Raw genomic sequence first — 209,974 nt, 5'->3', positions numbered from 1 at the left:
CCTCTCTAACCACCCTCATCTTACTCACCTCACAAACCCACTAACACCCCCCCCCACTCACCGGTCCCGCTCCCCCACCAACCCCCCCCCCCCGCGTCGCTCCAACACTCCCCCGTCCTTAAAACCCCCCCCCCACGGCAGGGTCAGTCGCAAATCTTGCGGAACTTCTCGATCAGCTGGACACGGCCGTTGCGATCGGCAGCCAACGGCGTGACGTTGAGCGTCGTGACGCCCGCTTCGGCGAAGGCTGCGACGCGTTCCCTGACGTAGCTCTCGGGACCGATCAACGACACGGCACGAACCAGCTCGTCGGGGACTGCTGCTGCGGCTTCGTCCTTCTTGCCCGCGAGGTAGAGATCCTGGATCTTCTCGGCGGCCTCTTCGTAGCCGTAGCGCACCGCGAGATCGTTGTAGAAGTTCTTGCCCTTGGCGCCCATGCCGCCGATGTAGAGCGCAAGGCTCGGGCGTACCCAGTCGAGCATGTGGTCGACGTCGTCACCGATGGCGAGCGCCGGCGACGCGTATACCTGAAGCTCGCCGAGGCTCGGATCGCGCTTGGCCTTGCCCTTGGCGATCGGCTCGCCCCACACGCTGGCTGCCTTCTCCGGATGGAAGAAGATCGGCTCCCAGCCTTCGGCGATCTCGGCCGTCAGCTCGACGTTCTTGGGGCCGAGCGAAGCGATCAGGATCGGGATGCGCTCACGCACAGGATGATTGATCAGCTTGAGCGGCTTGCCCAGTCCGGTACCTTTCTCAGCGGGGAGCGGAACCTGGTAATACTTGCCCTGGTATTCGACCTTCTCGCGGCGCCACACCTTACGGCAGATCTCGACGACCTCACGGGTACGTCCCAGCGGAGCGTCGTACTTGACGCCGTGGAATCCCTCGATCACCTGCGGCCCGGAGGCGCCCAGTCCCATGACGAACCGGCCGTTGGAGACGAAGTCCAGGCCCGCTGCCGTCATCGCGGTCAACGAAGGCGTACGGGTGTAGATCTGAAAGATTCCCGAAGCGAGTTCGATTGTCGACGTCTTGGCCGCCAGGTAGCCGAGCTGGCTGACCGCGTCGAAGGAATACGCTTCCGGGACGAAAGCGATGTCCAGGCCCGCCTTCTCCAGGTCACCGACCTCTTCGACGGTTTCGGCGAACCCGCCGCTGTAGTTCAAACCCATACCGATACGCACGTTGTAACCCCAATCCTGACGATTGCTGCCGTGTGCGACGCGCACACGGGCAGTGGTACTCCCATCGAACACTTACTCACATCGAACACTACGGAACCTGAGTCCGCATTCATGTGACTACCCCGTTCATATTCGATGACCGAAATGAACGGGGTAGCGGGAGAACCTGAGGAGGGTCAGGATTCTTCGGGGCGAACCACCATGACGGGGCACTTGGCCGAAGCGATCAGGGTGTTGCTGGTCGAGCCGAGGAGCATGCCGCGGAATCCACCGCGACCACGGCTACCGACGACCACGAGCTGCGCTTTTGCCGACCAGTCCAGCAGTCGTCCACGTGGGTTGTCGAGGTAGACCTCGCGCCGGACCTTCACGTCCGGGTACTGCTCGGACCAACCTGCCAAGCTCTCGCTGAGAACGGCGTGCTCTTCCTCTTCGAGGGACTGCGGTGCAAGTGCAGCGGCCCTCGGGTCTTCGAATGCCGCACTGCCGAGGTCGCTCCACACGTGCAGCGCCACCAACTCGGCGCCGCGGAATGCCGCTTCCTCGAAAGCCGCACCGACGGCCTGGGCGCTCAATGCGCTGCCGTCGACGCCGACCACCACCGGCCCCTCCGAGGGCACCGCGCCGTCGCGGTCTCGAACGACGATCACCGGGCACTTGCCGTGACTGGCCACCCCGACCGCGGTATTGCCGAGCACTGCCGTTGCCGCCTTGCCTGATGCAGAAGCTCCGACAACTACGCGCCTCGCCTGTGCCGAACTCTCGATCAACCACTGAGTTGCACTGCCGATGGCGATTTCGGTGTGAACCTCGAGTTTCGGATCGATCTCACGGGCGAACTGCTCCGCCTCTGCCAAGATCGCTTTTCCGGCCTCCTCGACCCACTCGTACACCCCACCCGCGTCGACGTACGGTCCACCGAAACCGTACGGCGCGAAGTCGAGAGCGTGGATGATGTCGAGTCGCAATTCGCGCTGGGCGGCGATTTTCGCGGCCTCGCGGAGCGCGGTGGACGCAGTGTCCGAACCCTCGACTCCGACAACAACACTGTTATGTTCGCGTGAACTCATGTGCCCACCTTCCTGAAGAAGTAACCGAGCCACTTTCACTCTAACCATCCCACTTGTCCGGCTTTTTTGGGGTCGCCCCCTCTCGATTTCGGGGACTTAAGTCCCCGAAACTGTTGACGGATAGGAGAATTAGCAGAGCAATCAGGACCAGGTGTGAACAGGATCTCCCGTGCGCATGTTCTCCACGTAACCGCGGAGCATTCCGGTGAGCGCAGTCGAGCGGTCCGCGCCCGCGGCCTCCGCCCGCGCAACGTGCTCTCGCTGCCAGGCCGCACCGGTCTGCCGATTCATGCACCGCCCTTCGATGACGCCGAGGTACCGATCGCGGGCGGCGGCGGACAATCCGAAGTCCGCCAAACCCTCGTGCGCCAACGGCAGCAGCCTTCGCAATATCAACTCGTCGGCACCGACCCAGCCGATCTCCGGCCAGTACAGGGTCGCGTCCAGTCCGTATTTGGCGCCGATGTGCAAGTTCTCTTCCGCCGCATGAAAAGACATGTGCGACCACAGTGGCCGCTCCGCGTTCACCAGTGCCCGAACGGTTCCGTAGTAGAAGGCTGCATTGGCCATGATGTCGACGACGGTCGGCCCGGCCGGCAGCACACGATTCTCGATACGCAAGTGCGGCTTGCCATCCGAGCAGTCGTACACCGGTCGATTCCACCGGTAAACCGTGCCGTTGTGCATCTGAAGCTCGCTCAACTCCGGAATCTCGCCCGCCGCGAGCACTTCCAGTGGATCGGTGTCCGACACATCAGGCAGCAGGGCCGGAAAATACCGCGAGTTCTCCTCGAACAGGTCGAGCACCGAATGGATCCACCGCTCACCGAACCACACCCGCGGACGCACACCTTGGTTCTTCAGCTCGAAAGTTCGGGTGTCCGTGGCCTGTTCGAAGATCGGAATGCGTGATTCGTGCCAGAGTGCCTTGCCCGCCAGGAAAGGAGAATTGGCGGCCAACGCCACTTGCACTCCGGCCAGACACTGCGCGGCATTCCAGTGCGCGGCAAATTCTTCCGGCGCCACCCGCAGATGCAACTGCATGGACGTACACGCCGCCTCCGGCACCACCGAATTGGTATCGGCCCGAAGAAGTTCCACGTCGCCGCCAGGTAGCGCGACACCTTCGACGTCGAGTTCGATGTCCTCTCCTCGCGCGGCAAAAATCTGCTCGTTGAGCAATTCGTAGCGCGGGTTGGCGGTGATCCACTCTCGATCGAGATGCTCGAGCTGCAGTGTCGGCAGCATCCCGATCATCACCATCTCGGCGTCGTGCGCATGGATTCGCGCGTCTGCGACGTCGAGGGACGCCCGCAGTTTCTTTTCCAATTCGAAAGTCGCGTCACCGGTGAGAGGGCCGGGTTCGACGTTCATCTCGACGTTGAACTGTCCGAGTTCGGTTTGGAAAACCGCAGCGTCGTCTATGGATTCGAGTACTTCACGATTCGACATCGCAGGAGCCATGTCCCCGTTCACCAGGTTGAATTCGATCTCCATACCCAGCAGCGGCGCGGGCCTGTCGACGGCGTCCCGAAAGTCACCACCGTCGAGCATCTGCTTCATGGCGTCGACGCACGAGCGCACCTTCTTACGAAAGAGCCTGCGGTCGGCTCTGGTGAATTCTCTTGCCGTGACCTCTGCACCCATCGCGCGTTCCCCCTTCGACGATCAACGTCACTGAAGGCTATCCGGCCGGGGTCACCGACAAACGAGAACTGCGGTGGCACCAGGAAGAATTTCCCGGTACCACCGCAGTCCTACAAGAAGTTTTCTTACGAGTTGTCTACCCAGGTGACAGCCACACCGCGGGCCTGCAGCCACGCTGCCGGATCGACCTTTGCGCCGTTCTCGGCTACCTCGAAGTGCAGGTGGGGGCCGGTGGACTGGCCACGGTTACCCACGGTGGCGATCTGCTGGCCGGCGTTGACTCGCTGACCGACGTTGACCTGGTAGTCGTTGACGTGGCCGTACGTGGTGACGGTGCCGTCGTCGTGCTGGACACGGACCCACAGTCCGAAACCTGACGCCGGGCCGGCGTCGATGACCTGGCCGTCGGCTGCAGCCAGGATCGGCGTACCGATCGGGGCTGCGATGTCGAGACCGCCGTGGTGCGCTCCCCAGCGCGAACCGAAGGTGGAGGTCAGCGTTCCGGACACCGGCTGCACCGTGCGAGCGGACGTGCCGGGATTGATACCGGCGAGGAACTGCTGCGCCTGCGTGTTGAGGTCAGCTGCAAAATCGGGCAGCTCAGGAATGTCGAGAGCGGGAAGAGCTGCCAATTCAGCCGGAACGACAACGCCTTCGGGAAGCAGACCCTGCGGGAGTTCGAAGCCCGCGATGGTCTGTGTTGCCGGCGCCGCAGCAGCGGTTCCTGCACCCATCTGGCCTGCACCGACGAGGAGTGCACCGGTAGCCGCAGCTACGACGCCTGCCTTGACACCGGCACCAGGGCCAGACGACGCGGTGCGGTGGCGGCCGCTTGCTGCCTCGGGATCGATCTCGAAGACAACATCGTCATTGCCCGTGCGGTGGTGGTTTCCCACAGTGTGTACTCCGTCAGTCGTCGGCGTGCAGCGTCCTTCTGATGAAGCCCGCTCCTCTGTCTGCCGAAGAATGTAACAGTTTGATCAAGGCGGCCGCCACCGTTACCCGATCTTGACCAAAACTATTTTTCGCCGTTCTGTCGGCTGGCGTCCAGTTCTGACTTGAATGCGTCGTATCGTGCCCGGTGAGCGGGTCGGCGGCGGATGATCGCCCACGCGATACCCAGAACGACGAACCAGATCGGCGTGACGACAAGTGCCTGCAGGGTGTCGTCCTTGGTTGTCAGCGCCCAGAGGATGAAGACGAAGAACGCGAGCACGACCCAGCACATCACGATGCCGCCGGGCATCTTGAACTTCGACGCCTCGTGCAGGTGCGGACGACGCTTCCGGTACACCATGTAGCTCGCCAGGATGATCGTCCACACGAACATGAACAGCAGCGCCGAGATGGTCGTGACGACGGTGAAGGCCTCGATCACGGAGTCGCCCGAGAACAGCAGGATCAGCGACGCCAGCAGGAAGATGCACGAGAACATCAGGGCGTTCGCGGGGACCTTGCGTGAGTTCAGCTTGCCGAGAGCCCTCGGTGCGTCGCCTTCTTGTGCAAGCCCGAACACCATGCGCGAGGTGGAGTAAATACCCGAGTTCGCCGAAGATGCGGCGGAGGTCAGCACGACGAAGTTGATGACCGATGCAGCGATGCCGAGGCCGGCGAGTGTGAACATGGCGACGAACGGACTCTTGTCTGCGCTGATTTCACGCCACGGTGTCACCGCGATGATCACGGTCAGCGCAATGACGTAGAACAGCAGCACACGAATGGGGATGGAGTTGATGGCCTTCGGCAGGTTCTTCTCCGGGTCCTTCGCCTCGGCTGCTGTCGTGCCGACCAGTTCGATACCCACGAATGCGAACACCGCGATCTGGAAGCCGGCCACGAAGCCCATGAATCCGGTCGGGAACATGCCGCCGTCGTTCCAGAGATTGTCGATGCCGGAGGTGGCACCGTTCGGCGCCGTGAACCCGGAGACGACCATGACGATGCCGACGATGATCAGGCTGACGATGGCGATGATCTTGATCAGCGCGAACCAGAACTCGGTTTCACCGAAGGCCTTCACCGTCGGCAAGTTCAGGAGGAGTAGTGCCGCGATCGTCAGCAAAGCGGGAATCCACGCCGCGAGACCTGGCCACCAGTATTTGAAGTAGCCGGAAATCGCGATGACGTCAGCGATGCCGGTGACGATCCAACAGAACCAATACGTCCAGCCGGTGAAGAATCCCGCCCAGGGGCCCAGCAGATCGGCGGCGAAGTCCGAGAACGACTTGTACGCCATGTTCGAAAGCAGCAACTCGCCCATCGCACGCATGACGAAGAAGAGCATGAAGCCGATGATCATGTACACGAAGATCACGGAAGGCCCGGCGAGAGAGATCGTCTTGCCCGATCCCATGAAGAGTCCGGTGCCGATGGCCCCACCGATGGCGATCAGCTGGATATGCCGGTTGGACAGCTGACGTGAGAGGTGGGGGTCTTCGCCGGACGGCTTCGTCAAATCTGGTGTATTCGCGTGGTCGGACACGGAGGATCCCCCTCGTCGTTCGGTTCATCCGGGGCGTCGAAATCACGCCCGTCGGGGGAACCTCGGAAAATGTGCCCTCTCAAAGTACGCGTGCACTGGCTCACATCACGCATCGGAAAGCGGACGCCGATAACCTGTCGAGGTGAACACTGACAGCACGGCCCATCAAGACGGACATATCGCCGCGACGCTGTTCGATTTCTCCGGAACCCTCTTCCGTCTGGAAGAGAGCGACGATTGGAACGAGCACCTCGTCGATCACCGAGGTGATCCGCTCGACGTGCATGCTCAAGCCGAGCTGATGCGCCGGATGACCGCGCCGGTGGGTAGAACCGTCGAGATGGACGAAGCCGGGATCTACGCGTGGGAGAACCGCGACCGGGATCCGAAGTTGCATCGTCAGGCTTACCTCGACGTGTTGAGCAAGTCCGGAGTGCCCGATCCGGTTCGCGCCGAGGCTTTCTACGCCCTGCTGGTAGATCCGGACCAGTGGTCGCCGTACCCGGATACCGGCGAGGTCCTGAAGTCATTGTCGGAGAAGGGCATACGAACCGCGGTCCTGAGCAACATCGCATTCGACATCCGACCGGCGTTCGTCGACCGAGGCTGGGATGTCTGGGTCGACGAGTTCGTCCTCTCGTTCGAGGTGGGTGCCGTCAAACCGGAACCCGCAATCTTCGAATACGCACTGGCGCAACTCGATGTGGATGCGGCGCAGACATTGATGGTCGGCGACAGCGACGAGGCCGACGGCGCTGCCCGAGACATCGGTTGCCAGTTCGCGCTCGTCGATCCCCTGCCGACGACCGAACGCCCGCACGCACTACTCGACGCAGTCCGAAAGTTCGGCCTGCTCTGAGCGATCAGCAGTCGCGGGGCTTACCGGCAGTCTCGTATTCGCCGATCGCAGCGACCTTCTCGGCAGAAGCGCTCCGAGTGTCGAAGTGATAGCCCAACCACTCCTTCGCCAGTCGCCTGGCGAGTTCGAGTCCAACCACTCGCTGCCCGAAACACAAGACCTGTGCGTCGTTGCTGAGCACCGATCTCTCCACCGAGAAACTGTCGTGGGCAGTCACCGCGCGGATCCCCGGCACCTTGTTGGCACTGATAGCGACGCCCAACCCAGTTCCACACACGAGAAGCGCCCGGTCGGCTTTGCCCTCGGCCACCAACCTGGCGGCGGTGACAGCAACGTGCGGATACGCAGTGTGCTCGTCGTTTCCGACGCCGACATCGGTCACCACCTCCACGCGGTCGTCGACTTCGAGGTCGGCCTTGAGTGCCTGCTTGTACTCCAAGCCGGCGTCGTCGCAACCGACGACGATACGAAGTCGCTCAGCCATGATCGTGCTCCTTGCGTTCAGAGTTCGTGTTCAAGAAATCAGCGACGGTACGGACGCACATCGCCATCGATATCGCGCCGGCATCCGGGGTCCCGACGCTCCGTTCTGCCAGCGGCCGTGCTCGACCCACCAACGGGCGCAATTGCGCCGTGGCGTCGGCTGCGGTCTGGGCAACGACGGCGGCTTCGTCCCATGCCTTCGCTGTGGGGACCCCGTTTCCGACTGCGGCACTCAAGGTTTCCACGAACGGCCACAGAGCGTCGAGCATCGTCTTGTCGCCGGGTTTTGCGCCACCGAGCGCCACTATCGCGTCAAAGCCCGCCCGTACACCGTCAGCCAGGTCATGGGCGCCTGGTTGCCCTTTGTCACCCAGCCTGGTTCCCATCGCCGTGAGCGCGGCACCCCACAGCACGCCGGACGTCCCGCCTGCCTTTGCAGCCCAGGCTTCACCCGCTGCAGTCAGAACTCCTTGTGGACCGGCACCCTGCACGGCTGCGGCCTGCGCTGCCAGCGTCGCGTATTCGGTTCCCCGAACCATCCCGCGCCCGTGGTCTCCATCGCCCGCCACCGCATCGATGCGGCCCAGTTCTTCTTCGTTGACCGCCATCACCCGAGCGAGAGCCTCGATCACCGTCGCCACAGTTTCTCCGCACAGCCGTCCCTGGTCGTCGCCCGCAGCGCTCACACCGGACGTCTCTTGCACCGAAGTGGTCGTACGACGCTCCCCCGATCGTGTTGCCACACCGAATGTTCCGCGCCGAAATGCCGGAGTGTCCGCCGCCGCCGTCCAGAACGTTTCGAGTTCCTCGTCCAGCCACATGAGCGTCAGCGAACAACCGGCCATGTCCAGACTGGTCACCAACTCTCCGACCTCTGGCGAGACAATCGTGTATCCGGCCTCCCGCAACAGCTTCGACGCGGTTCCCCAGACCACGAACAGTTCCTCGTACTTGGTGCGCCCGAGCCCGTTGAGGATCGCACCGACACGTGTCCCGGTACCGTCCGGTCGTTCGGCAAGCACGCCGTCGACCAATAGTCGCGCCAGTTCTGCGGCACTGGGCATCTCGTGCGCGGATACACCCGGTTCTCCGTGAATTCCCAGCCCCAGATCCATCATTCCGGTTTCCACCGTGAACAGTGGGTGATCGGCGCCCGGCAGGGTGCATCCGTCGAAAGCAACACCGAGTGTCCGAGTGTTGTCGTTCGCCGTGCGACCTACTCGCTGCACCTCGTCGAGGTCATAGCCTGCTTCCGCAGCAGCCGACGCGATCTTGAATACCGTGAAATCACCGGCGATTCCCCGCCGCTTCGTGATGTCCTCCGCCGAAGCACTCGCAATATCGTCGGTGACCGGCAGGTAGCGAGCGTCGATTCCCTCGTGCGCCAAAGCTTTCACTGCGAGCGAGAAGTTCATCACGTCACCCGCGTAATTTCCGGTGGTCAGAAGCACCCCGGCACCGCTGTCGACAGTGCGAGCGACGGAGGCCGCCTCCGCCGCGGAGGGAGACGTGAAGATATTTCCCACCACTGCACCGTCGGCGAACCCCGGCCCGACGACACCACAGAACGCGGGATAGTGACCGGAACCGCCACCTACGACGACCGCAACCTTGCCCGGTCGTGTCTCCTGGGCTCGTACTACACCGCCTGGCACACCGACAACATAGTCGGAGTTGGCGTCGAGGAAACCCTCGAGCATGTCTTCCGTAAATGTCGCGGGATCGTTGAATAGCCGAGTCATGAAAATACCTCTAACGCAGTCGATTTCCGGTTTCGGGGTCGAACAGATAGACACGTTCAGGAAGAGCAGTCGCAGCGCACTCGTCGCCTGCCGCAAACCTCTCGTGGGCCGGCGTCTGAACCATCAGCGTCGAACCCGAGCCAGTCGACTCGGTCCCCGCTGCGTTCACCTGTACCAAACCGAACTCCATCAGGTGCTCGAAATGCTTCACGTGCACCGTGATCTGCCGATGCGCGGCAGGCCCCGGCACCATAGTCATGTCTTGGGGTCGAACTCCGACCCGAACCGACTGACCCTCAACGACATTGCGTGTCGAGACCGGTAAGGTACCAGCCGAGCCTATGGCAACAACCGCAGATCCGTTCTCGAGCCGCACAATTCCGTCGAACATGTTGATCTGCGGTTCACCCACGAACTCCGCCACGAAGATGTTGGCCGGATCGTCGAACACCTCGTCAGGAGTGCCGTACTGCTGGATGATGCCACCGTCCATCACCGCAAGCCGGTCGGCCAAGCTCAGCGCTTCGACCTGGTCGTGGGTGACCACGATTGTGGTGTAGCCGAATTCGCGTTGCAGCATCTTCAGTTCACGCCGAACCCGTTGCCGCGCCGACGCGTCGAGGTGCGAGAGCGGTTCGTCGAGGAGCAGAACCGGCGGGTTGCGCACAAGGGCCCGAGCGAGTGCAACTCGCTGCTTCTGTCCGCTCGACAATCCTGCCGGACGCAAGTCGAGTAGGTCCTCCATCTCCAGACGACGGGCAATGGTGGACACCAGTTCGTCTGCGCCCGCTACTTTTCGGGCTTTCAATCCGTACGAGAGGTTGTCGCGTACCGAGAGCGGCGGATACAAAGCGTAGCTCTCGAATCCCACCCCGACTCCTCGTTTTCCGGGTGCCAGCTGACTGATCTTCCGGTCACCGATCAAGATCTCACCGCTCGAGACGGTCTCCAGGCCGGCGATCATCCGAAGGGTTGTCGTCTTGCCGCATCCCGAAGGACCGAGCAGTGCGACCAACTCACCCGGTTCGATGTGTAGGTCGATTCCTTTGACCGCATGGAATGTTGCCCGCCCGCGTGAAGAGTAAGTCTTCTCCAGGTTGTCCAGGGTGAGTGATTGCGCGACCTTCGTGGCGCGACGGCTATCGGCGGTAGTGGTCATCGCCTGTCCTCCTGTGCTGCGTGGGTCGTTACACTGTCGCCGGTCCTGCCGGCACCGGCGATCGCGTTGCCGAGTCGTCGACTGTCCGTCCCCTCGGGCGCTCCCTCGAACAGGTGAATGTTCTGGCAAGCCACTTCCACAACGACCTCGGCACCTTCGACCGCGAGCGAACCCCCCGACGACAGACCGATCATCGTGACCCCGCTGCCGAGATCAATCGAGAGTTCGACATTGCGGCCGAGGCGCTCCACCAGTTGGATCCGGCCGCGTACGGCCACCAAGCCTGGGGTCCGCGAGAAATCTGCCCGAATCTCGATGTCACACGGTCGGATACCGATTCGAGCGCCGGCCGACGTAGATATCGTGATGTCCGACGGAATCACGACCTCCAGGTCGGTTCCGGGCACCCGGAGCGCTGCCCCGTCGACTACTGCCTCGAACACGTTGATCTCGGGTTGGCCGAGCGAGCGCGCCACGAAGGTGTCAGCGGGCGCATGCCAGATGTTCGCCGGCGTGTCGATCTGGACCAGCCGCCCCTCCCTCAGGATCGCGATTCGATCACCCAACGCCAGTGCTTCTTGATAGTCGTGTGTCACGTATACCGTTGTGGTGTTGGACATCTGACCGAGTTGGCGCAATTCGGCACGCATCGCCGCCCGTAGTTTGGCATCGAGATGTGAGAGCGGTTCGTCGAGAAGGTACACGTCGGCCGGCCGTACCAACACTCGCCCGAGAGCAACTCGCTGCCGCTGCCCGTTCGAGAGTTCCCGTGGAAATCGCTCGAGAAGGTGGTTGATTCCCAAGGTCTTGGTGACGGTGTCGATACGGCGCTTCTGCTCGTCCTCCGAGTATTTTCCGGTTCGACCGGACTTGAGTGGTGACGCCAGATTCTCGGACACTGTCTTTTGCGGGTACAGCGCGTAACTCTCGAAGGCCATGGCGACGTTACGGTGGTATGGCTCGACGAGCGTCATGTTCACTCCCCCGATGTCGACCGTGCCGTCGTCGACTTCGACGAGTCCGGCTATCGACTTGAGCGTCGTGGTCTTGCCTGCGCCCGAAGGTCCCAGAATGACGAGGAATTCACCGTCTGCCACGTCGAGGTCGATGCCGTCGATGCCCACGGTCTTTCCGTAGTGTTTGGTCAATGCTTTGACAGTAAGTGCGACCATCAGGATTTCACCGCCCCGAACGACAGTCCGCGGACAAGGTATCGCTGGATCGTCAACGCCAGAATCAGCGGTGGTAGAGCAGCGATCACCGCAGCCGCAGCTGTCAGATTGTAGTAGGCCTGTCCGCCACCACCGAGGAACTTGGTCACTGCGACGGTGACTGTTCCGGCGTTGCTGTCGGCGAGGATGAGAGGGAAAACGTAGTTGTTCCACGCGAAGATGAACGAAAGTAGTGCTGCTGCGGCAATTCCCGGACGAACAAGTGGAAGCGCCACCATGACGAAGGCGCGCTTGCGCGTGTACCCGTCCAGGAGAGCCGCCTGTTCGAGATCTTCAGGCAGATCTTCGAAATACGAGCGCAAGATCCAGACCACCAGAGGCATCGTCACCAGTTGAAGAACCCACACCATCCCGAGTTTGGTGTCGAACAACCCGATCTGGTTGTAGATGACGAACAGCGGGACGATCACCATCAGCTCCGGCGCAAAGCGGAAGGAAAGCATGTTGAACATCAGATCGTTGGATCCCTTGTACTTCCAACGTCCGGCAGCATACGCAGCCGGAATGCCGATGGCCAACGAAACCAGAACAGCACCACCACAATTGATCAGGCTGGTCAGCAGAGCCGACTTGAAGTCGACACTCGTCAGATCCGTGCCCTTCTGACTCAGCACGGTTCCGAAGTTCTCGAACGTGGGACTGAACTTGAAATATGTGGTGGTCTGCTCGGCCGGAGTTTTCAGCGCCAGCAGAAACATCCACAGGATGGGAAAGAGCGAGAAGACGAACCACACGACCAACACGATGTCCGCGGCTACGGCTCCCACCGTGAACCTCTTCTGGCCTGGCATCAATTCACTGGCCATGACTTTACGACTCCGCTCCGGCAGCACGACGCTGCGCCTTGCCCAACACGCTCACCAGATAGCGCGCGGTGACGAACACGATGATCCACAGCAAGAACATGTATGTGCTGCCGCGGGAGTAGTCGAGATTGATGATCGAATCCTCGAACGCACCGATCTGGAGCGTTCGGGTGGACAGTCCTGGTCCACCCGCAGTCAGGACGTACACCGCGTCGAACACTTTGAGGTTGTCCATGAATCGGAAGATCACGGCGACCAGGATGTAGGGCCACAACATGGGCAGCATGAGCCGGCGGAACATGTAGAACCAACTGGCACCGTCTACCTCGGACGCTTCGAACGGCTCCTTCGGTAAAGAACGCATGCCGGCGAGAACAAGAATCGCCACGAAGGGAGTGAAGATCCACAGGTCCACCAGAATGACGGACCACAGGGCGTTCTGACTGCTCAACCAGTCGAATGTGTTACCCAGCCCCAGAACGTGATTCAGAATTCCGAACTGCGGGTTGAACATCAGCTTCCAGATCACGCCGGCGATGACCGGTGCGATCATCAGCGGAAGGATCAGCACCTTCTCGAAGATCTTCCCGATCAAGCTCGAACGGTTGAGCAATAACGCGATGCCGACACCGATCACCGTCTCGACCGCCGTGGCGACAATCGCGAAGACTCCGGTCACACGCACGCTGGTCCAGAAGCTCGAGTCGCCCAGGACACTCGCGAAGTTCTTGAACCACACGAACTGCGGATCCGGGTTCACTGCCGCGTAATTCAAGAATGAGTAGTACGCGCCGATCACAAACGGATAGAGAATCCCGACAACGATCACCACAGCCGGAATCGAGAGGATGTACGGGCGCAACTTGCGTCGCCACATCGGCACTTCGGGAGGTTCGACGTTGCGGGGCGGTGCGCCTGCCGGTTTCGCGGAGTGAGCCTCCGACGGCGGACGGGTGGATTGGGTAGTCACTTTTCCTTACTCCCTTGCTCCGGTGATCCGCCGCGGATCAGAGGTTTACCTTGGATGTGTTGGTCTTGGCGAGCGAGGACAGCGCCGATTTCGCGTCCTTGCCTCCGTAGATGTCCTGCAGCGCGACAGCCCAGTCCTCGGTGGTGTCGAAGAACTTCTTCTGAGGAGTGAACTGGATCTTGGAACTGCTGATCACCGTCTCGAACGTTTCGAGATAGCCCGGCATACCGTCGCCGACTTCCTGTTTGAAAGTTTCGTCGAACACGGACTTGCGCACGGGGTTCGCGAAGATACCTGATTTGACCGCGTCGTTGAGAGTTCCCTTACTGGTGGCCCACTGCAGGAAAAGCCAGGCCGCATGCTTTTTCTCGGAACGCGCATTCATGGCCAACGACCACGTCCACAGGTTGGTCGCGTAACTCCCGTCCGGGCCCGCCGGACCTGGGTACCAAGCGAGGTTACCCGCTTCGCGACTGGCTCCGGGCTTGTTCTTCGGGTACGTCGCACTGTCCGCGTCGTAGACCATCATTGCCTTGCCGTCACCGAGATCGCCTGTTGCCTGCGGATAGTCGTACGTTGTCCACGAGGTCGGTCCGGCAGCGTGCATCATGTCGATCCACTTCTCGGTGAAGGCGACAGCCTTGTCCGAGTCCATCGTCGCCACCAACTCGCCACCCCGAAATTCGTAGTCCTTCGCACCCTCGCGGGTGAACTGCGTCATGAACCCCGGGTGAATCGTCGCCCAGGACTTCGAGCCTCGTGTGGCGATTCCGTAGACGTTCTCACTTCGATCCGTGAGATCCGTTGCAAGTTGGATCAATCCGTCGAATGTGTCGGGCAGCGTAATGCCCTTGTCGTCGAAGACCCTCTTGTTGTACGTGACGACGTTGTTCTCGAATCCGAGCGGCAGTGCCCATTGCCCACCGGTTCCGAGTGGAGACCCCAACTCGAAATCCCATCGCGTGGAGGTACGCAACCCCTCGTAGATGTCCTCGAAGTCGTACTCGTCGCTGGTGGCCGATGTGTTCTCGAGCCACGGCTGCAGATCCTCGAGCCAGGCCGGCGGCCCGTACTGCCAGATGAAGTACGCACCGAGCATGAACACGTCGTGCTTGCCGGTACCACCGGCAAGTTCGGTGTTGAGCTTGGTGAAATAGTCGGCCTCCGGCACCAGATCGGCTTTGACTGTAATACCGGTCAATTCGGTGAAATCAGCGAGCAGGGGCTGCAACGCCTGCTGATACGGGTGCGGGGTTTGCAGGATGTTTATGCTCGTACCTTCGAGCGCCCGCCAATTGAAACCGCCTGTCACCTCCGACGCTCCGTTGGTCGGCTTCTCACCGCCACCGACACCACAGGCGGAAAGTATGGGCACGCTCGCGGCAGCCATCCCCGCGATACCGAACGCCCGCAGCATCTCTCGACGCGAGAGCTGTGGACCACCGCTGAATGGGACGCGGGGTGTGAAACGACTCATGTTGATTCTCCGCTGAATGGATGGGTGGGGATCTCGAACGACCTGCGGCACAGGTCGAGTGTGCGAACCGTCAGGGAATGAGTGAAACCTTCACGGACTCGGTGCCACTGGCCACCAGATCGAGTCCCTGCTGGAAGTCTTCCAACGGAAGCTGATGCGTGCAGATCTTGTCCATCGGCAGCAGGCCTGACTCGATCATCCGGATTGCGGCCGGCCAACAGTCGGGCCCCAGGTGCGCCCCGAGTACGTCAAGTTCCTTGTCGTCGCTGATGATGCTCCAGTCGACGCTGACGTCGTCTTTGAACACCCCGTATTCGACGTAGGTGCCGAGCTTGCGCAAGATGTTGAGGCCCTGGGGAACTGCAGACGGATGGCCTGTCCCCTCAAGATAGACATCGGCTCCATAACCATCGGTGAGATCTTTGACGATCTGCACGGCATCTTCGTCGGCGATGTTGATCACGATGTCGGCTCCGCACAGTTTGGCGAGCTCGAGCTTTTCCGGTGCCATGTCGAGAGCGATCACGTGCGCCGGGCTTTTTGCCCGCGCACCGGCAACCATCCCCAGCCCGATCGGCCCGCAGCCCGCAACGACGACAACGTCGTCAAAGGTGATTCCAGCCCGTTCCACGGCGTGCAGTGAGCACGACAGCGGCTCTGCAAACGCAGCATGTGCTGCCGGCAGATCCTTGGATACCTTGTGCACCAAAGCTTCCACTGGATAGACCATGAATTCGGCCATCGCGCCAGGGGTGACTCGCTTGAATCCGTACAGGTTGTGCGGCTGGCACATGTGATACTGCCCGCGCTTGCAGTAACGGCATTCCCAACACGGAACGATTTGTTCGGAGACCACACGATCGCCCACCTGAATCCCCCAGCGCTTCGACCCTTCCGCATCGATCGAGACAACCTCACCGACAAATTCGTGCCCCGGAATGACCTCGGTCTCGGCCCAGGCCGGACGGTTTTCGTCGCCCCAGAATTTTGCTGCACCGTGATAGCACTTCAGGTCGCTCGCACAGATTCCGACTGCTTCGACCCGAACCAGCGCTTCACCAGGGCCCGGTACAGGCTTCGGCACTTCTTCGAGTCGATAGTCGCGCGGACCGTGGCAGATGACCGCCTTCATCGTCTCGGACATCTTTGTCTCCTCTGGGGATCAGGTCTGGATGGGGCGCAAAGCGCTGGTCCAGTAGCTGCTCGTGAACACAATTTCATGTGTCGGCGGTCACAGTATCGGATCGGATTACATATGTCCAGCACAATTGTTCACGTGAACTAGGTGCGTGAGCATCTGTTCATGCGGTACCTTTCTGTCATGCCGATCAGCAGCTCAGACGCGATGCCACTACCCGCGTCCACGCCTGCCGGTTCGACATCGACCAGCACAAACAGCACATTCACGCACGCGTTGCTCTACACCGCGGCCAAGCTCTACTACGACGAAGACGCCACTCAGGCCGAAGTGGCAAAAGCCCTCGGCACCAGCCGCGCTACCGTCAGTCGCATGCTTTCCGAGGCGCGAAGACAGGGCATAGTCCGCATCCAAGTTGTGCCACCTCAGGAAGAAGCGCATGGGAGCCTGGCCGAGCGGTTGCGCGTCAAGCTCGGACTGCATCGCGTGTACCTCTCTGGTCCTCTACCCACTCCGGCGCAGCAGAAGGGCACGGTCGACGTCATGGGATCGGTACTCGCCCCGGCGACGGCCGAGGCGCTCGCCGGCGCCGGCCTCGTGCCAGGTGACGTACTGCTCGTGTCCTCCGGGCGGACGGTATACGAAGTCGCGCAATACGATCTGACACCCATTCCAGGAGTCCTCGTCGCTCCCACTGTCGGTGGCAACGACCAACCAGAAGAGTGGTACCAGACCAACGAGATCACCCGCTTGATCTCGAACAAGATCGGCGGACGTCCGAATTATCTTTTTGCGCCGGCGCTTCCAGGTCCCGATCTGTATCCGACCCTCACCAAGGATCCGGCCATACAGCGAGTTCTCGGCCTGTGGCCACGGGCTCGGGCTATCCTCATGGGCATCGGCGCTCCCCCCCTACTGCGCGCCGACATTCCGCAGTTCGTTCCGATAACGTCGTCGTCGCTTCGAGAAGCCGTGGGCGACATCTGCTCTCGCTTTTACGATCGTGACGGCAACACCGTCGACTTCCCCGGTAGCGAACGTCTTATTGCGCTCGAACTGTCTGCACTGCAAGATATCCCGGTGGGCATCGCCGTGGCCGTCGGTGCCGAGAAAGTCGCTCCCATCATCGCCGGTGCGCGCAGCCGGTACTTCAATCAACTTGTCACCGACCCCACCACCGCACAACAGATACTTGCGGTCGAGTAACTTCGAAAGGCTTTGCCATGCCTACTGCGTCAGCGCGTCCGCTCGACGGAAAACGCGCTCTTGTCACTGGAGCCTCGAAAGGCATCGGCACGCAAATCGCACACGCCTTCGCCCAAGCCGGTGCGGACGTAATCGTCTCCGGTCGTAGCCGTTCCGAACTCACAACGCTGGCCGACAGACTCAGCGACAGTTTTGGCGTGCGCGCCGAGATTCTCGTTGCAGACCTCGCATCCCCCGACGCACCGACCCAGGTCGCACAAGAGTCTCTCGCGGTATTCGGTGGACTGGATGTGCTGGTCAACAACGCTGGAATCTCGTATCCCGAATTTGTCACCGCCATAACCGAACCCAACTTCGACGCGGTTCTGAACGTCAACCTCCGTGCCCCGGCCTTGCTCGCCGCGAAGATCGGCTCAGCCATGGCCGATGCGGGCGGCGGAGCCATCGTGACGGTTGCGTCAGCAGCAGCATTACGCGCGTTGCCCGAACACTATTCGTACTGCATCGCAAAGGCTGGTTTGGTGATGGCCACCAAAGTGCTTGCCTTGGAGTTGGGTAACCGCGGCGTCCGGGCGAATTCGGTCTGCCCGACGGTTGTACTCACCGAGATGGGCCAGACGGTATGGGGTGAGCACGACAAGGCTGCACCGATGTTGAATCGTATCCCGAGTGGCCGCTTTGCCGTGCCGGACGAGGTGTCCGAGGCCGTCGTCTGGCTGGCGTCGGACGCCGCAGCCATGGTGAACGGAACCGATCTTCCCATCGACGGCGGTTACCTCGTAAGCTGAACGGCCGCAGCCAGTGGGCGGTTCAGCCGAATTCGGCGAGGGCGTGGATTTGTTCCTTCGTCGACGGGTACAGCGTCAACCACGTTTGATACAAATCCTCGTACATCGCGCTGTTGGCTGCGTTCGGCACTACTTCGTGCGACAGAGTCGTCCAATCGGTATCCGGCGCAACAAGTCCGGTCCCGATCGCAGCCAACAACGCGTCGCCGTAGCTGGCGCCGATGGTCTGAGCGGGAACCAACTGTGTGTGTCCGGTGATGTCACTGATCGCCTGTGTCCAGACCCGACTCTTGACGCCACCTCCCACAGCGATCGTGCGCCGGACGGGCTCATCTGTGTCACTGAACATTTCGAGTATCTGACGGATCCCGAAGGCAATGCCCTCGTAGGCAGCACGAAACAGATGCCCCCGGCCGTGGCGCAATGAGAGTCCTGCGACAACGCCTCTGGCTTTGGGGTCGAACACGGGGCTACGTTCGCCGGCAAAGTACGGAAGAATCAACAACCCTTCGGCGCCGGCCGGCACCGCCTCAGCTTCGGCGAGCAACTGTTCGAATGGTGCATCACCGGTGAGCTTTTGAAGCCATCCGGTCAAGCTTCCGGCGGTGGATGTGCCGGCCGCGAGTGCCAGAGTGTTCTTCTGAACGCCCGCGGTTGTCCACAATGCCGGGTTGCTGTGAAACTTGTCGAGCACCTGCACAAGGAACATCGTCGACCCGTACATGAGCATGAGATCCCCTGGGTGACGGGCACCCACACTGAACCCCTCGGAAAAGGCGTCGACGGTACCCGCGACAACAGGAGTGCCGGCCGGTAGTCCGGTCTGCTCGGCTGCGCGGGCGTGCACAAGTCCGACAACATCACTCGGCCATACCAAACGTGGACATTCCAGATGTCCCAGAATGCGATCGAGCCGATCGGATTTCCAGCTGAAGTCTCGAACCGAATAGAGCGGATCACACTGACTGGCCGTGTGATGATCTTGAATGTACTCGCCGGTCAGCTTTGCGGCGATGTACGAATTCGAGCCGTACCACCGCGTCGCCGCGGCAAAAATATCCGGTTCGTGGATGCGCACCCACTCGATCTTCGGTCCGACGGCCTGACTCGACAGGAGTTTGCCACCACAATCGAGTATTGCCTCCTCGCTGAACAATTCGGTCAGCGAGGCCACTTCTGCCGAGGCTCGACTGTCGATTCCATAGAGGATAGCCGGACGAACAGGACGAAGTTCACTGTCGCACAACACCAATGCCGGACCGACGCCACTGACACATACGCCGGCCACCTTGGCGTTCGTAGGAACCTGCGCCACTAGACGTTTCGAGATCTCACACACCTCGGACCACCACATCTTCTCGGCGTCCACCTCGGCCCACCCGGGCCGGGGCATCGAGATCTGATGATCGATCTGCTCGGTTGCCAGGACCACACCGTCAGGGGTCACTAGAACCCCTTTGCTGCTACCCGTCCCCATGTCTATACCTACCAACAAGTCCACGGAGTCACCCTAACCGAGCGGACGGTGTCAGGCTCTGTGGTTACACGCCTTCGGTGAGTTCGCGCAACGACGCGTAACGCTCACGCACGTGGGGAGCTGGTTCGGCGTCGAATCGCCGCTCTTCCGGTTTCGGCCACACCGGCGGCTGCGCGTCCCCGGAAAGTGTCCATGCTGCTTGCCTGCAGGCTCCCTCGGCGACGTACTCACCCGGAGCAGGGATCACGACCGGCACCCCGAGAATTGCCGGCGCTATCTCACAGAGAGCACGAGACTTGGCTCCGCCTCCCACGAGGAGAACTCGCTTCACCTCGACGCCCTGACGAACCAGATCGTCGACGCCGTCGGCCAAGCCGCACAGGAGACCTTCGACTGCGGCTCGCGCAAAGTGCGCAGGCGTCGAGTTCTCCAAACGGAAACCGTGCATGGCTCCCGTGGCATCGGGCCGGTTGGGCGTCCGTTCACCCTCGAAGTACGGAATCATGACCAGACCGTCGTTTCCGAGGGGCGCGGTCAGCGCCAACCTGGACAGTTCGGCGTGATCGACGCCGAGAATGGATGCCGTCGCATCAAGAATGCGAGCTCCGTTGAGAGTGCACACCAGTGGCAGGTGCAGTCCGGTTGCGTCCGCGAATCCGGCCACGTTTCCACTGGGATCGTGTGTGGGCGTTACTGATACAGCGGACACGACGCCGGAAGTTCCGATCGAGATGATCACGTCACCGGGGACTGCACCCAAACCCAGTGCGGCTGCGGCATTGTCACCCGTGCCCGGCCCGATGATTCCCCCGGAGCGAGTGCTTCCGATCTGTTCGTTCGGCGCTGCAACTCGGGGAACCTGTGGGGTTCGATCGCGAAATGCCAACGCCAACATATCGGTACGGTATTCGCGCGTCGCGGCAGCGTAATAGCCGGTTCCACTGGCGTCGCCCGCATCTGTCGCAAGTTCCTTCAACGAACCTGACCCGCCCAATTTCCAGGACAGCCAGTCGTGCGGAAGACACACCGCGGCAGTGCGATCGGCGTTGGCCTGTTCGTGATCTGCCAGCCATCGAAGCTTGCTTGCCGTGACCGCGGCGACCGGAACGACTCCGACGGCGTCGGCCCATTCCTTCGATCCGCCGAGTTCGTCGACCAGATCGGCCGCAGCCTTCGCCGAACGAGTGTCGTTCCACAGCAACGCCGGCCTGACGACCTCGCCGCCGTTGTCCAGACACACCATGCCGTGCTGTTGAGCTCCGACGGAAACGGCTGCAACGTCGTCCAGCCCACCCGCCGCGGCGATTGCACTGTCCATCGCCTCGAGCCAGCGTGCCGGATCTATCTCGGTACCGACTGGATGAGCCGCTCGTCCTTCTCGTACCAGTTTGCCCGAATCGGCGTCACGGACAATGACTTTGCACGACTGGGTAGACGAATCGATACCGGCAACGAGAGTCACACTGGAGTCCTTTCCGAAGGACCGTCAGCTCGCGTTGGCGACCGCGGGCATCCGGTTGCTGCGCTTTCGCAGCGATCGCACATATTCTGCGCGCTCGGTCTCCGTCATTCCACCCCAGATGCCGTACGGCTCGTGGACGGACAGTGCGTGTTCGCGGCACTGCTGGAGAACAGGGCACGTTCCGCAGACCTTCTTGGCGTTGCGTTCACGGTTCTCGCGAGCATGTCCGCGCTCGCCGTCCGGGTGGAAATACACCGCGGAGTCGTGCCCGCGGCACGCTCCCTGCAGCTGCCAATCCCACACTTCGGCGGTCGGGTACGGCATCGGAAGGTGCTTGTGCATGATGGCGACCTCAATTCCTTACTCGGGTGAAACGGATTCGGGTGACTCGGGACTTACGCCGGGTCGGACTTATCGACGCGTGGCCGATCGGCCGAGTCGATGTGCGCAGACCGAAGCGAGTTCGCCGGTGACCGGCGGAGTAAGCGCTGCGACGCCGTCGTCGAGAATCGCCTGCAGCCTGCGGAAATACTCGTCCGGTGCGAGGCCGAAAGTTACAAAGATCTCTTCGTCAGGTCCACCGTCGAACTGCTGCCACTTACGTGCGAACTCGACGATCTCTTGTGTATCGGTGCGGCTCATCAGGTTCTCCCCTGTTTGTGCGCCCTGCTTCACAGAAACTGCGACTCGTCTCCTCGGACGCCCGTGGCAGTGAGTCAAGACACAGACTATGCCTACTTCTGCTTTTTCACAAGACCTACTTACGTCTTTTTGTGGACAAAGTCAGGGAACTTTCGCACTGAAGTTACCGACGAGGAATGCTTGAATAGGACAATGACCCGACCGTCCACGACTCCGGCTACCGCGGGAGAGGTATTCACGCTGATACGCAGCGGTTCAGCGACCACTCGCAGCGAGATCGGGAAGCTCACCGGCCTGTCCAGGACGGCAGTATCGGCCAGGGTTGCCGCACTTCAATCGCTTGGTTTGATCGCCGATGACGACGAGGGTCCGTCGACAGGCGGCCGGCCTCCGTCCACTCTCACGTTCGCGAAATCGTCCGGCGTGGTTCTCGTCGTGGCGATCGGTCGATCGCGGGCACAACTTGCCGTCACCGACCTGGCGGGCACAATCCTCGCCGCGGAAGACATCGACAAGTCGGTCGGAGTCGGCCCGGACGAACTGATGCCCGAAATTGCCGAGCATCTCTCGTCACTGCTGGCCCGGGTCCAGCGGAAGTCGACCGAAGTCATCGGAGTCGGACTGAGCATTCCGGGAACCGTCGACGTCGCCGCAGGAGCCAGCCTCGATTCTCCGATGATGGCGGGATGGGACGGAGTTGCCCTCGCCCCGTACTTGACATCGGTGACGACGGCACCACTTTTTGCCGACAACGATGCCAACGTGATGGCTCTGGCCGAATTGAGCGAACGCCGCGAGAGCGCGCCCAACCTCCTGATGATCAAGGCATCGACAGGATTGGGCGCGGGAATCGTCCTGGGCGGAGTCCTCCAACGCGGTTCACTCGGAGCCTCCGGCGAGATCGGGCACACGAAAACTGCTGCGGCACGCGGCATGAAATGTCGGTGCGGCGACGTCGGCTGCGTCGAAACCGTCGCCAGCGGTTGGGCTCTCGTGCACGCCCTCCGAGATCAGGGCCGAAGCGTCGGGCACGTGCGTGACGTGGTCCGCCTCGCTCTGGACGGCGACAGCGAGGCACGCCGACTCATCAGAAGTAGCGGTCGACTGATCGGCGACGTCATTTCCGGCGCGGTCAACCTCCTCAATCCCGAGGTCCTGATCATCGGCGGCGACATGGCCGAGGCGGACGAACTCTTCCTCGCCGGGCTTCGAGAGTCCGTGTACGGCAATGCAACGGCGCTGGCCACCCGAAAGCTGCAGATCGCATCGGTCAGCCACGGCGCACAATCCGGCATTCTCGGCTGCGCGGTTCTTGTCCTCGACCACCTCCTCAGCGCCCGGGAAATCGACCTGCGCATTGCCGCGTCGCCCCAAAACTGAGCGCCTGATTTCTCGCACGCTCCGCACCGGATAATCAGACCTTTCCGACACCTCTTGTGTTGACGCACACACTTCTGCATAATTCATTACCTACCGATCATTCGGTTGCCGATATTGACAATGGGATCGCGCAGGAACGCTCCGAGTCAGCCACAAGCATGCACCGAGCACACCGGCAACGTCGCAGATCGAACAGTATTTCTCCCCTGTTCCGACTTCGCAGTTCACCTCTTCGGTGGGCCACGTGACTGGCAGAAAGTAGCTCGATGACCACTACCAGAACTGACACCAAACCCGCCGCGAAGGAGTACGACCGCGCCGCGATGGCGTCGATGGTCGGCACCACCGTCGAGTGGTACGACTTCTTCATCTACGCCCAAGCCGCAGCGCTGATTTTTGCGGACCTGTTCTTCAAGCCGATGGGCTCGGCAGGTCAGATCGTTTCCTACGTCACGGTCGGCATCAGCTTCGTCTTCCGTCCACTCGGCGCCATCGTCGCCGGCTATCTCGGTGATCGACTCGGCCGAAAGCGCGTGCTGGTGGCAACTCTGGCAATGATGGGCGCCGCGACGGTCCTGATCGGTGTACTGCCGACATATGCCTCGATCGGAATCTGGGCGCCGATCCTGCTGATACTTCTCCGAATCGTGCAGGGATTCTCGACGGGCGGCGAATGGGGCGGGGCCGCTCTTCTTGCCGTCGAACATGCACCCACCAAACGCCGAGGGTTCTTCGGTGCCTTCGTCCAGATGGGTGTACCGCTCGGAATGTTGCTCGCCACCGGTGTTTTGGCACTGTGCACGTTCACCCTCACTGACGAACAGTTCACCACCTGGGGATGGCGAGTGCCGTTCCTGCTCAGCGTCGTGTTGATCGGCGTCGGCTTCTACATCCGAAGCAGGGTCAGTGAGTCACCCGTCTTCGCCGAACTCAAGGAACGCCGCTCCGAGAGCAATACGCCTATCCGCACGCTCTTCAAGAAGCACCCCAAGCAGGTCGTACTCGCAGCCCTGTCCTTCATCGGCACAAACGGCAACGGCTACATGGTGATCGGTGGATTCATCGTCGCGTACGCGACCAAGACGTACGGCCTGGGTAAGACGGAACTACTGATTGCCACGCTCGCCAGTGCCGTCACGTGGGGCGTGTTCACCATGATCGGCGCCTACTGGTCGGATCGGCGCGGCCGCACCACGGTGATGAACGTGGGCAACCTCGCAATGATCCTGTTCGCAGTGCCGTTCTTCCTCCTCATCGACACCGGAAATCTCGGCTGGATCTACGTGGCGATGATCCTCTTCTCGGTCGGACTCGGGCTTTCCTACGGACCTCAGCCGGCGTTGTTCGCCGAACTGTTCCCGGCATCGATCCGTTACAGCGGCGCGTCGATCTCCTACGCCGTCGGCACCATTTTCGGTGGCGCTTTCGCGCCAACCGTCGCGCAGTGGCTCCTCGGCAGAACAGGTGGCACTCTGGCCATCTCGATCTATCTTGCCCTGTTGGCCGCGGTGTCCTTCGTCGCAACGATGCTCATCAAAGACCGATCAGGACGAGATCTGATGCTGTGATCAACCTCGACGTGGACGCCGCACGGCGCCGCGATGCCGGAGTTCGTCAGCCGAACTTCCGAATGGCGAACTCCGGCAACTTCTTCGCACCGTTCGCGGTACGCACGATCTTGTGGTTTCTACCCCGCATCAAAGCCAGTTGGATCCGCGATTCGATCCAGAATGCCCAGCGAGGCGATCGGTTCCAGGTCTTGTGCAACAACATCTTCGTTGCTGCGACGGCGTCCGGCGAGCGAGTCATGATCTGCGACAGCAGTTCCTGTGCCGGCTTGAGCGGATTGTCGCTGACTCCGCTCACGAAACCCCACTCGAGAGCCTTATTTCCGTCGAACAGTTCCGCCGTCATGGCGAGGCGTTTCACGACGTCCATTGCCGCGAGTTCACGCATCGTGATCGTCCCGGTCATGTCTGGAATCAATCCCCACTTCGCCTCCATCACCGAGAACGTGCAATCAGGGGTGGTAAAGCGAAAGTCTGCGGCGAGCGCCAATTGCAGTCCCCCACCGAAGCAGTGGCCGTGAACGACCGCGATGACCGGCACGGGCAATTCGCGCCACACCCAGCACGCGCGCTGAAACAGGTTGGTCTTCTGACCGGCGAATTTTGCAAAGGCCCTTGCCATCCGCCTCGGTTGCTTGCCCGCAGAAGCGAAGTCCAACCCCGCAGAGAATGCGTCACCCGCGCCTTGCAGAACTACACCCCGAATCGAACGATCGGTTTCGATCGTTCGAGCGGCATTCACCAGCGCGTCGAGCATGTCCAAATCGAGACCGTTGAGTTTCTCCGGTCGGTTCAGCGTTACGTACGCCACCGACTGCACTACCTCGACACGAACACGATCACTCACGGCAACTCCTCCGATTCGACATATCCCCGACGAACTTACCTGAGAGTAAGTTCGTCGGGGATTCGTCATGCCATCTCGGCGAGAAGTTCCATGGTCACTTGCCCGGCCGGGTCCGAATCAGTGGATGAAGGCACGGCCACGACGGTATCCACACCCTCCGCTCGGTACGCCTCGAGTTGCGCGCGAGCATCGGACGCAGTTCCCACGATTCCCACCATCGCCACCATGGCGTCGGAGACCTGACTCAAGAGCTCTCGCGGTGCGGCTCCGGCCCTCGCTGCCTCGATCACGTCTGCGAAGCCTGCGCGGACGAACATGTCCGAGTATCCGGGGGCAGCGAGATACGGAACAAGCCCACGTCTGAGTTGGTCGATCGAGACCTGCGACGGTCCATTCTCGGCGACAGCAGCCGGTGCCCACACCGACACGACGGGCATGCCCGTCTTCAACTCGGCCGCGATCTCCTTGCATCGCGAGATCAAACGACCGGCCTGCTCCGCACTCACCAGATTGAGCACCAGTTCGTCACCCAACTCCACGGCTGCCCGAAGCGCCTTGTCTCCGAATGCCGCAACGATCAACCGGCCACCCGGCGGCTGAAGGCGCAGTCGGTATCCACTGGTCCGCATCACCGTTCCGGCGACTTCGCCCCGCTCGCCGTTCATCAGCGCTCGCACACCGCGGGCGGACTCCGCGAGTGCACGTGCCGACCCGGATCTGCTTCGCCCATGCCATTTTTCGACCACGACAGTGCTGGACGTTCCCAACGCGATCGACACGTGACGCCCGGTCAAGTCCGCTACCGACGCCGCCCCGATCGCGATCATCGCCGGATCACGAACCGTCACTGCCAGCGGGCCGACCACCAACTCGGAGCGCTCGAAGCCGGCGCCGACCGACGTAGCCAACGCAAAGGCGTCGTACGTCGCCATCTCCCCCACCCACACTCGGCCGAACCCCAGTTTGTCGGCAAGGCGCGCAGTGACGGTCACCTCGCGCGGCGGACGGTCCTGCCACAAACCCAGGGAGATGTCGACAGTCGGCATTCCTCGCTTCGAAGTCTCGCTACTCGAAATCCCGCTACTCGAAATCCCGCTACTCGAAATCGGAGACAAGACCCATTCCCTTCAACAGTGTCGGACGGTCGTAGTATTCGAGCCACTCGGTGATCCGTCCGTCTGCCATGGTGAGGATTCCGACAACAGGCACGACGCCGTGGGTACCGTCGAAGTGGAAGTCGTCGACTCGCTGCACGAATACCCTGCCGTCGATCACGCCGAGAGATTCGATTTTCAAGGTGATCCGTTCGCACTTGCTTGCCAGCAACGCAATTCGGCCCGCGACAGCTTCCTTGCCGACAAGAGGTTCCTGCATCACGCTGTGGAGCACACCGTCCTCGGCGAACAGGTCGACGACGCGTGTCCAATCCATGACGTCCCAGGCCTGGAACATCTCACGCGCCAGCGCAAGTTTTTCACTGTCGTTCATCACACTCATGCCACACTCTTCTGTCGAAGTTCACGCTTGAGGATCTTTCCGGTCGAATTGCGCGGCAACTCTTTCCGAATCTCCAGCCGTTCGGGAAGCTTGTACGACGCGATGCGCTTGTCCTTCAGGAACGCGACCAGAGCGTCCAGTTCGAGTTCCGTCTCGGGCCGCAGCGTGACCACTGCTGCGACGCGCTCACCGAGCACTTCGTCGGGGTCGCCGATGACGGCCACATCCGCAACTGCCGGATGCTCGGCGATCAAACCCTCCAGTTCGGCTGGGGCGATGTTCATTCCGCCGCGGATCACGAGGTCCTTGCCTCGATCCAGGTAGCGGAGGAACTGCCCGTGATCACCGGCGATCTCGAAGATGTCTCCGGTGCAGAGGAATCCGCGTTCGTCGAACGGCGACGGTCGATCGCCGAGATAGCCGGCGAAGACCGTCGGTCCGCTGATTCGCAACTCACCCGGGTACCCGACTTCGGTGATGTCCTCGCCGGTGACCACGTCCACCAAGCGAACGGCCATCCAGTCCGAGATCCTGGTGCTCCAGCGAAAGTTCTCGACACCGAAGCGGGGGAAGTACCGTGCGCGGTCGTCCGGATCCGGCATGTCCGCAGGCGAGGAGAGCAGACTGATGCCTTCGTTGGATCCGAAAAAGTTGATGACTCCGATTCCGTATCGCTCCTGCCATCCCCGCACCATCGGAGGTTGCAGTGGCACCGAACCCGAACCGATACGGGTCAAGCTCGACAGGTCGACCGCCGCGAGCATCGACTCGTCGGCGAGCAGCATCCACAACAGCGCAGGCGGCGCTACTGTGTACGTCACTCGCTCGGCCTCGATCTGCCCGAGGAACACTCGAAGGTCGAACGGGTGGTGCTGTACCAGTACACATCCCGTGCGGAGCCACGGCAAGAACATTCCGTTGATTCCGGCCATGTTGACCATCGGGAACGGGTTCAACAAGACGTCGCCGACGACGATGTCGGGAGCGTCGATCGTGGCCCAGCAGATGGCCAGCCACTCGTAGTGCGAACGCGGGACCCCCTTCGGTTCGCTTTCGGTCCCGGAGGTCCAACAGATCGTCATCGCATCGTTGGGGTCGTTGGGATCTTCGGTGTTTCGTTCATCCAATTCACTGCGCTGTGTTTCGGTGGCCGCCCGAGGACTCAGCCCCACGACACCGGCGGGAAGCTGAGCCGCAAGCTCGGACGCGGGAGCGTAGGCGAACACCGATCTCAGAGAGGGAATCCGAGATCTGATTGCGGCGATCTCCGTAGCAGGGAGTCTGTCACCAAAACTGGGTACGGTGACAAATGCTGCAAACGCCGCCTGGTTTGCCATTCCTTCCACTTCACGTTCGCGGTACTGCATGGGCAAGGGCGAGACCACGATCCCCAGAGACCATGCTGCAAGGTAGACCTCGACCAATTCGACGGTATTGGGCATCTGCACGCCCAGAACATCTCCCCGGCCCAAACCCACCTCGGAGAAGCGGGCAGCGAGCGCGATGACTTCGCTCTCCAGTTGGTTCCAACTGAGGCGTCGTGGATCTCCGCCGGACAACTCAGTCCGGTTCGCCGGATCAACTACCGCGAGTTCGTCGCCGCGGACCCGCACCTGCGCCCGGAACACCTGATCGATCGTCTCGTCGGACCACCACCCCTTCGAGGTGTATTCGTCCACCTTGCCGCGAGGATGCAATCCCCTGTGTGTCTTGTTCATTCGCGCACTCGCTTCAGTTCTCGTAACGGCCGGAAATGTCGATCACGTCGCCCTGCTTCTCGAATGCCTGGGTAGCGGCATTCCACTCGAACGGCTGGAATGCCAAGATGCCCAGCGCATGATCGGCGGTCATGGTGAACTTGATTCCGTCGATGAACATCGGCGGGTGGTAGTCCTGCGTACGCGCGGCACTCATGATGGTGGCGCGAGAGAGTCCGTCAGAAGACTCGGAGGCCCGAGTGAAGTTGTCCACCAACAGGTCACCGATGGCCCATCCGTTCACGGTGTAGCTGTTGGTCGGGGAATCGGCACCGTGAGCAGCTGCACCCGCTAGGTAGTCACGTACCGCCGCATCGTCCTTGTAGAGAGCGTTGTTGGGATCCTTGAGCCACACCATCACCTGCTGCCCGTCTGCAGCATCACCGGCGGGCGCGTACAGGGTCGCACCGTCGACGCAGTTCGACGGCTGAATCACGGTGTCGGGCTTCCATCCGACACGTCCGATCGCCTGAGTGATCGCGAGGCAGTCAGTGGTGACACCGGCCACCACCAACACCTCGGCGCCACTGGCCTTGAGGGTCGATGCCGCCGTCTTGGGGTCGGTCAACGCCTCCTCGGCAGCGATCTCGAAGTTGGTTCCTTCGATCGCGGACTTGAAGCCGTTGGCGATTCCCTGTCCCGACTCGGTCTGGTTCGTAGCCAATGCGACCTTGGCGCCGTCCGGATACTTCTTCTTCAGACTCTCGACGACTACCTCCATCTCGATGCCCGGATCCGGTAGATACTCCGTTGTCCACGGGAAGTCTTCGATGACCCGGAACTCGGGCATCCCTGCCTGCGCAAAGAGCAGTGGCACACAGGCAGTGGTCTGATCGTCCGCGATGGCATTCAACTGACCGGCTCCGAACGTGCCCAGAACATCGACCTTGTCCTTCTGAATGAACTCTCCGACATTGGCTTTGGCGCGCTCCGGGGAGAAGGCGTCGTCCTTGACCACCACGTCGAGTTTGACACCGCCGACACCGCCGGCCGCGTTCGCCACCTCGAACCGTGCTCGCATTCCTTCGATCACGTTGCCGACCGCGTCGGCAAGCGGGCCGGATGTCGGGCCACTCCATCCCACCGTGAGTTTGTCGGTGATCGGCGCTGCGGCACCGCTGGGATCGCTGCAGTCGTCGACCGAGACTGCACCGGCTGATGTCGACGTGTTGCTCTCTGCATCGGAGCTACCTCCGCAGGCCGTGAGGAGTAGTGCCGCAGCGGCGATGACTGCGGGAATCGTGGTCTGCCTTTTCATGTCGTCCAGTTCCTTGCTGTGAGTTGAGAGAAACGAGAGTGGGCGAGGGAGATGGTGCTCAAGTGCGAGGTTCGCCCTCGCGATACTTGGGATGATCTGCGGGAACCACGAGGACGAATCGTCGTAGGACGCTGTTGATCCGACCGACGATTCCGTCCGGCATCAAGAACACGATCGCGATCAGCACCGCGCCGAACACCACTCCCGACACGGGGCCGTCGGTGACGCTTCCGGTGTAGTACGGCAAGAACACCACTGCCGTTGCTCCCACGATCGGGCCGAATTGGGTTGCGATTCCGCCCAACACCAGGCCGGTGATGAACTCGATCGACTTCATCAGCGAGAAGGACTCGGGAGAGAGCGCGCCGATGTACATCGTGAACAGCGAACCTCCCAGGCCGGTGATCGCGCCGGAAAGCCCGAAAGCGAGAATCTTGACCCGCGCGACGTTGATGCCGTTTGCGCTCGCCGCAATCTCGTTGTCGCGCACCGCGACCATAGCCAGACCGAATCGACTCTTGACGAGATTGCGAATCAGGAGCATGACAATTGCCAGCGTCACGACCGACACCCAGAAGATCCACAGATATGTGTCCGCGCGAGTCAAACCAGTCCATTTCGGCGGGACCAGTAGATTTGCACGAACCACCATTCCGGCAGCACCACCGGTCAGATCGCCGGACTTGCGGATCACTTCGGGAAACGCCACAGCGACAGCGAGTGTCACGAGAGCCAGATACAGCCCCTTGATCCGCAACGACGGAAGACCGACGAGAAGCCCTAGTACAAAACATAATACGACTGCCATCGGGATCGTGGTCAACGGCGAGTATCCGCGATCGACGATCAGCACGCCGGTCGTGTACGCGCCGAGGCCGAAGAAGGCAGAATGCCCGATCGACAGCAGTCCCGTGTATCCACTGACGATATTCAGTCCCGCAATGGCAATCGCGATGATGAAGACGCTCGTGAACTGCCCTACGCGAAACGGCGCACTTTGTGACGCGAGAAGCAAAGCACAGACGGCTGCCACCAACAGCCCCATCTGGAGTAACCGGTACGACGTCGATCCGGCGACCACCACACGCGGCTGCCTGACCGCCTTTTCGGCGACGGCGGGTTCATTTCTCTCGGCAAGCGTCGTCATACTCGCTCCAGTTTCTTGGTACCGAACAGTCCATTGGGTCTGACGAAGAGGATCACCACGATGATCAGCAGAGCGGAGGTCTGCTGAAGCGAACCGCCGATGGCCGAAATGTAGCCGCTGAGCATCGATTCCAGGACACCGATCGTCAACCCACCGACCACGGCACCGACAAGACTGTCGAGTCCTCCGAACAGTGCGGCCGCAGATGCTGCGATGAAGATCGGAAACATGGTCGTGAGACCGAGTTGTTGCGGCGAGAGCGGAGTGACCAGGACACCGGCCAGTGCGCCGATCGCTGCCGCAACACCCCAACCGATTGCGAGTATCCGGCTGGTCGGAACTCCAGCGAGGGTTGCCGATTCGGCGTTGTCCGCGACAGCGCGCATGTGCAGACCAACCCTGGTCTTGCGAAAGAGCAAGGACATCAACACAAGTAGGACAACCAGCGCCACGAGTACACCCAGCGCGTCGCCGTACACACGCGCACCGCCCACCGAGATGTAATCGGTCGGACCGTTGGGGAACGGACTCGGCATGATCTTCGTATCGCTCCCCCACAGCATTCCGGCCAACGAGTTGAGCCCGGTGAACAATCCCAGTGCCACGATCAGCACTGCCATGTCGCTTCTCCGCTGAACCGGCCGGATCAGCAGACGCTCCATCAATGCACCGAGCAAGAAGCCGAGAGCGAGAGCCGCTCCGATCGCGGCCCAGATCGGCCAGGACATCGTCGTGAGCCACCACGCCACGAAGGTCGTGAACAGAGCCAACTCGCCCTGAGCGAAGTTGATCGTGCCGGTGGCGCGGAACACCACAACCAGTGCGAGGGCGAGAATTGCGTAGATGGACCCGTTGGTCAATCCGGAAATGAGTCGTTCGAGAAAGAGTGTCACCGTTTACTCCTGATACCCGAGGTAAGCGCTGCGCACGACGTCGTCGGAACGAAATTCCTCGGGCGTTCCGGCAGCGACGATGGTGCCGACGTCGAGCAGGAAGACCTTCGACGCAAGTTTCATTGCGAGATCGGCATTCTGTTCCACGATCAGCAGTGCAGTTCCGTCGCTGCGGTTGATCGCACCGAGCGTGTCGAACAATTCGGCGATGACGATGGGTGCCAGACCCAGGCTGGGTTCGTCGCACAGAAGCAGTGTGGGACGGCTCATCAATGCGCGCGCGACCGCGAGCATCTGCTGTTCGCCGCCCGAGAGTGAGCCCGCCAGTTGCGTCGAGCGACGACCGAGCACCGGAAACGTCTCGCACCACCGCTCGATGTCGGCTGCGATCTCCGCCTTGTCCTTACGCAACGCAGCGCCGACGAGCAGATTGTCACGAACGGACAGTTGACCGAGAGTTCCGCGGCCTTGCGGTACCAGGCTCACGCCGGCAGCCACCGCGCGTTCCGGTTTGGACCCCAACGGCGAACCGTTGAAGGTGATCGTTCCCTGATGCGGAATCAACCCGGCCAGCGCACGCATCATGGTGGTCTTTCCGGCGCCGTTCGCGCCGAGAACCACAGCGACCCCGCCAGGTTCGACGTCGAGCGAAACCCCGTGCAGTACATTGCCTCGCCCGTAGCCGGCATGCAGATCGTCGACCTTCAACAGCGTCATGCGGCACGCCCCAGGTACGCGTTGATCACGGCGTCATCCTGCTGGATCTCGGCCGGAGTTCCCTCGGCAATCTTGTGGCCGAAGTTCAGGGCTACAACGTGATCGGAGATCCCGAGCACCAATCCCATGTGGTGTTCGACCAGAAGCGCACCGAAGCCGAAGTCGTCACGGAGGGAGACGATCAGTTCTCCCAGTTCCTTGACTTCACTGTGCGTGAGCCCACCGGCAGGTTCGTCCAGCAGGAGTAGCGACGGCTCGGACATCAATGCTCGCGCCAGTTCGACGCGCTTGAGTGTTCCGAACGGAAGTCCTGCCGCAGGTGCGTTCGCGACGTCGACGAGTTCGAGGCGTTCGAGCAGATACCAGGCCTTCTCTCGCAGTTCTCGGACTCGAGCGCGCGCTGGAGGCCAGCCGAGAAGCCCGCTCGCCAGCCCGAAGCGACCCCGAGACGATCCGCCGACCATGGTGTTGTCGAAGACGCTCATGCCGCTGAACAGTGCGAGATTCTGGAAGGTTCGAGCGATCCCGGCCGAAGCGAGCGCATAGGGGCGCAGCCCGAGTAGATCGGTTCCCTGCCAGGTGATGACGCCCCGGCTCGGCTCGTAAATCCTTGTGATGCAGTTGAACAGCGTGGTCTTACCAGCGCCGTTGGGTCCGATGAGCCCGCAGATCTGTCCGGCGCGGACGTCGAAGCCGACGTCGTCGAGAGCGGTGACACCGCCGAATTCGATCGATACGCCGGAAAGCGTGAGTACGACCGGGTCATTCGCGGGTTGTGCGGGTGGTGTGGTTCCAAGCATTGGTTCACCTCCTCGTGACACTTCAATTAACAGTGTGATAGAGATTACTACAGTAAGCAGAGGCACTCCGTCAACGTGCGGCTCCGCTCCGGGGCCGAGAAGGGACATCATCGTGAGGTCCAACGACATTCGCGCAGTCGATACCGGCGGGGGCCCGGGCACTCGGGAGTACAGCCCGATCGAAGCCCTCGTCGCCAAGCAGGAAATCTACGAAGTTCTGGCGCGTTTCCTCCGAGCCGCAGATCGCGGCGACGTCGAGGACGCCCGGCATTGCTACCTACCCGGCGCAACCGAAGACCACGGCGGGGTCTTCACCGGCACTGCCGACGAGTACGTCGACCACATCGCCGGGGCCATAACGCACCCGCGGTCGCTGACGACCCACGCCCTGACCAACGTCTTGATCGAACTCGACGGGGACACCGCACACGTCGAGTCCTACGTCCTCGCATTCGCACGAATCAAGCACTCGGACGGCATAGCCGACACACTCACCTCGGCGCGCTTGATCGACCGCTTCGGCTTCGAGGACGGCAGGTGGGGAATCCGCCACCGCGCACTGCGGTGGGACTGGAACCACGACATGGCCACTGCCGAAGGCTGGATCTTCGGGATGCTCGCACCCGAATCGTCATTGAAGAAGAGCAAGAAATTTCCCGACGACCTCATCTACACCCGACAAGCCGCCGACACCCCACAGGCACAGGAGCACTCATGACAACGTTTCGCGGAACTCCGATAGCGGGCGCTACCGTCCTCGTCACCGGCGCCAATCGGGGACTCGGGCTCGCCTTCGTCCACCAGGCGAGATCGATGGGTGCAACCAAAATCTATGCGGGGGTGAGAAATCCCGACGAGGCACCGGCCGAGCTGCGAGCCACCGGAGCGCACATCGTCGAACTCGACGTGACCGATCCAGGACTCGTCGACACAGCGGCCAGGGCGTGCGGTGACACCACTGTGGTCGTCAACAATGCCGGACTGTTCACCGGAAATCGGTTGATCGAGGCCGACGATCAAGCGGCTGCGCGAGCCGAGATGGAGGTCAACTACTTCGGGCCTCTGACGATGATCCGAACCTTCGCGCCGGTGCTCGCCGCCCGTGGCGGAGGATCGATAGTCAACGTCCTGTCGGTGGCCGCAATCGCTCCGACCGCTTTCATGGGTGGCTATTCACCGGCCAAGGCGGCTGCTCTGTCGCTCGGCGGAATCGCTCGCGCCGAACTCGAACCGCACGGCATCACCGTCACGTCGTTGATCGTCGGCAGCGTCGACACCCGCATGGCGTCACATGTGCAGGGCCACAAGGAAAACCCCCTCGACATCGCGGCAACCGGACTCGCCGCCATGCAACGCGGCGAGTGGACGTGCGACACCGATTTTATGGCAATCGACGCACGTGCGCGCCTGGCCCGCGACCCGATTCGGTACGAACGCGGACTGGGCAAGCTCCTCTTCGCCGGCGAACTGACCACCCGATCATGAGCGATCCGATTCGTGTTGCCCAGTGGGCGACCGGCGCCATCGGCAAGACGGCGCTGCGCGGAATCATCGATCGTCCCGACCTCGAGTTGGTCGGCCTGTACGTCTACAGCGACGCCAAGGCAGGTCGAGACGCCGGTGACATCGCCAGACGCGCACCGACGGGGGTGATCGCTACACGTGACGTGGACGAGATCATCCGCTCGCGCCCACAGGTTCTCATCCACAGTCCGCGGTTGCAGATTCCGTACGAACGCCACGACGACGATCTGTGCCGTCTGCTTCGAGCCGGGATCAACGTGATCACGACGGCCGGGCAGCACTTCCCCCGCGCACACGGCACCGAGCGCGAGCACATGTTCGCCCAAGCATGCAAGGAAGGCGATTCGACGCTCTACGGGGTTGGTGTGAGCCCAGGTGTCATCGGCGAGCGATTGGCGTTGGCTCTGACGGGAACATCGATCGAACTCGACCGAATCACGATCGACGAGGTGCTCGATGCTCGCGGCATGCCCGACCCCGACTTCGCGTTCACCGTCATGGGAATGGGCTCGCCCCCGGAGGAACTGGACGGAACCGGGCCGTTGCCCTCGCTGTACGCGTCGCTGTACCTCGAGACCATCGCGTTCATGTGCGAGCGCCTGGGCGTCACCTACGACGAGGTCGTCTCTGATCACAAGGCGCTTCCCGCGCGTACGGATCTCGACGTCGCTGCCGGACGCATTGCGGCCGGAACCGTCGGAACCACCGAATGGCGCTGGCACGCAATGGTCGACGGAAAGCAGTTCCTCACCCTCGCCATCATCTGGACCATGGAACCTGATCGCGAGGAATACGCGGAACGGGACCAATGGGAAGTCCACCTCTTCGGCAAACCCGAGATCGTGATGACCGTCAATCTGGTCGAACCGCAAGATCCGAACAGTCGCACAACGGCCGGTCAATTCATCACCGCAGGCCCGGCACTACGCGCCGTCGAGCATGTACTCGCCGCTCCCGCCGGCATTTTCGAACCCCCTGTCTTTGCCCCCTTCAGATTGGAGCATTCAGCATGACAACTCAGCCGACGGCCGTAGATTCGACTGCCACCCGTGAACCTTCCGCCCCTGAACCTTCCGTGAACGCGCTCCTGCCCGACGGACGTCCCGTACAGAATCTGGAAGACCTACTCCGCAGCCGGGCCATTGCGACCCCGGACAGCACCGCCGTCATCTCCGATGACGGTCGAACCAGTTTTCGCGAGCTGGACGTCGAAGCCAACCGAGTGGCGAATGCACTTCTGCGCGATGGTGTTCGACCCGGCGACCGGGTGGCGTACATCGGCACCAACGCACCGTCCTTCCTCTCCGCCTTGTACGGATCTTCGAAAATGGGCTCGATTCTGACGGCGGTCAACAATCGGCTGGCACCGGGTGAGGTCGACTACATCCTGAGCAACAGCGAGCCGACCGTCGTCGTCCTCGGAGCAGGCGATGAGGGCCTCTCCGACGTCGCGGCGGCGGTCGGTAGCGTCCGAACCGTCGTCACAGTCGACGGCACCGGAAACTCGGTCTCGTGGAATGACTGGCTGTCCGGTGTCGGGGACGAAGATCCAGGGTCATCGCGTCGTCCCGACGACACAGCGCTGATCTTCTACTCGTCGGGAACCACCGGTCATCCCAAGGGAATCGAGCTCACCGGCGCCAACCTCGGCCGAGCTCTTGCCACCATGTATCACCTACTCGATCTCGACACCGACTCCGTGGCTATGTGCCCGGTTCCGTTCTTCCACGTCGCGGGGCTCGGTCTTGCCCTCGTCACGACGCTCGGCGGTGGCGCTCTACTGCTCGAGACCATCGCCGGGCCTCTCGAACTCGTCGCGCTGATGCAGGAGTACAAGGTCACGCATGCGGTCGCCGTTCCCGCAGTGATCAGCGTCCTGACCTCCCTACCTGCTGTGCGCGAGGCAGATTGGAGTGCCCTGCAGTTCCTGGTCTACGGAGCCGCGCCGATGCCACTGCCCCTGTTGCAAGATGCGACGAAGGTATTCGGATGTAGTTTCCTGCAGGCATACGGACTCACCGAGTCAACCGGCGGCGTCACCATGCTGACGCCCGACGACCATCGGGCGACCGACGAGTCGACCGCGCATAGGTTGAAGTCCGTCGGGCAGCCGATGTTCGGCGTACCCATCCGCATCGTCGATCCCGTGACGCTCGAGGACGTCCCGGTCGGTAGCCGCGGCGAGGTCGTCATCGGCGGCGCTCACGTCATGAAACGCTACTGGCGCAACGAGGCAGCGACGGCGGCCACCATGTTGGACGGAGACTGGCTCCGAACTGGAGACGGAGGATCCTTCGACGAGGACGGTTACCTCTACCTCCACGACCGTCTCAAGGACATGATCGTCTCCGGCGGTGAGAACGTCTATCCCGCCGAGGTGGAGAGCGTTCTCTCGGGGCACCCTGGAATCCGGGAAGTCGCAGTGGTCGGCGTCCACTCCGATCGCTGGGGTGAGGCTCCCATTGCGGTGGTCGTTCGAGCCGGCGATTCTGGTGCCACCGAAGCTGAGATCATCGAGTGGTCACGCGAGCGGCTGGCTCACTTCAAGTGCCCCAGTGCAGTTCGGTTCGTCGAGGAGCTGCCACGCAACGCGAGTGGAAAGCTTCTCAAAACTCGCTTGCGGCAGGACTTCGCCTGAGTCCATGACAAGAAATCGGGGCCGATCGCTTCGAGCGATCGGCCCCCATTTCTGTCGTTCGATGTGAGGCAAGCTCAGCGTGGGTGAATCCGGAACTCGACGCCGCCGAGACTCAGACCGGGCTCGACGGCAGACGCGCCGCTCGACGCCGCCAGATCGATTGCACTGAGCATCGACCGCTCCCCCGGAACGAACGACACGACGCGCGATCCCAGCGTGATCGAGAGTGTTTGCGTCGAAACGGGTTTCTTTCCGAACACCTCAACCCACAGTGCCGCCGTCTTGGCCGGATCGGGAGAGGACACGTCGACGCCGAGGATGTCGTCGACCCATGGATCGACCGAAACCTCCTTCTCCGTCTCATCCCAGAACCACTCGTCGGCGTCGGGAATCTCGTCGAGTTCTACGAGCAGTCCGAGATCACCGGGATGGAGCTGGACGATCCGGTGACCGTAGGCCTCGAGATCGGCCACTGTCCGAACATCGGCCGCAACTGCACGTTCCAGATAGGGCTCGATGTTCGATACCTGGATCGAGAGTGCATAACCGCCCTCCCCTCCGCCCTTTCGGATCCATCTCGCCAGCGAGACAGTCTCGTCGAGCGGTGCGACGATCTCCAGAAAGGCTTGCGGCCCGACGGCGAGGGTCTCGTCGGCCAATCCGATGTCTTCGAGCAGCGGATCCGCGAATCCGGCAGCGAGATTCAGCGCTTCACGTAGTTGCCGACCGGTCTTGTCCAGGTCTCGTGCGCCGATCACCACCTGCCGCAAGATCTCCCAGGAGCCCGAGTCGGGCGTGGCCGTCACAATCCGACCGCTTCGGCTGCGGTGTCGGCACTCTGCCAGCGTCGGAGTTCGGCACCCGGAGCCCACGTCGAGTGCGTGCCACTCGAAATCCTTTCGGGAAGGCGAAGTTTGCACAGAGGACCATCTCCGACGCGGGCGGCGTCGAAGATCAGGCAGAAGGACGCATCCTCGTTCATGTCAGTGGTCAACGTGATGAGATAGCCGTCGTCTTCAGCGGTACCACCCACGCGCGGCGCCATCGAAGTCTCGCTGCCGTACACACCGTCACCGAAGGTGAATCGTTCCTCGTTGCCCGTCAGCAGGTCGTGTTTGACCAATCCGTCGAACAGGAACCACGACGGCTTACCCGAAGCCGCGTATGCGTATCGATATTTCTCGCCCGCGAAATTCCCGTTCATCATGCCGAATTCGGTGATCGAGTCACTGAGTTGCTCTTCACGCGTAGCTCCGGTGACCAGGTTCAATCGCCAGCGGTGCAGCCGGGTCTGCATACGATCGAGAGCGAGAAAACGGAAGGCACGTTCCCACTGATTGCCCATGCCGTTGTCCGACGGCTCCGGGTCACCTTGGTAGAAACCGTCGAGAACTATTTCGTCACCCTCTTCGTAGGCGTTCACGAAGTGCAGGACATAGGTCGGATCGGCCTCGAACCACTTGATGTCAGCGGTGTTTCCGCGGCGTGGGATGACTCCGAGACGCAGCGGGATTTCGGGATGGAAATTCGCGACGTGCGCGCCCTTCTCGAGCAGAACCGGATCCCAGAACAGGGGGCAATCGTTGAGGATCGCGTAGTTTTCCGTGAAGGCCATGTCGTGCGGCAGGCGCGGACCGGGAAGTGGGACGTCGACGTAGTGGACCAACTCGTTGGCCGAGTCCACGACGCCGTAATGCATGTACGGCGCTTCCTTGCTGTAGTTGAAGAACAGCATTTCTCCGGTCTTGTCGTCCACCTTCGGGTGCGCGGACACACCCCATTCGAAGGGGAACTTGCCGTTCCAGCTTTCCTTTCCGAGTGTCTCCGCCGACATCGGATCGAGGCGATACAGATCCCCACACTGGTAGAAGCTGGTGAGAGCGGTTCCCCGGTGAACAACGACGTCGGTGCTGGACGCGTCCTTCATCCGGGTGCGGGCACCTTTGCCTCCCTCGGGGCGACTGAGTTTGGGAGACTCGGCAAGCCCTGCCCACAACGCAGCGCCGGCATCCTGCTCGGCCGCCAAACCGTCCGTACGTACGAATCGGTTGCGGTAGAACGACTCTCCGTCGCGAAAACCCACGATGTGAATCATGCCGTCACCGTCGAAGGGGTGATACGCCTTCATCGAGGGATGAAGCGGATTCTCGGTATTTCGCAGGTAGACACCGTCGAGGTCTTTCGGAACCTCTCCGAACACAACTTCGAGGTTGTCCGCTTTGAACTCGGTAGTCTGCGGTTGCCACGGGCCGGTGCGATACGGGTGATCGTCATCGGCGGGAAGGGTGGACAACAACTTGCCTACGATTTCGACGTCCATGGATTTCTCTTTTCGACTGATGGGGAAAGACTGGGCTGCAATTCAGGAAACGGCGTCGACGACAAAACTGACGGTGGTGGCCGTACTTCCGCCGAAGTTGAGCGTCGCAAACCGGTGTGCGCCCTCGACTTGGAAGCCGCCGGCCGTTCCCGTCACCTGATGGGCCGCATCGAGAAGCATGCGGACACCGCTGGCGCCCACCGGATGACCGCCGCCGATCAGACCGCCGCTCGGGTTGATCGGCAGCTTGCCGCCCATGGCGATGTCTCCACTCTCGATGGCTTTCCAGGATTCGCCAGGCGCCGTCAGACCGATGTGGTCGATCGCGAGATACTCACTCGCGGTGAAACAATCATGTGTTTCGATCCCGTCTATCCCGGCCAGATCGACTCCGGCCCGGGAGAAGGCGTCCATCACCGCATCCCGAACGTGTGGCATCACGTAGGGATTCTCCGCGTCACGCGCCAGTTTCTGTTCGAGGCCCAAACCGACGGTGCGGTGGCCCCAGCCCGCGATCTGAGCCAGAGGAGTCGCCGCGGCACCAGGATGCTCACGAAGGTACTTGTCCGTCACCAGCACCACCCCGGCACCACCGTCGGTCACCTGACTGCAATCGAATCGTCGAACACCACCTTCCACAACAGGATTGGTGGTGTCGTCACCACCCGCATTTCCGAGCAGATCGGGCACCGACCAACCGCGTGTCTGTGCGTTGGGGTTGTTCTTCGCGTTCGCGAAATTGATCTGCGAGATCGCGCGCAGGTGAGATTCGTCGATCCCGTAACGGCGCCCGTACTCCTTCGACACACGATCGAACATGTACGGCCACATGAATTTTGCTTCCCGACCTTCATGTCCGACCCAGGCTGCGGCACCAAGATGACCCGCTGCGTCGTCACCCGGAACTGTCTTCTCCAGTTCGATACCCATCACCAGAGCGGCGTCGTAGTTCCCGGCACGCAGGTCTGCCATTGCGGCGAGTACCGCGATACTGCCCGATGCGCATGCCGCCTCGTGTCTGGACGAGGGCACACCCCAGAGTTCCGGATGGACGGTGGCGGGCATCGCACCCAGCTGACCTTGGCCGGCAAACAACTGGCCGAAGGCATTACCGACGTGAATCACCTCGATGTCGGTGGCGGGAACCTTCGCCGCGGCCAGCGTGTGGTTCACCACCTCTTCGGCAAGGTTCGCGAAATCGAGTTCCTCACGGGTGAAGTTTCGTGCGAAGTCGGATTGGTACCCGCCGAGAATCCAAATGTTCGAAACAGTCATGACCTCTCCCCTTGCCGATCCGGCCTCGGTGACGTCACCGAGATACCCGTGTATCGGCGGTTGTAATTTCATCGCAACCGTACTACAACTAGCAGAGTAACTCTACTAATTGAAGGGTTGAAAATGACTGATGCTTTTGTCCTCGACTACGTGCGTACGCCGCGCGGTCGAGCATCGGCGCGAGGCGCCCTCCACGAACACAGCCCCGTGGATCTTGTGGTCCACCTGGCCAAGGCTCTGCAGGGTCGAACAAACCTCGCCGCAGAACAGATCGACGACGTAGTTCTCGGTTGCGCATCGCAGGTGGACGAGCAGGGCGCGAACATCGCGAGAACTGCCGCACTGCTGGCAGGTTGGGGCGACTCCGTTCCCGGAGCGACTCTCAACCGATTCTGCGCATCCGGAGTCGACGCAGTCGGCCAGAGCGCAGCCCGCATCCGTAGCGACGATGTTTCCCTCGTCGTGGCAGGCGGTGTCGAAAGCGTCTCCCGCACCCCGATGTTCAGTGATCGCGGGCCGCTGTGGACCGACCCGGCGACTATCGCGCAGATCGGCTCCATCCATATGGGTGTTGCCGCCGACTTGAATGCCACGATCGAGGGGTACTCCCGCGACGAGTTGGATGCCTACGGCGTCGAAACCCAGCACAAGGCTGCCGAAGCGTGGCGCAACGGGGCGTTCGAGCGGTCGGTTGTACCTGTTCCCGGAAGAAACGGTGAGGCGGGAATCGCGCACGACGAACTGGTCAGGGCAGACACGAGTGCAGAGGGACTCGCCGCACTTCCGGCTGCATTCGAAGGACTCGGCGCCGGGGGTCAGGACGCTCTCGCGCTCGCCGCGTACCCAGAGGTCGGAAAGATCGAGCACCTGCACACCGTCGGATCCTCTCCCGCCATGGCCGACGGAGCCGCACTCCTGCTCCTCGGGTCCGAGAAAGCCGCTGCCCGAGCCGGTTTGACACCTCGCGCACGGATCATCGGTTCCGCGTCGACATCGGTGAATCCGGTTCTCATGCTCACGGCAGGTCAGAGCGCCGTGGAGGCCGTCATCGCGCGAGCCGGACTGCGTCCGCAGGACATCGACGTGTTCGAGTTCGCGGAAGCCTTCTCCGCGCTCTGCCTGCGGTTCCGTCGCGCTCTCGACGCCGGGCCGGACCGGATGAACCCCAACGGCGGAACAATGGCGATGGGCCATGCCTTCGGCGCTACCGGAGCAATTCTCGTGGGCGCGTGCGTCGACGAACTGGTTCGAAGCGACGGGCGATACGGCGTGGCCGCGGTCAGTGGCGCTGCAGGCGTCGGAGTTGCCGTGCTCGTCGAACGGATCGCCTCATGACCGCCAGTGCACTCTCCGGTCGCGTTGCCGTCGTCACCGGAGGTGGCAAGGGCCTCGGCCGTGCCGTCGCGCTGCATCTGGCAAGCCGAGGCGTCACGGTGATCGTCAACAATCGAAATCGCACGCTCGATTCGAGCGGCCGAGGCCCCGCAGATCAGGTTGTCGACGAAATCCTCGAATCCGGTGGACAGGCGGTCGCCAACCACGACGACGTCACCGACCCCGACGTCGGTCGAAAGTTGGTGGACGACGCTCTCACTCGGTTCGGACGACTCGATTTCTGCATCACCAGCGCCGCGGTCAGCGGTCCGCAGATGCTCCACCGCACCACTGCCGAGAACCTCAGTACCGTCATCACGACAAACGTCGTCGGGACCGCACTGGTTGCAGCCGAAGCCTCCCGCGTGATGCGCGAAGCCGGGTTCGGACGCATCGTGATGATTGCCTCGACCGCAGGACTGCACGGTGAGCCCACCGTATCTGCTTACGCCGCAAGCAAGGGAGCCGTGATCGCCCTGGGCCGCACCGCAGCGGCAGAAGGTGCGAACCGCAACGTCTTCACCAATGTCCTTCTTCCCTATGCCACTACGCAGATGACCGAATCCGGAATGAACCCCGAATTCATCGACATCATGGGAGCCGACTTGGTCGCACCGGTAGTCACCGCCCTTGTTGATCCCGAGTCCACTACCAACGGTCAGGTGATCGTCACGGCAGGCAATGGCGTGCGTTCGGCCGACGCCGTCGAGGGATCGACCGAATTCTTGCCTACCACCACCGAACTCGATGCCACGGCGCTCGATGGACTGCTCGTAGCCAGTCGACTCGGCACACCTCACACCTATCCGAGCGCACAGGAAGCCTTCGCGGACTTCGCTTCCGAACTGCTCGACCACCACAATCGGAAGGCGCACGCATGACCGACATCCCACTGGGCGATCTAGCGCTGAACTTCGGAGTGAGTGCCATCGCCGTACTCCTCTTCATCGCCGCAGTGATGGCCGTCGCCATCCGAATGAACAATCACTCGATCATCGATATCTGTTGGGGGCCAGGCTTCGCCGTCGTCGCCGTCGTCTCGTACCTGACGTCCATCGGATCGGAAGGAAACGATCTGCGTCGCCTCGTTGTCCTTGCGCTGACCGTGGTGTGGGGGATGCGACTGGGGTTGTACATCGGCTTCCGAAACCGGGGGCACGGGCAGGACAAGCGCTACACTGCCCTGCTCAAACATCAACAGGGACCGTTGGTTCCGTTCCTGATTCGGAAGATCTACGGACTCCAAGGCGTCCTCATTCTCGTGGTGTCGCTGCCTGTCCAGTTCGCGATGTACGAGTTTCGTGCCCTCGGCGTCGTCGGCGCGATCGGTATCGCCGTCTGGGCCATCGGCTTCGCCTTCGAATCGGTTGGCGACTACCAACTTTCCCGCTTCAAGGCTGATCCTGCCAATACCGGAAAGGTGATGGATCGTGGATTGTGGTCCTGGACTCGGCACCCCAACTACTTCGGCGATGCATGCGTCTGGGTCGGATTGTTCCTCCTCGCACTCGGTGATCCACTGGCGCTGATCACGATCATCTCGCCGATCGTGATGATCAAACTGCTGGTGAGCTACAGCGGTAAGGCGTTGCTCGAACGTGGCATGCGCAAGAGCAAGGGACAGGCTTACGACGATTACGTCGCCCGGACCAGCGGATTCTTTCCCCGTCCGCCCCGCCCGGCACGAAACCACGCGTCGTGACCGCCCCCACGAGTGGCCTCGCCGACGTCTTCGACCTGGAATCGACCGGCCCGGACCGGTGGCAAGGGTCGAACGACGGTGTTCGGCTTCCTCAGTTGTTCGGCGGCCAACTGGTCGCGCAGTCGATTCTCGCGGCCGGACACACGGTCACCGACGGCAAAGCGATCAGTTCCGTCCACACGCACTTCCTTCGCCCCGGGTCGACGAATTGCGCCACCGAGTTCTCGGTCGATCGCCTTCGCGACGGAAAGCGCCTGTCCACCAGAGGCGTCGACGTCCACCAGGGCGGACGACTGGTCTGCCGTTCGACGGTCTCGGCCTCCTCGATCGACGAGGGCATCACTCACAGTCGAGCCGTCCCCGCAGCACTCCCACCCGAAGAGTGCGTGACGTTGCAAGAGTTGGCCGAGGCGGACGGTGGGCTGGGAGAAGTGTGGGAGGAGTTCTCCGCCATCGAGATTCGTGTGTCCCCACTCGATTCGCAGTCCCCCACGACACATTCGGCGGCGCCTCCGCGCAACATCTGGATGCGTTCGGCGCAGCGACTGAGCGAAGATCCACTGATTCACGTCGCTGCTCTTGCTTATGCCAGTGATTTGATGTTGATGGCCACCGCTTTGACTCCGCATGGATACGACATCGGGCAGGAGCACTCGCTCGACACGGATTGGACGGGAGTGTCCCTCGATCACACGATGTGGTTTCAGCGCCCCGTGCGAGCGGACGAGTGGCTGCTCTTCGAGCATTCGACCCCCACAGCTCATGCCGGCAGAGCGGTCGTGAATGCCGCTGTCTTCGATCGATCCGGACTCCAGATCTGCCAGATCACTCAGGAAGCGTTACTCATTGCCCGTACCGAGTGATTCCCGACTCTTTCTGCAGACCACTCGGTACGCTCTCGCGGTGCCACTGGGTTCACGGCCTATGATTTCGGGGTGGTACGAGTGAATGCAACCGACTCTTCGACACCCACCGCGTCGGCGGGCGTCACCGAGTTGCCCGCAGGCGGACCCAACGCACTGGCCGTCACGCTCGGGTTGTTGGGGGACGAGTGGAATCTCTGGATTCTGCGGTTCGCCCTGTTGGGGTCGCGGCGCTACAACGACTGGCTGGCATTGGGGGGAATCTCCAACTCCGTGTTGTCCGCACGGTTGGCAATCCTGACGGCCGGCGGAATGCTCGAGCGTCGTGAGTATCAGCAGAACCCACCGAGGCACGAGTACGCGGTCACTCGCAAAGGGCAATCGATCTGGCCCGTCCTCATCACCATGTGGTCGTGGGAGAAGCAGTGGGCGCCCAATGAAACCGCGCCACTACCATCGCTGCGGCACAGCACATGCGGAAACGACTTCACCCCGATCCTGCGTTGCAAGGAGTGCGGCGAGGACGTGGACGTGCGGTCTCTGGACTCCGAAATGGGCCCGAGTGGCGACTTCTCACGCAGTGTCCCCGAAGCAACATCGCGTCGACGCTCCACCAAGTCCGAACGCCGTCCGGAAATTCTGGCTCACACGATGGAACTCGTCGGCAATCGCTGGTCGGCGGCGATCATCGGTGCCGCGTTCCGAGGCGCTCGCCGGTACGGAGAGTTCGCCGAGATCACCGGCGCTCCACCGGCGATAGTCGCGGATCGTTTGAAGCACCTCACCGAGATCGGTGTGATGGAAACGCGTCCGCTTCCGGATCGCCCACAGTGGTCCGAGTATCGACTCACCGCCAAGGGGACGGCCTACTTCCCCGTCGTGATGTGCATGATCTCCTGGGGTCAACGTTGGTTCAGATCGGCGGACGGCCCGGACATCGTTCTCCATCACAAGGCCTGCGGTAAGCGGTTCGAAGCAAGGCTCGGGTGCAGTGTGTGCGGTGAGGAATTGAGGTCTTCGGACATCGAGGCGGTCGACCTCACCACCTCGGTCCACGTACCCGGGTCCGGCTGGTCCTGAGGTCCGCTCAGCCGGCAGTGCGGATCCGGTCGAAACTCCGGCCACGGTGTTCGAGTGGCAGCCTGTCGCCTCTCCCGAACAACTTGTTGCGCAGTGTCCCCTCGTCGTAGTCGCTCTGGTAGGCGCCCCGCTTCGTCAGCTCCGGAATCACATGCTCCACAATGTCTTCGAAGGTTCCAGGAGTCACCGCGTACGCGAGATTGAACCCGTCGACGTCGGTCTCGGCAACCCACTCCTGCAACTCGTCCGCGACTTCCGCACCGGAACCGACGACGATCGGTCCCAGCCCGCCGATACCCGCCCACTCCGCGATGTCCCCCACCGTCCATTCACGGCCCTTCTCGTCGGCCTGACGAAACGATGCGACCGCGGATTGAATGGCATTGCTTTCGACGTTTCCGATCGGCTCGTCGGCTCGGTATCCGGACAGGTCGATCCCCATCCACCCCGAGGTGAAGACGAGTGCACCTTCACTGCTCGCGTAACTGCGGTAATCCTCGAGTTTCGCCTGAGCCAATTCGGAGGTTCGGTCGGTGATGATCGTCAACAGCGTGTAGATCCGGGCCGAGTACGGATCGCGGCCCACCTTGGTCAGCTCGTCTCGGATTCGGGTGACGGTGTCTTTGAGAATCGCCTTGGTCGGCGCACCGACAAAAATTGCCTCGGCATTCTCGGCGGCGAATCGAACCCCGCGAGGCGACGCGCCGGCCTGGAAGATGACCGGCGTCCGCTGTGGGGACGGTTCCGAAATGTGGATGCCCGGAACCGTGAAGTGCTTGCCTTCATGCTCGATCGGATGAACTTTGGACGGGTCCGTGTAGACCCCGGTGGTTCGATCACGCACCACCGCATCGTCTTCCCACGACGTTTCCCACAGCTTGTAGAGGACTTCGAGGTACTCGTCCGCGTGGTCGTAGCGATCGTCGTGTTGGAGTTGGTCGTCCTCGCCCATGTTCCGTGCGGCCGACGGGAGGTACCCGGTGACCACGTTCCACCCGATTCGCCCGTTCGTCAGGTGATCGAGGGTGCTCAAACGCCGAGCGAACGGGTACGGATGCTCAAACGCTGTACCAGCGGTGATACCGAAGCCCAAGTGCTCCGTCACGGCAGCCATCGCCGACGCCAGCAGCAGTGGGTCCGAGACCGGTACCTGCGCGCCCTGCCGCAACGCTGCGTCGTGGTTCCCGCCATAGACGTCGTAGGTTCCCAGGACATCTGCCAGGAAGAGTCCGTCGAATCGTCCACGCTCGAGGAGTTTCGCCAACTCCGTCCAGTACCTCAGATCCGTGTACCTGGACGACTGGTCCTCGGGGTGGCGCCACAGACCTGGCGATTGGTGGGCGACGCAGTTCATGGCAAAGGCGTTGAAGCGGATTCTGCGGGTCATTCCCGCACCATGCCGCGCCTGCTCGGCAGTGACCACCATTGCGATCAGTACGATCGGTTCGGCCGGCACCTTGCACGCGATGACACCGTCGACTTCGCCACCGCGTCGGCGGGCCGCTACACTGACTAGCGCAGCTGTGACGTCTGGGGCTTCGTGCCGATAGGTCGAGCGGATGCAACGGCAGTATCGGGAAGCGAAAACCCCCGCAGCACAGGGTTTTCAGTGCTTGTCGGTATGCTCCCCGCCCTCGTAGCTCAGGGGATAGAGCATTCCTCTCCTAAAGGAAGGGTCGCAGGTTCGAATCCTGCCGAGGGCACCAGGTGGGACTCTCCCCACACCGGCGCGACCAACGTGCGATTCTTGAAATCATGACGATGCCTCACTCCACGACTACTCCCCCGAAGAACATGTCTTTGATCCCGGGTGGGACGTACTGGATGGGCTCCGAAGACTTCTATCCCGAAGAACGCCCAGTTCACCAGGTCACAGTCGACGGATTCTGGATGGACACGACGGCGGTGACGGTCGCCGAGTTCCGACGCTTCGTGAAGGCAACCGGCCACGTCACCACAGCGGAAATCGCCCCGGATCCCGCCGACTATCCCGACGCCGATCCAGCCCTCCTCGTTCCGGGATCGTTGGTCTTCAATTCACCACCCGGCCCTGTTCCACTCGACGACTACACCCAGTGGTGGTCGTTCACTCCCGGTGCCGACTGGCGCCATCCCGAGGGAGCTGACAGCAATATCGGGGGACGTGAACGGCACCCCGTTACTCACGTGTCGTACTTCGACGCCCAGGCCTATGCCGCGTGGGCCGGCAAGGAACTCCCGACCGAGGCCGAGTGGGAGTTCGCCGCCCGCGGCGGACTCGATCGCCAGGCCTACGTGTGGGGCGATCACGACTCGCCGGGTGGGCGGCCTGGTGGCAATGTCTGGCAGGGCCAGTTCCCGTGGGAGAACCTGCTCGAGGACGGGTACGAGCGCACCGCGCCGGTCGGAAAGTTCCGGCCCAACGGCTACGGACTGCTCGACATGGCCGGGAACGTGTGGGAATGGACGGCCGATCATTACACGTCCGACCACGCCCACAGTTCCAAGAATGTCGCGCCTGCCTCTTCGTGCTGCATTCCGCGCAATCCCCGCGCGGAGTTCGCCACCGAGGTCTTGACGGGCGAACCCTACGCACGACGGGTGATCAAAGGCGGCTCACATCTGTGCGCGCCGAACTACTGCTTGCGGTACCGCCCTGCCGCGCGGCAGGGCGAGTCCGAAGAGTCCTCGACCTGCCACGTCGGCTTTCGGTGCATCATCCGCATTCCGCAGACGTAGTTCAGAAGGGCACGTCTCCGAGGATTGCCACCCGCTCCATGACACGGCGATGAGGGAAGTAGTCGCTCGCCGCGTAGTGCTGTGTTGCCCGGTTGTCCCAGAATGCAATCGAATTCGGCGCCCACTTGAAACGGCACTGGAAGTCCGGGACCTTGACCTGCGCAAACAACAGGTTGAGCAGATCGTTGCCTTCGGCAGGATCCATGTCCGGAATGTGGGTGGTGAAGAGGCTGTTGACGAACAGCGTCTTACGCCCGGTTTCCGGATGCTTACGGACCATCGGATGCAGAACCGGTGGGTACTGCTCCTTCATCTGCTCCAACTTCTCCGGACTCATACCGCGTCCGAAGGACGGCACGAAATCGTGAATGGCGTCCTTGCCGTCGATCAAGTCCTTGATCTCGTCCGGGAGGCAGTCGAAAGCATTTCCCATATCTGCCCACAACGTGTCACCGCCGGCCGGCGGCACGTCGATCGCCCGAAGGACCGAACCGAGCGGCGGTGTCTTGGTCCAGGTGACGTCGACGTGCCAAATGTTCTCGGTGCCTGGACTGTCCTCTCCGCGTTCGAATCTGACGACGGCCGGGACCTCTCCCTGCGGGAGAAGTGGATGAATCTCGAGTTCGCCCCAATGGGCGGCGAAGTCACGATGATTCAGACTCGAAATCGGCTGGTCGCGGAAGAAGACCACCTTCCATTCGAGTAGGGCCCGACGTAGATCCTCGATCTGATCCTCCGACGGATCACGTAAGTCGATATCGCTGATCTCGGCACCGATGAACGGTGTGACGGGCGTCAGAGTGAACCGCTCGTACGGGTTCGATTCAACGCCTTCCGGATTTCGCCGCATTCCGCGTGGCCCGAATTCGATTGTGTGATTGCCGATTTGAACTGTGCGCGATGATGTAAGGGTAGCCATCAAATGACTCCGTCCTGTCGTGTCCTGAAGGGTCACACGTCAGTCGACGCGTGCACCCGCTGTGCTCGTGTGCGCTTGTGTGTGCTTTGGGGTGCAGTCAGGGCTCCCACCGCGAGATCGACCAGATGGTCCACCGTCGTATCGAAATCCGCCTGCACAACCGGGTTTTCGTCTTCGCGGCGCTGCTCGAATATGGCCAGCGCGGACACACTCATGTTGAACGACAGGTCGATCCGTTCGACCGCGACGCGGCGGGGCAGATGCGGCAATGCCCGCGTCAGTCTGCCGACAACTTCGTTGATCCCCTCGCTGACCTCACGGAACTCGGCGCTCTGTGTATCCACCGACGGCGAGACCCTCGCAATGAACCTCGCATAGTTGGAACCGTCGACCGTCGCCATGAAATCGGCCAGCGGATACAGAAAGGCTTCGACCAACGCGCGGACCAGGTCAGTCCGCCCATTGGCGTCGATGTCGTCGAGATACGTCAGTCGCGCTGCATTGATCTGATCCATCCGATGGCGGAATACTGCCAGCACCAGACCGTCTCGCCCACCGAAGTGATACTGAACCGCAGAGTTGTTTCGCTGCCCGGCCGCAGTCGCCACGTCCCTCATGGACACTTCGTGAATACCGTGCTCGGCAAACATCCGTTCAGCGACGGCGATCATGGCGTTCTTGGCGTCCAGCGAGGCGGGCATACACCGACCATATAAGTCGCTGTCTTAATTTCGCAAGACCCAACCCCTGTGCGCGATGAGGGAGTACAGGGACTCCTTAACCACTCACGGGGGGTGATAGTCCCAGTCAGCGAGACCTACGGCGTCAACGGAATCCGGACCGATACGCTTTCAAATTAAGACGACTGCTTAATCGACCCGGTTTTGCACACGCCAAGGAGCCTGCTGGTGAATCGCCATTCCATCCCGATCATCCCCGAGACGCCGAACGTCGCGGCCGCCGTGTACTACCCCGATCAGAATCCCCCGTACACCCGCCCGGAACCGCTTCGCCCACCCGTCGGGGCACCGAACGTGCTACTGATCATGATCGACGACGTCGGATTCGGGGCGCCCTCTGCCTTCGGCGGTCCGTGCCGCACACCCACCGCCGAGCGTTTGGCCGAGACCGGCGTGAAGTACAGCCGATTCCATACCACCGCTCTGTGCTCACCGACGCGCGCTGCCACGTTGACCGGGCGCAATCACCACAGCGTCGGCATGGGAGTCATCTCCGAAATGGCGAACGCTGCACCGGGATACAACGGGACCCGGCCCGCTTCCGCAGCGACAGTTGCCCGCGTCTTGCAGGGAAACGGCTATGCGACGGGCGCTTTCGGCAAGATGCACCAGACCCCGACTTGGGAGACAACCGCCGCGGGGCCGTTCGATCGTTGGCCGGTCCGTGAGGGTTTCGACAAGTTCTACGGTTTCCTCGGCGCCGAGTCCGACCAGTTCACGCCAGTGCTCTACGAGGACTTCACCATGGTGGACTTGCCGAAGACACCACAGGAGGGATACCACCTGTCCGAGGACCTGGTCGACCACGCGATCGAATGGGTCGAGGGTGTCAACACGATGGACCCGGACAAGCCGTGGTTCTGCTATCTCCCGTTCGGCGCTTGCCATGCCCCACTTCAGGTCCCGGACAGCTACCTGGACAAGTACGTCGGCGAATTCGATCACGGCTGGGATCGCCAACGCGAGATCACCCTCGAAAAACAGAAGGAACTGGGCGTCGTCGCTCCTGATACCGAGTTGGCCCCGTGGGCTCCGGGGCTCCCGCACTGGGACGAACTCGACGACGATCAGAAGAAGGTTTCGGCCCGTCTGATGGAGTTGTACGCGGCGTTCCTCGAGCACACCGACGACGAGGTCGGCAGGCTCGTCGACCGGTTGCAGGACATGGGTGTACTCGACAACACCCTGGTGCTCTACATGATGGGTGACAACGGCGCTTCCGCGGAAGGCGGCATGGAGGGCTCGTTCAACTACCTCGCCGGCCTCAACGGTTACAAGAGTGCGACATCCGACGTGCTGGCGCGCTACGACGAATTGGGAACCGAAACCAGCTACCCGCACTACCCGGCGTCGTGGGCTCTGGCCCTCGACACCCCGTACCAGTGGGCCAAGCAGGTCGCGTCCCACTACGGCGGTACCCGAAACGGCCTGATCGCCCGCTGGCCCAAGGGGATCGACAAGCCCGGAATCAGGGAACAGTGGCACCACTGCGTCGACATCACGCCGACAATTCTGGAAGCGGCCGGTATTCCGGCACCGACCAGCGTCGACGGCGTCGCCCAGAAACCGATGGAGGGTGTGGCGATGAACTACACTTTCGCCGAGCCCGACGCCGAAGAGCGCCACACCACACAGTATTTCGAGATCTTCGGCAATCGCGGAATCTATGATCACGGCTGGACCGCGGTCACCGCGCACCGCGCACCCTGGCTGATGGCGACTCACGGCCTCGAGCTCACCCCGATGAGCGAAGACCGTTGGGAGTTGTACGACACATCGGTCGACTGGTCGCAGGCACGCGATCTTGCAGACGAGCATCCCGAGATCCTTGCCAGGCTCAAGGACAAGTTCCTCGTCGAGGCCGCCAAGTATCAAGTACTGCCGCTGGACGACAGAACGGTCGGCCGTCACGCCACCGCGGAATCACGACCACCACATCCGCTGATGGGCCGTAAGACCCTCACGCTGTACCCGCACATGAACGGCCTGGTCGAGAAGGCTGCACCGACGTTCTTCAACCGCTCGTACACGCTGACCGCGAGCCTGGGCAGCGTTGCGGACGGCATGCTGGTCAGCCTCGGTGGTCGGTTCGGCGGATTCGCTTTGTACATACTCGATTCCGTCCCGGTCTACTGCTACAACTTCAGCGGTGGAGGCCGAACCTACGTTCGTGGGCCGGGTCAGCTTAGTGCCGACGCCAGCGAGGTATCCGTTCACTTCGAGTACGACGGCGGCGGAATCGGCAAGGGCGGAATCGTCTCCCTGAGCGTTGACGGCGAGGTGGTCTCCGAGGGCCGGATCGAGAAGACCACGCGGGCGATCTTCAGCATGAACGAACAGCTCGACGTCGGCATCAACCGGGGAAGCCCGGTCTCGGAGGAGTTCGCCGAGCACGGCACCTTCCGTTACGGCGGCACGTTGCACAGCGTGACCATCGACTTGCGCTCCACCCGCGACGTCGTGTCCGCGACGGAACGGGAGAAGATCTCACTCGCCGTGCATTGATCGACCCGGCGGCGCTCGCCGATTGTGCAGCCGCGCGCTATATCTGCCGCGCGGCTGCACAATCGCTCTGCGTCTATCCGACCGTGTACATCTGCAGGCATGGCCCCACTGGGCGAGTCTCCACGATGTCGCGGGCCTTCTCACGCGCCGCGTTGAACTCCCAGGGCGCACTGTTACCTGGCACTCCGAATCGATACCTACTCAACGCACACGAGCGCTGCGGCTCCGGTAGTCGATCCAAAGCAGGCACCGCGTCGACGGAGAGCCCGTGCAGGTAGGAGACGTCGATGCTCTTACCGCCCTCGAACCGCTCCACGTTCTTTTGCGCGATGTACGCGTCGGGGTTGAACACAGCGAATGCCAGCAGAGCAAGGGCAGAGGTGGCGAGAACAGCTGTGGGTAGCCACTTCCCGGACATCCGGATACCCGCGACGAGCAAGAGCACGAACACGAATCCCAGAAGCAGCTCTGTCGCGAAAACGCTGACGCGCAGCACCGTGAAACCGTACTGATTCTCGTACAACCACATCCGGTGCACGGCGGATGCCACGATCACCAGGCTGAAGAGGCACAGTGCACCCAACAGACCGCGGGCCAAACGCCTCGATCCAGCATCGCGACGGTCGATGAACCGCACTGCGACGGCGATGACGAGCAGCGTGAGCACGGTTACCGCCATGAGCTGCCAGAAACCCTCGCGCGCGTAGTCCGCATAGGTCAGTCCGTCGGTCACCTGAACGTGCTCGTCTCCCCCGAACAGCGTCTTCGTCTGCACTGCAACAAAACCGAGGAACAGGACGTTGAGCACGCCGAGCGGGACCGCCCATTCCCACATCGGTAACGGCGTCGCCGGCGCAGGTGCAAACGCGTCCACCGTCGGCGTTCTACGACGCAGATACACCGCAACCAGTGTGCCGAACGCCATCACGACGCCGGCGAAGATCCGTGCGACCGGGTTCGACACCGAGATGGCCGGAGCGAAGCCGCCGAAGATCTTCGCGAACTCCGGATCCGCACTCACGAACAGAGATCCGAAGATCAGCAGGAGGACAACCGACACTGCGCTCACGACGATTACTCGCGCCGCCGGCACCCGCGGAGCAGAGCGGGTAGCGAGTTTTCGACGACGAACGAAGTTGACCGTCCGGTGGGGCGCCCGCCAGGGTGCCAACGTTCCCAGGAGTATCCCGGTCCACGTCCGCCCGCCGATCAGAGTCCACGTGAACAGAACCCACGCCGCTACGACGCAGATGAACACCAACCACTCTGCACCGCGAACGGCGGCAACGCCCAGTAGTGCAAGCATCCCGATGGCGGCGACCCACTGCGTCACGGTCATCCGCGGCGACGTCAGAATCCCGAAGACGATCACCACACCGGCACCCACGATCACGTACGCGATACTCACGAACCACGGGTCGAGGATCAGGGCGGCAAGCACCCCTACTGCGCCCGCGCCGACGAGCATCGAGCGGGTGGCCATCGACGTTCGATCGGGGCGCCAGAACCGGCTGGGACGCTTGGGTTTTGCGGCCTGCATCGGCGGCTTCGGTGGAATAACTATCGGAGCGCTCATGTGATCTCCTATGTTTCGGGTTCAAATTTTCGGGTTCGGAAGTACAGACGAATGCCGATGAAGGCATGCGCCATCGCGAGATCTCTCGATCTCGTCAAAGTCTTTGATTCAGTTCTGCGGCAGCACTACTCGAATGCAGCATCCCGACGGGGCATCGACGACGGCGATCCTGCCGTCATGTAATTCGACTGCCCACTTCGCGATCGCGAGACCGAGCCCGGTGCCCCCGTCTGTCGATCCGCCGCGGATGAAGCGGTCGAACACTCGCTCTCGGGCTTGTGGTTCGATGCCGGGGCCGTCGTCGTGCACGTCGAGCACCAACTCCCCCGCGCTACCGGTGCGTACTCGGATGGCCACTTTGGTGTCGACGTTCCCGTGCTGAACCGCGTTGTCCACCAAGTTGGTCACCACCTGATGGAGGCGATCCGGATCGGCTACCACGGACAATTGCGGGGGCTTCACGTCTATCTCGATGTCGCCCGCACTCACACTCGACAGCTCGCGTAGGAAGGGCTCGACCTCGAAACGGCAGCGCTTCAACGGCATTGCGCCGCCTTCGAGTTTCGAGAGGTCGAGAAGGTCGGCCACCAACGCGCCCAGTCGTTCCGTCTGCCGCAGCGCCGACTTCATCATCGCCGGATCCGGTTCTTCGACGCCGTCGACGACGTTTTCGAGCATGGCCTGCAAAGCGGTGATGGGCGTGCGTAATTCGTGGGAGACGTTTCCGATCAGCTCGCGGCGGTACCGGTCGTCGGCCCCGAGGTCCTCGGCCATCCGATTGAACGCATGGGCGAGTTCGCCTACTTCGTCGCGGGAAGTCGCTCGCACTCGCCGCGAATAGTCTCCTTGTGCCATGGCCTTCGCCGCTGCTGTCATCTCACGAAGCGGCGAGGTCATTCCGTGTGCAAGGACCTGCGTAACAGCCAGAGCGACAATCAAAGCTGTCAGCAAAGCGAATCGATACGGTTGTTGCGACGTCAGCCAGAACCCACCGGAGGCGAACAACAGTGCTGCGACAACCAAGAGCCCGACCTTCACCTTGAAGGATCGCATCGGGTCCAGCGGCCGCGGCCACCGCGCAAAGAGTCTGTCGACGCCGCTCATCGCGGCACGTCCCAGGCGTACCCGACGCCGTGAACAGTCCGGATCACGGAAGGTCCGAGCTTGCGTCGTAACGCCTTGACGTGGCTGTCGACGGTCCGACTACCCGCTCCTTCGCCCCAGCCCCAGATCTCCTCGAGCAGCGACTCCCGTGGGATCGCGGCTCGCGGTCGCTCTGCCAGGTAGGCGATGAGATCGAATTCGGTGCGGGTCAGATGGACTTCTTGGGCATCACGGCGCACTCGACGCTCGGTCAGGTCGATCACGACGTCACCGAACTCGAGGAGGTCGGTCACCGGACGAGCGGCATGCTCCGCACGATCAGCGCGCCGAAGCAACGCCTGCACCCGGGCGACGAGGACACGCATGCTGAACGGCTTGCTCAGGTAATCGTCGGCCCCCACACCGAGACCGATCAGCATGTCGGTTTCATCGGCACGAGCGGTCAGCATCAGCACGGGCACCGGGCGCACGGCCTGGATGCGGCGGCACACTTCGAGGCCGTCGAATCCCGGCATCATGACGTCGAGCACCACCAGGTCGGCATCCATCTGCTCGCAGCGCGCCACCGCACTGGGACCGTCGAACGCCAGCTCGACGTCGTAGCCCTCGGCGCGCAGCCTCGCCGCGATGGACTCGCAGATACTGACCTCGTCGTCGACCACGAGCACTCTTCGCTGACTCATGGAACTGACTGTATTCGGCCGTCGTGGATGAACCTGGGAGGACTTGTGAAGGTTCTGTGCAGGTTCTAGAACCTGCGGATGTTGTTGATCGGCAGATCCGTGAGGGGTGTCAGTCCGGTCGGAACACCAACACCGTAGGCGTTGAACACCATTCCGAACCCAGCGTAGATACCGACGTGCGTCGCTCCGGGATAGAACGTGATGACGTCGCCGGGAGCGAGGGCCCACCGCGGAACCGGCTGTCCGACGTTGGCCTGCTGCTGACTGGTCCGTGGCAGATTCACCCCGGCCTGCCGAAACGCCCATTGCACCAGCCCGGAGCAGTCCCACGAGTTCGGCCCGACGCCACCCCACTGGTAGGGCTTTCCGGTCTGAGTGCTCGCCGCTGCCAGCGCGATCAGGCCTGCCGGACTCGGAATGGGCAGGGCGGCTGAACCACTGCTGATGCTGCCCGTGCTCCCCAGGCTGCCGGAACTCCCACTACTACCGCCGCTGCCGAGACTTCCCGGGTCGGCCGAGGTAGGGGCAGCGGAGAGCAACAGAACACTTCCAGTCAGCAGAGCTGCGACCGTTCCCTTGCGGAGTGTCGACTTCTTCATGCATCCGTCCTTCGTGGGAGTCGTTTCGGCGCGCGGCAGCACACCTCGATAGCCGTGAACTGGTAAGACACGTGAAAACAAACACTTCGTTCGGATGTTAACGGCGTAGACGTGGTGTTCGGACAGGAATGATTGATCCGATTTGTCGGTTTTCGACAAACAGGCCTTACGTCCCGGCCTGGCAGAAAGATCAGGGAATGATGGGGGATTTCCTGGATCCCGTGGCACGACGAAATCCATAGATTCGACTCATGCGTTCATACCTCCTCCTCGCCGCGGTCATCATCGGAGCCACCACGGCGCTGGTCGGTTGCTCGACGCTCCAGCGCGCTGTGGAGATTCAATCGGATCTCGACGGGCTCACCAGGTCGGGCGTCGTCGGGTCGATCGCAACACTCGACGACGCCACCACGTCGGCTGTCATGACCAGCGGGGTGCCCAACCGGACAAACGGCGATTCGATCGGCAAGAATGATCGCGTCCGGATCGGAAGTGTGACAAAAACATTCACAGCTTCGCTCGTTCTGCAGTTGGTGGCCGAAGGCAAGGTCGACCTCGACGCACCGATCGAGCAGTACCTTCCGGGGCAGATACATGGGAGCGGCACGGACGGCAGCACGATCACCGTGCGGCAGCTGCTGCAACACCGCAGCGGCCTTCCCGAGTTCGCCGGTGAGCCCGGAGCCGACGAATGGATTGCCGCAAACGAGGACCGAACGCTGACGCCTTCCGCTGCGGTCGCCATCGCCCTCGGCAAACCGGCGCAATTCGTTCCCGGAACGTCGTTCGTCTACACCAACACCAACTACATCGTTCTCGGGATGCTCGTCGAATCCGTGACCGGCCGCAGCTACGCCGATGAACTTCAGTCTCGGATACTCGACCCGCTGCATCTGGGAGACACGTACCTCCCGCCGGCCGGTGAACGCGACATCAGGGGCGATCATCTGACGGGCTACCAGGATCTGGGAGGTGGCCTGACCGATGTTTCCCGGACCGAACCGTCGATCCCCTGGTCTGCCGGTGCGATGGTGTCGACGGGCACAGACCTGAACGTCTTCTGGCGGGCACTACTCGACGGGCAGGTGGTGCCGGCCGCGCAGCTTGCCGAGATGACCACTGGGCAGGTCGCCGCCACCGAAGCCGAGGGGCTCGGGTATGGGATGGGCGTCAGCGCCACCGAACTTCCTTGCGGCGTCACCTTTACCGGCCACAGCGGCGGGATTTACGGGTACTACACCTTGTCCGGTGCGACGCCGGATCGTGCATTCACCGTGACGCTGACGTCGACGCCGAAGGACCAACCGGACACTGTCGCGATGCTCTCGCATGCTCTCTGCCCCTGAAACGGCTTGCAGTACTGACAACTACCAGTACTGATGACGCTGCCCGTCGGTATCGGCGACGAAGATGACCGCGTCGGCGCCGTCCAACTCCGACGGTTTCAGCGGCAGATGGCCTGGCAGGATCGCCTCGCCCGCGGCGATCGACGGGCCGAGCGCGGCTCGCAGGGCCGGCGTCGGAAACAGGGCCCGGCGGGTTGTCGCATCGGCCAACGCACCCTGCAGCGTGCCCGGATCACTGTCGGGATTGGCATCGGTTGCCACGAATACGTAACGCTCCCCGAGGACAAGTCCGACGAGTGAACCGGCGCTCCCCCAACTGACCACATCCTCGCTGACCGGCATCTCGGACTGCACTCGCAGGAGATGAGCGTTGTGGGCGAACAGCAGGCTCGGCCCGCGTCGCTGCTCCTGGGCAACGACGGCCAGCAGGTTCTCCGCCATCATCTCGGCGCGCAGGCTGAGCAGGGTTCCGATGCGATCCGGAGCGGAACGCGCCATCGCGGCGTGGTATCGCAGGAGTCCTACAGCGGTGCGTGCGTGTGCGAGGGCCAGGTCGTACCCGTCCGGGTCGGCGGGTCGCAGCGCGGGCGCAGCGCGCCTAAGGATGCTGCCGAGGTCGTCCGCAATGATGCGCAGGAGGCGAGCATGATCGGATTCACCGATGGACGCAGCCGGATCGAACATCGCCGCCGGGTTGGTCCAGTCGGTGTCCTGCCCGAGCAGAAGGTCGATGTCGTCGAACGAATGCGGCCGCATCGCAGCGGGCAGGAAGTCACCTATCGCTGACAGTGCGCGGCGTGGGCTCGGGGCGCCGGAATACTCGACCGGAGCATCGAAGCCGTAGAAGCGAACTCGGTCGGCCGGAGCGCGGCCGTGGTTGTACTCGCGTAGCCATTCGACGAGTTCGCGGTTACCCGGTACCGCGCCGAATCCGTGGCTGAAGCCTGTGGCGAGGACTGTCTCGATGTCCGCCTCTCCCCCGCTCACGTAGTCGTCGACAAGGAATGCCGCAAAGACATCTGTTTCGAGCACAACCGACCGATACCCTCGTTCGACCAGCTGGCCGAGAAGTTCGTTGCGCAGCAACGGAAAAGCCTTGATCCCGTGAGTCGGCTCGCCGAGGGCGAGCAGAGTCGGCGCCTCGCTTCGCGCTGCGAGCAGTTCGTCGACGACGCGACCAAGACTTGCCGAGTCTTCGAGTTGGCGGCCGATCTCACTCAGTGTCGAGGCAGTAGACATGGATATCCCTTTCGAAGGTGGACTGCCTTCGACAGTATCGTTGAAGATTCGAGTGAAACTTTCACAACAATTACCTGGGGCAGATCGCTGAAAGCCTCAATCGGAGGTGATCAGTGCGGCCCATCGACCTTGCCCGTGAACACGGCTTGTCCGCACAGGCGATCCGCAATTACGACGACGCCGGCATCCTTCCTCCGACCGAGCGCAGCAACACCGGCTACCGGCGCTACACGCCTCTTCACGCGCAGGCCCTGCGTACTTTCCTTGCGTTGCGCAGCGGTCACGGACACCAACAAGCTACGGAAATCATGCGGGCAACCAATCAGGGCGACACCGAGTCCGCCTACCGCCTGATCGACAGTGCGCACGTGACGCTGCTCGCCGAGCGTGGCACCCGCACCGAGGTAGCCACAGCGCTGGGGACTCTGTCCACCACGGCACCGGCACGCGTGCGTGGTCCAGCATTGACGGTGGGTGAGCTCGCGCGCCGTCTCGGCGTGCATCCAGCCACACTGCGCACCTGGGAAGAGCACGGCATTCTGCGTCCAGAGCGCGAACGATCAACGGGTTATCGCGAATACGGGCCGGAGTGTGTGCGCGACGCCGAGATCGCAAGGCAACTGCGACGCGGCGGCTACCGGCTGTCGCAGGTCGCCCAATTCGTCGATTCGCTGCGCGAGGCCGGCGGCGCGGACGCATTGGCAGCGTTCCTCGACTCCTGGCAAGACCGGCTGACCACACGCAGTCGCAACCTTCTCGCCGGCGCAGCTCAGCTCGATGCCTATCTCACGATGCTGGATCAGACCTAGCAGGGTTCCGGATCGACAAACGAACAAGGCGTCAGTTCACAAGCCGCGCAAGGCTCCTCACCATCTCACTGACGGTGTCGGTCGACGGCCACGGGAACTCCGGGAGATCGGCACGCAACATCACCTGCCCGTGCAGCGAGGTCCAGATCGACACGGCATCGACAAAAGTGTCTGTGCTGGTTGACTTCCCAGCGGCGACACACACGTCGAGATTGGTCACCAGGGTATTGAACGCGGCCAGCCCTCTCGTATCCGATTGCGGCGATTGACCTTTCGGCCTGGACCACCCGAACAAGACCCGATACCGAGCAGGCTCGGAAATGCCGAACTCGACGTACGCCGAGCAACCGGCATACAGGCCCTCGACAGGGTCGGAATGCGCGGCCACTGCGTCGACTACGGCGAGATGCAACTGCTCCAGCGATTCGGAGACAACCGCTTCGACAATGGCGTCACGATCGGAAAAATGTCCATAGATAGACGGGGCAGAGATCCCGACCTCGCGAGCGACCGATCGAAGCGTCACCGCCTGATCCGATCCGGTGCGGGCGATGAGCGTCGCCGCTGCGGCAACGATCTCTCCACGCAGTCGTGCACCGCTTCCTCGCGGATTTCGGGCGCGAGAACTCCGAGTATCACTGTTTTCAGTTTCATCGGCGCCCTCGGGAACATGACTCACCAGACAAACTTTACACATGTAAGGCGAAGCGGTACGTTCTCATCACTAAACATCCGTAAGGTTACATTCGTAAGGAAATAATGAATTCTCTGGAACCCACTGACCGGCGACGATGGGCAGCACTAGGCGCCCTCTGCACTTCCCTCGTCGTCGTCACGATCGACAACACCGTCCTCAACACCGCCATCCCCACCCTTGCCCGCGAACTGCACGCCACCACCGTCGACCTGCAATGGATCAACAACGCGTACACACTGGCGTTCGCCGCCTTACTCATCACTGCGGGTGGACTGGGCGCGAGATTCGGTCACCGGCGAGTACTTCTGACCGGCCTCACACTTTTTGCCCTCGGGTCTGCCTGCGCTGCCCTCTCTCACACCTCGCTGCAGCTGATCGGTTGGAGAACAGTCATGGGAGCAGCCGCCGCACTGGTCATGCCCGCGACGCTGTCACTTGTCGTCGCGATGTTCGCCCCGCACGAGAGAGGTCGGGCGATAGGCATCTGGTCTGCAGCCGCCGGACTCGGAATCGCGATCGGTCCGGTAGCCGGTGGCGTACTACTCGAACATTTCAACTGGGGCAGTGTCTTCTGGATCAACCTCCCACTGGTCGCCGGTGTGATCGCCGCGACGGTTTTTCTTGTGCCCCCGGCAAGAGGCATCACGAAGGGCTCGTTCGACATCCCCGGGCTCCTGTTGTCCGCCGGCGGACTGGCTTTGATCGTGGATGCCCTCACCCAGGCAAGCCTTCGCGGATGGTCGTCGACCGTCACCCTGGTGGAGATCGTCAGCGCAACAGCACTTCTCGCCGTATTCATTTGGTGGGAGCTGCGGGCCTCGGCGCCGATGACCGACGTGCGCATCTTCACCAGTCGAGTGTTCAGCATCTCCAATGCCATCTTGGCCGTAACGTTCTTCGCCCTTTTCGGAGTTCTCTTCACGTACACGCAATACCTCCAATTAGTTCGTGGTTACGGTCCATTGGTCGCCGGCGTCGGTGCAGTTCCGTTTGCGATAGTGATGGCGGCTGTCGCCTCCAGCAGCGATCGTATGGTCGGCCGATTCGGCGTGCGCAGTTCGATCGCGAGCGGTCTCGCAGTCATGTCCGTGGGACTGTTGGTCCTGTCGATCGCAGCGGATAGGTACGCACCGTTCGGAATCCTGGCTGCGATCATGGCACTGGTCGGCGCGGGGATGGGGTTGGTCATGGCTCCGGCCACAACCACGTCGATGTCTTCGGTTGCGCCCCAGCAGGCTTCGATGGTCAGTTCGATCAACAGCGTCGTGCGAGAGTTGGGTGGAGTTCTGGGCGTCGCCGTCATCGGGACGGTCGTAGCCACCGTTTTCCGGTCCCGCTTCGAACCCGGAGTCGACACTTCCACAGCCGATCTGGCGCAGATCCATGCCGGAGCTCCCCCAGCGAGTGCCTTGACCGACGCAGCGAACCAGGCTTACACCTCGGCGATGAGTACCGGAATCCAAATCTGTGCCGCAGTCGCGTTCGTCGGTGCGTTGGCCGTCATTGCACTGTTTCCCGCACCACGTCGTTCGGTTTCTTGTCCTCCCGCAGACCTCGCCAACTCGGATGACGCAGACGCTCGGTCTTCGTCCAATCCATGAACCGCACCTCACCGACGAGTTCCGGTTTCACCCACACTGCTCCCTTGCGGTCGTCGGCGGGCAGTTCCTCCCCGAACGGACTTTCCTTCTGACGCAGCGGTTCCAGTGTCGCAAGTAAAGACTCCAAGTCGCGATCACTGAAGCCGGTGCCGACGCGCCCCACGTAGGTCAACCCGTGCTCGCCCGGAATACCCATGAGCAGCGCGCCGATTCCCTGCGCTCGATTGCCCTGTCCGGTGCGCCACCCACCGATCACCACCTCCTGGGTGCGCCAGTTCTTCACCTTGATCCAACTCGACCCGCGCCGACCCGGAAGGTAGACCGATGCACGACGTTTGGCGACAATTCCTTCCCACCCGGCAGCGGCACTCACCTCCAACGCGTTCTCCGCCGTACCCTCGATCTGTGGGGGCACCTCGAGTTCACCGACCTTGCCCGCCAATGCATTCAACACGGTACGGCGATCCGAATAGGACTTCCGCAGCAAAGACACTCCGTCGAGGTACAGAAGATCGAAGGCCAGAAAAACCGGATCCCCACCGCGCTGCAGCAGACCGAAATCGGTGACACCCGCCTCGTTGTACGCCACCACTTCACCGTCGAGAACCACCTCATGACCGTCCAGGATCTCGGCCAACCCCGAAAGGGCGGGATAGTCCCGAGTCTTGTCGTTACCCGCGCGACTGCGGAGTGACATTGTGCCCGAACGATATTCGAGAATTACCCGAATACCGTCCCATTTTCCTTCGAAAGCCCACTCCTGCGGGTCGAGGCCCTCGAGCGTTCCAGCGGTGGCAAGCATCGGCTCGAGATTGTTGGGAAACTCCGTTCCGAAACTCGCGTTCTGATCCTTCATCAGATGCATCAACCACTGGTTACCCTTTGTCCGGATCAGCGCGAACCGTCCCTGCACCCGCTCCCCACTCAAGCGCACGATCACCTCGTCGTCACGCCACTTCTCGGTCTCGTATGTTCCGGAATCCCAGATCGTCATCGAACCGCCGCCGTACTCCCCCTTCGGAATCGTGCCCGAGAACGTGGCGTATTCGAGCGGATGATCCTCGGTGTGCACGGCCAAACGGTTCTCTCCAGCACTGGTCGGCACGCCCTTCGGGACTGCCCAGGATACGAGCACACCGTCCCGCTCGAGACGTACGTCGTAATGCAATCGCCTGGCGTGATGTTCTTGAATCACAAAGGTATTGCCCGCTGTCTCCTTGTCCACCGCAGCCGGGATCGGCTTGTCCACCGCAGCCGGGATCGGCTCGGGCGTCCGATCAGCCGATCGTTTGTTGCGATAGTGCGTCAACGTGTCGGCCACAGCCGTCGAGACGGGCGGATCCAAGTCGCGCAGCAGATCACCGTCTGATTCGACGCGCTCCAGAACCTCGTCGAACAGCAGGTGGCGCAGCTTCGGATCGTCGAGTTCGTCCCAACTACGCGGCGCGGCAACATAGGGTTGATCGCGACCGCGCATCGAATAGGGCGCAATGGTGGTCTTGGCGGCGTTGTTCTGACTCCAGTCCACGAAAATCTTGCCGGCCCGGACATTTCGAGCCATCGTTGCGGTGACGAGATCCGGGTGAAGCTTCTCCAATCCGGTGGCGATCTGCTTGGCAACAGTCGACGCACCACTGCCGTCCAAAGTTCGATCCAGCGGAACGTAGAGGTGGATTCCCTTGCTACCACTGGTTACCGGATAGGCAGTCCACCCCAGAGTTGCAACCAGATCTCGAATCGACCTCGCCACCTCGGCGCACTCGGCCAACCCCACGCCCTCACCCGGATCGAGATCGAACACCAGTCGTGTCGCCGGGCCTCGCTCGGAACCGTCGAACCGCCATTGGGGAACGTGCAATTCGAGTGCCGCCTGCTGCCCCAACCACGCCAGCGATGCAACGGAATCGAAGATCGGATAAGTGACAACACGATCCGAGTGTTGCAGCGACGCTCGGGTAAGCCACTGCGGCGCAGACGACGCAAGGTTCTTCTCGAAGAAGGACTGGCCGTCGACACCGTTCGGCCAACGCTTACGAGTACCCGGCCTACCGACGACGTGCGGAAGCATGACTGCGGCGATACGGGTGTAGTAGTCGATGACTTCGGCCTTCGTGGTCCCACTCTCGGGGTAGAGGATCTTGCCCAGATTGGTCACGGGCACGGTTGTGCCGTCGAGAGTGATCTGACCCCGATCCGTCGTTGCCATTTCCTCATTGTGCTGGAAATCGCTGTGTCTGGATACCGCTGTGTCTGGATACCGCTGCGTATGGCAGTAGAAATCTGGTGGATCGGAAACCTGCCGCCGCGCAGGGCCACGGGCGAGACTGGATTCTCGATGGGAGAGGAGACCACGATGACAGTTCGCAGTTCCCCGGGGCCGTTAGTGGAGAACAACTGGCGGATGTTCGCCACCTGTAAGACGGTGGACCCGGCGGTGTTCTATTCGCCAGGAGAAGAACGCGGACGCAATCGGGCCGCTCGGGAAAGTTCCGCGAAGCAGGTGTGCTTCCGCTGCCCCGTCATCCGGGACTGCCTGACTTTTGCACTCGAGACCGCTGAACCGCACGGAGTCTGGGGTGGGACGACGCCGTCGGAGCGCCTTGCGCTACGACGCTCAGCTGCGTGAACACCTCTCGCACGAGACCCCCGTCACGTCCATACCGGACAAACAGGCAAGATGGCCTTGTGCCTATGACACGACGCGCTGTTGCCGTGACCGCGATCTTCGCTTCCTCGATCTTGTTGGGCTCGTGTTCGTCGCAGCCGGAAGCACCTGCGGCAGCGGATACCACGACCACGGTTCCCGAGGCCTTCACCAAACTGCCCTCGACCACCGCAGTGGACAAGTGCGGACCCCAGAGCGGGACCACCCTCGAAGACGGTGTCTTGACCATCGCCACCGATTCACCGGCATACGCACCGTGGTTCGTCGACAACAATCCGTCGAACGGCAAGGGCTTCGAGGGCGCGGTGGCCCGCGCCGTCGTCGACAAGCTCGGATACACCGCCGAGCAGGTTCGCTTCACCACGGTCGCCTTCAACGACGCTTTGAAACCGGGCCCCAAGAATTTCGACTTCGACGCCAATCAGTTCACGATTTCCGGGGAACGCCGCGAGAACGTCGACTTCAGCTCGCCGTATTACGCAGTGGCGCAGTCGGTGATCGCCTCACGCGGAAGCAAAGCCGCTGGTGCAAAGAATCTTGCGGATCTTGCGGGCTACCGCTTGGGCGCTCAGACGGGTTCCACCAGCCTCGCGGCGATCACCGACACGATTGTTCCGACCACTGCGCCACGCGAATTCGCGACCACGGACGACGCGAAAGCAGCGCTGGCCGCAGGCGAGATCGAGGCGCTGGTCGTCGACATCCCGACGGGATTCCACATCACCGAGAACGAACTCCCCGGGTCCGTCATCGTGGGTCAGTTTCCGCGGCCCAACGCGGTCACCGAATTCTTCGGTTTGGTGCTCGAGAAGAACAGTCCACTGACCGCGTGCGTCTCTGCCGCCGTGGATGCGCTCTACGCCGACGGCACCCTAGAGAAGCTCGCGACCGAATGGATCACGGACAGCGCGGACGCACCCGTACTCGAGTAGTTCAGCCGGCGCGCCCACTGATCGCGCCGACGAAGACCTTCGGGATGTCTGCCGGTGTCGGAGCGAAGTGACTGTTGCCGCCGGTGAGAGCCGAAATCTGCTCGAGCACATCGGTATCGGCGTCATCGGTGACGCCGATGGTGATGATCGGCACCGGGCGCGTCGGGTCCTGTTCGCGAGTCAGGGTGTCGAGAAGTTCCTGCAGCGCGATACCTGCCGGATCGTCGTTGGCACCGTCGGTCAGCAGAATCACCGAATTGATCGAGGCCGGATCGTAGGACTGTTGCACCGACCGATACGCGGCGAGAACGCTGTCGTACAAACCTGTTCCGCCGCCGACGATCGAAGAGAGATTGTCGATCTGAGACAGTAGTTTGCTCCGATGGTCCGTCTCGCCTTCCGTTGCATCCATACGGGCGATGGGTTCGAGTTCGCGGTAGTCCGTCCCGTCACCGAGGTCCACGGAGAATGCCCAGAGGCCCAATTGTGCGTTGGCGGGAAACATTCGGATCGCGATGTCGCCGGCCTGCGCGGTCGCGGCCATTCGAGTGATCCCGTCCTGCATGTAGTCCATGGACCCCGAGACGTCGACAACCGCCAATGCGCGCGATGGTCTGGACAGAATCTCGTACCGCGCCAGGGCTTTGGTGACCACAGCCGGATCGGACGGCACCAGCGACACAACCTTCCCCACTCCGCCGGCGACCAGTGGGGCCTGATCCGCGCCGCGGAACCCCAGGCCGGCGAGCACGGAGCGTCCGGTGTCCGACGTCAGAGCCGCCGCCAGTAGTTTGCCGGCTTCGTCTGTCCTCGACGAGTCTGCGCCCACACTTGCCATCGGGTAATCCATGAAGACCGAACCGGACGTCGGTACCGACGCGGTGAGTCCACTGCCCGCATGCGCGGCGAGATAAGCCTCGAAGGTCTGCTCGGTAGTCACCGCGGTCCCGCCGTCCGCGTCCACGGTTTGGATGCGTCCGGTCGAACCGGTTTCCTTCAGATTTCCGAACTGCGCTTGCGCCACCGGTACCAGGGCTGCCGAAATGGACGTGAGGTCTCCGCCCCGCGCCTGGGTCTCGGCAAAGGCAGCCACGATCGGAGCGCTGGAGACGGCGCTGGTCAAGGGATCGCCGATGTGCAGCGCTGGAGAGCCAAGGACATCCGTCCATGCGGCGGGCGTCTCGGCCCCAGGCGCCGAGACGGTGACGACCGGGGTGGACGCGACCGAACTGCTGATCCGGCGGACTTGCCGGCCGCTCGCCGAAACCTTGTCCAGCCATTCACTCGAATCAGGGATCCACAGCCCGGATGCCGTACCGTCGGCGATCGCCGCGACGGTGAGCGCGGGATCTTGCGGCGTCACGCGCAGTGACGTGCACCCGAGATCCGCAGCGGGAATGGCAGCGGCGACGGCTTCGAGCGCTGAGGCGATCGACGGATCCGCCGCGACAGGCACGGTTTCCGGGTTGTCACAGTTGGTTGCCGTCGCCGCCGCAGCGGCGCCCACGCCAAGTTCTCCCTTGTCGCTGACGCTTTTGAACGTCACCGCAAATGCTGCGGTTCCACCGACTGCAACTACCGCCAGGAGTCCGATCAGAACCTGCACGGATCGAGGCATGGACGCAGGTGGTGCGCCGTACCCGTGACGAGACGACATTGAGCGAATCCTTTCCGGCGGGACCCGCACCAATAACCAACCGATGCCTGGTTTATCCCGCCGAAAAGAATCCTAGCTCATGTTAGCGGCGAAGTAGCTCTATGTGTGTATCTCGACAAACTAGGTGTAGATCTGGACAAACTGGGCCAGCGACTTTTCCACATCGCCCTTGAGCGCCCGCGCCACACTCGAACCGATCGGGCCGAACAGCGGTGCGCCACCCAACTCGACTGTCAGCGCAAGTTCCGACCCGTCACCCTTTGCCTTCACGTCGAGTTCGAGACCGAGCTTGACCCCGCCCTTGCCGTCTCCCTTGAGCGAGATCGCCTTCGGGACGTCGTACTTCTTGATGGTCCACCGAACGCGGTTGCGCAGGCCCTTCACGGTCACGACCGAGCTGATCTCGGTGCCGACACCCAACTGCTCGGGAAGTTCGCTACGCCATCCGTCGTGAACCACGAGCCAGTTTTCGTAGCCGCTGAGATCGGAGGCCTTGTCCCACACTTCCTGAGGAGGAAGCGGAACGTCGATTTTCACTGTGAGCTTTGCCATGGCAGAACAATAAGCCCCGTGCGCCTTTTCCGTAACCAGAGGTACCAGAAAGGCGCACGGGGGCTTTGCCCCTACTAGTGGCTGACGGCTTTCTCGACGCCGACGCCGGTGAGGGAGCGAACTTCCATCTCTGCCTGCTTTGCCGGATCTTCGATCTTGTTGCGTCCGATATACGTACCGACGATGCCGAGGACGAATGCCAGCGGGATCGAGACGATGCCGGGGTTCGAGAGCGGGAACCACGCGAAGTCGGAGTTCGGGAACATCGACGACGCCTTGCCCGACACTGCCGGGGAGAAGACGATCAGCGTCAAGCAGCTGATCAAACCGCCGTAGATGCTGAAGAGTGCACCGGTGGTGTTGAACTTCTTCCAGAACAGCGAATACAGCAGGGTGGGCAGGTTCGCCGAGGCAGCCACTGCGAAGGCGAGAGCCACCAGGAAGGCGATGTTCTGCCCCATCGCCATGATCCCGAGAACGATGGAGACGAGTCCGATGACCACGACGGTGATGCGAGAAACTCGAACCTGCTGCTCCTCGGTTGCGTTGCCGCGCTTGATGACACTGGCGTAGATGTCGTGGGCGAACGACGCCGACGCAGTGATCGCGAGGCCGGCAACGACGGCGAGGATGGTCGCGAACGCAACCGCGGAGATGATGCCGAGGAAGATGGTGCCACCGAGTTCGAAGGCGAGCAGCGGAGCTGCCGCGTTCTCCTTACCTGGTGCCGCCAAGATCTTGTCCGGTCCGACCATGCTGGCCGCGCCGTAGCCGAGAACCAGTGTGAACAGGTAGAAGGCGCCGATCAGCGCGATCGCCCAGGTCACCGAGCGGCGAGCTTCCTTGGCAGTGGGCACCGTGTAGAAGCGCATCAGCACGTGCGGCAGGCCGGCGGTGCCGAGCACCAAAGCGATTCCGAGAGAGATGAAGTCGAGCTTCGTCATTCCGGAGAGCCCGTACTTCGCACCGGGCCCGAGGATGTCGCGCCCCTGCACACCCTTGGTGGTGGAGCTGTTGACCATGTCCTGCGCATTGGCGAGCAACTGAGAGAAGTTGCCGCGCACTGCCCATAGTACGAGCACGAACATGATGCCGGCTCCGGCGACGAGCAGAACCGCCTTGACCATCTGCACGTAGGTGGTGCCCTTCATGCCGCCGACCAAGACGTACACGATCATCAGCACACCGACGATCGCGACGACGATCGACTGTCCCACTTTGCCGTCGATGTTGAGCAGCAGCGCCACAAGTCCACCGGCGCCGGCCATCTGAGCAAGGAGGTAGAAGAGGGAAACTGCCAGAGTGGACAGGGCTGCCGCCATGCGCACCGGACGCTGCTTGAGCCTGAAGCTCAGGACGTCGGCCATCGTGAATCTTCCGGTGTTCCTGAGTAATTCGGCCACCAGAAGCAGCGCAACCAACCAGGCGACAAGGAATCCGATGGAGTACAGGAAACCGTCGTAGCCGTACACGGCGATGGCGCCAGCGATACCGAGGAACGACGCCGCCGACAGGTAGTCGCCGGCGATGGCAAAGCCGTTCTGCGGGCCGGTGAACTGTCCACCGCCGGTGTAGAAGTCGGATGCCTTCTTGGTGGTCCGGCTGGCGCGGATGACCAGCGTCATGGTCACGACGACGAACGCGAGGAAGATCGCGATGTTGAAGGCGGGGTTTCCTACGTCCGTTTCGGACGCGGCGAGTGTGGTGATCACTGTGCGGGACCTTCCAGTTCTTCGCGGATGGCGGCGGAGCGGGGATCGAGCTCACGGCCGGCGAACTTCACGTACCACGCGGTGATGGCGAAGGTCGTGACGAACTGCCCGAGGCCGAGGATGATGCCGAGATTGATGTTTCCGAGGACCTTGGTGGCCATGAAGTCGTGGGCATAGGTAGCCAGGACGACGTACACCGCATACCAGAGCAGGAAGAATGCAGTGATGGGGAAAACGAACTTGCGCAGACGCGTTCGGAGTTCCTGGAATTCGGGACTCGCTTGCATGTCTATGAATGCCTGGGCATCCGGGGTACGTCGCTCTTGCGGCGACCCCTCACTGATTTCTGCTGTGGACACTGCCGGCTCCTCGCCTCGCGTGTGAAGTGAACTACGCACAGACGTTAGTGAGATCGGAGTCACATAAAGATGCTGTGGTGCCAGTCACACGCTGAGTAGTCGCGCGCTGCGCCGAACGGTCCGGCAGGCGCGACCAACGGCACGATCCCTGGGCGACAAAAGTCAGGGTTGGCGGAGATCGTCTTCGCGATCGGAGCCCATTCCGAGCCGTTCAGGGGCGTGCATCCGCGTGAAGATTCGCGCAATATCTGCCGGTACCTGCTTCGCCGACGCCTTGCTCACGACGATCATCGTGACGAACGCCAGCGGCACGCTCACCGCGGCCGGGAACGCAAAAATGGCTGCCGGCCAGCCACCGAGGACGTTCTCCGACAAACCGCCCAGAACTGCGACGGTAGCGGCGGTTCCCGCGACAAACCCGCCGACCACCATCCCCGCCCCCGCGCCGACGGCGGTCAGGCCGCGCCACCAGATGCCCAACACGAGCAGAGGGCAGAGCGTCGACGCCGCGACCGCGAACACCAGTCCGACGGTTCTCGAGAGGTCGACCGATACCACCGCCAGCGACAGCACGAGCGGAACGACACCCGCCAGGAGTGCGGCAATCCGGAAATCCCGAACACGCCCGCGGAGGACATCGGTACTGAGGACCCCTGCGATGCTGACGAGCAATCCGGACGACGTCGACAGGAAGGCCGCAATGGCACCGGACGCCACGAGGGCTGCCAGCAGTTGTCCACCCCACCCCGAGAACACCGACCCCGGAAGCAGCAGCACCGCGGCATCCGAGGTGCCCGTGATCAGAAGTTGCGGAACATACAGGCGAGCGAAGACACCCAGGAGTGTCGGAAACAGGTAGAACACGCTGACCAGACCGACAACTGCGAGCGACGTGAGACGAGCGGCCCGACCGTCGGGGTTGGTGTAGAAGCGAACGAGAACGTGAGGCAGTCCGAGAGTTCCGAGGAATGTGGCGAGCATCAGCGAGTACACCTGATACATCGGGTGCGGCCCACCGAAACCCCAACCTGGGGTGATCCAGTCCGAGTTCTGCGCAGGCGCTCCGGCGACGACGGGGACCGCGGCTCCCGCGTCGAGGACCATGGACATGCCTTCACCGAGGGTGTGCTCCCCCGGCCCCAGGGTGACGGTGCCTTCGACCGCTCGCCCGTCGACCGTGCCACCGCTGACCGTCACCGGCTCGGACACCTGGACCACGACGTCGGTGGTGATGTCCACCGTCGTTGCGGTGGTGACCGTCGGCGGCATCGACGCGCCGACGTCGTGGTGATCTCCGAAGAAGTAGAAGGTCAGTGCCACAGCGGGAATCGCGACGGCGGTCAGTTTGAGCCAGTACTGGAAGGCCTGAACGAAGGTGATCGAGCGCATCCCGCCGCCCACGACGTTGGCGATGACGATGACCCCGACCGCAACGCCGCCGATCCAACTGGGAACACCGAGCAAGATGTTGAGCGTCAGGCCCGCGCCTTGAAACTGGGGAATCAGATACAGGATGCACACCATCGCGACCACGAGCATCGCGAGCTTGCGCAATCGCGGTGAGCCGAGACGGAATTCGGCAAAATCGGGGACGGTGTACGCTCCCGAACGCCGAAGCGGCGCTGCGACGAACAGCAGCAGTCCGAGGTATCCGGCGGTGAATCCGATGGGATACCAGAGGGCGTCTGCACCGTATTTCGCGACCAACCCGGCGACGCCGAGAAACGAAGCAGCAGAAAGGTACTCGCCGGAGATGGCCGTCGCATTCCACCGCGCGCTGACGGTCCTCGACGCGATGAGAAAGTCCGAGGTGGTGCGAGCGAGCCGAACTCCGTAGATACCGATCGCCACCGTCGCCACAGCCGCTGCCACGATGCCGATCACCGTCAACACCGGAATAGGTTGTCCTCCCACAGCGCCGCGCTCAGTCGTCCACGATGTCGGTGAAGTCCTGCTCGTTTCGTTCCGCCCGACGCACGAACACCCAGCCGGTGATCAGTAATAAGGGATACACGGCGCCGCCCATCACGAGCCACGGCAATCTGATTCCCAGGACAGCGACGTCCGACAGCGTCGGGAACAGGTGCGTCAGAAGCGGTACTGCACACAGGAGCCCGGCTGCGACGACCGCAAGGCGGATCGCCAGCCCCAACTGCGCGCGAACGAGGCCCCGAATCATGGCATCACCGACTTCGGTCTGCTCCTGCACCTCCACCCGTGTCCGCACGATCCGAGCGCCACTGCGTTGCGCCAACACCACACGCTCACGTTGAGGAGGATCGGACTGCGGCGTCATCGCGACCAACTCTGCTTGGGCGCACGAACCAGACGATCCTTGAGTTCACGGGTGTGTCTGCGGCTGACCGGAAGCTCGACGGGAGGCTTGTCGCCGTGCGGGCGCAGACACACCACCAATCCACTGCCCACCGTGCGGATACCGGTGACCAGCGCCAGAGACACCAAGTACGAGCGGTGCACGCGCAGGAAGCCCGCGTCGGCCCAGCGTGATTCGAGCGTCGAGATCGGGATGCGCACCAGGTGCGACTTCCCTGCGGTGTGCAAACGCGCGTAGTCCCCGTCGGCTTCCACCCACTCCACCGAGGACCGCTGAACGAGCGTCGTGACACCGCCCAGTTCCACTGGGATCACCTCGTCGGTGGACGCAGCTTCGGGCTTGCTCTCGCTCTTGGTGCGCCCGGCCAACCCCACGATCCGTTGAACGGCCTGAGCGAGACGCTCCTCCCGGAGCGGTTTGAGTAGGTAGTCGACGGCGCCGAGATCGAATGCCGCAACCGCTCGATCGTCGTGCGCTGTCACGAACACCACGGGCGGCGGCGTGGCGAAGTTGGAGAGAATGCCGGCCAGTTCGAGACCGTCGAGTCCGGGCATGTTGATGTCGAGAAATACCGCGTCGATGCTTCCACCGCGCAGGATCCTCAACGCGGTCGTCGCATCCGATGCAGTGTGAACGTGCGCGACCGAGCCCTCTGCGCGCAGCAAGAACGCCAGCTCGTCTAGGGCTGGTTTCTCGTCGTCGACGGCGAGGACGGTCAGCTGGGCATCGGTGTCAGTCTCGTTCACAACAGGTCCATGTTCCCACGACGGTTTCAGCCTGATCATCGAAGGCGAGAATCAGACGTGAATCCCCTGCTTGAACTTGGGAACACGCATACTGACCTTCGTTCCGGCGCCCGGCGCCGTCTCCACCACGAGTCCGTAGTCGTTTCCGAACGCGGCGCGAAGCCTGTCGTCGACGTTGGCCAAGCCGACGTGAGCGGCTTCCCGCGCGCTGGGTCGTCCCGATCCCGACTCGATGGCGTCGAGCGAACCGGAACGCAGTAGTTCGGGATCCATCCCCACTCCGTCGTCCTCGACGCTGATGATGCAGTCCGGTCCCTCGTCCGCGGCCACGATGCTGACAGTGCCGCCCTCCGGCTTACTCGAAATGCCGTGACGAACCGCGTTCTCGACCAGCGGTTGGAGAGCCAGGAAGGGAAGGACCACGTTGAGCACTTCGGGTGCAACCTGAAGGCGGACGTTCAGCGCCTCCCCGAATCGCGCGCGTTCGAGAGTCAGATACCGATCGATGTTGCGTAGCTCGTCGGCGAGCAGGGTGAACTCGCCCGCTGATCGAAACGAGTACCGGGTGAAGTCCGCGAACTCGAGAATCAGTTCTCTGGCACGCGCCGGGTCGGTCCGCACGAACGACGCGACGGTGTTGAGCGCGTTGTAGATGAAGTGGGGACTGATCTGCGCGCGCAGAGCCCGCACTTCCGCTCGATCCAACAGGGCCCGGGACGCGTCGAGGTCGGCGAGTTCGATCTGACTACAGGCATACCGAGCGACCTCGGTGACCGCTCCGAGCATTCCCGGCCACGGATCTTCGCTGGTGACGATTCCCATCACCCCGACTACGCCGATGTCCTCGATCAGCAGTGGTTGCGCAATCAGCGCTCGCACGCTGTGATCGCTCGATCCGCGCACCAGGTCTGCGTGGGTGACGAGCACCCGGCGCTCGCCTTCGATCGCGCGAATGGCGGCGTCGTGGAACTGATCGGCCAACGCTTCGTGACGACCGTCCCAGGCAAGCAGATTTCCCGACGCGTCCGCCAGGCCCAAGCCGGCGCCGCCGGTCAGCTCGCGCAGGTGAGGCGCCGCTTCCGCCGCCGAATCCTTGTCGAGTCCGCGCCGAAGTGGCCGCGCGGCAAGCGAAGCCGTGTGGAGCGCCGCATGGACGGCACGCTCGGTGGGGGTGGTCACCTCACGTCTGGTGCGCATCCACACCGCTGTCAGCGCCCCGGCCACCGCGAGAATCAGTACGCTCAGAAGCGCGACCACGGCCGGGCTCAACGCGAATCCTCGTCCAGTTTCCGGATCAGAGTTTTCGGAGCCACCGTGCGGTACGCATCTTCGACGACGTCGGCGACGTCGTTCCAGAATTTCTCGTCCTCGGTTTCGTCGGCGCTCGGCACGTCGAGGAACACGCCGATCCATCCGCGGCCACCCACGTACGGCGGGACGAAAAACCTCGACGAATCGCGGCTGACCCAATCAGCCTGCGCCCCAGGTGGTGCCGCGGCCCAGATCGCGAGACGATCGTCGTGATGGTGATCTGCCATGGTGACGAACTGCGGCGCCTTGCGCACGAACCACGACGCTTCACCGTGGCTGACCCGCTCGGTTGCCTCCGGCAACGCCAGTGCAAGAGCGCGGATTCGCTCCAACGGCGTCATCGATTCACGACCCGCAGGTATTCGGCGCCGGCACACCTGCAAATCGATCCTTGACCCACGCAACAGCTCCCGGCACAGCGGCGCCGTCCGCGTGACCCTCGCCCGGCCGCGCCTGGAACTCGATGACGTCACCGTCGGCGCAGGCACGTTCGACTGCCGCCTCGGTCCATTCCGGACGGATGAGGTTGTCATTCGTACCGACGACGACGTACATGGGACCGCTCGCCCGTTGACGTGGGAGAGCAACGTCGCTGAGCCACGCGTGAATTCGATCCGCGTCCTCGGCGGTAGCGGGCCGGGTGTCGGCCGGCGTGACCTTTCCGACAAGGCCCAACTTTTCGGTCGCGCGAGAGGTCAGGCACGAGGTGAGTAGTTCGTAGTTCTGCTCGAATGCTCCGCGCACGTAGTCGGTTCGTTCGAGTTCGGGATGGGTGAGTGAGAGTCCTTCGAGCACGTACGGGAGCAGCAGCTGCTGTGGGAGAGACAGATTCACCTCGGAATCGCTCGAGATGATCGGTGAGATATCCGCTGCCGGGGACAGGTTTGCCGCACCCACGAATTCGAGGCCGTCGCCGTAGGTGTCGGCTTCCTCGGCTGCTGCCCAGGAGGCCTGCCCGCCTTGGGAAAGCCCCAGAGTTGCCCACCGAGTCGAGGTGTCCGGAACGACGTTGCGCGCCGCTCGAACCGCGTCGATGACGTTGAACGCCGCGGTGTCGGGTTGCAGGTAAGGATGCGGATCCGGAGTGCCGAGGCCCTCGAAGTCAGAGACAGCGACAACGTATCCCGAGTCGAGGAACGGCGCGACCAGACCGATCGTGCCGAAAAGAGTCGGCGAGGCCGACGGCGCACAGTCGTCCGAAATACCCGTCGTGCCATGGCCGATGGAGACGATCGGCCAGCCACCCTCCGGCGGAGTTCCAGGCGGCGTGAACACCGTTCCCGATACCTGAGTCTCCCGGCCGTCGATGCCGGAGGTGGAGCCGTAAAGGATCTTGACCGCACTCGCTCCGGACGCCGCCACTTCCGCTGTGCTGGTGAAAGGTTGACTGTCGAACACGACGCCGCGTTGAGCACTGCTCTCGACCGGCGGGGTGGTGGTCTCGGTGTCGGTGACAGATATGTCAGGCGAGACATCCGATCCGCAGGCGACGCTCACGAGAAGTGCGCTCGCCACCAGTACTCCCCAGCCTGCGCGAACTCTCGAACTCCGAACCGTCATACGCAGTGTTCCCCTCTATTTGCCCGCGCTGCCTGCTCGGCGACGCCTGACACGTTCCTCGGCTGCGGCCTCTTCGATGTCGAGTCCTTCCAATACGGTACGCAATACCTCGTCGTCGAGATCGCCCTCGTCACGTGCGGCGATCAGCGCAACTCGCTGCGAGCGCAGTGACTGATGCCGGAACTTGTCGAACAACGCTCCCGCATTCCACAGGACAGCCTCGCGATCGGCGTCTTCGTCGACCTCCTGGAGTTGAAGCCTCGCCTGCATCGAACGCCGCACACGTTCGACGATTGCCTGCAGTTCCTTTCCGTCGATCCCCGGCGGAGGGTGCGCCGCAGCGTCGGCCAACGCCTTCTCACCGGCCTTGCGAGAAATGTTGCGTGCCAACTCCATCTGTTCCTGCGTGCGCAACTGCTCGTAGGGATCCGCGACGTCGAGGCGGCGAATCATGAACGGCAGAGTCGATCCCTGAATCAGCAAGGTCCCGACCGCGACGATGAACGCGATCGCCTGGATGACGCCGCGTCCGGGGAACGGCTCGCCGGACGAGAGCGCGAACGGAATACCGCCGGCGGCCGCAAGCGTGACGACGCCGCGCATGCCCGCCCACGAGACCACCAGATTCTGTTTCCACGTCAGTTGATTCTCGCGATCGCGGCGCAGGGTTACACCGAATCGAACACGCGAGTAACTCAGGAACAGCCACAGTGGCCGAATCACGATGACCACGGCCAGGACTGCGAGACCGTATGCGAACACGTGAAGCACCGGAAGCCCGTCGGCGACAACATCGTCGATCACGAAGCTCAGTTGTAGACCCATGTATGCAAAGACGAACATCTCGAGAAGAGTGTCCAGGCTCGACCACACCGAGCGTTCCTGCAGTCTCGTCATGATCGACGCATCCGTCGAATAGTGCCCGATCACCAGGCCGGCTACCACGACGGCCAGAACACCGGACGCGTGCAGTTCTTCGGCGGCCAGGTACGCAGCGAACGGAAGCACCAGCCCCAAGCCGGTTTCGAGTGGAGAGTCGTACATGCGAGCACGAACGAACTTGACGACAAACGCGAGTACCAAGCCGACGACGACGCCACCGATCACTTCGTACGCGAAGAACAGCAGGGGCGAATCTGTGGCAATTCGCGTTCCGGTCACTGCTGCGACGGCGACGGTGAAGAGCGTCAGCGCGGTGGCGTCGTTGACGAGTCCCTCGCCCGTCAGGATGGCGATGACCCGTTTCGGGAGCCCGAGTTTCTGACCGACCGCCACCGCACTGACGGCGTCGGTCGGCGCGATCACGGCCCCGAGCACGAGGGCGGCGCCGATCGTGAACTCGGGCACCATCCATTCGGCGAAGAAGGCAACCACGAACGCCGTCACCAACACCATTCCGACGCCGAGGCGCAGGATCGGGGCCAGGTTGCGTTTGAAGGTCGCCACCGAAAATTTGAGAGCGGCCGAGTAGAGCAGCGGCGGCAGGACCACACCGAGAATGACGTGGGGGTCGAGTTCGGGTCGCGGCATGCCGGGTATGAACGATGCGACCGAACCTACCGTCACCAAAACCAGCGGAGCCTGCAGGTTTCGTCGATTGGACAGCCCGGTGACTGCAATGGCGGCAATGACGACCAGCAGAATCCAGGTGAAGTTCACGCGTTCATTCTGCCCGCCGACCCTGGGAGTTCACCCAGCGGACGCACAGAAGCCCGCAACCTTTTCGGTTACGGGCTCCTGAGCAACGGTATTGCCGAATCCGGTATTACTGCTTTTCGGGAACAGCCTTCTTCGCGGCCTCGGCTGCCTTGTCGATCTTGTCGCCGTACTTGTTGCCGGTCTTGTCGTCGGCGATGTCGGCGACCTTGTCGATCGCGTCGTGAACCTTGTCGGAGTTCTCCGCTGCGAGCTCCTGGCCCTTTTCGACCAATCCCTTGACGTTGTCCAAGAAACCCATGTCCGTGTCCTCTCCCGGTGCTGACGCACATCCTTCGGCGGAATCGTTCCTCCGCGCCCTTCGATTCTCACAGGTCGACGGCCTCCGCGCCAGAAAGCAGGTCCGTGCGCACGATCCGCACGCAACTCGAGGTAGCGTTAACCCGCCAATAGCTGATTGACCACCCATCGACTCGACAGGTGCCCGGTTTGAATGCAGGACTGCGCGGGACGGGGAGCAACCTCCACCCGACGCGTGAACTGCTTTCTCGTTGGTGGTCAGACCACACTGATTACTCCTGGCTCCCCCGCTTCCTCGACGTCCGCGGGCTGACCGTTCCCGGACGCAAATTGGTCGCCGTGTGGTGTTTCCTCTTCGCCCTGATCGCGGCGACCATGCAGTTGAGCCGCTTCGGTTCCGACACTGCCCTTGCACGATCGGTCCTCGCTGTCGGAACGATCAGCGGGATCTACGCGGGATGCCGTTGGGCACGAAACGAATCGTGGCCCACCTGGCAACAATCAGTGGCCTTTGTCGTGTGGGCCGACCTGTGGCTCGCCGTCACTCTTTTCTTCGCCGTGCGCACCGCTTTCGTCGGAACCATCGGCTGCATCCTGTTCATCATGATCGGTTTCTACGCCGCGATAGTTCACAGCCCACGCGTTGCCATCACGCACATCGGCTGGGCTCTTGCTGTCTGTACGACGCTCGCTGCCATGGCGATGTCCGAGCCGGTCAACGACAACTGGGTGGTCGTGAACCTCTATCTGATGGTTGCCGGTGTGGTTTTCTCCACTGCCTGGATCCTGCAGATCGTCTGGCTGCGTCTGACCGACGACGCACGCAATGCCCACCGGGACTACCTCACCGCGACGCTCAATCGCCGCGGACTCCAGGACGAAGCGCAGCATCTGCTGCGCAGTGATCGAACGCAGGCGCTGATCGCACTTCTCATCGACGTCGACTCGTTCAAAAGCCTCAACGACACACACGGCCATGTCGCGGGCGACGATGCGTTGACCGCTGTCGCCGACCGCCTCATCGCTGCCGCCGGACCCGATGCGGTGGTGGCGAGAATCGGCGGAGACGAGTTCGTCGTCCTGCGCGGAGTCGATCGAGGAGATATCGAACAGGTCGCCACCGAGATACATTCGGCGGTCTCGTCCGACTCCGATCCCTATCCTGTGTCCGCCAGTACCGGCGTCAGCGTCTATCTGAGTCCCGAGACGGACTTACCGGATCGAGCTGTCAACGAACTGATCGAGCACGCAGACAATGCGATGTACCGGGCCAAGAAGCGCGGCGGCGATCGCATTGCCTGGGTGCAGATGTTCAGGAGCTGAACAGCTCACTCGTTGTGCGCGTGGTGATGCTCGCCGGGCAGGTCGTCAGGCGTGGCGAACATCTTCCGCTTCTCCCCGTGAATACGTGCACTGATCCACCACGACAGTTCCACCAGTACAACGCCGATCGCGCCGAGGGTGATCGCGAGCGTCGTCGCAGCGACGTTGCTCGGATCCAGTTTGAAGAACTCTCGGGTGAACGGCAGAGCGAACAGAATCAGATAACCGGCCACCGATCCACCGATCAGAACGAGCTTCCACCAGACGTACGGCCTGGCCACGACGGCCAGAACCCACACGGCGATCATGATCAACGTGATGAGCGCGCTGGTTCCGGCCTGGATCTTCTGGGTCTCCGTCTGGTCCGGACCTTGGTAGGCCAGCACGTAGGAGATGAATGTGGTGATGCCGATGATCAGACCTGACGGCAGCGCCAAGCGCATGACGCGGGAGACGAAACCGGTTCGCGCGCGCTCGTTGTTGGGTGCCAGAGACAAGATGAAAGCCGGGATACCGATCGTGAACCACGCTGCGATCGTGACGTGGCGGGGCAGGAACGGGTACGGCAGCGGTTCGAAGTCGAAGGCCTGGGACAGGACGCCGGTGATACCGATCAGGAATGCGAGTACCACCGAGTAGACGGTCTTGGTCAGGAACAGATTCGACACACGCTCGATGTTGCCGATCACTCGGCGGCCTTCCGCGACGACGTACGGAAGCGTCGCGAACTTGTTGTCCAGCAGCACGATCTGGGCCACCGCTCGCGTGGCCGGGCTACCCGAGCCCATCGAGACTCCGATGTCGGCGTCCTTGAGGGCGAGAACGTCGTTGACGCCGTCACCGGTCATCGCGACGGTATGTCCGCGAGACTGCAAGGCCGCGACCATTTCCCGCTTCTGATCCGGCCGCACGCGACCGAAGGTTGTGGCGCCGTCGAGCGTGTCCGCCAGCTTTTCCTGATCGCTGGGCAGCTCCCGCGCATCGATCGGACGGTCGCCACCTTCGAGTCCGAGGGACCCGGCAACGGCGCCGACGGAAACCGCGTTGTCGCCGGATATGACCTTGACCGCGACCTTCTGGCTGGCGAAGTACTCCAACGTCTCCTGGGCGTCTGGACGCACCTTCTGCTCGAGTACGACCAGTGCTTCGGGGGTGACGGTGCCCGGTGCGTCGGCGTCGTCGACGGGGAGGTCGCTGCTGCCGAGCATGAGGACACGAAGTCCGCTCGATCCCACTTCCTCGGCCTTGCGGGCCATTTCCGAGTCGGGATCGAGCAGCACGTCCGGGGCACCGAGTACCCAGTTACCGTGACTGCCGTACGACTGGCCGCTCCACTTCTTCGCCGAGGAGAACGGCGCCACCGCTGTCGCTTCGCCCCACCCGGAATCGTCGGAGAGCGACTCGCGAATCGCCAGGACACTCGCGTTGGGACGAGGGTCGGACGCAGCCATCGCACTCAGCGCAGACTTGACCGCAGCCTCCCCCGATCCGCCCGGTGCGACATCGACCTCGGACAGGCGCATGCCGTTCTCGGTCAGCGTTCCGGTCTTGTCCGCACACACCACGTCGACACGAGCCAGACCCTCGATCGCCGGCAACTCCTGAACGAGGCACTGGCGCTTGCCCAATCGGATGACCCCTACCGCAAATGCGATGGAGGTCATCAGCACCAGGCCTTCGGGAACCATGGGAACGAGAGCTGCCACCATGCCGTTGAGTGCCGGTCGGATCGGCAGGCCGATGGTGAAGAGCTGATTGAAGATGATCAGCGCACCCGCCGGAATCATCAGGTAGGTGATGAATTTCAGGATCTTGTCGATGCCGCTGCGCAGTTCGGAATGCACGAGGGTGAACTTGCTCGCCTCTTCGGCCAGCTTGGCCGCGTATGCATCGCCGCCGACCTTGGTGGCGCGGTATGCGCCACTGCCCGCGGCAACAAAGCTGCCCGACAACACTTGCTGGCCGCTCGCCTTGTGAACCGGATCGGCTTCACCCGTCAGGAGCGATTCGTCGACCTCGAGTGCGGCCGAACTGACCACCTCGCCGTCGACGACTATCTGGTCACCGGATCCGAGTTCGATAATGTCGTCGAGCACAACATCTTTGGGTGCCATCGCCACGGCGACGCCGTCACGCCTGACCATCGGCTTGGCCTGACTCACGATGGCCAGTGCGTCGAGCGTGCGCTTGGCGCGGATCTCCTGGATGATGCCGATGCCACTGTTCGCGATGATCAACAACCCGAACATGCCGTCGATGATCGAGCCCGTCGCGAGCACGATCACCAACAACACGGTCAGGATCGCGTTGATGCGAGTGAAGACGTTGCCGCGAATGATGTCCTTGACCGAGCGAGACGCCCGATCCGGCACGTCGTTGGTTTGCCCCGACGCGATCCGGGCCGCAACCTGATCGGCGGTCAAACCGCGGGCGACGTCGACGTCGTCCGGCAATCGCTCAGGGGCAACCGCCACTGCTGTCTCTTCTGAACTGGTGTGCTCGTGAGCCATGGTCAAAGATTACGCACCCGGAGCAACTAATCAGGGGCAGACTCGTGTGGCAATGGCTGCTACACGAAGATCACACCCGTGGGCCGCCGTTCTGCGATGCTGGTCGACACGAGCAGAGAAGACCAGCGAGGAACGGTATGAAATATGTCTACAAAGGTCTCGACGAGGCGCTTCGGTGCGAACGGCCCGTCGAACTGCCGATTTCTCTCGACCTCAATCGGACCGACGACTTGGTTCTCTGGTTGTCGGCAGTGCGGGTCTACTCGTTCGGGATGATGTTCGCGATTGATGCCCGCTACAAAGATCCGGCGCTCTCGCTGAGTCTCGGCTCTTTCGACGGGCGTCCCACGTTCACACATTTCAGCGCACCGCTACTCCTCGGTCTCGGTTTCGCCGACGGAACATCGGTGACCACCGCGCAGAAAACGCGGGGCCTTCTGCTGGAGTTGCGCTCGGCCGAAAGCCGCTCGGGCTCAGTGCGGGGTGAATACCTGCTGGCTCCGACACCTCCTGCCGGGCCGATCGAAGTCGCGACAGCATGGCCACAGCTGGGAATGGACGAGAAGGTCGTCACCCTCGACGGAGATGCCATCGCCTCCGCGTCCGAAAGTGTCACGCAACTATGGGAACCGAAACGACAACCCAAACCCGACCTCACCAGTGAACAAGTGACGCACCAACCGCAGTATCAACGTGGAGGTTGGTTCGGAATCCGACTGGATTGAGGAAGGCGAGGGTGGCTTTCAAGCAACTGCCTCGGTCATCCCAGCGGTATCCACCACTTCGACGGAGGTGTGGGTGACAACGCGTCGATCCTGCCGCCCGGCATCGGAACCGACACGGTCGTGCCGGCCTCTGCGGCCGACTCGTTGAGGCGAATGATCGGCTCCGACCACGAATGAAACGCGAGGTTGAACGTCGCCCAGTGGATCGGGACGAACACACCGCGCGAACCGTCGCCCTTGTTGAGGTCGATGTGCGTCTGCACTGCCTCTTCCGGATTCATGTGAATGTCCGGCCACCGAACGTCGTACGCGCCGACGGGGAGAAGCGTCAGATCGAACGGCCCGTACGTTCGACCCAACTGCTCGAATCGGGACGTGTATCCGCTGTCACCGCCGAAGAACACCCGGTGCTTCGGACCGGCGAACACCCATGACGCCCACTGGGTCGTGTTCCGGACGAGACCGCGACCGGAGAAGTGACGAGCCTCGGTGCACGTGAGAACCAACTCGTCGATTTTTGTCGACTCGTCCCAGTCCAATTCCACGATCCGGTTCTCGGGCACCTTCCAGTGCCGCAAGTGAGCACCGATACCGATCGGCACGACAAACGGAGCCGTCTGTGTGCGAGTCAGAGTCTTGACCGTCGCCATGTCGAGATGGTCGTAATGATCGTGGGAGATGACGATCGCATCTACCGCCGGGAGATCGGCCAAGGCCACCGGAGCGGGATGCATTCGTGCGGGACCCACTGTGGCCGAGGGTGATACGCGTTCGCTCCACACCGGATCGGCGAGAACACGGTATCCGTCGACCTCGACGAGAACGCTCGAATGGCCGTACCACGTCACCGCCGCGTCGCCCGCTACCGCCGGTGCCAGCGGAGTGGCCAACGGAATCGGCTGACGCGGCCGACCCGTCGACCCTCGCGTAGCCATCGACTTGAACATCCCGGCATCGGTACCTGGGACCAACGTGCTGCTGGGCTCCGAATTGTGGAACTGCCGGTCCCGGTATCGCGGGGACATCGCCGCATACGGCTGCACCGTGTTCCGCGATGCCCCGATCTGCGTCGGGATTCCCCATGCGGCTCGCGCCACCCATCCTGTTGCCGCGGCAACTGCAGCAACTCCGAGAAGCGTCGTCTTCTTCATTCAGACGAGCGTAGCCACTATCTGCCCCGCGTGCGTGGCGCCTGAGTACCCTGCAACTGGCTTTACTTTCCCTTGAATACGGGAGGGCGGTTTTCGATGCGGGCGGCGCGGGCTTCCTGGACATCCTCGCTGAGCCAGGCGGCGTGAAGGGCGTCGAGTTGCTCGGGAGACTGCTCCTCCATGGTGCCGTCGTCGTTGAGGACCATCTTCATGTGCCGCAAGGACAGCGGTGCAAGATTTGCGATGCGGTGCGCCCACTCCTGGGCGTCGGCGAGGGTTCCGATCTTGTTGGCGAGGCCGCGGGTGAAGGCTTCCTCAGCGCCGATCTGCTCGATCCCGAGCAGGATGGTGCGCGCGGGACCGCCGCCGACCAGCGACGCGAGCCGGCGCATGGTCCACTTGTCCACCGAGACACCGAGGGTGGCTGCCGGGATTCCGAAGCGAGCGCTCGGTGCTACGACGCGCAGATCCGACGCGATGGCCAGCTGCGTACCCGCGCCGATGGCCGGACCGTTGACGGCGGCGATGACCGGGATGGGTGCAGTGTCGATCGACCGAAGCATCTCGAACAGGCGGTCGGTGAAGCCCTCCATGTAGACGTCGCCGGACAGATCTGCCCCTGCACAGAACGCCGATCCCTCACCGGTGATGACGACGACGTGCGCATGCTCGGCGACTGCCGCGTTCATCGCGTCCCGTATCGCGATGCAGAGTTCCGCGCTGAGCGCATTGCGACGCTCGTGACGCTGCAACTCGATGGTCACGACGTTGCCGTCACGGGAGAACCCGATCATGTCCGCTCTCTTTCGTTTCTGGAAGGCTCGACACAGGGTTGTTCCGAGGCGCCGATACCGTCCGCATACTTCTCTGCAGCTAAGTTCTGTACATCAGGAGGTTAGATTACCGATGAGTACAGACGACCTTGCCGCACAGCAACCACACCTGGTTGACGTGGTGGTGATCGGCGCCGGACAGGCCGGACTTTCCGCCGCGTACTACCTGCGCAAGTTCGGAATCGAACCCGAATCGGGGTTTGTGGTGCTCGATCATGCGTCCGGTCCGGGCGGAGCGTGGCAGTTCCGTTGGCCGAGCCTGACACTGAGCACCGTCAACGGTGTGCATGACCTGCCGGGAATGTCGTTCGCGGAAACCACCGGGACCGACGCCCAACAGGTGCCTGCATCGGTGGCGGTCCCCCACTACTTCGAACTGTACGAAAAGCAATTCGAACTTCCCGTCCACCGCCCGGTACACACGCGAGTGGTGTGCCCGAGGGAAGAGCGGCTGCGGATCGAGACCGATCGCGGAGTGTTCGCGGCCCGAGGGTTGATCAACGCGACGGGAACCTGGGAACGGCCCTTCATTCCCCACTACGCCGGGGCCGAATCATTTCGTGGCCGACAGCTCCACACGAAGGACTATCGAACCGCCGCGGAGTTCGAAGGTAAACATGTTGTCGTGGTCGGCGGCGGGATCTCGGCCGTCCAACTGCTCGACGAGATCTCACGCGTCACGACCACCACCTGGGTGACGCGCCGCGAACCGGAGTTCCGCGACGAGCCGTTCACACCGGACATCGGCCGCGCAGCAGTTGCCATGGTCGAGGATCGTGTACGACGCGGTCTGCCGCCGGGATCCGTTGTTTCGGTGACCGGCCTCCCCGTAACGCCTGCCATCCGCGCAGCACGTGAGCGTGGTGTGATGAATCGACTCCCGATGTTCTCCGAAATCCTTCCGAACGGCGTGAAGTGGGCCGACGGCACTGTTATCGATGCCGATGTCATCTTGTGGTGCACCGGTTTTCGTAGCTCGCTCGATCACCTGGCACCGTTGCACCTACGCGGGCCGGGTGGCGGAATCCCGATGACAGGGCGCCTCGCGACGCAGGTCGAAGCCGACCCTCGCGTGCACTTGGTGGGATACGGGCCGTCGTCGTCGACGATCGGGGCCAACCGCGCCGGCCAAGCGGCGGCTCGTGAGCTGACGTCTTACCTGGGAATCGGCGAATGAACAGAATTCTTGTCCCGGGCGAAACCTGCTGGCGCATCGAGCCGGCAGACAATCTTGCGTGCATCGTCGACGCCGCTGACTACTTTCACCATGCGAAGTCCGCGATGTTGCAAGCCGAGAAGCGAATCATGTTGATCGGTTGGGACTTCGACACGCGTATCAAACTCGAACCAGGCGAGCAGACGCTCGACGGCCCCAACCGGTTGGGAATGTTCCTCCGCTGGCTGGTGCGCGAGAAACCCGACCTCGAAATCCTCGTACTCAAATGGAACATCGGGGCGTTCACTGCAATCGGTCGCGGTATGACTCCCGTCTTCGTGTCGAATTGGTTGACCGACGAGCGCCTTCGGTTCGAGATCGACGGCGCCCATCCGGTGGGTGCGGCGCACCATCAGAAGATCATCGTCATCGACGACGCCCTGGCGTTCTGCGGCGGCATCGACATGACTGTGGACCGCTGGGACACCTCGGATCACGTCGACCGAAACGATTACCGAATCACCCCGAGCGGAAGGCGTTACGGCCCTTGGCATGACGCAACCACGGCGGTCGACGGCAATGCGGCGGCGGCCATCGGCGAATTGGCGCGGGCACGCTGGAAATCCGCAACCGGCGAGGATCTGACACCGGTCGAGAGCACTGCGACTCCGTGGCCCGTCAATCTGGCGCCCACCTTGCGGGTTGTCGACGTAGCCGTCGCCAGAACACTGCCGGAACTCGGCGAGCGCACGGAGGTTCGTGAGATCGAGGCGCTGTATCTCGCGGCCATCGCCGGGGCCGAGCACACGCTGTACATCGAAAGCCAGTACCTCGCCTCACGCACTCTGGCCGAGGCGATTGCCGCGCGCCTGCGTGAGGACGACGGACCGGAGATCGTTCTGGTCATTCCGCGCAACGCCGACGGTTGGCTGGAACAAAAGGCGATGGACGGGGCGCGCCACGACCTGTTGAATCTGCTGTGGTCCGCCGATATCCACGACCGGTTCGGGGCGTTTTATCCCGTGACCTCTTCTGGCGCACCTATTTACGTCCACGCCAAGGTTCTCGTGATGGACGCTCGTCTCCTGCGAATCGGTTCGTCGAACCTCAACAACCGTTCGATGGGCTTCGATACGGAGTGTGACATCGCCGTCGAATCCGACGACGACGCCGACGTCGAGTTGCGGGCCTCGATCATCGGTTTGAGGCGCCGTCTACTCAGCGAGCACCTCGACGTCACCGAGGAAGAAGTCGACGACGCATTGCGTGAGCGCTCACTGTTGTCGACGGTTCGCAGTCTTGCGTCTTCCAACGCTCGCAGTCTGCGCGAATTCGACCGGAACACAGTGGACGGCGAAGACCACGTGCTCGCTGAAAACGCGCTGATGGATCCCGAGCGCACGCCGCCCAGACTGAGCGATCGAATCGTGGGATTCCGTCGTCTCCTCGGTAAACGCTGAGACACTAGAACACGCGCACGCTGTGCCCGGTTGTCAGCGAGAGTTCGACGAGTGTTGCGGCTCGATCACTCGGGACGAGCACAACGAGAAACGTATCGCTGTCGCTGTCGAGCCAGGCCACGGAAACGCCTGCCCCGGCGATGTTGTCGCCCACCCGCGCGAGAAGCGATTCCAGTCCGGCAGCTCGATCGAAGGCAGCGGCAAGGCTGTCTGCCCATTCCCACGATCCCGCAGTTGCGGTCGCCGACTTCAGCTCTCGCAGCTGGCCGAGAACCTCGGCCGCGTCCTCGTTCCAGTCCACCCAGACGAGGAGTTCTCGTTCGTGCAACGCGTCGACGAGAGCGAACCACGCCAATTCGGGGTGTGGCTTCTCGAGCGTCTGTGAGTACAGCTCGTTCTGTACTTCGACATACCGTTCCGGGTAGTCGACCGCGAGAGTCACACGGTCGACGACTGTCGGACTGTTCGGGGCCAGCAGTTTCGCGATTGCGCGCAACGCGTCGCGAGCAGTTCCACCCACTACGGCTCCAAGGTTCGATTCGGTTATCGGTGAGGTTTCCACAGTGTGACATCCGAGTCCGCCTCGCGCGGACGTGTCCTCGACGTTCGTGGCACAGGCAGATCTCCCGCGAAGATTCCCTCCTGCCGCAAACACGAATCAACGAGCTACCAAATCGAACAGCCCGGCTATCCCATTCGCCGCACTTGTCCGTTTACCCTTTCACCTGGCCTTACAATCCGGATATAGTCATCGTCGATCCACGACGACCGCTGGAATGTAGCGAGCCGGCGAACAGTCTGTTACCGTTCAGCTAACTACTCCTTCTGGTCAAACCGGATCGAAGGGGTTCGGGCAATGACCCACGGGGGGTTGACGTGAAGGGGCCATGTTCCGCATGAAACACGATTCACACACGACAACCTCTTGGTGGTCGATCGGCGAATGGCGCCTGGGATGGAAGGTCATCGCTGTCCTCGCACTGCCGATGATCGTTGCCGTTGTCCTCGGAGCCCTGCGAGTTCAGACAGAACTCGAAGAAGCCGCACAGCTGAGTTCGTCGTCCGAGCGCGCCCTCGCCGTGCCTGCCGCGATCAACCTGGAATCAGCGTTGTACGAACTCGCCGAAGCAGCATCGGCACGCTCCGACACCGGTCCTGCCACACAAGCGGTCTCCGACGCGATGGACCAACTCGTCGATGCCGCCCGCACCTTCCAGTCCGACGATGCCCTCAACGACCAAGTGACTTCGGCGTTGGCCGAGAGCCGTTCCATCACCGAGGAGATCGCAGCCGGCGCGGTGGCTCCCGCACGGTTGGTTTCGCGGGTCGGTGAGGTCTCACGAGCCCTCTCCAGCACCTTCACCAGCGTCGTCGAGCATTCTCAGCGCCCAGTCCTGCGCGAACAGGGTGGTCGACTCTCCGCGCTCTGGGAAGCGCGACGAGCCCTGGCCGAACAACGAATCCTCTTCGGCTCAGGCGATCCGGACCAGCAGGCTCGAACCTCGATGGTCAGCGCCGCCGGCGCCGAACTGGTCGCTCTGAACAACATCCTCACGATCGACGGAACCAACGACACCGTCCAGGCACTCAGCAACTCGGCTCAGAACCGGATCAACGCACTCGGATCAACTCCGTCGACTTCTCCTCTGGGCAGCCGTGTCGGCGCCGATCTGAAATCTGGAAACGAGCAGTACAACAGCCTTACGGACACCACCGTCACCGAGTTCGGCGACGCCGTCACCGCTGAATCCAACGCCGCACGAACCGCGGCACTTCGCGACACTGCAATTGTGCTCGGCGCGGTTCTGCTGGCCCTGGCCATCGCCCTCGTCATCAGTCGATCGCTCATCGATCCGATCCGCCGATTGCGATTTTCCGCCTTGCAGGCAGCCAGACGCGGACTTCCCGACGCGATCGAACGAATTCGCGCAGGTGCCAGTACCGACGAACTCGACTTTGCCCGTGTCCCGATCCGCACCCACGAGGAAATCGGCGAGCTCGCACGCGCCGTGGACGACATGCACGGTCAGGCGATCACGCTCGCCGGCGAGCAGGCCACCCTGCGGCGCCAGGTCAACGACATGTTCGAAACGCTGTCGAGGCGCAACAAGTCCCTCGTCGACCAGCAACTCGGTTTGATCGAACAGCTCGAGCAGGACGAAGACGACCCGCGTCGCCTCGAGAATCTGTTCCGCCTCGACCACATCGCCGCGAGAATGCGTCGAAACGGCGACAACTTGTTGGTTCTCGCCGGAACCGATGTACGCCGTGCCAGGACCGCCCCCATCGCCCTCGGCGATACCCTTCGCGCCGCCGTGTCAGGCGTCGAGGAGTATCGACGCGTCGAACTCGGGCAGATTCCGCCCGGAGTCGTCACCGGTCATGCGGCCCCCGACGTCGTTCATCTCATCGCCGAGCTGCTCGACAATTCGCTGCGGTACTCCCCACCGGAGACCACCGTCTCCATCAACGCCGCCCGCACCATCGACGGCTCCATGATCGTCGAGGTCGCAGACCTCGGTATCGGCATGTCGCCTGCCGATATCCTCGATGCCAACGAGCGCCTCGCCGCCGGCGGCGAGATGAGCGCGGATACAGCGCGTCGCATGGGCTTGTTCGTCGTGAGCCGAATCAGTCGTCGCTACAACATCTCTGTGCGCCTGCGCCCGACGGCAACGTCGTCGACGCACAGCGGCATCACCGCAACGGTGCTCCTACCGACGTCGATTCTCGATTCTTCGCGGGCGCCCGAGATCCGCACGCCGCGAACCGGACCCGCTCCCACGCTCGATCGGACTCCCCCTCCCGCACCGACCGCACCGTCTGCACCCTCATGGTCACAGCCCGCCCCGACCGAATCCGCACCTCCGCGGCCTGCGACCCGAAGCTTCGCCGATCTCCCGCGTCGAACGCCCGCCAACAGCACCGATCGGACTGAGACGTTCGCCCCGATCACATCGCAGTCGACGCCGCCGGCTACAGCGCCTTCGGGTTTACCGCGTCGCACCCCGGGCACAAGCGGAGTACCGGCGGTCAGCACCTCGACTCCGACTACTTCGGCACCCGCCGCGTCGGTGTCATCCTTCGCTCCTCTACTCGATCCTGCGAGCACACACGCGTCGACGTCTCTTCCCTCTCCTGCTCCGTCGCCGGAATTCACCTCTCCGGCACAGGGTCCCGAGACCACGATGGGTCCACAACCGTCGACAACTCCGCCGCCGCGGCACCGGCTCTCAGCCCCGACACCGACAAATACTGCGGCGTTCTTCTCCTCGCGTACCCGTGACGGGCTCTCCGCCCGACCCTCGGCGCGCGCTGACAGCGCAGGCGACGGCAACTCGAACGGCGCACCCGCTGCCCCGTCCACGATGCCGATTTTTGCTCGGATGGTGTCGGAGTGGCTCGTCGATCCAACGGCGGAGACGTCAGCGGCTTCCACCGGCAGTCCGTGGACCACGGACGCCGATCAAGGCTGGGTGGCTGCTCGAACGTCATTCGAAATGCCGGTCACCAAGATCGCCGATTCCGGACTTCCCATTCGGGACCGCGGAGCCCGGCTGGTCCCTGGCGCCGTCGGCGGCGGCGGCGGTGGCGGTGGCGGTGGCGGTGGCGGTGGCTCGACACAGCGCCATGCATCCAATCCGGCCGACGTCCAACGTGGTTGGAGCAGTTACCAATCCGGAGTACAACGAGGGCGTCGGCACGCCGCCGACCATCAGCGCGATGGCGGACAGTCTTTCGAATCGTCCACGATGTTGCACAACGATGAAGGAGAACAGTGAACACTGTCGGAGCCCAAGAGACTCCCCGCGCACTCGACTGGCTGGTTTCGGCTTTTGCCCGAGACGTGCCGGGTGTGAGTCACGCGATCATCGTCTCAGCCGACGGCTTGTTGACGGCCTCGAGCACACACCTTCCACTCGATCGGGCGGATCAATTGGCCGCTGTCACTTCCGGACTCGCCAGCCTGTCCGCAGGTGCATCACGCCTCTTCGACGGCGGGGCCGTCATGCAGTCCGTCGTCGAGATGGAGAACGGGTATCTACTTCTCATGGGTGTCGGTAGTGGTGCTTACCTTGCCGCCCTCGCCGTTGCCGGATGCGACATCGGCCAGATCGGTTATGAAATGGCGACTCTCGTCGATCGCGTCGGGACAACCATGGACATTGCCCCGCGAACATCGCAGGGTATTTGAGTTCGATGCCTCACCATCAATCCGAGTACGACGACGCCGAACCGAACTTGGTCCGGCCGTACGCGCTCACCGAAGGTCGGACCCTGCCGTCCATAGACCTCCCGCTCGAAGCGATCATCGCGACGATCGAAGACGTGGTTTCGAACAATCTTGCACCGCAGGATATTCGTGCGTCGATCGTCGCACTGTGTGAGCAGCGGATCTCGATAGCCGAGATCGCTGCCTACCTGGGTGTTCCGATCGGCGTCGTGCGGGTACTGGTTGCCGACCTCGTAGTAGCCGGATCACTGGAAATACATGCCACTCTGCGAAGCGACGCATCTCGAGTCGAGCGACGCGAACTGATCGAAAGGACCCTCAGTGGACTTCGGGCACTCTGACTCATCGTCTCGCGTGAAATCGACAAAAATCGTGATCGCCGGGGGTTTCGGTGTTGGCAAGACAACGCTTGTGGGGACCGTCTCCGAAATCGTCCCCCTTCGCACGGAGGCCATGGTCACCGACGCCAGCGACGGTATCGACAATCTCGGATCCACTCCCGACAAGAGCACCACGACGGTCGCGATGGACTTCGGACGCATCACTCTCGCTGACGACCTGGTCCTCTATCTATTCGGGACCCCGGGGCAGCGTCGCTTCTGGTTCATGTGGGACGACCTCATCACCGGTGCAATCGGTGCGGTCATTCTGGTCGACACTCGCCGTCTGGAAGACAGCTTCGCCGCCGTCGACTTCTTCGAGGCACGAGGGCTCCCGTTCATCGTGGCGGTCAACCGTTTCGACGGCGCACCAATCCATTCGGCGAGCGATCTCCGGCAAGCGTTGGCTCTGCCCAACCGCGTTCCCATGATCGAGATCGACGCCCGTAACCGCGAATCGGCCAAACGCGCGCTGATCGCCATCACCGAGTACTCGCTCGAACGACTCGCAGCCGAAGCAGTCGTCTAGATGAATCACCAGATGCGAATCGTCGCCGAAAGGAACTGGCATGTCGGATGAAATGCACCATTTCTCGATGGGAATCTGGCTGCTCGGGCTCGCCTACGTCGTGTCCGTGGTCGGGTCGGTGGTCGGCCTGGCGTGCACCAGACATTCAGCGTCGGCGACGACAACCGCCACACGCATGCGATGGCTCGCCATGGCTGCCCTGTCGATCGGTGGCGTCGCCATCTGGCTGATGCATTTCATCGCCATGCTCGGCTTCGCAGTCCCCGGCAGTCCCATTCGATACAACCTCGGATGGACCGTGATCTCTGCAATCATCTCGGTGGGCGCCGTGTTTGTCGGTCTGCTGATCATCGGGACCGAATTTCGCTGGTCTCGGCTCCTGATCGGGGGCGTGGTGACCGGCCTCGCCGTGAACATCATGCATTACACGGGTATGCGCGCCTTGCGCTTTCAGGGTGAGATCCGCTACGACATGCTCTTCGTTGCGCTGTCGGTTCTCATCGCAGTCGTCGCCGGCACCGCCGCATTGTGGTTCACCATGGTGCTCGAGTCGACGATTCTGCGTATTGTCGCCGGAATCATCATGGGTATCGCCGTCGTCGGTATGCACTACACCGGAATGGCCGCAGTCGAGGTTGTCCACGACGCGGCAGCCCCGGCGCCGCAGGGGCTCGAAGTGTTCTCCTTCCTCTTCCCCGTCTTCGTTCTCGGCTTGCTGGCGTTGGCAGTTCCGATTGTCGCGGTGCTGACAGCGCCCAACCGTGCGACGGCTCGGATGGAATCCGCCGCCGACGACCTGGCATTCGAAGCTCGAGAGTTCGCGATCCCGAACTGAGAGGAGTACGGGGCGAGTCGGCGTAAATCGACGACGCCCCGTACATTTCGAGTGACTCTCGGTCGTGGTCGAATGCGTCAACCCGATCGAGGTGACACGAAACGCCTGGTCCGCTACCGCACAACATAATTCGGCGCGCTTGCTCAACGTCGAGGTCATCTGTTCGGATCCCGACGAGCACCGCCGGCGCGCGGAGCAGCGCGTCGTCGACATCCCGGATCTTGCACTACCTACGTGGCAGGAAATCCTGGATCGAGACTACGAGCCGTGGACCACGGAACGGCTGGTGCTCGACACCGCAATCATGCACTCCGACAGTGCAGTACAACGCATCACTGCCCAAATGTTCATTGTGTGAGTGCGGTTCACAGAGCGAGAACAAAGAACGCACTGTTCGGATCTTCGCGGTAGTTCCCGAACGGTGGACACGGCACAAACCCGAATTTTGCATACAGTCGACGTGCCGGATCGAAGAAGTCTTGCGTACCGGTCTCCAATTCGAGTCGCCGGTAGCCTCGCTGCCTCGACTGGTCCACCACGTGTTGAAGAAGTCGCGTTCCCACTCCGCGCCCACGACCTGCCGAAGATGTTCGCATCGACTTGATTTCACCGCCGCTCGACGACCGTTCCTTGAGCGCTACACAACCGAGTAGCTCATCACCTTCGCTCCATAACGTCCACATGGTCACTGAGCTATCCGTCAGACCTGCGACGTCCAGCGCGTGAACGCTCTCTGCGGGCGAGGTCGCATGCATGTCCGCGAGATGTTCGGTCAGTAAGGCACGGACCGCATCCCGACTCAGGTCGTCAACTTCGATTCGCACAGATCCCTCACCGTCCACTTTGCTTCCGCCGGCATCGAACAAAGTATGACTGTCCGTCACTTCGCCGAAGGCTTGGCCCGGACGTGGATGCGTTCTCCTTGCGGGCCGAACAGACTCAGCACCTCGACCGGGCCGCGGCCGTCACTGCCGAACCAATGCGGGTTTCGGGTGTCGAATTCAGCAGCTTCACCCGTACCCATCACGATGTCGTGATCGGCCAACACCAACCGCAACCTCCCCGACAACACGTACAGCCATTCGTAGCCGTCGTGCACTTGGGGGTCCGGTTCCATCTGGCTTGCTGGGATGGTCATCTTGAATGCCTGCAACCCACCCGGTTGCCGAGTCAACGGCAATACCGTTCGCCCACTGACGCTTCGAGGCGCACTCTGGATGCGTGGATCGGCGACCTGCGGTGCCGCCACCAGCTGGTCCAACGGCACTTGGTGGGCAAGCGCGATCGGAAGCAGCAACTCCAGACTGGGGCGACGCTCCCCCGCTTCGAGCCTCGACAGAGTGCTCTTCGAAATACCGGTGGACTCGGACAGCGCTGTGAGCGTGACGTTCCTCTGTGTACGAATGCGTTTGAGGCGCGCGCCGATCTGCGAGATAGCGGCATCGATGTGCGGACCGTTGACATTCATGGTCCGAGTCTGACGACGATTCCCAGAAATGGCAACATTAGTTGCTGAAGCTCCTCATCCGCAGGCAACCTGTGCTCATGCGAACACACACTGAAACAGAGATCCTCGATGCCGTGATCGTTGGCGGTGGCGCGGCCGGACTCAGCGCAGCCCTGGTGTTGGGTCGTGCGCGGCGCACGGTCGCCGTCATCGATTCCGGCAAACCGCGCAACGCGCCGGCAGCACACATGCACGGCTTCCTCTCGCGAGACGGCATGGCGCCCGGTGAGTTGCTCGCCGTCGGGCGCAGCGAATTGCAGACGTACGGAGTGGAATTCAAACAGGATGACGTTGTCGACATCTCTTGGCGCGGTATCGAACCTGGCTTTGTCGTCGAACTTTCAGGAGGCACAACCCTCGAGACCCGCACTCTGCTCGTTGCCACGGGCTTACGGGATTCACTCCCGGAAATACCGGGTATCCAAGAGCTTTGGGGACAGAGCGTGCTCCACTGCCCGTACTGCCATGCATACGAGATCAGTGACGAGCCGATCGGCGTTCTCGGCGGCGACGCTCGCGAGATGTCACTTCACCAGGCGTTTCTACTCCGACAGTGGTCGTCGGATGTGATGTTCTTCCCCCACCACATCTCGCTCACCCCTGACGAGCGCGCGCGACTGGCTGCGCGTGGGGTGACTATTGTAGATGGACAAGTTTCTGGATTGATCTGCGAGAGAGGCGAACTGAAGGCCGTCGAACTCGACAACGGGCAATTAGTCCCTCGCTCAGCACTGTTCGTTGCGCCGCGTTTCATTCCGAACGACGCGCATCTGACGCGACTCGGGTGCAAAACCGGCCCTACGGGATTCGTGGCTGTCGACCCTTCCGGCGCCACCAGCGTTCCAGGCGTCTGGGGCGCCGGCAACGTCGTCGACCCTCGCGCTCAGGTGATAGGCGCTGCCGCTGCCGGGTCGACGGCGGCAATCGCGATCAACGGATACCTGCTCGAGCAAGATGTCGAATCGGCTCTTCGTTCGACCGAGCCTGTGGGCGGCTTCTCGGCGGCCGTGGAGCAACGCGTCTGTGAGATGAACGGCGGCAGCACCCTCCACGGTATGTGACACGGCATCACACCCTGCGACTCATCGCGGCAGACCACTCGTCGGCCCAAAACCACAATGGTCCCAACGCCGGACCTAGTCCCAAGCCCAAAGTCGTAAGCTCATATGCCCCGTCGTCGTTCGTCTCCACGATCCCACTTTCGCGCAATCCGCTCAGCCGACGCGCCAATACACTCGACGAAATGTCGTCCGTACGGCGCTTGAGTTCCCGGAATCCGACTGCCTCATCGCGTAACTCCCAGATTATCCGCAGCATCCAACGCTGCCCGAGCAAATCGAGCGCAGCCATTATCGGTCGGCCTGTTTCCGAACCACGAACGGGACTACCTGGCGTCGGATCATTTGCGCTTCTCATTTCGAACTACCATAGTGGTTCTAAATCAGAAGCGGGCAGGGGAGTTCGCCGACCGAGGGGGATCAGATAATGTCCGAACACACTGCATGTTCGAGTGAGCGCCACGGCCGGGTCATTCTTGTCACCGGAGCATCGCGCGGGGTCGGTGCTGAAACTGCAAGGATTCTGGGACAGTCGGGGGCCACTGTTGTCGTAAATTTCCGCGAGAAGGCAAAGCGGGCCGAAACCATCGTCAGCGAGATCACTGCCGCAGGAGGCAGCGCATGGGCGGTGCGCGCTGACCTCACTGATGAAGCCGAGGTCGACGACATGTTTGAAGAGATCGAGCGTCGCTACGGTGCGCTCGATTCCATCGTTTTGAACGCTTCGGGAGGTTTGGAATTAGGTGCCGCCTCCGACTACGCCATGACGCTGAATCGCGATGCACAAATTTCACTTGCCGATCGCGCATCAATACATCTGAGGCGAGGAGGACGAATCGTCTTCGTCACGAGCCATCAATCGCATTTCTACGGCCAGAGGCCCGTTCCCAAGCAGTACGAACCGATCGCGAGAAGTAAGCGTGCGGGCGAAGACGCGCTTCGCGGACGAATTCCGAATCTGAACAATCGCGGAATCCGACTGGCCGTCGTCTCCGGCGACATGATCGAAGGCACTACTGTCGTCACACTGCTCGCGCGCCGTGAACCCGACTTGGTCGATCAGCGACGAGAACTTGCAGGCTCATTACCGACCATCCGCGAATTCGCGACGGCGGTTGCCCTTGCGACCGAGTCGACCGAACCGTCGGGTACAACCGTTTACGTCGGGGGCGCCGACTACGTCGCGGGGCCGCCGTGCAACTTCTCGTAGGCGGCCTTCTCGGCGTCGTGGCGCGAGATCTTTTTCGGGTTCTCGAGGTCGGAAGGCAAACCGTGACGCTCCAGGCGACGCGACCTGTTCTGAGCCATGTAGGAGACCGAATAGAACAGTGCCAGAAGTACTCCGAGCAGCACCATCGATGCCCGCAGGGCCAACGGCCCGGGGAAGAGCATGAAGGCCGCGAAGACTGGAATGAACGGCACCATGCTGCGGATCAGGTGACGCGGCACAGCCCAGTCACCGATCAGGTCGTTTCGCACCCACTCCTGCATGGAATCGGGCAGCTTGCGCCCCACTGAATAGCCCAACCACTGAAAGGGATTCGGGCTCGTACGTTGCTTTTTGGAAGTCACGGAAGTCACCTGTTCGGTACGCATCGACGGTACTGACGCAGTCATCACGTTTCTTTCGGATGCAGTCATCACATTTCTCTCATTGGTCCAAGGCTCCGGCGCGGAGCGCGGCCTCGTTGACCCGCGTCAGAACGTTGTGGAGTTCTTCGAGTTCGGCGAGGCTCACGCCGAGCTTCGCGACAACCGCCGGGGGGATCTTCTCCGCCTCCGTGCGCAGCGCCACACCCGCTTCGGTGAGGTCCACGTCCAGTTGACGTTCGTCGGCGCGGCTACGGGTTCGCGTGATCAACCCGGACGCCTCGAGTCGCTTAAGGAGCGGCGACAGCGTCGGCGAATCGAGCTGCAGTGCCTGCCCGATCTCCTTGACCGCCATCGGCGACTTTCCCCACAGTGCCAGCATCACCAGATACTGGGGATGCGTGAGGCCCATCGGCTCGAGCAGTGGCCGGTAGACGGACAGCACCGCCCGGTTCGCGACCGCAAGCGCAAAGCACACCTGCCGGTCGAGAGCCAGCGGATCGTCCATCTGCGTCTGCGGAGCCTTCGTCGTCATGAATCCGATGCTATCAGATTAATTAGTGCAGTAACTATTATTGCACTAATCAATTTGGCGATGATCGTCACTCTTCTCCAACGTCGACGTGGGTTGCCCGGTGAGACCCACGTGCGCTTCCGCCCTCATTCGCTCGACCATGTGTGGGTAGTGCAGTTCGAAGGCCGGGCGTTCGCTGCGGATGCGCGGCAGCTCGGTGAAGTTGTGACGCGGCGGTGGGCAGGTTGTCGCCCACTCCAGCGAGTTTCCGTAGCCCCACGGATCGTCGACGGTGACAACTTCGCCGTAGCGGTAACTCTTGAAGACGTTCCACAGGAAGGGCAGCGTCGACGCACCGAGCACGAAGGCGAAGATCGTGGACACCGAGTTGAGCACGGTAAATCCGTCCGAGGACAGGTAGTCGGCGTAACGACGCGGCATGCCCTCGCCGCCGAGCCAGTGCTGCACGAGGAACGTGCCGTGGAAACCGACGAACGTGGTCCAGAAGTGCCACTTGCCCAACCGCTCGTCGAGCAGACGCCCCGTCATCTTCGGGAACCAGAAGTAGATGCCGGCATAGGTGGCGAACACGACCGTGCCGAAGACCACGTAATGGAAGTGGGCCACAACAAAATACGTGTCGGTGACATGGAAGTCGATCGGCGGACTCGCGAGGATGACACCCGACAGACCACCGAAGAGGAAGGTGATCAGGAAGCCCACCGAGAACAGCATCGGCGACTCGAAAGTCAACTGCCCCTTCCACATCGTTCCGATCCAGTTGAAGATTTTCACACCGGTCGGCACGGCGATCAGGAACGTCATGAACGAGAAGTACGGCAGGAGAACAGCACCCGTCGCGTACATGTGGTGAGCCCATACCGCGATCGAGAGGGCAGCAATCGCGAGCGTCGCATAGACCAATCCGGTGTAACCGAAGATCGGTTTACGACTGAAGACCGGGAAGATCTCCGAGACGATTCCGAAGAACGGCAACGCGATGATGTACACCTCAGGGTGACCGAAGAACCAGAACAGGTGCTGCCACAACAGAACTCCGCCCGATGCCGGGTCGAAGATGTGCCCACCGAGGTGACGGTCGACGAACAGACCCATGAACGCGGCGGTCAGGAGCGGGAACGCCATCAAGATCAAGATACTGGTGATGAAGATGTTCCAGGTGAAGATGGACATGCGGAACATCGTCATGCCGGGTGCTCGCAGGCAGATCACGGTGGTGATCATGTTGACCGCACCGAGAATGGTGCCGAGGCCACCAACCGTCAGACCGAAGACCCACAGGTCAGCTCCGACGCCGGGGCTGTGTACCGCGCCGGAGAGCGGGGTGTACGCCGTCCAACCGAAGTCGGCGGCGCCGCCCGGCGTGAGGAATCCGCCGAGGACGATGAGGCCACCAAAAGTGAAGAGCCAGAACCCGAATGAGTTCAGACGCGGGAACGCCACGTCGGGTGCACCGATCTGCAGCGGAAGTATGTAGTTCGCGAACCCGAAGACGACTGGGGTCGCGTACAGCAGCAGCATGATCGTGCCGTGCATGGTGAACAGCTGATTGAACTGTTCGTTGGAGAGGAACTGCATCCCGGGAACGGCCAGTTCTGCGCGCATGAACAGCGCCATCAGACCGCCGATCAGGAAGAACACGAACGCAGTGATCAAATACATGATCCCGATCTTCTTGTGATCGGTCGTCTTGATCATCTCGAGCATCCACGACCCCTTGGGATCACGACGCTTCGGATACGGCCGCTCCGGAATCGGCTCCAGCTCTCCGGCCCGCTCGTTCGGCACCGTCGTTGTCATGCTCGCGCGTCCTCTTTCGTGCTCGATACCGCCCTCAGAAACTTTCTGCACGACCATATCGCATGTTAATAGTTAATGCACAAACTAAGTTGGGTCTACATAGATACTGAACGAAAACCGAACGTACGCAACCTTTTGTAGATTTCAGGGAGATAAACTCATGCGGCGGAATAGGTCGAGGGTCCGCTGTGTTGATCAAACCCGTGACTCTTCCCGACACATCGACAGCACCCGAGGCCTCCGCGTTGCGCGGCCTCTTCGAGCCTTTCGAGGTCAAATCACTCTCGTTGCGCAACCGTTTCGCCATGGCCCCGATGACGCGCGCCTTCTCGCCGGACGGAATCCCCGGCGCCGACGTGGCCGAGTACTACCGTCGTCGCGCAGCAGGTGGTGTCGGCTTGATCATCACCGAAGGCACGTACATCCCGGACCCGGCAGCCGGCCCGCACACCCGCGTACCGCGCATCTACGGTGATTCGAGCCTGGGCGGCTGGAAGTCAGTGGTCGACGCAGTCCACGCCGAGGGCGGATCGATCATTCCTCAGCTGTGGCACCTCGGAGTCGAGCGCGGTGAGAACTCGCGTCTGAACCCCGAGGTCGAAACCGTCAGCCCCTCCGGTTTGGCGCTGGACGGCACCCGTTTGGGACGCGAATTCACCACGTCGGATCTCGACAACTTGAAGCAGTCGTGGGTGGACGCCGCGCTCAACGCGAAGAACACCGGCTTCGACGGTCTCGAGTTGCACGGCGCGCACGGCTACCTGCTCGACGAATTCCTCTGGGAAGGAACCAATGTCCGGACCGACGGATACGGCGGATCACTCGAGGCTCGCACCCGTTTCCCGGCCGAGGTCGTCGCCGCAATCCGAGAGGCAGTCGGGAACGAGTTCGCGATCGTCTACCGATTCTCGCAGTGGAAGTCCGGTCAGTACGACGCTCGTATCGCGCAGAGCCCGGCAGAACTCGGCCGCATCCTCACTCCCCTGGTCGACGCCGGCGTCGACGTCCTGCATCCGTCGACGAGGCGTCATTGGGAACCGGCATTCGCTGAGCTCGACGGTGAAGACGGCAAACTCGGCCTCGCCGGTTGGACCAAGAAGCTGACCGGGTTGCCGACCATCACCGTCGGTTCGGTCGGACTCGATTCCGTGTTCACAACGGCATTCACCGGCGACGCTGCATCGGCTGTCACCGGACTGGAGCGTCTCGAAGCTCAGTACGAGAACGGTGAATTCGACATGGTTGCCATCGGACGCGCACTGCTCGCCGATCCCGAGTGGGTCGACAAGCTCCGCACCGGACGCACGGACGAGCACATCGCATTCACTGCAGAACATCGCACACACCTGAACTGACCTCGTACGACAAAACGGCACTCCCGCGATTGCGGGAGTGCCGTTCAAGGTCTATGGGAAGTTCTAGCTGCCGAGCGTGACCGGGTCGGGGCCGATACGGCCGGCTGGGTCGTCGAGAGCGCCGACCGCGTTGATCTGTTCCGGAGTCAGTTCGAAGCCGAAGACATCGAAGTTGGCGGCGATACGATCGGGGGTCACCGACTTCGGGATCACCACGTTGCCGATCTGCAGGTGCCAGCGAATGATGACCTGCGCCGCGGTGACGCCATGAGCGTCGGCGATGGCAGTGATGACGGGGTCGCCGAGAACGGTTCCCTGGCCGAGCGGGCTCCACGCTTCCGTCGCGATTCCCTTGCCGGTGTGGAAGGCGCGCAGTTCTGCCTGGTTGAACTTGGGGTGGAGCTCGATCTGATTGAGGACCGGCACCTCACCGGTTTCACCGATGACACGCTCGAGGTTCTCGATGGTGAAGTTGGAGACACCGATGGAACGAACCCGTCCGTCGGCCTTGAGCTTCTGGAATGCCTTGAACGTCTCGACGTACAGGTCCTTGGACGGAACCGGCCAGTGGATCAGGTACAGATCGAGGTAGTCGAGACCCAACTTGTCGAGGCTGGCGTCGAATGCGGCAAGCGTCGAGTCGTAGCCCTGGTCGTCGTTCCACAGTTTCGTCGTGATGAAGAGGTCTTCGCGGGCGATGCCGGATTCGGCGATAGCGCGGCCGACGCCCACCTCGTTGCCGTAGATCTTGGCGGTGTCGATACTGCGGTAGCCGGTCTTCAGGGCGGTGGAGACGGCTTCCTGCGTTTCGTCGTCCGGAACCTGGAACACACCGAATCCCAGTGCGGGGATCGTCTTACCGTCGTTCAGAACAATTGTCGGTACGGAGGTCACATCGTTGGTTTCGGTCATATTCGGAACCAACGCGTCAGAGCACGGAGGCATTCCCCGCTGAACATCCGGGGAGTGCCCTTGTACCCCCCGAAATGCCGGTCTACCTTGGAAGACAAGTATTGGAATCGCCTCGAGAAAAGAGAGAGCGATGAATCTTTCATATCGTCTCGCCTACAAGGTCGGCGTCACTCCGTGGGAGCACACCGGGCACGGGTTCGACGCTCAACTGTCCGGACTTCTCGACGCGATTCCTGTTCCGGAAGGTGGCCGTGCCCTCGATATCGGCTGCGGCACCGGACGTCATTCGATCGAGCTGGCGCAGCGCGGTTGGCACGTCACCGGCGTCGACGCCGAGCAGGAGCCGTTGGACAAAGCGCGCGTTCATGCACGTGAAGCCCACGTCGACGTCAGGTTTCTCCACGAGGACGCGGCAGACCTGCACATAGCCGTCGACGGTGGGCACATGCTGGTGCTCGACATCGGCTGCTTTCACGGGCTGTCCGAACATCAACGACGGGACTACGGGAGGTCGGTCAACGCGATCACCGCGCCGGGCGCGTCCATGGTCATGTTCGCGTTCGGGCCAGGTCACCGCTGGCCGATGCCACACGGCGTCTCCGAAGAAGACGTCATGCGCGCATTCGACGGTTGGTCGACGGCCTCGAGCATGGCCGCGGACGTGAGCGAATCGCCACTTCCGGTCCGTGCGGCACATCCGTGCTGGTATCACCTGATTCGGGACTAAATGCTGTGCGCCTTTATTAACCGCCCGCGGTTAATAAAGGCGCACAGCACCGATTAACACGGGCGCACAGCACCAGGGATACTTCTCGGGTGACTGCAACACTGCGCATCAGCGGCCTCTCTGCCTCCCGGGGAGAACGCACCCTGTTCTCCGACCTCGATCTGACGGTGGCGCCCGGCGACGTCATCGGCCTCGTCGGGGCGAACGGCGCCGGCAAGTCGACGCTTCTCACTGCACTGGCCGGAATCGGAACCGCCGACGTCGAGGGTTCGATCATCCTCAGCCCACCAGACGCTGCGGTGGGTTACCTCGCGCAGGAACCCGACCGCATCGAGGGTGAGACCGTCCTCGAGTTCCTCGGCCGACGCACCGGGGTCGCGCACGCCGAGGCGGTTATGAACACCGCGGCCGAAACGCTGGCTGAAGCCGAAGAGGATCTGTACTCCCCGGCGCTCGAACGCTGGCTCGCGCTGGGCGGCGCCGATCTGTTCGAGCGCGCCGAGAAGGTAGTCGAAGAACTCGGACTTGGCGTATCCCTCGACGCTCACATGACGGCATTGTCCGGCGGTCAGGCCGCACGCGCCGGCCTCGCATCGCTGCTGCTTTCGCGCTACGACATTCTCCTGTTGGACGAGCCCACCAACGATCTCGACTTGCGGGGTCTCGAGCAGTTGGAACGATTTGTCGCCGAGACCCGAGCGGCGCTGGTCGTCGTGAGCCACGATCGCGAGTTCCTCTCGCGCACGGTCACGGGGATCGTGGAACTCGATCTGGCACAACAGGACATCGCCGTGTACGACGGCGGCTACGAGTCGTACCTCGCCGAACGCGAGATAGCCCGCCAGCACGCACGCGAGGCCTTCGAGGAATATGCCGGCACCCGCTCCGATCTCGAAGATCGTGCACAGATGCAGCGCAACTGGATGGAACACGGCGTCCGGAACGCGCGCCGTAAGGCCAAGGACAACGACAAGATCGGACGCGGATTGCGGACCGAGTCGACGGAGAAGCAAGCCGCGAAGGCCCGCCAGACTCAACGCCGCATCGAGCGACTCGAAGTTGTCGAGGAACCGCGTAAAGAGTGGGAACTTCGTATGGAGATCGCGGCAGCTCCGCGGTCCGGTTCCGTTGTCGCAACCACAAACGGCGCCAAGGTGACGCGCGGTCAGTTCACGTTCGGTCCGGTCACGACGCAAATCGACTGGGGCGATCGAATTCTCGTCACGGGCGCGAACGGGGCAGGCAAGACCACCCTCCTGAACGTCCTGCTCGGCAAACTCGTCCCGGACGAGGGCATCGCATCTTTGGGTTCAGGTGTCGCGATCGGTGAGATCGATCAGGCGCGCGGATTGTTCGAAGGCGATCAACCAGTAGTCGAGGCCTTCGGTGCTCAGGTTCCGGACTGGCCAGACGCCGATGTCCGCACGCTCCTCGCCAAGTTCGGCCTGCGTGGACACCACGTGCTCAGATCTGCCGCTTCACTGTCCCCCGGCGAAAGAACAAGGGCTGCACTGGCTTTACTCCAGGCCCGCGGCGTGAATCTACTGGTCCTGGACGAGCCGACGAACCACCTCGACCTTCCGGCGATCGAACAACTCGAGCAGGCGATGGAGTCGTTCGAGGGAACCCTCCTCCTCGTAACTCACGATCGACGCATGCTCCAATCCACCCGCAGCACGCGGCGGTGGCGGATGGAGAACGGACAACTCTTCGAGGAGTAGCCAACAGCGCTGCTTGCGCAGACAACCCGCGTGTGCAACTATTTATCAGGCGTACGCAATAGTTGCATGCGCGGCATAGGTGGTTCACGGGCGACACGATCCCCCGGTCGGACCGCCATACACAGTCCTGAAAGGCACTCTTCAATGTTGTCGATCCCCGACCGCACACTGACTCACGGAACCACCGGCGAACCGATCACCATCCCGCAACTCGGGTACGGCGTTTTCCAGGTACCGGACGCCCAGACCGAAGAGGTCACCGCCACCGCTCTCGAGATCGGCTACCGCCACATCGACACGGCCGCGATCTACGGAAACGAGGCCGGGGTCGGCCGCGCCATCGCCGCTTCGGATATTTCGAGGTCAGAGCTGTTCGTCACCACCAAGCTGTGGAACGACGATCAAGGCCACGACCGAGCGCTCGCCGCATTCGACTCGAGCCTCGACAAGCTCGGCGTCGATTACGTCGACCTGTATCTGATCCACTGGCCGGCGCCGGCAAAGGGCCTGTTCGTGGAGACCTGGGCCGCTTTCGAAGAGATTCTCGCCTCCGGCCGCGCCCGTGCGATCGGTGTCTCCAACTTCCTCCCCGAACACCTCGACCTGCTGGCCCAGCACAGCTCGATCACCCCAGCCGTCAACCAGATCGAACTGCACCCCAGACTGCAACAGCACGTGTCACGGGAGTACGCGCAGAGTCGCGGCATCGAAATCGAGGCCTGGAGTCCGTTGGGACAGGGAACTATCCTCGACGACCCGACCATCGGGAAAGTTGCTGCAGCACACGGAAAGAGCCCAGCGCAGATCATCCTGCGCTGGCATCTCGAGCAGGGACACACCGTACTGTCGAAGTCGGTCACACCAGCCCGCATGCGCGAGAACGCCGCGATCTTCGACTTCGCACTCGATGCCGACGAGTCAGCTGCCATCGCAGCGTTGAACACCGCCAGCCGTGTCGGACCCGATCCACTCGAATTGAACTGAATCAGAACGACTTCAGAGATTCTCGTGCGGAGCCAACGTCAGCAGAACCGAATCGACAGCCTGCTCAGCCAGGAGCGCGTCCAGCGGTAAGTGACGGAACAACGCTCGGTAGTAGATCGGCGACGCCAAGGCGTCCAGGACGAAGTCCAGGTCGAAGTCGCTCCGAATGTCGCCGCGTAGACGCGCCGATTCCAGCACTGCCGCAGTGGAATCGCGTCGCGGCTGAAAGAATGCCGACTGGAAATCCCGCGCCAATTCCGGGTCCGCGGCCAGATCCACGACCAACGCGGGCAGTATCCGACCAACTACCGTTTCGCTCAGTCCCACAACCAATGTCGTGATGCCGGCGACCAGGTCTGCCCTGAGATCGCCGGTGTCCGGCGTTGGATCAGTGCCGATATGCGCCACGACGACATCCACCACCAGGTGCCGCTTCGACGGCCATCTACGGTAGATGGCGGGGCGATGTACACCCGCCCTCGTCGCCACCGATCCGATCGACAGCTCCGCATACCCGTTCTCCCCCAACAATTCCAGGGTCGCGGACAGTACTGAATCGTCGATCCGCTCGTCGCGGGCGCGCACCATCTACAGCACCGGACGCGGCATGAGCACCAGCCGCCAGCCGTCAGGGTCTTCGAAAGTCATTCCCGCATTCTCCTCCCAGTACGGATTCTCGGCCTCGACGGGTTCGTGCCCCGCCTCACCCAGTCGCTGAACCACCTCGTACATCGCCGACTCGCCGGCAAAGTAGAGCACCAACAGATTGTCCTGCGTCGGCGCCGGGCACGGGCTCCCGTCTTCGTGGGTGGTGAATTCGAGGTGATAGTTCGCATCCGGCAACCCCAGCATGATCCCGTCGTAGCCGGCGTGCCCGGAAAACCGGTAGAGCTCCGGCAACCCCAGGCAGTCGCGATAGAACGCAATCACGTCGTCGAGTCGGTCGGTGGGTCTCGCTACCCGCACTTGCGCCACTGCGAGGTCGTTCGGCCAAGTTGTCATCACCAAACGGTACAGTACGTACCGTAACACTTTGAGTATGAGCCCGGCCGCCCCTCCACAGCCGACCTCGCGAGACCTACAAACGATCATTCTCCGGAAACGCCGCCCTGGGCATGAACTTCGGCCTGGCGAACAACACCGACAGTTTGGTGGGCTGCGACTCCACCGGGCGATCGGACCGATACAACAACGCCTGCTGCGGGGTGCTCACCCATTCGCTGGCGAAGATCTCGCCGAGACGCGAAACCGGCACGTGCGACCCGTCCTCGAGCCGAACGGTGACGTCACCCGTGGTGTCCGACTGGCCGTACACGACCCACCATGACTCACCTTCGACATCCCCCGGAGTGTGCTGACCGATACCGATGACGGCACCTTTCTCCATCGGATCCCGCCAGAGCGGTTCGCACCCTTGCGGTCCCACGCTGAAGCTACCGTCCTCGCGCACCTGCACGACCAGGCAGGACTTCTCGAGCACCAACTGTTCGACCACCATGTGAAGCCCCTTCCATTGCCCGAACCCTATCCGCCGGCATCACCCAGAAGCGGGACAATCGCGGTTCGCGTTGACAAACTGTTGGGTTTTTACAACACTTTGATGCATGAGCCCAGTCCGGCGGGGAGACGCGCTCCCTATCTTCAATCGCATCGGAGTGCTTCGCGCCGAGCGGAAGATGAGTCGGGCCCAGCTTGCACAACTCGTCGACGTCAATCCGCAGACGGTGGGGGCACTCGAACGCGGCGACCACTACCCCAGCCTGGATCTTGCATTTCGGATCTGCTGGGTATTCGACCTACCGGTCGAGGCGGTGTTCTCGCGGACGGAGTTCGGGCCGCTGTCGACGGAGGTCTACCGGAATGCACCGTCGACGGAGGTCTACCGGACTGACCGCATTATCGAGGGGAGTGAAAAGCCAAGTGCCTGAATCGAATCTGATCGACCGCTACCAGGCCCACCGCACTCGGCGGTTCCTGCAGAACGAGGAGACGTTCCGACATTGGCTCCCGAATTGGCGGACCCGTCGACGTCGGCGCGTACTCGTCGTCGCCCTCGGAGTCCTGTTCACCACCATGGTTGCCGTCGGCATAGCGTGCCTGTTCAATCCGCTCTTCGCGGTGGCTTGGCCGATCCTCACCGTGTTGTTCCTGCCCACGTGGTCCTCGCTTCAAATCGTGTCGGGTCGGCAAGGGGATGCGCCGCGGCACGCTCTCGACGAATGGGAGATCCAGCAACGCAACGACGCTCGTTCCGTCGGGTTGAGCGTGACCCAAACGTTGGTGTTCATTGTCGCCATTTTCCTCATTTTCACCTCGTCGGTGCAGTGGAATGTAGAGAGGCTGCCTTACACGGGAGGTTTATTGGCACTGACTGCAATGCTGATCGGCGCGTGCACGCCCGCGATGATTCTCTCGTGGACCAATCCAGACCCGGATCCGATTGATTCGGAAGAGTTCGACCTCTGACCCGTATTACCGAAGCGCACCACTCGACCGATGGGAAGGACCCATGTCAGCCACCCTCACGATCGACGGCATCTCGAAACGCTACGGCGACGTCGTTGCACTCGACAACCTGAGTTTCGAAGTCCGCCCAGGCGAGATCTTCGGATTTGTCGGCAGTAACGGCGCCGGCAAGACGACCACGATGCGCATTGCGTTGGGTGTGCTCGGAGCAGATTCGGGCGAAGTTCGTCTCGGCGGCAAACCCGTCGACCTCGACGTGCGTCGCACTATCGGATACATGCCGGAGGAACGTGGCCTCTATCCCAAGATGAAGGTGGGCGCGCAACTTTCCTATCTGGCCGAGCTACATGGACTCTCGAAAGCCGACGCGCATGCGGCCACTGAGCGGTGGACCGAACGTCTGGGCATCGCCGAACGCGTCAAGGACACCGTCGACTCCCTCTCCCTCGGTAATCAGCAACGAGTTCAGCTGGCAGCGGCGCTGGTTCACGATCCTTCGGTACTCGTTCTGGACGAACCGTTTTCGGGTCTGGATCCGGTAGCGGTCGACGTCATGAGTGACGTGTTGGTCGAGAAGGCCCGCACCGGTGTTCCCGTTATTTTCTCGAGCCATCAGCTGGATCTGGTGGAGCGCCTGTGCGATCGCGTGGGCATCATCAGCCGCGGCAGCATGCGAGAGATCGGAACTGTCGACGAACTACGAGGCAAGGGGGACGGCCGAATCGAAGTCTTCGCCCCTGACGCGCCGGTCGGTTGGGCACACCATCTGATCGGTGTCACCACGCTGAGCCACCTCGACGGTCGAACACTCCTGAGCGTCGACGGCACCGCCGACGATCAGCAGATCCTGCATGCAGCGTTGAAAACCGGTCCGGTGCACGAGTTCACGCTGCGGCGTCCGTCACTGACCGATCTGTTCCGAGAGGTAGTAGCCGCATGAGCAACCAGTTGAGTGGAGGTCGAGCCATCGGGTTGGTCGCTCGACGCGAATTCATGACGCAGATCTCGAAGAAGAGTTTTGTGATCAGCAACGTCATCATTCTGGTCGCGATCATCGGCGGCATCATCGCCTTCTCACTCTTTTCCGGTGGCGACGAGGACAAGTCGAAGATCGGCTTGGTCGGCAACCAGTCGCTCAGTGCCACGATGGTGTCCATCGGCGACACCCTCGGAAATCCGGTGACGGTGACGGAGGTTTCCGACGACGGGACCGCGCGTGATCAGGTCAAGGACGGCGACCTCGACGTGGCCGTGATCGCTGGATCGGGTGGCGGCGTCACTGTCGTGACCAAGAAGGAAGTGCCCACGAATCTGCGGGCCGTCATCGAGAGTTCCGTTGCACAACAGGCACAGTCGAATGCGCTTTCCGCCGCAGGGATCGATCCGGCTCAGCTCGCCGAAGCCACGTCCACCGCAGTGGTCACCATCGATGCCATCGATCCCCCGGACCCCGAACAGGGCCAACGCATAGCGATGTCGATCGCTGCCGTGGTACTCCTGTACATGCAGATCTTGCTGTTCGGAACGTACGTGGCGATGGGCGTCGTCGAGGAGAAGTCCAGTCGCGTCGTCGAGTTGCTGCTCTCCACTCTGCGTCCGCTGCAGTTGTTGTGGGGCAAGGTTCTCGGAATCGGCGCTGTCGGCCTGATGCAGATGGCTGCTTATGCTGTCGCGGGCGTCGCCACAGGATTGGCGACGGGTGTCCTGACCGTGACGGGCACCGCGATCGGTGTTCTGTTCGGCACTCTCGGGTGGTTCATTCTCGGCTTCCTCTTCTTCGCCGTGCTGTACGCCGCTGCCGGATCCATGGTCTCGAGACAGGAAGACGTCAATGCCACCGCGATGCCACTCGCACTGCTTGTCATGGCAATGGTCAGCGTGGCTTTCGTCTCGGTGAGCAATCCCGAAGGAACCCTGAGCAACGTGCTGAGTTGGATTCCGCCGTTCTCGGCCATCCTCATGCCCTTGCGTATTTCCGCCGGTGTAGCTTCTCCTTTCCAGATCGTGGGAACCATTCTGTTGATGCTGGTCGTGACTGCTGCGTTGTCGATGATCGCGGCAAAGATCTACCAGCGCTCCATCCTTCGCATCGGCAAGGTCGTTTCATGGAAGGAAGCGTTCGGACGCTGATTCTCCGGCGCACAACTGACGCCACGCGATCCCGGCGGCACCCCGTCCAGGTAGGTTCATCCTGGACGGGGTGCTGCTTACTTGGAGGACGTTGTGCGAATCTCGGCCGAAGAACTACTCACTGCGGTACTCGATCCCGAGAGCTTCGTCTCGTGGGACTCCCCGCCCGTCGACGTCGGGCCTGGGCCGAAGTACGCGGAAGACCTGAAGAAGGCCCGCGAGAAGAGCGGAGTAGACGAGTCCGTCGTCACCGGTGTCGGCACCGTTCGGGGGCGTCGGGTCGCGGTAATTGCCTGCGAATTCAGCTTTCTCGCCGGTTCGATCGGAGTTGCTGCAGCCGAACGGATCGTGACCGCCGTCGAACGTGCTACGGCAGAACAACTCCCACTGCTCGCCTCGCCCACCTCCGGCGGAACACGAATGCAGGAGGGAACCGTCGCGTTCGTTCAGATGGTGAAGATCGCTGCGGCAGTGGCTGTTCACAAGGCTGCACACCTGCCCTACCTGGTGTACCTGCGTAATCCCACCACTGGCGGGGTTTTTGCGTCGTGGGGATCTCTCGGCCACATCACCGTCGCGGAACCGGGTGCACTGGTGGGTTTCCTCGGCCCCCGTGTCTACGAATCCCTCTACGGCGAAAAGTTTCCCGATGGGATTCAAACCTCCGAGAACCTGTACCGCAACGGCGTGATCGACGGCGTCGTCCCGGTGGACCGCCTCCGACTACTGGTCAATCGAGCGCTGTGCGTGCTCACCGATCCCCCGACTCCGGCAGTCGCGGACCCGATTCCCTCGCCCGAGATTCCCGATGTCCCTGCCTGGCAGTCGGTGATGCTCTCGCGCCGGGCGGATCGACCAGGCATCCGGCAGTTGCTGCGCCATGCCGCGACCGAACAGGTACCACTCAGCGGCACCGGGCAGGGTGAAACCGACAAGACGATCTTGCTCTCGCTCGCCCGCTTCCGAGGCTTTCCGTGCATCCTGCTCGGCCAGGACCGCAGTGGACAATCCGCGCTCACCACGATGGGACCGGCCGCGCTTCGTGAAGCGAGACGGGGCATGAAACTTGCCGAAGAACTACAACTCCCGCTCGTCCTCGTGATCGATACTTTGGGCGCGTCGCTGTCCAAGGAAGCCGAGGAACGTGGGCTGGCCCCTGAGATCGCCCGGTGCATCGCCGACCTCGTGACGCTGAAAACCCCGACAGTGTCAGTGCTGCTCGGTCAGGGAACCGGCGGTGGCGCTCTGGCGCTGCTACCTGCCGACCGGGTACTCGCGGCACAGAACGGGTGGCTCGCTCCCCTGCCGCCGGAAGGCGCAAGCGCGATTGTCCATCGCGACATCAGTCACGCCCCGGAGATGGCCGCAGCGCAGGGAATTCGTTCGTTGGATCTGCTGCGAGACGGCGTGATCGACGCCATCATTCCCGAAACCCCTGACGCGGCCGACGAGCCCGTGGAATTCTCCAAGAGAGTAGGGGCAGCAATCGCGCACGAACTCTTCATTCTCGCCGAGGAGTCAGACACCGATCGCCAGTCCTCCCGTATCGCGCGCTATCGAAACCTGGGAGTTCCGCAATGACGACGAAGGACCGGACTGCACTGACGCTGCCACACAGTTACGACCGTGCGGCACTCGCTCGTTTCGAGCTGTTCCTGTTCGCCGCCGTAGCGACCGTGCTGATCACCCGTGCCTACCTTGCGGCAACCGGTTATCCCCAGATCGGGGGCGGCTCCCTCCACATCGCTCACGTTTTGTGGGGTGGATTGCTGATGGCCGTCGCCATCGTCTCGACCGCCATCACCGAAGGCTCTCGCACGCGCGATCTGGCGACCTTCGTCGGCGGAATCGGATTCGGCCTCTTCATCGACGAGGTCGGAAAATTTGTCACCGCCGACGTCGACTACTTCTACCAGCCTGCAATCGCGATCATGTACGTCGTCTTCGTACTCTTCTATCTGGCCGCGCGCGAGGTGGTGATTCGGCGCGGTATGAATGATCGTCATCGGCTCGCCATCGGCGCGCGAGCGCTCTCGGACCTCGCCCTCGGCCAGCTCGACGAGATCCAGTACAACCACGCCCTCCGAGTGCTCGACGGCGTCGAAGACCGCAGCCTCACCGGCCTCGTCGACTCGATCAAGGCCGGCCTGCACACACAGACTCCGCCGGTCGGCGGTATCGAATCGAAGATCACGCGTGCTCGCAACGTGTTCTTCCAACGGGCCGAAGCACTGCTCGGGCACCGACTCGTCCGCCGACTGGTACTGACGCTGTTCGTATTGCAGGCCCTCCTCGCGGTAGTCCAGGTGATCTACGCACTCGTCTCCGAGAACGGCGTCGAAGCTGACGACGTCTCCGATCTCGTCGTCCAGATCTCCACGGCTGCAACCGGAGTTCTTGTGGTTCTGGGAGTGTGGTTCCTCTTCCGCGGTCCGTACCTCCGGGCCTTGCGGCTACTGCGCGCATCGATCGTGGTGAGCCTTCTGGTGACGCAGGTGTACCTGTTCACACAGGACCAGTTCGGCGCGCTGTTCGGTTTTGCCGTCTCGCTGTTCATGCTGGCGACTCTTCGTATCGCGATTCGAAGCGAAGAGGCCGCAGCAGCTCACCGCCGTGATTCGCCACCACGGTGATTCTCTAGCGCAGTGTCTCGGCGGGCCGACTCGGTAGATCGCGGATGCCGCGCAGTGGACTGAAGAGCAAGACCAATCCGCACGGCGCGATCAGTCCGGCCATGATCCACATGGTTCCGCGCACACCTACGAGATCACCCAGGAAGCCTGCCAATAGTGCACCCAGCGGAATAGTGCTGTGCAACAGGAACATACTCGTCGCCACCACTCGACCGAGACGGTCCGGCGGACAGTAACTCTGACGGAAGCTGCCGAGCACTACGTTGCAGGACACGACGCCGGCAATCATCACCATTCCTCCCGCACAGAACCAGAACAGGCCGGCGCCGTACGTCGTCAGAGGTGCCAACAGGATGAACGGCCCCGTCACCAACTGACAGATGAGAACGCTTCGGGCAGTACCGAATCGGCGCCCGAGCGGGCGCGCGACCATCGACCCGACAATTCCGCCGACCCCGGCAATGGCCAACAGAAGTCCGAGTCCGAACTCCCCCACGCCAACCGTCTTTTCGAGGAAAACGATCTGGATCGTGGTGTACCCGGCGAGACCGAAATTGAGAAGAGTCCCGTAGACGACGATGGGCCGCAGATACGGATCAGCTGCGACGAATCGCAGTCCGAGCGCTATCTGGCGCCGAAACGGTTCTCGGCCGCCGTGTCCGCGGTCAACCGTTTCCTGCGCACGAATCAGCCAGATGCACACTAAGCAGAAGACGAAGGTGAACGCATCGACCAGCAGACCGGCTGCCAGCCCGACAGTCGCTACCAACAGTCCACCGATACTCGGGCCGATCACCCGGGTTGCGGCCTCGGCGCCCTGTATCTTCGAGTTCCCTTCGACCAGATCCGCTTCGTCGAGCACCGTGGGGAGATACGCGTGGTAGGCCGCCTGGAAGAAAACGGTGGCCGTACCGGTGAGCAGAGCGACCAGAAGCAGGTGGCCGTATGTCACCGCCCCCATGAGGCCGGCGATCGCGACGCTCGCGAAGAGCAGCGCGCACGCAGCGTTCGCGATCATCATGATCGGACGGCGAGGCAGCCGGTCGATCCAGGCACCGGCGGGTAGCCCGACGATCAACCACGGCAACCACACCGCCGAGGCCAGCGCACCGATCTGAAAGTTACTTGCTTCCAATTCGCGAAGCGCGATCAACGGCAACACGACGGTCGTGACACCGTTTCCGATGCCGCTGACGGCGTCGCCGGTCCACAGAAGCCGGAAATCGCGCTGAGCGAGGACTCCCCAGAAGCCCGCACGTTGCGCCGTATCCGTCACACCGATTCCCCCTTCAGTCCCTGGCCCAAGTCCTTGGCCTATCCCACCCACCGACGCACCACTGGCCGACGGGACGGGCCCGTCCGGCGCAAACGGACGGTACCCGCACCCACACTGAGGCGCACGGCACTAGCGGTAACCTAAGGTGCTTCAGGTCACGGGTTAGCGAAGTTCACGAGAGGACACACGTCGATGAGCTCTTCTGAGCAGGCGTCCCACACCACGTATGCCGACGCGTATCGCGAGAGCATGGATCAGCCGGAGAAGTTCTGGCTCGATGCAGCGCGTGCCGTCGACTGGGATGTCGCGCCCACGAAAGCCCTCGACGATTCCGCCGCACCGATCTATCGCTGGTTCCCGGATGCGTCGCTCAACACCAGCTTCAATGCCCTCGATCGGCACGTCCGCGACGGCCGCGGCGATCAGACCGCGTTGATCTTCGACTCCGCGATGGCCCCCACCAAGGCCACGTACACCTACTCCGAACTCCTCGAGCAGGTCTCACTCTTCGCCGGTGTCTTGAAAGATCAGGGTGTTGTCGCGGGTGACCGTGTCATCATCTACATGCCGATGATCCCCGAGGCTGCGATCGCCATGCTGGCGTGTGCCCGTATCGGCGCTGTGCATTCAGTGGTGTTCGGCGGCTTCGCAGCCAAGGAACTTGCCACGCGTATCGACGACGCCGGCCCCGTGGTGCTCGTGACGGCGTCCGGTGGCCTCGAGCCCGGCCGAACCATCGAGTACCTGCCGATGGTCGAGAAGGCTCTGCAACTGTCCGCCACTCCCGCTCACACCGTGATCGTGAAGAATCGTGAGCAGATTCCCGGCGCTGCTGCCGACTACAAGTCAAGTGCCGCAGCCTGGTTCGACTGGGACGAACTGATCGCCGATGCCACCCCTTCCGGCCCGGTGTCGGTCGCCGCGACGGATCCGCTCTACATCCTCTACACCTCGGGAACAACCGGTAAGCCCAAGGGCGTCGTCCGGGACAACGGTGGCCATGCCGTTGCGTTGACGTGGACGATGAAGAATCTTTACGACATCAGCCCCGGCCAGGTCTGGTGGACCGCCTCCGACGTCGGCTGGGTGGTCGGCCACTCGTACATCGTCTACGGACCTCTGCTCGCCGGAGCCACGACGGTCATGTACGAAGGCAAGCCCGTCGGCACCCCAGACGCTGGTGCATTCTGGCGCATCATTTCCGAATACAAGGTATCGGCACTCTTCACCGCTCCGACCGCGATCCGCGCGGTCCGCAAGGCCGACCCGGACGCAAAAGAGCTTGCCAAGTACGACATCTCGTCGCTCGACACGCTGTTCGCGGCCGGCGAGCGCTTGGATCCCGACACCTACGAGTGGGCTACTCGGGTTCTCGATCGCCCGGTGGTCGATCACTGGTGGCAGACAGAAACCGGTTGGGCCATCTGCGCGAATCTGCGCGGCCTCGAACCCATGGAGATCAAAGCGGGCTCGCCCACCGTCGCCTGCCCCGGATACCGCGTCGAAATCGTCGACGGCAAGGGCGAACTCGTGGGACCGGGCACCGAGGGCAACATCGTGATCGGCCTGCCCCTTCCTCCCGGAACACTCGCCGGACTGTGGCGTGACGACGATCGGTACGTGAAGTCCTACCTGTCGACATTCGAAGGCTATTACCTCACCGGCGACTCCGGATACATCGACGAGGACAACTACGTCTTCGTCCTCGGACGCAGCGACGACGTGATCAACGTTGCCGGACACCGCCTTTCGACCGGGAGCATGGAAGCTGTCGTCGCGGGCCACCCGGCGGTCGCCGAATGCGCCGTCATCGGCATTCACGACGAACTCAAGGGGCAACGGCCGAGCGGCTACGTCGTGCTCAAATCCGGCGTCGACATCGATCCCGAAACTCTCCGACAGGAACTAATCGCGCGGGTGCGCGACCAGATCGGTGCCGTCGCCACGTTCCGGGACGTCACGGTGGTCGCCGCACTACCGAAGACTCGTTCCGGCAAAATCCTCCGCAAGACCATGCGGCAGATCGCCGATAACGAGGAGTACACGGTCCCGTCGACCATCGAGGACGCAGGCGTATTGGACGAGCTGTCCAAACTCCTTCGCGGATAAGGATTTCGCGAATTCCCCCGCCTGCCCGGCTCCGGACATAGCAGTATGAACACGTTCCAGTTTTGGCGCTTCACACGGGCAGGGGAAGTTCGATGGGCAATTTGGACGGTCAGGTCGCATTCATCACCGGAGCGGCGCGTGGTCAAGGGCGCGCGCATGCCGTCAAGCTCGCGTCCGAGGGCGCGGACATCATCGCGGTGGATCTCTGCGCGCCGGTCGCAACGGCGGGGTACGACATGGCCACCGAGGCCGACCTCGCCCAGACCGTCGCACTGGTCGAAGCTCAGGGCAGGCGCATCGTCGCGTCCGTAGCGGACACTCGGGACCTCGATGCCCTGAAATCGGCGGTCGACGCCGGAGTCGAGGAGCTCGGCCGGCTGGACATCGTGATTGCCAACGCAGGAATCGCGGCGTCGGCAAAACTGTCCTGGGATCTGAGCGCCGAAGAGTTCCGCGAGCTGATGGACATCAACGTCACCGGCGTCTGGTTGACGACCAAGGTGTCGATTCCGCACATCATGAACGGCAATCGGGGAGGGTCGATCGTGTTGATCAGTTCGATGGCCGGCCTTCGCGGCGTGCCGGGTATCGCACACTATTCCGCGTCCAAGCACGCCGTTCGCGGTTTGGCGAAGTCCCTGGCCAACGAACTCGGCTGGGCGGACATTCGAGTCAACTCCGTGCACCCGGGCAATGTACGAACCACGATGATCGACAACGAACCGATGGTTCGCGCGTTCCGTCCAGACTTGGAGAATCCCGTCCTCGCGGACACCGCTCCGATCATGTCGAAGCTGAATCTACTGCCCCATCCATGGGTCGACCCCGAAGTGATTGCGGATGCGGTGTTCTACCTGGTGGGGCCGGCCGGACGCGGGATCACCGGGATCGCCCTACCGATCGATCTCGGAACCTCCGAAAAATTCGCCGGCGGCTAAAGGCCTGACCAGGGACAGAATTGCCCTGCTCGACCGGCACAGAATTGCCCTGCTCGACAGGCACAGAATTGCCTCTGCCGGATGGGTCTCGAGCACCATCCGGCAGAGGCAATTCCGGCTTGATCAAGCCTTCGTAGCAACAGAACAAGTAGTCGACAACCTCATAGGCGCTCCTCGTCTGGCGTGGGAAAAACCTTTGTGGGATGCGCAACAAACCCAAGACCCAGAGTAGAAGCATTTGGCCGCAAACGCGCGTCATTCGGCAGTATTTTTTCGGATTCGGGCATACTGGACAACGCTCCCACCACGTATTATGGACCCGAGTTCACACTTACAGGGGGTAGGCACAGTGACGGTCAATTACGCCGCGATGGACCCGATTCACGGAAAAGTCGAGATCTCCTTCGACGTCGACACCGGGGTCGTGGACGTCCGAAACGGCGAATCGCGCGCTCTGTTGACGCGCCGAGTCGACGCCCCGCTCCGCGAAGGCACACCCATCGGAACGCGGGCTGCCGCCGACCTGTTCTTCACTCTCGGTGGCGACGAGGTCGAACTCACTGTCGGCAAAGGGTTTCTGTCCCGGCGCTCGTATTCGGTCTCGGCTCTCGTCGAGGGCGTGACACTGACCTTCGCGCCCGTCGACGACGCGAACAGCGCCTTCACCCGGGACGGGGTTCGCATCGCGCTGTTCTCCAAGAACGAGGAATCCGACCCCAGACAGACCGACGCAGTCTGGTCGAGCACTGCGAGCAACGACGACGTCGTCATCGGCTACGCCCTGGCCGAAGCATTCGACTGCGGAGCACTCAACGGCGCTTTTGCCCTGATCGAATCACTGGTGCTCGGCGGCGGGTAAGGCCGAACTCAGAGCAGGTGAATCACCAGCAGAACGACGGCAATGGCTGGGAAAAGCATCTGCACGACGGCTGCGCGGGCCTTGTCGGGAGACGAGAGAACCAACACCAACCCCGCGGCAACCATCGATCCCGTGCCTGCCAGTACGAGGGCGATTCCGACCGACGCCGAGCCGGTCGCCGCAATCACGATGCCGATCACGGACACGATTGCCAGGAAGAGGTTGTAAAAGCCCTGGTTGAAGGCAAGCGACTGCGTAGTGATCGCCTCTTCCTCTGACTTGACGCCGAATGTTGCGCGGGTCTTCGGAGCCGTCCAGAGAATCGATTCGAGGACAAAAATGTACACGTGCACTGCTGCAGCAAGTCCCGCGAAAATGTAGCCGGCGACGTTCATCGGTGAGCTCCTGTTGCTTCGAGTAAATTCTGTATCGTTTGGTCCAATATATATTGGACCGAACGATACAGAAAGAGCGAGGCATTGATGGGCAGATCACAAGAATTCGACACGACAGCCGTGGTCGCTGCCGCTTTGGACGTGTTCTGGGCACATGGGTACGAAGGCGCATCGCTCGGCGACCTGGAATCCGCGACGGGACTGAGCCGATCAAGTCTCTACAACTCGTTCACCAACAAACGCGGATTGTTCGACGCCGCAGTGCAGCTGTACCTCGAACATGTCATCCGTCCACGTCTGCGCAATCTCACTACGAATCCGGGACCGGACGCCGTCGACGACTACCTTTCCTCGCTGGAACAAGCGATCGGCACCATGACCGCCGACTCACCGCGGCGAGGTTGCCTACTTCTCAATACTGCTGCCGGACTCGGCGCGCACGACGACGCGGCGGCAGCCGTGATCCGCGCCTACCGGCAAGAACTCGCCGACGCGATCAACAGTGGATTACATGCCGCATTTCCGGCCGAGACAGACGCCACGCTCTCGGATCGCACTCGAATCCTTCTCTCCTGCACGGTAAGTGCACTGGTCCTCGCGCGAGTTGACACCGAAGAGGCGATCGCAACCCTGGAATCTGCGCGCCGACTGAACGCAGAGTGGCAGCGATAAAGACAGGAAGCTCACGCCATTGCCTGCCATCGGACGGGTAGGCGATGATGCTTCACATGCCCAAGTTGACCACGCCCGTTATCGCCACTGGATATCTCCGGGGAATGGACCAACCCTCGATACGCGTGGGGACTTCCGCGATTCTCCGGCCGTGGACCCCCGACGATGCACCGGCCGTGATGGAAGCGTTTCGGGATCCGTCGATTCAGCGTTGGCACGTCCGCCGTGCGGACACGATCGACGAGGCGCGGGATTGGCTCACCGCGTGGCGAGACGGGTGGGCACGCGAATCCGAATGCCATTGGGCGATCGCCGCTCCCGAGACCGATGAACTCCTCGGCCGAATCGCAGTAAAGGGGGTGAATTTGTGGGACGGCACTGCCGAGCTCGCGTATTGGATGACCCCAGCGGCGCGCGGCCGTGGACTGTGCACCCAGGCTGTAGTCGCACTGTCCGAGTGGGCATTCCGCGAAGCAGGGTTTCACCGACTCGAACTCCAGCACTCGATCCACAACCCCCCGTCATGCCGAGTCGCCGCCAAAGCAGGGTTCAGCGAAGAAGGTGTTCGACGAAGCTCCGCGAGGCACGCCGACGGCTGGCACGACATGCACGTCCACGCCCGACTAGGCAGCGATCAGCCGCAGGTCACTCGATAACCACCCGCGCCGAGAGGGCAAGAGTCTGATCCACCAATTCCGCAACTCTCTGCGGCGCGACCGGATCGAGGTCGAACAGGATTCGGTAGACGATCGGTGCCACCACGTGGTCCACCACCGAATCACCATCCACACCAGCAGCTTCCGGCCAACGCGCGAGGATCACATCGATCTGCGTCCGACAGAAGAAGGCGCACTTGAACTTCTTCGTACCGTCCGGTGCGTGCGTCTGATCGTCGCTCATCAACACATCTCGCAGCGAAGCACGACCGACGGGCGCAGACATCTCCTCGAGATAGTCCTGCGCCCAGACCGTCAGATCTCCTCGGAGCGAACCCGTTTCACGCGGGTCGGCGTCCGGTCGCAATCTCTCGATCGAGACATCGGCAAAAACTTCGTTGATGTCGCCCCATCGCCGATAGATGGTCGACGGGGTCACTCCCGCATCGGTCGCGATCATCGGCACCGTGATCTCGGCTCGATCACGCTGTTCCAGCAACTTGCGCGCCGACGCGTGCACGGTCTGTTGGATACGCGCACTGCGGCCACCGGGGCGCGGACCTGCGGACGGACTCATGAATCCAATACTAACGCAAAGATGTTGCATTAGGCTACGGCCAGGCGTAGCGTCCCAAACGCAAAGTATTTGCGTTTGAAGTCTTCACCACCCGCACGGGAAGCGCTACGACAATGACAACGACCGTTTCACCACCGACCGAGAGCACTTCACGCCCACGCTTGGGGCGAGGCGCCGCTTTCACACTCATCGCCGTCATAATCGCTACGTTCCTGGGCGCCTCCGCGACCCCGACACCGTTGTACGAGCACTATCAACAGTTGTGGGGATTCTCCTCGCTCGCGTCGACGCTCGTGTTCGGCATCTACGCTCTCGCATTGCTCGCCACACTCTTGACCGCCGGTTCCCTGTCCGATCACATCGGCAGGCGCCCGGTCCTGCTCGGAGCACTCGTCCTCGAGGCGATCTCGCTTGCACTGTTCGCCTCGGCCGACGGTCTGACCATTCTGCTGATCGCCCGCGTCGTACAAGGTGTTGCCACCGGCGCTGCAATCAGCGCTCTGGGCTCGGCGTTGATCGACCTCGAACGCACTCCCGGCCGCGGATCGATCATCAACAGCGTCGCTCCGACAGTAGGACTTGCCGTCGGCGCCGTGGGTTCGAGTCTCATCAGCGAGCACCTCCCCCGGCCCACCAGCACTGTCTACCTGGTTCTTCTCGTACTGGTCGTTTTCGAAATCCTCGGGGTTTGGGCCGCTCCCGAGACATCGGGCGGACGACCCGGAGCCTGGCAGTCGCTACGCCCCACCCTTGCCGTTCCTCGCGAAGCCCGAACGATGATTGCGCTCACCGCACCGTGCCTGATCGCGGTCTGGGCACTGGGCGGTTTCTACCTCTCACTCGGACCGGCGCTGGCGCGCAACGCACTTGACGTTCACAGCTCACTCATCGGCGCCATCATGGTCGCAACACTGACGGGATTCGGAGCTGCAGCGGTACTCACCTTCCGCAAACTCGGCGGGCGAACCGTGATGCTGATCGGGACCACCGCCCTGGTGCTCGGGGTGGCCATCACGCTCATCGGTGCTGAAACGTCCTCTGCAGTATTGATTCTGGTTGGTACGGCTGTGGCAGGTATCGGCTTCGGAGCAGGATTCCAGGGAACCATCCTCACAGTCATGCCGCTGGCCGAGAACCACGAACGCGCGGGATTGTTGTCCACCGTCTACGTCATCGCCTATCTGGCCAACAGCCTTCCGGCATTGCTGGCCGGCTACCTGGTCGGCAAGGTGGGGTTGGTGGATACGACGCGTGGCTACGGCGCACTCGTCATGGTTCTCGCGGCCGTCGCACTGATCGGACTGCTGGTCACCGGCGAGCGAAAGGCCAAAGCTGTCCCAGTGTCGGAGTAGATGTCCCCCGATCGGTGGACACACAGTTCCTCCTTCGTACGGTCCGGGTAGTGGACATACGGCATCGATCTGCTCCGACATAGTTGTCTTCGAGAGAGCCAACCGAACGCTCACCCGGACAAAGGACACCGACGATGACGAACCCACGCTACGTAGTTGCCGCAATCACGGCCCTGGCCGCTGGTGCCCTCACTTTGGGGTTGAGCGGAATCGCCAGCGCCGGAACTCTTCCGGCAACCGGCAATACCATCACGATGACGATCAGCAACGACACCGAACAGACAATTCATCTCGTAGGCGCCGACAATCCCTACGGACAGTGGATGCAGAGCCCACGCCAGTCGCTCGCGCCCCACGAGACCGAGATCGTCACGGCATACAACCAGGACCCGCGAGGCCTGACGGTCGACGTCGTCTACTCCACTCCCGGCGGCGGACAAGCCGTCTTCATGGCCAACGATTATCCGCAGTTCGACACCGACGGAACTCGCACAACCGACCCTGATCACTACTTCATCTCGAGCTACATCGACGGCTACTACCCGAACCTGAGCGTCGGCTACCACCTCGGTGCGGCGTCGTCATAAGAAATCCATCTGCCTCTCAGACGCACTCGTTCTTGGACATTCGTCCGGCGTGAGGGGATTGTTGAACGCGGCCCCGCACGAGAAGGTACACGCCTCGTTGCCGGTGGTCCGAATATCAACGGGAGAGGGAAAACCACAGTGCGACTACCCAATCAGTTTCTGATCTACGTCAGCGATGCAGCCTCCGCAGCAGCGTTTTACGGCGAATTGTTCGACGCGAAGCCTGAGGTACTCAGCCCTCGGTACATGACCTTCGACCTGGGCGGCGGTGTGGTCCTTGCACTGTGGAGCGGCAAGTCACGCGACCTCGATCCCGCGACACCACGAAATTTCGAAGTCGGCATATTGGTCGACGGCGGGAGCAACGAAATTCGGGCGATCTACGACGAGTGGGTGGCCAAGGGCGTCGAGGTTGTCGAAGAACCCAACGAAGATGTCTTCGGTCTGACATTCGTCATTTCAGATCTGGACGGAAACCGCCTCCGCGTGGCGCCCGCCGATCACTGAGCACTCAGCCTTTGATCTCGCCGTACCGGCGGAGGGCTTCCTCACGCTCATGCGCATGGTCGACGATCGGGTCCGGATAGTCGACCGGCCGCATCGCTTTCAGTGAGTGGACCGCTTTGCCTGGAACATCGCGAAGTTCGGGGACCCACCGACGGACGTATGTGCCGTCGGGATCGAACTTCTCCCCCTGAGTGATCGGGTTGAAGACCCGAAAGAACGGCGAGGCATCCGTGCCCGACCCCGCAGTCCACTGCCACCCGTGCTGATTGGACGCCAAGTCACCGTCCACCAGTTGCGACATGAAGTACCGTGCGCCGCGCCACCACGGAATGTGCAGGTCCTTCACCAGGAATGACGCGACGATCATTCGCACCCGATTGTGCATCCAGTTCTCGGCGGCGAGTTGCCGCATGCCCGCATCGACGATCGGGAAGCCGGTCTTGCCCTCACACCAGGCAGTGAAGGCAGCGTCCGCGTCGACTCCGCCGTCGTGACGTAAGCGGTCGAACTTGTTGTCGTAGTTCTTCCGTGCGCTGTCCGGTCGTTGAAACAGGATGTCTGCGTAGAAGTCTCGCCAAGCCAGCTGGCGACGGTAAGCCTGAGCGCCGTCGCCGAGCCGCTTGGAAAGGTCTGCCAACATGGTTCGCGGATGGATCGTGCCGTACTTGAGCGGGATCGACATCCGGCTCGTGGTGTCGAGGTCCGGTCGATTTCGTTCGTCGTCGTACCGGTCAAGATCGTTCTCGCAGTATTCTTTCCACTGCTCGAGCGCACCGGCCTCACCCACGAATTGGCTGACCTCGCGAGACGGCACGGGAATGTTCACCCGGCGCGGGCCGCCGTCCTTCTCGCTCGGATCGAACCAAGCGACCGTCTGTGCATCGGTCGACGCGGGACCTCGCCAACCGTGTTCCATCCACTGACGGAAGTACGGTGTGAACACCTTGTACGGATCGCCGTCGGCCTTGGTGACGCGTCCGGGCGCGACGGCGTACGGAGAACCGGTGGCGATCAACTCCACCTTCTCCGCCACTGCAGCGTCACGGCGTCGGCCGTATGGTCCGTAGTCTGCACTGATGTGAACTTCTTCGGCACCAACGGATTCCGCCACGCGGGGCACCACGTCCACCGGATCACCTCGAACAACCATCAATTTTCCGTCGAGCTGATTATCGAGGGCCGCCAAGTTGGCGAACAGTTGATCCTGGCGGGGTGAGCCTGCCGGTCCGAGCAGTTTCTCGTCGAGAACAAATAATCCCAATGCCTGCCCGCCGCCATCCGACGCCGCGCTCAGGGTGGGAAGGTCACCTACCCGCAGATCGCGTCGAAACCAGACCACAGAGTTGTTCACCCCGTCGAGCCTACCGATCAGATCCCAGAACGCACCCCGTCGCACGAGCAGCAAGTTGCGCAGCTCTCTCGGGTGTCGGCTCTGGGGCCAGCCCGAGCAGTCGCCGCCGGTGTTCCTCACCGAGTAGCAATGTGTACAACTGATCCGCACTCAGCGCAGCCTTCTGTCCGTGCTGATCGAGCAAGATTTTCTCCAGGAAGGCAATCGACTTGGCCGGTCCGGATTCGTAGAACGCGGCAGCCAGCTCAGGGAACTGCAGTGCCTCGCCGATCATCATGCGGTGCAGCGCAATCGAGTTTTCACTGTGCAAGGCGATGACGATGTCCACGGCGGCGGCCAGCAGGTCGGACTGGCCCTCGCCGGCATTGTCGACGTACGCGTGCTGACGCGCAACCGCAGCTGCAAAGACCGCGGACTTGTCGCCGAAATAGCTGTACACGGTGCGCTTTGCGACGCCGGCCGCCGTGGCAATCGCGTCGATCGTTGTTCGAGCGAACCCGACTTCCCGAAACGAGTCGACCGCGACGTCGAGAATCTCGTTGCGTCGATCGGCGCGCTCGGCGTCACTGGTTCTCCCACGTCTGCGCGGTTGCTCCATCAAGTCTCCTGTTACCGTGCCAGTAAATTAATGCTACGTTGACGTTTCATTATTTCGAACACTACAGGAGCACTGCATGACCGGACAACGACTCGTCCACGTCGCCATCGCCGACGACTGGGAAGCGTGCAAGCGCTTCGGTGAGTACGAGGTCTCGACGCGCGGAATCAGTTACGACGAAGCGGGATTCATTCGCGCAACCACCCCGGACGCACTCACTTCGGTGCTCGATCTGGTGTTCCGCGACCTCACATTGCCACTGATCGTCGCCGTCATCGACGAGGACGCGCTGACCTCCGCGGGCATCGACGTCGAATGGGAGGCCGGAAAGCCCCGAATTCTCCGACCTCTACCGATGGACGAGGACACTGTGGTCGCCGAACTGGCTGTGGAACGCGTTGACGGGGTCTGGCCGCTTCCCGACCTGACCCCGTACGCAACCCACACCGGCTAGACCAGCGCTGCCTCCGGTTCGACCACCGGTGTCGACGCCTTCTTCCGACCGGCAACCACGCACAGTGCGATCCCGACGGCGATCCAGCACACCAGCACCAGAAGTGGTGCGGCGGCACCCTGGCCGTCGAAGAAAGCCATCGATCGGACGGATGCCCCTGCGGCACCAGGCGGGAGCAGTTGCCCCAATGCACCCCAACCCGCGGGCAACCACGCCGCAGTTGTCGCCATCCCCGAGAGCGGATTGCCCACGAACATCATCGTGACGGCTCCCAACGCGAATCCCTTCATCCCGAGCAGGGATTCCAGTCCCAGAATGGGAAGCGAGATAGCCGAAATGCCCATGGTGAGTGCGAGGGCGGTGAGCAGGTAGTTTCCGTCAAGGCTGTTCGTGCCGAACTGCAGAATGGCAGTCAGGGCAAAACCTGCGACAACCGCGACGCCGACGGCGCCCAGCACTCGCTTGGCAATGCTGCGCGGAAACAGCTGCACGAGAACAACAGCGGGCATGATTCCACCGAACACCAGCGGCAAGGCCAGCGCCGTGAGCCCCGCACCGGTCGGGTCGTCCGCCGTCAACGGCACCACGTCTTCGACGGGAACCTCCGTTCCCGACGCATCCGAGAGTCCACTGGCCACTCCGGTCAGGGTTTGCGCGATCGGGGTACCGCCCGCGGTGGCGATCAGCACGTGAGGACCGGTCGCATCGACAACGATTCCGCCGACCACGTCTCGATTGCGAATCGCGTCACGAAGCGCGTCGGCGTCGGCGAAGTCCTGGGTGTCGAAGGCACCCGGCTTGCTCGCCTCGATCGAGGCACTGATCTGAGTGGTCGCCTGAGCCGGACCGGATATACCCAACTTCAGTTCGTGCGGGCCACTGTTCACCGACGGCAACACGAAGGCGAGCAACATCAGCCCGATCACAGCAGACAGGCCCAACACCACGGCCACCAGCTTCTTACGGTCCCGTGCTTCGGCTTCGAGGTTCATCACTACCTTCCCTAAGTGGAAGGTTTTCCTCCACTCTTTGTGGAAGATATTCCTCCAGTTATGATGAACTGTCAATACCGGAGGTGAATGTGCGAGCCGATGCACGCGAACGCAGGAACGCAATAGTCGACGCCGCCCGAGCGGTGTTCACCGAGCGCGGGCACGATGCGCCCCTCGACGCCGTCGCGGAACTCGCGAAAGTGGGCATAGCCACGCTGTATCGGAACTTTCCGACGCGCGAGGACCTGGTGACCGCCGTCGCCGTCGCAACGCTGACCGACGTCCGAGAGGCCGCCGACATCGCGCTTGCGGCCATGCCCACCGATCCGACAAGCGCGTGGCACACGTTGGTGGACCGACTCGTGGAACTGCGACTGGGTGCACTCATTCCCGCACTGGTGGAACGCAGTTTCACCGAGTTGGCCCCCGAAGTTCTGGCCGTGCGTGAGGTGACGAAAGCGAAGATGACCGCGACAATCGGCGCCGCTCAGAGCGCCGGACTGGTTCGCGCCGATCTACAACCGCTCGAATTCGTCATGGCTCTGGCCAAACTGACACGCCCGCAAATCGAGTTGTCCGATGAGGCCATGCCGAACCTGGTCCCTCGATTGGTCGCGGTGTTCATGGCCGGTCTGCGTCCGGACGGTACCGACTTGCCGGTCTGATCGGCGAAACACGACGTACCAGGCAAGGCACAATGGGGCTGTGACCGAGATACCGAAAATCCTCGTAGTCGACGACGACGCAGACGTCCTCACCTCGCTCGAACGCGGATTGCGGCTCTCGGGATTCACCGTACTGACGGCAGTGGACGGCGCCGACGCGCTCCGAGTGATCTCCGACAAGCGACCGGACGCGGTCGTCCTCGACATCAACATGCCGGTGCTCGACGGCACCGGAGTGGTGACGGCGCTTCGAGCCGCCGGCAACGAAATCCCGATCTGCGTACTCAGCGCACGCAACTCGGTCGACGATCGCATCGCCGGGCTCGAATCCGGTGCAGACGACTACATGGTCAAGCCTTTTGTCCTCGCCGAACTGGTTGCCCGGATCCGCGCGATGCTCCGACGCAGCAACACCCCTGCCGGCGATCACACCGAGGGAACGAACACCCTGCGCGTCGGCAACCTAGACATCGACCTCTCCGGCCGCAGAGTTCGTGTCGACGGCAAGGAAGTACCGCTCACCAAACGCGAATTCGAACTCCTCGAAGTACTCGCTCACAACTCCGGCATCGTGCTCACTCGCGAACGCCTCCTCGAACTGGTGTGGGGCTACGACTTCGTCGCCGACACGAACGTCGTGGACGTGTTCATCGGCTACCTGCGTCGCAAGTTCGAATCCGGCGGTTCACCTCGCCTTCTCCATACCGTCCGCGGCGTCGGGTTCGTGCTTCGGGAGAACCCGTGAAGCGTCGCCGCTTCTCACTTCGAACCCGCGTTGCCGCAGCCGCGGCACTGGGGGCGACGTTCATCGTCATCGCTCTCGGTGTAGTCGTTGCGTTGGCCATCGCTCGAAACAACCTGTCCCAGCTGGACCGTCGACTAGAGACGGCGTCGACAGTGATCGTGGCCAACGCCGCCACTGCCGGACCGTTCCTGGGAGCATTCGGAGATGGCGGCGCGTTTTCGGTGACCATCCGCTCCGACACCGACGGAACCGTCAAATCCAGCACCCCGACCCGTCTGCCCGAACTCCCGGTCGGCTCGGCCACCGTCGATGTGGACGGCACCAAGTACCGGGCATACACCGCCGAGGCCGACGGCATCAACGCCCTTGTCTCACTGGCAGTTCCCTACGCCGAAGCGCGGGACATCACCGTCGACCAACAACGCCAGGTCGCTTTCTTCGGCGTCGGTGCCGTTGGGGCCGCTGCAGCTCTCGGGTGGTTGTTCGGCGGTCCGGCGGTGCGCCCACTCGTGGAACTGACCCGCCGGATCGCCCGACGCGATCCCGATCTCGCCACCGAAATTTCCGGCATCCGTGAAGCGGACGAGCTTGCCGCAGCAGCAGAATCGATGCTCAGCGATGTCGCCCGGGCACAGGCCGCGACCAACTCGGCCCTTGCCGCCGCGCGAGACTTCGCTTCCGCCTCGGCGCACGAACTCCGAACTCCGTTGACGGCGATGCGAACCGACATCGAGGTGTTGTCCATTCACGACCTCGATCACGAACAAAGACGCGAGATCCTCACAGATCTAGCCCGCGCGCAGGGCCGCGTCGAATCAACTCTGCGAGACCTCGAGCGACTGGCGAAGGGTGAACTCTCGACTGCCGAGGATTTCAAGGACACGGATCTGACCGAAGTCTGCGACATCGCTGCCGACGACGCACGCCGACATCATCGCGGCCTCGACGTCAGCGTCGTCACCGTGGATTCCCCACTCCCCTATTGCATCCGGGCTCTTCCCGGCGGAATCCGGTTGATCCTCGACAACGCGATCACCAATGCCGTCCGCCACGGCGGCGCGAGCACCGTGCGCATCACCCTCGCGCGCCCGGTCGATTCACCGGACACAGTCACGATCACGATCGACGACAACGGTTGCGGAATACCGGCCGAGGAACGCTCGAGCGTCTTCGAAAGGTTCACCCGCGGGTCGACGGCAGGCAAGACGGGCTCCGGCTTGGGCCTGGCATTGGTGGCGCAGCAGGCGGCCCTGCACGGCGGACGCACGACATTCCACGACAGTCCGCTCGGCGGGGCTCGCCTGCTGGTCGAACTCAGGGATCAAGCCGGATCCGTTTAGCCCTTTCAGGTCTCGATCAGCTCCCCGATCCCGGACGAACTCACTTCGATGACCCGAGCCGATCCGATGTCGAAGAACAACCCGGCGATGCGCAGGCGACCGTCGACGCGGGCCTGACCGACGAGGGGATGCCGTTCGAGAGTCTGCAATTGCACTGCAACGTTGACCATTCCGAGCTGATCGACCTCCGAGAAACCCGCCTCGGCGGCAGCGCGGGCGACCGGATGGCCACTCGTGTAGGCCTGCAAACTCGTTTCGGCGTGACGCAGCCATTCCCCGATGGCTCCCGATTCCGACGAACTGTCGGTCAGGAGTGCTTGCATCGCTCCGCAGCCTGAATGTCCGCACACGATAACCGAACTGACGCCCAACTCGTCGATCGCGAATGCCAACGCCGCTTCCACCGACGTATCGCGTCCGCCGGCAGGAACCAGGTTTCCGACGTTGCGCACAGTGAACAGGTCTCCTGGGCCACTGCTCGTGATGATGTTCGGCACCACTCGCGAGTCTGCGCAGGTAAGGAAAAGGGAGTCCGGATTCTGCCCGTCGCGCAGCTGATCCATGTGTGGCCGTATCGCTTCGGCGCGGTGGCGATGGTAGTTGGACACCCCGTCGAGAATGGGCCGCAGCGCAGGCGGGCTGCTCAGATTCCTTCCCGAAGCCTGTGGTTGCCAACTCCCCCACGGAGCGAGCAAGCCTCGCAGGTCGGTGACTGCTGCGCCGCGCTTGGGCGGTCCGGTGGTCGCGCTCTCCATGCTCACCGATCCGACTTCGTCGATAGTCACCGACCCACCTGCCAACTCGTACTGCCTTGCCCACTCTTCGATGACGTCGAAGACGGCGTGGTCGAGAAAGTCGACGGACAGTTCGACCGTGACGTCGGACCGCGGCGGAATGCCAGCGAGTACCGACGTGAGCTTGGGCAGCACGAGGAAGGTGCACGACCCCTCGACGAGCACCCGCCACTTCCCGGAATCCTTGTCACCCAACTCTTCTGCCGTGACCGATGCGCGAATGACACGCCACACCAGGAGGGCGATCGCCAGTGCCAGTCCGATGAGTACGCCCTCGAGCAGGTTCAGGAACACGACTCCGACCACCGTGATTCCGTACACCCACAGGTCACCGGTCCGCCGGGCCAACCGAATGTGCGCCAGCTTGACCAGTTGAATACCGATGACGATCAACAGACCGGCAAGTGCAGACTTCGGAATCTGCTGAACCAGCCCGGCCAGCGCGGCCGAGAACAGCAGGATCCACAGGCCGTGCATGATCGACGACGCACGGGACTTCGCACCGGCTTCGACGTTAGTGGCGCTGCGCACGATCACTCCCGTGATGGGCAGCCCGCCGATCGCCCCTGACACCATGTTCGCAGTCCCTTGACCGAGCATCTCGCGGTCGAAGTTCGAACGCGGGCCCGAGTGCATCTTGTCCACGGCCACAGCCGAGAGCAGACTCTCGACGCTGGCAATCAGGGCGATGGTCAGGATGCCGGTTGCGACGCCGAGCCACTGTCCGTCCGGCAGGGCAGGAAGTCCGATCGAGTCCAGCAGGGACCCGTCGAGAGCAATACGCTCGACGTCGATCGGCAGCACGAGTGAAGCGAGAGTTGCCAATACGATGCCGACCAACGCGGCCGGCACCTTTCGGACGCCCGCGGGGAGATAACGCCACCCGAGAAGAGTGGCGACGACGACGAGCCCGATCATCAAGTCCTCGACATGCAAGGCACCGATCTGCGCGGGCAACTGCCGTAGATTGTCCAGCGCCGAACTGGCAGAGCTTCCGCCCAACAACACGTGAACCTGTTGTAGCGCAATGGTGATGCCGATACCGGCGAGCATCGCGTGCACCACCACCGGTGCAATAGCGAGTGCCGCACGGGCAATTCGGCTGAGCCCGAACACGATCTGCAGAAGACCGGCGCCGACGGTGATCAAGCAGGTGACTTTCCACCCGAACTTGCCGATCAGTTCGGCCACCACCACGGTCAGGCCTGCCGCGGGGCCACTTACTTGCAGCGGTGAACCTCCCACCGCTCCGGCCACCACTCCGCCGACGATGGCGGCGATCAGACCTGCCATGATCGGCGCCCCGGACGCGATCGCAATTCCCAGGGACAAGGGAAGCGCCACCAGGAAGACGACCAGCGACGCCGGCACGTCGTATCTGATCAGTTGCTCGAGATAACGCCGGCTTCCACCACCCGGCGGAGACGGATCCCCGACGACGCTCTCGTCTGCCGGTGATTGTGTGTGCACTACGGACTGCGTCGACATAGATCTCCTCGCCGGACCCCGGATCCGGCTGCTGGGCAACATGTTCGAAGCGAATCGGCGATCGGTATCGCCGATCGACTGTGACCATGGTAACCGCGATTCCTTACCGTTCCCTTAGATGCGAACCCAGACGTGGTCGACGTCACCGCCGCCTGACACTGTGACTCGAACCTGAACGTCGGTCCAGAAGAACGATCGAATTGCTTTAACTCGCAAGCATTTTGACTGAGACACCTCCCAGCGACCAGCACACCTGAGCGGAATCGGCGATAATGGGTAGACGCTCAACCGCAACCACAACGATGTGAAGGCAGGCACCATGTCCGATCAGTACGTCGCCGCGCAGGACCGCTACGAAGCCATGCCCTACCGCCGGACCGGCCGGAGCGGTCTCAAACTCCCGGCGATCTCGCTCGGCCTCTGGCACAACTTCGGCGACGACGTACCGATCGACAACCAGCGCGCAATTCTGCGACGGGCGTTCGATCTCGGAATCACCCACTTCGATCTTGCCAACAACTACGGACCTCCCTACGGAAGCGCCGAGACGAACTTCGGCAGGATCCTGCGTGAGGATTTCTCTTCGTACCGCGAGGAATTGGTCATCTCGTCCAAGGCCGGCTGGGACATGTGGCCCGGCCCCTACGGATTCGGCGGTTCCCGCAAGTACTTGCTCTCGTCTCTCGATCAGTCGCTCGGCCGACTCGGAGTCGACTATGTCGACATCTTCTACAGCCATCGCCCCGACGCCGAGACTCCGATCGACGAGACCGCAGGCGCCCTGATCAGTGCCGTCCAGCAGGGCAAGGCCCTGTACGCGGGTATCAGTTCGTATTCACCGGAGCGCACCCGTGAAATCGCCGCACTGCTCGCCGCTGCCGGGGTTCCGTTGTTGATCCACCAGCCGAGCTATTCGATGCTGAATCGGTGGATCGAACAGGAACTGCTTTCGGCTGTCGACGATCTCGGAGTGGGCGTCATCGCGTTCTCACCGCTCGCACAAGGCATGCTCACCGACCGCTACCTCAACGGTGTTCCCGAGGATTCTCGTGCCGCCCAAGGTAAGTCACTCGATCCGTCGTGGCTGACCGACTACGCGCTCACCCACATTCGCGCACTCAACGATATCGCCGCAGCCCGCGGCCAGTCGCTGGCCCAGCTTGCACTGAGCTGGGCACTTCGCGATTCGCGGGTCACCTCGGTACTGATCGGTGCGTCCAGCGTCGCGCAGCTCGAAGCCAACGTCGGCGCGCTCGACAATCTCGAATTCAGTGCAGCCGAACTGGCCTCCATCGATCAGCACGCCAAGGACAGCGGCATCAATCTGTGGGCAGAGGCCAGCTCGATCTGAGTGAGAACTTCAGCTAGAGCGCAGGCAACTCCACGCTCACGTGCTCGCCCTCTTCGAATACCGCCGAGGCCGGCCCGACGATCAAGGGATCCGGAGTACCGACTGCCCGGTGATCCTTGTTGGGATAGTCGAAGCTGGCGAGCACGTGACGCATCGCTTCGAGGCGGGCGCGCTTCTTGTCGTTGCTCTTGATCACCGTCCAGGGCGCATCCCCGGTATCGGTGTAGAAGAACATCGCTTCCTTGGCCTGCGTGTAGTCGTCCCATTTGTCGAGCGAAGCCAGGTCAGTCGGTGAGAGCTTCCACTGACGCACCGGGTCCGTTCGACGGGCCGCGAACCGCGCCAACTGCTCTTCGCGGCTGACCGAGAACCACAGCTTGTGCAGATGAATCCCGGAGTTGACGAGCATCCGCTCGAAGTCCGGGGTCTCTCTCATGAACTCGAGATACTGCGTCGGCGTGCAATAACCCATCACTCGTTCGACGCCGGCGCGGTTGTACCAGGACCGGTCCATCATCACGATCTCGCCGCCGCTCGGCAGGTGCGCGACATAGCGTTGGAAATACCACTGCGTTCGCTCGATGTCCGTAGGCTTCTCGAGCGCGACGACGCGGGCACCACGGGGATTGAGATGCTCGGTGAACCTCTTGATCGAGCCGCCCTTACCGGCAGCATCACGACCTTCGAAGATGATGAGCACCTTCTGACCGGTTTCCTTGACCCACAGCTGCAGTTTGAGCAGCTCGATCTGCAGGCGCCGCTTCTTCCGCTCGTACTCGCGGCGAGACATCTTCTTCTCGTAGGGGTAACCCTGCTTCCAGGCATCCGCGAACTCGGAAGGCTCCAGCACGCCGAGCTTGTGCTTGAGACTCGAGAGCTCGTCGATCTCGGCCGCGTAGTCCTCGGTGACGGAAATTCTGGTCGACGGGGTCGGCAGGTCAGGAACCCGACCGTCCACACCGCTGGCGTCGGGGCTCATGAATACGCACTCCCTGTCGTCGAAATGAACGAACGTCCGGAAAGTGAATTTTACGCGCCGAAGCCCGCCGCCGCGGGGCCGAAGCGAATGTTGCTTGGCATCGAGGAGGTAACGACAGGTCCGGCTTCCCAGTCGCCGAACCCCCACGCGGTACCTTGATCGAGGTAACTGAGACGGTCGGTAACCCCGAGAGAAGAGAGTTCTGGCGAGATGCGAGTAGACGGACGGGAGATCCCGGTAACGGGAAGTCTCCTGCCACCACTGCACCGCCGTACAAGCGACATCATGCGGGTCGCTATCGCTGCCGTGCTGCTCGGCGGCGTCATCGCGGGATCTCTGATCACTCGAAGCCAGTGGGACGCCCTCGAAACGTCGGTGTCCAACATCGTCGGCGTTCTGTCGCCGAGCCTGTCAGACACTGTGTATCTGCTCTACGGCATCGCAATTCTGGCGCTACCGTTCGCCATTCTGATCGGACTGATCGTCGGTCGCCGATGGAAGTTGCTGGCCGGATACGCCGCCGCCGGCCTGTGCGCCGGTGTCGCGCTCTCCTTCACCGGAACGGGCCTCGCCGCGCCCAAGTGGCACCTCGACGTCCCGGACAGACTCGACGCCACGTTCCTGTCTCAATTCCTCGACGATCCACGATGGATCGCGATGCTCGCGGCGGTGCTCACCGTCTCGGGGCCGTGGCTTCCGAAAAAGTGGCGACGAGCCTGGTGGACGCTGCTTCTGCTGTTTGCTCCCATTCACCTGATCGTCAGCTCGATCGTTCCCGCCCGCTCGATGCTGGGTCTCGCGGTCGGCTATCTGATCGGCGCTGTGATCGTTCTCGTCGTCGGCACACCAGCCCTCGAAGTACCGCTGGACTCGGCAGTGCGCGTACTCGCGCGGCGTGGTTACCGGGTCACCACTTTCCGCGTCGTGAGCCCTTCCGGAATCGGGCCTCTCGTCATGTCCGCCGCCATCGACAAAGCACCGGACGACGAACCCTTCGACGAATTGATCGTCGAGTTGTACGGACAGAACCAGCGAAGCAGCGGAGCAATTCGACAGACCTTCCGCTGGATCTCGTTCCGGAACCGGGAAACTCCTCCGCCCTACGGGTCGCTTCGTCGTGCCGTCGAACACCGAGCGCTCATGGGTATCGCGTTCGCCGACATCGGTCTGGCCAGCTCCAAAGCCGTCGCCATCTCCGTCCTCGATCGCGGATGGGAAATGTACGCGCGTCCGAGCCCGCGCGGTATCCCCCTGGCCGTCGCCGTCGAGAACCAGGCGGGCGAGGAAGAATCCACCAAACTGATCGACGCGCTGTGGCAAACACTGCATACCGCTCATGTGCACCAGATGGCGCACGGTGACCTGCGCGCTTCCGAGATTCGCGTCGAAGGCGGAACCATCCTCTTCGGCGGATACGCGTACTCCGAATTCGGCGCCACCGAAATTCAGATGCAGTCCGACAACGCCCAGCTTCTTTTCGCCACCGCATCACTGTTCGGCGTCGACGCCGCGGTGGACGCCGCGATTCGCGCGCAAGGCGCAGACACGATTCTCGCGGCGTCGGGCCGATTGACCACTGCTGCATTGCCCAACCGAATTCGGCGGACCGTCGCGGATTCCGCGAAACTGATGACCGAGATCCGAGACGAGGTCGGTGCCAAGAACGGGATCGAGAAGGTCGCTCCCGCACAGGTCACCCGGTTCAGTCGTAATCAACTCATCCAGCTCGTGCTGCTCATCGGTCTGGTCTACGTCGCCTACCCCTTCATCAGCCAGGTCCCGGCATTCATCACCGAACTGAAGACAGCCAACTGGTGGTGGGCGCTGCTCGGCCTCGGCGTCTCCGCACTGACGTACGTCGGCGCAGCGGCGGCGCTGTGGGCCTGTGCGTCGTCGATGGTCAGTTACCGCAACCTCCTGATCATGCAGGTGGCCAACACCTTTGCGGCGACGACAACTCCCGCCGGCGTCGGCGGGCTCGCCCTGAGTGTGCGGTTCCTGCAGAAGGGCGGGCTCGGTACCGTCCGCGCTACGGCCGCTGTCGCGCTTCAACAGACGGTTCAGGTGGTCACCCACGTCGGCCTGCTGATCTTCTTCTCGGTCGTCGCCGGACGCGATACAAATCTCTCGCACTTCATCCCGGGATCCACTGTTCTGTACCTGGCGGGTGGAGTCGCGCTCGGAGTTCTCGGCGCATTCATGTTCATCCCGAAACTCCGTGGGTGGCTGCGCGACGATCTGCGTCCTCAGGTCACCGAAGTGTTGGGTGAGCTGAGCCAGCTCGCGCGAAATCCCACGCGTTTCCTCATCATCGTGGGCGGCAGCGCCGCAACAACTCTGGGTGCCGCTCTGGCGCTGTGGGCGAGCGTCGAAGCATTCGGCGGCGGAACGACGTTCATCACCGTCACCATCGTGACGATGATCGGCGGCACGCTGGCCTCGGCAGCTCCGACACCGGGTGGCGTCGGAGCCGTCGAGGCCGCCCTCATCGGCGGTCTGTCCGCATTCGGACTGCCGGCAAGCATCGCCGTCCCGTCGGTCCTGCTCTACCGAGTACTGACCTGTTGGCTCCCGGTGTTCTGCGGTTGGCCGACGCTGCGATGGCTGCAGAAGAACGACATGGTCTGAGCCGTTCCCCTTTACTGCCGGCGAACGACGTGCGCCTGCAACGCTTCTCCGTCCTCGTCGACCCAGCCTTTGCTCTGCGCGTAATCGACCATCGCGGCGACACCTTCGACGTCCGTGGTGCTCTCGCGTACACGGGCCACCGAGACGAAGGCACTACCACCGCTGACGTATCCGTAATCTCGAACGCGCAACAGCTCGTCCAGTTCGGAATCGGAGATGTCGGTAGTCACCTCGACGTGGAAAGCCTTCAGATTCTCGCCGTCATGAATGCTGACGCGGCCGTCGTCCACCAATACGTACATGGCTCTCCTTCCTAGAGCACTGACGTCGGTGCGTGCGTACCGAATACACGCCGGTGGTAGGTCAGTGGATTCGACTCGCAGTGCTCGACCTCGTCCACCGATCCTGTCACGATCTTGTGATCACCACCGTCCACGACTGCGTCGACGGTGCACACGATCCAGATGGGTACGTCCGGCAGCCTCGGAACACCGAGATGCTCCGCCCACTCGATACCGTCGAACTTCGCACGGCCCTTCCTCGCAAAGGCCACGGCCAGCGGGCTTTGCGAGGTCCCGAGGACGTTGATCGCGAACCTCCGTGTTCCTTCGATCAGGTCGAGAACTTCCGACTGTCGATCCAAGGCCACCGCGGTCATCGGCGGGTCCATCGACAACGACATGAATGCACTGACCGTCGTGCCGTGCGGTCGGTCGCCGTCCATTGCCGTGATGACGGCGACCGGTGAGCATACGTGCGCCATGGCTTCTCGAAAACGCAACGCCCGGTTGCCCTGTGGATCGTTCACGATGTCAGCCCTTGTCTGCCAACTCTTGTGCGTACTTCTTCGTCATGTGGTCGACGGCGTCGAGTTGCGCCTTGGCATGCCCCTCCCGGACGGCCCGCGCGTGAGCTGCCGCATCGAGCGTCGCCTGTGCCTGCCCTTGGAAGTGCGGAAAGACCTCCTGCGCGAACAACTCTGCCGAACGGCAGGTGTCCTGCGGGTTCGCCCAATCGTGGCCCATCTGCAGCATGCAGCCGAAACCACCGGACTGATCCCACAGCCGTTGCACCTGACGCCTGGCCTGCTCCGGCGTGCCGATGACACCGATTCCGGCTTCGTTGATGAAGTCGATCATCTCGCTCAGCCTCGCACCGGAGACCGCCATCTGGGGGAAGGCCGCCACGTGCTGGAAGTAGTCGAACCACTCCTCGATGCCGTATTCCACTTGCTTGCGTGCTTCCGCTTCGGTTTCGGCGATGTGGAAAGGCCCGGCGAGAGACCACCGTCGGCGATCCACCGTCGTGCCGTTGACCTCCGCACGCTCCTCCATGACATTCCAGTGGTGCGCCAAGGCGTCGAAACCGTCGGCGGACAACGTTGCTCCGATAGAGAGCAGCCCCAGACCATGCGTACCCGCCAGGCGAGGTCCGGTCGGGGAAGCCACTGCGGCAACGGTGATTTCGATGCCGTTCTCCGAGTACGGAGCGAGTTGCAGCTTGGCGTCGTACAACTCGTGAGTTCGGGTCTTCGCGGAAACCGTCTCGCCACGAAGGAGGCGTACGACGATGTCGAGGTTCTCCTGCAACAACTCTCGGTGTCCGTCGGGTTCAAACCGATCATCGCCGAATCGGTGGGCAACGAACCGGGACCGACTCCGAAGATAGTGCGCCCTTGAGTCAGGTGGTCCAACTGCATGATTCGATCCGCTGCCCACAACGGATTGTGATACGACAGCGACGTCACACCCGTGCCGAAACGAATCCGCGGTGCGCGCTGCGAGGCTGCAGCGATCATGATTTCCGGCGACGCGATGATCTCGCTTCCGGCAGAGTGATGCTCACCGAACCACGCCTCGTCGTAGCCCAACCGGTCGAGGTGCTCGACCAGTTCGAGATCGCGCTGCCGTGCGGCGGTGGGATTGCGTCCGGGGACGTGGAACGGTGCCATGAAATACCCGAAACGAAGCCTGCTCATGAGTTCTCCTAGTGCTGTGGGCCAACTCCTGGCCGTGCACCGGAAACGCTATCCGCGACGTGACCGTAGTCACAGTGCACGAAAGTGGACAATCTCAGACCCGCTGATCGGCGAGTTTCTGCTCGTAGACCAACTTCACGAACTCGGCACGGTTACGTACGTGCAGAACGGCAAGGATGCGGCTGACGTACTTCTTCACCGTGTCCGGGCTCAGCGACAAGATCACCGCAATTTCGTCGTTGGTATGACCGTCCGCCAACAGCTCCGCGAGATCGATCTGCCTGGGCGTCAGCTTCTCTCGCCATCCCGGCTCGCGTTGACCGGGAAGCGTTTGACACAGCAGCGACAATTGCCTGCCCACAATGCCCAATCCTGCGATGTCGCGCCCTGAAAGATCCTTGCCTTCGGAATCGAAGATCCCCACCAGACCGTGACCACCGTGGGCGAGCTGGAGATGCATCACCGACGCGCTGTGCAGTCGTTTGCGATAGAGAAAATCCCGCAGGTAGGTCGCCGACTGCGAAGGGACGTCGGCCAACTGGGTGTGCGTGATCGCTGGGGAGGACAACAGCGTCGCCCGTGATTGCGCCGTCGCAAAGACGTCGTCGAGGTACCAATGCGCTTGGTACTCGTCGAGAATCGGCGTGATCCGCCCGGTCGTCACCGGATTCGGATCGGCGAACGCTGTCGTAAAGGTAGGACCGGCGAGGAATGTGGTGTTGGGACAGCCGTAGTGATCGTGCAAGGCCACCATGAGCAGGTTCTTGAGCTGGTCGAGCGTTCTCGCCGCCGAGCAATAGTCGAGGATCGCGAAGACACGGTCGTAGTCCGTCGCGGACAGAGCCACGTCACCGCCACCACGCACGTCTACCACCTCACCGGAACTATGATCCAGATCACTCACCGAACAGCATAGGCACTGCGCTCGCGAAACGGACAAGTTCCGCCCCTACCTGCACTGTTGGCGTCCATACCGGATACTGACCCCTATGTCGGAACTCGGAAAAGAACCAGACGAGAAGCAGAAGGCCGTTCTGGAGCGGCACGCCTCGTGGATCGAATTGTTCTTCGACCTCGTCGTGGTTGCCGGCATCGGTCAACTTGCTCACCTGCTCCACGGTTCACCGTCCTGGTCGGATGTCGCGCTCTACGCCTTGCTCTATCTCGCGTTCTGGACCGCGTGGGCGACGTTCACGATGTACGGCAACGTTGCCGGCGACCGCGTCCGAATTCCGAGCATGCTGATCGCCATGTTCGGGCTGGCCGTCATGATGGCGGCAGTGGCCGGCATCCACGACAACCATGCGCTGGCCTTCGCTGTCGCCTACGTAGCCGTACGTCTGCTGGCGAGTCGGGTGTGGCACAACGGTCAGATCGTCGTCGACTGGCCGATCGCCCAGATGTCACTTGGTGTGATTCCGTGGATCGTCTCGTTCTGGTTCGAGGGTGACACCCGCTTCTGGCTCTGGACTGCCGGTGTCACCATCGACCTGCTGATCATGTTCGTCGTCTCCGGCAGCGCGATCATGGAAGACGCGCAGGAAAAGCTCGACCGCATCATCAAGGTCCGCGGGTTCAAGGACGACCGAATGCCCGAACTCGAAGCCCTGCACTCCGATCGGGCCCACCTTGCCGAGCGCTTGGGCCTGTACGTCATCATCGTGCTGGGCGAAGGCGTGATTCTCGTGATTTCTGCGGCCTCGAAGCTCACCTGGGACTCGACGGTGGTCAGCCTCGCCGTCGGATCGTTTGTCCTGCTCTCGGGCATGTGGGCGCTCTCGCTTCTCTACGGCCATGCCGGTGTTCCGCACCTGCAGGCCGAGAAGTTTCCCGCTCGCATCGACATGGCCCTGCACTGTTTCACCACCGGGGCGATCGCAGTTCTGGTCGCGGGCCTCGGGGCGGCCACCGAACACGGCGCAGAACACACACCCACGAACCTGCGGTGGCTGTTGTGCGGAAGCATCGCAGTCTATTTCGGCATCAGTACCGTGGCCGGATTGTTTGCGCGAACGGATCGACGGTGGCTGCTCGGCTGGGCTCTCCCCTGCACCGCCATCCCCATCGTCATGGGCATCGTCGGCACGCATATGAGCGCGACGTGGATCATCTGGGTGCTGGTGGCCACCGTGACCTGGCAGAACGGCTACGAGTACGCGCAGGTGAGGCGTTCGCGTCGCTCTGCTGTGCGCCTTTATTAACCCCCCGCGGTTAATAAAGGCGCACAGCAGGGACCGTCTTTACCCGCACCGCCGGGTCGTAGCGATAGGGCTGCGCCAAGAGGATTCCGGCCAATCGCTTACGCAACCTCGACATCTCGGCCCGGACGGTCACCGTCTTGCGCGGATCGCCGAACAGCTGTGAGGCGAGCTGCGAGGCCGTGAGGCCCTCGGACGTCTGCGTCAGAGCGAGAAGGATCTGCGAATGGCGCGGGCTGAGGTCGATACTCCAACTCCCCATGGCCGAGGAGTACCGCAGTTCCATCGCATTGGGATCTCGTAGGTCCAATTCGACTTCGGCACAAACAGTTCCGGACGCCGGGTTCACCTGAGGACGGATGAGCCAACCACCCGGCAGCGGCTCGCACATGCATAATCCGAGCGACGGGAGCCAATGCTCGCCGCTGCTCATCACTTTCGGCAGCGCGATGCGGTAGATCGGCGCCATCGAATCCACGGCCGCGACCCAGCCACCACGGTCCACGATCACTGTCGGCTGACTCGCGCGAGCCAGTGTCGACGCCGAGATCATCCGAAGCTGATCCAATCCGATTCGATGCTTCTCCCGCAGTGCGGATTCCGCCAGCCTGGCCACACTGTCCACCAGCGCGAGAGTCGACGGGTGGACCGTGTCTGCTGCGCCGGCGACGTTGACGACGGCGATGGCCCGGCGACTACGCGGATCCCGAACCGTCGCTCCGGAGCAGGTCCACGGATGCTGCGAGCGTGAGTAGTGCTCGGCCGAGAACACCTGCACTGCCGAACCTGATGCCAAGGACGTGCCGATCCCGTTGGTACCGACAGCTTCCTCGGTCCACGACGCACCCTCGATCATCCCGAGCCGTTCGGCCCGATCCAGCATTCGACTGGGCCCGTGTCGCCAAAGGATGCGCCCGTGGCGGTCGGCCACCACGATCAGATTCGCGTCGCCTGGGCCGACGAGTGGCGCCAGACCGTGCACCGCCTCGTCGAAGATCTCCGTCATGCCGGCGGCGCGTCTGCCCTCTTCGATCTCGGATTCGCGGCCCGTCTTGGTGATCGAGCACCGCTCAGGATCGAGTCCGAGCGCACGCAGACGCGACCACGAATTCGCGATGACGGAGCGCGGACGTGCAGGCGGCTTGCGCCCGGACATCGTTGCTTCGTACACGGATTCGAGAACACGTGCGTACTGCGCCGGGTCTTCACCACTACCCAAGGCCGGTTCGAGTCGATTCGTTGCGCCGATCACACTCCAGTCCTATGCGACGAGGTCACCGAAAGCGAGCGTTGCACCCGGTTGCAGAGTTGTCCGCGTGCGTGAACGTAGGACGGCGTTCACGCACGCGGACTGTGCTCACGCGTTGAGGGGTCTCCCCAGCGCCGAGAGCACCGACTCGTGCATTGCCTCCGAGAGCGTCGGATGAGCAAACACGACCTCGGCGAGATCCTCGCCGGTGGCTTCGAGGGATCTGGCAATTCCGAACCCCTGAATCTGCTCGGTCACGTCCGGACCTACCATGTGCGCGCCGAGCAGTTCCCCGGTATCGGCGTCGAAAATCGTCTTGACGAAGCCTTCGGCCTCACCGATCGCCAATGCCTTGCCATTCGCCTGCAGATCGAAGTGCCCGACCCGCAACGTGCGACCAGAGTCGGCGCATTGCTTCTCCGTCAGACCGAGACTCGCTACCTGCGGGCGGGCATACGTGCAACCAGGAACGTAGTCACAATCGAGCGGATGAACATCGGGCACGCCGGCAAGCTTTTCGACGCACAGGACGGCTTCGTGACTTGCCTTGTGCGCCAGACACGGAGCGCCCGCGACGTCACCGATGGCGTAGATCCCGAAAGCACTGGTACGGCACCACTCGTCGGTGACGATCGCACCGCGCTCGATCTCGACACCCGCAGCTTCCAACCCGAGATCCTCGACGTTGCCGGTAATTCCGGCCGCCACCAACACCCGGTCCACGGTCAACGCGCGGACGCCGTTGCTCGTCTGCACGCTCACCTCGACGGCGTCGGCGCCGACGGTTACCGCCGACACCGAGGCTCCGGTGTGAATCGTGATGCCCCGCTTCTCGAACTGCTTGCGAACGAAGCCGGAGATCTCCTCGTCCTCGACCGGCATGATGTGCGGTGCCATCTCCACGAGGGTCACCTCGGTTCCGAGATCGCGGTACAGGCTGGCGAATTCGACTCCGATCGCGCCGGACCCGATCACGAGCAGCGACTTCGGCAGTTCATTCGGGACGAGTGCGTCGAAGTAAGTCCACACCCGGTCGGCGTCCGGAGCGACACCGGGAATCGAGCGCGGCCGGGCGCCGGTCGCAATGATCACGTGGTCGGCTCGATACGTCCGACCTTCCACGGATACGACGCCCTTGTCCACCAACTTCGCAGTGCCGGAGAGGACCTCGACGCCGTTCTTCTTCATCAGATAGGCAACACCGCCGGACAACCGCTCCGAAACGCCACGGCTGAACGCCACCAACTTCGAGATGTCGAATTCAACAGACGCCGAACTGAATCCGTATGTGTCGAGTTCGCTCAAGGTATGCGCGACGTCAGCGCCGTGAAGCATCGCCTTGGTGGGGATACAGCCCCAGTTGAGGCAGATACCACCGAGGCGATCACGTTCGACCAGCGCAACGCTCAACCCCAACTGGGCAGCCCGGATCGCCGCAACGTACCCACCCGGGCCGCCGCCGATGACAAGAACGTCGTACTTCTGAGACGTATTGCTTTCCACCACAGCCCCTTACACCAACATCAGCGCGGGAGAAGCAACAAAGCGCTGGAGTTCGCGAAGGAAGGTCGCACCCAACGCTCCGTCGATCACCCTGTGATCGCACGAGAGGGTCACGGTCATCAGTGTCCGAACCGAGACGGTGTCGCCGACCACTACGGCCCGCTTCTCCCCCGCACCAACGGCGAGGATCGCACCCTGGGGCGGATTGATGATCGCGTCGAAAGACTTGATCCCGAACATACCGAGGTTGGACACTGTGAAGGTTCCACCCTGGAATTCTTCGGGACGGAGTTTGCCGGTCTTCGCCTTGGTGGCCAACGCGAGCACCTCACCGGAGATGTCCGCCAACGACTTGGTGTTCGCACTGCGCACGATGGGCGTGATCAAACCAGTCGGAAGTGCAACTGCCACCGAGACATCCGCCGACGCGAATCGAAGAACCGATTCGTTCGCGGCATCGAACTGGACGTTCATGTCCGGCACCTTCATCAGCGCGGCGGCGCAGGCTTTCACGATGAAGTCGTTGACCGACAACTTGACCGCCGGGACGGTCGAATTGATCTCCTTGCGCAGAGCGAGGAGCGCATCGAGCTCGAGATCCGCCGAGAGCCGGAAATGGGGAGCCTGCTGCTTGGACGCCTGCAACCGACCGGCGATTGCCGATCGCATGGGTGTGAAAGGAACTGTGTCGTAATCGGGTTCGACGGCGACGGCTCCCGTCTTCGCCGCCGCATCAGGTAGGAGCTGCGCGGAACGGGCGGCGTCGTGCACGTCGGCGACGCAGACGCGCCCCCTCGAGCCCGTCGGACGACAGTCGTGCAAATTGACGCCCATCGATTGCGCAGTTCTGCGTGCGACCGGGGTGGCCGGTACGGCGCTGTCATCGATAGTCGATCGCAGCGGAAGTCCGGATCTCGTGGCCGTCGCCGCGGGCGCAACAGTGCCACCGGCGTCACGAATCGCGTCGTCGATGTCTCGGACACTGATCCGTCCGAGTGGACCCGTACCCACCACGGCGGCGAGATCGATTCCGAGTGCTTCGGAACGTCGGAGTGCGCGAGGACTGGCAAACACGTCACTCTGAGTCGTGCCCTGCAGAACGCTCGGTACGACGGTGGAGCCGGTTGGTGCAGGTTTCGGTGCAACAACCGCCTTCGCAGCCGGCGTCGGCAGAGGTGTCGCGGGAGCCGCCGGCGCGGCAGCTGGTGACGGTGACGGCTCTTCCGGCGGCGCGGTTGCGCCGCGGGCGGCGAGGAACTGCTCGATCTCCGCATCCGTCGTGGACGCGTCGGCGGACACACCGATCACGGCACCGACGGGCAGAGTCTGCCCCGGTGTGCCGACGATCTTGCGGAGAACACCGTCGAACGGCGCCTCCAGCTCGTTGGTGATCTTGCTGGTCTCGATCTCACAGATCAATTGGCCCTTGGTGAACGAGTCGCCTTCCCCGATGAGCCAGGCGTTGACCAACCCCTCTTCCATGGAGAGCCCCCACTTGGGAATGTCGATAGCTTTGATATCCGCCATGATCAGGCTCTCACCAGCTTGCGAACCGACTCTTCGATGCGCGCCGCGTCGGGCAGCCAAGCAGTTTCGAGGGTCGGCGAGAACGGAACCGGCGTGTGCGGCGGCGTGATCAGTTCGATCGGCGCTTTCAGGTAGTTGAAACCCTTGGTGGCGATCAACGCGGCCACGTCGTGCCCGAAGCCGCAGCGGGCGGCGGATTCGTCGACGATCACGACCCGTCCGGTCGACGCGACGGATTCGAGGATGCCATCCTCGTCCAATGGGGAGACGGTACGAGGATCGACGACCTCCACCGAAATACCCTCTGCTGCCAGCTTGTCCGCTACGTCGTTGGCGCGGTTCACCATCGCGGACAAAGCGATGATCGTGACGTCGTCGCCCTGCCTGGTGTAGTTGGCGACGCCGAACGGAATCGCGTAGGGCTCGTCCGGCACCTCGTCCTTGAGGTCGTAGAGAACCTTGTGCTCACAGAAGACGACGGGATCGTCGTCTCGGATAGCTTGGATGAGAAGCCCTTTGGCGTCGTACGCGTTGGACGGAGCGACCACCTTCAGACCAGGCACCGCCGCGAACACGTTGTACGGGGACTGAGAATGCTGTGCAGCGGCGGAGAATCCCGCGCCGATCATGCCTCGCACCACCAGCGGAGTTCTGGCCTTGCCACCGAACATGTAGCGGAACTTGGCAGCCTGGTTGTAGAGCGCGTCGTAGGAAACTCCGAAGAAGTCCATGAACATCAACTCGGCGACCGGTCGAAGTCCGGTCAGTGCTGCTCCGGCAGCCATTCCGATGATCGCGGATTCGGTGATCGGGGTGTCGATCACACGCTCCGATCCGAACTCCGTCCACAGGCCCTTGGTGACACCGAGGACACCGCCGAACGCCTCGATCTTCTTCGTCTCCAGATCGGGATTGGTACCGGCATGCCCGCCGCGTACGTCCTCACCGATGAGGACGACGCTCGGATCTCGTTGCATCTCTTGGGCGATGGCCTCTTTGACGGCCTCGCGGTAAGTCTTCTTCGACACGTTCTTGGTTTCCACGCTTGTCATCTCGGGCTCCTCAGTACGACACGTAGACATCGGTCAGCAGATTCTCGACGGGTGGATACGCCGCGGCGCGCGCCTTCGCTACCGCCTCGTCCACCAACACTCGCGACTGCTCGTCCACCGCGTCCAGATCAGCGAAGCTGACCTTCTTCGCGTCGACACTGCTACGGAAGTTCTTGAGCGGATCTTTGGTTTCCCGCAGTTGCGCAACCTGTTCCGCCGTGCGGTACAGCTGCGCGTCGCCCTCGAAGTGGCCGTGCCAACGGAATGCCGCCGCCTCGATCGTGGTGGGTCCACCGCCGGTCCTGGCACGCTCGGATGCTTCCGCCATTGCGTCGTAGACCGCGAAGAAGTCGGTGCCGTCCACCTTGACGGCAGGCATGCCGAAGGATGCGGCGCGCGCGGCGATGTCGGGTGCACCGACGGCGTAGTCGGTTCCGGTGGCTTCCCCGAATCCGTTGTTCTCGATCACGAAGACGATCGGAAGATCCAGCACCACAGCCATGTTCATCGCCTCGAAGACGGTTCCCTGGTTGGATCCACCGTCACCCGTGAACGAGGCTGCGATGACACCGTTTCCGAGCGTCTTACCACTCAGTGCTGCACCGATCGCCAACGACGGTGCGCCGCCGACAATCGCGTTGGCGCCGAGCATTCCCACGGACAGGTCGGCGATGTGCATCGAACCACCCTTGCCGCGACACAGGCCGTCGTCCTTACCGAAGATCTCCGCCATCATTCCGTTGAGGTCACAGCCCTTGGCAATGCAGTGCCCGTGACCGCGGTGTGTGGATCCGATGTAGTCGGCGTCGCTGAGGTTCTCGCACACTCCGACGGCGATGGCTTCCTGGCCCGAGTAGAGGTGAATGAAGCCGGGGATGTCGCCGGTTGCATTCTCTTCGTGCAAGCGATCCTCGAAGGCACGGATACGTGACATCTTCTCGTACGCCTTCAGCAATGCTTCCCGGCCCAGCCCTGAATGAGGCTTGGCCCCCGTCTTTTTCGATCCTGGCGTTGTCGGCTTCTGCGCCGTCCGTTGAACCACCGTCACACTCCTCGTTCTCGATCACTCGTCGCCATGCAGTGTCGTGTAGGTCACGGACGAAGAGAAAGAGTTGCGTACGGTTGCCGGGAGTTGCGAAGGGTTGCAGTTGTTGACTTTCGAGCGTTGATTCAGGCGCCGCTCAGGCTGCCGCGTCTGATCTTGGACAGCGCGCGGTGTTGGACGAGTTCGACGGCGCTCGTTGTTGTTCTCAGTGACAGCGCCGTCTCGCGCACGTCGAAACCGACGACGATGCGAGCTACCAAAACGTTGCGTTCGACGGCCGACAGATCACCGAAAGGCAGAGTGAGTCGACTCGATGCTGGTAGCGAATCGATTTCGCGACTGATCGCGTCGTACAGGTGCGCGAGGAACGCTTCTCCGGCGCGTCTTCGTCGCCGGATGTCGGACAGGACGGATCTGCAGATACCGACGGCAATACGGTCAGCGTCGAGCGGTCGCAGTTCGGCACGACAGCGCCGCGTCACCAGAGGCACGATGCGTTGAAGGAGTTCTGCAATCGCGTCACGATCCCCTCGGGACGCATCGTCGGCAACACTGTCGATCGAACGTCCACCTGCCCTGCTTGTCATTGCGATCTCCCCCTGGTTCGGCCCTTGGTCGAATTCCTTACTGCTGCTCAGGTTTTGAACTCGTCAGGGGCGTATCGGCTCGGGGCAGATCCCGGTTTGTTCCCCGATGATGTTGATCTCGGCGTTGGAACGAGGGTCGGCGCCGTAGTTGATCTGGTCGGTGCACTTCTCTGAGGGCTCGACGGCATCGGGTGGGAGCGGTGCCGGACACGAACCCATCCGCTCTCCGATGCTGTTGATCTCCGCATTCGAACGAGGATCACCCGCATAGTTGATCTGATCGGTGCACCTGGTCGACTCGGTAGGCGGACCAGGGGCCGCAGGGGCAACCGCGCTGGTCGAGACCGGGGTCCAGGCCGGCGCTGCTCCGCCCGCCGGGGCTCCGGGAGTGGATGTGTCCGCACCGCCGCCCGCCGAGCTCGAGCTTTCGACTGTTTCCGACGCGGTCGCTGGGGTCAGCGGCGGTGCGGTCGTCGACGCCGCGACCACCGACGTAGTCGTCGATTCGAGTCCTGGCGCGCTGGTGTCGTCACTCGAACACCCGGTCATCGCGCACACCACTCCGATCGTCAGTACGGTGAGCAGCACTCGCCGACGCCGAGTCTTGTTGGTCAGCAATACTTCAGGCATTTGCTCTCACACTCCTCGATACGCGGATCAGATCGCTGCGCCCAAGCGGTGAACACCGACGTGACTCACTCTAGGAGCCCGATTCCATCGGTTTCGTAACAGAATTCCGTCGGTCACGTACCAACTCTCGACGGTCCTGACATTTGTACGATTACGTAACGGTGGGTGGCGAAACCCCGATATCGGGATCACCTGTGATCGTATGAAAGTACACATGCCGATGAGACAGTTCGCACCGGCCGGGGAGGGGAAAGCGTTGTATCGGAATGACATCTGCAGCGGTCTATCAGACCGCCCTCGCAGGCTGTTCGGTACAGCGCTCGCGGCAGCAACCCTCGGAGCTTCCGTGATCACCGGGTGCGCGTCCACCCAGGGCGTTGTGATCGAAGGCGATGTCGCTTCCACCGGGTTGCCCGTCACGCAACCCGCAGACCTGGCCAGACGGGTTGCCGAAAACTCGAGGTTGGGGCGGGCGCTCCTCGACGATCCCGGGGTGTCAGAGGGAGTGAAGACAGAACTCCGGTCATGCCCGGACTGGTATCCGATCTCGGTCGGGTCCATCCTTCTCGATCCAGGCGCACCTCGTATCGTGCCGGAAACTGAACTCGTCGTCATGAATGTGTATCCGTGCCAACCGGCCCACCAGCCCGGGACCGGAGTGTCGATTTCGGTCAACCTCGCCGGCTACGTCTACCGCAGCGGCAAGGCCGGTTCGAGTGAAGACGATCCCGAACTGGGTGAGCGCCTGTTCTCCGTCGAAGAGCGCGGAAAGTTCATCGTCAGCGGTCAGCGCGCCGCGAGTTTGTCAGTCCTGGAAACGGATCCGCGACCTCCGGAGTTCGAATGTTGCCCGCGTCCGCCGCTGCGAACCGAGTTCCACTGGGATGGAATGGAGTTCATCCGTGATTGATCGCCGTCGCCGCGCGATGCTCGCCGAGCTCTGCCTGCCGGTCGCGTTTGCTCTCAGCTCCTGTTCCGCCGAATCTGAATCCGGACCGGCTCCGAATATCGCAGCAGCACTGGACCCTTCGGATCTCTCGCAGGGTTTGAGCATCGATCCTGTGGCCCTCATCAGAGCAGACCCAGAGGTGTCCGATGCGGTCAAGGGCAGTCTCCGGCTGTGCGGTGACGCGAACTTCCCCTACGAAATCCGGTACTCCCCTGTGACGGGCGCCGTTTGGCAAGATGCCGTCGTCAATGTCTTCACCTGCGAGTCTCTTGGTGTCTGGGGACGCCCCACACCGCCAGTCGCTTTCACAATCGCCGGTTTCGTCTATCAGATCGACGAGACCGGCGCGCGCAAAGTGTTCGACGTGCAAGATCCAGGACGCTACGTCGTCGGCTCCCCCGGAGGTTTGTCGGTCATGGTCGACCTGTGCAAAGACCCTGGCATTCCGGACTTCTGTCAATCGTCGACTGCGTACAGGTGGACCGGTGAAGGGTTTGAGAGTGTTCCGTTCCCATGAAAGCGAATGCCGATGAGTGATCCGTTGATTTTGCTGGTCGAAGACGACGCCGTCATTCGCGAAGCCACACAATTGAACCTCGAACGCAACGGTTTTCGAGTGATCACCGCACCAGGTGGGTTGACCGGAATGGAATTGGCCGTCGGCGCCAAGCCGGACATCGCCGTCCTGGACGTGATGCTTCCCGACCTCAACGGAATCAGCCTGTGCCGTCGTATTCGTGAGGAACTCTCGGTGCCGGTCATCATGCTGTCCGCCCGCGACGACCCGGTCGACATAGTTCTCGGATTGGAAGCCGGTGCCGACGACTACGTCACCAAGCCGTTCGACAGCGGTGTCCTGGTGGCACGTATCCGAAGTGTGCTCCGCCGGGTCGAATCCCATTCCGGTACGGAGAAAGACATCGTGACTCTCGGCGATCTGGAGATCGATCGCGAGTTGGTCTCGGTCACTCGCTCTGGCGCCGAAGTGGCACTCACTCCCACCGAGATGAAGCTGCTCCTGGTCATGGTGAGCGTGCCGCGCAAAGTCTGGTCGCGCTCCGAACTGCTCTCGGACGTCTGGGATTACGACTGGGGCGGCGATACCCGCATCGTCGACGTTCACGTTCAGCGACTGCGCACGAAGATCGGCTCCGAACAGATCCGGACCGTCCGAGGGTTCGGATACACGATGGACAACCATCGGTGAGATCGCGGGATCTCGCAGCCAAGCTCCCCTCCACCGGCAGGCGGTTGTCGTTTCAGTGGAAGATCGCGGCAGCCATCACATTCGTGATCGCCGTTGCCTCGATCACCCTCAGTACCGTGATGCATCAAACCTTTTCACACAACCAGGAGGATGCAGCGCGGGCTGCAGCTGATCGCAATCTCCAACTGGTGCTGCAGGACGAAACAGGGAGCATGCGTGCATTGTTCCGCGCCACCACGGATGGCCTGGACGTTCCGGAAGAGTTACGCGAGGCCGTCGCCGGCGGCAAACGCGCCACCTACCTCGTCAACAGTGGAGACCAACCATTCGTCTGGGCAGCTGCCGACGTGAACACTCAGGTGGTGGCGATTCGCGTCCCGTACACCGCGCAGCGGGAATCGATCGCCAGCGTCGATCGGACCCTTCGCAATGCCACCGTCGCTGTGATCGCAGCGGGTGCCGTCCTGGGTGTGCTGCTTGGGCTCGCGATGTCGTATCGTTTGCGCTCGGCCGCCCGTGCGGCACGCAAAGTGTCTACCGGAGCGGACATCCGCGTCCGCTCGGTCACCTGGTCACTCTTCGACGACGAGATCACCGAACTGGCGGATGCTGTCGACGCGATGTCCGATGCGCTGCGCGGACAACTCGACGCCGAAAAGCGCGTGACAGCCAACATCGCGCACGATCTCAGGACGCCCATCTCCGGACTGGTCGGCGCCGCGGAGCTTCTGCCGCCCGGCAGGCCAACCGAATTGGTGCGCGACGGCGTCCATAAACTCAGGAGACTCGCCGAGGACGTCATCGAGGTGGCCCGCCTCGACACCACCTCCGAGCAGGCAGACATCCAATCGGTGGAACTGGCACCGGTGGTGCGCCACGCGATTTCCACCACCGGTGTCGAGTGTGAAATGAGTGTTCACGACGCCCCCGCGTCGTACACCGACGCACGCAGACTCGAACGGATCATCGCCAACCTGATCTTGAATGCTCGCAATCACGGAAAGTCGCCGATTAATGTCGACGTCGACCACTCCCGCATCACCGTGAGGGATAGGGGCAGCGGATTCACTGAAGAGTGGCTTCGCCAGGGGCCGCGGAGATTTCAGACCGATTGCGTCGAACGCGGCCCGAACTCGGGCCTGGGCCTCGGCTTGACGATCGTAGTGGGGCAAGCGGCGGTCATCGGCGCTCGTATCGACTTCGCGAACCATCCGAACGGGGGCGCGGTGGTGACGATCGACCTCCCCGAATGCTCGTCGGACGAGTTCGATTGACACCGGGGCAGTTCGGTCGATCGGCCGGGACACAGTGCCCCGGCCGATCATTGGTGCTTCAGGCTCAAACCTGTCCGACAGTAACTCCGGTGCGAACGTCCGGTGCACCGAGGCGCGCCGCATCAGCCGTCAGGTCATCGGGCTGCTCCTGAGATTCCCGCTCGGCTGCAACGCGCAACCGGTAGTGCTCGATCTCCTCGGCAATGTGCTCGGGAGTCCAACCGAGCACCGGCGCAACCAGTTCCGCCACTTCGGCAGCTGCCGCATCGCCGCGATCGGTAACCTCGATGGAGATGCGAGTACGACGGGTCAGAATGTCGTCGAGATGCTGCGCACCCTCGTGGCTCGCAGCGTAATGGATCTCTGCCTTGAGATACTCGGGAGCGGAGTCCAACGGCTGCCCCAGTTCCGTTCGCGTCTCGACGAGTTCGAACAACTCGTCGGCCAGAGTGCCGTACCGACCCAGTAGGTGCTCGATGGTCGAAACGTGCAGTCCCGTGCGCTCAGCGGTGAGATGCCGATTGTTGTGCGCGGCGAAGTAGCCGTCGGCACCCACCAGTTGGATACGCTCGGTGCAGGACTTCGGCACCTTCTGTTCCAATCCGTGCACCGCGGAATCGACAGCGTCCTTGGCCATCACGCGGTAAGTGGTGTACTTCCCACCGGCGACTACCGTCAAACCTCGGACCGGACTCGACACCGCGTGCTCACGCGAGAGAGTGCTGGTCGAATCCGATTCGCCGAACAGCAACGGACGCAACCCCGCGTACACACCGACGACGTCCTCGTGCGTCAACTCGTCCTGAAGGAGCTTGTTGACATGTCCGAGGATGTAGTCGATATCGCTTCGGCTCGCTGCTGGATGCGCGAGGTCGAGGTTCCAATCGGTGTCCGTCGTACCGATGATCCAGTGGCTGCCCCACGGGATCACGAACAGCAGGCTCTTCTCGGTCCGCGTGATGATCCCGGTCGAAGAGTTGATCCGGTTTCGCGGGACAACCAGGTGCACGCCCTTGGAGGCACGAACCTGGAACTGTCCTCGCCCACCGACCATTTCCTGAATCTCGTCAGTCCACACGCCGGCCGCGTTGATGACCTGGCGAGCACGGATCTCGAACGCGCGACCTGTTTCCAGATCCACGGCCTTCACACCGACGACGCGGTCCTCCTCACGGAGAAAGCCGATTACGCGGGTGCTGTTGACGCACAGCGCACCGTACTCGGCCGCCGTGCGCGCCAGCATCATCGTGTGGCGGGCATCATCTACCTGACCCTCGTAGAACTTGACCGAACCCCGGATAGCAGAACGCTTTCCGGAAGGGAACGATTCGAGAGTCTTCTTCTTGCCCACATGCTTGTGGTGTGAAGGAACCCCGCGGCCTGCGCCCATCACGTCGTAGACGCCGATGCCCAGACCGACGTACGGCCGGTCGATCAGCTTCTCGAGCGGGTAGATGAACGGCACCGGCTTCGCGAGATGCGGGCACAGCGAGTTCAGAACCAGCGACCGCTCACGCAGCGCCTCGAACACGAGCGCAAAATTGAACTGCTCGAGGTAACGCAGTCCGCCGTGGAACAACTTGCTGGACCTGCTCGAGGTTCCGGATGCGAAGTCGCGAGCCTCCACCAAGCCCACCTTCAGACCGCGGGTTGCGGCGTCGAGCGCGCTACCCGCACCGACCACGCCACCGCCGATGACCAGGACGTCGAGTTCGGTTTCTTCCAACTTCTTCAGCGACTCCGCCCGCGAGGACGGACTCAATGCTTGTGCTGTACTCATGAAAACTGTTCCTTCACTTGAAAATAGGTAGAAATGCGGGCGCCGCGATCAGTCTGCGTCGACCCAGTCGAGTGTCCGAGTGACGGCCTTCTGCCAGCCTGCGTACAGCCGGTCACGCTCCGCCGAATCCATCGACGGCGTCCAGCTCTTGTCCTTCGCCCAGTTGCTGCGAATGTCGTCCTCGCTCTCCCAGTACCCGACCGCGAGACCAGCGGCGTATGCGGCGCCCAAAGCCGTGGTCTCTGCCACGACCGGGCGGATCACCTCGACGTCGAGCAGATCGGCCTGGAATTGCATGAGGAGTTCGTTCGCGACCATTCCGCCGTCGACCTTGAGCACCTTCAAGTCGACACCCGAGTCGAGGTTCATCGCCTCGATCACCTCACGGCTCTGGTACGCAGTCGCTTCGAGCACCGCCCGGGCAAGGTGCCCCTTGTTCACGAACCGGGTCAGACCGACGATCGCGCCGCGTGCATCCGCGCGCCAATGCGGTGCAAACAGACCCGAGAACGCGGGCACGAAGTACGCGCCACCGTTGTCCTCCACAGAGCGAGCGTTCACCTCGATGTCGGCCGCATTGTCGATCATGCCGAGGTTGTCCCGAAGCCACTGCACCAGCGAACCCGTCACGGCGATCGATCCTTCCAGCGCATAGACAGTGGGCTGCTCGCCGATCTTGTAACAGACCGTCGTCAGCAATCCGTTCTTGCTCATCACCTTTTCGGTTCCGGTGTTGAGGAGCACGAAGTTTCCGGTTCCGTAGGTGTTCTTCGCTTCTCCGGGCGAGAGGCAGGCCTGGCCGAAGGTTGCAGCCTGCTGATCACCGAGGATTCCGGCGATCGGCACGCCGGACAGGGTGCCACGTTCACGGACGAATCCGAAGACCTCGGACGAGCTGCGGATCTCGGGAAGCATGGACTCCGGAATTCCCATGTCGGCACAGATCGCCGAATCCCAAGCGAGAGTGTCGAGATCCATCAGCAGGGTGCGCGAGGCGTTGGTCGGATCGGTGGCGTGCACTCCGCCTTGGACGCCGCCGGTCATGTTCCACAACACCCAGGTGTCCATCGTGCCGAAGCACAACTCGCCGGCTTCGGCCTTGTCGCGAGCGCCCTCGACGTTGTCGAGAATCCACTTGACCTTGGGGCCCGAGAAGTACGTTGCCAACGGCAGTCCGGTGACTTCGGTGTACTTCTTGGGGCCGTCTTCGCCTGCGAGCGCCGTGCAGATCCGATCAGTGCGTGTGTCCTGCCAGACGATCGCGTTGTAGACGGGCTTTCCGGTTGCTCGTTCCCAGACCACTGCCGTCTCACGCTGATTGGTGATTCCGACCGATGCGATGTCGGCTGCGGTCAAGTCTGCATTGGCCAGGGCGCCCGCCGTGACGTTGCGGACGTTGTCCCAGATCTCGATCGGATCGTGCTCGACCCAACCCGCCTGCGGGAAGATCTGCGAGTGCTCATGCTGTTCGACGGCAACCACGTGCCCACTGTGATCGAAGATCATGCAACGAGTGGAGGTGGTTCCCTGGTCTATCGCGGCTACGAACTGCGCCATCGTGCTACCCCTTTGGTGTCGAAGAAAGTGCGAAAGATTTACTGTCAGAGATGATGATTCGCCGTCACGCCGGAATTGTGGCCGGCTCCTCGGCCGCCTTCTCCACCGTTTCGTCAGGCAGGAATCGTCCAACCAGCTTGTCGTAGAGGAACACCCCGATCGGAGCGCCGATCAGCGGCCCCACGATGGGCACCCAGAAATACAAACTTCCGTACTGATCCCGCCAAGCACTGCCGTAGCCAGTGAGGTACGACGCCAGTCGCGGGCCGAAGTCACGGGCCGGATTGATGGCGTAACCCGCGTTGGTAGCCCAGGCGAATCCGATTCCCACCACGATCAATCCGACGACGAAGGGCGCCAGATTCGCGAGCGGCGGAGTGCCGCGGGAATCCGTCACGGCAACGATGAGAAACAGCAGAATGGCTGTACCGATGATCTGATCGATCAGTGCCGAGCCGAGACTGACCGGAAGCGTTCCGTTTCCGGGCATGGTCGAGAAGATCGTCTGAGTGGCCGTGGTGTGTCCGGGATCGATGGCGTTGAGCATGTCGTTGTAATTCCATCGAACGATCAACGCCGCCACGAAGGCTCCCGCAGTCTGCGCCAGCGTGTACGGCAGCACCTTGCGCCAGGAGAAGTCCCGGAAGATCGCGAAGGCGAACGTGACCGCAGGGTTGAGATGAGCACCCGTCGCCCGGCCTGCGACATAGATGCCGAACATCACGCCGAGTCCCCAGGCCCACGCAATGCTGTCGTGTCCACCGAGACCCCCTGCGCTCCCGCCGGACACCACCTGCGCCACCACTCCGACGCCGAACAAGATCAAGATCATCGTTCCCGCGAACTCGGCCGCCAATTCACCGAGAAGCCCCAATCGCTTGGCTTTCTCCATCCCCACCCTCACTTCGTTGTGATGCATGTCATAGTTTGCTCTGCTGTACTCGTAGCGTAAGGCCCTTTGCACATTCACGCATAGCTCGTGCACATATGTGCAAATTGCCGATTTGCGCACCGTAACGCGGGTAACAGACACACTTCAGGGACTTTGCGTGATCGAACGGTTCAGCCTGGTCCGACTCGGATAAGATTCGGTTCAGTGCTCTTGCACGTACGTGCAGACAGGACGAAACCATGGAAACTCCCACTTCCGACGCCCCAACGTCCGACCCGGCGGACCCGCGTATCGCCGACGCCGTTCAGGCCGCTCGCCTCTACTACTTCCAAGATCAGACGATGGCTGCCATCGGACGCGACATGGGAGTCTCCAGATCCACCGTCTCCAGGCTGATCACTTACGCACGCACTTCGGGACTCGTCGAGATCAAGATCAGCACGCCGCACGGCCAGGCGCCTCGCATCGAACGCGAGTTCTCGGAACGGTACGGAGTACGCGCACACGTAGTGACCGTGCCGGAACTGGTGGGGGACCTCGAGCGACTCGAGAAGGTCGCCACTTTCGCGGGACGCCTGTTGGCCTCGTTCTTCGACAGCGACATGGTGATGGGAATCGCCTGGGGAACAACTCTCAGTGAAGTCAGCAAGCACCTCGCCCCCAAACGCACGTACAACTCCTACGTCGTGCAACTCAATGGTGCTGCCAATACCCGCACCACGGGAATCTCCTACGCCAGCGACATCATCAGAACCATCGCCGACGCCTACGGCGCTCTGCCACAAGGATTTCCGGTACCTGCATTCTTCGACTACCCGGAAACCCGGGAACAGTTGTGGCGCGAACGCAGCATCAAGCGAGTGCTGGACATGCAGAAACGAATGGACCTGGCAGTCTTCAGCATCGGCGTCCCGGGCGGCAACGTACCCAGTCACGTCTATACCGCCGGATACCTCGAACCAGATGAAGCAGAAGCACTTCGACGCGACGGAGTGGTCGGGGACATCGCAACCGTGTTCTTCCGGTCCGACGGGAGCTATCGCGGCATAGAACTCAACGAGCGCGCGAGCGGGCCGCGGCTCGACCTTTTCGAGAAGGTCGCCAGACGCGTGTGCATCGTCGCAGGGACAGCAAAACTGCCCGCCCTGGAGGGAGCACTACGGGGCGGGCTGATCACCGACCTGATCATCGACGACGTCAGTGCCACCGCGCTGGTGTCCTGACCGCTGCACCAACTTCTCGATTCCGTCGAGCAGAAGGCCCAGCGAGAAACTGAAATCGAAAGCATCATCGCCGGCGGCCTCGCCCTCCGGACTGCCGTCCTCGAAGCCGCCCTCCTCGATTGCAGCACTGAGGTAGGGAAAGTCCTCGCGGTTGATGACTCGCGCGATGAGGGCGCCGTAAGCCACGTCGTCGTCAGCCGACTGCGCCGACCGCGAAGCCAGGTCAGCCGAGAAGCGGGCGCGGCCGATCACGAACAACGACACGTTGGTCACCACCTGGAACTTCGACGCGGCACTCAGAGCGACGCCGTCGAGTGCGCTCAGCCCCGCGTCGAGCCACGCCATGTTGTTCGGTCCGGTCGGCGGAGCGGTGATGGGCAGCTTGAGCCACCAGGGCCGACTCAGCATCGTGGCGTACTCCTGGTTTGCCCACGCCTCGAGCTTGACGCGCCAGGTCACGTCGTCGGGAATTATCGGCGGCGGCCCGATCACTCGATCCGAAATCAGTTCGATCAGTTCGTCTTTGCTTGCCACGTAGCGATAGAGCGACATCGTCGTGAACCCGAGCGCTTTGGCCACCCGGCCCATCGACAGTGCCGTCACACCTTCTGCGTCGGCAAGCTCGATCGCGGTGTCGAGAATGTGCTCGAGACTGAGCCCCTTCTTGGGACCCCGCGTTCCGGGCTGATCGAGTCCCCAGGCCAGTTCGACCGCCCTCGGTAGCGCGCCGCCATCCATACAGCTCCCACTCTTCGCTCTTGCCATCATCCTAGAACTGTGTACGCTATAAACACGAGTTTATGCCATACACAGTTACCCCGGAGGTTTCGATGTCAGGAACGATCCCCGCAATCTCGGTCCGCGGACTCCGCAAGCGCTACGGCGATCAACAGGTTCTGGACGGACTCGACCTGTCGGTGCCAGCCGGATCGGTGTACGCCCTCCTCGGCGCGAACGGCGCCGGAAAGACCACAGCGGTAAGAATTCTCACCACCCTCATTCCCTTCGACGCCGGCGAGGTCACCGTGGCGGGTCACTCACTCCCCGACGATCCCCAGAACGTTCGCCGACGCATCAGCGTCACCGGGCAATATGCTGCCGTCGACACGCTGTTGACCGGCTCCGAGAACCTGACTCTCCTGGGCGAGCTGAATCACCTGGGCCGGAAGAACTCTCGAAAACGTACCGACGAACTGCTCGACCAGTTCGACCTGACGGACTTCGGCGACAAACGAGCGGGCGACTACTCGGGCGGCATGCTCAGACGGCTCGACATCGCGATGAGCCTGGTCGCGAACCCGGACGTCGTCTTCCTCGACGAACCCACCACCGGCTTGGACCCGAGAAGCCGTCACGAAATGTGGTCGATAGTTCGCGGTCTCACGGCGTCGGGTGTCACGATCTTCCTCACCACCCAATACCTCGACGAGGCAGACGAATTGGCCGATACCGTCGGCGTGCTCAGTGGCGGCCGTCTGGTCGCCGAGGGAACACCGGACGAACTCAAGCGACTTGTTCCCGGCGGCCACGTCGCACTGCAATTCGAGAACCTGGCCCAACTCGATCTCGCCGCGGCGTCACTGCCGCAGGCGCACTCGAATGCCGAGACATTGACCCTGCACATCCCTTCCGACGGAGCCGTTCCGTCGATCAAAGCCATCCTCGACTCTATCGACGACCCGTCGATCACCGTCGAGAAGTTCTCCGTTCACACCCCGGATCTGGACGACGTGTTCTTCGCGCTCACCGGATCCGGCCAACCCGAGATTGCGAGCGTTCGATGACGTCCACCATTGCAGTCGATTCCGCGGTGATGCTTCGCCGTAATCTCAAACACGTTCTGCGTAGCCCTGATTCGATGATCACCGCGATAGCGCTGCCGGTCATGCTCATGCTGCTGTTCGTCTACGTCTTCGGTGGTGCCATCAACACCGGTACCGCGTACATCGACTACGTCGTGCCCGGAATAATCCTTCTGTGCGCCGGTTTCGGCGCCTCGACCACCGCCGTCAGCGTCTCGAGCGACATGAAGGACGGGATCATCGACCGTTTCCGGACGCTCGCGATCTCACCGTCATCGGTCCTGACCGGGCATGTGCTCGCCAGCGTCGTCCGCAATGTTCTGACGACGGCGATCGTGGTTCTCGTCGCGCTGATCATGGGGTTTCGTCCGACCAGTGATCCGCTACGGTGGCTCGGCGTCGCCGCGGTGATCGTCGCCTTCGTGTTCGCGATGTCGTACCTGTCGACGGCACTGGGGCTCCTGGCCCGGAACCCCGAGGCGGCAAGTGGTTTCACCTTCGCCATCATGTTCCTGCCCTACGTCAGCACTGCCTTCGTCCCGGCCGAGACCATGCCGTCGTGGCTGCAGGGGTTCGCTCGCCACCAGCCGGTGACTCCCATCATCGAGACGGTGCGTGGACTCTTGATGGGCACCCCGATCGGAAACAGCGCCGTCATCGCGCTCGCCTGGTGCCTGGGCATCGCCGCCGTGGGATTTGTATGGTCGAACTGGCTCTACCGGCGAAAGACAGCACGCTGACCACACAAGAAAGCCCCACACCTGACGGTGCGGGGCCCTCGTGCTGTGCGCCTTTATTAACCGCGGGGGGTTAATAAAGGCGCACAGTAAATTACTTGGCGTCCAGCAGATCGATCACGAAGACCAAGGTCTTGCCGGAAAGCTGGTGCCCTGCACCGGCGGGGCCGTATGCCAGCTCCGGCGGAATGGTGAGCTGACGACGTCCGCCGACCTTCATGCCCGGGATGCCGTCCTGCCAGCCCTTGATCAGGCCACGAAGCGGGAACTGAATGGACTCGCCACGGCTCCAGGAAGAGTCGAACTCTTCGCCGGACTCGAACTCGACACCGACGTAGTGAACGTCGACGGTGCCACCGGGAACTGCTTCGGCGCCTTCTCCGACGACCAGGTCCTTTATGACCAGATCGGTCGGCGCGGGGCCTTCCTGGAACTCGATTACGGGCTTGCTACTCATGGGTCCTCCTCGTTGAGGCGAAAATTGTGGGCAGGGGCTAGCGGGTGGTGATATCCCGATAGTCACGCTCGGTGTAGCCGGTGTAGATCTGGCGCGGGCGGCCGATCTTCGTAGCCGGATCCTCGTGCATTTCACGCCAGTGCGCAATCCAACCGGGCAGACGGCCCATGGCGAACAGCACCGTGAACATGCGCGGCGGGAAGCCCATCGCGCGGTAGATGAGGCCGGTGTAGAAGTCGACGTTCGGGTAGAGCTTGCGCTCGATGAAGTAATCGTCCGTGAGGGCGGCCTCTTCGAGTTGCATTGCGATGTTGAGCAGTTCGTCGTCGCCACCGAGCTTGGCGAGGATGGTGTGCGCGGTTTCGCGGACCAGCGCAGCGCGCGGGTCGTAGTTGCGGTAGACGCGGTGCCCGAAGCCCATGAGCTTCACGCCGTCTTCCTTGTTCTTGACCTTGCGGACGAACTCGGCTGCGGTGCTGCCGCTGGCCTTGATCTCGTCGAGCATCTCGAGCACTGCCTGGTTCGCGCCGCCGTGCAGCGGGCCCCACAGTGCGTTGATGCCGGCAGAGACGGAGGTGAACAGGTTGGCGTCCGACGAGCCGACCATACGCACGGTCGACGTGGAGCAGTTCTGCTCGTGGTCGGCGTGCAGGATCAGCAGCATGTCGAGTGCCTTGGCGACCTCGGGATCACCCTGGTACGGCTCGGCGGGGAAGCCGAACGTCATACGCATGAAGTTCTCGACCAGGTTCAACGAGTTGTCCGGGTACAGGAACGGCTGTCCGACGGACTTCTTGTACGCGTACGCAGCGATGGTCGGCAGCTTCGCGAGAAGACGGATGGTGGACAGTTCCACCTGCTCCGGATCCTCGGGATCGAGCGAATCCTGGTAGTACGCCGACAGTGCGTTCACTGCGGACGAGAGAACCGGCATCGGGTGGGCGTTGCGCGGGAAACCGTCGAAGAACCGCTTGAGGTCCTCGTGGAGCAGGGTGTGTCGACGAATGCGGTCCGTGAAGGACTCGAGCTGGGCGTCGGTCGGCAGTTCGCCGTAGATCAGCAGGTAGCTGACCTCGATGAACGTCGACTTACCTGCCAACTGCTCGATGGGATATCCGCGGTAACGCAGGATTCCCTTCTCGCCGTCGATATAGGTGATTGCAGAACTGGTGGATGCAGTGTTCACAAAACCGGGGTCAAGGGTGGTGTACCCCGTTGTGGCCAGCAGCTTTCCCAGCTCGATGCCGTCATTGCCCTCAGTTGCCCTGGCAATGGACATCGTGTACTCACCACCGGGGTAAGTAAGCGTGGGCTTTGTGTCATTGTCAGCGGGCACGAAGGATCCCTCTCAAGCTCGAACCAACGAGTAACTACATGCGATCAACTAGAAACTAGTCGCACGGGCGAGATCGTGCCGAAGGAGGGTCGCCCCACGGCTATTTTTCGGGTACTCACGAACCCGACATACCCACCGAAACTGAAACACGTTACAGGCTGTATTTTCTCGCTCGCGTGACCGATACTCCAGTCTACGGAATCGTGCGTTCACCCACACTGATCTGCACATCTCGACAGCGGCACACGACGTGGACGAACGACGGACCTTCCGGACCACCGGCAACGCGTACTGAAAACCGATGGTTATCGACTGATATCCAGTCGGCGTTACACGATCCCACGGTATGAGAGCCGGATCACAGAGCCTTGATACCCCAGCTACCCGTCCACGTCTGGCTCGGCTGAAGGACCAGGAGATCGATGCCCGAGTTGAAGGCGTCAGGCGGGCAGGTCATCGGTTCCAATGCCAATGCGCGTCCACGGTCGGGATATCCCTTGTCATTGGCAGGATCTGCGATAAATGCCTGAATCCACGGGAACTCGCGGTTGGTCCACAGGGCAGTGCCCGTTCCGTCTGGAGCCAGAAGCTCGTGTTGCGTGCGACCACTCCCGTCGACGACGTCTAATGCGCTGTACGGAGTGTCCAATTGAACCCCGGCGAGCGGTCTCCGCGTCCGGAAGTCGTAATCCGTACCGGCGACGGCCTGCGAATACGCATTCGGCAGCATCCTCGCCGGATCGATCGGCAGCCGCGTGCCGGCCGCCAGATGCAGAGCACATTCGTCGAGAGGAAAATCGCCGGCGCGGATGAAGGTATGCATTCCGAGCCCGAACGGCGACGACGTCGCACCCTTGTTCGTGGCCGTGTGAGTCACGGTCAACCCGTCGGCACCGACTGCATAGGCGACCGTCAGCTGCAACGGATACGGCCAACCCTTGTGCAGTCCGACGTCCACCGACAGCTCGACGCGCTCGTAGGTGTGGTCGACGAGGGTCCAATTCCGACGCCTGACAAACCCGTGGCTTGCGTTCCCCAGTGCCGGTTCGGTGATCTCGAGTTGATGCTCGATTCCGTCGAACATGAAGTGCCCGTCCCGAATCCGGTTGGGCCACGGTGCGAGAACCAATCCGGCAGAGAGCGGTGGCTTCGATCCGAGGGCCCAGGTTTCGGTCAGCGCACGCCGACCGTTGGGACCCTCGTGATCGAGAAGCCGCAATCCGGCACCGGCCGCAGCGATCTCGGCACGGTAACCGCCACCACGGATCTCGAACCCTCCCCTACCCGTGCTGTGCGGCGCAGTCATACGTACCAGTTTCCACCACGAGCGACCGGTTAACCAGGACGTCAGGCGGCGCGTCCCACCTTGTAACGAACGAACGCCGGAAATGCGAGAGCAGAAAGGACAACGCCGACAATCACCAGGAAGCCGCCGCCGGCCGCCGCGACACCGGTTCCGAACAGGAAGGCCGCACCGCCGTGCAGTACGTCACCGATGCGCGGACCACCTGCCACGACCACGATGAAGACGCCCTGCAATCTTCCGCGCATGTCGTCGGTTGCCACTTGCTGGAGCATCGTGCTGCGGAATGCGGCCGAGACCATGTCGACGGCGCCGCCGAAGGCCAGGAACGCCACCGCGACCCAGAGCAGAATCACGCTGGAACCGGGACTCGCGAAGTACACGGCAACGCCGAAGCCGACCATGGACAGTCCCCACAGCACGATGCAGACCAGCACGGCGCGCCCCTGGTATCGCACCCGAGGCAGCCAACCCGAGAAGACTCCGCCCAGAACGGCTCCCACCGACATCGCCGCGAACAGCAGTCCGAGTGCAAAACCACCGCTGGCAGGGTCACCGAAGGATTCGTGTGCGATCTCAGGGAACAGTGCTCTCGACATCCCGAACACCATCGCGATGATGTCCACCACGAACGACGCGAGCAGAACCTTCTGCGTGGCCAGATACGTGAAGCCGCCAAGCACCTCGCTCAATCCGGCCCGCCGAGAGGTTCCGGTCGGCGGAATCGCCGGGAGCTTCCACACTGCCCACAACGTGGCGAGCAGAAAGATCGAGTCGACCAGGTACAGCAGCTGCAGACCTGCCTTCGGAATGAGAACGCCGGCCAGCAGCGGGCCGGCTATCGCACCGAACTGCACGACGGTCATGTTCAGCGAGTTCGCGGCAGGTAACTGTCGGCCCGGAATCAGCCGAGGAATGATCGCCGCTCGCGTCGGCTGGTTGACGGCAAAGAACGCCTGTTGAACCGAGAACAAGCCGAGCACCAACCACACGTTGTTCACGTTCAGCGCGGCTTGGATCCAGAACAGAACCGACGTGACACCCAGTCCGATCGAGGTGATCATCAACAGCCGTCGTCGGTCCATGACATCTGCGAGGGCGCCGCCCCACAGACCGAAAACGATCAGCGGTACCAAGCCGAAGATTCCCGTCAGACCGACATAGGCCGAACTCAAGGTGATCTGATACACCTGCTGCGGTACCGCGACCACACTGAGCTGAGCGCCGATGACGGTGACGATGCCGGCCGTCCACAGTCGTCGATAGTCGCGATTCTCGAGCGGAGTCGTGTCCGCAAGTAGCCGGCTCACGGCTGGAGCCGGACGGCGGACCACTGTCCGTCGACCAGGCTCGTGCGAACTCGATTGTGCATGCGGTTCGCGCGCCCTTGCCAGAACTCGACAGACTCCGGCCGGATCAGAATCCCGCCCCAGTTCGGTGGCACCGGAATCTCTCCGTCCACGCCGAATCGGGCGGCGACCTCACGCAGTTGCTCGTCGAGATCGGCACGCGAGCCGATCGGACGAGACTGCGACGACGCCCACGCGCCGAGCTGCGATCCACGAGGCCTGGTTCGCCAATACTCTTGCGTCAGTTGAGCACTCACCCGCTCGGCGGCGCCGCGAACGATCACCTGCCTGGCAAGAGTCAGCCACGTGAAGTTGGCCGACGCATACGGATGGGCGTCGAGTTGACGAGCCTTGTCGGATCCGTAGTTGGTGAAGAAGAGCACGCCGTCTTCACTGAGGCCCTTGCAGAGCACGGTGCGCGAGGCGGGATGTCCACGGTCGTCCACCGTCGACAGAGTCATGGCGTTCGGTTCCGGCGCGTCCGCTTCGACGGCGTCCACGAGCCATTGACGCATGAGGGGCAGCCAACCGGTCTCGACGACCGAGGTATCCAATTCCGCACTCATGCGGTCCTCGACGGACTCCGATTCGCTGCCTGCTTGCGGATAGCCCACACGCATGGCCGCGAGTTCGTTGTCCACCGCCTGCGGGTCCTGACGTTCATTCGACACAGCCGAGAACGCTACTCCCGGGTACTCACTGGCCAACGGCTACGCGGCACGCGCTAAAGTTTGCCGTGGCTAGACCCGACCCGGACCGCGAGCCGCACCAGCGACAGCAACCGAATCGGGACGAGACGATTGCGCAGTACTAAACACGGTGCGTGCTCATCCCTGCGAGCACCGAGGCGCAGTCACTGAAGCTGAGGCAGTGCGACTGTAGACCTGGCGCACTCGAACGAGGAGAGTCCACGAGAATGGCAGCGAGCGCAGCAATACCGGACGATTTTGTGAGCGGACTCGAAGGCGTCGTCGCCTTCACCAGCGATATCGCAGAACCCGACAAAGACGGCGGCGCACTGCGCTACCGCGGAGTCGACATCGAAGACCTGGTCGGCCAGAGGGTTACCTTCGGCAACGTATGGGCTCTTCTCGTCGACGGCCGCTTCGGCCCCGGCCTGCCGCCGGCCGAGCCGTTCCCCCTCCCCATTCACACCGGCGACGTCCGTGTCGACGTCCAGGCCGGACTTGCGATGCTGGCTCCCATCTGGGGCTACCAGCCGCTCCTCGACATCGATGACGAGACCGCCCGCGACCAGCTCGCCCGCGCGTCCGTCATGGCACTGTCCTACGTCGCGCAGTCCGCTCGCGGCATCTACCAGCCCGCAGTCCCGCAGAGCCGCATCGACGAGGCCAAGACGGTCACCGAGCGCTTCATGGTGCGCTGGAAGGGTGAGCCCGATCCGGCACACGTCGAGGCAATCGACGCGTACTGGGTCTCCGCAGCCGAGCACGGCATGAACGCCTCCACCTTCACGGCCCGCGTCATCGCCTCCACCGGCGCCGACGTCGCGGCCTCGCTCTCCGGCGCCATCGGCGCGATGTCCGGCCCGCTGCACGGCGGCGCTCCGGCCCGCGTTCTTCCGATGATCGAAGAGACCGAGAAGACCGGCGACGCCCGCGCACTGGTCAAGGGAATCCTCGACCGCAAGGAAAAGCTCATGGGCTTCGGACACCGCGTCTACCGCGCCGAAGATCCCCGTGCACGCGTGCTCCGCGCTACCGCGAAGCGCCTCAACGCTCCCCGCTACGAGGCTGCCGCAGCTCTCGAGCAGGCGGCACTGACGGAACTGCGTGAGCGTCGTCCCGATCGCGCGATCGAGACCAACGTCGAGTTCTGGGCTGCAGTCATCCTCGACTTCGCCGAGGTTCCCGCGCACATGATGCCCGCCATGTTCACCTGTGGCCGCACCGCCGGCTGGTGTGCACACATCCTCGAGCAGAAGCGTCTCGGTAAACTGGTACGCCCGGCCGCCATCTACACCGGCCCGGAGCCCCGCACGCCTGAGTCCGTCGAGGGCTGGGACCAGATCAGCCACGCGTGACACCCGCTCGAATTCGCCAATCACGGTAGTACAGAACACAAGTGAAGGAACAGAAAGAAGCGATGACCTCCACACCGATCATCCCCGCCGACCTCAAGCCCGCCGACGGACGCTTCGGCTGCGGTCCTTCCAAGGTTCGCCCCGAGCAGCTGCAGTCCCTGGTCGAGGTGGGCGCTTCGGTGTTCGGCACCAGCCATCGCCAGAAGCCGGTCAAGAACGTCGTCGCCAGCATTCGTTCCGGCCTCGCCGATCTGTTCTCACTGCCCGAGGGCTACGAGGTCGTCCTCGGTAACGGCGGAACCACTGCGTTCTGGGATGCGGCTGCATTCGGCCTCATCCGCGAGAAGTCGCTGCACCTGACCAACGGCGAATTCAGCTCCAAGTTCGCTTCGGTCGCCAAGGCCAACCCGTTCATCGGTGACCCGATCGTCGTCTCCGCCGATCCGGGCAGCGCACCGGTGCCGGTCTCGGACCCGTCCGTCGATCTCATCGGCTGGGCGCACAACGAGACCTCCACCGGTGTGTCGATCCCCGTCTCGCGTCCCGCGGGTTCGGAGAACGCCCTGATCGCCATCGACGCCACCTCGGGCGCCGGTGGACTCCCGGTCAACGTCGCCGATTCCGACGTCTACTACTTCGCTCCGCAGAAGTGCTTCGCTGCAGACGGCGGATTGTGGATCGCGCTGATGAGCCCGGCCGCCCTCGAGCGCGTCGCGGAGATCAAGGATTCGGGGCGCTGGACGCCCGACTTCCTCTCGCTGCCCATCGCCGTGGACAACAGCTCCAAGGATCAGACGTACAACACCCCGGCCCTGGCCACCCTGTTGCTCTTCGCCAACCAGATCGAGTGGATGAACAGCAACGGCGGCCTCGACTGGACCACCGCTCGCACCGCGGATTCGTCCTCGCGCCTGTACAACTGGGCCGAGGCCAGCGAGTTCGCAACGCCGTTCGTCGCTGATCCGGCACACCGCTCGCAGGTTGTCGGCACCATCGACTTCAACGACGACGTCGACGCTGCCGAGGTGGCAAAGATCCTGCGCGCCAACGGAATCGTCGATACCGAGCCGTACCGCAAGCTCGGCCGCAACCAGTTGCGTGTCGGCATGTTCCCGGCCATCGACCCCGATGACGTCACCGCTCTCACCAAGAGCATCGACTGGGTCGTTTCTCAGCTCGGCTGATTTTCACATTGCTTCACCGCTCGGCCCTCGACATCGTGTCGGGGGCCGAGCGTCGTTTGCGCAAGACCCTGTGAGCTACCACACCGGTAGGTGGATCAGAGGTCATCTCGCCCTGCGTGTCCTGCCGAGCCCATGGTCACGAATGAATTACAGTTGAGCGCGGCGCAAAGTCGCGAGCCGGCGCGATAAGGAGGTCAATGTGCGAGAGCTTCGAGTGATCGGACTTGAACCCGATGGATCGCATGTGGTGTGCGCAGATGCTGAAACCGGCCAGAAATTCCGGCTTCCCGCCGATGACAAACTTCGTGCAGCTTCCCGCGGAGACGTGGCTCGACTCGGCCAGATTGAGATCGAAATGGAAAGCCAACTCCGTCCCCGCGAAATCCAGGCGCGCATCCGTTCCGGTGCTTCCGTAGAACAGGTCGCCGAAGAAGCGAAGATCCCCATCAGCAAGGTCGAGCGCTTTGCGTACCCCGTTCTGCTCGAGCGCTCTCGCGCCGCAGAAATGGCGCAGGGCGGTCACCCGGTCCGCGACAACGGTCCGACGGTTCCCACCCTCTCCGAAATCGTGACTCACGCATTCCGTGCCCGTGGCCACAGCATCGACGAGGCCACCTGGGATGCCTGGCGCGACGAGGACAATCAGTGGGTTGCGCAGTTGCAGTGGCAGGCCGGCCGCACCACCAACGCCGCGCACTGGCGCTACCAGCCCGATGCGCACGGCGGAACGATCGTCGCGCTCGACGACGCGGCATTCGACTTGATCGATCCTGACTTCGGTCGCCCGCTCCGCGGCCTGGTACCGGTGGCTTCGAACGAGCCGGAACAGCTCGAGCTGTCCAGGTTCGACGTCGAACCGGTGGCGGAGATCGAGCCGGAGCCCGCAGCAGTTTCCGAGCGCACAGCAGTCTCCGAGCGCACAGTAGTCTCCGAGCGGACGGTGGTGGCGGAACGGATCGTGGCGCCCGAGCCGATTACCGTCGAACCGGAAACCGTCGTCGCCGAAGAGGTTCCCGAACCTGCGCCGGATGTGACGCCGAAAACCGCGCCGCAACAGACGCAGACAAAGGACAAGCGCGGAAGGCCTGCCCTGCCCTCGTGGGACGACGTTCTTCTCGGGGTCCGAAGCAGCGGTCGCTGACCCGAAGGAAAGTATTCTTCTTTCGAGCGAGGGCTGAGGAGAGAGGGCTGCCGGTGGCTGCACGGGTATCGACGATCTGGTTTCTGGGCGGCGCAGACGCTCGCACCGAATTGAGCAAGTACCCGCAGCCGGATCAGACAGAGGCGCTGAAAATCGCCATGTCGTTGTATCCGGACAAGGAGTTCGAATCTCTCGGGCCCCAGCCGCTGTCGATGGCCGCGACGGTGAGCCCCGGCTACGTCTTCATCGGCGCGTACAACCGAGTGAGCGTCGTGTGCAGCGCCGAAATCAGCGCCTTCGTCCCCTCGAAACTGCCTGATTCCTGGCACCTTTCGGCCGAGGGTGGTTCGACGCTGCTGATCAGCTCCGTCCCCGAAACCGCGCAGGGCTCGTTTGCCCTGTGGGAGGACGGCGAGCTACGACGCTCGTTCAGTGCCATCCCGATCGACATCGTCGAAAATGTGGGGATCCCGCAGACCTGGGAACGGGAATTCTGGGCCGGCGATCATCCCCTGCGCTATCCGCCCGGGATCCTGCCCGATCCACAGTCACTGCCGTTCCACCCGCAACAGTTCGCGGAGTCCGCCAACCTCGAGTGGCTGGGATTCCGGTACACCGGCGCTCCACGAGAACATGAACTCGACACGACGCAGATTCTCCTGTGGGGCTTCAAGATTCACCGCCCCGGCGAGGCGCCCAAACCTGCGCCACCAGCTCCCGTGCCGGTACCCGAGCCGGCGCCAACCGAGGTGCCCGTGCACGAGAACATGCCGCCGATCCACGAAGCACCGGCAGCCAAGCCGCGCAGCCGCCTCGCTCGGTACTTCGGATTCAAGTAGCGCGGTACGGCATTCGCAGGTTCATGCGGCTATCGCTGCGATCCACCCGAGCGGCACGCCGACAACTGCCCCGAAGACCACCCATCGCCAGACGGGAATCGCTCGCCAGCGCCACACGGTCGGCGCAAGTCCGCCTACCGCAATGAGATTGACGACAATCGCCAGGAGCACGTTCACGTTGCCCAGCGCGATGCAGAACGCCGCGACGGCACTGGTCGAGAGCATCGCGGCGAATACCGACACCGCGATTCCGGTGAACCAGGGTGTGCGGTCCTGAGTCACTGGCCGGTCCTCACACGTTCGTAGAAGGCCATCGCCGCTGCCGTCGCGACGTTGAGCGAATCGGTGCCCGGTGCCATCGGTATCTTGGCGCGAATGTCGGTGGCGCGCATCGCATGTTCGGTCAGACCTGGCCCCTCGGCACCCAGCAGTAGGGCCACCTTCTCCCCGGTCATCGCTTCGGCGAGAGTGACCGCCTCCGGGTTCGGGGTCAAGGAGATGAGCTGAAAACCGTTGCCACGCAGCTCCTCGAGGTCGTACGGCCATTTCGCCACATGCGCGAAGGGCACTCGCAGCACGTGCCCCATCGACACGCGGACCGAGCGCCGGTACAGCGGGTCGGCACAACCCTTCCCGAACAGAACTGCGTCGACGCCGAGCCCTGCAGCGTTGCGGAACATCGAACCGAGGTTCTCGTGATCGTTGACGCCTTCGAGGATCGCTACCGTCTTCGCATCCTTCAGCACGTCCGAGAGCGCGAGCGGTGCCGGACGTGCTGCTGCAGCGAGGACGCCACGGTTCAGGTGGAATCCGACGACCTCGGCCATCACTTCGGCGCTCGTACGGTAGAACGGCACATCCACACCGTCGAGATCGTCAGCCAACTCCACGAGCCGTCGTTCGACGCCGAGGAGACTGATCGGCTCGAACCGCGAGGTCAGCAGCCGCTGAGTGACGAACACTCCCTCGGCGATCACCAGCCCCTTGCCCTCCGGCAGGTCGGGGCGTCGATCCGAGGAGTTGAGATCGCGAAAGTCATCCAGCCGGGGGTCGGCGGGATCTGAGATGTCGATGACGTGAACCACGGGTCTATCGTGCCGTACGCACCGCGGGCTCTCACCACTACTCCCGACCTAGCGCAACAGCGTGACAAAATGCGCGTCGAGCACCTCGCTGATCACCTCCGGATTGGTTCGCTCGGGATTGTCGACGCCGTGCGACGCGAGCCCGTCAGCCACCGCATGCAACCTCATCGCCTCGATCTCGACCGAGGCGCCCGGCCGTAGAAATCCCGCTTGGTCCACTGCTTCGACGAACGAAAAGAAGTGCTCGAACAAAGTCCGATCCGTCTGCTCACGCACCGCCGTCAACGCCGGATCGGTCTGAGCGGCAGCAGCAAAGGCCTCCCAGACCTGCATTTCTTCACGCCGATCTTCGTCGAGGGGCACGAACTGATCGGTGAACTGGCGGATCGCGCGGCGGATGTCGGGATCGAAGTCGATGCCGGCAATCCTCTTCTCCACCCGGACGGTCACGAGCGTCATCGCGAACAGCAAAAGTTCGGACTGCGTGGCGAAGAAGTGACGTAGCGAGCCCGTCGACATCTTTGCCTCGTCCGCGACGGCTCGGACGCTGGCGCTCGCGACACCGTCGCGTCGAATCACACGCCAGACAGCCTCGGCGATCTCTTCTCGTCGCTCGTCGGGACTGCTTCGTTTCACCACTTCACAAAACTAACACAACTGTGCTAGTTTTCCTCCACTAATACAGTCGTACTAGAAATGAGCTGATGTCATGATCGTCCACCTGATCATCGCGTGCGAAATCATGTTCTGGGTGTTCATCGCTGCCGGTCTCGCCGCCCGCTATCTCCTGCGCCGCAAGACGCTGGGCGCCGCGCTGCTCATCTGCGCTCCCCTGGTCGACGTGGTCCTGCTCGTCGCCACTGCCCTCGATCTTCGCGGCGGTGGCGAGGCGAACTTCACCCACGGCCTTGCCGCGGCCTACATCGGCTTTTCCGTCGCGTTCGGACACAGCCTCATCTCCTGGGCCGACGCCAGGTTCGCCTACCGATTCGCCGGCGGCCCAGCGCCCGTGGCACCGCCCAAGTACGGGAGTGCGCGGGCCCTGCGCGAATGGCGCGAGTTCGGCAAAGCTGCGATCGCCTGGGCCATCGCGTGCGGGCTTCTCGCCGCGGCCATCTACCTCGTCGACGACCCCGCCCGTACAGGAGCCCTCGACGGATGGATCAGCAAGCTCACTGTGGTGCTGGGAATCTGGGGAGCAATCGCGTTGAGCTACACGGTATTTCCCAAGCGCGAGAAGGTCATGGCGCGAGGCTAGCCTCGACTGCCTGTTCGGTCGCATCGCACACGATCACCGGACGCAGGACGAACACCGGCAGCCTGCCACCGTCTTCCGGCCTCGCGAGCCGAAGCTTGAGTCCTTCGCTACGCAGCAGGTACACCCCGGCGGCAGTGCCCGAGACCAGCGAGATCACTCCGCCCACGATCAGGGGCGCGCGAGGATCCACGGAGTCGGCGAGCCAACCCAGCAGTGGACTTCCCAGCGGTGTGCCACCGAGGAAACTGAGCATGTAGATGCCCATCACCCGCCCGCGCATCTCGGAGGGCACCGACATCTGCAGGATGTTCATCGCGGACGTCGTGAACGTCAACGTCAGTGCGCCCGTGGGAATCAGCATCAGTGCCACCAACGCGTAGGTGGGCATCAATCCCACCGCGACCTCGAACACACCGAAAGCCACGGCGGCACCGAGGAACGTCCGCAGGCGCGGTGCTTCCTTCCGCCTCGCGGCATACGCAGCGCCGGCAAGGGTCCCCACGGCGAGCGTCGTGGACAGAAGTCCGTAGCCGTCGGCCTCGAGACCGAACGTGTTACGCGCCATCACCGCCAGGCTGATCGCGAAGTTCAGACCGAACGTCGAGACCATGAAGACGGACACCATGATCACCCGAAGGTCCTTGCGACCCCACACATATCGGAACCCGTCGCGCACCTGTCCCTTGGTACGCGGAGCCGGTTCGGACGGGATCAACTCCTTCTTGTTCATGAGATAGAGCGCGATGAGCACCCCACCGAACGTCGCCACGTTGAGCAGGAACACCCACCCGGTACCGATCAGGTTGATCAGAACACCCGAGATGGCCGGACCGACGATGCGGGCCGTGTTGAACGTCATGGAGTTGAGCGCGATGGCGTTGGACAGGTGCTCCTTGCCCACCATTTCGATAGTGAACGACTGACGCACCGGTGCGTCGAGCGCCGAGACACAGCCGAGCGCAAAGGCAATCAGGAAGACGTGCCACAACGCGACCAGTCCACCGACGTCCAACACACCCAGTACCAGCGCACACGCCGCGCTCGCCCACTGCGTGAAGATCAGGATCCGACGCTTGTCGTACCGATCGGCCAGCACACCGCCCCACACCGAGAGGAACAGCGTCGGGCCGAACTGCAAGGCCATGACGATGCCCACCGCCAACGCGTTGCCGTCCGAGAGCGTCAGTACCAGCCAGTCCTGGGCAATACGTTGCATCCACGTGCCGACCAGAGAAACGATCTGTCCGGAAGCCCAAAGGCGGTAGTTACGGTTGTGGAGCGCGGCAAACATGCCGGAATCGGGGTCTCGGGGCACCACACCATCTTGCCCCTCGAGTAATTCGTTTGGGCAACGACCTATGGCATGGCGGAGCTACTCCGTCTTGTTGACCATCTCCGTGATGATCTCGACGGCCCCGCGCAGCGTCACGAGTTCTTCGCCACCCAACCCGGCCAGCTGCTCGTTCATCCACGCTTCACGCGCATGGGTCTCGTCCGCCAGCAACGCCTGCCCGGCGTCGGAGAGGTTGACGATGATCTGACGACCGTCCGTGGGATGCGGCGAACGCTCGACCAAACCGAGCTCGGCGAGAGACGCAACAACCCGTGTCATCGACGGCGGCTGCACTTTCTCACGTGCTGCGAGTACGCCAGGAGTCATCGGGCCGTACTGATCCAAGCTCGCCAAAGCGGACAGTTGCGTCAGCGATACCTGAGCGTCGACTCTGCGGCCGCGCAGATGCCTGGTGAGACGCACTACAGCCAGGGAAAGATCGCTGGCCAGCGCACGAGTTTCGGTGGTCACGCGTCAGACAATACGTCAAGAGCTGGCCGGTAGCTCACGTAATCGAATACCGGTCAACCCCGATTTCACGTAAGGGCGTCGGTAATGGGTCCGACAGTGAAGTAAGCCACAAAAAGTGCCGCCACGATCCACAGCAACGGGTGGATTTTCTTGATACCACCGCTGGCAGCGTGCAGGACCACCCACGAAATGAAGCCGACGCCGATGCCGTTGGCGATCGAGTAGGTGAACGGCATGACGATCATGGTCAGGAACGCCGGGAGTGCCACCGAGAACTTGGTGAAATCGATGTCTCGGACCTGTCCGATCATCAATGCACCGACGACGACGAGGGCAGGCGCAGCTGCCTCGATCGGCACGACGGAGTACAGCGGCGTCAGGAACATCGCAACGAGGAAGAGCAGTCCGGTGACCACGTTTGCCAGCCCCGTGCGGGCGCCTTCGGCGATACCCGACGCGGATTCCACGAACACGGTGTTCGACGACGCCGAAGCGCCACCGCCGACGATCGCGCCCGCGCCTTCGACGACAAGCGCGCGACCGACGTTGGGGAGATTTCCGTCCTTGTCGGTCAGGCCGGCTTCCTTACCGAGACCCGTCATCGTGCCCATGGCGTCGAAGAAATTCGCGAGCACGAGGGTGAAGACAAGCAGGCTGGCGGCCAGAACACCGATGCGGGTAAACGCGCCGAAGATGCTGACGTCGCCGACCAGACTCAGATCAGGCATACCGCCGAGCATGTCCGGGATTGCGGGGATGCTGAGGTTCCAGCCCTTGGGGTTGGTGCCGAGAGAGGGTCCGACGTCGGCAACGGCTTCGATGACGGCGGCGAGGATCGTCGTGACGACGATGCCGATCAGCAGTCCACCACGAACCTTGCGCACGACCAGAACACCCATGAGCAGCACGCCGAAGATGAACACCACGGTCGGCCACGAAGCGATGGAGCCGTTGATTCCGAGTCCGACGGGAACCGTCGTACCGGCGGCGTCGGGGATGCGGCGGACAAACCCGGCGTCGACGAGTCCGATGAAGGCGATGAACATGCCGATACCGGCTGCGATCGCGGACTTCAGCGCTGCGGGGATCGCGTTGAACACCGCTGTTCGGAAGCCGGTGAGCGCCAACAGAACGATGATCACACCGTCGATGACCACCAGGCCCATCGCCTCGGGCCAGGTGACCTGAGGTGCGATGGTGACTGCGAGGAGGCTGTTGATGCCGAGACCCGCGGCGATGGCGAACGGATAGTTGGCGACGACACCGAAGACGATGCTCATCAGGCCGGCCACCAGAGCGGTGACTGCAGCCACCTGGTTGACCGGAAGGATGTTGCCGAGAACGTCGGTCTTCGCCGCAGCGTCTTCGGCCGAGAAACTTCCGAGGATGAGGGGGTTGAGGACCACGATGTAGGCCATCGCCACGAAGGTGACGACACCGCCGCGAATCTCGGTCGAGATCGTCGACCCTCGTTCGCTGATCTTGAAATAGGTGTCGAGGATCTTGCCGGGTGCCGCCATGTTTGTTCTTTCCCCATCGCTGTAGGTCGCCGTGTGCCGGCGCACATGAAGCCGGTCGCACTAGGGAGAGTAGGCCACCGGGGTACGGGTAGCGTTAATTTTGTGACGGAGACTCGCAACACAACTGGCCTGATCGGCAAATTGTCCGCACCCTCGCCGGCACTGATCATCGGCACCGCGTTGTGGGTGATCGCCACGATCGTGGTCGCGGTGAGCGGCGACCGTTGGTCGGATGCACTCCCGATTTGTTACGCGGGTATCGGAGTCGGCTTCCTCGGGTTCGCTCTGTTCTCGATTCAACGGCGCGCAGCTGTGCGCGGCGACAAGGGCGCGCAACAGGGCGCCGGTCTGGTCGACTGAGCGGCTCGATTCACGCTTTCAGTATGGTAAGCCTACCCTGCACCAAAGTGCGGATCTCGGCTTGCCGCCGCTGAAAGGAAACACGTCACCGTGAATATCTCCCTCCGAAATCGTCGGAAAAGCCTCGACCGTAGGAAAAGCCGAGGACATCGGACGAGACTGACATCCGTTGCCCTGGTCGCACTGGTCGGCACAGCACTCGTCTCCTGCGGATCGGGCGACGACGACACGACAAATAGTTCGTCGACTTCCGGAGGCGGCGCCTTCCCCGTCACGATCGATCACGCCTTCGGCAGCACCACGATCGATTCCGAACCACAGCGGATCGTCACCGTCGGCTACAACGACGAGCAAGCTCTGTTGGCCTTGGGCATCAAGCCCGTCGGCATGGTCAATCAGTACCCGGGCGAGCCGGACGTCAACCGCACGTGGCCGTGGGTGACCGGACCTTGGGACGGAACCGAACCGACCGTCGTCGGCAGCAATCCCGAAACCACGATCAGCGTCGAAAAGATCGCCGCGCTCGAGCCGGACCTGATCCTCGGGCTCTACTCGAGCATCGACAAAGACCTGTACAGCACACTTTCCGCGATCGCCCCCACCGTCGCGAAGGATCCGGCCTACGGCGACTACGCAACCCCGTGGCAGATCACGACGAAGACCGCGGCAAAGGCAGTGGGCCGCGAAGCCGACGGCGAGAAGTTGGTCGCCGACATCGACAAGCAGTTCGCCGACGCGAGAAGCGCTCACCCCGAATTCGCGGATCAGACCGCGGTGATCATCAGCGTCGACACGACTCCGGAGTTCTACGCCTTCTCCTCCGAGGATGCCCGCGGACGGGTTCTCGGCAGCCTCGGATTCAAACCTGCTCCCGCGGTCGAGGCGTTGATGAACGGCGAGTTCTACGCTCCGATCTCCACCGAACGACTCGACCTCCTCGATGTGGACCGTCTCGTGGTCATCGGCAATCCCGATGCCGCCCAGGCGGTCCGGAACAATCTCGGCTTCCAGCAACTCGACGTGGTCAAGAACAACCGCGTCGTCTACGTCAACGACGATCAGGCCCCGCAGGTCGGCGCTGCCCTGACCGCGAGCTCAGCGCTGAGCTTGCCGTGGGCCACGAGCCAACTACTCGCCGAACTTACGAAGTAACCGGCGACCTGCGCGCCTTGATCTGCGCAGTTCCCCAGATCCACAATCCGGCCCACATCATCCCGAACGCCCAACCTGCCAGAACGTCGGTCATCCAGTGGGCAGCCAGGTAGACGCGGGAGAATCCGACGGCGATCGTGTACAGGCCGAGGCTCGCGAGCATTGCCAACTTCGCGAGCCTCGGCAAGACAAGCCGAAGAATCACGGCGGCAACCGAAGTCGCGAGGATCGCGCTCATCATCGCGTGGCCCGACGGGAACGAATACGAATCGATTTCGATCAAACGCTCCGGAACGGGTGGACGGGTCCGGGTGAAGATGCGCTTCAATCCGCTCATCACGAGCAGGCCGGTCAACATCGACCCGGCGATCAACAGAGCTTCGGTGCGCAGTCCTCGGACCAGAAGCACGATCGTCAGTAGCGTCGCGATCAGCCACGACGCGAGGGTTCCGCCGCTGTCGGTGATGACGTCGACAACGTCCACGAGCCACGCCGTCCGCTGACTCACAGCGCTGTCGAGCACCCACTGATCAAAAGACATCTGGCCTCACATTCCTTGCGGCAGTGTCCACGTGCGCATCACGTGATGAACGCCGTCCGAGTCCACCCACCACGGCACGGTCACTGTCGCCTCCACTGCTCCTGTCAGTTCCACCGACAGTTCGTGATGGATCACTACCTCGCCGTCGGGAACCTCACGGCCGAGGGCTGCGAAGCCGAGAACTGCCTGTGGTTCGTTCGCCCAAGTCGTGACGACGCCGGTGCTGCTCACTCGTCCGTGAACGGATGCAGAAGCCGTCGCGATGTCGAGGAGATCCGCCAGTGCGTCGGCCGTCTCGAAGCTGCCGATCACCACCCGTTGTGCAGGCAGTGCTGCTCCGAGCCACGGCCGGTCGAGAACCAGGGCGTCGCCGGGATCCACCAGATCACCGGAAAGACCGCGTACGAATGGCGGTAGGCGCAGTTCCTCGAGGTCGAGAACCCGTCGCTGCGCTGCCTCACCCAGTAGTCGGTGCGTCCGCGCGACGACGGCGGAGGCCGGCATCCGTAGTGGGTCGGCAAGCCGATCGAGCAGCAGCTGAGCCAGTTCCGGATCGTCGACGGTATCCGATGCCAGCAGTCCGGAAAAGAATCCGGCGTCGGGGTGTTCGGCAGCGTCGAGTAATCCCTCGAAAGTGCGATCGCCCGGAGCGCGCAGCAGCCCCAGCACCTCCCCGCCCAGTTCCGCATTCGAACGCAACCACCACGCCGTGTATCCGCGGCGGTCGACGAGCAACGCCCGCGTCGCCGGCGATTCGACCAGCAGCGACAACGCCTGAGCCCAGCGGTCTTCGTCCACGAGATCGAGATCGCGCACGGCCTCGATGTATTCGGGATCCTCGTCGAGGGTGTCCCACCATGCGTCTTCGGCGTCGAGATCGTGGTCCGGGCCGGACGGCAATTCCTCACGGACCACCGTGAAGCCCCACCCGACACCGACCACCCGAAGTGCCTGCTCCCCCACCTGCTGCACGAAGTCGGAGTCGACGATGCCGAAGGGAGAATCCTCGACCAGGACACCCGCGAGGGGAGCCCCCGGAAGCAGAAGCTGGTCGGCGGAACGCAATTCACCCTCCGAATCAGGAAGCAGCACTTCACCGATCCACGACGGCAGTGCCCCCGGCGCCACGTGGGCCGCCAACCCGAGCACCACCTGCGCCAAGTCCGTCACTACCGAATCATCCTGATCCGCAGCATCTTCGATCAATGCTCGCAGCGCCGGATCGGACAGCAGGTCGGTGGCACTCGCGGTCTGCGCTCCCAATCGAGACAGCAACGGGTGAGCCGCGACGGGATGAACCAACCTCGTCCACTGCACCGACGGTGCGTCTTCGCCCAGTTCGACACCGACGACGACGGTCCGTGGACCGGTCACGATCCGTCCGTCGGAGAGCGGAACCGGCAGCGTTCCAAGCTCTTCCACCGCAAGGGTGTCGATCACCAAGGGCTCGAGAGCCGAATAGAGCCGATTCCACCAACTCGGTTCACGTTCGAGGCCGCTGAGCAGTTCCGCGATGCGCGCGAGCCCGATGCGGTGCGTCGACACCGCCGCAAGTGCTCGCTCGTGCTTGGGGCCGGAGAGTTCGGGGACAACCAGTCCGCCGATGATGTCGGTGAGCAACTCGGCGAGTTCGTCGCTGAGCCCGGGAACCACGGACGCTCGCTGCGGCGCCCGGTCGGGTTCACCGACCACCGGAAGCCACTCGTTCTCCTGCAACTCCTTCAGAAGCGCTTCGCGCAGAAGCGAATCCGTTTCACTTCGAGCGAAGGCAGGAATCGGAACGAGCGCCGTGCGCTGCCGGGGCGGCAGTGCGGCAAGGAACTTCGCGTATCCCTCGGCGAGCGGAGCGATCGGTGCAGCGGGCATGATGCGTCGGCGATCGGGTTGCATCGCTATGTCGGCGATGACGATCGCCGGGATCGACAGCTCCTCGTCGGATCGCGTCGGGGCACGCAGGACGTCGTCGGACACGGGCTCGACGACCCCGTCGCGGACCGGCACCAACCATCGTGCGTTCGGCGCCGAGTACTGCCACCACGTGCGATCTCCGATCGCTATCTCCATGAGACCGGATTCCAGCACTCGTTCCGAACGCTGAAACATCTTCTCGCCCAGACGAATAGATCCGAGGGCCGGGAGTTCGAGCAGCAAGTCGACGGCCTCGCGCGTCATCTGCGCGAGCAGCGCAGCGGCATCGACATCCGGCCGCAGTGTCAGCACCACTTCTGAATCGGCACCGTCGCCGGGTTCTTCGACCGAGGGCCACACCAAACGGAGTACGGGGACACCGGTTTCCGGCACGGGAAGTTCGTGAGACTCGATCTCGCGCAGGGTTTGCGAGGCAGAGAAGCGAATCGATCCCGTCGACGAGCGCAGTTCCACCTCGTCACTGACCGAGAGAACTGCCGAGAATCCGACGCCGAACCGACCCGTGACGCCTTCGTCGGCGTCGACCTTGTTCGACGCTCGCAGCGCAGTGAGCGCGTGCACGCCGGATTCGTCCAGCGGACGGCCCGTGTTCGCCACGGTCAGCGTCTGATCGTCCAGGTCCACCCACAAAGAGCCTGCGATGCCCTCACGTGCAGCCGCATCGGCAGCGTTCTGTGCCAACTCGGTGAGCAGACGGTCGCGGTACCCGGCCTTCGCGAGATCGGATTCAGCAGCCGCGTCTTCACGCAATCGCGTCGGAGATTCCGACCACGCGCGCAGCGTCGCCGCCCTGAGTGCGTCCGTGCCGAACGGATCTTCTACTCGGTGGATACCGAATCCTCAACTGCAACAACGCTCGACGGGCGAGCAGGCACCGCGATCAGCTCGACTGCTCCGTCGTCGAATGCGTCGAACTGCGGCGAACCCGCACCGAGCGGCAGGCTGGTGTCCGAGTGCGCGCCACAACCGTAGGACACGCTGACCACCCGGCCGTCTGCGGAGAGTTCGTTTCCGCACACACCGAACGCTGCATGCAGCGAACCGGCGAGCGGAAGGAAGAACCCACACAGCCCACACGTCGACGGCGCGGCCTTCGCCATTTCCGACTCCGGGCCGAAGTCACCGTCGAACCAACGCTGCGCGGCATCGAGTCGGCCCTCGAGGCTCATGACCTGTTTGCGGCCGAGCCCGATTTCGAGGGCTACCTCGTCGACTTCCGGGTCACCGGTGGCGACGTAGCCGGGAACGAGGCGAGGATCCTCGGTCGGCGGAGCCAACAGGTCACCGACGGAGAGATCGCCGGGACGAATCCGCTGATCCCATGGCAGCCATTCCGGCGCAACCAACGCGTCGGGACCTGGCAGCAGCGCCAACTCACTGACCGTGGCGTGGGTGTCCTCCGGTCCGGCAGCGACGACAACCGCCCACTGCCAACCGCGGTATCCCGCAATGTCTGCTGCAAATCGATGGGTGGCGGCAAATTCGTCCTCCGACGTCACGCCGAGGTATGCCCCCACACCGCCTTCATGCAGGTCGACGACTGCCGTTCGGGCAAGCTCGACCGCATCGGCCAGTACTGGGCGCGGCACTGCACGCTCTGGAGAAGTAGCAACACTCACTCCTCCAGTTTGCCGCACCACCGCAAGTCCGCAACGCACTGGGCTGCCATGCTGGGCAGATGAGTAGGTCACACGCCAATTCCGTGCGCACTTTCGCAGCGGTCGCCGTGATCGCGTCGGCACTGGCGGGGTGCTCCGATTCCCCCAGCGCTCCCGACAACCTCACGACCGAAACCGGCTCCGTCGAGATCGTTCGAGTGTCCGCGCACGACCCCGACGCGTTCACACAAGGCCTCGAGATCGACGGAAATCGTCTCTACGAAAGTACCGGGCGCGTCGGCCGGTCCTGGGTCCGCTCGAGTGAGATCTCGGACGAGCAGGCCCCCGCTTCGGGACCGGAGGTTGCACGTGCCGATCTCGACCCGCCGTTGTTCGGTGAGGGCATCACGATCGCCGGAGACACGCTGTGGCAACTCACCTGGAAAGACGGCGTTGCCGTCGCCCGTGACAAGGACACCTTGATCGAACGAGGGCGGTTCCCACTCGACACCGAGGGATGGGGAATCTGTTCGCTCGGGGATCGACTGGTCTCCAGCGACGGTTCAGCCACGTTGACCTTCCGCGATCCCGAAACCTTCGCGTCGATCTCCACGGTCGACGTCACCAGATCTTCGGAGTCCGTGGGCAAACTGAACGAACTGGAATGCGCCGAAGACGGCTCCGTCTACGCCAATGTCTGGACGACGGACACCGTCGTCCGAATCGACCCGTCGGACGGCAGCGTCACGAACGTGTACGACGCGTCGCCGCTCCGCGAAGAACTCGTCACGGACGGATCGACCAGCACCGTCGACGTTCTCAACGGCATCGCGCAGATTCCCGGTACCGATCGATTCCTGCTCACCGGCAAGTATTGGCCGCAGATGTTCGAAGTCCGTTTTGTTAACTGAGTCCGACATGACACAGGACTCGCAGGGGTGTGCGTGGTAGCCGCGCCGACACTAGGACAGAATTGAGTGGTGACCGGACCGCGCGAACCCTACGACCCCGAAACTCGGCGAATCCACGACGAGCCGGAGGGGCAACAGGTGCACCCCGGTTACGACAATTACCCACCCGCGGCCCGCCCGGACAACTACCCGCCTTCGGCCCGTCCCGCTGCCCGTCGCACGCCTTTGCCGCCGCTGCATCCGATCCCGGAATCACGCGGAGACTCCGATTCCGCATCAGGTTCGAAGGCACCGGGTGCGGACGCTCCCAAGGCTCCCCCGATGCCTCGCAAGCTCACCGTCACCCGCGTCGCAGCGATGCGCAGTCGTGAACTGACGAACAAGGGCATCGCGACTTTCCAGCGCGCAGCGAAGGCCGACGGCGCGGACAAGTCCGGCCTGACCGCTCTCACCTACGCGGTGATGACGAACAATGCCACCGACGCGGCCATCTCCGTCGCCCTCGCCAACACGCTGTTCTTCTCGGCCGCGACGGGTGAGGACAAGACCAAGGTCGCGCTCTATCTCCTGATCACGATCGCGCCGTTCGCCGTGATCGCGCCGCTCATCGGTCCGATGCTCGACCGCTTGCAGCGTGGCCGCCGAATCGCGCTCGCGTCGTCGTTCGGAGTCCGGACGCTCCTCGCGGTGATCCTGGTCTTCAACTTCGACAGCTGGATTCTGTATCCGGCAGCGCTCGGCATGATGGTGCTCAGTAAATCGTTCTCGGTACTCAAGAGTGCGGTGACTCCACGCGTGCTACCACCGGAAATAGACCTGGTGCGAGTCAATTCGCGTCTGACGGTCTTCGGGTTGATCGGTGGAACGATCGGGGCCGGCGCTGTCGCGGGTGCGCTCGCCCTCGCTTTCGGTTCCACCGGAGCCTTGTGGTTCGCGGTTGCCGTCACCGTCTTCGGCGCATATCTGAGCATGCGAATCCCGTCGTGGGTCGAGGTCACCGAGGGTGAGGTTCCCGCGACCATCACTTACCACCCGGACGAGGCACATCACGCCGGCAGCGCCCCACCACAGCCGAACGCGAAACCGGCCAAGGTCCGTCAGCCTCTCGGACGGGCCGTGATCATCGGACTCTGGGGCAACGGAACCATCCGAGTGCTCACCGGCTTCCTGACGCTCTACATCGCGTTCGTCGCCAAATCACGTACCGATCACGAGCCACTCCAGCAAGCCATGATGCTCGGCTTGGTCGGCGCAGCCGCCGGTCTGGGTAACTTCGCCGGCAATGCCGCGGGCGCTCGCCTCAAGCTCGGCAGGCCCGCGTTGATCGTGCTTCGGTGCACGGCCTCGGTATGGATCATCGCCGTGATCGCCGCTCTGACGGACAACCTGATGACCGCCGCCCTCGCAACGCTCATCGCTTCCGCCGCCAGCGCACTCGCCAAGGTCTCGCTCGACGCGTCACTGCAGCACGACCTGCCCGAGGAATCGATCGCGTCCGGATTCGGCAGATCGGAGACGGTTCTGCAGTTGAGCTGGGTACTCGGCGGGGCATTGGGGGTTCTGCTTCCGACCGAATACTGGATCGGGTTCACTGTTGTATCGGTGTTCCTGACGATCGGGCTCCTACAGACCTTCCTGAGCTACCGAGGAAGCAGCCTCCTGCCCGGCCTCGGCGGGAAGCGACCCGATCTGGCCGAACAAGAAGTGACCGAAGTGATTTACACCGGTAAATCCAACCGAGGACAAGGAAGTACTCCGCAGTGATGATGCGCTCGAGAACAAAGAAGATCGTGGCAGCGATCAGTGTCCTGATGGTGGTGGCACTGGTTGCTTACGTCTCCGTTCTTTTCGTGATCATCAAGAACATCAACGACGACCCCGACAAGCTGCCGGTCATCACTGCATACGCACACGGCACGACGATCGAGACCAACCCTGCCGGGTTCTGCACCATCGATCTGTCCCAGTGCGCCCAGGTGGGCGACATCTACGCACTCGACGTTCCTGCGGGCTATCCGCTGCAGCTGTCGTTGTCGACGGACGTCTCGGATGCGCAGTGGGCACTGCTGGCCGTCTACGAGGATGCCGACGGCAACCAGACCGGCGAGCCCCGAGTCTTCGAGCCCGGTGAGGCATTGGCCGTGACGGTCGAATCTTCGAGCGATCCCGTCAAGCAACTCGTCGGCGTCGAAATCCACCTCGCTGTCGGTGAGGGAAGCGAACAGGGACTGCTGATCTGGTCGATCAAGACCGCCTGATCCCCGGACCATGAAAATGCCCTGCACACCGATTGGTGTGCAGGGCATTTTGTCAGCAGCTGTGTATCGAAGCGATCAGGTGTCGAGCTCGCGAGCGACGGCCCGGACGACCTCGGAGATCCGCTGAGCGGTCTTGCGGTCCGGGTACTTGCCGTTGCGCAGATCCGGCTGGACCTTCGCCTCGAGCAATGTGATCATGTCCTCGACCATGCCGTGCAACTGGTCAGGGGTGTGCTTACGCTCGACGGGCTCACGACGCGTCGCCGTAGCGCCGCGCAACGACGGCGCCGGCTCGAGAACCTTCAGGCTCAGCGCCTGCGGACCGCGTCGACCTGCAGCCATGCCGAACTCGACGCGCTGGCCGGCCTTCAAGCCCTCGACGCCCTCGGGGAGAGCGGAAGCACGGACGTAGACGTCCTCGCCCTCTTCCTGCGACAGAAAGCCGAAACCCTTTTCGACGTCGTACCACTTCACCTTGCCGGTCGGCACCGCGTTCACCTGCTCATCACTCGACTGGGGCATCTGCCCCAATGTGCTCGGGAGGCTCTCGGAAGAGCCTCATGGCCTTGCTCGCATCGCTTCCGGTGGAAGAATGCAAAAGAACGCGCCCCACACTTGCTTCAGCGGGGCGCGCAGTCTGTTAACAGTCTACCTGTGACGAACCCGGGTCGGCACCCAGGTTTACAGGCACTATCCTCGTAGGTGTGGACCCTCAACCGAACCCGCGCACTTCCGGCACCGGAAACGGTCTGTTCCGTACGGCGATGGCACTGTTCATCGTCGGATTCCTGGCGATCGTGGCCATCTTCGCGGTCCACATCTTCAGCGACACTCCGCCCGGCCTGGCCTTGTATCTCGTCGCACTCGCGTGCCCGATCGGTTTCCTTCTCGCGATCGTCTACACGCTGAGATCCGGTCGACGCGTGCGCTGATCTCTCCCGCCTCCAACCGAAAGGTCACTGACCATGAGAATCCTCCTGAACGTGATCTGGCTGGTGTTCGGCGGCTTCTGGCTGGCATTGGGTTACTTCGCCGCAGGCATCATCTGCTGCATCCTCATCATCACGATTCCCTTCGGAATCGCAGCGTTCCGCATCGGCATCTACGCGCTGTGGCCGTTCGGTAAGACCGTCGTCGACAAGCCCACCGCCGGGGTCGGTTCGATGATCGGCAACGTCATCTGGGTGATCATCGCCGGCATCTGGTTGGCGATCGGACACATCGTCACCGCCGTCGCGATGGCAATCACGATCATCGGAATTCCACTCGCCGTCGCGAACTTGAAGATGATTCCGATCTCGCTGATGCCGCTCGGCAAGGAGATCGTCGACGTGGACCGCGTCAATTACGCATAGCCGTCGATCGCGTCAATTGCTCGTAATCGGCCTCGCAAACCGAAGAACCCGACCACGGCAGGTGCTGTGGTCGGGTTCTTCTATCAGGTCGGATCAGCGGCCGAGGCTACCGAGTCCGGGGAGGTTACCGAGCGAACCGGTACCCGTTCCCGGGTTGCCCGGATCAACGGGGCCGACCGGCCCCTCGGAGACCACCACGGTCACGCTCGAAGCGCGCGAAAGCACGCCCTTCGCAGTGATCTCGACGGTGGCGCTGCCGACAGCGGTGGGGGTTCCCGAGATGGTGCCGTCCTGTGCGAGGGACAGTCCGCCGGGCAGAGTGCCGTTGGTGAGTGCAAAGGTTGCGCGCGTGTCAGCGGCAGTGAGCTTCTGCGAATACGCCTTACCGACCTGAGCGGCAGGCAGTTCGACGGTCGCGGGCAGCGGGTACGCAGCGACTACGGTCACCTTGCCCCCGTTGGTCGTCGACGCGATGGCGCCGGTCGAGGTGTCGAGCGCGAGGTTTTTGACCTTCTCCAGTGCCGGAACCTTGGTATCGGCCAGAGCGGTGGTGGCGCGCGTCGTCAGATCGACCGACCACAAGTGTCCGTTCATGACGTCGGCGACATATGCAATGCCTGCCGCAGAGTCGACGATCACGCCGTTGGGAATCGCGGTCGGAGACAGCGTGGTCTTCGACAGAACCGCGCCGGACGGGGTGATGGCCCACAGGTTGGTTGCCCGCGTGTCGGTCATGTAGATGTTGCCGGTGTTCGTGTCGACATCGACGTCGACCGGGTAGAGGTTGTCGGCACGCGCGATCGACTTGAGTGCTCCGCCCTTGCGCACGTCCGCCTGCCACAGCGTGCGGCCGTAGTTCTCGTCGAAGAAGTTGGTGTCTGCGATGTAGAGGAAGCCGCGGACGCCGTCGAAGGCGAGCTTGGTCGGCGTTGCCGACTTGTCGACCAGAATGCTCGACACGGCGTCGGCGGCATTGGGGTCGACAACTCGGATGTTGCCGGACTTGTAGTCCGAGAAGTACGCGAGGTGTGTTGTGGGGTCGACGACGACATCGTTGATCTGCGGCCGCGAGCCGTCGGGGTTCTTCTCGCTCAGCGTGACCGTCTTTTCGACCTTGCCGGTCTTGGTGTCGACAATCGAGATCGCGCCTCCGTAGGAGGAGGACACGTACGCGCGTCCGAGGCCCGAGTCCACGGCAACTGCCGACGGGTAGCCGACGACACCGTCGATGCTGCCGACGGACGTGCCGGTGTTCGTGTCGACGACGGACAACGAGCTGGTCGGTCCGCCGTACTGCGTGATGTATCCGCGGTGGGTTGCCGAGTCGACGACGATGTCGCCAGGCTGGTTTGCGGAATAGCTTCCGACAACGCCGTGCGTCGGATCCTCGGGTGTGGCATGTGCAGCGGGGGCGGTGACAGCCAGGCCGACAGCAGCGGCGGCGACGGCGAGCGACGCGGTGACCGCGCGCCGACGGTATTGCAGTTTCATGAGGGGTGCCTTAATGCTCTGGGAGACTCTGCGAATCCTGCCCATTCGGACAAGTCAGGCAAACCTAACCTAAGTAGTCTTGTAAGTGTTGAGACTCGGACCACATCTACGGCCCGAATCGGCACGTCTCTCATTCACTCGAAATCCCATACCCGCATAACGTGTGACCTTGCTCACATTACGGATGGATAACGGAACGGACACAACCGGACATTCACTCAGGCACCCCCACCGACCTGGGAAGAGTCTCCTGCGCTTTGTGTGACGCGTTGTACGTCTTTCGCCACGCCGCGTTATCAAATGGTGACACGAGAGACTCGAGCCGTTACCGTCGTTTTCGGCCGGGAAACTCGGCCACCTCCGGCCCGCCGCGCCAAGCCTTGTCCCGCGGGTACCGGACTTCCGACAGAGCATTCCAGGGACGAGGACGGGGGACCCAAAGTCCTCTGTGAGAACAGAAAAGTTCTCCAGTGGACACCGGTTCGGTCGCAAGACCGGATCTTGGGGTGAAGCCAGACCCTTTCCAGCCAGGAAAGGCGAGGCCGGGCGACCTCTCAGCCCGAACCCGACAGCTGACCTCGCAGGCGCGTGTGGAGAGGATTTCGACCATCATGAGCGGACGCCATCGCAAGCCCACCACCACCGGCCGCACTGTCGCCAAGGTCGCCGTCACCGGCGCCATCATGGGCGTAGCAGGAATTGCAGCCACCGGAACCGCAAACGCTGCCCCCGACTCCGACTGGGATCGTCTCGCCCAGTGTGAGGCCGGCGGAAACTGGGCCATCAACACCGGCAACGGTTACCAGGGCGGATTGCAGTTCTCCCCCAGCACGTGGAACGCACACGGCGGCGGACAGTATGCAGCCACCGCAAACCAGGCCTCTCGCGAGCAGCAGATCGTTGTTGCCGAGCGTGTTCTCGCAAACCAGGGTTGGGGCGCATGGCCGTCCTGCTCCTCCAGCCTCGGACTGAGCAGCGGCGCCACCGAGCGTTCCGCTCCGGCCACCACGGCTCCTCAGGCAGCTCCGGCTCCGGCACAGCAGGTCGCTCAGACCGTTGCGCACCCGGTTGCCGACGCCATCGATCAGGCAATCGCTTTCGCCAAGGCCAACGGCATCCCGGTCGACCCGCAGATCCTCGCAGTCGCCGACACCGCGAAGACGTTCCTCAAGTAACACCGGCAAGACTGTCCGCTCGGACGCTCGAACTAGAGAAGGCCCGCACCGAATCGGTGCGGGCCTTCTTCGTGTCGAGTTGTTATCGGTTGATGACGGTGTGCGGGTGTACGTAAGGGAGTGACTCCACCGGAACCGGAAAGGTGGTGTCCTCGCCGAAGGGTGAAAGTCCACCTGCACGGGTCGATGACAATTCGGTCACTGCGTGATCTCCGTCTGCAGTTTCCGGCCATCCTGGATCTACATAGTGTTGCTTCGAATTGTTGGCCACGAAGTCATTTTGACAGGACGCCGTTACGCCGTACAGACCAGGTCTCTAATCTGATACCTGATGACCGAAACACGTGGCACCCCGGCGGGCAGTTCCGCAGCCGAAAGTCTGACCGATTGGCTCTCGGCGCGCAGTGACGCCGAGTTGACGGAGTTGCTGCGTCTGCGCCCCGATCTGGCCGTGCCACCGCCGAGCACGATGGTCGTTCTCAGCGGACGCGCGCAGCAACGCGCGTCGGTCAGTCGAGCGGCCGACGAACTCGACACCCTCGATTTCGGACTTCTCGAATTGTTGGCGCTGGCCGGCGCCGAGGAAACCCCGATGACGCGAGCGGAACTCAACAGCGCGATCGCCGAACGCGCACTGACCGGCAAGGGCAAGGTCACCAAGAAGGCCGTCGACAAGTCGCTGTCGAAGATGCGCGAGTCCGCGCTCATCTGGGGTGTCGATCCCATCAGCGTCGTCCCGGCAGTCATCGGGATGATTCCCTGGCGTGTGGGGCGTGCCCTCGAACCTGCCGAGGCGATGTCCGAGACCGAGATCTCGGCGGCCCTCGACGCTCTGGACACCCGAGAACGGGAGCTCCTCGAGACTCTCGCCAACTCCAGCCCGATCGGCCGCACCCGCGACGCTGCCCCGGGAACGCCGCCCGAGCGCCCGGTTCAGCGATTGCTGGCAGCCGGCCTGCTGCGATGGCTCGACGAGCAGACAGTCGAACTTCCGGCGACGGTTCGTCAGGTCATCCGCGGCGAGCCGGTTTTCGATCCGACGACACTGACCGCACCGGTCATCGGGGGCGACAAACTCAAACCGGCGGACGTCAACGCCGCAGCAGCCGGCGAAGCACTCGAGTTGGTACGCCAATGCGAGAACGTGATCGCAGTTCTGGGAGCGGCACCGGCCCCCGCCCTGCGAGCTGGTGGACTCGGCGTTCGAGAACTACGACGCGTGGCCAAGACGGCCGATCTCGACGAAGCGCGAGTGAGCCTTCTTGTCGAATTGCTCTCGGCAGCCGGACTCATCGCGAGCGGAACGCCCGACCCGGCGCCGATCTCGGACAACGCTGACGAATACTGGACGCCCACACTCGCCGTCGACGGCTGGCTGAACGCGTCCACAGCGCGACGGTGGGAGGTCCTGGCGTCCGCTTGGGTCGACGTACCGCGCGTTCCGTGGATGATCGGGCTGCGGGATTCCACCGACAAGCCGATCGCGGCACTGTCCGAGGAGGGCCGCGCACCGGCGGCACCGCGAGATCGTCAGGCCATTCTAGGGCTGCTCGCCGAACTCGACAGTGGTCAGACTGCATCGGCCGTCGAGGTCAGTCGGCTGCTGGCGTGGCGACGTCCGCGGTGGAGCGGACGCCTACGGACCTTCGCGATCGAGCGGACTCTGGACGAGGCCGCCGCGCTCGGACTGGTAGCCCGCGGCGCTTTGTCGTCCCCGGGACGAGCATTGCTGCACGGCGGGGACGCCGAAGCCGAAATGCAGTCCGCGCTTCCCGAGCCCATCGACTACATCCTGGTCCAGGCAGATCTGACATTGGTTGCGCCGGGTCCGCTCGTACCGGACCTGCTCGAGCAGGTGAGCCTGGTCGCGGACATCGAGTCGGCAGGATCGGCGTCCATGTACCGCATCAGCGAGGACAGTGTGCGGCGTGCTCTCGACGCCGGCCTGACGGCCACCGAACTGCATGCCATGTTCGCTTCGAAATCGAAGACACCTGTCCCCCAATCGCTTTCGTATCTGATTGACGATGTTGCCCGTCGGCACGGACGACTGCGCGCCGGGGTCGCAGCGTCGTTCATCCGGTGCGAGGACGCATCACTGTTGGCGGAGGTACTCGCATCGGCGGTGGCCGAGTCCCTGGCATTGCGCGCATTGGCTCCCACGGTCGCGATCTCCCAAGCCCCGCTACGCGAGGTCCTGGCCGAATTGCGCGCAGCCGGATTTGCGCCGGCCGGTGAAGACTCCTCGGGAACGCTGGTCGATCTTCGCCCACGCGGGGCTCGCGTACCGAACCGTCGCAGCCGACCGGCGTCGAGAATGCCTGCGAGCCCGTCGGCGGATCAGTTGGCGTCGTTGGTACGCACGATGCGGGCAGGCGACCGCGCTTCCGCCCCCGGCCGTGGCGGCGTTCGAACGGACGGCTCGCGCGAGAACAACGCAGCCACCATCGCCTTGCTGGCCACGGCGGCAAGAGACAATTCCAGCGTCAACATCGGTTACGTCGACGCCCAGGGGGTGGCGACCCATCGCATCGTCGACCCCGTCAGCGTGGGCGGCGGACAGCTGGACGCCTTCGACCCGGCAAGTGGTGCGGTACGCCGTTTCACGTTGCACCGCATTACTTCCGTCAGCCCCGTCGACTCAGGAAAAAAGTAGCAGAAAAGAAGCAACTGGCTTTTTTCTGTAAATGAAGTATGGTCGAGGTCAGTTTGTGATTGCCACTTCGAAAAATGAGGAGCGACAATGGCTGACAAGGCGCCGGGTAAAAACATGAAGAAACCCGCCCAGTCGATCAAGGAACGCCGTGCGGAAAAGCGCGCGAAAACTGCGGAGTCTTCGGAGTTCATCCGTAAGAGAAAGCGGAGCTGACAGCACAGTCCAGAGAAAGACGAGCTGACTGCGAAGCTGACCAATGCCGGCCCCCACCGACACCCTCGTGCATCTGCACGAAACATTCAACCTGTTCAAGTCACGTAGTCGAGGAACTGATGCACGCTCGCGCGGCTACGCAGCGGGCATGACCCTCGCTTCACTCTGCGTCCTCGACGAACACGCTCGGCAGTCCGGAATACTTCTTTCGGATTTACCGCAGAAAGAGAATTAACCATCGTGAAAAGAACAATCCACACCCTGGACCGTATTCAAACAAGACTCGAATCGGAGCTTGATTCCACTCCGGGCGATTCCGAAAAGAATATCGGCTATCGATCCGGAATTTCCGAGGCTATTACTCATGTAATGGAAATGCGAAAGTCTGTCGTCGCGCAAAAATAAGGGACTCATCCCAATAACTGCCGCACGCCACCGATCAGAAAGACGACCTGATCCTCGTAGAAGTCGGCAAGTCGCTCCGGCGCGAGCGGCTTGCCACTTCCGCTCCAATCGTCCGCCCGGCTCAATGCTTGGAGGAAGCCCATCAAGGCGATCGCCCAGCGAGTCTCGAGCCTTTCCGGATCGGTAGCGGGAAATGTACGACGAACCTGGTCGAGAAGGTGATCGCGAAGGTGCAGCTCGGTCGCCTCGAGTGCGGGATGCCCTGGCCGTGACATCTGCGGCTGCGAGATCTGCGTGACGATCCTGATCCATCGCATTCCCCGCGTGCGGTGGCGAAGGAGCAACGCCTCGTAGGGCGCGGTGACAGCCCGTACCAGCGCCTCGACCGTCGGCGGCGTCTGTTCGGCGGCAAGGGCGTCCACGTTCGCGCTGATCTGATCTCGCACCGACGTTCCCATGTCCAGCAGCACCGCGGCGACCAGATCGTCCTTGGTGCCGAAATGGTAGTGGACAGACGACGGACCGAGACCGGCCGCTGCGTTGACCGAGCGCAACGAGACTGCATCCAATCCCTCTGTCGCGAAAAGCCGCTCGGCAGTTTTGAGCAAGCGCATGCGCGTCGCGTCGCCTTGTCGGTTCTGCCTGGAGTCGGTCACACGAACGAGCTTCGCACGGGCTCGCCGAACTTCTCCGAAGCGCCGACCGCGGAGTCAGAGTGATTCACGGTGTGCTCGCACCCTGTTGTCGCGATCGACCCAGCCGTGGGCGCGTGCGTAGTCCACCATCGCGGAGAACTTCTGCCTCCACTGCGCGTTTCCGACCTGGGCCGCGACGGCTTGTTCCAGGTGAGCAATGTCGAGCCAGACGTGATCGTCCTCGAGTTCCCCCCACGGTTCCAATACCCGACGCAGAGTCTCGGACTGATCGTCGCCGCCTACGACGACCGAGAGACTGGTGAAGTCGTCGACCCCGTTCAGTTCGACGATCGAGGAGGTGGGGGTGATGGTGACGTCCAGTTGCATGACCTCTTCAACGCTCCTTCTCGAAATGCCTGGTTCAGTTGATCTACTCGCGACAACCTTAGACGACATGACTGCGCCAGATAGCGTTGAGCTACAAGTGATTACAAACCTCCCATTGTGCGGGAGATTCAACTTATTGGATCAGTTGATCCATGTTAGACATCTCTACCAGAGCGAGTGAGCCAAATCACTTCTCTGTCGACAGGAGATGTCATCATGCGGTCCGCATCGTCCATCCGCTTCGGAGCCTTCCTTGCCCCGTACCACCCGCTCGACGCCGATCCAGCCTTGCAGCTCAGACGCGATATCGATCTCATGGCGCACCTGGATCACCTCGGCTTCGAGGAAGCCTGGATGGGTGAGCATCATTCGACCGGCGCCGAAATCGTGCCCGCGCCGGACATGTTCATCGCCGCCGCCGCAGAGCGGACCGAGCGCATCCAGTTCGGTACGGGCGTGACGTCCCTGCCCTATCACCACCCGCTGATCACGGCCGACCGCATCACTCAACTCGATCTGCAGACCCGCGGACGGCTCATCTTCGGCACCGGCCCGGGCAAGATCCCCCTCGACGCACACATGATGGGTATCAACCCGTCGGATCAGCGCCGCCGCCAGGGCGAAGCACTCGAGGCCATTCTCGCGTTGCTCCGCGGCGAGGTCGTCAACATGGAAACCGACTGGTTCACGTTGCGTGATGCTCGTGCACAGCTGCCCACGTACCGCGCGGACGGCATCGAGACCGTGACAGCGTCGACGATTTCGCCCAACGGTTCGGTACTCGCAGGCAAGAACGGCCTCTCCTTGCTCTCGTTGGCTGCGAGTTCACCCAGCGGATTCGACGCACTGGATCGCAACTGGGATGTGTACGAGAAGGTCTCGGCCGAGTACGGCCACCACGCCGACCGTGCGACGTGGCGGGTGGTCACTCCGATGTTCATCGCAGAGACCCGAGCCGAGGCCGAGCGCGCCGTGAGCCGACGGATCGGATCGATGGCCTCCTACGTGAATCGGCAGACCGGCCAGACCCCGGCCTGGGCAGATACGCCGGCCGGGATCATCGACCAGTGGCGTAACGACACTCTCGGCGAGTTCGGTCAGGCGATCATCGGCACCCCCGAGGATGCGATCGCACAGATCGAGCGCCTGATCGAGAAGACGGGAGGGTTCGGCACGTTCCTGATCCTTCACGTCGACATGGCGAGCTGGGAGGACACCAAACGCAGCTACGAATTGTTCGCCTCCGAGGTGGTCCCGCACTTCCGGAAGCGGAACGTCGGGCGTCAGGCGAGCATGCAGTTCGCCGAGGACAATCGCGAGTACCTGATCGGCGGGCTTGTCGGAGCGCTCACCAAAGCCCACACCGACTACTACGGCCAGCCGGCCGAGACAGGAGCCGTGCGCGCATGAGGGCCGTCCGTTTCCAGCAGGGAGAATTCGCGGTCACCGAGATGGCCGACCCGCCGCCGTTGGCACCCCATCAAATCCGCATCGACGTCGTCGCCTGCGGGATCTGCGGCAGTGACCTGAGCATGTCGAAAGACCCGTGCCGGTTCGTCGAGGTCGCACACGACGGGGGCTACCCGCTCGCCACCTTCGACCCCGACCGCCCCGTAGTCCTGGGACACGAGTATGCGGGTATCGTCTCCGAAACCGGCTCTGCAGTAGCCGATTTCGCGATCGGAGACAGGGTGGCGGGCATCGGCCTGGCCACCGACACTGCCACCGGGATCCCGACGATCATCGGCTACTCGAACGAATACCACGGCGCGTTCGGCGACCACATCGTCGTCGACGCGTTCTGGGTCCGCAAAGTTCCCGATCACCTGTCACTCGAACACGCCACACTTGCCGAACCTCTCCACGTCGGCGAGATGCACCTTCAACAGTCCGGCCTCACCTCGGCCGATTCGGCGCTCGTCATCGGTTGCGGGACGATCGGACTTGGCGCCGTCGTCGCGGCGAAGGCGAGAGGAGCACAGATCGTCATCGCGTCCGAGCCCTCCCCCACACGACGCGAGCTCGCCGCGAAGATGGGCGCGGACATCGTCGTCGATCCGGCCGAGCAGGATCCGATCGAACTGTGGAATCAGATGGTCGCCGAGGGCAACCCACTCGTCGGTCAGGCCGCAAACGGCATTCTGATCGCGTACGAATGCAGCGGCCGGGCGGGGGTTATCGGGGAACTGATGCGCACCTTGCCGTTCAACTCGCGGATACAGGTGCTGGCTGCGCCGTTCGGCGACGAGACGATCATTCCCGTCGTCGGGCAGTTCCGGAGGATCTCGATCAACTTCGGTCACGGCCCCTACGAGAATGCCTACGACATCACCCTGCAGAGACTCGCCGATGGAGAGATCGACGCCGAAGCGATCATCACCGGCCGGGTCGGCCTCGATGGTGTCTCGGACGCTTTCGCAGCTCTGCGCGTACCCGACGAACACGTGAAGATCCTCGTTCTACCCGGCGCCGGCCGCCCGGAATAGCGGTCGGTCATGCCCTGTTGACGTAGGGGTGCCCGCACTCGGGCACCCCTACTTCGGGCTGTGCGAGCGTCGCCTGTTGGCGTCTGCGCCCCGATACCAGGACAATGGCAGGGTTGGCGTCAGCCGACAACGCGGCGCAACGCTCTGTGGCTGCCTCGTTTGCTTCACTAGGAGGATTCCGTGACCGACGGACCGTTGATCGTCCAATCCGACAAGACGCTGCTGTTGGAGGTCGACCACGAGCGTGCCGGCGATGCCAGGCAGGCAATTGCCCCCTTCGCGGAACTCGAACGGGCCCCGGAACACGTCCACACGTATCGCATCACTCCCCTGGCATTGTGGAATGCCCGCGCCGCCGGGCACGACGCCGAGCAGGTTGTCGACGCACTGGTGTCGTTCTCGCGGTTCGCCGTGCCACAGCCTCTCCTGGTCGACATCGTCGACACGATGGCCAGGTACGGACGCTTGCAGTTGGTCAAGAGCCCGGTGCACGGTCTCATCCTGGTCAGCCTCGACCGCGCGGTACTCACCGAGGTGATGCGACACAAGAAGATCTCGCCGATGCTCGGCGAGAAGGTCGACGACGACACCGTGATCGTGCACCCGAGTGAGCGCGGCCGCCTCAAGCAGATGCTGCTCAAGGTCGGCTGGCCGGCCGAGGATCTCGCCGGCTACGTGGACGGCGAAGCGCACCCGATCGATCTCGCTTTCGAAGAGGGCCACTGGGAACTGCGTGACTATCAGCAGATGGCAGCGGATTCGTTCTGGGCCGGCGGCTCGGGCGTCGTCGTGCTGCCATGTGGCGCCGGTAAGACGATGGTGGGCGCCGCAGCGATGGCAAAGGCCAAGGCCACCACACTCATTCTGGTGACCAACACCGTTGCCGGTCGTCAATGGAAGCGTGAGCTCATTGCTCGCACGTCGTTGACCGAGGAAGAAATCGGCGAATACTCCGGCGAGCGCAAGGAGATTCGGCCGGTCACGATCGCCACGTACCAGGTGATCACGCGTCGCACGAAGGGCGAGTACAAGCACCTCGAACTTTTCGATTCCCGAGACTGGGGACTGGTGATCTACGACGAGGTACACCTGCTCCCCGCGCCGGTCTTCCGGATGACGGCAGACCTGCAGTCACGCCGCCGCCTCGGTCTGACCGCGACGTTGGTTCGTGAGGACGGACGCGAAGGCGACGTCTTCTCGCTCATCGGCCCCAAGCGCTACGACGCTCCGTGGAAGGACATCGAAGCGCAGGGCTGGATCGCACCGGCCGACTGCGTCGAGGTGCGAGTGACGATGACGGACGCCGAACGCATGTCCTATGCCGTCGCCGAACCGGAGGAACGCTACAAACTGTGCTCGACGGCGCACACCAAAATCGCTGTCGTGAAGTCGATTCTGGCCAAGCACCCGGATTCCCCGACGTTGGTGATCGGCGCGTATCTCGATCAGCTCGACGAACTCGGCGAAGCCCTGAACGCCCCGGTGATCAAGGGATCCACCAAGAACAAGGAACGTGAGATCCTGTTCGATCAGTTCCGGAACGGTGAGATCCAGACGCTGGTGGTGAGCAAGGTCGCGAACTTCTCGATCGACCTTCCGGAGGCGTCTGTCGCCGTGCAGGTTTCGGGAACCTTCGGATCGAGGCAGGAAGAAGCTCAGCGACTCGGACGCCTCCTGCGACCCAAGCACGACGGCGGTCAGGCGCACTTCTATTCGGTGGTCTCCCGCGACACTCTCGATGCGGAGTATGCGGCACATCGTCAGCGATTCCTCGCCGAACAGGGCTACGCCTACCGGATCACCGACGCCGACGACCTGCTCGGACCTGCAATCGGCTGAGCATTTCTGCAACACGTTCCAGAAATAAATGGACATACGTCCAGTTATCTGTAGAGTGTGCCCTGTCACAGTCGTGTCCATCGGCCGGGGGTCACCAGCACCATGCGCTCAGTTCCACGTCTACGGGGTCGGCTCGCCGGAACCATCTCGCTGCTGACTGCCGCCGTCGTCGTCGCCACGACCGGCGTCAGTGCGGCGGCACCGAGCCCATCTCCTACCGCGCAGAACTCGGTGTACGCACTTGCGAACGGCTGCTACGCGCTTCGCACGGAGTCCGGCGACTTCGTGCGTCGTGGCGGACCGGCGTACCTCACCGACGCCACGAAAGCCGCCGACGCCGAGCCCTTCCGCCTGCATGCGGCCCAGTTGGGTCGTTTCATGCTGTACGGCCCGGACGGGTCGAGGCTCTCGCACGACGGAGCAGACTCCGTTCTCGCCACCTCCGAAGCAACTCCAGCCACCGACTGGACCGTGATGTCCACCGGCGAGTCCTTCGTTCTGACCGCAACCTCGAACGGCCGTCAACTGATCTCGCGAGATTCGACGCTCACGATGTCCGATCCCGGTGACGTTCCCGAATCTGCGTTCACTCTCGTCCCCCGCGATGGCTGTGCCGATTTCCCCGAAGCCGAAGTGGGCGCAAACGGTATTCCCGGAGAAATCGGACCGAATGGTGAAGTCACGGGATTCATCGACACACACGTGCACATGAATGCTTCGGAGTTCATGGGTGGAAACCTGCACTGCGGCAGACCTTTCGACCCCCAAGGTGTCACAGCTGCACTCGTCGACTGCCCGGACCACCAACCCGACGGAATACCGGCACTCCTCGAAAACGTTCTGTCGTACGGAAATCCCTTCGAAACTCACGACACCACGGGCTGGCCGAGCTTCGCCGACTGGCCGGCCCACGATTCGCTGACGCACGAGCAGACGTACTACAAGTGGGTCGAGCGGGCCTGGCGCGGCGGACTGCGAATCTTCACCAATCTCTTTGTCGCCAACCGTGTCCTGTGCGAGCTGTATCCGAGCAAGCGAAATCCCTGCGACGAGATGGAGACCGTCCGGATCCAGGCGCAGCAGACACGCGACCTCCAGGACTACATCGACGCCCAGTACGGCGGACCCGGCCGCGGATGGTTCCGCATCGTGAGCTCCCCGGAACAAGCCAGGAAGGTGGCCGCCGACGGAAAGCTGGCCGTCACCCTCGGAGTGGAAGTATCCGAACCCTTCGGTTGCTCTGTGCGTAACGGGATTCCGCAGTGCACCGAGGACGACATCGACCGCGGTCTGGACGAGTTGTACGACCTGGGTGTCCGGCAGATGATCGTCACGCACAAGTTCGACAACGCTCTCGGCGGTGCCCGTTTCGACGGCGGAATCACCGGCGTGGCCGTCAATATCGGCAACTACCTGGGCACCGGGGAGTTCTGGCAGTCGGAACCCTGCACCGGAGTTGCCGAGGACAACGTGCTGCCCACCAAGGTCGACGGCGCACAGAATCTTCTCGCAGTACTCCCGCCCGGCGTGACGCTTCCGGTGTACCCCGCTGGTCCGCAATGCAATTCACACGGCCTGACCGACCTGGGCGCATACACGATCAGAGGTTTGATGGACCGAGGAATGATCGTCGACATCGACCACATGAGCGTCAAGACCGCCGAAGCAGCACTCGACATTCTCGAAGCTGCGAACTATTCCGGCGTCGTCTCGAGTCACAGCTGGAGCGACCCGAGCCTCTACAAGCGGATCTACGCGCTCGGCGGATTTGTCGCCCTGTACGCCGGGCAACTGGACGCATCGGACGAAAAGCCCGAAGAGCGCGGATTCATCGACCAGTGGCGCGACGCGCGGGCAATGCGAAGCGAGAACTACTACTTCGGTTTCGGCTACGGCGCCGACACCAACGGCTTCGGTCCCCAAGCCGCACCGCGCGGTGACGCCGCCGAAAACCCGCTGCACTATCCGTACACCGCCTTCGACGGCACGGTCATGGACCAGCAGCGCGCCGGCACCCGGGTTTTCGACGTGAACACCGTCGGCGTGGCGCAGTACGGGATGATTCCCGACTGGATCGCGGACATGCGCATCGCCGCGGGAGCCGACGGCGACACCATCGTCGAGGACATGAGCCGCGGCGCCGAGGCTTACCTGCAGATGTGGGAGCGCGCGCGAAACTAGCTACGCTGGTGGACGGTCCCCGGGCGATCGGGGGCCGGTCCTAGATCGTCCGGCACCACCCGAAGGATTTTTTTCGTGGCTGACTTCCAGTTCACTGTCGACAAGGCTCACGCCAAGTCGGTCAACGACACACTGGCCGACGTACGCCGCCTGCAGATTTCTGCGGTGATCTTCGCGATCGTCCTCGCCGCGGTCGGGGCCTGGCTGATCAGCATGGGCGAGGTGTGGTCCATCATCATCGGCGCGGTCCTGGCCATCGGTGCGGCCAGTTCCCTGTGGGTGGCCGTGTGGGCACCTCGCAAGGTGGGAAGCGTCGAATCTCTGTATACGGACAACCCGCTGGTCCCTGCGATCGTCACCGAGGTCCACCCGCGTGCGGCGACGCTGACCGCGCTGATCGACATCGCGAAGCCCAATGCAGGGGCACCGAAGTACGCACTCGTCAGCCGCAATGTTCGACTCAACCCGAAGTGGCGAGTCGGCGACCGCATTCCGTCGGTTGCACTGCGTTCGGATCGTTCCACCCGCAGCAAGGCGGACACCTGGCAGATGGTCAGCCCCATGCCGATCGAGTGGGGAACCAAGGACTCGGCGGTTTTGGCACGGGCTGTTGCGTCTGTCAGTGCGAGCGAGTGGAACTTCCTGCAGAGCCGGATCCCCGATTCCGAAGAAGTTCGCACCCACCCCGATCGCCGGGTTCTGATCAACCCGGCCGATCTTCCTGACTCCCTGCGCTAGCCGTTCAGCTACGCGAGCGCGGGCAGTACTTCCTTCTCGAACATCTCGATCCCCGACGTGTCGTACGCAGCCTCGGGGAAGTAGAAAATTCCGTACTCGAGGCCCTGCGCTTTGAGCGCCGACAGGTTCTCGATGATCTGCTCCGGCGTACCCACTGCCGGCATTCCGCGGAACGCATCGAGCGACGCATCCGCAGCAGCTTCGCCGACCAACGGCGTCAGCCGGGATTTCAGTGTCTCCAACCGCTGAGCCACTTCGGCTTCCGTCGCGCCGATGGCGACGTTGTAGTTGGCCGAACGGACGATGGCGTCGAAGTCGGTACCGACGGTGTCGCAGTGCTTCTTCAGGATCTCCGACTTATGTGCGAAGCCGTCCGGGGTGCCGTCGAAGTTGGTGTACTGCGCGTACTTCGCCGCGATCTTGAGTGTGACCTTCTCGCCGCCGCCGGCAACCCAGATGGGAATTCCGCCCTCTTGCAACGGAAGTGGACGGCACAGCGCTCCGTCGACCTGGTAGTACTTGCCGTCGAGCGTCGCACTTCCCTTCGACCACGCCTGCTGCATGATCTGGATTCCTTCGTCGAGTCGACCCAGACGCTCACCGGCAGAGGGGAATCCGTAGCCGTACGCGCGCCACTCCTGCTCGTACCAACCGCCACCGATTCCCATTTCGACGCGTCCACCCGTGATCAGGTCGGTGGTCGCGGCGACCTTGGCCAGGTACGCCGGGTTGCGGTAGCTCATGGCGGTACACATCTGGCCGAGCCGGATACGCGACGTCGACGCACCGAGTGCGGCCATCAACGTCCACGCCTCGTGAGTCGCTTCTTCCGTCGGCTGGGGGACGGTGTGGAAGTGATCGTAGACCCACACCGATTCCCACGGTCCTGCCTCCGCGCGGAGCGTGAAGTCTCGCATCACTTCCCACTGCTTCGCGGGGTCGATGCCGACCAGGTCCAGACGCCAGCCTTGAGGTACGAACAGTCCGAATCGCATGTAGCGAGCCTACCTATCGTTTCCCGACGCGCGAGCGGGGCGACACCCGCGGAGAGTAGACCGGGATGAAGCGGAACATCATCGCTGCACCTGCGAACGAGGTCGCACCCAGTGCAGCGAACGCCCACCCGAGCGGGAACACCGCGGCAAGGAGACCGATCGCGAGCGGCCCACCGAACATGCCGGTGTCGTGGGTCAATCGCCAGGCAGCGAGGAACTCGGCGCGTTCTTCGGGTGGGGCGATATCAGCACCGAGAGTCATGATCACGCCGTTGCCCAGTCCGTTGCCGATCCCCATCACGACAGCGACCACGGTCAGCCCCACTGCACTCGTCGAGAACGGCAACAGTAGGTACGAGACACCGATCACCGTCAGCGAAGGCACCGCGACCAACCTGCGCCCGTATCGGTCCATGATGTGCCCGGCCGGATACGAGCACAGCAGATCCACTGCCGCACCGATACCGAAGATCACACTCACCTGGGCCGCATCCAACCCGAGGTGCAATGCCCACAGCGGCAGCACCGCCTCCCGCGAAGCACGGGCGGCGCCCATCAGCAGGGAGCCTGTCCCGAGCGTCGACAGTGCCACACGATGGCGGCGAAGGATGTCCGGGAGGGTTGCGTGCGCGTGATCACCGTTGCCCGCCTGCGCCTTTCGTGGCGGGTCGGGAACGCGGGCCATCAGCGCCCCGGCGAGTACGACGCCCACCAACTGGACCAGGAATCCTCCACGCGCGCCCAGCAGAAGAATCACGCCGGCTCCGATGAGCGGCCCCAGGAAGAACCCCAACCGCCACATCGCGGCGAATGACGACATCGCTCGGGCCCGTAGGCCGAGTGGCACGGTCTCGGCGAGGTAGCTCTGCCTCGCGAGGCCCCACACCGCATTCGCCAGTCCGGTCAGCAGAGCGCCGATACCGAGCATCCAGGGAGTCTGCGCAAGCAGACAGATCACGACTCCGGTCGCGCCCAAAGAACTTCCGCCGATGATGGACCGACGCTCGCCGAATCGCGACACTATCCGGCCGGCGGGGAGATCGCCGAGGACGGCCCCCAAACCGCCGAGTGCAACGATCAATCCGGCAACGGCTACCGATGCACCGAGGTCGCGGGCGGTGACGGCCATGATGGGGGCGGCCGCGCCCTGACCGATTCCGAAGATGGCCGCCGGTACGAAAACCGTTGTGATCAGCGGTTTCAGTCCGGCGATCGACGGCTGTTCCTTGGGCAGTGTTTCCGTCACGCGCTCACTTCTGCCGCATCAGCGGACCGGGAAAACCGGTTCGCCGGGCGGCCCAGGCCGTAGTGGCCGCGCAGTGTGGCTTCGGTGTACTCAGTTCGGAAGAGCCCGCGGGACTGCAGAATCGGCACGACTCGGTCCACGAAGACCTCCAACCCTCCGGGCAGATAGGGCGGCATGATGTTGAAGCCGTCCGCAGCGCCCTTGTCGAACCACTGGGCCAACTCGTCGGCCACCTGCTCGGGTGTCCCGGCGAAGGTACGATGCCCGCGGCCGCCACCGAGTTTGCCGATCAACTCCCGAACCGTCAGCTTTTCGCTCTCTGCAAGATCTTTGACGAGTTGGTATCGACTCTTGTTCCCCTGAATCCGATCGATGTCCGGCAGCGGTGGCAACGGGGCATCGAGAGAATGCTCAGTGAGATCGACACCGACCATGTTCGAGAGTTGGCGCAGTGAATACTCGGGAGAAATCAGGTCCGTGAACGACTGCTCCAGAGCCTTCGCTTCTTCTTCCGTATCCGCGATGAAGGGAACGATGCCTGGCAGCACTTTGATCTCGTCGGGACTACGTCCGTACTTGATCAGCCGAGATTTGAGATCGTTGTAGAAATCCTGCCCCTGTTCGAGAGTCCGTTGAGCGGTGAACACGGCTTCGGCGTACTGCGCGGCAAAATCCTTGCCGCTCTCGGAGGAACCGGCCTGCACGAGCAGCGGACGTCCCTGCGGGGACCTCGGCGAGTTGAGCGGGCCGGCTACCGTGAATCGATCACCGCTGTGGTCGATGCGATGGACACGATCCGGGTCGGCGAAGATTCCGGTCTCCTCGTCCAGGACAACCGCGCCCTCTTCCCAGCTGTCCCAGAGTCCGAGTGTCACGTCGAGAAACTCCTCGGCCCGCTCGTACCGACCACTGTGCGTCGGTACTGCATCGAGGCCGAAGTTCGCGGCCTCGTCAGCGCCGGCCGACGTGACGATGTTCCACCCGCCACGTCCCCCACTGATGTGATCGAGGGACGCGAACTTCCTTGCAAGAGTGTACGGATCGCTGTAACTGGTCGACGCGGTTGCGATCAGGCCCACTTTGTCGGTGGCTGCAGCGATCGCGGAGAGCAAGGTGACGGGTTCGAAAATCGCCTGTGTGTTGTACTTGACCCGGGGGCCCACTGCCAGGCCGTCGGCGAAGAACACCGAGTCCAGCTTTCCTCGTTCGGCGATCCTCCCCAACTCCTGGAAGTGCTTGACGTCCAACAGGTTGGCAGCGTTTGTACGAGGATGGCGCCACGCCGCCTCATGATGGCCGACGCCCATGAGGAAGGCGTTCAGATGGAATTGTCGTTCGGACATGAGTTCGCAGAATCTTTCCGTGAAGGTGCAGATCAGGTGGTGACGCGCCAGCGTGAGAGCCGACGTTCGATCAGGACCAGAATCGCGTTGATTGTCAGACCCAACAACGAGATCGCGACGATCCCCGCATACATGTTCGGGATCTGGAAGTTGAGTTGAGAAGCGGTGATCAAGTACCCGAGACCGGCTTTGGCACCGACCATCTCGGCGGCGATCAGCACGAGAATCGACGCCGCGGCGGACATGCGGATTCCGGTGAAGATCGTCGGCACCGCAGCCGGGAGGACCACCTTCTGGAACAGCCGAATCGAGGAGAGTCCCAGCGAGGCTGCGGACTTGATCAGAAGCGGATCCACGGTGCGCACACCGGAAATGGTGTTGAGCAGAATCGGGAAGGTGCAAGCGTAGATCACCAGGGCGATCTTCGATTCCTCACCGATTCCCAGAATCAGCACGAAGACGGGCAGCAGAGCCAAAGCTGCCGTGTTGCGGAACAGTTCGAGAATCGGATTGAGGAAATCGGAGATCGGGCGGTACCACGCGATTGCAATGCCCAACGGGATTGCAATCGCGATGGCCACGAAGAAACCGGTCAGCGCACGCGTCAAACTGGCCGAGACGTGCTCTTGCAGTTGACCGTTCCCGGCAAGAGTGAGGAACGCGGACACAACCTCACTGAATGGCGGAAGGAAAACCTTGTCCACCACACCCAACCGGGGCGCCGCTTCCCAGATCCCGAGGAAGACGGCGATGGCTATCGACGGCTTGGCAATTCGCCACGCGGCGGAGCCCACGTAGCGCGCTGCCTTACCGGAGGATTTACGCCCCTTACTTGGTGCCGGCGTCTGGTCGGGCAACGGTTTCGGGTCCAGGACCACTTCCGGCGTCGCCAATGCGCTAGACATGTGCAACCTCCTTGGCTGGGTCGAGCTCTCCGGCCCGTGCGCGTTCCACTTCACCGTGCAGCAGGGTCCAGATCCGGTGCCGGAACACACGGAACTCCTCACCGGATCGCACGTCGTCACCGGACCTGTCGATATCGATGTCGACGATCGTCTTGACGCGCCCCGGCCTCGACGTCAGCACGGCAACTCTCTGCCCGAGGTAGATGGCCTCGTCGATGCCGTGCGTGATGAACAGGATCGTCTTGCCGGTGGCTTTCCAGATACGTAGAAGCTCGTCCTGCAGAGACTCTCTCGTCTGTGCGTCCAGAGCTGCAAAGGGTTCGTCCATCAGCAACACTTCGGGATCGAATGCCAGGCTGCGAGCAATCGCAACTCGCTGCTTCATTCCGCCGGACAACTCGTGCGGATAGCGGTCGGCAAATCCTTGCAGACCGACCAGTTCGAGGTAATGCTCGGCGAGTTCGCGTCGCTCGCTCTTCTTCACGCCCTTCGCTTCGAGTCCGAACTCGATGTTGTGACGCGCAGTGCGCCACGGTAACAACGCGTACTGCTGGAAGACTATCCCGCGGTCCAGACCGGGCCCCGTGATCTGCTTGCCGTCCAGAAGGATTCGACCGGACGTGGGCGAACTCAGTCCACCGAGAAGGTCCAACAGAGTCGACTTACCGCAACCACTCGGCCCGACGAGGACCAGGAACTCCCCCGGCGCCACGTCGATGTTGATGTCCTCGACCGCGGTGAAAACTTCGTCGGTCCCACGAATATCGAACTGCTTGGTGACGTGCTCGAGCCGTAGTTTCGGTTCTGTGCTCATTTTGCGGCCTCCAGTGCCTGTCCGTCAGCGCCGCTGTCGGGTGAATACGTTCCGTTGGCGTATGGATTGAATTCGTTGGTGTAGATGTCCGACGGCTTCAACTTGCCGTCTTCGAGTTCGCCGTTGCGGGTCAGCCAGTCGATCCACGTGCTGATCTCGGTATCGGTGATCGTTCCACCGGGGCCGGCAACTCCCGGGCTCTTCCAGTAGCTGATCAGCTTGGTGTCCTCGTTGCGTCCACGACTGTTGACGATGGACGTCAGCTTGGCCAGCACTTCGTCACGCGGATGCGTCTGAGTCCAGCGGATCGCTCGCGCGGTTCCCTGCACGAAATCGGCGACCGCTTCCTTGTTCTGCGCGATGTACTCGTCACGAAATACCAACGTGCCGTATGTGAACGAGCCGAACAGGGATTCGTCGGTGAAGAGCTCCCGCAGACCACCTCGTTCGAGTGCGGAGTCACGGAAGACCGAGCCGAGAGTCGCGACGTCGATCTGCCCCTGCCGCAGCGCTTGCTCCGTGTTGACCGGCGGCACCACGATCAGTTCCACCTGCTTGATCTCGTCCGGCGTAAGCCCTTCCCGCGCAAGCCATTCACGAACGACGAACTCGTGGTGCGCCCCGAGGGTGTTCATCCCGACCTTCTTGCCGATCAGGTCTTTGGCCGTTTTGATCGGACTGTCGTCGAGTACGTAATACCCGTTGAAGCTCTGCTTGTCAGAGCCGTAGTACCCGATTACCGAGGTGATCGGTGAACCCGCGGAAGCCAACTTCACCACCGCACCGTTGAACGCTCCGCCGAAGTCGGTTTGACCGGTCGCGGCATTCTGAATGCTCTGAGGACCGCTGGTCGTGTCGCCGATCCAGTTGAGTTCCACGTCGTTGAAGTAACCCAGATCGGCAGCGAGTTCGGGGAACAAGACCTGTCCAGTGCTTCCCTCGTACCGCAGGACGGTCTTGCCGTCGGCGGTCTTGACGACTTCGTCGGAAGAGCCCGAGCAGGCAACGGCAAAGCTGGACAGAGTGACAAGGGCGACGACCGCGGCTACCGAGCGCGCGAAACGAGGGCGAATCATGAAGTTGCTTCCTGTAGAGGATGATTGGTGCAGTTCTCGGCTACACCTGTCCGGATCGCCGTACGCGGCGCTCGGCACAGGCAGGTGTGGGGAATGTCAGTTCAACGACAACAGTTGAACGACATCAGCGTGAAAGACCGAAACACGTGACACTCCAATGAATGTGAAGACAGAATCGAGCAGTAAGCAGTGCCGAAACCATACGTCGGCACCCACTACCTGGGTCAACGGTTACATTCACGCCTGATTTAATGTGTGAAGTCCGTATCATGAGGGCATGCTTTCGCCGAGTGCCGCGCAGGACTTCGAGCAACATCGTGGTCATCTGACATCAGTGGCCTACCGCCTCACCGGAAGTTTCAGCGACGCTCAGGACGCGGTGCAGGAAGCATGGATACGGCTTCAAGTAGCCGAAACCACGCGAGGTGAAGAGTTGCAGATCCGCGAGCTGCGCGGATGGCTCACCACTGTCGTCGGCCGAATCTGCCTCGATCATCTCAAGTCGGCCGCGGTGCGTAGAGAAAGCTATGTAGGACAGTGGCTTCCGGAGCCGATCGTCACACCCGTCGACGCCACCGCGAGCACACCCTCAGCGACACCCGATCCCCTCGAGTACGTCGTGACGCAGGAACAGAATCGTTTTGCGGCCCTCGTCGTCCTGGATACCCTCACGCCCGCTCAGCGCGTTGCCTTTGTCCTCCACGACGGCTTCGACGTACCTTTCGCCGAGGTGGCCCGCATCCTCGACATCGAGGTTGCCGCTGCCCGTCAGTTGGCCTCGCGGGCCCGTAAAGCCGCAGCGTCGGCGCCCGTCCCGGTCAGCAGCGAGGAACATTCTGCCGCCGTCGAGCGATTGGTCACTGCTATCGCGAGTGGAGATCTGAACGCCGTGATCGAAGCACTAGATCCCGATGCCGTGCTGATCGGCGACGCAGGCGGAACCACCCGCACGGCGGTCAACGTCGTCCGCGGCAGTGATCGTGTGGCGCGGTTCTACCTGGGGTTGGCCCGCAAGTACGGACCGGCGGCGCTGTTTTCGATGTCACCGGTTCTCGTCAACGGACAACTCGGTGGTGTATTCGCCGGCTCACCCGGAGATGACCGGTACCCGCAGTTCGCCGCTCGAGTTGCCGGCTTCACGGTTCGCGACGGAGTTGTCTGTGCCGCCTACGACATTGCGAATCCAGCCAAGTTCAGTGCCGTCCCGATGCTCGATCACACCGAACCCGAGCGCAGGTAGCGAGACTCCCATTCTTCGAGGTGAGACCTGGACACCTGCGTGCCGAACCACAGTCGGTGCAGCACATCCGATCCCAGGTGATGCAGTGCGGTGTGCGTTCTCCACTGCTGCGACGCCCACTCGGGTTCGTTGTGGGCGGCGTCGATCCCGGCCATCGTGCTGCCCCGTAGTTCGAAGTCCAGGTCGCGTCGAAGCTCCGAAAGCTCGGACCAATTCGCTTGTGGTGCATAGTGCCTCGAGCGGATTTCGGTCAGCAGCTTGAACAGGACGCTGTCGGCACGCTCGTCGACCCAGATCAGAGTGCGTCGATGTGCCCCGCGCCCGACCGTCCACAGGACGATCAACGCCACGACGACGCCGATTGCCGTCTCGAGCATGCGGCTGAGGATCAGATGCTGGACGGTCCCGTGTGCACCACCGGCAGCGCCGAGGAGAATTGCCAGAGCGGTGATGAAGATGACGGCGATCCCGTAGTTCCGCACCAGGAACAGTTCGATCCCCGCCATCAGGACGGCAAGTACCGCCACCAGCCACAGACCGGTCGGACTCCAGGCGTATATGGCGCCCAACAGAATCAATCCGAGGACGGTTCCGCCGATGCGATGGATTCCGCGATAGGTGCCCAGTATTCGATCCGGTCCTTGATGCAGGACCATCGCCGCGGCGATCACCGCCCAGTCCGGGCGATCGATACCGAGTAGAACGGTGAGGGTTCCCGCCGCCATACAGGCGATGGACAGCCGAAGTGCCGTGATCGACGCTCGGCTGGACGGATTGCAGGCGCGGAGAAACCGATACCGGATCGTCGGGTCGGGCAGGGGTGGATGGGCCCCGACCTCGTCGACGTCGAACGCGGGGTCCGCCATGAGTTCGGGATCGTGGTCGTCGGAGATCGCCCTGGCCATCGCGATCTGCGCTCGTTCGAGTTCACGGGTCAACGGGTGGTCTTTCCCGACGATTGCGCCGCGGTAGAGGCACTGCCACGCGTCGTGCAGCCGAAGTGCTGCAGCGTGCCGTTTGTCTCGCGTCTGCTCCGGCGGGGCGTACTTCGCCTGCGCTTCCGTGTACTCCGCAACAGCCGAGACGGCTGCCTGTACCGCGCTGCGTTCGATCGCTCGCGGTGCCCACAGGATCCCCGTCATCGAGACGACGACCGCGCTGATCCCACCGATTGCCGTCCACATCGCGACCTCGACCGGCGGCTGGCCGGGAGTAGCGATCACCGAACTGATCTCGGTGGTGAGCAACAGGAAGAACGCGCCCGGTGGGCCTAATCGAAGCGCGTCGACGGTAAAGGCGCAGGTCGACACCACGACGGCCATGATCAGCACGACAAAGACGAGCAGCACCGTCGGCGCGCCTTCGGAGATCGCTCGGTGGACCGGCTCCCCCACCGATGCCCCGATGAAGGACAGGGTCGTCAGCGCCGTCGCGGCGATACCGACTGCCTTCCACCTGCTCCGGTACGGACGTCCCTCACCGTAGATCGACGCGAATGCACCGAGTCCGACCAGGAGGGACGAGGGCCCGTATCCGAGCAGGGTGGCGACGGCCGCCGGAATCGCCAAGGCGAGTGCGACCCGAACTGCTCCGGGATACCGGTTTCCCACCGGCGGCAATCCGAACAGGACGCTGCGAGCCGGACGCGGCGCCGGGAGGAGGTTGGACTCGTGACCCGCTGATGTTTCTTCGGGGTCCACTGCCCATCCTTCGCGCCGGTTCGATCGTGTCTGTGCCGTCCCATTCTTGCGGGCGGCCGCCCTGGTATCCGAAGCGGGTCTGGAGGTCGATTCGGCCACCCGCTTATTGACACTGCGTCAACAGTGTGGATGATAGGTGGAGCCAGATCCGCTCGTGGGTCGCACTTCATCGATCGGGAGAAATCACGATGACGCAAGGATCAACCGCAACCCGAACCACCGAACGACGCTCCCCGTGGATGGACGACGAATTGGAGGCCGTTGGCGAACTGGCGAAGAACTTCTTTGCCAAACACGTGACACCGCACCAGAAACGCTTCGCGTCCCAGGGTTTTCCCGACAAGTCCGCCTATCGGGAACTCGGGACGCTCGGGCTCGCCGGCATGTCGATCCCCACCGAGTACGGCGGCGGAGGAGGAACTTTTGCGCACGATGCCGTGCTGTTCCACGAGCAGGTGATGGCGGGTGATCATTCACTCCAACTCGGTGTGCACTCGGGAATCGTGCCGCACTACCTCAATGCCTACGCCGATCACGACCACAAACTGCGCTGGCTACCGAAGTTGGTAAGTGGTGAGTGGGTGGGCGCAATCGCCATGACCGAACCCGGCACCGGATCCGACTTGCAGAACATCACCACCCGCGCCGTCCGCGACGGCGACGACTATCTGATCAGCGGCGCAAAGACATTCATCTCCAACGGCCGCAATTGCGATCTGGTGATCATTGCCGCCAAAACCGATCCGAGCCTCGGAGCGCGCGGGGTATCGCTCATCGTGGCCGAGGTCGACGACAACACACCGGGTTTCGAGCGCGGACGAATACTCGAGAAGGTCGGACAGAAGGGCCAGGACACCACCGAGTTGTTCTTCGACCGCTTGCGGGTGCCGGCGACAAACCTGCTCGGAGACCGCGAAGGCGCAGGATTTGCGCAGCTGATGCAGCAACTACTGCCCGAGCGATTGATCTGTGGGGTTGCGGCCACTGCGGCAATGGAGCGTGCAGTCGCCCTCACCGTGGAGTACACCAAATCGCGAAACATGTTCGGGCAAACACTCTTCGACCTGCAGAACACCCGCTTCGAACTTGCCGAGTGCGCGTCCATCGCTCGAATCTCGCGAACGTTCATCGACGACTGCATCGTCAAATACCTCGCCGGGCAACTCGACGCGACCACCGCCGC

Annotated in this window: 200 protein-coding genes, 1 tRNA gene, 1 pseudogene and 1 riboswitch (1 of these 203 only partly in view); of the genes and pseudogenes, 88 read left to right on the top strand and 114 right to left on the bottom strand. The window is 62.6% G+C overall.

Features of this window, described 5'->3' with window-relative positions; all coding sequences use genetic code 11:
• Positions 1-143: 143 nt before the first annotated feature.
• The 5 genes from ACFT1A_RS06970 to cycA form a co-directional block, all read right to left on the bottom strand.
• Positions 144-1,184, bottom strand: coding sequence for an LLM class F420-dependent oxidoreductase (locus ACFT1A_RS06970; protein ID WP_230814737.1), 1,041 nt, complete (start codon positions 1,182-1,184; stop codon positions 144-146).
• 176 nt (positions 1,185-1,360) lie between these two features.
• A complete protein-coding gene (locus ACFT1A_RS06965) occupies positions 1,361-2,254 on the bottom strand; it encodes a universal stress protein (protein WP_020970378.1) in 894 nt (297 codons plus the stop codon).
• 141 nt (positions 2,255-2,395) lie between these two features.
• Complete coding sequence (locus tag ACFT1A_RS06960; protein ID WP_378446374.1) at positions 2,396-3,901, bottom strand: glutamate-cysteine ligase family protein; 1,506 nt, start codon at positions 3,899-3,901, stop codon at positions 2,396-2,398.
• A 125-nt stretch (positions 3,902-4,026) separates the two neighbouring features.
• Entirely contained in the window at positions 4,027-4,797 is a 771-nt protein-coding gene (locus tag ACFT1A_RS06955; protein WP_378446373.1) for a M23 family metallopeptidase, read from the bottom strand.
• A gap of 122 nt (positions 4,798-4,919) precedes the next feature.
• On the bottom strand, positions 4,920-6,383 hold the full coding sequence (cycA, locus tag ACFT1A_RS06950) for a D-serine/D-alanine/glycine transporter (protein WP_230814383.1): 1,464 nt from the start codon (positions 6,381-6,383) through the stop codon (positions 4,920-4,922).
• A gap of 142 nt (positions 6,384-6,525) precedes the next feature.
• On the opposite strand from cycA, the gene ACFT1A_RS06945 reads away from it, so the two are divergent.
• Positions 6,526-7,242, top strand: a complete 717-nt coding sequence (locus ACFT1A_RS06945; RefSeq protein ID WP_378446372.1) for an HAD family hydrolase — start codon at positions 6,526-6,528, stop codon at positions 7,240-7,242.
• A gap of 4 nt (positions 7,243-7,246) precedes the next feature.
• On the opposite strand, the gene ACFT1A_RS06940 is transcribed toward ACFT1A_RS06945, so the two are convergent.
• The 8 genes from ACFT1A_RS06940 to eltD all read right to left on the bottom strand — a co-directional run bounded on the left by ACFT1A_RS06940 (position 7,247) and on the right by eltD (position 16,255).
• On the bottom strand, positions 7,247-7,726 hold the full coding sequence (locus tag ACFT1A_RS06940; RefSeq protein ID WP_378446371.1) for a ribose-5-phosphate isomerase: 480 nt from the start codon (positions 7,724-7,726) through the stop codon (positions 7,247-7,249).
• Positions 7,719-9,467 carry a dihydroxyacetone kinase family protein gene (locus ACFT1A_RS06935; RefSeq protein ID WP_378446370.1) on the bottom strand — a complete coding sequence of 583 codons (1,749 nt, stop codon included), beginning with the start codon at positions 9,465-9,467 and terminating at the stop codon, positions 7,719-7,721. The genes ACFT1A_RS06940 and ACFT1A_RS06935 overlap by 8 nt, the downstream gene beginning before the upstream one ends.
• 10 nt (positions 9,468-9,477) lie before the next feature.
• The gene (locus ACFT1A_RS06930) at positions 9,478-10,626 is read right to left on the bottom strand and encodes an ABC transporter ATP-binding protein (protein WP_378446369.1); all 1,149 of its coding nucleotides are present in this window, start codon (positions 10,624-10,626) and stop codon (positions 9,478-9,480) included.
• Positions 10,623-11,798 carry an ABC transporter ATP-binding protein gene (locus ACFT1A_RS06925; protein WP_378446368.1) on the bottom strand — a complete coding sequence of 392 codons (1,176 nt, stop codon included), beginning with the start codon at positions 11,796-11,798 and terminating at the stop codon, positions 10,623-10,625. Before ACFT1A_RS06925 ends, ACFT1A_RS06930 begins: the two co-directional genes overlap by 4 nt.
• The gene (locus ACFT1A_RS06920; RefSeq protein ID WP_021345201.1) at positions 11,798-12,664 is read right to left on the bottom strand and encodes a carbohydrate ABC transporter permease; all 867 of its coding nucleotides are present in this window, start codon (positions 12,662-12,664) and stop codon (positions 11,798-11,800) included. Before ACFT1A_RS06920 ends, ACFT1A_RS06925 begins: the two co-directional genes overlap by 1 nt.
• A 4-nt stretch (positions 12,665-12,668) precedes the next feature.
• The gene (locus tag ACFT1A_RS06915; RefSeq protein WP_166809424.1) at positions 12,669-13,634 is read right to left on the bottom strand and encodes a carbohydrate ABC transporter permease; all 966 of its coding nucleotides are present in this window, start codon (positions 13,632-13,634) and stop codon (positions 12,669-12,671) included.
• 37 nt (positions 13,635-13,671) lie between these two features.
• On the bottom strand, positions 13,672-15,051 hold the full coding sequence (locus tag ACFT1A_RS06910) for an ABC transporter substrate-binding protein (RefSeq protein ID WP_378446545.1): 1,380 nt from the start codon (positions 15,049-15,051) through the stop codon (positions 13,672-13,674).
• A gap of 130 nt (positions 15,052-15,181) precedes the next feature.
• Positions 15,182-16,255, bottom strand: coding sequence for an erythritol/L-threitol dehyrogenase (gene eltD / locus ACFT1A_RS06905; RefSeq protein ID WP_378446367.1), 1,074 nt, complete (start codon positions 16,253-16,255; stop codon positions 15,182-15,184).
• Positions 16,256-16,432: 177 nt separating this feature from the next.
• On the opposite strand from eltD, the gene ACFT1A_RS06900 reads away from it, so the two are divergent.
• Positions 16,433-17,455 carry a sugar-binding transcriptional regulator gene (locus ACFT1A_RS06900; protein ID WP_378446366.1) on the top strand — a complete coding sequence of 341 codons (1,023 nt, stop codon included), beginning with the start codon at positions 16,433-16,435 and terminating at the stop codon, positions 17,453-17,455.
• Positions 17,456-17,472: 17 nt separating this feature from the next.
• The gene (locus tag ACFT1A_RS06895) at positions 17,473-18,243 is read left to right on the top strand and encodes an SDR family NAD(P)-dependent oxidoreductase (RefSeq protein WP_378446365.1); all 771 of its coding nucleotides are present in this window, start codon (positions 17,473-17,475) and stop codon (positions 18,241-18,243) included.
• A gap of 22 nt (positions 18,244-18,265) precedes the next feature.
• Here ACFT1A_RS06895 and ACFT1A_RS06890 read toward each other — a convergent pair whose 3' ends face one another.
• The 4 genes from ACFT1A_RS06890 to ACFT1A_RS06875 form a co-directional block, all read right to left on the bottom strand.
• On the bottom strand, positions 18,266-19,744 hold the full coding sequence (locus tag ACFT1A_RS06890) for an FGGY-family carbohydrate kinase (protein WP_378446364.1): 1,479 nt from the start codon (positions 19,742-19,744) through the stop codon (positions 18,266-18,268).
• Between the two features lie 40 nt (positions 19,745-19,784).
• On the bottom strand, positions 19,785-21,182 hold the full coding sequence (gene xylB, locus ACFT1A_RS06885) for a xylulokinase (protein ID WP_378446363.1): 1,398 nt from the start codon (positions 21,180-21,182) through the stop codon (positions 19,785-19,787).
• 24 nt (positions 21,183-21,206) lie between these two features.
• Positions 21,207-21,524, bottom strand: coding sequence for a WhiB family transcriptional regulator (locus ACFT1A_RS06880; RefSeq protein WP_230814392.1), 318 nt, complete (start codon positions 21,522-21,524; stop codon positions 21,207-21,209).
• A gap of 69 nt (positions 21,525-21,593) precedes the next feature.
• Positions 21,594-21,824: a DUF3263 domain-containing protein gene (locus ACFT1A_RS06875; RefSeq protein WP_378446362.1), complete on the bottom strand. Its 231-nt coding sequence runs from the start codon at positions 21,822-21,824 to the stop codon at positions 21,594-21,596.
• A 192-nt stretch (positions 21,825-22,016) separates the two neighbouring features.
• Between ACFT1A_RS06875 and ACFT1A_RS06870 the strand changes: the two genes are divergently transcribed.
• The gene (locus ACFT1A_RS06870) at positions 22,017-23,204 is read left to right on the top strand and encodes an ROK family protein (protein WP_378446361.1); all 1,188 of its coding nucleotides are present in this window, start codon (positions 22,017-22,019) and stop codon (positions 23,202-23,204) included.
• Positions 23,205-23,470: 266 nt separating this feature from the next.
• Entirely contained in the window at positions 23,471-24,772 is a 1,302-nt protein-coding gene (locus ACFT1A_RS06865; protein ID WP_378446360.1) for an MFS transporter, read from the top strand.
• A 46-nt stretch (positions 24,773-24,818) separates the two neighbouring features.
• On the opposite strand, the gene ACFT1A_RS06860 is transcribed toward ACFT1A_RS06865, so the two are convergent.
• The 9 genes from ACFT1A_RS06860 to ACFT1A_RS06820 all read right to left on the bottom strand — a co-directional run bounded on the left by ACFT1A_RS06860 (position 24,819) and on the right by ACFT1A_RS06820 (position 33,688).
• Positions 24,819-25,619, bottom strand: coding sequence for a crotonase/enoyl-CoA hydratase family protein (locus tag ACFT1A_RS06860; RefSeq protein ID WP_378446359.1), 801 nt, complete (start codon positions 25,617-25,619; stop codon positions 24,819-24,821).
• A 65-nt stretch (positions 25,620-25,684) separates the two neighbouring features.
• Positions 25,685-26,665 carry an LLM class F420-dependent oxidoreductase gene (locus ACFT1A_RS06855; protein ID WP_378446358.1) on the bottom strand — a complete coding sequence of 327 codons (981 nt, stop codon included), beginning with the start codon at positions 26,663-26,665 and terminating at the stop codon, positions 25,685-25,687.
• A gap of 49 nt (positions 26,666-26,714) precedes the next feature.
• Positions 26,715-27,116, bottom strand: coding sequence for a nuclear transport factor 2 family protein (locus tag ACFT1A_RS06850; RefSeq protein WP_378446357.1), 402 nt, complete (start codon positions 27,114-27,116; stop codon positions 26,715-26,717).
• Positions 27,113-28,834: a class I adenylate-forming enzyme family protein gene (locus ACFT1A_RS06845; protein ID WP_378446356.1), complete on the bottom strand. Its 1,722-nt coding sequence runs from the start codon at positions 28,832-28,834 to the stop codon at positions 27,113-27,115. The genes ACFT1A_RS06850 and ACFT1A_RS06845 overlap by 4 nt, the downstream gene beginning before the upstream one ends.
• Before the next feature lie 13 nt (positions 28,835-28,847).
• Positions 28,848-30,131, bottom strand: a complete 1,284-nt coding sequence (locus ACFT1A_RS06840; protein WP_378446355.1) for an ABC transporter substrate-binding protein — start codon at positions 30,129-30,131, stop codon at positions 28,848-28,850.
• A 58-nt stretch (positions 30,132-30,189) separates the two neighbouring features.
• On the bottom strand, positions 30,190-31,278 hold the full coding sequence (locus tag ACFT1A_RS06835; RefSeq protein WP_378446354.1) for a branched-chain amino acid ABC transporter permease: 1,089 nt from the start codon (positions 31,276-31,278) through the stop codon (positions 30,190-30,192).
• Positions 31,275-32,171: a branched-chain amino acid ABC transporter permease gene (locus ACFT1A_RS06830; protein ID WP_230814402.1), complete on the bottom strand. Its 897-nt coding sequence runs from the start codon at positions 32,169-32,171 to the stop codon at positions 31,275-31,277. The genes ACFT1A_RS06835 and ACFT1A_RS06830 overlap by 4 nt, the downstream gene beginning before the upstream one ends.
• A gap of 3 nt (positions 32,172-32,174) precedes the next feature.
• A complete protein-coding gene (locus ACFT1A_RS06825; protein WP_378446353.1) occupies positions 32,175-32,888 on the bottom strand; it encodes an ABC transporter ATP-binding protein in 714 nt (237 codons plus the stop codon).
• Positions 32,885-33,688 (bottom strand): ABC transporter ATP-binding protein, encoded by an 804-nt coding sequence (locus ACFT1A_RS06820; protein WP_283302193.1) that lies wholly within the window; start codon positions 33,686-33,688, stop codon positions 32,885-32,887. The genes ACFT1A_RS06825 and ACFT1A_RS06820 overlap by 4 nt, the downstream gene beginning before the upstream one ends.
• Before the next feature lie 112 nt (positions 33,689-33,800).
• On the opposite strand from ACFT1A_RS06820, the gene ACFT1A_RS06815 reads away from it, so the two are divergent.
• The 4 genes from ACFT1A_RS06815 to ACFT1A_RS06800 are packed head-to-tail and all read left to right on the top strand — an operon-like array spanning position 33,801 to position 37,850.
• Positions 33,801-34,406: a nuclear transport factor 2 family protein gene (locus ACFT1A_RS06815; protein ID WP_378446352.1), complete on the top strand. Its 606-nt coding sequence runs from the start codon at positions 33,801-33,803 to the stop codon at positions 34,404-34,406.
• Positions 34,403-35,173: an SDR family oxidoreductase gene (locus tag ACFT1A_RS06810; protein WP_378446351.1), complete on the top strand. Its 771-nt coding sequence runs from the start codon at positions 34,403-34,405 to the stop codon at positions 35,171-35,173. Before ACFT1A_RS06815 ends, ACFT1A_RS06810 begins: the two co-directional genes overlap by 4 nt.
• Positions 35,170-36,225, top strand: a complete 1,056-nt coding sequence (locus ACFT1A_RS06805; protein ID WP_378446350.1) for a dihydrodipicolinate reductase — start codon at positions 35,170-35,172, stop codon at positions 36,223-36,225. The genes ACFT1A_RS06810 and ACFT1A_RS06805 overlap by 4 nt, the downstream gene beginning before the upstream one ends.
• Entirely contained in the window at positions 36,222-37,850 is a 1,629-nt protein-coding gene (locus tag ACFT1A_RS06800) for a long-chain-fatty-acid--CoA ligase (protein WP_378446349.1), read from the top strand. The genes ACFT1A_RS06805 and ACFT1A_RS06800 overlap by 4 nt, the downstream gene beginning before the upstream one ends.
• 74 nt (positions 37,851-37,924) lie before the next feature.
• Here ACFT1A_RS06800 and ACFT1A_RS06795 read toward each other — a convergent pair whose 3' ends face one another.
• From ACFT1A_RS06795 to ACFT1A_RS06785, 3 genes are read right to left on the bottom strand one after another with little or no spacing between them, the layout of a single operon-like run.
• Positions 37,925-38,656 (bottom strand): hypothetical protein, encoded by a 732-nt coding sequence (locus ACFT1A_RS06795; RefSeq protein WP_378446348.1) that lies wholly within the window; start codon positions 38,654-38,656, stop codon positions 37,925-37,927.
• On the bottom strand, positions 38,653-40,170 hold the full coding sequence (locus ACFT1A_RS06790; protein WP_378446347.1) for a carotenoid oxygenase family protein: 1,518 nt from the start codon (positions 40,168-40,170) through the stop codon (positions 38,653-38,655). The genes ACFT1A_RS06795 and ACFT1A_RS06790 overlap by 4 nt, the downstream gene beginning before the upstream one ends.
• A 42-nt stretch (positions 40,171-40,212) precedes the next feature.
• Entirely contained in the window at positions 40,213-41,445 is a 1,233-nt protein-coding gene (locus tag ACFT1A_RS06785; protein ID WP_378446346.1) for an acetyl-CoA acetyltransferase, read from the bottom strand.
• Between the two features lie 123 nt (positions 41,446-41,568).
• On the opposite strand from ACFT1A_RS06785, the gene ACFT1A_RS06780 reads away from it, so the two are divergent.
• From ACFT1A_RS06780 to ACFT1A_RS06760, 5 genes are all read left to right on the top strand, one after another.
• On the top strand, positions 41,569-42,780 hold the full coding sequence (locus tag ACFT1A_RS06780) for an acetyl-CoA C-acyltransferase (RefSeq protein ID WP_378446345.1): 1,212 nt from the start codon (positions 41,569-41,571) through the stop codon (positions 42,778-42,780).
• Positions 42,777-43,700 carry an SDR family NAD(P)-dependent oxidoreductase gene (locus ACFT1A_RS06775; RefSeq protein WP_378446344.1) on the top strand — a complete coding sequence of 308 codons (924 nt, stop codon included), beginning with the start codon at positions 42,777-42,779 and terminating at the stop codon, positions 43,698-43,700. The genes ACFT1A_RS06780 and ACFT1A_RS06775 overlap by 4 nt, the downstream gene beginning before the upstream one ends.
• On the top strand, positions 43,697-44,521 hold the full coding sequence (locus ACFT1A_RS06770; RefSeq protein ID WP_378446343.1) for a DUF1295 domain-containing protein: 825 nt from the start codon (positions 43,697-43,699) through the stop codon (positions 44,519-44,521). The genes ACFT1A_RS06775 and ACFT1A_RS06770 overlap by 4 nt, the downstream gene beginning before the upstream one ends.
• Positions 44,518-45,384, top strand: coding sequence for an acyl-CoA thioesterase (locus ACFT1A_RS06765; RefSeq protein WP_378446342.1), 867 nt, complete (start codon positions 44,518-44,520; stop codon positions 45,382-45,384). The genes ACFT1A_RS06770 and ACFT1A_RS06765 overlap by 4 nt, the downstream gene beginning before the upstream one ends.
• An 81-nt stretch (positions 45,385-45,465) precedes the next feature.
• A complete protein-coding gene (locus tag ACFT1A_RS06760) occupies positions 45,466-46,464 on the top strand; it encodes a winged helix-turn-helix transcriptional regulator (RefSeq protein ID WP_378446341.1) in 999 nt (332 codons plus the stop codon).
• A gap of 7 nt (positions 46,465-46,471) precedes the next feature.
• Here the strand turns inward: ACFT1A_RS06760 and ACFT1A_RS06755 are convergent, their stop codons facing one another.
• A complete protein-coding gene (locus tag ACFT1A_RS06755) occupies positions 46,472-47,851 on the bottom strand; it encodes an LLM class flavin-dependent oxidoreductase (RefSeq protein ID WP_378446340.1) in 1,380 nt (459 codons plus the stop codon).
• A gap of 243 nt (positions 47,852-48,094) precedes the next feature.
• Between ACFT1A_RS06755 and ACFT1A_RS06750 the strand changes: the two genes are divergently transcribed.
• Both ACFT1A_RS06750 and ACFT1A_RS06745 read left to right on the top strand, forming a co-directional pair.
• Positions 48,095-48,170, top strand: a tRNA-Arg gene (locus tag ACFT1A_RS06750).
• Between the two features lie 49 nt (positions 48,171-48,219).
• Positions 48,220-49,182 (top strand): formylglycine-generating enzyme family protein, encoded by a 963-nt coding sequence (locus ACFT1A_RS06745; RefSeq protein WP_378446339.1) that lies wholly within the window; start codon positions 48,220-48,222, stop codon positions 49,180-49,182.
• 1 nt (position 49,183) lies between these two features.
• Here ACFT1A_RS06745 and ACFT1A_RS06740 read toward each other — a convergent pair whose 3' ends face one another.
• Together ACFT1A_RS06740 and ACFT1A_RS06735 are read right to left on the bottom strand one after the other, a co-directional pair.
• Complete coding sequence (locus tag ACFT1A_RS06740) at positions 49,184-50,101, bottom strand: TauD/TfdA dioxygenase family protein (protein WP_378446338.1); 918 nt, start codon at positions 50,099-50,101, stop codon at positions 49,184-49,186.
• Between the two features lie 32 nt (positions 50,102-50,133).
• On the bottom strand, positions 50,134-50,802 hold the full coding sequence (locus ACFT1A_RS06735) for a TetR family transcriptional regulator (RefSeq protein ID WP_378446337.1): 669 nt from the start codon (positions 50,800-50,802) through the stop codon (positions 50,134-50,136).
• A gap of 207 nt (positions 50,803-51,009) precedes the next feature.
• Here ACFT1A_RS06735 and ACFT1A_RS06730 point away from each other — a divergent pair, with 207 nt between their 5' ends.
• A complete protein-coding gene (locus tag ACFT1A_RS06730) occupies positions 51,010-53,346 on the top strand; it encodes an arylsulfatase (RefSeq protein ID WP_378446336.1) in 2,337 nt (778 codons plus the stop codon).
• Between the two features lie 73 nt (positions 53,347-53,419).
• Here the strand turns inward: ACFT1A_RS06730 and ACFT1A_RS06725 are convergent, their stop codons facing one another.
• The 4 genes from ACFT1A_RS06725 to ACFT1A_RS06710 form a co-directional block, all read right to left on the bottom strand.
• Complete coding sequence (locus ACFT1A_RS06725) at positions 53,420-54,922, bottom strand: DUF4153 domain-containing protein (protein WP_378446335.1); 1,503 nt, start codon at positions 54,920-54,922, stop codon at positions 53,420-53,422.
• Between the two features lie 108 nt (positions 54,923-55,030).
• Positions 55,031-56,026: a sensor histidine kinase gene (locus ACFT1A_RS06720; RefSeq protein ID WP_378446334.1), complete on the bottom strand. Its 996-nt coding sequence runs from the start codon at positions 56,024-56,026 to the stop codon at positions 55,031-55,033.
• The gene (locus ACFT1A_RS06715) at positions 56,023-56,709 is read right to left on the bottom strand and encodes a response regulator transcription factor (RefSeq protein WP_317556162.1); all 687 of its coding nucleotides are present in this window, start codon (positions 56,707-56,709) and stop codon (positions 56,023-56,025) included. The genes ACFT1A_RS06720 and ACFT1A_RS06715 overlap by 4 nt, the downstream gene beginning before the upstream one ends.
• Before the next feature lie 65 nt (positions 56,710-56,774).
• The gene (locus tag ACFT1A_RS06710; protein ID WP_378446333.1) at positions 56,775-57,308 is read right to left on the bottom strand and encodes an NlpC/P60 family protein; all 534 of its coding nucleotides are present in this window, start codon (positions 57,306-57,308) and stop codon (positions 56,775-56,777) included.
• Between the two features lie 251 nt (positions 57,309-57,559).
• Here ACFT1A_RS06710 and ACFT1A_RS06705 point away from each other — a divergent pair, with 251 nt between their 5' ends.
• Entirely contained in the window at positions 57,560-58,654 is a 1,095-nt protein-coding gene (locus tag ACFT1A_RS06705; protein ID WP_378446332.1) for a serine hydrolase domain-containing protein, read from the top strand.
• Between the two features lie 21 nt (positions 58,655-58,675).
• Here the strand turns inward: ACFT1A_RS06705 and ACFT1A_RS06700 are convergent, their stop codons facing one another.
• Positions 58,676-59,893, bottom strand: a complete 1,218-nt coding sequence (locus ACFT1A_RS06700; protein ID WP_378446331.1) for an erythromycin esterase family protein — start codon at positions 59,891-59,893, stop codon at positions 58,676-58,678.
• Between the two features lie 113 nt (positions 59,894-60,006).
• On the opposite strand from ACFT1A_RS06700, the gene ACFT1A_RS06695 reads away from it, so the two are divergent.
• On the top strand, positions 60,007-60,702 hold the full coding sequence (locus tag ACFT1A_RS06695) for a TioE family transcriptional regulator (RefSeq protein ID WP_378446330.1): 696 nt from the start codon (positions 60,007-60,009) through the stop codon (positions 60,700-60,702).
• 31 nt (positions 60,703-60,733) lie between these two features.
• On the opposite strand, the gene ACFT1A_RS06690 is transcribed toward ACFT1A_RS06695, so the two are convergent.
• Positions 60,734-61,381, bottom strand: a complete 648-nt coding sequence (locus tag ACFT1A_RS06690) for a TetR/AcrR family transcriptional regulator (protein ID WP_378446329.1) — start codon at positions 61,379-61,381, stop codon at positions 60,734-60,736.
• Between the two features lie 80 nt (positions 61,382-61,461).
• On the opposite strand from ACFT1A_RS06690, the gene ACFT1A_RS06685 reads away from it, so the two are divergent.
• Positions 61,462-63,000: an MFS transporter gene (locus ACFT1A_RS06685; RefSeq protein ID WP_378446328.1), complete on the top strand. Its 1,539-nt coding sequence runs from the start codon at positions 61,462-61,464 to the stop codon at positions 62,998-63,000.
• Here ACFT1A_RS06685 and ACFT1A_RS06680 read toward each other — a convergent pair.
• Positions 62,900-65,206, bottom strand: coding sequence for an ATP-dependent DNA ligase (locus ACFT1A_RS06680; protein ID WP_378446327.1), 2,307 nt, complete (start codon positions 65,204-65,206; stop codon positions 62,900-62,902). The genes ACFT1A_RS06685 and ACFT1A_RS06680 overlap by 101 nt on opposite strands.
• A 147-nt stretch (positions 65,207-65,353) precedes the next feature.
• Here ACFT1A_RS06680 and ACFT1A_RS06675 point away from each other — a divergent pair, with 147 nt between their 5' ends.
• Together ACFT1A_RS06675 and ACFT1A_RS06670 are read left to right on the top strand one after the other, a co-directional pair.
• A complete protein-coding gene (locus tag ACFT1A_RS06675; protein ID WP_230814438.1) occupies positions 65,354-65,626 on the top strand; it encodes a WhiB family transcriptional regulator in 273 nt (90 codons plus the stop codon).
• A 65-nt stretch (positions 65,627-65,691) separates the two neighbouring features.
• The gene (locus tag ACFT1A_RS06670) at positions 65,692-66,597 is read left to right on the top strand and encodes a transporter substrate-binding domain-containing protein (RefSeq protein WP_378446326.1); all 906 of its coding nucleotides are present in this window, start codon (positions 65,692-65,694) and stop codon (positions 66,595-66,597) included.
• A 1-nt stretch (position 66,598) separates the two neighbouring features.
• On the opposite strand, the gene ACFT1A_RS06665 is transcribed toward ACFT1A_RS06670, so the two are convergent.
• The 12 genes from ACFT1A_RS06665 to ACFT1A_RS06610 form a co-directional block, all read right to left on the bottom strand.
• Positions 66,599-68,254 (bottom strand): substrate-binding domain-containing protein, encoded by a 1,656-nt coding sequence (locus tag ACFT1A_RS06665; protein ID WP_378446325.1) that lies wholly within the window; start codon positions 68,252-68,254, stop codon positions 66,599-66,601.
• A 120-nt stretch (positions 68,255-68,374) separates the two neighbouring features.
• Positions 68,375-68,806 (bottom strand): SRPBCC family protein, encoded by a 432-nt coding sequence (locus ACFT1A_RS06660; RefSeq protein ID WP_003939735.1) that lies wholly within the window; start codon positions 68,804-68,806, stop codon positions 68,375-68,377.
• Positions 68,807-68,880: 74 nt separating this feature from the next.
• Positions 68,881-70,518, bottom strand: coding sequence for a cation acetate symporter (locus tag ACFT1A_RS06655; RefSeq protein ID WP_230814441.1), 1,638 nt, complete (start codon positions 70,516-70,518; stop codon positions 68,881-68,883).
• The gene (locus ACFT1A_RS06650) at positions 70,515-70,877 is read right to left on the bottom strand and encodes a DUF485 domain-containing protein (protein WP_003939976.1); all 363 of its coding nucleotides are present in this window, start codon (positions 70,875-70,877) and stop codon (positions 70,515-70,517) included. The genes ACFT1A_RS06655 and ACFT1A_RS06650 overlap by 4 nt, the downstream gene beginning before the upstream one ends.
• 162 nt (positions 70,878-71,039) lie before the next feature.
• A complete protein-coding gene (locus ACFT1A_RS06645; protein WP_378446324.1) occupies positions 71,040-72,791 on the bottom strand; it encodes a cation acetate symporter in 1,752 nt (583 codons plus the stop codon).
• A 10-nt stretch (positions 72,792-72,801) separates the two neighbouring features.
• Entirely contained in the window at positions 72,802-73,173 is a 372-nt protein-coding gene (locus tag ACFT1A_RS06640; protein WP_378446323.1) for a hypothetical protein, read from the bottom strand.
• The gene (locus ACFT1A_RS06635; protein ID WP_378446322.1) at positions 73,170-73,997 is read right to left on the bottom strand and encodes a LytR/AlgR family response regulator transcription factor; all 828 of its coding nucleotides are present in this window, start codon (positions 73,995-73,997) and stop codon (positions 73,170-73,172) included. Before ACFT1A_RS06635 ends, ACFT1A_RS06640 begins: the two co-directional genes overlap by 4 nt.
• Before the next feature lie 12 nt (positions 73,998-74,009).
• A complete protein-coding gene (locus tag ACFT1A_RS06630; protein ID WP_378446321.1) occupies positions 74,010-75,227 on the bottom strand; it encodes a sensor histidine kinase in 1,218 nt (405 codons plus the stop codon).
• The gene (locus tag ACFT1A_RS06625) at positions 75,224-75,610 is read right to left on the bottom strand and encodes an MmcQ/YjbR family DNA-binding protein (RefSeq protein WP_378446320.1); all 387 of its coding nucleotides are present in this window, start codon (positions 75,608-75,610) and stop codon (positions 75,224-75,226) included. The genes ACFT1A_RS06630 and ACFT1A_RS06625 overlap by 4 nt, the downstream gene beginning before the upstream one ends.
• Positions 75,611-75,614: 4 nt before the next feature.
• A complete protein-coding gene (locus ACFT1A_RS06620; RefSeq protein WP_378446319.1) occupies positions 75,615-76,829 on the bottom strand; it encodes a lipase family protein in 1,215 nt (404 codons plus the stop codon).
• A gap of 15 nt (positions 76,830-76,844) precedes the next feature.
• Positions 76,845-78,488: a Na+/H+ antiporter gene (locus ACFT1A_RS06615; protein WP_378446318.1), complete on the bottom strand. Its 1,644-nt coding sequence runs from the start codon at positions 78,486-78,488 to the stop codon at positions 76,845-76,847.
• A gap of 106 nt (positions 78,489-78,594) precedes the next feature.
• Positions 78,595-78,786, bottom strand: coding sequence for an antitoxin (locus tag ACFT1A_RS06610; RefSeq protein ID WP_214884047.1), 192 nt, complete (start codon positions 78,784-78,786; stop codon positions 78,595-78,597).
• 179 nt (positions 78,787-78,965) lie between these two features.
• On the opposite strand from ACFT1A_RS06610, the gene ACFT1A_RS06605 reads away from it, so the two are divergent.
• Positions 78,966-80,108, top strand: a complete 1,143-nt coding sequence (locus ACFT1A_RS06605; RefSeq protein WP_378446317.1) for a diguanylate cyclase domain-containing protein — start codon at positions 78,966-78,968, stop codon at positions 80,106-80,108.
• Between the two features lie 5 nt (positions 80,109-80,113).
• Here the strand turns inward: ACFT1A_RS06605 and ACFT1A_RS06600 are convergent, their stop codons facing one another.
• Complete coding sequence (locus ACFT1A_RS06600) at positions 80,114-82,618, bottom strand: HAD-IC family P-type ATPase (protein ID WP_378446316.1); 2,505 nt, start codon at positions 82,616-82,618, stop codon at positions 80,114-80,116.
• 137 nt (positions 82,619-82,755) lie between these two features.
• Here ACFT1A_RS06600 and ACFT1A_RS06595 point away from each other — a divergent pair, with 137 nt between their 5' ends.
• Positions 82,756-83,343, top strand: coding sequence for a hypothetical protein (locus ACFT1A_RS06595; protein ID WP_378446315.1), 588 nt, complete (start codon positions 82,756-82,758; stop codon positions 83,341-83,343).
• A 35-nt stretch (positions 83,344-83,378) separates the two neighbouring features.
• Here ACFT1A_RS06595 and ACFT1A_RS06590 read toward each other — a convergent pair whose 3' ends face one another.
• Positions 83,379-84,494, bottom strand: coding sequence for an MBL fold metallo-hydrolase (locus ACFT1A_RS06590; RefSeq protein WP_378446314.1), 1,116 nt, complete (start codon positions 84,492-84,494; stop codon positions 83,379-83,381).
• 62 nt (positions 84,495-84,556) lie between these two features.
• Entirely contained in the window at positions 84,557-85,288 is a 732-nt protein-coding gene (locus ACFT1A_RS06585) for an enoyl-CoA hydratase (RefSeq protein WP_378446313.1), read from the bottom strand.
• 112 nt (positions 85,289-85,400) lie between these two features.
• On the opposite strand from ACFT1A_RS06585, the gene ACFT1A_RS06580 reads away from it, so the two are divergent.
• Both ACFT1A_RS06580 and ACFT1A_RS06575 read left to right on the top strand, forming a co-directional pair.
• Complete coding sequence (locus tag ACFT1A_RS06580; RefSeq protein WP_378446312.1) at positions 85,401-86,504, top strand: NAD(P)-binding domain-containing protein; 1,104 nt, start codon at positions 85,401-85,403, stop codon at positions 86,502-86,504.
• Positions 86,501-87,943, top strand: coding sequence for a phospholipase D-like domain-containing protein (locus ACFT1A_RS06575; RefSeq protein WP_378446311.1), 1,443 nt, complete (start codon positions 86,501-86,503; stop codon positions 87,941-87,943). Before ACFT1A_RS06580 ends, ACFT1A_RS06575 begins: the two co-directional genes overlap by 4 nt.
• A gap of 4 nt (positions 87,944-87,947) precedes the next feature.
• Here ACFT1A_RS06575 and ACFT1A_RS06570 read toward each other — a convergent pair whose 3' ends face one another.
• Entirely contained in the window at positions 87,948-88,463 is a 516-nt protein-coding gene (locus tag ACFT1A_RS06570) for a hypothetical protein (protein WP_378446310.1), read from the bottom strand.
• A 376-nt stretch (positions 88,464-88,839) separates the two neighbouring features.
• Between ACFT1A_RS06570 and ACFT1A_RS06565 the strand changes: the two genes are divergently transcribed.
• The 6 genes from ACFT1A_RS06565 to ACFT1A_RS06540 all read left to right on the top strand — a co-directional run bounded on the left by ACFT1A_RS06565 (position 88,840) and on the right by ACFT1A_RS06540 (position 94,279).
• Positions 88,840-91,725, top strand: a complete 2,886-nt coding sequence (locus ACFT1A_RS06565) for an ATP-binding protein (RefSeq protein ID WP_378446309.1) — start codon at positions 88,840-88,842, stop codon at positions 91,723-91,725.
• Positions 91,722-92,138 (top strand): roadblock/LC7 domain-containing protein, encoded by a 417-nt coding sequence (locus tag ACFT1A_RS06560; protein ID WP_003940329.1) that lies wholly within the window; start codon positions 91,722-91,724, stop codon positions 92,136-92,138. Before ACFT1A_RS06565 ends, ACFT1A_RS06560 begins: the two co-directional genes overlap by 4 nt.
• 5 nt (positions 92,139-92,143) lie before the next feature.
• On the top strand, positions 92,144-92,518 hold the full coding sequence (locus ACFT1A_RS06555; protein ID WP_378446308.1) for a DUF742 domain-containing protein: 375 nt from the start codon (positions 92,144-92,146) through the stop codon (positions 92,516-92,518).
• Positions 92,499-93,086: an ATP/GTP-binding protein gene (locus tag ACFT1A_RS06550; protein ID WP_378446307.1), complete on the top strand. Its 588-nt coding sequence runs from the start codon at positions 92,499-92,501 to the stop codon at positions 93,084-93,086. The genes ACFT1A_RS06555 and ACFT1A_RS06550 overlap by 20 nt, the downstream gene beginning before the upstream one ends.
• A gap of 40 nt (positions 93,087-93,126) precedes the next feature.
• Complete coding sequence (locus ACFT1A_RS06545; protein WP_378446306.1) at positions 93,127-93,921, top strand: MHYT domain-containing protein; 795 nt, start codon at positions 93,127-93,129, stop codon at positions 93,919-93,921.
• A 91-nt stretch (positions 93,922-94,012) separates the two neighbouring features.
• Positions 94,013-94,279: a hypothetical protein gene (locus ACFT1A_RS06540; RefSeq protein ID WP_378446305.1), complete on the top strand. Its 267-nt coding sequence runs from the start codon at positions 94,013-94,015 to the stop codon at positions 94,277-94,279.
• Positions 94,280-94,286: 7 nt separating this feature from the next.
• Here ACFT1A_RS06540 and ACFT1A_RS06535 read toward each other — a convergent pair whose 3' ends face one another.
• Together ACFT1A_RS06535 and ACFT1A_RS06530 are read right to left on the bottom strand one after the other, a co-directional pair.
• Positions 94,287-94,745, bottom strand: a complete 459-nt coding sequence (locus tag ACFT1A_RS06535; RefSeq protein WP_378446544.1) for a GNAT family N-acetyltransferase — start codon at positions 94,743-94,745, stop codon at positions 94,287-94,289.
• Between the two features lie 56 nt (positions 94,746-94,801).
• Positions 94,802-95,389: a helix-turn-helix domain-containing protein gene (locus ACFT1A_RS06530; RefSeq protein ID WP_378446304.1), complete on the bottom strand. Its 588-nt coding sequence runs from the start codon at positions 95,387-95,389 to the stop codon at positions 94,802-94,804.
• A gap of 71 nt (positions 95,390-95,460) precedes the next feature.
• Here ACFT1A_RS06530 and ACFT1A_RS06525 point away from each other — a divergent pair, with 71 nt between their 5' ends.
• Positions 95,461-96,489, top strand: a complete 1,029-nt coding sequence (locus ACFT1A_RS06525; protein WP_378446303.1) for an NAD(P)/FAD-dependent oxidoreductase — start codon at positions 95,461-95,463, stop codon at positions 96,487-96,489.
• Between the two features lie 7 nt (positions 96,490-96,496).
• Here the strand turns inward: ACFT1A_RS06525 and ACFT1A_RS06520 are convergent, their stop codons facing one another.
• Complete coding sequence (locus tag ACFT1A_RS06520; protein ID WP_378446543.1) at positions 96,497-96,778, bottom strand: winged helix-turn-helix transcriptional regulator; 282 nt, start codon at positions 96,776-96,778, stop codon at positions 96,497-96,499.
• Between the two features lie 135 nt (positions 96,779-96,913).
• Between ACFT1A_RS06520 and ACFT1A_RS06515 the strand changes: the two genes are divergently transcribed.
• Positions 96,914-97,696: an SDR family oxidoreductase gene (locus ACFT1A_RS06515; protein WP_378446302.1), complete on the top strand. Its 783-nt coding sequence runs from the start codon at positions 96,914-96,916 to the stop codon at positions 97,694-97,696.
• Here the strand turns inward: ACFT1A_RS06515 and ACFT1A_RS06510 are convergent.
• Genes ACFT1A_RS06510 through ctaD form a run of 3 tightly spaced genes read right to left on the bottom strand, consistent with a single transcriptional unit; the run spans position 97,663 to position 100,411 of the window.
• Positions 97,663-98,082, bottom strand: coding sequence for a DUF5313 family protein (locus ACFT1A_RS06510; protein WP_378446542.1), 420 nt, complete (start codon positions 98,080-98,082; stop codon positions 97,663-97,665). The two genes, ACFT1A_RS06515 and ACFT1A_RS06510, sit on opposite strands and share 34 nt — an antisense overlap.
• A gap of 55 nt (positions 98,083-98,137) precedes the next feature.
• Positions 98,138-98,611 carry a MarR family winged helix-turn-helix transcriptional regulator gene (locus tag ACFT1A_RS06505; protein ID WP_378446301.1) on the bottom strand — a complete coding sequence of 158 codons (474 nt, stop codon included), beginning with the start codon at positions 98,609-98,611 and terminating at the stop codon, positions 98,138-98,140.
• Between the two features lie 45 nt (positions 98,612-98,656).
• Complete coding sequence (ctaD, locus tag ACFT1A_RS06500) at positions 98,657-100,411, bottom strand: cytochrome c oxidase subunit I (protein ID WP_378446300.1); 1,755 nt, start codon at positions 100,409-100,411, stop codon at positions 98,657-98,659.
• Between the two features lie 203 nt (positions 100,412-100,614).
• Here ctaD and ACFT1A_RS06495 point away from each other — a divergent pair, with 203 nt between their 5' ends.
• Positions 100,615-101,766, top strand: coding sequence for an NADH:flavin oxidoreductase (locus ACFT1A_RS06495; protein WP_378446299.1), 1,152 nt, complete (start codon positions 100,615-100,617; stop codon positions 101,764-101,766).
• 63 nt (positions 101,767-101,829) lie between these two features.
• On the opposite strand, the gene ACFT1A_RS06490 is transcribed toward ACFT1A_RS06495, so the two are convergent.
• Positions 101,830-102,678, bottom strand: coding sequence for an aldo/keto reductase (locus tag ACFT1A_RS06490; protein WP_378446298.1), 849 nt, complete (start codon positions 102,676-102,678; stop codon positions 101,830-101,832).
• A gap of 130 nt (positions 102,679-102,808) precedes the next feature.
• On the opposite strand from ACFT1A_RS06490, the gene ACFT1A_RS06485 reads away from it, so the two are divergent.
• From ACFT1A_RS06485 to ACFT1A_RS06475, 3 genes are all read left to right on the top strand, one after another.
• The gene (locus ACFT1A_RS06485; RefSeq protein ID WP_378446297.1) at positions 102,809-103,405 is read left to right on the top strand and encodes a class I SAM-dependent methyltransferase; all 597 of its coding nucleotides are present in this window, start codon (positions 102,809-102,811) and stop codon (positions 103,403-103,405) included.
• Positions 103,406-103,494: 89 nt separating this feature from the next.
• On the top strand, positions 103,495-105,126 hold the full coding sequence (locus tag ACFT1A_RS06480; protein WP_378446296.1) for an ABC-F family ATP-binding cassette domain-containing protein: 1,632 nt from the start codon (positions 103,495-103,497) through the stop codon (positions 105,124-105,126).
• 144 nt (positions 105,127-105,270) lie between these two features.
• On the top strand, positions 105,271-106,110 hold the full coding sequence (locus tag ACFT1A_RS06475; RefSeq protein WP_378446295.1) for an aldo/keto reductase: 840 nt from the start codon (positions 105,271-105,273) through the stop codon (positions 106,108-106,110).
• Positions 106,111-106,122: 12 nt separating this feature from the next.
• Here ACFT1A_RS06475 and ACFT1A_RS06470 read toward each other — a convergent pair whose 3' ends face one another.
• From ACFT1A_RS06470 to ACFT1A_RS06460, 3 genes are all read right to left on the bottom strand, one after another.
• Complete coding sequence (locus ACFT1A_RS06470) at positions 106,123-106,698, bottom strand: TetR/AcrR family transcriptional regulator (protein WP_378446294.1); 576 nt, start codon at positions 106,696-106,698, stop codon at positions 106,123-106,125.
• Positions 106,699-107,112, bottom strand: coding sequence for a VOC family protein (locus tag ACFT1A_RS06465; protein WP_378446293.1), 414 nt, complete (start codon positions 107,110-107,112; stop codon positions 106,699-106,701).
• Between the two features lie 76 nt (positions 107,113-107,188).
• Positions 107,189-107,608, bottom strand: a complete 420-nt coding sequence (locus ACFT1A_RS06460) for a hypothetical protein (RefSeq protein ID WP_378446292.1) — start codon at positions 107,606-107,608, stop codon at positions 107,189-107,191.
• 106 nt (positions 107,609-107,714) lie between these two features.
• On the opposite strand from ACFT1A_RS06460, the gene ACFT1A_RS06455 reads away from it, so the two are divergent.
• The 6 genes from ACFT1A_RS06455 to ACFT1A_RS06430 all read left to right on the top strand — a co-directional run bounded on the left by ACFT1A_RS06455 (position 107,715) and on the right by ACFT1A_RS06430 (position 113,339).
• Positions 107,715-108,038, top strand: a complete 324-nt coding sequence (locus ACFT1A_RS06455; protein WP_378446291.1) for a helix-turn-helix transcriptional regulator — start codon at positions 107,715-107,717, stop codon at positions 108,036-108,038.
• Complete coding sequence (locus tag ACFT1A_RS06450) at positions 108,031-108,576, top strand: hypothetical protein (protein ID WP_378446290.1); 546 nt, start codon at positions 108,031-108,033, stop codon at positions 108,574-108,576. Before ACFT1A_RS06455 ends, ACFT1A_RS06450 begins: the two co-directional genes overlap by 8 nt.
• Before the next feature lie 43 nt (positions 108,577-108,619).
• A complete protein-coding gene (locus tag ACFT1A_RS06445) occupies positions 108,620-109,516 on the top strand; it encodes an ABC transporter ATP-binding protein (protein WP_003939757.1) in 897 nt (298 codons plus the stop codon).
• Complete coding sequence (locus ACFT1A_RS06440) at positions 109,513-110,706, top strand: ABC transporter permease (RefSeq protein ID WP_003940506.1); 1,194 nt, start codon at positions 109,513-109,515, stop codon at positions 110,704-110,706. The genes ACFT1A_RS06445 and ACFT1A_RS06440 overlap by 4 nt, the downstream gene beginning before the upstream one ends.
• A gap of 93 nt (positions 110,707-110,799) precedes the next feature.
• On the top strand, positions 110,800-112,287 hold the full coding sequence (locus tag ACFT1A_RS06435; protein ID WP_378446289.1) for a carboxyl transferase domain-containing protein: 1,488 nt from the start codon (positions 110,800-110,802) through the stop codon (positions 112,285-112,287).
• Entirely contained in the window at positions 112,284-113,339 is a 1,056-nt protein-coding gene (locus ACFT1A_RS06430) for a hypothetical protein (RefSeq protein ID WP_378446288.1), read from the top strand. Before ACFT1A_RS06435 ends, ACFT1A_RS06430 begins: the two co-directional genes overlap by 4 nt.
• 4 nt (positions 113,340-113,343) lie before the next feature.
• Here the strand turns inward: ACFT1A_RS06430 and ACFT1A_RS06425 are convergent, their stop codons facing one another.
• Positions 113,344-114,615, bottom strand: a complete 1,272-nt coding sequence (locus ACFT1A_RS06425) for an MFS transporter (protein ID WP_378446287.1) — start codon at positions 114,613-114,615, stop codon at positions 113,344-113,346.
• Between the two features lie 192 nt (positions 114,616-114,807).
• On the opposite strand from ACFT1A_RS06425, the gene ACFT1A_RS06420 reads away from it, so the two are divergent.
• From ACFT1A_RS06420 to ACFT1A_RS06410, 3 genes are all read left to right on the top strand, one after another.
• Positions 114,808-116,724, top strand: coding sequence for a propionyl-CoA synthetase (locus ACFT1A_RS06420; RefSeq protein ID WP_378446286.1), 1,917 nt, complete (start codon positions 114,808-114,810; stop codon positions 116,722-116,724).
• A 92-nt stretch (positions 116,725-116,816) separates the two neighbouring features.
• On the top strand, positions 116,817-117,662 hold the full coding sequence (locus tag ACFT1A_RS06415; protein ID WP_317828775.1) for a mycofactocin-coupled SDR family oxidoreductase: 846 nt from the start codon (positions 116,817-116,819) through the stop codon (positions 117,660-117,662).
• 349 nt (positions 117,663-118,011) lie between these two features.
• The gene (locus tag ACFT1A_RS06410; protein ID WP_378446285.1) at positions 118,012-118,521 is read left to right on the top strand and encodes a hypothetical protein; all 510 of its coding nucleotides are present in this window, start codon (positions 118,012-118,014) and stop codon (positions 118,519-118,521) included.
• An 8-nt stretch (positions 118,522-118,529) separates the two neighbouring features.
• On the opposite strand, the gene ACFT1A_RS06405 is transcribed toward ACFT1A_RS06410, so the two are convergent.
• Positions 118,530-118,916 carry a DUF1304 domain-containing protein gene (locus ACFT1A_RS06405; RefSeq protein ID WP_378446284.1) on the bottom strand — a complete coding sequence of 129 codons (387 nt, stop codon included), beginning with the start codon at positions 118,914-118,916 and terminating at the stop codon, positions 118,530-118,532.
• Positions 118,917-119,003: 87 nt separating this feature from the next.
• On the opposite strand from ACFT1A_RS06405, the gene ACFT1A_RS06400 reads away from it, so the two are divergent.
• Together ACFT1A_RS06400 and ACFT1A_RS06395 are read left to right on the top strand one after the other, a co-directional pair.
• Complete coding sequence (locus tag ACFT1A_RS06400) at positions 119,004-119,588, top strand: TetR/AcrR family transcriptional regulator (RefSeq protein ID WP_378446283.1); 585 nt, start codon at positions 119,004-119,006, stop codon at positions 119,586-119,588.
• Positions 119,589-119,644: 56 nt separating this feature from the next.
• On the top strand, positions 119,645-120,244 hold the full coding sequence (locus ACFT1A_RS06395) for a GNAT family N-acetyltransferase (RefSeq protein ID WP_378446282.1): 600 nt from the start codon (positions 119,645-119,647) through the stop codon (positions 120,242-120,244).
• Here the strand turns inward: ACFT1A_RS06395 and ACFT1A_RS06390 are convergent.
• Complete coding sequence (locus ACFT1A_RS06390) at positions 120,234-120,821, bottom strand: TetR/AcrR family transcriptional regulator (protein ID WP_378446281.1); 588 nt, start codon at positions 120,819-120,821, stop codon at positions 120,234-120,236. The genes ACFT1A_RS06395 and ACFT1A_RS06390 overlap by 11 nt on opposite strands.
• Positions 120,822-120,934: 113 nt before the next feature.
• Here ACFT1A_RS06390 and ACFT1A_RS06385 point away from each other — a divergent pair, with 113 nt between their 5' ends.
• The 3 genes from ACFT1A_RS06385 to ACFT1A_RS06375 all read left to right on the top strand — a co-directional run bounded on the left by ACFT1A_RS06385 (position 120,935) and on the right by ACFT1A_RS06375 (position 123,267).
• On the top strand, positions 120,935-122,173 hold the full coding sequence (locus ACFT1A_RS06385) for an MFS transporter (protein WP_378446280.1): 1,239 nt from the start codon (positions 120,935-120,937) through the stop codon (positions 122,171-122,173).
• 134 nt (positions 122,174-122,307) lie between these two features.
• On the top strand, positions 122,308-122,760 hold the full coding sequence (locus ACFT1A_RS06380; protein ID WP_378446279.1) for a hypothetical protein: 453 nt from the start codon (positions 122,308-122,310) through the stop codon (positions 122,758-122,760).
• A gap of 138 nt (positions 122,761-122,898) precedes the next feature.
• Positions 122,899-123,267, top strand: a complete 369-nt coding sequence (locus tag ACFT1A_RS06375; protein WP_020970460.1) for a VOC family protein — start codon at positions 122,899-122,901, stop codon at positions 123,265-123,267.
• A 4-nt stretch (positions 123,268-123,271) separates the two neighbouring features.
• Here the strand turns inward: ACFT1A_RS06375 and ACFT1A_RS06370 are convergent, their stop codons facing one another.
• Positions 123,272-124,618 carry a cryptochrome/photolyase family protein gene (locus ACFT1A_RS06370; protein ID WP_378446278.1) on the bottom strand — a complete coding sequence of 449 codons (1,347 nt, stop codon included), beginning with the start codon at positions 124,616-124,618 and terminating at the stop codon, positions 123,272-123,274.
• A gap of 10 nt (positions 124,619-124,628) precedes the next feature.
• Positions 124,629-125,216, bottom strand: a complete 588-nt coding sequence (locus ACFT1A_RS06365; RefSeq protein WP_378446277.1) for a TetR/AcrR family transcriptional regulator — start codon at positions 125,214-125,216, stop codon at positions 124,629-124,631.
• A 76-nt stretch (positions 125,217-125,292) separates the two neighbouring features.
• Between ACFT1A_RS06365 and ACFT1A_RS06360 the strand changes: the two genes are divergently transcribed.
• Positions 125,293-125,670, top strand: a complete 378-nt coding sequence (locus tag ACFT1A_RS06360) for a DUF952 domain-containing protein (RefSeq protein ID WP_378446276.1) — start codon at positions 125,293-125,295, stop codon at positions 125,668-125,670.
• On the opposite strand, the gene ACFT1A_RS06355 is transcribed toward ACFT1A_RS06360, so the two are convergent.
• Complete coding sequence (locus ACFT1A_RS06355; protein ID WP_378446275.1) at positions 125,667-126,662, bottom strand: ABC transporter permease; 996 nt, start codon at positions 126,660-126,662, stop codon at positions 125,667-125,669. The genes ACFT1A_RS06360 and ACFT1A_RS06355 overlap by 4 nt on opposite strands.
• Before the next feature lie 89 nt (positions 126,663-126,751).
• On the opposite strand from ACFT1A_RS06355, the gene ACFT1A_RS06350 reads away from it, so the two are divergent.
• The 3 genes from ACFT1A_RS06350 to ACFT1A_RS06340 are packed head-to-tail and all read left to right on the top strand — an operon-like array spanning position 126,752 to position 129,412.
• Positions 126,752-127,327 (top strand): TetR/AcrR family transcriptional regulator, encoded by a 576-nt coding sequence (locus ACFT1A_RS06350; RefSeq protein WP_378446274.1) that lies wholly within the window; start codon positions 126,752-126,754, stop codon positions 127,325-127,327.
• 40 nt (positions 127,328-127,367) lie between these two features.
• On the top strand, positions 127,368-128,072 hold the full coding sequence (locus ACFT1A_RS06345; RefSeq protein WP_378446273.1) for a response regulator transcription factor: 705 nt from the start codon (positions 127,368-127,370) through the stop codon (positions 128,070-128,072).
• Positions 128,069-129,412, top strand: a complete 1,344-nt coding sequence (locus tag ACFT1A_RS06340) for a sensor histidine kinase (RefSeq protein ID WP_378446272.1) — start codon at positions 128,069-128,071, stop codon at positions 129,410-129,412. Before ACFT1A_RS06345 ends, ACFT1A_RS06340 begins: the two co-directional genes overlap by 4 nt.
• A gap of 5 nt (positions 129,413-129,417) precedes the next feature.
• On the opposite strand, the gene ACFT1A_RS06335 is transcribed toward ACFT1A_RS06340, so the two are convergent.
• Positions 129,418-131,694: a SulP family inorganic anion transporter gene (locus tag ACFT1A_RS06335; protein WP_378446271.1), complete on the bottom strand. Its 2,277-nt coding sequence runs from the start codon at positions 131,692-131,694 to the stop codon at positions 129,418-129,420.
• Positions 131,695-132,013: 319 nt separating this feature from the next.
• Here ACFT1A_RS06335 and mgrA point away from each other — a divergent pair, with 319 nt between their 5' ends.
• Positions 132,014-133,045, top strand: coding sequence for an L-glyceraldehyde 3-phosphate reductase (gene mgrA, locus ACFT1A_RS06330; protein ID WP_378446270.1), 1,032 nt, complete (start codon positions 132,014-132,016; stop codon positions 133,043-133,045).
• Between the two features lie 13 nt (positions 133,046-133,058).
• Here mgrA and ppk2 read toward each other — a convergent pair whose 3' ends face one another.
• Positions 133,059-134,024, bottom strand: coding sequence for a polyphosphate kinase 2 (gene ppk2, locus ACFT1A_RS06325; protein WP_378446269.1), 966 nt, complete (start codon positions 134,022-134,024; stop codon positions 133,059-133,061).
• Between the two features lie 210 nt (positions 134,025-134,234).
• Between ppk2 and ACFT1A_RS06320 the strand changes: the two genes are divergently transcribed.
• Entirely contained in the window at positions 134,235-136,652 is a 2,418-nt protein-coding gene (locus ACFT1A_RS06320; protein WP_378446268.1) for a YbhN family protein, read from the top strand.
• Between the two features lie 11 nt (positions 136,653-136,663).
• On the opposite strand, the gene ACFT1A_RS06315 is transcribed toward ACFT1A_RS06320, so the two are convergent.
• The 4 genes and pseudogenes from ACFT1A_RS06315 to ACFT1A_RS06300 form a co-directional block, all read right to left on the bottom strand.
• The gene (locus tag ACFT1A_RS06315; RefSeq protein WP_378446267.1) at positions 136,664-136,954 is read right to left on the bottom strand and encodes a hypothetical protein; all 291 of its coding nucleotides are present in this window, start codon (positions 136,952-136,954) and stop codon (positions 136,664-136,666) included.
• An 11-nt stretch (positions 136,955-136,965) separates the two neighbouring features.
• On the bottom strand, positions 136,966-137,415 hold the full coding sequence (locus ACFT1A_RS06310; protein ID WP_378446541.1) for a flavin reductase family protein: 450 nt from the start codon (positions 137,413-137,415) through the stop codon (positions 136,966-136,968).
• Positions 137,416-137,464: 49 nt separating this feature from the next.
• Positions 137,465-138,603, bottom strand: a pseudogene (locus ACFT1A_RS06305) (LLM class flavin-dependent oxidoreductase).
• 121 nt (positions 138,604-138,724) lie between these two features.
• Positions 138,725-139,534 (bottom strand): response regulator transcription factor, encoded by an 810-nt coding sequence (locus ACFT1A_RS06300; RefSeq protein ID WP_378446266.1) that lies wholly within the window; start codon positions 139,532-139,534, stop codon positions 138,725-138,727.
• A gap of 85 nt (positions 139,535-139,619) precedes the next feature.
• Here ACFT1A_RS06300 and ACFT1A_RS06295 point away from each other — a divergent pair, with 85 nt between their 5' ends.
• On the top strand, positions 139,620-140,831 hold the full coding sequence (locus ACFT1A_RS06295; protein ID WP_378446265.1) for a low temperature requirement protein A: 1,212 nt from the start codon (positions 139,620-139,622) through the stop codon (positions 140,829-140,831).
• Positions 140,832-140,841: 10 nt separating this feature from the next.
• On the opposite strand, the gene ACFT1A_RS06290 is transcribed toward ACFT1A_RS06295, so the two are convergent.
• The 7 genes from ACFT1A_RS06290 to ACFT1A_RS06260 all read right to left on the bottom strand — a co-directional run bounded on the left by ACFT1A_RS06290 (position 140,842) and on the right by ACFT1A_RS06260 (position 148,421).
• The gene (locus tag ACFT1A_RS06290) at positions 140,842-142,080 is read right to left on the bottom strand and encodes a GAF domain-containing protein (RefSeq protein ID WP_378446264.1); all 1,239 of its coding nucleotides are present in this window, start codon (positions 142,078-142,080) and stop codon (positions 140,842-140,844) included.
• A 105-nt stretch (positions 142,081-142,185) separates the two neighbouring features.
• Entirely contained in the window at positions 142,186-143,583 is a 1,398-nt protein-coding gene (gene lpdA, locus ACFT1A_RS06285) for a dihydrolipoyl dehydrogenase (RefSeq protein WP_378446263.1), read from the bottom strand.
• Positions 143,584-143,589: 6 nt separating this feature from the next.
• A complete protein-coding gene (locus ACFT1A_RS06280; protein ID WP_378446262.1) occupies positions 143,590-145,107 on the bottom strand; it encodes a 2-oxo acid dehydrogenase subunit E2 in 1,518 nt (505 codons plus the stop codon).
• Between the two features lie 2 nt (positions 145,108-145,109).
• Positions 145,110-146,159, bottom strand: a complete 1,050-nt coding sequence (locus ACFT1A_RS06275) for an alpha-ketoacid dehydrogenase subunit beta (protein ID WP_378446261.1) — start codon at positions 146,157-146,159, stop codon at positions 145,110-145,112.
• Positions 146,160-146,169: 10 nt separating this feature from the next.
• A complete protein-coding gene (locus ACFT1A_RS06270) occupies positions 146,170-147,093 on the bottom strand; it encodes a thiamine pyrophosphate-dependent dehydrogenase E1 component subunit alpha (RefSeq protein ID WP_378446540.1) in 924 nt (307 codons plus the stop codon).
• A gap of 236 nt (positions 147,094-147,329) precedes the next feature.
• The gene (locus ACFT1A_RS06265) at positions 147,330-147,791 is read right to left on the bottom strand and encodes an RNA polymerase subunit sigma (protein WP_378446260.1); all 462 of its coding nucleotides are present in this window, start codon (positions 147,789-147,791) and stop codon (positions 147,330-147,332) included.
• Between the two features lie 63 nt (positions 147,792-147,854).
• Entirely contained in the window at positions 147,855-148,421 is a 567-nt protein-coding gene (locus ACFT1A_RS06260) for a hypothetical protein (RefSeq protein ID WP_378446259.1), read from the bottom strand.
• Between the two features lie 214 nt (positions 148,422-148,635).
• On the opposite strand from ACFT1A_RS06260, the gene ACFT1A_RS06255 reads away from it, so the two are divergent.
• Genes ACFT1A_RS06255 through ACFT1A_RS06240 form a run of 4 tightly spaced genes read left to right on the top strand, consistent with a single transcriptional unit; the run spans position 148,636 to position 151,851 of the window.
• On the top strand, positions 148,636-149,331 hold the full coding sequence (locus tag ACFT1A_RS06255) for a hypothetical protein (protein ID WP_378446258.1): 696 nt from the start codon (positions 148,636-148,638) through the stop codon (positions 149,329-149,331).
• Positions 149,324-149,887 (top strand): hypothetical protein, encoded by a 564-nt coding sequence (locus ACFT1A_RS06250; protein ID WP_378446257.1) that lies wholly within the window; start codon positions 149,324-149,326, stop codon positions 149,885-149,887. The genes ACFT1A_RS06255 and ACFT1A_RS06250 overlap by 8 nt, the downstream gene beginning before the upstream one ends.
• Positions 149,888-149,899: 12 nt before the next feature.
• On the top strand, positions 149,900-150,577 hold the full coding sequence (locus tag ACFT1A_RS06245) for a response regulator (protein WP_378446256.1): 678 nt from the start codon (positions 149,900-149,902) through the stop codon (positions 150,575-150,577).
• Positions 150,574-151,851, top strand: coding sequence for a sensor histidine kinase (locus tag ACFT1A_RS06240; RefSeq protein WP_378446255.1), 1,278 nt, complete (start codon positions 150,574-150,576; stop codon positions 151,849-151,851). Before ACFT1A_RS06245 ends, ACFT1A_RS06240 begins: the two co-directional genes overlap by 4 nt.
• Before the next feature lie 64 nt (positions 151,852-151,915).
• Here ACFT1A_RS06240 and ACFT1A_RS06235 read toward each other — a convergent pair whose 3' ends face one another.
• From ACFT1A_RS06235 to ACFT1A_RS06225, 3 genes are all read right to left on the bottom strand, one after another.
• Positions 151,916-153,631, bottom strand: coding sequence for a glycerol-3-phosphate dehydrogenase/oxidase (locus ACFT1A_RS06235; protein WP_378446254.1), 1,716 nt, complete (start codon positions 153,629-153,631; stop codon positions 151,916-151,918).
• Between the two features lie 48 nt (positions 153,632-153,679).
• Entirely contained in the window at positions 153,680-155,188 is a 1,509-nt protein-coding gene (gene glpK, locus ACFT1A_RS06230; protein ID WP_230814506.1) for a glycerol kinase GlpK, read from the bottom strand.
• A gap of 64 nt (positions 155,189-155,252) precedes the next feature.
• Positions 155,253-156,080: an MIP/aquaporin family protein gene (locus ACFT1A_RS06225; protein ID WP_378446539.1), complete on the bottom strand. Its 828-nt coding sequence runs from the start codon at positions 156,078-156,080 to the stop codon at positions 155,253-155,255.
• Positions 156,081-156,319: 239 nt separating this feature from the next.
• Between ACFT1A_RS06225 and ACFT1A_RS06220 the strand changes: the two genes are divergently transcribed.
• Entirely contained in the window at positions 156,320-157,303 is a 984-nt protein-coding gene (locus tag ACFT1A_RS06220) for a sugar-binding transcriptional regulator (protein WP_378446253.1), read from the top strand.
• Here the strand turns inward: ACFT1A_RS06220 and ACFT1A_RS06215 are convergent.
• A complete protein-coding gene (locus ACFT1A_RS06215) occupies positions 157,238-158,041 on the bottom strand; it encodes a TetR/AcrR family transcriptional regulator (protein ID WP_378446538.1) in 804 nt (267 codons plus the stop codon). The genes ACFT1A_RS06220 and ACFT1A_RS06215 overlap by 66 nt on opposite strands.
• 92 nt (positions 158,042-158,133) lie before the next feature.
• On the opposite strand from ACFT1A_RS06215, the gene ACFT1A_RS06210 reads away from it, so the two are divergent.
• Positions 158,134-159,087, top strand: a complete 954-nt coding sequence (locus ACFT1A_RS06210) for an ATP-binding cassette domain-containing protein (protein WP_378446252.1) — start codon at positions 158,134-158,136, stop codon at positions 159,085-159,087.
• Entirely contained in the window at positions 159,084-159,845 is a 762-nt protein-coding gene (locus ACFT1A_RS06205) for an ABC transporter permease (protein WP_378446251.1), read from the top strand. Before ACFT1A_RS06210 ends, ACFT1A_RS06205 begins: the two co-directional genes overlap by 4 nt.
• A 91-nt stretch (positions 159,846-159,936) precedes the next feature.
• Here the strand turns inward: ACFT1A_RS06205 and ACFT1A_RS06200 are convergent, their stop codons facing one another.
• The 5 genes from ACFT1A_RS06200 to pdxH all read right to left on the bottom strand — a co-directional run bounded on the left by ACFT1A_RS06200 (position 159,937) and on the right by pdxH (position 164,958).
• Positions 159,937-160,299: an FKBP-type peptidyl-prolyl cis-trans isomerase gene (locus ACFT1A_RS06200; RefSeq protein WP_003940440.1), complete on the bottom strand. Its 363-nt coding sequence runs from the start codon at positions 160,297-160,299 to the stop codon at positions 159,937-159,939.
• A 37-nt stretch (positions 160,300-160,336) separates the two neighbouring features.
• The gene (locus ACFT1A_RS06195; protein ID WP_020908786.1) at positions 160,337-161,635 is read right to left on the bottom strand and encodes a citrate synthase; all 1,299 of its coding nucleotides are present in this window, start codon (positions 161,633-161,635) and stop codon (positions 160,337-160,339) included.
• A gap of 358 nt (positions 161,636-161,993) precedes the next feature.
• A complete protein-coding gene (locus ACFT1A_RS06190) occupies positions 161,994-162,941 on the bottom strand; it encodes an aldose 1-epimerase family protein (RefSeq protein WP_378446250.1) in 948 nt (315 codons plus the stop codon).
• Between the two features lie 41 nt (positions 162,942-162,982).
• Positions 162,983-164,248, bottom strand: coding sequence for an MFS transporter (locus tag ACFT1A_RS06185; RefSeq protein ID WP_378446249.1), 1,266 nt, complete (start codon positions 164,246-164,248; stop codon positions 162,983-162,985).
• Complete coding sequence (gene pdxH / locus ACFT1A_RS06180) at positions 164,245-164,958, bottom strand: pyridoxamine 5'-phosphate oxidase (protein WP_378446248.1); 714 nt, start codon at positions 164,956-164,958, stop codon at positions 164,245-164,247. The genes ACFT1A_RS06185 and pdxH overlap by 4 nt, the downstream gene beginning before the upstream one ends.
• A gap of 245 nt (positions 164,959-165,203) precedes the next feature.
• Here pdxH and ACFT1A_RS06175 point away from each other — a divergent pair, with 245 nt between their 5' ends.
• The 4 genes from ACFT1A_RS06175 (at position 165,204) to ACFT1A_RS06160 (ending at position 169,495) form a co-directional block, all read left to right on the top strand.
• Positions 165,204-166,331, top strand: a complete 1,128-nt coding sequence (locus ACFT1A_RS06175; RefSeq protein WP_230814514.1) for a citrate synthase 2 — start codon at positions 165,204-165,206, stop codon at positions 166,329-166,331.
• A gap of 62 nt (positions 166,332-166,393) precedes the next feature.
• A complete protein-coding gene (serC, locus tag ACFT1A_RS06170; protein ID WP_007733484.1) occupies positions 166,394-167,515 on the top strand; it encodes a phosphoserine transaminase in 1,122 nt (373 codons plus the stop codon).
• A 199-nt stretch (positions 167,516-167,714) separates the two neighbouring features.
• Positions 167,715-168,656: a septation protein SepH gene (gene sepH / locus ACFT1A_RS06165; RefSeq protein WP_378446247.1), complete on the top strand. Its 942-nt coding sequence runs from the start codon at positions 167,715-167,717 to the stop codon at positions 168,654-168,656.
• A gap of 53 nt (positions 168,657-168,709) precedes the next feature.
• Positions 168,710-169,495, top strand: coding sequence for a DUF6928 family protein (locus ACFT1A_RS06160; protein WP_378446246.1), 786 nt, complete (start codon positions 168,710-168,712; stop codon positions 169,493-169,495).
• Positions 169,496-169,516: 21 nt separating this feature from the next.
• On the opposite strand, the gene ACFT1A_RS06155 is transcribed toward ACFT1A_RS06160, so the two are convergent.
• Genes ACFT1A_RS06155 through ACFT1A_RS06145 form a run of 3 tightly spaced genes read right to left on the bottom strand, consistent with a single transcriptional unit; the run spans position 169,517 to position 171,216 of the window.
• Positions 169,517-169,777 carry a DUF2537 domain-containing protein gene (locus ACFT1A_RS06155; RefSeq protein ID WP_230814517.1) on the bottom strand — a complete coding sequence of 87 codons (261 nt, stop codon included), beginning with the start codon at positions 169,775-169,777 and terminating at the stop codon, positions 169,517-169,519.
• Complete coding sequence (locus ACFT1A_RS06150) at positions 169,774-170,580, bottom strand: TrmH family RNA methyltransferase (protein WP_378446245.1); 807 nt, start codon at positions 170,578-170,580, stop codon at positions 169,774-169,776. The genes ACFT1A_RS06155 and ACFT1A_RS06150 overlap by 4 nt, the downstream gene beginning before the upstream one ends.
• A 48-nt stretch (positions 170,581-170,628) precedes the next feature.
• Complete coding sequence (locus tag ACFT1A_RS06145; RefSeq protein ID WP_378446244.1) at positions 170,629-171,216, bottom strand: TetR/AcrR family transcriptional regulator; 588 nt, start codon at positions 171,214-171,216, stop codon at positions 170,629-170,631.
• Between the two features lie 73 nt (positions 171,217-171,289).
• Here ACFT1A_RS06145 and ACFT1A_RS06140 point away from each other — a divergent pair, with 73 nt between their 5' ends.
• On the top strand, positions 171,290-171,838 hold the full coding sequence (locus tag ACFT1A_RS06140) for a hypothetical protein (RefSeq protein ID WP_378446243.1): 549 nt from the start codon (positions 171,290-171,292) through the stop codon (positions 171,836-171,838).
• Here the strand turns inward: ACFT1A_RS06140 and ACFT1A_RS06135 are convergent.
• The 3 genes from ACFT1A_RS06135 to ACFT1A_RS06125 form a co-directional block, all read right to left on the bottom strand.
• Positions 171,822-173,129 (bottom strand): MFS transporter, encoded by a 1,308-nt coding sequence (locus ACFT1A_RS06135; protein ID WP_378446537.1) that lies wholly within the window; start codon positions 173,127-173,129, stop codon positions 171,822-171,824. The genes ACFT1A_RS06140 and ACFT1A_RS06135 overlap by 17 nt on opposite strands.
• An 81-nt stretch (positions 173,130-173,210) precedes the next feature.
• Entirely contained in the window at positions 173,211-173,642 is a 432-nt protein-coding gene (locus ACFT1A_RS06130) for a MarR family winged helix-turn-helix transcriptional regulator (protein ID WP_283302343.1), read from the bottom strand.
• Between the two features lie 65 nt (positions 173,643-173,707).
• A complete protein-coding gene (locus tag ACFT1A_RS06125; protein WP_378446242.1) occupies positions 173,708-175,162 on the bottom strand; it encodes an NCS2 family permease in 1,455 nt (484 codons plus the stop codon).
• Between the two features lie 102 nt (positions 175,163-175,264).
• Between ACFT1A_RS06125 and ACFT1A_RS06120 the strand changes: the two genes are divergently transcribed.
• Together ACFT1A_RS06120 and ACFT1A_RS06115 are read left to right on the top strand one after the other, a co-directional pair.
• On the top strand, positions 175,265-175,522 hold the full coding sequence (locus ACFT1A_RS06120) for a DUF2530 domain-containing protein (protein WP_378446241.1): 258 nt from the start codon (positions 175,265-175,267) through the stop codon (positions 175,520-175,522).
• A gap of 90 nt (positions 175,523-175,612) precedes the next feature.
• Entirely contained in the window at positions 175,613-176,674 is a 1,062-nt protein-coding gene (locus tag ACFT1A_RS06115) for an iron-siderophore ABC transporter substrate-binding protein (RefSeq protein WP_378446240.1), read from the top strand.
• On the opposite strand, the gene ACFT1A_RS06110 is transcribed toward ACFT1A_RS06115, so the two are convergent.
• The 3 genes from ACFT1A_RS06110 to ACFT1A_RS06100 form a co-directional block, all read right to left on the bottom strand.
• Positions 176,664-177,215 carry a phosphatase PAP2 family protein gene (locus ACFT1A_RS06110; RefSeq protein ID WP_378446239.1) on the bottom strand — a complete coding sequence of 184 codons (552 nt, stop codon included), beginning with the start codon at positions 177,213-177,215 and terminating at the stop codon, positions 176,664-176,666. The two genes, ACFT1A_RS06115 and ACFT1A_RS06110, sit on opposite strands and share 11 nt — an antisense overlap.
• A 6-nt stretch (positions 177,216-177,221) precedes the next feature.
• Positions 177,222-179,894 carry a sacsin N-terminal ATP-binding-like domain-containing protein gene (locus ACFT1A_RS06105; protein ID WP_378446238.1) on the bottom strand — a complete coding sequence of 891 codons (2,673 nt, stop codon included), beginning with the start codon at positions 179,892-179,894 and terminating at the stop codon, positions 177,222-177,224.
• Positions 179,895-179,962: 68 nt separating this feature from the next.
• Entirely contained in the window at positions 179,963-180,784 is an 822-nt protein-coding gene (locus ACFT1A_RS06100) for a DUF3027 domain-containing protein (protein ID WP_378446536.1), read from the bottom strand.
• Positions 180,785-180,822: 38 nt separating this feature from the next.
• Here ACFT1A_RS06100 and ACFT1A_RS06095 point away from each other — a divergent pair, with 38 nt between their 5' ends.
• The 3 genes from ACFT1A_RS06095 to ACFT1A_RS06085 all read left to right on the top strand — a co-directional run bounded on the left by ACFT1A_RS06095 (position 180,823) and on the right by ACFT1A_RS06085 (position 183,911).
• Positions 180,823-181,653, top strand: a complete 831-nt coding sequence (locus ACFT1A_RS06095; protein ID WP_378446237.1) for a glutaminyl-peptide cyclotransferase — start codon at positions 180,823-180,825, stop codon at positions 181,651-181,653.
• 69 nt (positions 181,654-181,722) lie between these two features.
• Positions 181,723-183,417, top strand: coding sequence for an MFS transporter (locus tag ACFT1A_RS06090; RefSeq protein ID WP_378446236.1), 1,695 nt, complete (start codon positions 181,723-181,725; stop codon positions 183,415-183,417).
• 26 nt (positions 183,418-183,443) lie between these two features.
• Positions 183,444-183,911 carry a DUF2771 domain-containing protein gene (locus ACFT1A_RS06085; protein ID WP_234036855.1) on the top strand — a complete coding sequence of 156 codons (468 nt, stop codon included), beginning with the start codon at positions 183,444-183,446 and terminating at the stop codon, positions 183,909-183,911.
• A 75-nt stretch (positions 183,912-183,986) separates the two neighbouring features.
• Here ACFT1A_RS06085 and ACFT1A_RS06080 read toward each other — a convergent pair whose 3' ends face one another.
• Positions 183,987-184,400 (bottom strand): cold-shock protein, encoded by a 414-nt coding sequence (locus tag ACFT1A_RS06080; protein WP_007733502.1) that lies wholly within the window; start codon positions 184,398-184,400, stop codon positions 183,987-183,989.
• Positions 184,401-184,615: 215 nt separating this feature from the next.
• On the opposite strand from ACFT1A_RS06080, the gene ACFT1A_RS06075 reads away from it, so the two are divergent.
• Positions 184,616-184,843, top strand: a complete 228-nt coding sequence (locus ACFT1A_RS06075) for a hypothetical protein (protein WP_003940194.1) — start codon at positions 184,616-184,618, stop codon at positions 184,841-184,843.
• A 33-nt stretch (positions 184,844-184,876) separates the two neighbouring features.
• Positions 184,877-185,266, top strand: coding sequence for a YccF domain-containing protein (locus tag ACFT1A_RS06070; RefSeq protein WP_003939919.1), 390 nt, complete (start codon positions 184,877-184,879; stop codon positions 185,264-185,266).
• Between the two features lie 93 nt (positions 185,267-185,359).
• On the opposite strand, the gene ACFT1A_RS06065 is transcribed toward ACFT1A_RS06070, so the two are convergent.
• On the bottom strand, positions 185,360-186,757 hold the full coding sequence (locus ACFT1A_RS06065; RefSeq protein WP_378446235.1) for a YncE family protein: 1,398 nt from the start codon (positions 186,755-186,757) through the stop codon (positions 185,360-185,362).
• Positions 186,758-187,139: 382 nt separating this feature from the next.
• Positions 187,140-187,360, top strand: a riboswitch (cyclic di-AMP (ydaO/yuaA leader).
• 8 nt (positions 187,361-187,368) lie between these two features.
• On the opposite strand from ACFT1A_RS06065, the gene ACFT1A_RS06060 reads away from it, so the two are divergent.
• Positions 187,369-187,932, top strand: coding sequence for a transglycosylase family protein (locus ACFT1A_RS06060; protein WP_378446234.1), 564 nt, complete (start codon positions 187,369-187,371; stop codon positions 187,930-187,932).
• An 82-nt stretch (positions 187,933-188,014) separates the two neighbouring features.
• Here the strand turns inward: ACFT1A_RS06060 and ACFT1A_RS06055 are convergent, their stop codons facing one another.
• A complete protein-coding gene (locus ACFT1A_RS06055) occupies positions 188,015-188,203 on the bottom strand; it encodes a hypothetical protein (protein WP_019744939.1) in 189 nt (62 codons plus the stop codon).
• A 60-nt stretch (positions 188,204-188,263) separates the two neighbouring features.
• Here ACFT1A_RS06055 and ACFT1A_RS06050 point away from each other — a divergent pair, with 60 nt between their 5' ends.
• On the top strand, positions 188,264-190,588 hold the full coding sequence (locus tag ACFT1A_RS06050; RefSeq protein WP_378446233.1) for a helicase-associated domain-containing protein: 2,325 nt from the start codon (positions 188,264-188,266) through the stop codon (positions 190,586-190,588).
• A gap of 87 nt (positions 190,589-190,675) precedes the next feature.
• A complete protein-coding gene (locus tag ACFT1A_RS06045) occupies positions 190,676-190,801 on the top strand; it encodes a hypothetical protein (protein WP_007733507.1) in 126 nt (41 codons plus the stop codon).
• A gap of 410 nt (positions 190,802-191,211) precedes the next feature.
• Here the strand turns inward: ACFT1A_RS06045 and ACFT1A_RS06040 are convergent, their stop codons facing one another.
• Both ACFT1A_RS06040 and ACFT1A_RS06035 read right to left on the bottom strand, forming a co-directional pair.
• Positions 191,212-191,862: a TetR/AcrR family transcriptional regulator gene (locus tag ACFT1A_RS06040; RefSeq protein WP_378446232.1), complete on the bottom strand. Its 651-nt coding sequence runs from the start codon at positions 191,860-191,862 to the stop codon at positions 191,212-191,214.
• A 54-nt stretch (positions 191,863-191,916) separates the two neighbouring features.
• Positions 191,917-192,228: a hypothetical protein gene (locus tag ACFT1A_RS06035; RefSeq protein WP_378446231.1), complete on the bottom strand. Its 312-nt coding sequence runs from the start codon at positions 192,226-192,228 to the stop codon at positions 191,917-191,919.
• A gap of 216 nt (positions 192,229-192,444) precedes the next feature.
• On the opposite strand from ACFT1A_RS06035, the gene ACFT1A_RS06030 reads away from it, so the two are divergent.
• The 5 genes from ACFT1A_RS06030 (at position 192,445) to ACFT1A_RS06010 (ending at position 199,472) form a co-directional block, all read left to right on the top strand.
• On the top strand, positions 192,445-193,638 hold the full coding sequence (locus ACFT1A_RS06030) for an LLM class flavin-dependent oxidoreductase (protein WP_378446230.1): 1,194 nt from the start codon (positions 192,445-192,447) through the stop codon (positions 193,636-193,638).
• Positions 193,635-194,714 carry an alcohol dehydrogenase catalytic domain-containing protein gene (locus ACFT1A_RS06025; protein WP_378446229.1) on the top strand — a complete coding sequence of 360 codons (1,080 nt, stop codon included), beginning with the start codon at positions 193,635-193,637 and terminating at the stop codon, positions 194,712-194,714. The genes ACFT1A_RS06030 and ACFT1A_RS06025 overlap by 4 nt, the downstream gene beginning before the upstream one ends.
• A gap of 180 nt (positions 194,715-194,894) precedes the next feature.
• Positions 194,895-196,553, top strand: coding sequence for a DNA repair helicase XPB (locus ACFT1A_RS06020; RefSeq protein WP_019744947.1), 1,659 nt, complete (start codon positions 194,895-194,897; stop codon positions 196,551-196,553).
• Positions 196,554-196,655: 102 nt separating this feature from the next.
• Entirely contained in the window at positions 196,656-198,734 is a 2,079-nt protein-coding gene (locus ACFT1A_RS06015; RefSeq protein WP_378446228.1) for a peptidase, read from the top strand.
• Positions 198,735-198,809: 75 nt separating this feature from the next.
• Positions 198,810-199,472 (top strand): DUF3239 domain-containing protein, encoded by a 663-nt coding sequence (locus ACFT1A_RS06010; protein ID WP_378446227.1) that lies wholly within the window; start codon positions 198,810-198,812, stop codon positions 199,470-199,472.
• A gap of 8 nt (positions 199,473-199,480) precedes the next feature.
• Here the strand turns inward: ACFT1A_RS06010 and ACFT1A_RS06005 are convergent, their stop codons facing one another.
• The 6 genes from ACFT1A_RS06005 to ACFT1A_RS05980 are packed head-to-tail and all read right to left on the bottom strand — an operon-like array spanning position 199,481 to position 205,851.
• Positions 199,481-200,467, bottom strand: a complete 987-nt coding sequence (locus ACFT1A_RS06005) for an LLM class F420-dependent oxidoreductase (protein ID WP_378446226.1) — start codon at positions 200,465-200,467, stop codon at positions 199,481-199,483.
• A 13-nt stretch (positions 200,468-200,480) separates the two neighbouring features.
• On the bottom strand, positions 200,481-201,713 hold the full coding sequence (locus ACFT1A_RS06000; protein WP_378446225.1) for an MFS transporter: 1,233 nt from the start codon (positions 201,711-201,713) through the stop codon (positions 200,481-200,483).
• Positions 201,710-203,056 carry an LLM class flavin-dependent oxidoreductase gene (locus ACFT1A_RS05995; RefSeq protein ID WP_378446224.1) on the bottom strand — a complete coding sequence of 449 codons (1,347 nt, stop codon included), beginning with the start codon at positions 203,054-203,056 and terminating at the stop codon, positions 201,710-201,712. Before ACFT1A_RS05995 ends, ACFT1A_RS06000 begins: the two co-directional genes overlap by 4 nt.
• Before the next feature lie 32 nt (positions 203,057-203,088).
• On the bottom strand, positions 203,089-203,961 hold the full coding sequence (locus tag ACFT1A_RS05990; protein ID WP_378446223.1) for an ABC transporter permease: 873 nt from the start codon (positions 203,959-203,961) through the stop codon (positions 203,089-203,091).
• The gene (locus tag ACFT1A_RS05985) at positions 203,954-204,775 is read right to left on the bottom strand and encodes an ABC transporter ATP-binding protein (RefSeq protein WP_003940477.1); all 822 of its coding nucleotides are present in this window, start codon (positions 204,773-204,775) and stop codon (positions 203,954-203,956) included. The genes ACFT1A_RS05990 and ACFT1A_RS05985 overlap by 8 nt, the downstream gene beginning before the upstream one ends.
• Entirely contained in the window at positions 204,772-205,851 is a 1,080-nt protein-coding gene (locus ACFT1A_RS05980; protein WP_378446222.1) for an ABC transporter substrate-binding protein, read from the bottom strand. The genes ACFT1A_RS05985 and ACFT1A_RS05980 overlap by 4 nt, the downstream gene beginning before the upstream one ends.
• 277 nt (positions 205,852-206,128) lie before the next feature.
• Between ACFT1A_RS05980 and ACFT1A_RS05975 the strand changes: the two genes are divergently transcribed.
• Entirely contained in the window at positions 206,129-207,091 is a 963-nt protein-coding gene (locus ACFT1A_RS05975) for a sigma-70 family RNA polymerase sigma factor (RefSeq protein ID WP_378446221.1), read from the top strand.
• Here ACFT1A_RS05975 and ACFT1A_RS05970 read toward each other — a convergent pair.
• Positions 207,067-208,791 carry an FUSC family protein gene (locus tag ACFT1A_RS05970; RefSeq protein WP_378446220.1) on the bottom strand — a complete coding sequence of 575 codons (1,725 nt, stop codon included), beginning with the start codon at positions 208,789-208,791 and terminating at the stop codon, positions 207,067-207,069. The two genes, ACFT1A_RS05975 and ACFT1A_RS05970, sit on opposite strands and share 25 nt — an antisense overlap.
• Positions 208,792-209,030: 239 nt before the next feature.
• Here ACFT1A_RS05970 and ACFT1A_RS05965 point away from each other — a divergent pair, with 239 nt between their 5' ends.
• A protein-coding gene (locus ACFT1A_RS05965; RefSeq protein ID WP_378446535.1) for an acyl-CoA dehydrogenase family protein crosses the window boundary here: on the top strand, positions 209,031-209,974 show its 5' portion. Its footprint extends 184 nt past the window's final position; 944 of the gene's 1,128 nt are visible here — the first part of the coding sequence; the start codon lies at positions 209,031-209,033; the stop codon falls past the right edge of the window.

Source organism: Rhodococcus sp. NPDC057135 (assembly GCF_042670865.1).
GTDB lineage: Bacteria > Actinomycetota > Actinomycetes > Mycobacteriales > Mycobacteriaceae > Rhodococcus_F.
The sequence above is the reverse complement of the archived record's forward strand: the minus strand, read 5'-3'. Positions and strand labels throughout refer to the sequence as shown.

Excerpts from the sequence above, each read along its gene's own strand:
- ACFT1A_RS06770 (WP_378446343.1), top strand. The coding sequence starts at position 43,697 with ATGACCGACATCCCACTGGGCGATCTAGCGCTGAACTTCGGAGTGAGT.
- ACFT1A_RS06820 (WP_283302193.1), bottom strand. The coding sequence starts at position 33,688 with ATGCTTGGAACCACACCACCCGCACAACCCGCGAATGACCCGGTCGTA.
- ACFT1A_RS06420 (WP_378446286.1), top strand. The coding sequence starts at position 114,808 with ATGAGCTCTTCTGAGCAGGCGTCCCACACCACGTATGCCGACGCGTAT.
- ACFT1A_RS06780 (WP_378446345.1), top strand. The coding sequence starts at position 41,569 with ATGACTGATGCTTTTGTCCTCGACTACGTGCGTACGCCGCGCGGTCGA.
- ctaD (WP_378446300.1), bottom strand. The coding sequence starts at position 100,411 with ATGACAACGACGGTGCCGAACGAGCGGGCCGGAGAGCTGGAGCCGATT.
- ACFT1A_RS06800 (WP_378446349.1), top strand. The coding sequence starts at position 36,222 with ATGACAACTCAGCCGACGGCCGTAGATTCGACTGCCACCCGTGAACCT.
- ACFT1A_RS06095 (WP_378446237.1), top strand. The coding sequence starts at position 180,823 with ATGAGTAGGTCACACGCCAATTCCGTGCGCACTTTCGCAGCGGTCGCC.
- ACFT1A_RS06315 (WP_378446267.1), bottom strand. The coding sequence starts at position 136,954 with ATGTACGTATTGGTGGACGACGGCCGCGTCAGCATTCATGACGGCGAG.
- ACFT1A_RS06445 (WP_003939757.1), top strand. The coding sequence starts at position 108,620 with ATGTCAGCCACCCTCACGATCGACGGCATCTCGAAACGCTACGGCGAC.
- ACFT1A_RS06740 (WP_378446338.1), bottom strand. The coding sequence starts at position 50,101 with ATGGCTACCCTTACATCATCGCGCACAGTTCAAATCGGCAATCACACA.
- ACFT1A_RS06910 (WP_378446545.1), bottom strand. The coding sequence starts at position 15,051 with ATGCTGCGGGCGTTCGGTATCGCGGGGATGGCTGCCGCGAGCGTGCCC.
- ACFT1A_RS06005 (WP_378446226.1), bottom strand. The coding sequence starts at position 200,467 with ATGCGATTCGGACTGTTCGTACCTCAAGGCTGGCGTCTGGACCTGGTC.
- ACFT1A_RS05990 (WP_378446223.1), bottom strand. The coding sequence starts at position 203,961 with ATGTCTAGCGCATTGGCGACGCCGGAAGTGGTCCTGGACCCGAAACCG.
- ACFT1A_RS06790 (WP_378446347.1), bottom strand. The coding sequence starts at position 40,170 with ATGGACGTCGAAATCGTAGGCAAGTTGTTGTCCACCCTTCCCGCCGAT.
- ACFT1A_RS06825 (WP_378446353.1), bottom strand. The coding sequence starts at position 32,888 with ATGACGCTGTTGAAGGTCGACGATCTGCATGCCGGCTACGGGCGAGGC.
- ACFT1A_RS06460 (WP_378446292.1), bottom strand. The coding sequence starts at position 107,608 with ATGGTGGTCGAACAGTTGGTGCTCGAGAAGTCCTGCCTGGTCGTGCAG.
- ACFT1A_RS06520 (WP_378446543.1), bottom strand. The coding sequence starts at position 96,778 with ATGGCTGCGCTCGATTTGCTCGGGCAGCGTTGGATGCTGCGGATAATC.
- ACFT1A_RS06805 (WP_378446350.1), top strand. The coding sequence starts at position 35,170 with ATGAGCGATCCGATTCGTGTTGCCCAGTGGGCGACCGGCGCCATCGGC.
- ACFT1A_RS06430 (WP_378446288.1), top strand. The coding sequence starts at position 112,284 with ATGACGACGAAGGACCGGACTGCACTGACGCTGCCACACAGTTACGAC.
- ACFT1A_RS06935 (WP_378446370.1), bottom strand. The coding sequence starts at position 9,467 with ATGACTCGGCTATTCAACGATCCCGCGACATTTACGGAAGACATGCTC.
- ACFT1A_RS06580 (WP_378446312.1), top strand. The coding sequence starts at position 85,401 with ATGAGTACAGACGACCTTGCCGCACAGCAACCACACCTGGTTGACGTG.
- ACFT1A_RS06205 (WP_378446251.1), top strand. The coding sequence starts at position 159,084 with ATGACGTCCACCATTGCAGTCGATTCCGCGGTGATGCTTCGCCGTAAT.
- ACFT1A_RS06835 (WP_378446354.1), bottom strand. The coding sequence starts at position 31,278 with ATGACGACGCTTGCCGAGAGAAATGAACCCGCCGTCGCCGAAAAGGCG.
- ACFT1A_RS06390 (WP_378446281.1), bottom strand. The coding sequence starts at position 120,821 with ATGAGTCCGTCCGCAGGTCCGCGCCCCGGTGGCCGCAGTGCGCGTATC.
- ACFT1A_RS06575 (WP_378446311.1), top strand. The coding sequence starts at position 86,501 with ATGAACAGAATTCTTGTCCCGGGCGAAACCTGCTGGCGCATCGAGCCG.
- ACFT1A_RS06925 (WP_378446368.1), bottom strand. The coding sequence starts at position 11,798 with ATGGTCGCACTTACTGTCAAAGCATTGACCAAACACTACGGAAAGACC.
- ACFT1A_RS06515 (WP_378446302.1), top strand. The coding sequence starts at position 96,914 with ATGTCCGAACACACTGCATGTTCGAGTGAGCGCCACGGCCGGGTCATT.
- ACFT1A_RS06635 (WP_378446322.1), bottom strand. The coding sequence starts at position 73,997 with ATGATCAGGCTGAAACCGTCGTGGGAACATGGACCTGTTGTGAACGAG.
- ACFT1A_RS06050 (WP_378446233.1), top strand. The coding sequence starts at position 188,264 with ATGACCGAAACACGTGGCACCCCGGCGGGCAGTTCCGCAGCCGAAAGT.
- ACFT1A_RS06135 (WP_378446537.1), bottom strand. The coding sequence starts at position 173,129 with ATGTTTGCCGCGCTCCACAACCGTAACTACCGCCTTTGGGCTTCCGGA.
- ACFT1A_RS06880 (WP_230814392.1), bottom strand. The coding sequence starts at position 21,524 with ATGCACAAGCACCTTCCGATGCCGTACCCGACCGCCGAAGTGTGGGAT.
- ACFT1A_RS06850 (WP_378446357.1), bottom strand. The coding sequence starts at position 27,116 with ATGAGTGTGATGAACGACAGTGAAAAACTTGCGCTGGCGCGTGAGATG.
- mgrA (WP_378446270.1), top strand. The coding sequence starts at position 132,014 with ATGTCCGATCAGTACGTCGCCGCGCAGGACCGCTACGAAGCCATGCCC.
- ACFT1A_RS06705 (WP_378446332.1), top strand. The coding sequence starts at position 57,560 with ATGCGTTCATACCTCCTCCTCGCCGCGGTCATCATCGGAGCCACCACG.
- ACFT1A_RS06395 (WP_378446282.1), top strand. The coding sequence starts at position 119,645 with ATGCCCAAGTTGACCACGCCCGTTATCGCCACTGGATATCTCCGGGGA.
- ACFT1A_RS05980 (WP_378446222.1), bottom strand. The coding sequence starts at position 205,851 with ATGATTCGCCCTCGTTTCGCGCGCTCGGTAGCCGCGGTCGTCGCCCTT.
- ACFT1A_RS06700 (WP_378446331.1), bottom strand. The coding sequence starts at position 59,893 with ATGTCTACTGCCTCGACACTGAGTGAGATCGGCCGCCAACTCGAAGAC.
- ACFT1A_RS06235 (WP_378446254.1), bottom strand. The coding sequence starts at position 153,631 with ATGAGTACAGCACAAGCATTGAGTCCGTCCTCGCGGGCGGAGTCGCTG.
- ACFT1A_RS06900 (WP_378446366.1), top strand. The coding sequence starts at position 16,433 with ATGCCGATCAGCAGCTCAGACGCGATGCCACTACCCGCGTCCACGCCT.
- ACFT1A_RS06275 (WP_378446261.1), bottom strand. The coding sequence starts at position 146,159 with ATGACAAGCGTGGAAACCAAGAACGTGTCGAAGAAGACTTACCGCGAG.
- ACFT1A_RS06920 (WP_021345201.1), bottom strand. The coding sequence starts at position 12,664 with ATGGCCAGTGAATTGATGCCAGGCCAGAAGAGGTTCACGGTGGGAGCC.
- ACFT1A_RS06785 (WP_378446346.1), bottom strand. The coding sequence starts at position 41,445 with ATGACTGTTTCGAACATTTGGATTCTCGGCGGGTACCAATCCGACTTC.
- ACFT1A_RS06620 (WP_378446319.1), bottom strand. The coding sequence starts at position 76,829 with ATGACGGTTCGGAGTTCGAGAGTTCGCGCAGGCTGGGGAGTACTGGTG.
- ACFT1A_RS06295 (WP_378446265.1), top strand. The coding sequence starts at position 139,620 with ATGTCGGAACTCGGAAAAGAACCAGACGAGAAGCAGAAGGCCGTTCTG.
- ACFT1A_RS06875 (WP_378446362.1), bottom strand. The coding sequence starts at position 21,824 with ATGAGCCGCACCGATACACAAGAGATCGTCGAGTTCGCACGTAAGTGG.
- ACFT1A_RS06355 (WP_378446275.1), bottom strand. The coding sequence starts at position 126,662 with ATGAACCTCGAAGCCGAAGCACGGGACCGTAAGAAGCTGGTGGCCGTG.
- ACFT1A_RS06385 (WP_378446280.1), top strand. The coding sequence starts at position 120,935 with ATGACAACGACCGTTTCACCACCGACCGAGAGCACTTCACGCCCACGC.
- ACFT1A_RS06360 (WP_378446276.1), top strand. The coding sequence starts at position 125,293 with ATGACCGGACAACGACTCGTCCACGTCGCCATCGCCGACGACTGGGAA.
- ACFT1A_RS06670 (WP_378446326.1), top strand. The coding sequence starts at position 65,692 with ATGACACGACGCGCTGTTGCCGTGACCGCGATCTTCGCTTCCTCGATC.
- ACFT1A_RS06060 (WP_378446234.1), top strand. The coding sequence starts at position 187,369 with ATGAGCGGACGCCATCGCAAGCCCACCACCACCGGCCGCACTGTCGCC.
- ACFT1A_RS06265 (WP_378446260.1), bottom strand. The coding sequence starts at position 147,791 with ATGACAAGCAGGGCAGGTGGACGTTCGATCGACAGTGTTGCCGACGAT.
- ACFT1A_RS06725 (WP_378446335.1), bottom strand. The coding sequence starts at position 54,922 with ATGAGCGCTCCGATAGTTATTCCACCGAAGCCGCCGATGCAGGCCGCA.
- glpK (WP_230814506.1), bottom strand. The coding sequence starts at position 155,188 with ATGGCGCAGTTCGTAGCCGCGATAGACCAGGGAACCACCTCCACTCGT.
- ppk2 (WP_378446269.1), bottom strand. The coding sequence starts at position 134,024 with ATGAGCCCCGACGCCAGCGGTGTGGACGGTCGGGTTCCTGACCTGCCG.
- ACFT1A_RS06545 (WP_378446306.1), top strand. The coding sequence starts at position 93,127 with ATGTCGGATGAAATGCACCATTTCTCGATGGGAATCTGGCTGCTCGGG.
- ACFT1A_RS06110 (WP_378446239.1), bottom strand. The coding sequence starts at position 177,215 with ATGTCTTTTGATCAGTGGGTGCTCGACAGCGCTGTGAGTCAGCGGACG.
- ACFT1A_RS06665 (WP_378446325.1), bottom strand. The coding sequence starts at position 68,254 with ATGTCGTCTCGTCACGGGTACGGCGCACCACCTGCGTCCATGCCTCGA.
- ACFT1A_RS06870 (WP_378446361.1), top strand. The coding sequence starts at position 22,017 with ATGACCCGACCGTCCACGACTCCGGCTACCGCGGGAGAGGTATTCACG.
- ACFT1A_RS06510 (WP_378446542.1), bottom strand. The coding sequence starts at position 98,082 with ATGCGTACCGAACAGGTGACTTCCGTGACTTCCAAAAAGCAACGTACG.
- ACFT1A_RS06270 (WP_378446540.1), bottom strand. The coding sequence starts at position 147,093 with ATGTCACGTATCCGTGCCTTCGAGGATCGCTTGCACGAAGAGAATGCA.
- ACFT1A_RS06745 (WP_378446339.1), top strand. The coding sequence starts at position 48,220 with ATGACGATGCCTCACTCCACGACTACTCCCCCGAAGAACATGTCTTTG.
- ACFT1A_RS06680 (WP_378446327.1), bottom strand. The coding sequence starts at position 65,206 with ATGGCAACGACGGATCGGGGTCAGATCACTCTCGACGGCACAACCGTG.
- ACFT1A_RS06465 (WP_378446293.1), bottom strand. The coding sequence starts at position 107,112 with ATGACAACTTGGCCGAACGACCTCGCAGTGGCGCAAGTGCGGGTAGCG.
- ACFT1A_RS06775 (WP_378446344.1), top strand. The coding sequence starts at position 42,777 with ATGACCGCCAGTGCACTCTCCGGTCGCGTTGCCGTCGTCACCGGAGGT.
- ACFT1A_RS06335 (WP_378446271.1), bottom strand. The coding sequence starts at position 131,694 with ATGTCGACGCAGTCCGTAGTGCACACACAATCACCGGCAGACGAGAGC.
- ACFT1A_RS06030 (WP_378446230.1), top strand. The coding sequence starts at position 192,445 with ATGCGGTCCGCATCGTCCATCCGCTTCGGAGCCTTCCTTGCCCCGTAC.
- ACFT1A_RS06415 (WP_317828775.1), top strand. The coding sequence starts at position 116,817 with ATGGGCAATTTGGACGGTCAGGTCGCATTCATCACCGGAGCGGCGCGT.
- ACFT1A_RS06220 (WP_378446253.1), top strand. The coding sequence starts at position 156,320 with ATGGAAACTCCCACTTCCGACGCCCCAACGTCCGACCCGGCGGACCCG.
- ACFT1A_RS06855 (WP_378446358.1), bottom strand. The coding sequence starts at position 26,665 with ATGCCGACTGTCGACATCTCCCTGGGTTTGTGGCAGGACCGTCCGCCG.
- serC (WP_007733484.1), top strand. The coding sequence starts at position 166,394 with ATGACCTCCACACCGATCATCCCCGCCGACCTCAAGCCCGCCGACGGA.
- ACFT1A_RS06685 (WP_378446328.1), top strand. The coding sequence starts at position 61,462 with ATGAATTCTCTGGAACCCACTGACCGGCGACGATGGGCAGCACTAGGC.
- ACFT1A_RS06215 (WP_378446538.1), bottom strand. The coding sequence starts at position 158,041 with ATGGATGGCGGCGCGCTACCGAGGGCGGTCGAACTGGCCTGGGGACTC.
- ACFT1A_RS06065 (WP_378446235.1), bottom strand. The coding sequence starts at position 186,757 with ATGAAACTGCAATACCGTCGGCGCGCGGTCACCGCGTCGCTCGCCGTC.
- ACFT1A_RS06610 (WP_214884047.1), bottom strand. The coding sequence starts at position 78,786 with ATGGGTTTCTTGGACAACGTCAAGGGATTGGTCGAAAAGGGCCAGGAG.
- ACFT1A_RS06470 (WP_378446294.1), bottom strand. The coding sequence starts at position 106,698 with ATGGTGCGCGCCCGCGACGAGCGGATCGACGATTCAGTACTGTCCGCG.
- ACFT1A_RS06280 (WP_378446262.1), bottom strand. The coding sequence starts at position 145,107 with ATGGCGGATATCAAAGCTATCGACATTCCCAAGTGGGGGCTCTCCATG.
- ACFT1A_RS06555 (WP_378446308.1), top strand. The coding sequence starts at position 92,144 with ATGCCTCACCATCAATCCGAGTACGACGACGCCGAACCGAACTTGGTC.
- ACFT1A_RS06940 (WP_378446371.1), bottom strand. The coding sequence starts at position 7,726 with ATGGCTGAGCGACTTCGTATCGTCGTCGGTTGCGACGACGCCGGCTTG.
- ACFT1A_RS06310 (WP_378446541.1), bottom strand. The coding sequence starts at position 137,415 with ATGGCGCACGTATGCTCACCGGTCGCCGTCATCACGGCAATGGACGGC.
- ACFT1A_RS06865 (WP_378446360.1), top strand. The coding sequence starts at position 23,471 with ATGACCACTACCAGAACTGACACCAAACCCGCCGCGAAGGAGTACGAC.
- ACFT1A_RS06405 (WP_378446284.1), bottom strand. The coding sequence starts at position 118,916 with ATGAACGTCGCCGGCTACATTTTCGCGGGACTTGCTGCAGCAGTGCAC.
- ACFT1A_RS06840 (WP_378446355.1), bottom strand. The coding sequence starts at position 30,131 with ATGAAAAGGCAGACCACGATTCCCGCAGTCATCGCCGCTGCGGCACTA.
- ACFT1A_RS06125 (WP_378446242.1), bottom strand. The coding sequence starts at position 175,162 with ATGGCGGCACCCGGCAAGATCCTCGACACCTATTTCAAGATCAGCGAA.
- ACFT1A_RS06225 (WP_378446539.1), bottom strand. The coding sequence starts at position 156,080 with ATGGAGAAAGCCAAGCGATTGGGGCTTCTCGGTGAATTGGCGGCCGAG.
- eltD (WP_378446367.1), bottom strand. The coding sequence starts at position 16,255 with ATGTCCGAGACGATGAAGGCGGTCATCTGCCACGGTCCGCGCGACTAT.
- ACFT1A_RS06190 (WP_378446250.1), bottom strand. The coding sequence starts at position 162,941 with ATGACTGCGCCGCACAGCACGGGTAGGGGAGGGTTCGAGATCCGTGGT.
- ACFT1A_RS06595 (WP_378446315.1), top strand. The coding sequence starts at position 82,756 with ATGAAATATGTCTACAAAGGTCTCGACGAGGCGCTTCGGTGCGAACGG.
- ACFT1A_RS06640 (WP_378446323.1), bottom strand. The coding sequence starts at position 73,173 with ATGACGCCGCAGTCCGATCCTCCTCAACGTGAGCGTGTGGTGTTGGCG.
- ACFT1A_RS06625 (WP_378446320.1), bottom strand. The coding sequence starts at position 75,610 with ATGACGCCGTTGGAGCGAATCCGCGCTCTTGCACTGGCGTTGCCGGAG.
- ACFT1A_RS06710 (WP_378446333.1), bottom strand. The coding sequence starts at position 57,308 with ATGAAGAAGTCGACACTCCGCAAGGGAACGGTCGCAGCTCTGCTGACT.
- ACFT1A_RS06025 (WP_378446229.1), top strand. The coding sequence starts at position 193,635 with ATGAGGGCCGTCCGTTTCCAGCAGGGAGAATTCGCGGTCACCGAGATG.
- ACFT1A_RS06590 (WP_378446314.1), bottom strand. The coding sequence starts at position 84,494 with ATGAAGAAGACGACGCTTCTCGGAGTTGCTGCAGTTGCCGCGGCAACA.
- ACFT1A_RS06320 (WP_378446268.1), top strand. The coding sequence starts at position 134,235 with ATGCGAGTAGACGGACGGGAGATCCCGGTAACGGGAAGTCTCCTGCCA.
- ACFT1A_RS06035 (WP_378446231.1), bottom strand. The coding sequence starts at position 192,228 with ATGCAACTGGACGTCACCATCACCCCCACCTCCTCGATCGTCGAACTG.
- ACFT1A_RS06960 (WP_378446374.1), bottom strand. The coding sequence starts at position 3,901 with ATGGGTGCAGAGGTCACGGCAAGAGAATTCACCAGAGCCGACCGCAGG.
- ACFT1A_RS06895 (WP_378446365.1), top strand. The coding sequence starts at position 17,473 with ATGCCTACTGCGTCAGCGCGTCCGCTCGACGGAAAACGCGCTCTTGTC.
- ACFT1A_RS06660 (WP_003939735.1), bottom strand. The coding sequence starts at position 68,806 with ATGGCAAAGCTCACAGTGAAAATCGACGTTCCGCTTCCTCCTCAGGAA.
- ACFT1A_RS06930 (WP_378446369.1), bottom strand. The coding sequence starts at position 10,626 with ATGACCACTACCGCCGATAGCCGTCGCGCCACGAAGGTCGCGCAATCA.
- ACFT1A_RS06440 (WP_003940506.1), top strand. The coding sequence starts at position 109,513 with ATGAGCAACCAGTTGAGTGGAGGTCGAGCCATCGGGTTGGTCGCTCGA.
- ACFT1A_RS06505 (WP_378446301.1), bottom strand. The coding sequence starts at position 98,611 with ATGACGACGAAGGCTCCGCAGACGCAGATGGACGATCCGCTGGCTCTC.
- ACFT1A_RS06585 (WP_378446313.1), bottom strand. The coding sequence starts at position 85,288 with ATGATCGGGTTCTCCCGTGACGGCAACGTCGTGACCATCGAGTTGCAG.
- ACFT1A_RS06210 (WP_378446252.1), top strand. The coding sequence starts at position 158,134 with ATGTCAGGAACGATCCCCGCAATCTCGGTCCGCGGACTCCGCAAGCGC.
- ACFT1A_RS06715 (WP_317556162.1), bottom strand. The coding sequence starts at position 56,709 with ATGAGTCAGCGAAGAGTGCTCGTGGTCGACGACGAGGTCAGTATCTGC.
- ACFT1A_RS06720 (WP_378446334.1), bottom strand. The coding sequence starts at position 56,026 with ATGAGCGGCGTCGACAGACTCTTTGCGCGGTGGCCGCGGCCGCTGGAC.
- ACFT1A_RS06475 (WP_378446295.1), top strand. The coding sequence starts at position 105,271 with ATGTTGTCGATCCCCGACCGCACACTGACTCACGGAACCACCGGCGAA.
- ACFT1A_RS06070 (WP_003939919.1), top strand. The coding sequence starts at position 184,877 with ATGAGAATCCTCCTGAACGTGATCTGGCTGGTGTTCGGCGGCTTCTGG.
- ACFT1A_RS06675 (WP_230814438.1), top strand. The coding sequence starts at position 65,354 with ATGACAGTTCGCAGTTCCCCGGGGCCGTTAGTGGAGAACAACTGGCGG.
- ACFT1A_RS06735 (WP_378446337.1), bottom strand. The coding sequence starts at position 50,802 with ATGCCCGCCTCGCTGGACGCCAAGAACGCCATGATCGCCGTCGCTGAA.
- ACFT1A_RS06485 (WP_378446297.1), top strand. The coding sequence starts at position 102,809 with ATGAATCTTTCATATCGTCTCGCCTACAAGGTCGGCGTCACTCCGTGG.
- ACFT1A_RS06015 (WP_378446228.1), top strand. The coding sequence starts at position 196,656 with ATGCGCTCAGTTCCACGTCTACGGGGTCGGCTCGCCGGAACCATCTCG.
- ACFT1A_RS06365 (WP_378446277.1), bottom strand. The coding sequence starts at position 125,216 with ATGGAGCAACCGCGCAGACGTGGGAGAACCAGTGACGCCGAGCGCGCC.
- ACFT1A_RS06200 (WP_003940440.1), bottom strand. The coding sequence starts at position 160,299 with ATGAGTAGCAAGCCCGTAATCGAGTTCCAGGAAGGCCCCGCGCCGACC.
- ACFT1A_RS06455 (WP_378446291.1), top strand. The coding sequence starts at position 107,715 with ATGAGCCCAGTCCGGCGGGGAGACGCGCTCCCTATCTTCAATCGCATC.
- ACFT1A_RS06245 (WP_378446256.1), top strand. The coding sequence starts at position 149,900 with ATGAGTGATCCGTTGATTTTGCTGGTCGAAGACGACGCCGTCATTCGC.
- ACFT1A_RS06380 (WP_378446279.1), top strand. The coding sequence starts at position 122,308 with ATGACGAACCCACGCTACGTAGTTGCCGCAATCACGGCCCTGGCCGCT.
- ACFT1A_RS06965 (WP_020970378.1), bottom strand. The coding sequence starts at position 2,254 with ATGAGTTCACGCGAACATAACAGTGTTGTTGTCGGAGTCGAGGGTTCG.
- ACFT1A_RS06810 (WP_378446351.1), top strand. The coding sequence starts at position 34,403 with ATGACAACGTTTCGCGGAACTCCGATAGCGGGCGCTACCGTCCTCGTC.
- ACFT1A_RS06255 (WP_378446258.1), top strand. The coding sequence starts at position 148,636 with ATGCCGATGAGACAGTTCGCACCGGCCGGGGAGGGGAAAGCGTTGTAT.
- ACFT1A_RS06490 (WP_378446298.1), bottom strand. The coding sequence starts at position 102,678 with ATGACCGAAACCAACGATGTGACCTCCGTACCGACAATTGTTCTGAAC.
- ACFT1A_RS06600 (WP_378446316.1), bottom strand. The coding sequence starts at position 82,618 with ATGGCTCACGAGCACACCAGTTCAGAAGAGACAGCAGTGGCGGTTGCC.
- ACFT1A_RS06260 (WP_378446259.1), bottom strand. The coding sequence starts at position 148,421 with ATGCCTGAAGTATTGCTGACCAACAAGACTCGGCGTCGGCGAGTGCTG.
- ACFT1A_RS06140 (WP_378446243.1), top strand. The coding sequence starts at position 171,290 with ATGATCGTCCACCTGATCATCGCGTGCGAAATCATGTTCTGGGTGTTC.
- ACFT1A_RS06400 (WP_378446283.1), top strand. The coding sequence starts at position 119,004 with ATGGGCAGATCACAAGAATTCGACACGACAGCCGTGGTCGCTGCCGCT.
- ACFT1A_RS06045 (WP_007733507.1), top strand. The coding sequence starts at position 190,676 with ATGGCTGACAAGGCGCCGGGTAAAAACATGAAGAAACCCGCCCAGTCG.
- ACFT1A_RS06565 (WP_378446309.1), top strand. The coding sequence starts at position 88,840 with ATGAAACACGATTCACACACGACAACCTCTTGGTGGTCGATCGGCGAA.
- ACFT1A_RS05975 (WP_378446221.1), top strand. The coding sequence starts at position 206,129 with ATGCTTTCGCCGAGTGCCGCGCAGGACTTCGAGCAACATCGTGGTCAT.
- ACFT1A_RS06755 (WP_378446340.1), bottom strand. The coding sequence starts at position 47,851 with ATGACCCGCAGAATCCGCTTCAACGCCTTTGCCATGAACTGCGTCGCC.
- ACFT1A_RS06530 (WP_378446304.1), bottom strand. The coding sequence starts at position 95,389 with ATGAATGTCAACGGTCCGCACATCGATGCCGCTATCTCGCAGATCGGC.
- ACFT1A_RS05995 (WP_378446224.1), bottom strand. The coding sequence starts at position 203,056 with ATGTCCGAACGACAATTCCATCTGAACGCCTTCCTCATGGGCGTCGGC.
- ACFT1A_RS06845 (WP_378446356.1), bottom strand. The coding sequence starts at position 28,834 with ATGAACAAGACACACAGGGGATTGCATCCTCGCGGCAAGGTGGACGAA.
- ACFT1A_RS06175 (WP_230814514.1), top strand. The coding sequence starts at position 165,204 with ATGGCAGCGAGCGCAGCAATACCGGACGATTTTGTGAGCGGACTCGAA.
- ACFT1A_RS05985 (WP_003940477.1), bottom strand. The coding sequence starts at position 204,775 with ATGAGCACAGAACCGAAACTACGGCTCGAGCACGTCACCAAGCAGTTC.